This is a genomic window from Paenibacillus sp. FSL M8-0212, assembly GCF_038004645.1.
GTDB lineage: Bacteria > Bacillota > Bacilli > Paenibacillales > Paenibacillaceae > Paenibacillus.
In genome coordinates this window covers 4,786,346-5,017,031 of the sequence record NZ_JBBORP010000001.1, presented here as the reverse complement: position 1 = coordinate 5,017,031, position 230,686 = coordinate 4,786,346, and the positions used below count along the sequence as shown (strand labels likewise).

Annotated in this window: 203 protein-coding genes and 1 pseudogene (2 of these 204 cut by a window edge); 38 read left to right on the top strand and 166 right to left on the bottom strand. The window is 46.0% G+C overall.

What is annotated here, in order from left to right; translation table 11 throughout:
- The 5 genes from MKX68_RS22105 to MKX68_RS22085 all read right to left on the bottom strand — a co-directional run.
- A protein-coding gene (locus MKX68_RS22105) for a hypothetical protein (protein ID WP_017687614.1) crosses the window boundary here: on the bottom strand, positions 1 to 5 show its 5' end (the start). It extends 472 nt beyond the left edge of the window; the window shows 5 of its 477 coding nt (coding positions 1–5); it begins with the start codon at positions 3 to 5; its stop codon lies off the left edge, out of view.
- 533 nt (positions 6 to 538) lie between these two features.
- A complete protein-coding gene (locus MKX68_RS22100) occupies positions 539 to 1,189 on the bottom strand; it encodes a hypothetical protein (protein ID WP_340914098.1) in 651 nt (216 codons plus the stop codon).
- A gap of 204 nt (positions 1,190 to 1,393) precedes the next feature.
- Entirely contained in the window at positions 1,394 to 2,431 is a 1,038-nt protein-coding gene (locus MKX68_RS22095) for an NAD(P)/FAD-dependent oxidoreductase (RefSeq protein WP_338587725.1), read from the bottom strand.
- Positions 2,432 to 2,590: 159 nt separating this feature from the next.
- Entirely contained in the window at positions 2,591 to 4,564 is a 1,974-nt protein-coding gene (locus MKX68_RS22090) for an AraC family transcriptional regulator (RefSeq protein ID WP_340914097.1), read from the bottom strand.
- 188 nt (positions 4,565 to 4,752) lie between these two features.
- Positions 4,753 to 6,651, bottom strand: a complete 1,899-nt coding sequence (locus MKX68_RS22085; protein ID WP_340914096.1) for an AraC family transcriptional regulator — start codon at positions 6,649 to 6,651, stop codon at positions 4,753 to 4,755.
- A 264-nt stretch (positions 6,652 to 6,915) separates the two neighbouring features.
- Between MKX68_RS22085 and MKX68_RS22080 the strand changes: the two genes are divergently transcribed.
- Positions 6,916 to 7,728: a FlxA-like family protein gene (locus tag MKX68_RS22080; protein ID WP_340914095.1), complete on the top strand. Its 813-nt coding sequence runs from the start codon at positions 6,916 to 6,918 to the stop codon at positions 7,726 to 7,728.
- Between the two features lie 185 nt (positions 7,729 to 7,913).
- On the opposite strand, the gene MKX68_RS22075 is transcribed toward MKX68_RS22080, so the two are convergent.
- The 26 genes from MKX68_RS22075 to spoIIIAA all read right to left on the bottom strand — a co-directional run bounded on the left by MKX68_RS22075 (position 7,914) and on the right by spoIIIAA (position 31,216).
- Complete coding sequence (locus tag MKX68_RS22075; RefSeq protein ID WP_340914094.1) at positions 7,914 to 8,870, bottom strand: GGDEF domain-containing protein; 957 nt, start codon at positions 8,868 to 8,870, stop codon at positions 7,914 to 7,916.
- A gap of 426 nt (positions 8,871 to 9,296) precedes the next feature.
- Complete coding sequence (gene spo0A, locus MKX68_RS22070; RefSeq protein WP_062835258.1) at positions 9,297 to 10,103, bottom strand: sporulation transcription factor Spo0A; 807 nt, start codon at positions 10,101 to 10,103, stop codon at positions 9,297 to 9,299.
- 195 nt (positions 10,104 to 10,298) lie between these two features.
- On the bottom strand, positions 10,299 to 11,627 hold the full coding sequence (gene spoIVB, locus MKX68_RS22065) for a SpoIVB peptidase (RefSeq protein ID WP_036614352.1): 1,329 nt from the start codon (positions 11,625 to 11,627) through the stop codon (positions 10,299 to 10,301).
- A 120-nt stretch (positions 11,628 to 11,747) separates the two neighbouring features.
- The gene (recN, locus tag MKX68_RS22060; protein WP_340914093.1) at positions 11,748 to 13,466 is read right to left on the bottom strand and encodes a DNA repair protein RecN; all 1,719 of its coding nucleotides are present in this window, start codon (positions 13,464 to 13,466) and stop codon (positions 11,748 to 11,750) included.
- A gap of 55 nt (positions 13,467 to 13,521) precedes the next feature.
- Positions 13,522 to 13,971, bottom strand: a complete 450-nt coding sequence (ahrC, locus tag MKX68_RS22055; protein ID WP_017687604.1) for a transcriptional regulator AhrC/ArgR — start codon at positions 13,969 to 13,971, stop codon at positions 13,522 to 13,524.
- An 84-nt stretch (positions 13,972 to 14,055) separates the two neighbouring features.
- Positions 14,056 to 14,541: a hypothetical protein gene (locus MKX68_RS22050; RefSeq protein ID WP_074095691.1), complete on the bottom strand. Its 486-nt coding sequence runs from the start codon at positions 14,539 to 14,541 to the stop codon at positions 14,056 to 14,058.
- 84 nt (positions 14,542 to 14,625) lie between these two features.
- Complete coding sequence (locus MKX68_RS22045; RefSeq protein WP_340914092.1) at positions 14,626 to 15,471, bottom strand: TlyA family RNA methyltransferase; 846 nt, start codon at positions 15,469 to 15,471, stop codon at positions 14,626 to 14,628.
- A gap of 22 nt (positions 15,472 to 15,493) precedes the next feature.
- Positions 15,494 to 17,401 carry a 1-deoxy-D-xylulose-5-phosphate synthase gene (dxs, locus tag MKX68_RS22040; protein ID WP_340914091.1) on the bottom strand — a complete coding sequence of 636 codons (1,908 nt, stop codon included), beginning with the start codon at positions 17,399 to 17,401 and terminating at the stop codon, positions 15,494 to 15,496.
- Between the two features lie 283 nt (positions 17,402 to 17,684).
- A complete protein-coding gene (locus tag MKX68_RS22035) occupies positions 17,685 to 18,608 on the bottom strand; it encodes a polyprenyl synthetase family protein (RefSeq protein WP_340915474.1) in 924 nt (307 codons plus the stop codon).
- Positions 18,583 to 18,840, bottom strand: a complete 258-nt coding sequence (xseB, locus tag MKX68_RS22030; protein ID WP_340914090.1) for an exodeoxyribonuclease VII small subunit — start codon at positions 18,838 to 18,840, stop codon at positions 18,583 to 18,585. The genes MKX68_RS22035 and xseB overlap by 26 nt, the downstream gene beginning before the upstream one ends.
- Complete coding sequence (gene xseA, locus MKX68_RS22025; protein WP_338587739.1) at positions 18,830 to 20,194, bottom strand: exodeoxyribonuclease VII large subunit; 1,365 nt, start codon at positions 20,192 to 20,194, stop codon at positions 18,830 to 18,832. Before xseA ends, xseB begins: the two co-directional genes overlap by 11 nt.
- A gap of 10 nt (positions 20,195 to 20,204) precedes the next feature.
- Positions 20,205 to 21,062 (bottom strand): bifunctional methylenetetrahydrofolate dehydrogenase/methenyltetrahydrofolate cyclohydrolase FolD, encoded by an 858-nt coding sequence (folD, locus tag MKX68_RS22020; RefSeq protein ID WP_017687597.1) that lies wholly within the window; start codon positions 21,060 to 21,062, stop codon positions 20,205 to 20,207.
- A 117-nt stretch (positions 21,063 to 21,179) separates the two neighbouring features.
- On the bottom strand, positions 21,180 to 21,632 hold the full coding sequence (nusB, locus tag MKX68_RS22015) for a transcription antitermination factor NusB (protein ID WP_017687596.1): 453 nt from the start codon (positions 21,630 to 21,632) through the stop codon (positions 21,180 to 21,182).
- A gap of 222 nt (positions 21,633 to 21,854) precedes the next feature.
- Positions 21,855 to 22,088: a DUF2273 domain-containing protein gene (locus tag MKX68_RS22010; protein ID WP_017687595.1), complete on the bottom strand. Its 234-nt coding sequence runs from the start codon at positions 22,086 to 22,088 to the stop codon at positions 21,855 to 21,857.
- Positions 22,089 to 22,102: 14 nt separating this feature from the next.
- The gene (amaP, locus tag MKX68_RS22005; RefSeq protein WP_340914089.1) at positions 22,103 to 22,642 is read right to left on the bottom strand and encodes an alkaline shock response membrane anchor protein AmaP; all 540 of its coding nucleotides are present in this window, start codon (positions 22,640 to 22,642) and stop codon (positions 22,103 to 22,105) included.
- A gap of 146 nt (positions 22,643 to 22,788) precedes the next feature.
- On the bottom strand, positions 22,789 to 23,199 hold the full coding sequence (locus MKX68_RS22000; protein WP_017687593.1) for an Asp23/Gls24 family envelope stress response protein: 411 nt from the start codon (positions 23,197 to 23,199) through the stop codon (positions 22,789 to 22,791).
- Positions 23,200 to 23,417: 218 nt separating this feature from the next.
- The gene (gene accC, locus MKX68_RS21995; RefSeq protein WP_036614375.1) at positions 23,418 to 24,761 is read right to left on the bottom strand and encodes an acetyl-CoA carboxylase biotin carboxylase subunit; all 1,344 of its coding nucleotides are present in this window, start codon (positions 24,759 to 24,761) and stop codon (positions 23,418 to 23,420) included.
- Between the two features lie 55 nt (positions 24,762 to 24,816).
- Positions 24,817 to 25,281, bottom strand: coding sequence for an acetyl-CoA carboxylase biotin carboxyl carrier protein (gene accB, locus MKX68_RS21990; protein WP_036614903.1), 465 nt, complete (start codon positions 25,279 to 25,281; stop codon positions 24,817 to 24,819).
- Positions 25,282 to 25,420: 139 nt separating this feature from the next.
- Positions 25,421 to 26,251: a SpoIIIAH-like family protein gene (locus tag MKX68_RS21985; protein ID WP_340914088.1), complete on the bottom strand. Its 831-nt coding sequence runs from the start codon at positions 26,249 to 26,251 to the stop codon at positions 25,421 to 25,423.
- 66 nt (positions 26,252 to 26,317) lie between these two features.
- Positions 26,318 to 26,956, bottom strand: coding sequence for a stage III sporulation protein AG (gene spoIIIAG, locus MKX68_RS21980; RefSeq protein ID WP_017687589.1), 639 nt, complete (start codon positions 26,954 to 26,956; stop codon positions 26,318 to 26,320).
- A gap of 15 nt (positions 26,957 to 26,971) precedes the next feature.
- The gene (gene spoIIIAF / locus MKX68_RS21975; protein ID WP_340914087.1) at positions 26,972 to 27,802 is read right to left on the bottom strand and encodes a stage III sporulation protein AF; all 831 of its coding nucleotides are present in this window, start codon (positions 27,800 to 27,802) and stop codon (positions 26,972 to 26,974) included.
- 32 nt (positions 27,803 to 27,834) lie between these two features.
- Positions 27,835 to 29,025, bottom strand: coding sequence for a stage III sporulation protein AE (spoIIIAE, locus tag MKX68_RS21970; protein WP_339782921.1), 1,191 nt, complete (start codon positions 29,023 to 29,025; stop codon positions 27,835 to 27,837).
- 20 nt (positions 29,026 to 29,045) lie between these two features.
- Entirely contained in the window at positions 29,046 to 29,435 is a 390-nt protein-coding gene (gene spoIIIAD / locus MKX68_RS21965) for a stage III sporulation protein AD (protein WP_017687586.1), read from the bottom strand.
- Between the two features lie 32 nt (positions 29,436 to 29,467).
- On the bottom strand, positions 29,468 to 29,671 hold the full coding sequence (spoIIIAC, locus tag MKX68_RS21960) for a stage III sporulation protein AC (protein ID WP_017687585.1): 204 nt from the start codon (positions 29,669 to 29,671) through the stop codon (positions 29,468 to 29,470).
- Positions 29,672 to 29,700: 29 nt separating this feature from the next.
- Entirely contained in the window at positions 29,701 to 30,219 is a 519-nt protein-coding gene (gene spoIIIAB, locus MKX68_RS21955) for a stage III sporulation protein SpoIIIAB (protein ID WP_036614389.1), read from the bottom strand.
- A complete protein-coding gene (gene spoIIIAA / locus MKX68_RS21950; RefSeq protein WP_340914086.1) occupies positions 30,212 to 31,216 on the bottom strand; it encodes a stage III sporulation protein AA in 1,005 nt (334 codons plus the stop codon). The genes spoIIIAB and spoIIIAA overlap by 8 nt, the downstream gene beginning before the upstream one ends.
- Before the next feature lie 263 nt (positions 31,217 to 31,479).
- Here spoIIIAA and MKX68_RS21945 point away from each other — a divergent pair, with 263 nt between their 5' ends.
- Entirely contained in the window at positions 31,480 to 32,229 is a 750-nt protein-coding gene (locus tag MKX68_RS21945) for a 2-phosphosulfolactate phosphatase (protein WP_340914085.1), read from the top strand.
- An 87-nt stretch (positions 32,230 to 32,316) separates the two neighbouring features.
- Here the strand turns inward: MKX68_RS21945 and MKX68_RS21940 are convergent, their stop codons facing one another.
- From MKX68_RS21940 to MKX68_RS21920, 5 genes are all read right to left on the bottom strand, one after another.
- Complete coding sequence (locus MKX68_RS21940) at positions 32,317 to 33,570, bottom strand: aspartate kinase (RefSeq protein WP_047843625.1); 1,254 nt, start codon at positions 33,568 to 33,570, stop codon at positions 32,317 to 32,319.
- 190 nt (positions 33,571 to 33,760) lie between these two features.
- Complete coding sequence (efp, locus tag MKX68_RS21935; protein WP_017687580.1) at positions 33,761 to 34,318, bottom strand: elongation factor P; 558 nt, start codon at positions 34,316 to 34,318, stop codon at positions 33,761 to 33,763.
- A 312-nt stretch (positions 34,319 to 34,630) separates the two neighbouring features.
- Positions 34,631 to 35,704, bottom strand: coding sequence for a M24 family metallopeptidase (locus MKX68_RS21930; RefSeq protein ID WP_340914084.1), 1,074 nt, complete (start codon positions 35,702 to 35,704; stop codon positions 34,631 to 34,633).
- A 39-nt stretch (positions 35,705 to 35,743) separates the two neighbouring features.
- Positions 35,744 to 36,187 carry a type II 3-dehydroquinate dehydratase gene (gene aroQ / locus MKX68_RS21925; protein ID WP_340914083.1) on the bottom strand — a complete coding sequence of 148 codons (444 nt, stop codon included), beginning with the start codon at positions 36,185 to 36,187 and terminating at the stop codon, positions 35,744 to 35,746.
- A gap of 76 nt (positions 36,188 to 36,263) precedes the next feature.
- A complete protein-coding gene (locus MKX68_RS21920) occupies positions 36,264 to 36,842 on the bottom strand; it encodes a YqhR family membrane protein (RefSeq protein ID WP_339782918.1) in 579 nt (192 codons plus the stop codon).
- A 213-nt stretch (positions 36,843 to 37,055) separates the two neighbouring features.
- Here MKX68_RS21920 and MKX68_RS21915 point away from each other — a divergent pair, with 213 nt between their 5' ends.
- Positions 37,056 to 38,048 carry a DUF1385 domain-containing protein gene (locus tag MKX68_RS21915; RefSeq protein ID WP_124116156.1) on the top strand — a complete coding sequence of 331 codons (993 nt, stop codon included), beginning with the start codon at positions 37,056 to 37,058 and terminating at the stop codon, positions 38,046 to 38,048.
- A 5-nt stretch (positions 38,049 to 38,053) separates the two neighbouring features.
- Complete coding sequence (locus MKX68_RS21910) at positions 38,054 to 38,386, top strand: hypothetical protein (protein ID WP_036614407.1); 333 nt, start codon at positions 38,054 to 38,056, stop codon at positions 38,384 to 38,386.
- Between the two features lie 60 nt (positions 38,387 to 38,446).
- Here the strand turns inward: MKX68_RS21910 and MKX68_RS21905 are convergent, their stop codons facing one another.
- The 3 genes from MKX68_RS21905 to mntR form a co-directional block, all read right to left on the bottom strand.
- Positions 38,447 to 39,448 (bottom strand): patatin-like phospholipase family protein, encoded by a 1,002-nt coding sequence (locus MKX68_RS21905; RefSeq protein WP_091028801.1) that lies wholly within the window; start codon positions 39,446 to 39,448, stop codon positions 38,447 to 38,449.
- 91 nt (positions 39,449 to 39,539) lie between these two features.
- Positions 39,540 to 41,150, bottom strand: coding sequence for a family 10 glycosylhydrolase (locus MKX68_RS21900; RefSeq protein ID WP_340914082.1), 1,611 nt, complete (start codon positions 41,148 to 41,150; stop codon positions 39,540 to 39,542).
- A gap of 210 nt (positions 41,151 to 41,360) precedes the next feature.
- Entirely contained in the window at positions 41,361 to 41,789 is a 429-nt protein-coding gene (gene mntR / locus MKX68_RS21895) for a transcriptional regulator MntR (RefSeq protein WP_062835284.1), read from the bottom strand.
- A gap of 192 nt (positions 41,790 to 41,981) precedes the next feature.
- On the opposite strand from mntR, the gene splB reads away from it, so the two are divergent.
- A complete protein-coding gene (gene splB / locus MKX68_RS21890; protein WP_338587763.1) occupies positions 41,982 to 43,052 on the top strand; it encodes a spore photoproduct lyase in 1,071 nt (356 codons plus the stop codon).
- Between the two features lie 146 nt (positions 43,053 to 43,198).
- Here the strand turns inward: splB and MKX68_RS21885 are convergent, their stop codons facing one another.
- The 17 genes from MKX68_RS21885 to adhE all read right to left on the bottom strand — a co-directional run bounded on the left by MKX68_RS21885 (position 43,199) and on the right by adhE (position 68,419).
- Positions 43,199 to 43,912 carry a cytochrome c biogenesis CcdA family protein gene (locus MKX68_RS21885; protein WP_036614418.1) on the bottom strand — a complete coding sequence of 238 codons (714 nt, stop codon included), beginning with the start codon at positions 43,910 to 43,912 and terminating at the stop codon, positions 43,199 to 43,201.
- 48 nt (positions 43,913 to 43,960) lie between these two features.
- Complete coding sequence (locus tag MKX68_RS21880; RefSeq protein ID WP_017687569.1) at positions 43,961 to 44,764, bottom strand: metal ABC transporter permease; 804 nt, start codon at positions 44,762 to 44,764, stop codon at positions 43,961 to 43,963.
- A gap of 52 nt (positions 44,765 to 44,816) precedes the next feature.
- The gene (locus MKX68_RS21875; RefSeq protein WP_091018152.1) at positions 44,817 to 45,575 is read right to left on the bottom strand and encodes a metal ABC transporter ATP-binding protein; all 759 of its coding nucleotides are present in this window, start codon (positions 45,573 to 45,575) and stop codon (positions 44,817 to 44,819) included.
- A gap of 99 nt (positions 45,576 to 45,674) precedes the next feature.
- Positions 45,675 to 46,664, bottom strand: coding sequence for a metal ABC transporter solute-binding protein, Zn/Mn family (locus MKX68_RS21870; RefSeq protein ID WP_340914081.1), 990 nt, complete (start codon positions 46,662 to 46,664; stop codon positions 45,675 to 45,677).
- Between the two features lie 312 nt (positions 46,665 to 46,976).
- Entirely contained in the window at positions 46,977 to 49,037 is a 2,061-nt protein-coding gene (metG, locus tag MKX68_RS21865) for a methionine--tRNA ligase (protein ID WP_340914080.1), read from the bottom strand.
- Between the two features lie 600 nt (positions 49,038 to 49,637).
- Positions 49,638 to 49,889: a membrane protein insertion efficiency factor YidD gene (yidD, locus tag MKX68_RS21860; RefSeq protein ID WP_340914079.1), complete on the bottom strand. Its 252-nt coding sequence runs from the start codon at positions 49,887 to 49,889 to the stop codon at positions 49,638 to 49,640.
- A gap of 2 nt (positions 49,890 to 49,891) precedes the next feature.
- Entirely contained in the window at positions 49,892 to 50,356 is a 465-nt protein-coding gene (locus MKX68_RS21855; protein WP_074095707.1) for a Fur family transcriptional regulator, read from the bottom strand.
- A 339-nt stretch (positions 50,357 to 50,695) separates the two neighbouring features.
- Complete coding sequence (locus tag MKX68_RS21850) at positions 50,696 to 52,948, bottom strand: stalk domain-containing protein (RefSeq protein ID WP_340914078.1); 2,253 nt, start codon at positions 52,946 to 52,948, stop codon at positions 50,696 to 50,698.
- Between the two features lie 273 nt (positions 52,949 to 53,221).
- Positions 53,222 to 54,868 (bottom strand): beta-N-acetylhexosaminidase, encoded by a 1,647-nt coding sequence (gene nagZ / locus MKX68_RS21845; RefSeq protein WP_340914077.1) that lies wholly within the window; start codon positions 54,866 to 54,868, stop codon positions 53,222 to 53,224.
- A 28-nt stretch (positions 54,869 to 54,896) separates the two neighbouring features.
- Entirely contained in the window at positions 54,897 to 56,528 is a 1,632-nt protein-coding gene (locus MKX68_RS21840; protein WP_340914076.1) for a response regulator transcription factor, read from the bottom strand.
- A complete protein-coding gene (locus tag MKX68_RS21835; protein WP_340914075.1) occupies positions 56,525 to 58,360 on the bottom strand; it encodes a cache domain-containing sensor histidine kinase in 1,836 nt (611 codons plus the stop codon). The genes MKX68_RS21840 and MKX68_RS21835 overlap by 4 nt, the downstream gene beginning before the upstream one ends.
- Positions 58,361 to 58,392: 32 nt before the next feature.
- Entirely contained in the window at positions 58,393 to 59,223 is an 831-nt protein-coding gene (locus tag MKX68_RS21830) for a carbohydrate ABC transporter permease (RefSeq protein ID WP_076250993.1), read from the bottom strand.
- Positions 59,223 to 60,107 carry a carbohydrate ABC transporter permease gene (locus tag MKX68_RS21825; RefSeq protein WP_340914074.1) on the bottom strand — a complete coding sequence of 295 codons (885 nt, stop codon included), beginning with the start codon at positions 60,105 to 60,107 and terminating at the stop codon, positions 59,223 to 59,225. Before MKX68_RS21825 ends, MKX68_RS21830 begins: the two co-directional genes overlap by 1 nt.
- Before the next feature lie 51 nt (positions 60,108 to 60,158).
- Positions 60,159 to 61,526 (bottom strand): ABC transporter substrate-binding protein, encoded by a 1,368-nt coding sequence (locus tag MKX68_RS21820; RefSeq protein WP_091028776.1) that lies wholly within the window; start codon positions 61,524 to 61,526, stop codon positions 60,159 to 60,161.
- Between the two features lie 224 nt (positions 61,527 to 61,750).
- Entirely contained in the window at positions 61,751 to 62,503 is a 753-nt protein-coding gene (gene pflA, locus MKX68_RS21815; RefSeq protein WP_340914073.1) for a pyruvate formate-lyase-activating protein, read from the bottom strand.
- A gap of 89 nt (positions 62,504 to 62,592) precedes the next feature.
- Complete coding sequence (pflB, locus tag MKX68_RS21810; protein WP_340914072.1) at positions 62,593 to 64,851, bottom strand: formate C-acetyltransferase; 2,259 nt, start codon at positions 64,849 to 64,851, stop codon at positions 62,593 to 62,595.
- A 955-nt stretch (positions 64,852 to 65,806) separates the two neighbouring features.
- Positions 65,807 to 68,419, bottom strand: a complete 2,613-nt coding sequence (gene adhE, locus MKX68_RS21805; protein ID WP_340914071.1) for a bifunctional acetaldehyde-CoA/alcohol dehydrogenase — start codon at positions 68,417 to 68,419, stop codon at positions 65,807 to 65,809.
- A gap of 430 nt (positions 68,420 to 68,849) precedes the next feature.
- Between adhE and MKX68_RS21800 the strand changes: the two genes are divergently transcribed.
- Complete coding sequence (locus MKX68_RS21800) at positions 68,850 to 69,566, top strand: Crp/Fnr family transcriptional regulator (protein WP_076333276.1); 717 nt, start codon at positions 68,850 to 68,852, stop codon at positions 69,564 to 69,566.
- 87 nt (positions 69,567 to 69,653) lie between these two features.
- Here the strand turns inward: MKX68_RS21800 and MKX68_RS21795 are convergent, their stop codons facing one another.
- The 6 genes from MKX68_RS21795 to MKX68_RS21770 all read right to left on the bottom strand — a co-directional run bounded on the left by MKX68_RS21795 (position 69,654) and on the right by MKX68_RS21770 (position 75,150).
- Positions 69,654 to 70,367: a hypothetical protein gene (locus tag MKX68_RS21795; RefSeq protein ID WP_017687552.1), complete on the bottom strand. Its 714-nt coding sequence runs from the start codon at positions 70,365 to 70,367 to the stop codon at positions 69,654 to 69,656.
- A gap of 197 nt (positions 70,368 to 70,564) precedes the next feature.
- Complete coding sequence (locus MKX68_RS21790) at positions 70,565 to 71,296, bottom strand: hypothetical protein (RefSeq protein WP_340914070.1); 732 nt, start codon at positions 71,294 to 71,296, stop codon at positions 70,565 to 70,567.
- A gap of 190 nt (positions 71,297 to 71,486) precedes the next feature.
- The gene (locus MKX68_RS21785; protein ID WP_076333333.1) at positions 71,487 to 71,783 is read right to left on the bottom strand and encodes a winged helix-turn-helix transcriptional regulator; all 297 of its coding nucleotides are present in this window, start codon (positions 71,781 to 71,783) and stop codon (positions 71,487 to 71,489) included.
- A gap of 331 nt (positions 71,784 to 72,114) precedes the next feature.
- Positions 72,115 to 72,843, bottom strand: coding sequence for a ThuA domain-containing protein (locus tag MKX68_RS21780; RefSeq protein WP_017687549.1), 729 nt, complete (start codon positions 72,841 to 72,843; stop codon positions 72,115 to 72,117).
- A 24-nt stretch (positions 72,844 to 72,867) separates the two neighbouring features.
- On the bottom strand, positions 72,868 to 73,836 hold the full coding sequence (locus tag MKX68_RS21775) for a sugar phosphate isomerase/epimerase family protein (protein ID WP_036674961.1): 969 nt from the start codon (positions 73,834 to 73,836) through the stop codon (positions 72,868 to 72,870).
- A 201-nt stretch (positions 73,837 to 74,037) separates the two neighbouring features.
- Positions 74,038 to 75,150 carry a Gfo/Idh/MocA family protein gene (locus tag MKX68_RS21770; protein WP_091028759.1) on the bottom strand — a complete coding sequence of 371 codons (1,113 nt, stop codon included), beginning with the start codon at positions 75,148 to 75,150 and terminating at the stop codon, positions 74,038 to 74,040.
- A 190-nt stretch (positions 75,151 to 75,340) separates the two neighbouring features.
- Here MKX68_RS21770 and MKX68_RS21765 point away from each other — a divergent pair, with 190 nt between their 5' ends.
- The gene (locus MKX68_RS21765) at positions 75,341 to 76,159 is read left to right on the top strand and encodes an AraC family transcriptional regulator (RefSeq protein WP_340914067.1); all 819 of its coding nucleotides are present in this window, start codon (positions 75,341 to 75,343) and stop codon (positions 76,157 to 76,159) included.
- 25 nt (positions 76,160 to 76,184) lie between these two features.
- Here MKX68_RS21765 and MKX68_RS21760 read toward each other — a convergent pair whose 3' ends face one another.
- Together MKX68_RS21760 and MKX68_RS21755 are read right to left on the bottom strand one after the other, a co-directional pair.
- Positions 76,185 to 76,499: a hypothetical protein gene (locus MKX68_RS21760; RefSeq protein WP_340914066.1), complete on the bottom strand. Its 315-nt coding sequence runs from the start codon at positions 76,497 to 76,499 to the stop codon at positions 76,185 to 76,187.
- 32 nt (positions 76,500 to 76,531) lie between these two features.
- The gene (locus MKX68_RS21755; RefSeq protein ID WP_340914065.1) at positions 76,532 to 77,470 is read right to left on the bottom strand and encodes a Gfo/Idh/MocA family protein; all 939 of its coding nucleotides are present in this window, start codon (positions 77,468 to 77,470) and stop codon (positions 76,532 to 76,534) included.
- A gap of 121 nt (positions 77,471 to 77,591) precedes the next feature.
- Between MKX68_RS21755 and MKX68_RS21750 the strand changes: the two genes are divergently transcribed.
- Together MKX68_RS21750 and msrA are read left to right on the top strand one after the other, a co-directional pair.
- On the top strand, positions 77,592 to 78,281 hold the full coding sequence (locus tag MKX68_RS21750; RefSeq protein WP_143781418.1) for a TVP38/TMEM64 family protein: 690 nt from the start codon (positions 77,592 to 77,594) through the stop codon (positions 78,279 to 78,281).
- 181 nt (positions 78,282 to 78,462) lie between these two features.
- The gene (msrA, locus tag MKX68_RS21745; RefSeq protein WP_036614455.1) at positions 78,463 to 79,425 is read left to right on the top strand and encodes a peptide-methionine (S)-S-oxide reductase MsrA; all 963 of its coding nucleotides are present in this window, start codon (positions 78,463 to 78,465) and stop codon (positions 79,423 to 79,425) included.
- A gap of 102 nt (positions 79,426 to 79,527) precedes the next feature.
- Here msrA and MKX68_RS21740 read toward each other — a convergent pair whose 3' ends face one another.
- The 3 genes from MKX68_RS21740 to MKX68_RS21730 all read right to left on the bottom strand — a co-directional run bounded on the left by MKX68_RS21740 (position 79,528) and on the right by MKX68_RS21730 (position 82,391).
- Positions 79,528 to 80,763, bottom strand: coding sequence for an MFS transporter (locus tag MKX68_RS21740; RefSeq protein WP_340914064.1), 1,236 nt, complete (start codon positions 80,761 to 80,763; stop codon positions 79,528 to 79,530).
- Between the two features lie 63 nt (positions 80,764 to 80,826).
- Positions 80,827 to 81,453 (bottom strand): TetR/AcrR family transcriptional regulator, encoded by a 627-nt coding sequence (locus tag MKX68_RS21735; RefSeq protein ID WP_340914063.1) that lies wholly within the window; start codon positions 81,451 to 81,453, stop codon positions 80,827 to 80,829.
- Between the two features lie 137 nt (positions 81,454 to 81,590).
- Positions 81,591 to 82,391 carry a lipid II flippase Amj family protein gene (locus MKX68_RS21730; protein ID WP_237174518.1) on the bottom strand — a complete coding sequence of 267 codons (801 nt, stop codon included), beginning with the start codon at positions 82,389 to 82,391 and terminating at the stop codon, positions 81,591 to 81,593.
- A gap of 391 nt (positions 82,392 to 82,782) precedes the next feature.
- On the opposite strand from MKX68_RS21730, the gene MKX68_RS21725 reads away from it, so the two are divergent.
- The gene (locus MKX68_RS21725) at positions 82,783 to 83,253 is read left to right on the top strand and encodes a DUF2188 domain-containing protein (RefSeq protein ID WP_340914062.1); all 471 of its coding nucleotides are present in this window, start codon (positions 82,783 to 82,785) and stop codon (positions 83,251 to 83,253) included.
- Positions 83,254 to 83,378: 125 nt separating this feature from the next.
- On the opposite strand, the gene MKX68_RS21720 is transcribed toward MKX68_RS21725, so the two are convergent.
- Positions 83,379 to 84,113: a YitT family protein gene (locus tag MKX68_RS21720; protein WP_340914061.1), complete on the bottom strand. Its 735-nt coding sequence runs from the start codon at positions 84,111 to 84,113 to the stop codon at positions 83,379 to 83,381.
- Between the two features lie 948 nt (positions 84,114 to 85,061).
- On the opposite strand from MKX68_RS21720, the gene MKX68_RS21715 reads away from it, so the two are divergent.
- From MKX68_RS21715 to cysK, 4 genes are all read left to right on the top strand, one after another.
- Positions 85,062 to 86,099, top strand: a complete 1,038-nt coding sequence (locus tag MKX68_RS21715; RefSeq protein ID WP_051447360.1) for a nucleotide-binding protein — start codon at positions 85,062 to 85,064, stop codon at positions 86,097 to 86,099.
- Positions 86,096 to 86,329 carry a hypothetical protein gene (locus MKX68_RS21710; RefSeq protein ID WP_017687536.1) on the top strand — a complete coding sequence of 78 codons (234 nt, stop codon included), beginning with the start codon at positions 86,096 to 86,098 and terminating at the stop codon, positions 86,327 to 86,329. The genes MKX68_RS21715 and MKX68_RS21710 overlap by 4 nt, the downstream gene beginning before the upstream one ends.
- Positions 86,330 to 86,798: 469 nt before the next feature.
- On the top strand, positions 86,799 to 87,182 hold the full coding sequence (locus MKX68_RS21705) for a hypothetical protein (RefSeq protein WP_340914060.1): 384 nt from the start codon (positions 86,799 to 86,801) through the stop codon (positions 87,180 to 87,182).
- Between the two features lie 314 nt (positions 87,183 to 87,496).
- Positions 87,497 to 88,453 (top strand): cysteine synthase A, encoded by a 957-nt coding sequence (gene cysK / locus MKX68_RS21700; protein WP_340914059.1) that lies wholly within the window; start codon positions 87,497 to 87,499, stop codon positions 88,451 to 88,453.
- A gap of 492 nt (positions 88,454 to 88,945) precedes the next feature.
- On the opposite strand, the gene MKX68_RS21695 is transcribed toward cysK, so the two are convergent.
- Complete coding sequence (locus MKX68_RS21695; protein ID WP_340914058.1) at positions 88,946 to 90,928, bottom strand: ATP-dependent DNA helicase; 1,983 nt, start codon at positions 90,926 to 90,928, stop codon at positions 88,946 to 88,948.
- 246 nt (positions 90,929 to 91,174) lie between these two features.
- Between MKX68_RS21695 and MKX68_RS21690 the strand changes: the two genes are divergently transcribed.
- Both MKX68_RS21690 and MKX68_RS21685 read left to right on the top strand, forming a co-directional pair.
- Positions 91,175 to 91,297, top strand: a complete 123-nt coding sequence (locus MKX68_RS21690) for a hypothetical protein (protein WP_340914057.1) — start codon at positions 91,175 to 91,177, stop codon at positions 91,295 to 91,297.
- 156 nt (positions 91,298 to 91,453) lie between these two features.
- On the top strand, positions 91,454 to 92,833 hold the full coding sequence (locus tag MKX68_RS21685) for a right-handed parallel beta-helix repeat-containing protein (protein ID WP_340914056.1): 1,380 nt from the start codon (positions 91,454 to 91,456) through the stop codon (positions 92,831 to 92,833).
- 138 nt (positions 92,834 to 92,971) lie between these two features.
- Here the strand turns inward: MKX68_RS21685 and MKX68_RS21680 are convergent, their stop codons facing one another.
- Together MKX68_RS21680 and MKX68_RS21675 are read right to left on the bottom strand one after the other, a co-directional pair.
- Positions 92,972 to 93,253: a DUF6809 family protein gene (locus MKX68_RS21680; RefSeq protein ID WP_340914055.1), complete on the bottom strand. Its 282-nt coding sequence runs from the start codon at positions 93,251 to 93,253 to the stop codon at positions 92,972 to 92,974.
- 263 nt (positions 93,254 to 93,516) lie between these two features.
- Positions 93,517 to 94,353 (bottom strand): hypothetical protein, encoded by an 837-nt coding sequence (locus MKX68_RS21675; protein ID WP_340914054.1) that lies wholly within the window; start codon positions 94,351 to 94,353, stop codon positions 93,517 to 93,519.
- A 686-nt stretch (positions 94,354 to 95,039) separates the two neighbouring features.
- Between MKX68_RS21675 and MKX68_RS21670 the strand changes: the two genes are divergently transcribed.
- A complete protein-coding gene (locus tag MKX68_RS21670; protein WP_340914053.1) occupies positions 95,040 to 95,561 on the top strand; it encodes a GNAT family N-acetyltransferase in 522 nt (173 codons plus the stop codon).
- Positions 95,562 to 96,079: 518 nt separating this feature from the next.
- A complete protein-coding gene (locus MKX68_RS21665) occupies positions 96,080 to 96,646 on the top strand; it encodes a DUF4879 domain-containing protein (protein WP_340914052.1) in 567 nt (188 codons plus the stop codon).
- Between the two features lie 258 nt (positions 96,647 to 96,904).
- Here MKX68_RS21665 and yaaA read toward each other — a convergent pair whose 3' ends face one another.
- The 11 genes from yaaA to MKX68_RS21610 form a co-directional block, all read right to left on the bottom strand.
- Positions 96,905 to 97,657 (bottom strand): peroxide stress protein YaaA, encoded by a 753-nt coding sequence (gene yaaA / locus MKX68_RS21660; protein WP_340914051.1) that lies wholly within the window; start codon positions 97,655 to 97,657, stop codon positions 96,905 to 96,907.
- 215 nt (positions 97,658 to 97,872) lie between these two features.
- Positions 97,873 to 98,751: a prohibitin family protein gene (locus MKX68_RS21655; protein ID WP_340914050.1), complete on the bottom strand. Its 879-nt coding sequence runs from the start codon at positions 98,749 to 98,751 to the stop codon at positions 97,873 to 97,875.
- Between the two features lie 354 nt (positions 98,752 to 99,105).
- Complete coding sequence (locus MKX68_RS21650; RefSeq protein WP_340914049.1) at positions 99,106 to 99,366, bottom strand: DUF3139 domain-containing protein; 261 nt, start codon at positions 99,364 to 99,366, stop codon at positions 99,106 to 99,108.
- 247 nt (positions 99,367 to 99,613) lie between these two features.
- Positions 99,614 to 101,596, bottom strand: coding sequence for an AraC family transcriptional regulator (locus MKX68_RS21645; RefSeq protein WP_340914048.1), 1,983 nt, complete (start codon positions 101,594 to 101,596; stop codon positions 99,614 to 99,616).
- A gap of 537 nt (positions 101,597 to 102,133) precedes the next feature.
- Positions 102,134 to 102,862, bottom strand: a complete 729-nt coding sequence (locus MKX68_RS21640; protein ID WP_340914047.1) for a restriction endonuclease — start codon at positions 102,860 to 102,862, stop codon at positions 102,134 to 102,136.
- A gap of 91 nt (positions 102,863 to 102,953) precedes the next feature.
- A complete protein-coding gene (locus MKX68_RS21635) occupies positions 102,954 to 103,331 on the bottom strand; it encodes a 1,4-dihydroxy-6-naphthoate synthase (RefSeq protein WP_340914046.1) in 378 nt (125 codons plus the stop codon).
- A gap of 16 nt (positions 103,332 to 103,347) precedes the next feature.
- The gene (locus MKX68_RS21630) at positions 103,348 to 103,674 is read right to left on the bottom strand and encodes a nucleotidyltransferase domain-containing protein (protein ID WP_340914045.1); all 327 of its coding nucleotides are present in this window, start codon (positions 103,672 to 103,674) and stop codon (positions 103,348 to 103,350) included.
- Positions 103,675 to 103,763: 89 nt separating this feature from the next.
- Complete coding sequence (locus MKX68_RS21625) at positions 103,764 to 104,216, bottom strand: hypothetical protein (protein ID WP_340914044.1); 453 nt, start codon at positions 104,214 to 104,216, stop codon at positions 103,764 to 103,766.
- Between the two features lie 107 nt (positions 104,217 to 104,323).
- Positions 104,324 to 105,514 carry an S-layer homology domain-containing protein gene (locus MKX68_RS21620; protein WP_340914043.1) on the bottom strand — a complete coding sequence of 397 codons (1,191 nt, stop codon included), beginning with the start codon at positions 105,512 to 105,514 and terminating at the stop codon, positions 104,324 to 104,326.
- Positions 105,515 to 105,746: 232 nt separating this feature from the next.
- Positions 105,747 to 106,610, bottom strand: a complete 864-nt coding sequence (locus MKX68_RS21615) for a lipase family protein (RefSeq protein WP_340914042.1) — start codon at positions 106,608 to 106,610, stop codon at positions 105,747 to 105,749.
- An 11-nt stretch (positions 106,611 to 106,621) separates the two neighbouring features.
- Positions 106,622 to 106,969: a hypothetical protein gene (locus MKX68_RS21610; RefSeq protein WP_340914041.1), complete on the bottom strand. Its 348-nt coding sequence runs from the start codon at positions 106,967 to 106,969 to the stop codon at positions 106,622 to 106,624.
- A 365-nt stretch (positions 106,970 to 107,334) separates the two neighbouring features.
- Between MKX68_RS21610 and MKX68_RS21605 the strand changes: the two are divergent.
- Positions 107,335 to 107,906 (top strand): annotated as a pseudogene (locus MKX68_RS21605) (transposase); the annotation flags it as partial.
- Between the two features lie 213 nt (positions 107,907 to 108,119).
- On the opposite strand, the gene MKX68_RS21600 reads toward MKX68_RS21605, so the two are convergent.
- The 12 genes from MKX68_RS21600 to MKX68_RS21545 form a co-directional block, all read right to left on the bottom strand.
- Entirely contained in the window at positions 108,120 to 108,449 is a 330-nt protein-coding gene (locus MKX68_RS21600) for a hypothetical protein (RefSeq protein ID WP_340914040.1), read from the bottom strand.
- Positions 108,450 to 108,454: 5 nt separating this feature from the next.
- Positions 108,455 to 109,543 carry a WXG100 family type VII secretion target gene (locus MKX68_RS21595; RefSeq protein WP_340914039.1) on the bottom strand — a complete coding sequence of 363 codons (1,089 nt, stop codon included), beginning with the start codon at positions 109,541 to 109,543 and terminating at the stop codon, positions 108,455 to 108,457.
- Between the two features lie 107 nt (positions 109,544 to 109,650).
- A complete protein-coding gene (locus MKX68_RS21590) occupies positions 109,651 to 112,761 on the bottom strand; it encodes a DUF5704 domain-containing protein (RefSeq protein ID WP_340914038.1) in 3,111 nt (1,036 codons plus the stop codon).
- Between the two features lie 314 nt (positions 112,762 to 113,075).
- On the bottom strand, positions 113,076 to 114,296 hold the full coding sequence (locus tag MKX68_RS21585) for an S-layer homology domain-containing protein (protein WP_445671086.1): 1,221 nt from the start codon (positions 114,294 to 114,296) through the stop codon (positions 113,076 to 113,078).
- A 58-nt stretch (positions 114,297 to 114,354) separates the two neighbouring features.
- A complete protein-coding gene (locus MKX68_RS21580; protein ID WP_340914036.1) occupies positions 114,355 to 115,647 on the bottom strand; it encodes a lipase family protein in 1,293 nt (430 codons plus the stop codon).
- Between the two features lie 15 nt (positions 115,648 to 115,662).
- A complete protein-coding gene (locus MKX68_RS21575; RefSeq protein WP_340914035.1) occupies positions 115,663 to 116,025 on the bottom strand; it encodes a hypothetical protein in 363 nt (120 codons plus the stop codon).
- 593 nt (positions 116,026 to 116,618) lie between these two features.
- Positions 116,619 to 117,245: a cell wall hydrolase gene (locus tag MKX68_RS28720; RefSeq protein WP_445671126.1), complete on the bottom strand. Its 627-nt coding sequence runs from the start codon at positions 117,243 to 117,245 to the stop codon at positions 116,619 to 116,621.
- 698 nt (positions 117,246 to 117,943) lie between these two features.
- The gene (locus MKX68_RS21565; protein WP_074095747.1) at positions 117,944 to 119,161 is read right to left on the bottom strand and encodes an MFS transporter; all 1,218 of its coding nucleotides are present in this window, start codon (positions 119,159 to 119,161) and stop codon (positions 117,944 to 117,946) included.
- Positions 119,162 to 119,274: 113 nt separating this feature from the next.
- Complete coding sequence (locus MKX68_RS21560) at positions 119,275 to 120,090, bottom strand: carbohydrate ABC transporter permease (protein WP_017687488.1); 816 nt, start codon at positions 120,088 to 120,090, stop codon at positions 119,275 to 119,277.
- 49 nt (positions 120,091 to 120,139) lie between these two features.
- Positions 120,140 to 121,012, bottom strand: coding sequence for a carbohydrate ABC transporter permease (locus MKX68_RS21555; RefSeq protein ID WP_017687487.1), 873 nt, complete (start codon positions 121,010 to 121,012; stop codon positions 120,140 to 120,142).
- 3 nt (positions 121,013 to 121,015) lie between these two features.
- Positions 121,016 to 122,290, bottom strand: a complete 1,275-nt coding sequence (locus MKX68_RS21550) for an ABC transporter substrate-binding protein (RefSeq protein WP_249913431.1) — start codon at positions 122,288 to 122,290, stop codon at positions 121,016 to 121,018.
- Positions 122,291 to 122,519: 229 nt separating this feature from the next.
- On the bottom strand, positions 122,520 to 123,704 hold the full coding sequence (locus MKX68_RS21545) for an LLM class flavin-dependent oxidoreductase (protein ID WP_249913484.1): 1,185 nt from the start codon (positions 123,702 to 123,704) through the stop codon (positions 122,520 to 122,522).
- Positions 123,705 to 124,216: 512 nt separating this feature from the next.
- On the opposite strand from MKX68_RS21545, the gene MKX68_RS21540 reads away from it, so the two are divergent.
- Positions 124,217 to 125,089 carry a helix-turn-helix transcriptional regulator gene (locus MKX68_RS21540; RefSeq protein WP_340914033.1) on the top strand — a complete coding sequence of 291 codons (873 nt, stop codon included), beginning with the start codon at positions 124,217 to 124,219 and terminating at the stop codon, positions 125,087 to 125,089.
- Between the two features lie 620 nt (positions 125,090 to 125,709).
- Here MKX68_RS21540 and MKX68_RS21535 read toward each other — a convergent pair.
- The 8 genes from MKX68_RS21535 to MKX68_RS21500 all read right to left on the bottom strand — a co-directional run bounded on the left by MKX68_RS21535 (position 125,710) and on the right by MKX68_RS21500 (position 135,836).
- Positions 125,710 to 126,051 (bottom strand): DUF3139 domain-containing protein, encoded by a 342-nt coding sequence (locus MKX68_RS21535; protein ID WP_091018242.1) that lies wholly within the window; start codon positions 126,049 to 126,051, stop codon positions 125,710 to 125,712.
- A gap of 114 nt (positions 126,052 to 126,165) precedes the next feature.
- The gene (locus tag MKX68_RS21530; protein WP_091018243.1) at positions 126,166 to 126,852 is read right to left on the bottom strand and encodes a hypothetical protein; all 687 of its coding nucleotides are present in this window, start codon (positions 126,850 to 126,852) and stop codon (positions 126,166 to 126,168) included.
- 565 nt (positions 126,853 to 127,417) lie between these two features.
- The gene (locus MKX68_RS21525) at positions 127,418 to 128,314 is read right to left on the bottom strand and encodes a hypothetical protein (protein WP_340914032.1); all 897 of its coding nucleotides are present in this window, start codon (positions 128,312 to 128,314) and stop codon (positions 127,418 to 127,420) included.
- Between the two features lie 35 nt (positions 128,315 to 128,349).
- Positions 128,350 to 129,717 (bottom strand): nucleotide sugar dehydrogenase, encoded by a 1,368-nt coding sequence (locus MKX68_RS21520; RefSeq protein WP_091028694.1) that lies wholly within the window; start codon positions 129,715 to 129,717, stop codon positions 128,350 to 128,352.
- A gap of 155 nt (positions 129,718 to 129,872) precedes the next feature.
- The gene (locus MKX68_RS21515; RefSeq protein ID WP_339309990.1) at positions 129,873 to 130,676 is read right to left on the bottom strand and encodes a response regulator transcription factor; all 804 of its coding nucleotides are present in this window, start codon (positions 130,674 to 130,676) and stop codon (positions 129,873 to 129,875) included.
- Between the two features lie 276 nt (positions 130,677 to 130,952).
- Positions 130,953 to 132,353 carry a glycosyltransferase family 2 protein gene (locus MKX68_RS21510; protein ID WP_340017904.1) on the bottom strand — a complete coding sequence of 467 codons (1,401 nt, stop codon included), beginning with the start codon at positions 132,351 to 132,353 and terminating at the stop codon, positions 130,953 to 130,955.
- Positions 132,354 to 132,375: 22 nt separating this feature from the next.
- Positions 132,376 to 133,584 carry a HEAT repeat domain-containing protein gene (locus MKX68_RS21505; protein ID WP_340914031.1) on the bottom strand — a complete coding sequence of 403 codons (1,209 nt, stop codon included), beginning with the start codon at positions 133,582 to 133,584 and terminating at the stop codon, positions 132,376 to 132,378.
- 26 nt (positions 133,585 to 133,610) lie between these two features.
- A complete protein-coding gene (locus tag MKX68_RS21500) occupies positions 133,611 to 135,836 on the bottom strand; it encodes a hypothetical protein (RefSeq protein ID WP_340914030.1) in 2,226 nt (741 codons plus the stop codon).
- An 856-nt stretch (positions 135,837 to 136,692) separates the two neighbouring features.
- On the opposite strand from MKX68_RS21500, the gene MKX68_RS21495 reads away from it, so the two are divergent.
- Together MKX68_RS21495 and MKX68_RS21490 are read left to right on the top strand one after the other, a co-directional pair.
- Positions 136,693 to 137,937 (top strand): DNA polymerase IV, encoded by a 1,245-nt coding sequence (locus MKX68_RS21495; protein WP_340914029.1) that lies wholly within the window; start codon positions 136,693 to 136,695, stop codon positions 137,935 to 137,937.
- Entirely contained in the window at positions 137,934 to 138,275 is a 342-nt protein-coding gene (locus tag MKX68_RS21490; protein ID WP_091028686.1) for a YolD-like family protein, read from the top strand. The genes MKX68_RS21495 and MKX68_RS21490 overlap by 4 nt, the downstream gene beginning before the upstream one ends.
- Positions 138,276 to 138,502: 227 nt before the next feature.
- Here MKX68_RS21490 and glsA read toward each other — a convergent pair whose 3' ends face one another.
- From glsA to MKX68_RS21445, 9 genes are all read right to left on the bottom strand, one after another.
- A complete protein-coding gene (glsA, locus tag MKX68_RS21485) occupies positions 138,503 to 139,444 on the bottom strand; it encodes a glutaminase A (protein WP_338587844.1) in 942 nt (313 codons plus the stop codon).
- A 138-nt stretch (positions 139,445 to 139,582) separates the two neighbouring features.
- The gene (locus tag MKX68_RS21480; protein ID WP_340914028.1) at positions 139,583 to 140,065 is read right to left on the bottom strand and encodes a GNAT family N-acetyltransferase; all 483 of its coding nucleotides are present in this window, start codon (positions 140,063 to 140,065) and stop codon (positions 139,583 to 139,585) included.
- 261 nt (positions 140,066 to 140,326) lie between these two features.
- A complete protein-coding gene (locus tag MKX68_RS21475; protein ID WP_091034815.1) occupies positions 140,327 to 141,562 on the bottom strand; it encodes an L-lactate MFS transporter in 1,236 nt (411 codons plus the stop codon).
- A 180-nt stretch (positions 141,563 to 141,742) separates the two neighbouring features.
- Positions 141,743 to 142,537, bottom strand: a complete 795-nt coding sequence (locus MKX68_RS21470) for a LytR/AlgR family response regulator transcription factor (protein WP_249912207.1) — start codon at positions 142,535 to 142,537, stop codon at positions 141,743 to 141,745.
- A gap of 10 nt (positions 142,538 to 142,547) precedes the next feature.
- Positions 142,548 to 144,200, bottom strand: a complete 1,653-nt coding sequence (locus MKX68_RS21465; RefSeq protein WP_445671125.1) for a LytS/YhcK type 5TM receptor domain-containing protein — start codon at positions 144,198 to 144,200, stop codon at positions 142,548 to 142,550.
- A 703-nt stretch (positions 144,201 to 144,903) separates the two neighbouring features.
- Positions 144,904 to 146,457, bottom strand: coding sequence for an alpha-L-rhamnosidase-related protein (locus MKX68_RS21460; protein ID WP_340914027.1), 1,554 nt, complete (start codon positions 146,455 to 146,457; stop codon positions 144,904 to 144,906).
- A 13-nt stretch (positions 146,458 to 146,470) separates the two neighbouring features.
- Entirely contained in the window at positions 146,471 to 147,307 is an 837-nt protein-coding gene (locus MKX68_RS21455; protein ID WP_338587848.1) for a carbohydrate ABC transporter permease, read from the bottom strand.
- The gene (locus MKX68_RS21450; protein ID WP_339194495.1) at positions 147,304 to 148,155 is read right to left on the bottom strand and encodes a carbohydrate ABC transporter permease; all 852 of its coding nucleotides are present in this window, start codon (positions 148,153 to 148,155) and stop codon (positions 147,304 to 147,306) included. The genes MKX68_RS21455 and MKX68_RS21450 overlap by 4 nt, the downstream gene beginning before the upstream one ends.
- Before the next feature lie 112 nt (positions 148,156 to 148,267).
- Positions 148,268 to 149,599: an ABC transporter substrate-binding protein gene (locus MKX68_RS21445; RefSeq protein WP_340914026.1), complete on the bottom strand. Its 1,332-nt coding sequence runs from the start codon at positions 149,597 to 149,599 to the stop codon at positions 148,268 to 148,270.
- Between the two features lie 131 nt (positions 149,600 to 149,730).
- Between MKX68_RS21445 and MKX68_RS21440 the strand changes: the two genes are divergently transcribed.
- Both MKX68_RS21440 and MKX68_RS21435 read left to right on the top strand, forming a co-directional pair.
- The gene (locus tag MKX68_RS21440; RefSeq protein WP_340914025.1) at positions 149,731 to 151,539 is read left to right on the top strand and encodes a sensor histidine kinase; all 1,809 of its coding nucleotides are present in this window, start codon (positions 149,731 to 149,733) and stop codon (positions 151,537 to 151,539) included.
- Between the two features lie 7 nt (positions 151,540 to 151,546).
- Positions 151,547 to 153,127 carry a response regulator transcription factor gene (locus MKX68_RS21435; RefSeq protein ID WP_340914024.1) on the top strand — a complete coding sequence of 527 codons (1,581 nt, stop codon included), beginning with the start codon at positions 151,547 to 151,549 and terminating at the stop codon, positions 153,125 to 153,127.
- A gap of 529 nt (positions 153,128 to 153,656) precedes the next feature.
- On the opposite strand, the gene MKX68_RS21430 is transcribed toward MKX68_RS21435, so the two are convergent.
- From MKX68_RS21430 to MKX68_RS21415, 4 genes are all read right to left on the bottom strand, one after another.
- Positions 153,657 to 153,944, bottom strand: a complete 288-nt coding sequence (locus tag MKX68_RS21430; RefSeq protein ID WP_036614589.1) for a stage VI sporulation protein F — start codon at positions 153,942 to 153,944, stop codon at positions 153,657 to 153,659.
- Positions 153,945 to 154,058: 114 nt separating this feature from the next.
- Positions 154,059 to 156,104 carry an ATP-dependent DNA helicase RecG gene (gene recG / locus MKX68_RS21425; protein ID WP_340914022.1) on the bottom strand — a complete coding sequence of 682 codons (2,046 nt, stop codon included), beginning with the start codon at positions 156,102 to 156,104 and terminating at the stop codon, positions 154,059 to 154,061.
- A gap of 10 nt (positions 156,105 to 156,114) precedes the next feature.
- Complete coding sequence (locus MKX68_RS21420) at positions 156,115 to 156,978, bottom strand: DegV family protein (protein WP_340914021.1); 864 nt, start codon at positions 156,976 to 156,978, stop codon at positions 156,115 to 156,117.
- Positions 156,979 to 157,006: 28 nt separating this feature from the next.
- Positions 157,007 to 158,818 carry a DAK2 domain-containing protein gene (locus tag MKX68_RS21415; RefSeq protein WP_338587855.1) on the bottom strand — a complete coding sequence of 604 codons (1,812 nt, stop codon included), beginning with the start codon at positions 158,816 to 158,818 and terminating at the stop codon, positions 157,007 to 157,009.
- 637 nt (positions 158,819 to 159,455) lie between these two features.
- Between MKX68_RS21415 and rpmB the strand changes: the two genes are divergently transcribed.
- Positions 159,456 to 159,644 carry a 50S ribosomal protein L28 gene (rpmB, locus tag MKX68_RS21410; protein ID WP_017687459.1) on the top strand — a complete coding sequence of 63 codons (189 nt, stop codon included), beginning with the start codon at positions 159,456 to 159,458 and terminating at the stop codon, positions 159,642 to 159,644.
- Positions 159,645 to 159,838: 194 nt separating this feature from the next.
- Here rpmB and spoVM read toward each other — a convergent pair whose 3' ends face one another.
- The 19 genes from spoVM to MKX68_RS21315 form a co-directional block, all read right to left on the bottom strand.
- Positions 159,839 to 159,919 carry a stage V sporulation protein SpoVM gene (gene spoVM / locus MKX68_RS21405; RefSeq protein ID WP_019424875.1) on the bottom strand — a complete coding sequence of 27 codons (81 nt, stop codon included), beginning with the start codon at positions 159,917 to 159,919 and terminating at the stop codon, positions 159,839 to 159,841.
- 167 nt (positions 159,920 to 160,086) lie between these two features.
- Positions 160,087 to 160,338, bottom strand: a complete 252-nt coding sequence (locus MKX68_RS21400) for a hypothetical protein (RefSeq protein WP_091014322.1) — start codon at positions 160,336 to 160,338, stop codon at positions 160,087 to 160,089.
- A 3-nt stretch (positions 160,339 to 160,341) separates the two neighbouring features.
- On the bottom strand, positions 160,342 to 161,001 hold the full coding sequence (gene rpe / locus MKX68_RS21395) for a ribulose-phosphate 3-epimerase (protein WP_017687456.1): 660 nt from the start codon (positions 160,999 to 161,001) through the stop codon (positions 160,342 to 160,344).
- A gap of 1 nt (position 161,002) precedes the next feature.
- Complete coding sequence (gene rsgA / locus MKX68_RS21390) at positions 161,003 to 161,911, bottom strand: ribosome small subunit-dependent GTPase A (protein ID WP_017687455.1); 909 nt, start codon at positions 161,909 to 161,911, stop codon at positions 161,003 to 161,005.
- Between the two features lie 61 nt (positions 161,912 to 161,972).
- The gene (pknB, locus tag MKX68_RS21385; protein WP_076250883.1) at positions 161,973 to 164,183 is read right to left on the bottom strand and encodes a Stk1 family PASTA domain-containing Ser/Thr kinase; all 2,211 of its coding nucleotides are present in this window, start codon (positions 164,181 to 164,183) and stop codon (positions 161,973 to 161,975) included.
- Positions 164,180 to 164,956, bottom strand: coding sequence for a Stp1/IreP family PP2C-type Ser/Thr phosphatase (locus MKX68_RS21380; RefSeq protein ID WP_036614606.1), 777 nt, complete (start codon positions 164,954 to 164,956; stop codon positions 164,180 to 164,182). Before MKX68_RS21380 ends, pknB begins: the two co-directional genes overlap by 4 nt.
- 7 nt (positions 164,957 to 164,963) lie before the next feature.
- Entirely contained in the window at positions 164,964 to 166,004 is a 1,041-nt protein-coding gene (gene rlmN / locus MKX68_RS21375) for a 23S rRNA (adenine(2503)-C(2))-methyltransferase RlmN (protein ID WP_017687452.1), read from the bottom strand.
- A gap of 252 nt (positions 166,005 to 166,256) precedes the next feature.
- Entirely contained in the window at positions 166,257 to 167,735 is a 1,479-nt protein-coding gene (gene rsmB, locus MKX68_RS21370) for a 16S rRNA (cytosine(967)-C(5))-methyltransferase RsmB (RefSeq protein ID WP_340914020.1), read from the bottom strand.
- A complete protein-coding gene (fmt, locus tag MKX68_RS21365) occupies positions 167,732 to 168,685 on the bottom strand; it encodes a methionyl-tRNA formyltransferase (protein ID WP_340914019.1) in 954 nt (317 codons plus the stop codon). The genes rsmB and fmt overlap by 4 nt, the downstream gene beginning before the upstream one ends.
- A 12-nt stretch (positions 168,686 to 168,697) precedes the next feature.
- Positions 168,698 to 169,186: a peptide deformylase gene (gene def, locus MKX68_RS21360; RefSeq protein WP_017687449.1), complete on the bottom strand. Its 489-nt coding sequence runs from the start codon at positions 169,184 to 169,186 to the stop codon at positions 168,698 to 168,700.
- Positions 169,187 to 169,302: 116 nt separating this feature from the next.
- A complete protein-coding gene (priA, locus tag MKX68_RS21355) occupies positions 169,303 to 171,852 on the bottom strand; it encodes a primosomal protein N' (protein ID WP_340914018.1) in 2,550 nt (849 codons plus the stop codon).
- 3 nt (positions 171,853 to 171,855) lie between these two features.
- Positions 171,856 to 173,091, bottom strand: a complete 1,236-nt coding sequence (gene coaBC / locus MKX68_RS21350) for a bifunctional phosphopantothenoylcysteine decarboxylase/phosphopantothenate--cysteine ligase CoaBC (protein WP_340914017.1) — start codon at positions 173,089 to 173,091, stop codon at positions 171,856 to 171,858.
- 138 nt (positions 173,092 to 173,229) lie between these two features.
- The gene (gene rpoZ / locus MKX68_RS21345; RefSeq protein ID WP_091028645.1) at positions 173,230 to 173,442 is read right to left on the bottom strand and encodes a DNA-directed RNA polymerase subunit omega; all 213 of its coding nucleotides are present in this window, start codon (positions 173,440 to 173,442) and stop codon (positions 173,230 to 173,232) included.
- 157 nt (positions 173,443 to 173,599) lie between these two features.
- The gene (gene gmk / locus MKX68_RS21340) at positions 173,600 to 174,172 is read right to left on the bottom strand and encodes a guanylate kinase (protein ID WP_017687445.1); all 573 of its coding nucleotides are present in this window, start codon (positions 174,170 to 174,172) and stop codon (positions 173,600 to 173,602) included.
- A gap of 13 nt (positions 174,173 to 174,185) precedes the next feature.
- Entirely contained in the window at positions 174,186 to 174,446 is a 261-nt protein-coding gene (gene remA / locus MKX68_RS21335) for an extracellular matrix/biofilm regulator RemA (RefSeq protein WP_006209218.1), read from the bottom strand.
- 51 nt (positions 174,447 to 174,497) lie between these two features.
- Positions 174,498 to 175,397 (bottom strand): YicC/YloC family endoribonuclease, encoded by a 900-nt coding sequence (locus MKX68_RS21330; protein WP_076211386.1) that lies wholly within the window; start codon positions 175,395 to 175,397, stop codon positions 174,498 to 174,500.
- Between the two features lie 19 nt (positions 175,398 to 175,416).
- Positions 175,417 to 177,306 (bottom strand): bifunctional homocysteine S-methyltransferase/methylenetetrahydrofolate reductase, encoded by a 1,890-nt coding sequence (locus MKX68_RS21325; RefSeq protein WP_017687443.1) that lies wholly within the window; start codon positions 177,304 to 177,306, stop codon positions 175,417 to 175,419.
- Positions 177,307 to 177,521: 215 nt separating this feature from the next.
- Positions 177,522 to 178,355, bottom strand: coding sequence for a diaminopimelate epimerase (gene dapF / locus MKX68_RS21320; protein ID WP_036614947.1), 834 nt, complete (start codon positions 178,353 to 178,355; stop codon positions 177,522 to 177,524).
- A gap of 180 nt (positions 178,356 to 178,535) precedes the next feature.
- Complete coding sequence (locus tag MKX68_RS21315) at positions 178,536 to 181,394, bottom strand: calcium-translocating P-type ATPase, SERCA-type (protein WP_340914016.1); 2,859 nt, start codon at positions 181,392 to 181,394, stop codon at positions 178,536 to 178,538.
- A gap of 356 nt (positions 181,395 to 181,750) precedes the next feature.
- Between MKX68_RS21315 and MKX68_RS21310 the strand changes: the two genes are divergently transcribed.
- Positions 181,751 to 183,523 carry an Rqc2 family fibronectin-binding protein gene (locus MKX68_RS21310; RefSeq protein WP_340914015.1) on the top strand — a complete coding sequence of 591 codons (1,773 nt, stop codon included), beginning with the start codon at positions 181,751 to 181,753 and terminating at the stop codon, positions 183,521 to 183,523.
- A 416-nt stretch (positions 183,524 to 183,939) separates the two neighbouring features.
- Positions 183,940 to 184,386, top strand: coding sequence for a GNAT family N-acetyltransferase (locus tag MKX68_RS21305; protein ID WP_340914014.1), 447 nt, complete (start codon positions 183,940 to 183,942; stop codon positions 184,384 to 184,386).
- A 142-nt stretch (positions 184,387 to 184,528) separates the two neighbouring features.
- On the opposite strand, the gene MKX68_RS21300 is transcribed toward MKX68_RS21305, so the two are convergent.
- The 8 genes from MKX68_RS21300 to MKX68_RS21265 all read right to left on the bottom strand — a co-directional run bounded on the left by MKX68_RS21300 (position 184,529) and on the right by MKX68_RS21265 (position 192,820).
- Positions 184,529 to 185,398 carry a PHP domain-containing protein gene (locus MKX68_RS21300; RefSeq protein ID WP_340914013.1) on the bottom strand — a complete coding sequence of 290 codons (870 nt, stop codon included), beginning with the start codon at positions 185,396 to 185,398 and terminating at the stop codon, positions 184,529 to 184,531.
- Between the two features lie 67 nt (positions 185,399 to 185,465).
- Positions 185,466 to 186,389, bottom strand: a complete 924-nt coding sequence (locus tag MKX68_RS21295) for a selenium metabolism-associated LysR family transcriptional regulator (RefSeq protein WP_338587868.1) — start codon at positions 186,387 to 186,389, stop codon at positions 185,466 to 185,468.
- A 132-nt stretch (positions 186,390 to 186,521) separates the two neighbouring features.
- A complete protein-coding gene (locus tag MKX68_RS21290; RefSeq protein WP_017687436.1) occupies positions 186,522 to 186,959 on the bottom strand; it encodes a hypothetical protein in 438 nt (145 codons plus the stop codon).
- A gap of 165 nt (positions 186,960 to 187,124) precedes the next feature.
- Positions 187,125 to 187,388, bottom strand: a complete 264-nt coding sequence (locus MKX68_RS21285) for a YlbG family protein (protein WP_026080981.1) — start codon at positions 187,386 to 187,388, stop codon at positions 187,125 to 187,127.
- A 30-nt stretch (positions 187,389 to 187,418) separates the two neighbouring features.
- The gene (locus tag MKX68_RS21280; RefSeq protein WP_036614642.1) at positions 187,419 to 187,856 is read right to left on the bottom strand and encodes a YlbF family regulator; all 438 of its coding nucleotides are present in this window, start codon (positions 187,854 to 187,856) and stop codon (positions 187,419 to 187,421) included.
- Positions 187,857 to 188,008: 152 nt separating this feature from the next.
- On the bottom strand, positions 188,009 to 189,727 hold the full coding sequence (locus MKX68_RS21275) for a helicase-associated domain-containing protein (RefSeq protein WP_340914012.1): 1,719 nt from the start codon (positions 189,725 to 189,727) through the stop codon (positions 188,009 to 188,011).
- A 35-nt stretch (positions 189,728 to 189,762) separates the two neighbouring features.
- A complete protein-coding gene (locus tag MKX68_RS21270; protein WP_340914011.1) occupies positions 189,763 to 191,457 on the bottom strand; it encodes a DNA repair helicase XPB in 1,695 nt (564 codons plus the stop codon).
- 193 nt (positions 191,458 to 191,650) lie between these two features.
- Entirely contained in the window at positions 191,651 to 192,820 is a 1,170-nt protein-coding gene (locus MKX68_RS21265) for a M20 family metallopeptidase (RefSeq protein ID WP_340914010.1), read from the bottom strand.
- A 210-nt stretch (positions 192,821 to 193,030) separates the two neighbouring features.
- On the opposite strand from MKX68_RS21265, the gene MKX68_RS21260 reads away from it, so the two are divergent.
- A complete protein-coding gene (locus MKX68_RS21260; protein ID WP_017687430.1) occupies positions 193,031 to 193,378 on the top strand; it encodes a YugN family protein in 348 nt (115 codons plus the stop codon).
- Between the two features lie 13 nt (positions 193,379 to 193,391).
- Positions 193,392 to 194,681 (top strand): putative lipid II flippase FtsW, encoded by a 1,290-nt coding sequence (ftsW, locus tag MKX68_RS21255; protein ID WP_339310018.1) that lies wholly within the window; start codon positions 193,392 to 193,394, stop codon positions 194,679 to 194,681.
- Between the two features lie 175 nt (positions 194,682 to 194,856).
- Here ftsW and MKX68_RS21250 read toward each other — a convergent pair whose 3' ends face one another.
- Positions 194,857 to 195,219 (bottom strand): Asp23/Gls24 family envelope stress response protein, encoded by a 363-nt coding sequence (locus MKX68_RS21250; RefSeq protein ID WP_017687428.1) that lies wholly within the window; start codon positions 195,217 to 195,219, stop codon positions 194,857 to 194,859.
- 183 nt (positions 195,220 to 195,402) lie between these two features.
- Between MKX68_RS21250 and cax the strand changes: the two genes are divergently transcribed.
- On the top strand, positions 195,403 to 196,473 hold the full coding sequence (cax, locus tag MKX68_RS21245; RefSeq protein WP_074095776.1) for a calcium/proton exchanger: 1,071 nt from the start codon (positions 195,403 to 195,405) through the stop codon (positions 196,471 to 196,473).
- 186 nt (positions 196,474 to 196,659) lie between these two features.
- Here the strand turns inward: cax and MKX68_RS21240 are convergent, their stop codons facing one another.
- The 5 genes from MKX68_RS21240 to MKX68_RS21220 all read right to left on the bottom strand — a co-directional run bounded on the left by MKX68_RS21240 (position 196,660) and on the right by MKX68_RS21220 (position 201,731).
- On the bottom strand, positions 196,660 to 196,953 hold the full coding sequence (locus tag MKX68_RS21240; protein ID WP_017687426.1) for a YlaN family protein: 294 nt from the start codon (positions 196,951 to 196,953) through the stop codon (positions 196,660 to 196,662).
- A gap of 225 nt (positions 196,954 to 197,178) precedes the next feature.
- The gene (locus MKX68_RS21235) at positions 197,179 to 197,424 is read right to left on the bottom strand and encodes an HPr family phosphocarrier protein (protein WP_036614658.1); all 246 of its coding nucleotides are present in this window, start codon (positions 197,422 to 197,424) and stop codon (positions 197,179 to 197,181) included.
- A 96-nt stretch (positions 197,425 to 197,520) separates the two neighbouring features.
- Positions 197,521 to 198,636 (bottom strand): aminopeptidase, encoded by a 1,116-nt coding sequence (locus MKX68_RS21230; RefSeq protein WP_076211404.1) that lies wholly within the window; start codon positions 198,634 to 198,636, stop codon positions 197,521 to 197,523.
- A 111-nt stretch (positions 198,637 to 198,747) separates the two neighbouring features.
- Positions 198,748 to 199,605, bottom strand: a complete 858-nt coding sequence (locus MKX68_RS21225) for a hypothetical protein (protein ID WP_340914009.1) — start codon at positions 199,603 to 199,605, stop codon at positions 198,748 to 198,750.
- Positions 199,606 to 199,739: 134 nt separating this feature from the next.
- Positions 199,740 to 201,731 carry a sensor domain-containing diguanylate cyclase gene (locus MKX68_RS21220; protein ID WP_338587877.1) on the bottom strand — a complete coding sequence of 664 codons (1,992 nt, stop codon included), beginning with the start codon at positions 201,729 to 201,731 and terminating at the stop codon, positions 199,740 to 199,742.
- Between the two features lie 465 nt (positions 201,732 to 202,196).
- Between MKX68_RS21220 and rpsD the strand changes: the two genes are divergently transcribed.
- The 3 genes from rpsD (at position 202,197) to MKX68_RS21205 (ending at position 208,415) form a co-directional block, all read left to right on the top strand.
- Entirely contained in the window at positions 202,197 to 202,796 is a 600-nt protein-coding gene (gene rpsD, locus MKX68_RS21215; RefSeq protein WP_062835377.1) for a 30S ribosomal protein S4, read from the top strand.
- 188 nt (positions 202,797 to 202,984) lie between these two features.
- Positions 202,985 to 205,090, top strand: coding sequence for a methyl-accepting chemotaxis protein (locus MKX68_RS21210; protein ID WP_340914008.1), 2,106 nt, complete (start codon positions 202,985 to 202,987; stop codon positions 205,088 to 205,090).
- A 229-nt stretch (positions 205,091 to 205,319) separates the two neighbouring features.
- Positions 205,320 to 208,415, top strand: a complete 3,096-nt coding sequence (locus MKX68_RS21205) for a transglycosylase domain-containing protein (protein ID WP_340914007.1) — start codon at positions 205,320 to 205,322, stop codon at positions 208,413 to 208,415.
- 237 nt (positions 208,416 to 208,652) lie between these two features.
- On the opposite strand, the gene acsA is transcribed toward MKX68_RS21205, so the two are convergent.
- Complete coding sequence (gene acsA, locus MKX68_RS21200; RefSeq protein WP_340914006.1) at positions 208,653 to 210,377, bottom strand: acetate--CoA ligase; 1,725 nt, start codon at positions 210,375 to 210,377, stop codon at positions 208,653 to 208,655.
- Positions 210,378 to 210,672: 295 nt separating this feature from the next.
- Between acsA and MKX68_RS21195 the strand changes: the two genes are divergently transcribed.
- Positions 210,673 to 211,305, top strand: a complete 633-nt coding sequence (locus MKX68_RS21195) for a GNAT family N-acetyltransferase (protein ID WP_339782735.1) — start codon at positions 210,673 to 210,675, stop codon at positions 211,303 to 211,305.
- 138 nt (positions 211,306 to 211,443) lie between these two features.
- On the opposite strand, the gene MKX68_RS21190 is transcribed toward MKX68_RS21195, so the two are convergent.
- From MKX68_RS21190 to MKX68_RS21175, 4 genes are all read right to left on the bottom strand, one after another.
- Positions 211,444 to 212,139 carry a 5'-methylthioadenosine/adenosylhomocysteine nucleosidase gene (locus tag MKX68_RS21190; protein WP_340914005.1) on the bottom strand — a complete coding sequence of 232 codons (696 nt, stop codon included), beginning with the start codon at positions 212,137 to 212,139 and terminating at the stop codon, positions 211,444 to 211,446.
- A gap of 120 nt (positions 212,140 to 212,259) precedes the next feature.
- Positions 212,260 to 213,273 carry a catabolite control protein A gene (gene ccpA / locus MKX68_RS21185; RefSeq protein ID WP_062835383.1) on the bottom strand — a complete coding sequence of 338 codons (1,014 nt, stop codon included), beginning with the start codon at positions 213,271 to 213,273 and terminating at the stop codon, positions 212,260 to 212,262.
- A gap of 92 nt (positions 213,274 to 213,365) precedes the next feature.
- Positions 213,366 to 213,713 (bottom strand): bacillithiol system redox-active protein YtxJ, encoded by a 348-nt coding sequence (ytxJ, locus tag MKX68_RS21180; RefSeq protein ID WP_076211424.1) that lies wholly within the window; start codon positions 213,711 to 213,713, stop codon positions 213,366 to 213,368.
- A gap of 122 nt (positions 213,714 to 213,835) precedes the next feature.
- Positions 213,836 to 214,249, bottom strand: coding sequence for a hypothetical protein (locus tag MKX68_RS21175; protein WP_091014249.1), 414 nt, complete (start codon positions 214,247 to 214,249; stop codon positions 213,836 to 213,838).
- A gap of 275 nt (positions 214,250 to 214,524) precedes the next feature.
- Here MKX68_RS21175 and MKX68_RS21170 point away from each other — a divergent pair, with 275 nt between their 5' ends.
- Positions 214,525 to 215,049 (top strand): type 1 glutamine amidotransferase domain-containing protein, encoded by a 525-nt coding sequence (locus MKX68_RS21170; RefSeq protein ID WP_036674874.1) that lies wholly within the window; start codon positions 214,525 to 214,527, stop codon positions 215,047 to 215,049.
- A 120-nt stretch (positions 215,050 to 215,169) separates the two neighbouring features.
- On the opposite strand, the gene ptsP is transcribed toward MKX68_RS21170, so the two are convergent.
- From ptsP to aroA, 4 genes are all read right to left on the bottom strand, one after another.
- Positions 215,170 to 216,930, bottom strand: a complete 1,761-nt coding sequence (ptsP, locus tag MKX68_RS21165) for a phosphoenolpyruvate--protein phosphotransferase (protein WP_036674873.1) — start codon at positions 216,928 to 216,930, stop codon at positions 215,170 to 215,172.
- On the bottom strand, positions 216,927 to 218,807 hold the full coding sequence (locus MKX68_RS21160) for a glucose PTS transporter subunit IIA (RefSeq protein ID WP_036674872.1): 1,881 nt from the start codon (positions 218,805 to 218,807) through the stop codon (positions 216,927 to 216,929). Before MKX68_RS21160 ends, ptsP begins: the two co-directional genes overlap by 4 nt.
- Before the next feature lie 197 nt (positions 218,808 to 219,004).
- A complete protein-coding gene (locus MKX68_RS21155; protein WP_017687409.1) occupies positions 219,005 to 219,439 on the bottom strand; it encodes a CoA-binding protein in 435 nt (144 codons plus the stop codon).
- Between the two features lie 59 nt (positions 219,440 to 219,498).
- Positions 219,499 to 220,794: a 3-phosphoshikimate 1-carboxyvinyltransferase gene (gene aroA / locus MKX68_RS21150; RefSeq protein ID WP_047843705.1), complete on the bottom strand. Its 1,296-nt coding sequence runs from the start codon at positions 220,792 to 220,794 to the stop codon at positions 219,499 to 219,501.
- A gap of 105 nt (positions 220,795 to 220,899) precedes the next feature.
- Here aroA and MKX68_RS21145 point away from each other — a divergent pair, with 105 nt between their 5' ends.
- Positions 220,900 to 221,205, top strand: coding sequence for a rhodanese-like domain-containing protein (locus MKX68_RS21145; protein ID WP_017687407.1), 306 nt, complete (start codon positions 220,900 to 220,902; stop codon positions 221,203 to 221,205).
- A gap of 136 nt (positions 221,206 to 221,341) precedes the next feature.
- Here MKX68_RS21145 and MKX68_RS21140 read toward each other — a convergent pair whose 3' ends face one another.
- Both MKX68_RS21140 and gndA read right to left on the bottom strand, forming a co-directional pair.
- A complete protein-coding gene (locus MKX68_RS21140) occupies positions 221,342 to 221,851 on the bottom strand; it encodes a shikimate kinase (protein ID WP_036614703.1) in 510 nt (169 codons plus the stop codon).
- A gap of 591 nt (positions 221,852 to 222,442) precedes the next feature.
- Entirely contained in the window at positions 222,443 to 223,852 is a 1,410-nt protein-coding gene (gene gndA, locus MKX68_RS21135; RefSeq protein WP_036614715.1) for an NADP-dependent phosphogluconate dehydrogenase, read from the bottom strand.
- Positions 223,853 to 224,123: 271 nt separating this feature from the next.
- Here gndA and MKX68_RS21130 point away from each other — a divergent pair, with 271 nt between their 5' ends.
- A complete protein-coding gene (locus MKX68_RS21130) occupies positions 224,124 to 224,729 on the top strand; it encodes a suppressor of fused domain protein (RefSeq protein WP_340914004.1) in 606 nt (201 codons plus the stop codon).
- A gap of 76 nt (positions 224,730 to 224,805) precedes the next feature.
- Here the strand turns inward: MKX68_RS21130 and MKX68_RS21125 are convergent, their stop codons facing one another.
- The gene (locus MKX68_RS21125; protein WP_091028595.1) at positions 224,806 to 225,405 is read right to left on the bottom strand and encodes a hypothetical protein; all 600 of its coding nucleotides are present in this window, start codon (positions 225,403 to 225,405) and stop codon (positions 224,806 to 224,808) included.
- Positions 225,406 to 225,658: 253 nt separating this feature from the next.
- Complete coding sequence (locus MKX68_RS21120; RefSeq protein WP_340914003.1) at positions 225,659 to 226,951, bottom strand: MFS transporter; 1,293 nt, start codon at positions 226,949 to 226,951, stop codon at positions 225,659 to 225,661.
- 176 nt (positions 226,952 to 227,127) lie between these two features.
- On the opposite strand from MKX68_RS21120, the gene MKX68_RS21115 reads away from it, so the two are divergent.
- Positions 227,128 to 228,603: an aminotransferase class I/II-fold pyridoxal phosphate-dependent enzyme gene (locus MKX68_RS21115; RefSeq protein ID WP_340915466.1), complete on the top strand. Its 1,476-nt coding sequence runs from the start codon at positions 227,128 to 227,130 to the stop codon at positions 228,601 to 228,603.
- A gap of 208 nt (positions 228,604 to 228,811) precedes the next feature.
- Here MKX68_RS21115 and MKX68_RS21110 read toward each other — a convergent pair whose 3' ends face one another.
- The 5 genes from MKX68_RS21110 to MKX68_RS21090 form a co-directional block, all read right to left on the bottom strand.
- Positions 228,812 to 229,129, bottom strand: a complete 318-nt coding sequence (locus tag MKX68_RS21110; RefSeq protein ID WP_036614722.1) for a DUF1292 domain-containing protein — start codon at positions 229,127 to 229,129, stop codon at positions 228,812 to 228,814.
- A 97-nt stretch (positions 229,130 to 229,226) separates the two neighbouring features.
- Positions 229,227 to 229,781: a copper amine oxidase gene (locus MKX68_RS21105; RefSeq protein WP_036614723.1), complete on the bottom strand. Its 555-nt coding sequence runs from the start codon at positions 229,779 to 229,781 to the stop codon at positions 229,227 to 229,229.
- A gap of 199 nt (positions 229,782 to 229,980) precedes the next feature.
- Entirely contained in the window at positions 229,981 to 230,181 is a 201-nt protein-coding gene (locus MKX68_RS21100; RefSeq protein WP_338587893.1) for a hypothetical protein, read from the bottom strand.
- A 74-nt stretch (positions 230,182 to 230,255) separates the two neighbouring features.
- Positions 230,256 to 230,435, bottom strand: coding sequence for a hypothetical protein (locus tag MKX68_RS21095; protein ID WP_017687398.1), 180 nt, complete (start codon positions 230,433 to 230,435; stop codon positions 230,256 to 230,258).
- Between the two features lie 110 nt (positions 230,436 to 230,545).
- Positions 230,546 to 230,686 carry the 3' end of a YdhK family protein gene (locus MKX68_RS21090; RefSeq protein WP_340914002.1) on the bottom strand. Its footprint extends 426 nt past the window's final position, so 141 of the gene's 567 nt are visible here — the last part of the coding sequence; its start codon lies off the right edge, out of view — the gene reads right to left on this strand; the stop codon is at positions 230,546 to 230,548.

Here is a 230,686-nt window from a genome sequence, read left to right as displayed (position 1 = left end):
TACATTAGAATCCTCCTTCGAATACATTTGCTAATGTACTACAAAAACGCGCATAAATCAAAAAATTCTTATTTCCTGAGCGCATCTCTTCTTATTAAATGGGAAACATTCCACGTTCATCCGCCAAAGACTTACAAGAACTGCATACACCTGAAACATTTCCCTGTGGCGCCGCATAATGCACGACCGATTTAACGTTTTTCTTGCATATGGAACAGTAGTGCCTCCTTTCCTTTTTTGGGATATAGTCCGATAGCTTAACCACGTTTTGGTTCGGTCGGAATCGTTGTAAGAAACCCGGCCATTTCATCTCGCTTCACTCTTTCTTGTTCGTCTACTTCGTAGTCATTTTTTACTCTGGGCTAAAAATCATCTTGTCTTTTTTTATGTATACGATTCCAAGTTGTGCATGCCTATCTCATAATCTATTCGACGTTTTGAACGTTTTTCCTGTTTTTAATCTCTACACATACAAAAAAAACCGACAGAACCTGCTCTCCTTTTTTTCGGAAGAACAGTATTTTAGTCGGTTCCAGCCTTATTTATAAAAAGTTCCCAGAACGTCCAGCTCTGAAGAGCGCTCAATTCGAAATGGATAGATATAACCCTGATTCATTCGGGTAAATTTGCGGCTCCACAGGTCCAGTCCCGATGTGAACTGATAAGCCTGATATATAAACTTGGAGCAATAATTGCGCTCAATACTGCGCAGATTGGTCTGCAAACGGTAGAATTTCACCTGCTTGTAATGGTCTTGTACCCACCCGGCTGCTTTCATTCCAGCCTCATTCAATCTGGAACGGAATACAATAAAGCGATCTCCTTCATAAAATCGCGTGAGATACCACTCCAATGAATCAGCAAATACAGGCCCATAAGGGTGCACATGATACACCTTGCCGTCGAGACCGATAATACCCATATGCCCGGCGTAATAGGTTGATTCTGAGCTTGGCGTGTACACAATATCCCCTGGCTCTAGCTTCATCTCGCCCAACACGTTAATAGGCAAGTCCTGATGCAGCCGTTTGGCTGCTGAGCGTTCACGCCGACCTTCAACCAACAAGCGATGAAGCGCGCCAGCAAGTGCGAGATACATTTCAGACCATTTGATCTTTTTTTTATCAGATCGTTTGAACCACCGCTGGATGAAGGTGAAACCTCGTTGTGGCTGTGATCCCTTTTTCATACGCTGCACTCCACTCTGATCTAGTTATTGTGTCTTGATGTCATTCTACTGTTTCTCAGGCTTATTATAGACATTTGGCGGTTCATGTTCAATTCTAAGCCTGTTCTATCTTGTGCAATTATGCCTTCTTATTACCCATTTTATGCAAAAAAGATGACTTCGGAATGAACCCGAAGTCATCTTAATATAACCGATCGCATACCTTTATTCTTCTACAACGCCAAGAGCTTTATTTTTCTCCTTAAAGCGACTGTTATGGGAAGAAACATAAGCCACTTTTTCCGCTTCAGGGTCCATGTAAAGCTTTGCACTGTTTACCGCTAGGGCTGCATCAGTGAAAGTACCAGCAATCAAATACAGTTTGCTACCATAATCTACAAAATCACCTGCGGCAAAAACACCGGGAATATTGGTTTGCAATCTCTCCGTTGTAGTGACATGCCATTCGCCAAGATCAAGTCCCCAATCCCGGATTGGACCAAAGTCACTCTTCATGCCGTGATTTACAATGACAGCATCGACTTCAAGCAGTTCAGTTTCGCCTGTGTCCACGTGTGAGATAGTCACCTGTTCAATCACATCACCACTCATACTATGCAAAGTCTCTACCGCATATGGTGTACGGACATCTACAGAGGATTCTCTCATACGCAGTACATTACGCTCCAACCCGCCAAAGCGGTCACGACGATGCACAACCGTAACTTGCTCTGCCAGGGCTTCCAGTTCATTCGCCCAGTCCACAGCAGAGTCGCCTCCACCCGAGATCAACACACGTTTACCACGGAATGGCTCCAGTTCTTGCACGGTATAGTGCAGATTGCTAACCTCGTAACGGTCTGCACCTTCAAGCTCCAGCTTGGCCATTTTATATATACCATATCCGATTGCCATAATGACGGTACGTGTCCAGTGTTGCTCACCTGTTGCAGAAGTTAGCAGAATTGTGCCATCAGGTTGACGCTCGAATCCTTCGATCTGTTGTTCAAATACGAGGGTTGGCTCAAAAGTTTTTGCCTGTTCTTCCAATTGTTTGATCAGATCTTCACACAGAATTGGCGTCACACCCCCGACATCCCAGATCATTTTCTCCGGATAAAAGAGCATGCGACCTCCCAATCTGTCACGTGCCTCAATCAACTTGGTCTTCATATCTCGCATGCCGCTATAAAAGGCAGAGTACATGCCCGCAGGGCCACCGCCGATAATGGTTACATCATAAAGTTCCAACTGCTGATTCATATTAAAAATACCTCCGTTAATTCGATCCAGAACATCGAGTATTTGATATCGATTCTCATTATCACTTAAATCCTAGTGTAATGGTAATCTTATCAAATTACAATGGCTAAAAAACAAACATTTCTTGTACAAAAATTCTACGAACACATCTGCTCTTTACTATTGGGCTCTTGGAGCCGCCAACAGCTTTTCAACGACAAAATCAATTTGTTTATTGATTGAATAGATATCCGAATAGTAGAAGAAATCAAAATCAATTTCAATTAGGCGACCTTCTTTAACAGCCGGGATGCTACTCCATATTGGATCATCCGTAAGGTTATCTGCCCCTTCATACACCGAACGAAACACGTAGTCCCCGATATATTCAGGCAGTACTTCCATGGATAGATTAGAGCCTCCCGCTTCCGAAACTACATCAATTTTCTTTTGTACCACTTCAGGTGCTTTCATCCCCAAGTATTCATATAGTGCCTGAGATCCTCGGCCATATTGCTTGCTCTCTACAACGACCATACCTTTCAAACCGCCCTCCACAATGGAAACCGTTTTGTCCAATATGCCTGCATCTGCTAGTGTTTGCTTACTCTCTTCGACTTTGCTATTGAGATTATTGATTAATGTCTCAGCTTCCTGTTCTTTGCCAAAAATACTCGCTATACTCTGGAGTCTTTCTTCTGTTGTCATTTTCTCGTATGGAATATATACCGTTGGTGCGATATCCTTTAACAACGTATACGTCTCTTCTGAAGGAACAATGATCAGATCCGGATCAAGGTCAATGACAGCTTCAGGATTCGGTTCGAACCAGGTGCCTAGTGAATTTACACCTTCAAGCTCACTTTTGTAGGCAGCTCCCTTGAATACTTCAGATGTAGCAATTGGCTTAATCCCAAGCGCAACAACGTCTCCCTGGAGATACAGCACAACAACCCGTTTTGGATTCGCTGGAACAACTACGTCGCCCTTAACCGTTGAGACCGTGCGTGTTTCATTGTCTTTGTTCGTCTGGCTTCCTGTGTCTGATGATACTGCCGTACTGCTGTTATTGGAACTGGCACCCGTTCCTTCGCCAGCTGCTGGTGTTGTTGCTGTACCTGAAGAGCAGGCTGCGAGGAGCATCGTTATGCTCAATAATGCAACCATAATCATACTGGAACTTGTTTTTCTTCTTTTCATTGGTGTAGACCCTCCGTCTATATATTGATAATGATTCTCATAATCAATATATCCCGACTTCCATCTTCGGCCAATGGACGATTCAGAGATTACCAATGGACGATCCTCTGTTCTCGCTTCTTCTCTCATCTTTCGTTGATACTGTATCGGAGAGATCCCCACATGTTTTTTGAAGATACGACTAAAATAATACACATCCGAATAACCTACTTCTGCTGCAATTTCACTTAGCGTTGCATCAGATCGCAAAAGCAGATTGCGAGCCTTAGCGATTCGGGTCTGAATTAAATAATCAATGGGACTGTGACCCGTCTGTCGTTTGAATTGCATGGATAAATGACGGGAGCTGTAGTTGAATTGTTCAGCTAGGAAATCAAGCGTGACCTGTTCCCTATAATGGTTCTCTATATAACGAAGTGTTTGTTTCACCGGGTCAGCAAGCTCTGTTTTGATCTCCTGCTCTGCCAACTGAACCATCATTTCATGAATGAATTGGTAAAATAAACTTTTTGTATGAAGCAGATCCAGACTCCCAGATTGAATCCATGCACCCTCAAGCTCATCAAGGTAACGTAACAACCCCAGCGGACTGCTCGGTGCAAATCCATATTGCAAAGAGAACGGCGCAACTTCCGGCTGTGCCAATAACCACTTTTTACGATAACTAGGAAAGGCAAGGAATGCTCTGTAATAGAGCAGAATATATTCAAAATCTTCGTTGGTTTGGATATCCAGTGAAGATCCTTTCGCCCCATGAAGCATGTAGAACCGCTCTGCCTTGTATGTTTGTCCATCCAACTGAAGCACAGCCGATCCTCGAATCGTATATATAAAACCATTTGCCGGAAGTGTGTAAGAACTCAGTTGTGCCCCTGCCTCCATAACGATTCGGCGTATATCCAGAACCTTAACAGCGGCATGATTCCAGCATTTCATCTGTTCGTCTAATTGCATCGAATACTCTCCAATCCCAACCTCACCCGGAATAAAGGCCTTACAAGGTCATCATTCTGCCACACATCCGATAACATATGTGTAGCAGTGGTTCACTATAATACCTCTATTATAAATGATAATAATTTTCATTATCAACTGTAATTTAGAGTGGAATTAGATTTCATCTCATCCATCACTTGTTATGCTTATTTTGGTTCAGAGATCTTCGTAAACCAGGCGGCCAATTCCTCTGTTTGGTCCAATGTTGCAATCGGGTCAAAGTACCATGAACGATCCGGGCTCCAGATAAACACACGATCATTTTTAACCGCATCCAGTGAACTCCAGACCGGTTTCGATTTCAACTCTTCCAGGGTCAGATTATCTGCTGTTAGAATGATGTAGTCTCCGGCGAACTCAGGAATCGCTTCCGATGAAACTTCAACCAGTTGATCCTTCATTAAAATCTCTTTTTTATCTGCAGGAGGATTCAGCCCGAGCGCGCTGTAGACTGCCTGACCTCCCCGACCAAAATTATCACCAAAGGCCAACGGTGCTTTATCATAGAACTGCATGACCGACACCTCGGCCTGCGGATCAATCGCCTCATGAACGCGCTTCTTGGCATCTGCAATTCTTGCGTCATAATCGGTTAACCATGCCTCAGATTCTTTTTCTTTATTCAGGACTTCACCGAAATAGGCAATTTCTTCGTGGGTGTTTTTCAATTCGCCATAAGGTACAACCAAGGTAGGTGCAATTTTGCTAAAGGAATCAAATAAATCAGGATTACCTGTCACAATGAGATCCGGTTCAAGTTCCAACACCTTTTCGAGCGAAATGGTTTCATATTCACCAATATTCTGCACACCCTCAAGTGATTTGATAAAATACGGATTTTTGAGATTCATCTCCGGTGTACCCACAGGTTTGATTCCCAGGGCGATCAGACTTCCCAAATACAAGTCAACCACAATCCGTTTAGGTTCAGCCGGGATTGTAATATCTCCCTTAACCGTTGAGACTGTGCGGGGTTCCGATGTTTTGCTTTGATTCTCCGCTGTTACTGTCTTCGTAGAACTTGACGTACTATTGCTTCCGGAAGCATCCCCACTCGAATTACTGGCAACACCTGTAGAGCAAGCACTTAACAGTAATGTAAGACTTAATAGAATACTAAGTAGCATTCCCGTTCTTGTCTGTCTGTTCATATTTATTGACCCTCCATGCTTATATTGATAATGATTATCACCATCAGTATAAACATACCTTCCACTTCCACCTCTGAAAATGTCATTTCGCGCCATGCCTAATGTCAGATCAGGCCAATATAGGGGTGCTGAGGTCTTTTCTTTGAATTGCAAAGGAGAAAGACCTGTATGTTTCTTGAACATACGTCCCAAATAATATCCATCCGGATAACCGATGCCGGCTGCAATCTCATCCAACGTGGCGTCCGTTTGCAGCAACATCTCCTTTGCTTTGAACAAACGAAACTGAATCAGATAATCGATCGGACTGGTTCCGGTGGACTGCTTGAACTTGCGTGACAAACTTCTGGGGCTGGTACCAATCATTTCTGCCAAAACTTGAAGTGTAAGTGGCTGGGTGTAGGAAGACTCTACAATTTCAATGACTTTGCTGACCTGATCCAACATACTTGGATAGCGATTGGATATACGAGGAATCTGTGATGAGATCTGCTCCACAAATGCATAGAACAAACTCTTGGCCTGAAAGTGATGAATGGGGTTCTTTTGATCCCACAAAACGTGCATCTGTTTCAATTGCTCATATAAAATGGTTGGCGTATTGGGGGTAAAGCCATAGTTCATTTGGAACGGATTGATTCGCTCCATTAACCTTCCCAGATCGTTTCTCCCTCCACTAGGCAGGTTTGCTTTGTACATCAAGTAATATAGGCGCAATCCGGATTCGCCTGCTTGAATCACCAACTTACTCCCTTTTCCCCCATGGAGAACATAAAAGCGACTCACGTCATATGTTTGATTGTCAATCGTCACTCCAGCATCACCTTGAATGGTGAGTACAAAGGTACTTGTCGGGAATTTGTATTTCATCTCTTCATATGCCTCTAATTCCATGTAACGGATATCTGTTATACTCACCGCAGCATAGTTCCAAAGGATATAATAATCATTCCACATTTTGCTAACCCATCTCCGTCTACATAAATTGTATCTGTACTCTACTCACTTATTGATAACCATTATCAATTATTATGATGAAGTACGCAATACAACCGACGTAAATGAATGCACTCAGACAAAAAAAGCTATTCAAATCCTTCTCTTAACATCCGATATATGTAAATAGAACCATGATAAAGAGAGAAGGAGAACAGAGATATGAATTCAATCTCATCTGCAACCAAAAGCAGTTTCACTCCCGGGAATCAAGTCTCCAGTAGGGATAAAGAAATTCAGGGACTCATGCAGCAGAAGATCCGGCTTAATGAAGAAATGCAAAGTGTAAAAACCAATGACGAGTTGGATACCAAAACCAAAGCTCAGCGAATTAAATCCTTAACAAGCTCCATATCACAGATCGACAGCCAGATTGCCCAAATTAAAGCAGAGGAATTGCAAGAAAAGAACAAATTAAGACAGCCCGAAAAGGCTCAACAGCAACAGTCCAAACCAACCGACGAAACACAAGCCCCTTCACTGGATCACCTAATCAAGCATAGTCAGACTTATGATCAATTGGGTAAGCTGGTCGGTTTGCGTGATCGCATGCAGGCCTCCATTCAGACCACTGAAGGAGAGACCCGATTCGACCGACTTGTTCTAGAGATCAATCCTCCCGCAAATGATCTCGATCTAGGCAAATCAATGATGTTGGAAAATTCAGAACGCACCGTCTTTCAGGCAAAGCGAGAGACCGTCCAGGACATCAACTCCCAGTTAAATAAGGTCAATCAGAAGATTGGGGAACTGGTGGAAGAGATCCATCAGCCCGCACCTAAAAAAGGAATACAACCACCTATCTCTGCAACATCTGGTGAAGAAGATCAGGAAATTAATGACGGAAAGAAAACAGGAAGTAAGGAGCACCCGTCAGATGGCGGAACCACAGATCAGGAATCAGGAAACAGTCCGCAAACTACAGCTTCTACATCTCCTGCTACTTCATATCCATCCGTCGATATTCGAATCTAAGTACACATTGATCAAACATATTAATATGTATACATAATGAGGTTGAAGTGTTTTCGCAACACAGCACTCGACTGGCATCACATAATAGAAAAACCGCTATTACAGGTGACTAACTCCTGATAAGTAGCGGTTTTTCTTATATCTTTAACGTTAGTAGTTGTAGCTACTATGATTATTTCTTTTGTCTAACACGGAGTACTGGCGGTATCATTGGCACAGATGATACTTCCAGCAATCGCTTTACAACCTTTTTTGATGCGTGTGGCCTCATCAATTATCTGATCAATGTTTTCATATTTTTGCTTGCTGTTGGTTACAACGGCGATAGATACCGACACGAGAGGAATGGGCCGATTCAGCCCGGAACGCCCTTCTCCCAGAACATATTGATTATGCCAATCATGTTCGTTGTAAAACGTCTTTTTCATTTCCTCAAAACCTGAGATGACTTCCTCACTAATATGTTTGTAATCATGGTGATTCAGGATTGTAATAAAATCATCACCACCGATATGTCCAAGAAAAGCTTCAGGCGGAACAAATAGCTTACGAAGCAAGTTAGCTGTCGCCTGAATAAGCTGATCCCCCATTTTGAAGCCATAGCTATCATTGTAAGATTTGAACTGATCGAGATCAACGTACAGTACGCTAAAATGGTCCATCTGAAGCGCCTGAGACAGCCTTTCATTTATGATATGGTTCCCTGGAAGGCCTGTCAGCGGGTTCATAAAAATCGCCATTTCAGCACGTACATCAGCAACAGCAAGCAGCAAACGTCGAATACTCACAGCTCCATAGAAACTTTCCCCTGACGTGACCAGCACAAGATCATATATTTCGCCTTCATCTCGGTCCATGGCTAGAACACTGACATCCGTAATCTGTTCCGAATAATCCACGACCAGCGCCTGCGTGTTCATTACTAGTTCTACAGGACGTCCCATATACAGATTATAGCCATATTGGGTGCCAATCTGCTGAAAGAATCGGGGCCGCATCATTAATGACACACCCTTCTCCCCCATAACAGCTATACCTTCCAGACTAGGGTTAGACTTGAAAAGATGAAAAACGATATCACATTTTGTATCAGATTGTACTACAGGAATCGGTTCAGCAATCTTGCCTATTTGCGTAAACATACTATTCTACTCCTCTGTTCGTAGCATCTAATCCGAACTTTTCAAATATATATGTAGGTCTTTGTCAATGGTCACATCGTACCACTTTCTACTTGAAAAAGCGTTAACTGGAGGTAAAAGTTTATGAAATATTTCCTTTTTCTGAATTTTGCTATAGGGAACTTTCTTTATTGTTTAATCTCAAAATTAAGTAACAATGATGCAAAATTAAATTTCATCATCATGATCTGAGTTATCTCGTTATCCAAAAATACCGTCAATTATTGGATATCTTTAATCCAATAAAATGACGGTATTCGTTGGCATATATTCACAGAAGTTTACAGGCATGAAATGAACGAATTCAGATATAAGCCGCCATAATTCATGTGGCTAGAATCTAATCTGAATCCAAAATTTCTTGCCCAATCACTACTCCTGACCCTTTCAGCTTACCTTATGCTCAATTCTCAGCTTGTCAGCAACCATCGCGATGAATTCCGAATTTGTTGGTTTCGACTTGCTGATGTTAATCGTGTAGCCAAACAAGTGGCTGATGCTGTCGATGTTACCACGAGTCCATGCCACTTCAATGGCATGACGGATGGCACGTTCGACGCGGGACGGCGTCGTTTTGAATTTTTCGGCAATCGCCGGATACAGTGTTTTGGTGATGGCTCCCAAAATTTCGATATTGTTATACACCATCGTAATGGCTTCGCGCAAATACTGATATCCTTTAATATGCGCAGGAACACCGATTTCATGTATGATGGACGTAATGCTTGCATCCAGATTTTTGTGTTTGCCCATTGGCACAACATTGGATTTCATGAACATGGATGATCCGCTGCTCGTAGACATCGCGGTCTGTGTTCCAACCAGTTGACGCACTCGATTAGCAAGCACTTCCATGTCAAACGGCTTGAGAATATAATAAGAAGCTCCGAGTTGCACGGCACGCTGTGTGATATTCTCTTGTCCGAATGCCGTAAGCATAATGACTTTTGGCTGTGGAGACAGGTTCAGGTTGCGCAAACGCTCAAGCACACCCAGACCGTCCAGATGAGGCATGATAATATCCAGAATCAATACATCCGGCACATCCCGAGTTTGCTCCAGCAATTGCAGTACTTCTTCTCCATTGTATGCAATACCGGTTACTTCCATATCTTCCTGCTCAGATATATATTCGGCAAGCAAATTCGTAAATTCACGATTATCATCGGCCAGCAATACCTCAATTTTTTGCAAAACGGTATCCTCCTTTAAATTAAACATCGTTTCGTACATTTCCTTACAGGTTAAATTTTCGACACAGCAAGTTAAATTCCTCCTGTCGAAAATTATTTTTCTTTATTTTTTTTTCTTGATCCTATATAATAAATAATTTATTTCATTATCCGATATATTATGTTTGCTTTCGACAAAAAAGAACCTCAGGGCTGTTTAGCCAGCCTTGAGGTTCTTATCGTTTTCCTTTTTCATCATCACACCAGCATCTTGTAACATCCATTCAATGAAGCAACCGTAACCCGATTTCGGATCATTCACGAATACATGAGTAACTGCACCGATCAACTTACCATTTTGTACAATGGGGCTGCCACTCATCCCTTGAACGATACCTCCGGTCTTATCCAGCAGTTTCGGGTCCGTGATTCGAAGTACCAGACCTTTTGTTGCTGGTTCGGTTTGATCTGCCACATGAACAATGTCAATGGAGAAGCGTTCAACTTGTTGACCGTCAACCACGGTAAGTATTTCGGCCGGTCCTTCTTTGACTTCATGAGAAAAAGCGACGGGAATACCTTTCGAATACAGACTGTGCTCAGGATTTCCGGACATTTTACCAAAGATGCCAAAAGCCGTATTACGTTCAATATTGCCCAAAATTTTGCTTTCCTTGAGGAAATGAGCACGTTTTTCACCCGGATCACCGGTCTCGCTCTTCGAAATTGACGTTACATTGGACTGAACAATCTGACCACTACCCACAACAATAGATGTCTGTGTGTTCATATCTGTAATAACATGGCCCAGTGCGCCGTAAACGCCCTGATCTGGAGCATAGAAGGTAAGTGTGCCAACACCGGCTGCAGAATCACGAATGTACAATCCAAGCCTCCACGCTTGATCCTCGGAGTCATACGCCGGAGTTAATCGTGTCTTCACCGTTTCCTTACCACGTTTTAACACAACATCAATACCTTTTTTACTTTTACCTGCAAGTTCAACGGCTTCAGAGACACCTGCCACGCCATCCAGGCGTTTACCATCCATATGCGTAATCAGATCTCCAAGCTTAATGCCTGCCGTTTCTCCTGGCGATACACGCTCATCCTGCCCAGAACGGACCAGATGATGACCTACCACCAGAATGCCTGCCGATTTAACTTTGACGCCAATCGTTTGACCCCCGGGTACAACACGCAAATCCGGTATCACATTCACATGGACTGTTTTTACCGGAATTTTCCCCCACAACTTCAACGTTAATTTGGCATGTCCCGTCTGTTGAGGGTGAAGATGCAAAGGTTGTTGCCTGGTAACATGCATCGCTGCCTGATCATCCAAACCAACGATATCAGGACGATCTACAACGGCGCTTGAAGCAGCAGGAACAGCGAGCCGGACATCCGCTTGCCTGCCAGCAAACACCTGCAATTCATCCGGCAGTGAAGCATAACTTTGCACAGGCTGAATGGCCTGGCTAATCACACAAAGAAAGAAGGCAAATAAAAGACCTAGCAATTTCTTCCTGAGGGGGGAATTCAATGGCTGTCACACTCCCTTTGCTTCTTTCGCTTGACGAAAGGTGGTCGCCAATTGCGTACCTATAAGATAACCTCGCCCCCAGGCTTTTATTACTGTCAATCATTACGCCAGCCGTCCGTTTCACCCTTTTTTGGCTTCCGCCAAATTCAGCATTTCCTGTGCGTGATGCAGCGTTTTTTCTGTAATTTCCACGCCGCCCAGCATACGTGCCAATTCCTTCACTCTGCCTTCGTCTGACAGCGATTCCACCTGCGTCATCGTCCGTCCATCGTAGACATGTTTCTCAATGAGATACTGATGATCTGCCATACAAGCCACTTGTGGTAAGTGAGTTATTGAGAAAACCTGACAAGTCGAAGACAAGCGGAACAGTTTTTCCGCAATGGATTGAGCTGCTCTACCGCTAACACCAGTATCAACTTCATCAAAAATCAACACAGGTATCCGGTCATGTCGCGCAAAGATACTCTTCATCGCCAGCATCATTCTCGACAACTCACCACCTGAAGCAATCTTGCCAAGTGGTCGTAATGGCTCGCCCGGGTTCGGTGAGATCAGGAATTCCGCATTGTCCGCACCCTGACGATTCAGACGAATACGGCGTCCATTCCATTCAATGCCCTTCGGATCTTCGAATGGAGTAATCTGAACACGCAGTGTAGTCCGTTCCATTTGCAGATCCTTGAGTTCACTTTCCACCTGTGCAGCAAGTTCCTCTGCGCATTGTTTGCGAACCTTGCTGAGTTCTTCTGCAGACTCCATCACAAGGTTCAGCATTTTGTCACGTTCAGCTCGCAATTTCTCCAGCCGTTCGTCCTTGTTCTCCAGTTGGTCGGTTTCATGGCTAATCTGATCATAATAACTCAGAATAAGTTCAACACTGTCCCCGTATTTCCGTCTGAGGCCAGAAATCAGATTCAGCCTTTGCTCCACTTCTTCCAACCTTGCCGGATTAAATTCAATCTTCTCCCGGTAATCCCTTAGCTGGAATGTCGCATCTTCCAATTGATAAAATGCGGATTGCAGCTGCTCTACAATTGGTTGCAGTCCTTTGCTATCATATCCAGAAATGTCTTCAATTCTTGAAAGAGCAATGCTCACAGCTTCAAGACCGCGTTGACCACTGAGCAGATCATATGCACCAGCAACACTGTCCATCATTTTCTCACTATGGGATAGTTTGACCCGTTCTTCCCCGAGTAATTCATCCTCGCCTCGTGTAAGGCTTGCCGCTGCGATCTCCTCAAGCTGAAAGCGATACATGTCCAAGAGTTGATATGCCCGCTGACTGGACTCCTGAAGCGCACGCAGTTCTTTTTCCGCCGTGATAAACTTGCTGTAGCGCTCCTGGTACTTCACTTTGACAGGTCCGATGACTTCCGAGCCATAGGTATCGAGAAGCCCCAGATGGCTCTCTGCACGCAGCAAACTCTGATGTTCATGTTGTCCATGGATATTGATCAGCTTCTCGCCTACTTCCCGCAGCATGGTCAGATTGACCAATTGCCCATTAATGCGGGACGTACTCTTCCCTTGAGTATTCAACTCACGCCGAATAACCAAATGCTCTTCAGGCTCACAATGGATACCGAGCTTCTCTAACGTCAGCCAGACCGGATGACTCTGCTCCATCTCGAAAAGGGCTTCCATCTCTGCCTTCTCACATCCGTACCGGATCAGATCAGCTGAACTTCGTCCACCGGCAATTAAGCCAAGAGCATCTATAATAATCGACTTCCCTGCACCCGTTTCCCCTGAAAGTACATGGAATCCCGGATGGAATACAACGTCCACTTCTTCCACCACAGCCAGATTTCGAATCGATAACGTAACTAACATCTGCAAAAACACCTCCGGATGACTAACTCAGAAATTATGTTTTTGAACCATTGCTTTAAGCAATATAACCCATGATGCGTTCAATAACGGTCACGCTGTTACCTTCAGTCCGGCAGATAATCAGGATGGTGTCATCTCCACAGATCGTGCCCATGACTTCATTCCACTCAATATTATCAAGCAAAGCTGCAATGGAGTTGGCTGTTCCCGGCAAACATTTCATCACAACCAGATTGTTTGTGTGATCAATGTGCAGGAAGTTGTCAACGAGTGCACGCTTCAACTTTTGAATCGGATTGTATCGTTGATCTGTTGGCAAAGAGTACTTGTATCTTCCGTCATCCATCGGAATCTTGATTAACAGAAGTTCCTTGATATCTCGGGATACCGTCGCCTGAGTCACCTGAAAACCTGATTTGCGTAGTGCTTCAACCAGATCATCCTGGGTCTCAATTTCATTTTGACTAATGATTTCACGAATCTTGATGTGCCTTTGTCCTTTCATACATGCCTCCAGTTAAATGTATTGCAATAAAGCAGCAATTTTAGTTCGCCGCAGACTTTGCCCTGTAATGTTCATCTTTTTATATTAGTCCAGATCATCCCCATCATACACATCTTCCTGATAGTCCATGAGCCTGATTAACTTAATATCGGAATCCTCCACGTCAACATACAGCAATCCTTCACAGCCAGGATATAACAACAGATAATTGAGGAAGCGATCTCTTAGCGCAGGGCCGGTCATTTCAATTGGCTGTCTGCGACGAGACGTTTTCACCAGGTATCTGAGATCCTCACGTTCTGCAACATAATCAATGAATAACCTGCTGTAATAAACGGATTCATTGGCCTCAAAAGCCAGAGGAACTTTCATCTTGCCTCCGATGACTTCGTAACCCTGTGCTTCAAGCAAATCCAAGGCCGGGGAATCCTGAATCTTCACGTTCAGTTGCATTCCAGACAAGCTTACCGGCATCGGTCGGTTCACCCAATTACGCAAGCCAAAGAACAGCCACAAGATCAAACAGACAGCAAGTACACCTATAAAGATTGTGTCATATTGACCATCCATTATCGCTCACCTCGAAGACATATTCGAGGTTCAGTAACGATTTCCCTTTACATCAATCACCTTTCCAGCGAAAAGAAACCCATCTTATGATGAGTTTCCCGTAAATGTATGAGCTGCTTCCTTGGCAATTTGCTCTGCAAGTGCATCAAGTGAAGCTGGATCGTTCTCTGGTTGTGTTGCCTCTGGTGCTTCCAGACGCCAATGAGCGAGAAATTCTATATTACCTTCTCCACCAGTTATCGGGGAGAAAGTTAAACTCTGCAGATGCAAACCAAGTTGACTGGCAAAATGAAGCATCGTCTGCAATACATCTTTGTGTACCTTCGTATCACGTACTACACCGGACTTGCCTACTTTTTCACGTCCTGCCTCAAATTGAGGTTTAATCAATGCAACGATATCTGCAGGTTGTTTCAAAAGAGCAAGGAGTGGCGGTAATATGATTCGCAGTGAAATGAACGACACATCAATGCTCGCAAAGTTCGGCACGGGTCCCGTTAGATCTTCAGGAGTCACATAGCGAAAGTTGGTTCGTTCCATAACAGTAACCCGCTCATCATTACGCAAAGACCAGTCTAGCTGATTATAACCCACATCAATCGCGTAGACGTGAGACGCGCCATGCTGTAGTGCACAATCCGTAAATCCTCCGGTGGATGAACCAATGTCGAGCATGACAAGTCCATTCATATCAAGGTCGAAATGGCGGATCGCTTTTTCGAGCTTCAATCCGCCTCTGCCGACATAGGGATGTACCGAGCCTTTAACTTTCAGCTCGGCTTCCCTTGGAATTTTCATGCCCGCCTTTTCGATCGGCTCATTATTGGCATACACCAGTCCAGCCATGATTGCAGCTTTTGCCTTTTCACGACTTTCATAATAGCCCTGCTCAACCAGCAGAACATCAATTCGTTCTTTCGGGAGTGACATGTCTTTCTCCTATCAAGTAAATTTACGAAGGAAAACGTGTTTTGGGTATGCCGTAAGATGATTGAACAGCCATGTTGCGCAGCTCAGCACACACATTCTCAACGGTAAGACCCACTTCCTCACGTTGTTCCTTAATACTGCCATGCTCAATGAAGCGATCCGGAATCCCCATTAATTGTACATGAACATCATGCAGTCCCTGTTCTGCATAAAACTCCAGAACTGCACTACCCATGCTACCTGCTTGGGATGCTTCTTCAAGTACAATCAATTTGGTTCCTCGAACAGCCAGATCACGTAGCATTTGTTCGTCAAGAGGTTTGAGGAAGCGAGCGTTGATTACGCCTGCTGTAATACCTTCCCGCTTCACCATCTCCGCTGCTTCTTCTGCAAGCTGCACCATCGATCCTGAAGCGATGACAGCATATCCTTCCGATGGACGCAGTTGCTCCCATGATCCGATTGGGATCGGAACAAGTACATCATCCAGAGGCACACCGACCACATTGTTTCGTGGATAACGGTAAGCAATTGGACCTTCATTATAATCAAGCGCCGTTTTCATCATATGACGCAATTCATTTTCGTCTTTTGGCATCATCAGAACGATATTTGGAATATGGCGCATGAACGCCACATCGTATACCCCTTGATGTGTTTCCCCATCCGGTCCAACAAATCCGGCACGGTCAATGGCAAACATCACGTTCGCGTTATGCCGGCAAATATCATGTACAATCTGATCATATGCACGTTGCATAAATGTGGAATACACGGCGAAGACCGGCTTCAAGCCTTCCATAGCGAGTGCAGCACACATGGTCGCCGCATGCTGTTCTGCTATCCCTACGTCAATCATGCGATCAGGAAATTCTTTACTAAAAGGAATGAGACCTGATCCTGTAGGCATTGCTGGCGTTACAGCTACGATCCGCTTATCCTGCTTCGCAAGATCAATTAACGTTTGGCCAAACACTTCCGTGTACATCGGTTTTCCAACTGCCTTCAGCACTTGCCCAGATTCAATTTTGTACGGAGAAATCCCGTGCCACTTGTGCGAATCTGCTTCTGCTGGCTGATAACCTTTACCTTTGGTCGTGAGCACGTGAACGAGCACAGGGCCATCAACGTTATCTGCCTGTTTGAAGGTTTCAATCAATTTGGGAATATCGTGCCCATCAATCGGCCCCAAATACGTGAAGCCCAGTTCTTCGAAAAGAACACCTGGTACCATCATATATTTGACACTGTCTTTGATCCAGCTTGCCGATTTGGCCAATCGATCTCCAATAGCAGGAATTTTTTTAAGCATTCCCTCGACATCATCTTTTGCTTTCAAATAATGACGATCCGAACGAATTTTGCTCAAATATTTATGCATGGCCCCAACGTTTGGAGCAATAGACATTTCATTATCATTCAGAATAACCATCAGTTTTCTCTGCTCATGCCCGATATGATTCAGAGCCTCAAAAGCCATACCACCTGTAAGCGCTCCATCACCAATCATCGCGATAACTTGGTTGTCCTCACCCTTCAGATCACGTGCAAGGGCCATCCCCATCGCAGCAGACAACGAAGTACTGCTGTGTCCAGCTTCCCATACATCATGTTCGCTTTCGTTGCGTTTGACAAACCCGCACAGACCGTTATGTTGACGCAATGTATCAAAGCGATCCATACGCCCTGTCAGGACTTTATGCACATAAGCCTGATGCCCTACATCAAAAATCATTTTGTCTGCTGGACTGTTATAGCAGTAATGCAGGGCTACCGTGAGCTCAACCACGCCTAAGTTGGGTGCGAGATGCCCACCTGTAACAGACAGTTTCTCAATCAGAAACTGCCGGATCTCTGCCGACAAAAGGGCAAGATCATCCTGAGACATCGACTTTAGATCACTGGGTTGTTTAATTTGTGGAAGCAGCACGAGAATCTCCCCGCTTTCCTAGATTGTTTAGTTATTGTTGTAAATCGATATATACATTATGAATCAAATGACATTAAATCATTATAACATAAAAGAACAAGAATCATAATTTACTGCACTATACTCCCGATAACGAGCATTCTCGCCAGCAAGTTATTTAAAATTCTTCTCCATATGTATTCCCGCATCCACTCGGGACAGACTTTTTGCATCTACTCGGAAAAAGGACATTACATTCATTACACGGTTATACAGGTTTTGAAACAGCGCGTTTTATCAGAATCTAATGGTCTCGACTCATCAGGTAATCTGCAATTTCCAGCAATCTGGATGCATCAGGTAACTCAGCTCTTTCAAGTGCGTCTTTTGCAGATTGGGTAAGAGATTTCACCTCAGCTACAGAAGCCTCCATGCCAATAAAATAAGGATATGTTACCTTCTGCTGATTCACATCGCTCTGTGTTTTCTTGCCCATCTTCTGCTCGTCACCCGTCAAGTCGAGAATGTCATCCTGAATTTGGAACGCCAGCCCCAGATCACGGCCAAATACACGCAAGGCTTCCAATTGTCCTTCCGTTGCTCCACCGATTCGTGCTCCAGCAATGAGGGAGAAAACAATCAGGTCACCTGTTTTGTGCAAATGAATATATTGAAGCTGTGCAAGATCAGTCATGCCTTGCTCGCCTTCCATATCCGCAACTTGGCCACCGACCATACCTCTTGCTCCAGCGAGTTCGGACATGTCCTCTACGATGGACAGCAACGCATCTGCCGCCACACCGCTACGGCGTCCAGCTTGAACAATGCTATAAAAAGCATGGGTTAACAGCGCATCGCCTGCCAATATGGCTGTTGCTTCACCATATACCTTATGATTCGTTAATTTTCCCCTGCGGTAATCATCATTATCCATAGCAGGCAGGTCGTCGTGGATCAGTGAGTACGTATGAACCATCTCCACGGCGCAGGCTACCGGCATTGCAGCTGTACGCTGTGCACCGAAGGCTTCCGCCGCAGCAACGACCAGAAGAGGACGAAGGCGTTTGCCTCCGGCCATGAGTGAGTACTGCATCGAATCCGTCAACGATTGGGGTACATCCCAGTGATCGGGAAGCGTGTGTTTCAACGCTTCTGTCACCGCAGCTGTGACCTCTTCGAGGTATGCTTGAAACGAAGGACGATTACTCATGGACTTCACCGCTCTCATCGTCAGCAGTTCCGAAAGGCTTCTTGCGAAGGTCTCCATCTTCTTCTACGATCATCTCGATCTTGCGTTCCACTTGTTCCAGCTTCAGACCGCAAAGTTGCGAAAGTTTCATCCCGCGTTGAAACAGATCGATGGCCTGTTCCAACGGAACATCACCATGTTCCAGCTGACCTACGATGTCTTCCAATGCCGCCATTGCCTCTTCAAAATTCAATTCCGGTTCATTCGCCATGGGTATTGTCGTCCTCCTTCATTCCCCAAACCTGACAGTCCAGCTGTCCGTCTGTTAATTTAATCTTAATTGAATCTCCAGGCTGTACATCCTTTGTGGACTTGATTAATCGCTGTTCCTGCTCGTCATAGACAAGACTGTATCCACGTGACATGACTTTAAGCGGGCTGAGCGCATCCAGATGCCGCACAGATGATTTCCACTGTTGTTGCTTTGATCTGGTTATAGACCTGATCGCAAGTTCCAGTTGTCTGCGTGCTGCCGCATTCTCACGGCGTGCTGCATTAACCTGCTCACGAGGATTGAATCGTTGCAGTGCTGCCCGCAGACGCTCCTGCTTCTCTCCTGTCCATTTCATACGCGTATCCACTGTTCTCAAAAGCCGTTGGTGCATCATATCCAGTCGTTCGGTGTGTTGCATCAAGGTGCGTCTTGGATGAACAAGCACTGGCGAACGCTGTAATCTTGCGAGCCGTTCACGATTATGTACAGCACGTTGACGTAAGCTGTGCTGTAACTGGCGCTGACGTTGTCCGATCTGCTCAAGCAACTCGGCTCGATTAGGTACAGCTAACTCAGCAGCTGCTGTAGGTGTAGCCGCACGCAAATCGGCTGCAAAATCAGCAATAGTGAAGTCCGTTTCGTGCCCCACCGCAGAAATGACAGGAATATCCGAAGCGACTATTGCTCTTGCCACAATCTCCTCATTAAAGGCCCACAACTCCTCCAGTGAACCGCCTCCGCGTCCAACGATAAGTACATCGGCTTCTCCCATCCGGTTTAGGTTTCCAATCGCTTTGACGATGGAAGGTGCTGCACCCTTGCCTTGAACCAGAACAGGATACAAAACAACTTTGGCAGAAGGGTATCTGCGTTGGAGTGTGATCATGATGTCTCGCACCGCCGCTCCCGTCGGTGAAGTTACAACCCCGATGGTCTGTGGATAACGAGGAATCTGTCTTTTCCGCGAAGGTGAAAATAACCCTTCATCCTCGAGCTTTTTCTTCAGCTGTTCGTATGCCAGATACAGACTTCCAATTCCGTCGGGTTGCATATGGGTAGCGTAGAATTGATACTGCCCATCCCGTTCATACACCGAGACATTACCACGGGCAATAACCCTTGCACCCTCCTTCGGTACAAAGGGTAATCGCTGGTTATGGGAAGCAAACATAATCGACTTGATCCGGCTGTCCTTGTCCTTCAATGTAAAATACATATGGCCGCTGGAGTGATGTGTGAAATTGGAAATCTCCCCGCGTAGCCAGACGTCCGACAGGACCTGATCCGATTCCAATTTCATTCGGATGTATCGGTTCAGGTCTTTGATGGAGTAGATCTTTTGATCTGCCACAGACAAAACCCTAGGCCAATCCGTGAGCGCGCTTGGCAGCGATCAATGTATTTTGCATCAGCATTGTAATTGTCATCGGACCAACACCACCAGGAACGGGTGTAATTGGACCAGAAACTTCTTTTACACTCTCGAAATCAACGTCTCCTGCCAGTTTGCCATTCTCCAAACGGTTCATGCCGACATCAATAACAACAGCACCCGGTTTCACAAAATCAGCATCCACAAAATTAGCACGGCCGATGGCTACAACTAGAATGTCCGCCTGACGCGTAATTTCTTTCATGTTGGCTGTACGGGAATGACACATCGTTACCGTTGCATTCTCACGTTGCAGCAACAGCGATACAGGTTTGCCAACGATGTTGCTTCTTCCGATGACCACCGCATGTTTACCGGACATTTCCAGTCCAGTTCGCTTGATCAGTTCAATTACACCAGCCGGGGTACATGGAAGCAGACTATCGTCTCCAATAACAAGATTACCAACATTGACTGGATGGAATCCGTCTACGTCTTTATCCACGGCAATTGCATCAATGACCGCTTTCTCTTCGATATGTTTTGGCAGTGGCAGTTGAACCAAAATTCCGTTAATGGATTGTTGATTGTTCAGCTTGTCCACCAGCGCGAGCAGATCTTCTTGGGACGTATCTGCATCCAAGCGATGCACTTCGGAGTAGAAACCGAGGTCGTGACATGCTTTTTCTTTATTACGCACATAGACTTGGGATGCCGGATCTTCCCCGACGAGCACAACAGCCAGACCAGGTACTACCCCCTGTTCGCTAAGCTGTTTTACTTCTGTTGTCATGCTTGCGCGGATCTCTTGGGATACTTCTTTACCGTTAATAATAGATGCTGTCATTGTACTCTCTCTCCCTTATGTGAATATAAATTTAGAGGTTGTTCAAAAAGCCCGCTTTTGATTACAAAGGATACTGAAAACCGGTCTTTTTGAACACACACTATAATTAATCATAACTTAAGATAATTTTGCTTTAATGGCATCAACTTCCTGAATCATGCGTCCAAGTACGCCATTGACGAACTTACCGGATTCTTCTGTACCAAAATATTTGGACAGTTCGATTGCTTCGTTGACAGACACTTTTGCCGGAATATCATCACGGAACACCATTTCATACGTTGACAGTCGTAGAATCTGGCGATCTACACGTGACAGACGGCTGATCTGCCAACCTTTCAAATAATCCACCAACAGCCCGTCAATCGCTTCTTTATTGTTCCATGCTCCTTGTACAATCTCAGTAACATAGGTACGCATTACATCTGCATCGCGGATAACCACTTCGGTTTCATTATCTTCAGCGGCTTCATTGATCAACATGTTTACAGCTTCTGCTGCGCCTACCTCATTCATTTCCATTTGATACAGACTTTGTACTGCAATTTCCCTTGCCAAACGTCTTTTCATGTCCTGCCTCCTGCAGCGCTCCGTCTGGAGCGTCATCATGCTTATTTTATAATCCATGCAACCATCTCATCAAATCCTTTAATAGATTGATCGATGGCTTCCACGGTATTGTTATTGTTATCCCTTTTCACAAAAAAACCTGCAATACGTTTCCTCCAAAAAACGGGCAACCTAAACTACAGCTCTATTTTCGGAAGAAACATATTGCAGGGTTCAGGTAGGTCACTTAAACGGACGCCAGCGATCGCCAAGCCATTGCCCCCACTCCCTCCAGGGAATGGACGAACCCAGCTTCGAATCGCTTCGTCTGCCTAACGTATAACCAATGAACACCAAGAGTGCAAAGAACAACATATCCCAAAAACCGATCCATACATAAAGAAATCCAAAAAAGATGCCGCCGATAATTCCGGTAATTCGGCCTCTGTGACTATCCCAAATCTCTTTCCACAGCATCAGTGAAACTCACCTCATTCCACTCGACTCTTGTAGTTAGGCGACTGGGTTACATTAGCGATATACACCGTGACAAAAGAAACCGGGATGCCCGTAATCTCTTGTACATGATCATGTATCGCCTTTTGCAGATCAGAAGTCAGCGCAGGAATAGGTGTCTCACCATCCACTACTGCACGGATCATAATCTCCAGTCCTGACTCAACCACACGTATGCGTGCCTTGACATCACGTACTCCCCGGAAACGGGAAGTTGCCTTCAAACAGAGATTCTCAATCGTCTCCATCGAAATCTGTACATCACCAAACTCAGTACGTTGATCTACAGACGGCAACGATGCACGCTCACGGCGAACCGAGATGTAGAAAAATCGCAAACTCAGGATAAACAAAATCGCTGCTGCAATAACCGACGAAACAATAACGTTTTGTTCCTGCTGGTAATTCAATTCGTAAGGCAGCACACCGCTAATCAGAAGAATGACGGCTGCCGATATTGCTCCAACGCTTATGCTGTATATAAACAACAGAAGCCGATCCAGTATTTTAGCCACGAACTGCACAGCCTCCCTTGCTCACTAACATTACTTAACCTGTTCACTAGCAAAAAATCAGATCCTCATCTAGCTTTCGCTATAATGAAGACCTGTCCAAGACGGGATAACCCCCGGCAGATGATGCCGGGGGAATCTGTCTTCTTTTATTTTACGCGCTGACTGTTCAGGTCGATCTCTTCGACTTTCTCGGTGCTCTTGAACTGAACGTCATGAATGTGCACATTCACTTCATTCACATTCAATCCTGTCATGTTCTCGATGGAACGTTTCACGTTCTGTTGAATCTCCGTAGCTACTTGTGGCAGACGGTATCCATACTCGATAATTACAGAAACATCAACTGCAGCTTCACGTTGGCCCACTTCAACTTTAACGCCTTTGGAAAGGTTTTTGCGACCAAGCAATTCAGCAAATCCGCCAGCGAATCCGCCACTCATGCCTGCAACACCTTTCACTTCAAGGGTTGCCAATCCAGCAATCACTTCAATAACTTCAGGTGCGATCTGGATTTCACCGATATCCGTTCGTTCAAATTCAGTCGGTAGTGTACTCATAACTGTTCAACACACCTTTCGCGAGATAAGTTTGCGGCCATCCGTCAGGGCGCTGGACTCAGGTTAATCAACCTTCAGAACCCTTCCGGTCCGGCTTTACCGGAACTCCTGCAAACATCCGCAAGGTGCGGGCTTATCCTTTGCAGGAGACATGCGCTCTTATTATTACATACTATATCATTTGGGCTACATTATGACAAACAAGCCCAATATACCTTTTAAATCTCGTTTTCCTCAAGAAATTTGATATCAAAGTCACCACGAATGAACGTTGGGTGCTCCAGCAATTTCTGATGGAAAGGAATAGTTGTAGATATGCCTTCAATCGCAAATTCCCCAAGCGCACGCTTCATCTTGGCAATCGCCTCTTCACGATTCGCTCCCCACACAATCAATTTTGCGATCATGGAGTCATAGAAAGGTGAAATGGTATAACCCGGATAAGCAGCACTATCTACACGAACGCCAGGTCCTCCCGGTGCAAGGTAGAATCCGATTTTGCCTGGTGATGGCATAAAGTTACGGTCCGGATCTTCTGCATTGATACGACATTCAATGGACCAGCCATTGATAACCACGTCTTCCTGACGGAATGAAAGTGGGTTGCCTTCAGCTACCGAGATCATCTCACGGATCAAATCCACGCCAGTAACCATCTCAGTAACCGGGTGCTCTACCTGAATACGCGTATTCATTTCCATGAAATAGAACTCGCCATTCGGGCTGAGCAGGAATTCCAATGTACCCGCTCCCGAGTAATCCACAGCAAGGGCAGCCCGTACCGCAGCTTCGCCCATCAGTGTACGAACATCTTCGGAGAGAATCGGACACGGAGCTTCCTCTACCAATTTCTGGCGACGACGCTGAACCGAGCAATCACGCTCTCCCAAATGTGCTGCATTTCCGTGTTTATCAGCAATGATCTGAATTTCCACGTGTTTCATACCTGTCAGGAATTTCTCCAGATATACACCTGCATTGCCAAATGCCTTTTGTGCTTCCTGCTGAGCAGCAGTAATCTGCTTAATCAGCGTTTCTTCATCTTCGGCAATACGAATTCCCTTACCTCCGCCACCAGCAGTAGCTTTGATAATAATAGGATATCCGATATCTCTAGCAATCATGATGGCTTCATCCATATTTTCAACAAGGCCGTCTGATCCAGGAATAACAGGTACTCCTGCATCTTTCATCGTCTGTTTGGCAACAGCCTTGTCACCCATTTTGGTGATGGCTTCAGGAGAAGGTCCAATAAACGTAATATTGCAAGACTCACAAATTTCCGCAAAATCAGCATTCTCCGCCAAAAAACCGTAACCAGGGTGGATTGCATCACATTCCGTCAGTGTGGCTACACTCATCAGGTTTGTGAAGTTGAGGTAACTGTCCTTAGACAGTGTCGGTCCGATACAATAAGCCTCATCTGCAAGACGAACATGCAGAGAATCCTTGTCCGCTTCCGAATAGACGGCTACCGTTGAGATGCCGATTTCACGGCAGGCACGAATAATACGTACCGCAATCTCTCCACGGTTCGCAATCAGTATTTTTTGAAATTTCATTTCGTTTTGTCCTCCTTCGAAGCTCATGCGGTTAGCTGTTTACCAGCTATAACGGTTATTCCGGTTTCACCAGGAAAAGGGGCTGCCCATACTCGACCAGCTGTCCGTTCTCAACCAGCACTTCAACGATTTCTCCCTTGATGTCCGCATCAAGCTCGTTCATCAGCTTCATAGCTTCGATGATACATACCGTTGTTTTCTCAACAACTTTATCACCAGCGCTCACAAAAGGACCCGCTTCCGGCGAGGAAGCTCTGTAAAAAGTACCTACCATCGGAGATACAATTTTATGTAAATGACTTGTAGTATCGACCTGCGGTGCAGCTTCACTTACCACTGCGGCCGGCTGTACTTGCGGAGCAGCAATCATTTGCGGTTGCACAGCAGCTGCCTGAACATACTCCGTTTTGCCCGGTTTGCGGATCGATAACCGTGATCCTTCATTTTCAATTTCCAACTCTTGAACGGAACTTTCATCTACCAGTTTAATCAGTTCTTTGATTTCACTCAATTTAAACATTTCCATTATTCACTCCTTCGGCATCATGCCAGTCTCACTAGGACGGTCATATGGCTTTATGTATTATATCATAATCATTAAAAATGGAAAGAGCCCGAGAGTACAACCAGCTCCCGGGACTGCATTTCCATGATTTGGATTACTGTTCTGTGACGTATTGCACGCTGATTTTGTTCTGTGAAACCGCCAATTCTTTCATGACCAGATCGACAATGGATACCGCCTGTTTTACATCCAGTTTGTCACTGAGGACCACAACTTTATACTTGTCGGCATCTTCTTGAACGATCGCATTAGCGTACTGTTGAGAGAGCGTCTCTTCAATGCCAGTGATTTTAGCTTCTTTTTCTTCCAGTGTACGGAGTTGCTCCGTTGCTTTGGCATTCTCCTCTGGTGTTTTGCTCAGATCACCTGCCACGGTCATCAGTTCCTCATACTTGCGATTGTTGCTTTCTTCACGTTGCCACTGGTAGTTCTGGAACTGGCTGCTCGCAGATGCTGTCGTATTCTGCTCTTCCATTTCCTTGAGGACTTCCTCATCTGTCTTGGTTGCAGTGCCGCCTGCCTGACCGTCTGTCTCCGGTGTAGTTGTTGCGCCTTTGTCGGTCTCTTTGTTGGTCTCTTTGCCTGCCTCACCCTTATTCTCGCCTGGTTCGACAGCAGGTGTTTTCTCTGTATTTCCAGCTTCTTTACCTTCCGTAGCGGCCGGTTCTTCCATAGCGCCAGCCGCACTTGGATCACTTTCAACTTCGCCGCTATTCACCACTTCATTCACAACCAAACCTTCTGTAGGATCAAGAATGCCTGCCGTCTCCTTTGCTTCCCCTTGCTTGATTCCATCCACTTGCTGACTGTCTGCCACCGGCGCGTTAATTGGACCGGAATCCTCAGTGAACAGATAATACGCGGACAAAATGACCATCAGACTCAGCATGGAAACGAGCCATACCGTTTGACGTTTGTTATTCATTAGAACTTCCTCCTCAAATTGGCTTCAATCTTATGAGAATTGAATCTTGTGATTCAACACATCAGATTAGTCTTGTTTGCGCGGTACAACCGAGATCCGGTAGGCTGCCACATTCAGTCCTTTTTCCACAGCATCGGTTATCAGGTCCTTCACAACCTTGTTCTCTGCACCCCTCGCAACCACAAGCACCCCACGAATCTGCGGTTTGAGCTTTTTGGTCACTATAGGTGTCTGATCCCCTGATATTTCGTACGTAATAATCTCGCCATCACGGGTATATTGCGTCATATGTCGCTTGCCCCCGCTGGCATCGGTTTCTTCGGTAAGTTGCTGAGAATCCTTCACGTTCCGCTGAACGACCAATTCTTCTGTGGAATCCACGGTAACCATCACATCAACCGTTCCCACACCAACAATGTTTTCCAGTACACCTTTGATTTTGTCTTCAAATGCAATTTCGATCGCCTGAAAAGGATTCTGTTCTGACGGATCACTCTGTATGGATGCCATGGATGTTGCCGGGTCCGGTGGTTCCCGACCGATATTTTCGGAATCAATTTTTTTGACATTGACAAAGGAATTGAACAGCATGATTCCCACCCCGATCAAACCGAGGATAATCAGCCAGCGGAAGGTTTGACTCCGCCTTGCCCCACCCTCTCCGCCACCCATCCAGGTTTCCATCTTTTTGAACCATTGTTTCATCGGACACCCTCCTTCTCAGAGCACTTCAGCACTTTTTGGTTCTGTCACTTGAACGTTGCTCGCATCAACATCCCACTTTTCAGTCAACAATGTAATAATCTGCACCGCATGTTCGGACCTTGTGGATGTCTCACCTTGCTGCTTCGTCTCATCTGCCTGATCACGTATAACAGGCTCGGAAGATGCTTCATTTCCACCACGCTGCCCTTTACTCACATCAATCTGTACATCAGGTACTTCGATCTGACCCACCTGGATGGGCTGCTGTGTTTGAGGTGATTTATCCTTCTCCGCTTCTGTGTCTGTTCCAAATATGGGTTGTGTATTAGCAGCAACTTCCTGCTGCCTTGCCTTCACTTCTCCCTCTGCACCCTCTCCTGCCATCTCGACCAACACACGCTGGATCACAGGCAGTTCGACGGATGAGGCAGCTTCCATCTCGGTTTCATATTTACTCATGGTCAGCTGTACCTCTACGGACCGCACCTTGGCTCCTGTTGTTTCTTCAATCTGACCTTTCATGACATTAGCCAGTTCTTTGGCTGTCCATTGTAAGGATTGTTCCTGTTCATTGGTTTGCAGCCGCTTGCCCTGAGCTAATATCTGTTCAAGTGTCGCATTCCCATCCGATGGAGCATCCATTGCCGACATGGCCCGTTTCAGTTCGCCAACCGGATCACTTTTGAGAAGCTTGGTTATGGGTGATAAAAGGGTCAGCAGGATGAGAAGGCTCAGCACAAGCTTGACATAACGTTCCATGGATCGATTGGGCAACAGCATATCCACAAAAGTCGCCAGCAGAACGATCATAATCAATTCCTGGAGCCAGTTGCTCAGCCACCCCATCCTTTCCATCCCCCTTTCTTGCCAACATACATTCAGCGCATCATGACAGTCAGATTGCCCGCGGTCAGCAAGATCGTAATTGCCAGGAAAAACATCAGCCCGACGGCTGCGAGCGCCGCAAATACGTAGATCATGCTCTTGCCGATGGCCTGGAGGCATCCTACAATCGGGGTGTCTCCTAGCGGTTGCATAATGGCACCGGTAACGTTGTATATCAAGGCAAGAGCCAGGATCTTGAGTGCCGGGAAGGCACATAGAAACAAAATGATGATTACCCCGGTGAGTCCAATTGCATTTTTGACAAGTAAAGAAGCTGTAATTACCGTATCCGTCGCATCCGCAAATGTTCTGCCCACGACAGGAACAAAGTTGCCTGCGATGTATTTGGCGGCCTTCAGGCTGACTCCATCTGCTACCGATCCCGATGCTCCCTGAACCGAGATTACACCCAAAAACATCGTCAGCAGAATACCCAGCAGTGCCACACTAATATTGCGCAGGAGGTCTGCCAGCTGTGTCAGCTTGTACTTGTCAGACAATGAACTGACAAGATGCAGAACAGCCGAGAAGAAGAGTAACGGGAATACCAGCAAGTGAATCAATGTACTCACCAGATGAATCATGAAAATGATGAGTGGATGTGTCACCGAGACGGTGATGACATTACCCATTGACGCGAGTAGTGTGAATAACAAGGGAACCATGGCCATCATGAAGTTGATCATGCCGGTTATGGCATCCTTGGCGTATCCAATCGCCACACTGAAACTGTTGATTGCAATAATGATGATGACCATATAACAGATGGAATAGGCGATTTTGCTAATATTATTTTTCTCAAATGCGGTCTGAAGTGTCTCCAGAATCATGCTGAGTACACTTAACATCACAATCGTGACCAGAAGTTTGCCATTATATAAAATTTCATGCAGCATGAAGGTTCCTATCGCTACAAACACCGATTTCAGGCTGAACCCTTCATTGCCGGGGATTAACATATCCATGAAGGAAGGGGTCTTCCCATCCGGGAAGAAACCACCGTATTGTTGCATCAGTTGATCCCAGTATTTCTCCACCTGATCCTTGGGAAGCTGATCGGCCTGCTGCTGCATCCACTCACCGGATGGTGAGCTTGCTGTAACCTGTCCCAGGATACCAAACAGAAAACAGAGCATCAGCACAACCGTAAGGCGCCACTGCGGCTTATGATGCATTGATTTCATATGAAGTCCGCACGCCCTTTCTACACCGGCATCAGCTTCATGACGGTTTCGATAATAATGCTGATGATCGGTATAGCAAGTACAAGGATCAGTACCTTACCAGCCAGTTCGATCTTGGACGCAATGCTCTCCTGACCTGCATCCCTGACAATCTGTGCGCCAAATTCAGCGATGTAGGCTATACCAATAATTTTCAGCACCGTTTTCAGATAGATACTTTCCATGCCTGAATTCTCGGCAAGCCGCTTCAACACTTCGATGACTGCACCGATTTTGCCAATCAACAACATGAAGATGACAATGCCGGTCGCGGCAGCAATCAGAAAGGCAAACATCGGTTTTTGTTCCTTAATGACCAGAATGAGCACTGTTGCGATGAGCGCCAAACCTACAACTTGGATAATTTCCACAGGTCACCACCATCCGGCTTCATGACCGTTTTTCATTGAAAAAGAAATATCGATTTGATCTCTTGTAGCAGGCTGTCCAGCATACGGACCACCATGAACAATACAACGACAAATCCGATTACGGTCACCCAGTGAGCCATATCTTCCTTTCCCATTTGTTTCAGTACCGTGTGAATCATGGCGATGATGATTCCGATACCCGCAATTTGAAAGATTGCGTTCACTTCTAGATTCATGACCTTGGCACCTCACTATCCCGGCTATTTCAGAAGATCAGAATGACGATTAACGCTCCGACAAGCATCCCGAGGCTTCGGCTCATTCGTTCATATTTCATTTGATCGGCCTGGGCACGGGATTCCTCATGCATTAGTTGTTGAATGGCTAACGATATATGTTTGGTCTGATCCTGACGGTCACTTGTGCCAAGGCTGAAGCTTAATTGCAGCATCACTTCCTTCTCGTCAGCCTTCATGGCCGATCTTCCCCACGCCAGATCCACGCCTGACTGCAGACTTTCCCGGGCAGTGAGTCCATGAGGAGGTTCCATCTGTGTGGCTGCATGAAGGAACAGCGTCTTTACAGGTTCTTTGGTCTGTGCTCCCATCTTGCCCATGGCATCGGGAAGTGGAGTGAGCCCATAGTTAATCTCCGTCATTAGTCGCTGGAGGGCTGCAATGAGTTCTCGCAACTGTCTCGGTCTTAATGCATACTGTCTGGCCTTGTAAAAACCGGCGAGGGTGCTGGCTAACAGAATAATTACCGCACCAAACATGTTAACCAAAGGCTTCACCTCCTGCCCCGGTCTGCTGCAACCCACGCATTTTGCCATCAGCCAGCCGGAAGGTCATGCCCCGGCTCGTCCGTTGCAGCTGGACATAACGTTGAAACATCTGCTCCGTAATTAAGGTTCTGAGGGCGGGTCTGGCCGACAGCTCCGATAGATCACGGCCATGAGCAGTCGCGATCACAGAGACTCCTGCATGCAGGGCTTCCATCACCGCCTCGGCATCCTCCGGACGACCGATCTCGTCCACAATCAGGACATCGGGCGACATGGAGCGAAGCATCATCATCATGCCCTCAGCCTTCGGACAACCGTCCATCACATCTGTTCGCGGACCTACGTCGAATCCAGGTACTCCTTTGTAGCTGCCAGCGATTTCGGACCTTTCATCCACAATGCCCACTTTCAGCCGCGGACGTATTCCCTGAACCAGTTCATTGCCCCCTGTAAGCTTTGTACCACTGCTAATTTGTCTCGCCAGATCTCGCAGCAACGTCGTTTTCCCTTGTTGTGGTGGTGATAGGATCAACGTGTGCAGGACCTGTCCGCTCTTCATATCGAGAAGATAAGGAAGAATACGATCAGCCACTCCATGTACCTCACGAGCTACCCGAACGTTAAACCCGTTGATATCACGCAGGTATTCGACACGCCCACCGCTTAGTACCGTTCGTCCAGCAAGCCCGATTCGATGTCCCCCAGGTATGGTGATGAACCCTTTGCGCAGTTCCTCTTCCAATGTATAAAGTGAATGGTTACTGATCAGGTCCAGCAACCTGTGCGTCACTTCTTTCTGAGGAACATACGCTTCTTCAGGATTCCCGGTCGGACAACCTTGAGGTGTCAGGAAGTGGTATGTGTTGCCTGCATTAATCTCCAGGGGCCTGCCTTCACGAATACGTACTTCCTCCACTTGTTCCAATAGAGCGGGTGGCATTCTTCCAAGAATGGTTCGGATCGGTTCCGGAAAAAGTTCCCTCCAGTTCACCTTCATGAGTAGGCTCCTCCAACCTTGAGATCATTTGGTTCACACTTCTGGCGCTTGTTCATATCTCAAGTTTATGCCTGTACATTTAATTTATGACGCTGAAATCTATCAATTCTTTAGAATACGGTTGAGAGTTGAAACCATAGATCCACCTTCTGTTCTAGGCACCCGTCTAGATGTGCATGCATATAGTAATTGCAGATAGGTAAGTTCCATTTCGGTTCAAAACAGAACTACCGATCCCCAGATACAGAAAGGAGTTGTGGGGAGTGCGAGTTGATGTCGTTGGCAATGTGAATGAAGTACGTACCATTGATATTGCAGGGCGAAGTGCAGTTGTCATTGATGTATTGTGTACGACCAGTACGATTGTTACGGCTCTGGCGTATGACGCTTCGGCTGTGATTGCCGTAGAGACCGTTCCACAAGCCAAACAAATGGAAGTGAAAGATTGCATTCGAGGCGGGGAGCGTTTTGACAAAAAAATCACCGGATTCGAAGTGGGGAATTCCCCCTATGAATATATGACTGCAGGCATTGCAGATAAAACAATCATTCTAACCACAACCGATGGAACACGAGCTTTGATTAAGGCTTCCAAGGGGAAACATGTATTCGCTGGTTCATTTCTCAATGTGCAGGCTGTTGCAGCAGCTCTATGTGAACTTCAACGAGATGTATTGCTGTTATGTGCGGGGAACCAGGATGAATTTGCTCTGGAGGACGGGTTGTGTGCTGGATGTATCATCGACGAACTTCAGCGTCAATCCTTTTCTCCCCTCCAATTAAACGATCTCGGCATCGTGCTTCATCAAGCGGTATCCCAAAGTCAGGAGAGCATCCCGGATCTGGTGCAGAGATCTGTTAGCGGACGGAGGCTTGAGAAGTTAGGCAGAGTTCATGATATTTCGTATTGTTCTCAATTAAACCTGCTGGATTGTGTTCCCGAGATGGGGGAGGGGAACCGCATGCAACCTTATAGAGGCATACGCGGGGGAAAGATGTTCAAGTTGATGTGAGAATTGTTATGAGAAAAACAAAAAAAGGTGTGCTGCTGCCCGTTGGCAACAGTACACCTTTGCTAATTTACATACACATAAAACACCTTATCTGCGATCTTGAGGTCCGCCGATAACAGCTTGCTCTGCAGTGTCGAGATCATATGCTGTATGCAATGCCTTAATGACGTCATGCAGCTTATCTCCGTCAATGACACAAGATACTTTGATCTCGGAAGTGCTCACCATCTTGATGCTCACGCCTTCAGCGGAAATGACTTTGAACATCTTCGCAGCTACACCAGGGTGACTGACCATACCTGCGCCAACAATGGAGATTTTAACGAGGTTCTCCTCTGATGTGACTTCACGGTAAGGCAAACGGCTGTGAAGGCCTTCAATGACACGTAATGCGTTCTCACGATCAGACAGCGCAACAGAGAAAGAGAAGTCCGCTTTGCCATCCATCACTCCGCTCTGAACGATAATGTCCACATCCAGCTGATTGGACGCAAGCGCACCAAATACTTCGGCCAGAACTCCTGGTACATCCGGCACACCCAGAATACTGATGCGAGCCACATTTTTGTCATAGGCAATACCACTAACCACTACGCCTTGTTCCATTGCTGCTTCCTCCTTCACAACCGTTCCTTCATTATGGTTAAAGCTGGATCTTACAATTAAAGGTACACCGGAATGCTTCGCGTACTCTACTGCACGCGGATGCAGCACCGCTGCTCCCAAATTAGCAAGTTCCAGCATTTCGTCATACGATATTTCCTTCAGCTTGCGTGCAACCTTAACGATCCGCGGGTCCGTAGAATAGATTCCGTCTACATCCGTATAGATCTCACACGCATCAGCCTTAATTGCTGCCGCCAGCGCTACAGCTGTTGTATCCGAACCACCACGACCAAGCGTTGTGATCTCGCCGTCTTCCGTCATGCCCTGGAAGCCTGCAACAATAACAATGTTGCCCTCGGCAAGTGCTGCATTCACACGGTCAGGTTGAATATCATGAATACGTGCTTTTCCGTGAACCGGCTCTGTGCGGAATCCCGCTTGCCAGCCTGTAAACGATACCGCCTTACGTCCGAGCGCTTGAATAGCCATGGATAACAAAGAGATCGAAATCTGTTCTCCTGTCGTTAAGAGCATATCCATCTCACGAGCAGGCAGATCACTATTCAGTTGTTTTGCCTGATCAATCAAATCATCTGTTGTATCCCCCATGGCCGAAACCACAACTACACACCGATGTCCTTCATCAGCTTTTTCTACAACACGTCCGGCTACACGCTTCATGCGTTCTGTATCTCCGACCGAGCTGCCCCCAAATTTCATGACGTACAATGACAACGCAAATCCACTCCCTACCTTGTGCAGTATGCATAATTAATGTCCATCGTCATTATTCTCTACGAGAAATGACTTTAACCCAGTATATTACGAAAGCGCCTGATAGGCTAATCTTTTTTCGAAAAAACCCTCTGCCAAAGGAATGGCAAAGGGTTGTTAATACCGTTTATTAGCTTACAGATTGTGAAAGTTACGCACGGGAAGAGTATTTACCTTCACGTGTGTCAATCAGGAGAACGTCACCTTCGTTAATGAACAAAGGAACCTGTACGTTCAAGCCTGTTTCCACTTTTGCATTTTTGGTAGCGCCTTGTGCAGTGTTACCTTTAACACTTGGCTCAGTCTCGATGACTTTCAACTCAACGCTTGTTGGCAAGTCAATTCCGAGGATTTCACCTTGGTAGCTAACAATCTTAACGACCATGTTTTCTTTCAGGAAGTTCAATTCCCATTCCAGTTGATCACTAGTCAATGTGAACTGATCATAAGTTTCGTTATCCATGAACGTGTGCTCTGTACCGCTTGCATACAGGTAGGATACGCCACGGTTTTCGATGATGGCACGACCAATCGTTTCGCCTGCACGGAATGTTTTTTCAACGGTGTTACCGTTACGCAGGTTTTTCAATTTGGAACGTACGAAGGCAGCGCCTTTACCTGGTTTAACGTGTTGGAAATCAAGCACGGTATAGATATCGTTATCTACTTGCACGGTCAAGCCTGTTTTAAAATCGTTTACTGAAATCACAAAAAATCCCTCCTGATATGGTTGAAAAGTAGGTGATATAAGACGATGGGTTAATATAAAAGTGAGTTCATCTGCTTGGTGACTCTGTGCGACATGACCGTTTCGGGTTCGGATCGTTCTTCCGATCGCTGTTGTCTACCCATTTTCATGATTAGAATTACATAAGGTTGAAAATGGGGAGACAAAGGCGAACGCTGACGCTTCTTCTGAATCGATTCCGTCCCCTTCACTGCGTTTGCGCTCGCATAGAATCAATCGTAGATGTACATTCCTCTATATTAAAAATCGTCTTATGTCCCTGGTGGCTGTAAATTAGCCGATTACGGTGAACTTCTTGTCCGACTTCGTGAGAATATGAATACCCGTCTCGGTAATCACTACGTCATCCTCGATACGCACGCCGCCAAGCCCGTCAATATATATACCCGGTTCAACGGTAACAACCATACCCGGTTTCAATACATCGTCGCTAAGCTTGGACAAGCGAGGAGCTTCGTGAACTTCCATACCCAGACCGTGGCCTGTGCTGTGTCCGAATTGATCTCCATATCCGTGACCTGCAATGATATCACGAGCCAATGCATCTGCTTCCCGTCCGGTCATACCCGGTTTCAGGTTCTCCAGCGTATGTAACTGAGCTTCCAGTACAATGTCATAAATTTTGCACAGTTCAGGTACAGGTGTACCTGTTGCAATGGTACGTGTCAGATCTGAACAGTATCCGTCCAAAAGTGCACCAAAGTCAAATGTAATTAACTCATTTTGTCCGATGACCTTGCTGCTCGCTACACCGTGAGGCATAGCAGAACGTTCACCCGATGCTACAATGGTGTCAAACGAAGAGGACGTTGCTCCATGTTTGCGCATGAAAAACTCCATCTCCAGATCCACTTCACGCTCCGTCATGCCTGGTTTTGCAAACTGCAAAACGTGGCTGAACGTAGCATCTGCCAGATCTGCTGCTCTCTGCATGACCGCGATCTCGTCTTCATCCTTGAACATGCGAAGTTGTTCCACGATCCCGGATACAGCTTTCAGTTCAATAGACTGCAGTGCTTCAGCATAAGCGGAGTGCGTGCCAAATGTAACACTATCCTGCTCAAAGCCCACTGCTTTGATATTCGCGGATGTCAGCAATTCGCGCACCGTATCCATTGGCTTGGCTCCATGCTCCACAACGGTAAATCCTTTGGCTTGCTGAGGCGCTTGTGACATATAACGGAAATCAGTCAGCAGATATGCATCCTGTTCCGTGATCAGCACATATCCCGCCGAGCCTGTAAAGCCCGTCATATAACGACGGTTAATCGGGTTTGTAATCAGCATTGCTGTGAGTTCACGCTCACGCATGGCTTCACGCAACTTATTTACTCGTTTGTTTTCCATCGGTAACCCTTCTTTCTCTCACATTCCCGGGTTCCCGGCTCAGGTTTGTTTGTCCAGATGACGCACAAGAGCCAGCAATCCCAGTTCATAGCTTACTTCGCCAAATCCGGCAATCTGCCCGATTGTTTCCGCTGCAATCACTGAATGATGTCTGAACGCTTCGCGTGCATGAATGTTGGATAGATGTACTTCAACCGTAGGGACTTTTACAGCATTGATTGCATCACGTATAGCATAGCTATAATGGGTAAATGCTCCGGCATTCAGTATGATTCCGTCTGACTCACCCATCGCTGCATGAATGCGGTCAATAATGTCCCCTTCATGGTTCGATTGATAAAAAGCGATGGAGACGCCAATTTCATCAGCCTGTCTGCGAATTTTGTCCTCAATATCCTTCAGACTAAGCGTTCCATAGATGCCCGGTTCGCGTACACCAAGCATGTTCAGGTTCGGACCATTGATCACAATAATTCGTTTCATCGCTGCTCCACCCTCTCTGCAAATAACCATCTGCTATTTTAACACAGCCATTGCCGGATTGAGAAGCTTTTTTGCGCTATGCCCCCGCTTGCTCCGGCTCGCGTTTACGTTCATCCGTGTACTCCATGGCTACCGTGTAACCAATGAACAGCCCCCATAGTAAAAAGAAACAGAGTTCCGTGATGATTGAATCCCACGTTAAACCGTTCAAAGGTTTCATCATACCCAGTTTTGGTCCGACCAGTACAAAGAGAATCAGCCACCAGACAATTCCATACACCATGCCAGGTATAGGCCCTTTCAATTTTCTAATCGTGAACGTGTAAAGCAAGGATGCCAAGATGGAAAAGACGATAAAAAACAGCCAGCCTGTCAAATGTCCTGCTGCGGTATATATATATTCATGTTTGAAAAAAGGCTCGGCCAGAAATCCGACAGGTACAATTGTAAAATGCAACAGATAGAATAGCCAATGTAGCCCACCCCATATAAAACCGGCAAAAAAGCCTAGCTCTAACGCAAAGGAAAATGGCTTCGTGTAGTAGTGAGCTTGACCTTGCCTCTGGGTAGGGCGCCTGCCCTTGTCTTTTTGCTGGCGTTCTTTCGGACGTTGACCTTCATCTTGTGATGTATCTTCATGCTTACGTTCTGTCATCGATATTCTCCTTCATTCAGTTGATAATCCCGCATTATGCCTCGAATTTCCGCTCCGATTCTACGAGGTAGTATGTTCAAAACAGGACAATCTTAACAACATCCTTCAAGGTTTGACTCACAAACTAGAAATTGGTCTCAAAATTCGATACAATAGGGTTATTAAACTGCCTTTGATCGCGAAGGCTTAGAACAGAATAGGAAGGTGAATAATTTGCCTCAACAATCCAAGCCTGTCAGCTATGGGGGGCAAGCTGTCATTGAAGGCGTAATGTTCGGTGGGAAACATGTCAACGTTACAGCTGTTCGTAGAAAAGACGGCGAAATTACGTATCTGGAAGTTCCCAAGCAAGACAAGTCCTGGGTCACGAAATTGCGGCGGATTCCTTTATTACGCGGAATTGTCAGCATTATAGATTCAAGTGTCAAAGGTAGCAGACATCTCAATTATTCTGCTGACGCCTATGCTGATGATGAACTGGAACCGGAAGAGAAAGCCAAGCAAAAAGATAAAGAAGGTTCAGGCTGGAGTCTCAGCATGATCATTGGTGTGACCGCCGTAGCCATCCTTTCATTCCTTTTTGGTAAAGTTGTGCTCACATTGCTTCCTGTTGTTATCGAGAATTTTCTATTCAAAAATGCATTCGACAATCAGTTTTTGCATAATTTACTGGAAGGCGGCATTAAGCTGATCCTGTTACTCGCCTATCTGTGGTTAATCTCACAGACACCGATGATTAAACGTCTCTTCCAGTATCATGGAGCGGAACACAAAGTAATCAGCGCACATGAAGCTGGTGAAGAACTGACACCGGAGAACGTGCAAAAGTACAGCCGACTGCACTACCGCTGCGGAAGCAGTTTCATTATGTTGACTGTCATCATTGGAGTGTTTCTATACTCCCTCTTCACGTACGATAACCTCTGGGAACGGATGGGTCAGCGTCTGTTGTTATTGCCAGTTGTGCTAGGCATTTCTTTTGAACTGTTAAAGCTCACGAATTCAGTCCGTGATATTCCTGTACTGCGTTATCTCGGATACCCGGGATTGTGGCTGCAATTGCTGACAACAAAAGAACCGACCAACGAACAGGTAGAAGTATCCATTGCTTCGTTTAACCGTATGCGTGAGTTGGATGCCAAGCTTGCCAATGTCTCTGCTACGTCAGAAGTACCTGTTGCAACACTCGATCCTGTGAAAGGGTGAATGATATGAACAAGCAGGCAATCTTATTTTGGACGTTCATCGCACTAGCTGCTGTTGGAGTCTTGACTTGGCTGGGGAACGCTAGTCCATCCAGGATCATTATTCCTCTGGTCGTGTTCGGAGCTGTATTCCTGCTGTACAAATATCCGCCTCGTCGCTGGGCAAGCAAAACCAAATCACCAAAGATCAAGCCATCGGCTCGAACCATGGCGAAAGTCAATGCACAGTCCAGTGCCAGAAAGAGCAGCGGCTCTTCTAAGAAACGCAAGGATTATCCTTTCCAAGTGATTCAGGGACAAAAAGGTAAAAGCGATGAAGATATACCGAAATTTCATTAAAAGTTACTGATATACAAAAAAGCAGTTCTCCCAATATGCGGAGAATTGCTTTTTTCGCGTTTATACAGGAATCAGAGGCGGAGCTTCTGCCTGTTTCTTGCGCAATTCTTTTCTTTGTTTGTCCAGCTGTTCATCATACACTTTCATATTCCACCCGTTGAAAAATTCACTCCCTGCGGTAGTACCTGATCGATATAAGGCCGTGCTGTCCTGTAACGATAAATGAAATTGCGTTGGTTTAATCCCAAGCGTTGGTATCTTCACTGTCCGAAACCGGTTAATCTGTTCGATGTAGCGTTCATCATGTGCTGTGAGCATCGTCTCCACAAGGGCCTGAAGCATGCTTAACGGTCCTTTAATCCGGGCAGGTTCCACTTCCGTCTTCCCCACCATTTTGAATCCGACAACCGGAATAACGTCTCCTCCTCGTTCCGTACGATCCCCATCGAAGAGCCACAACGGAAAATTGCTAAGCAATCCACCATCCACTACATATACGAACTGATCTTGAAAAGGAAGTCCTTTGGAGAATACTGGCGATTTGCGTATGACTACCGGATCGAAAAAATACGGAATACTGCAACTCATACGTACGGCTTTTGCCACATCCAGCTTCGCAGGATCAATGCCGAACCGACGAATATCGTCCGGCAGCACCAGAATGGTCCCATTGGATATATCGGATGCGGTAATAAGCAACTTGCCTTGCGGCAAGTCAGCGAATGTGCGAATCCCTTTCTGCTCCAACATCTTGCGAATCCATGATTCCAGCGCTTCTCCCGAATACAGTCCTTTCTTCAAGAACAGCCTTGCTGCGGGTCCGATCCATCGGGTATTAAATATGGGGGAACGACGCAGCAATGAAACAAAGGGTGTATTCTCAATAATGACTTTCATCTCTTCGGCCCGGTAACCCGCCGCTAGCAGAGCAGCTACAATGGAGCCGGATGACGTGCCGGCCACTCGATTGAACTGAATGCCACAATCTTGAGCACCCTGCACAGCACCCGCAAGCGATATTCCCTTGACGCCTCCACCTTCAAATACCGCGTTAATTAACATAACAAAAAACCCCCGTTCTCCAGGCAGCCACGTTTCTACTGCCACTCTATGAGAACAAGGGTTTGTCTTATCACTGTATTGTTAAAATGTTTTATAGACCATAGTAGGCTTTTAATTTGGCAATCAAGCCGAGAGGGTTCTTCGTCAAGTACTGTGAACTAAAGAAAATATCCCCTTTGACCGAACCATACTTCTTGTTGTAGTTCAGCTGATCGATGATCTCCTGTGAAGTCTGCCAGCCAATTTCCGGCGTACCTAACTTATAAGGAGAGTGACCGATATACAATTTTACATTTGTGTTAGCCACTTCATTCGCCCACCAGTCCACGACTTTGTCGTATCTGGCTACACTTAGTGTCATACTCCAATACACCTGAGGAGCGACATAGTCGATCCACTCCTGGTTAATCCATGTCCGCACATCTGCATTCATGCTATCATACGCGGTTACTCCTGCTTTGGTATCAGAGCCAGTCAGATCAACGGATTTGTTACGCCATACACCAAATGGACTAATTCCATATTCAACGTTAGCTTTCACGCGGTGAATGCTCTGTCCGAGCTGCTTAACGAACTGATTGATATTGTCCCGACGCCACTCAGCACGGTCTTTCGTATTCAATGTGTTATAGGTTTTGAAGGCGGCATCATCATTAAAAGTCACATTGGATGGATAGAAATAATCATCCAGATGTACACCATCAATATCATACTGATTGACCACTTCCATGATTGTATCGATAATATGCTGTCTGGCTTCCGGGATACCCGGGTTAATGTACATTTTGCCGGATGCATTCACAATCCAGTCGGGATGAAGTTTGGAGATGTGATTTGCAGCCAAGTTCGTTGTACTCGCTGAGTTGGTCGCTCTAAACGGATTAAACCAGGCATGGAACTCCAGGCCCCGCTTGTGAGCTTCCTCAACCATGAAAGCGAGGGGATCATAGCCTGGATCTTTACCTTGTGTTCCTGTCAATACGCTGTTCCAAGGTACCAGACCTGAAGGATAGATGGCATCCCCATTGGCTCTCACTTGGACAAATACGGCATTAATGCCCATACCTTGCAAAGTATCTAGCTGTTTCGTATACTCCTGTTTTTGCTTCTCTACATTTCCCTTGGCACCGGATGTAGGCCAGTCTCCATTCACAGTGGAAATCCAGGCTCCCCGCATCTCTTCAGAAGCTGGTACAGTGCCCGTACCTCCAGGCTCCGCTGGGGTTGCCGGGGTTGGTTCAGGAGTTGGGACTGATTCGTCTCCTGTGTACAGATCAATGGTCTGGGCTGCCTGATTCCAGTTCACTCGAATGCCAAGATTCTCACTGACGAATCGAATGGGTACCATGACCCGACCTTGTTTCAATTCGACCGATGCATCCAGACCAAATACAGCGTTATCCACGGTCGCCTGCTGGCGCCCGCTCGTCATAGAGATGACTGAATCGGATTTCTGAATGGTCACGGTACGAGTAGCTTGAGACCATAAAACAGACGCACCCAGTCCTTCGCTAATAACACGCAGAGGTACCATCGTTACATTTACTTTGGGCAAGATGTAGGGTGATACATCCGATTCCAAACGGTTGCCGTCTAGAAAAATAGCGATTTCCTTCTGCCCGGCTGCTTGTGCCGTCATGCCTGCTGTCTGTAATCCAAGTACAAAAATGAGCAGCAGCATCAATCCTTTACGAACGTTCATTAGTGCAGTCCTCCAAAATCATTATAAATTTGCGGTAAATTCTACTAGTTTAATAGACGCTCCTACCCTTCGTTTAGTTGCGAAAAATCACCAAATTATGGTGTTAATCCAAACAAAAAAATGCTTCCTGCCATTAAAACGGCAAGAAGCATCCTTTGATCACAGGATACGATTCATTGTATATCACCATGTTGAAACCACTGCTGAAACTTAAGACTCCGTATTACTCATGACGTCCTGAAGATTTTTGAGGTCACGCAACCGACTCTCATCCTGACGGAAGTATTCAACCAAGGACTCAATGCATGTAATGGAGTCCCAGCTCAGATGATGTTCAATGCCTTCAACATCATTGTAGATATTTTCTTCCTGAACACCAATCGTTGTCAAAAATTGTTCAAGCAGATGATGGCGCTCCATCAAACGTTTGCCCATCTTTTTGCCTTTTGGCGTAAGCACCAGTCCGCGGTACTTCTCATAGATCAGGTACTCGTCTTTGTCCAGCTTTTGGATCATCTTCGTCACCGATGAAGGATGTACTTCCAGTCCTTCAGCTATATCAGACACACGAGCATAGCCCTTTTCATCAATTAATTTGTATATACGCTCCAAATAATCTTCCATACTGGGCGTTGGCATCTGCTTCCCTCTTTTCTCTCTGACCGGCCCCTATTCGTGCCTGGTCCCTATCTTATAATGATACATGTTATCAATACGCATTGGCAAGTCCTGCACAGTTCGCAGCGCGCTCTTACACAAGTAATTGGCAGGCGTGACTTCTACCCAAACGAGGCAAACTAAACAAAGTTCCGCATCGAAAGGAGTGATTTCGTGAGTACAAGTGTAGCCTCACCGCCAGTTCGTAAAGCAAAAGGTACTAAACCCTTTATTCCCGATTTGGTGTATTTTGAACCCGGTGCGTTGGAATATGATAAAGGCAAACGGATTATGGAGTGGGTGACATCCAAAAACATACCTTATCAGATGACCACATCCCATAACCGAATCACAAACCTGCCGGGTGAAACCGAACAAGAAAAATATCGGATGGCAAAGCGTACTCTGGTCGTTGGTGTGCGCAAAACACTCAAGTTTGACCAGTCGAAACCTTCAGCGGAATATGCCATTCCCATCTCTACAGGCTGTATGGGGCACTGCCATTATTGTTATCTTCAAACTACCCTTGGTGCCAAGCCTTATGTCCGTGTCTACGTTAACACTGAGGAGATCATTCAGGCTGCCAAAGGATACATCGAAGAACGCGCGCCTGAGATCACAAGATTTGAAGCCGCCTGTACGTCTGATCCGGTAGGACTCGAGCATATCACGGAAAATTTAAGTGACTTGATCCGTTTTATGGCAGATGAAGAATACGGACGCTTGCGCTTTGTAACCAAATATCATCACGTTGATCCGTTGCTGAACATCAAGCATAACGGTCACACCCGTATCCGGTTTAGCGTCAATTCGGATTATGTCATCAAAAACTTTGAACCGGCTACCTCCAGATTTGAGGAACGCATTGAAGCTGCTGGCAAAATTGCACACGCCGGTTATCCCCTGGGATTCATTATCGCTCCTATTATGTGGTATGAAGGCTGGGAAGAAGGATACTCGGAGCTTTTGCAGAAGTTGGCAGATACACTTCCAGAGGAAGCAACCAAGGATCTTACGTTTGAGATGATCCAGCACCGTTTTACCAAAACGGCTAAAGCAACGATTGAGAAGCGTTATCCTAAAACCAAGCTGGAGATGGATATTGAGAAACGCAAGATGAAATGGGGCCGCTGGGGTCAGTACAAGTATGTGTATAAGGATGACCAGCAAGATGCGCTGCGCGAATTCATAACGGAACGGATCTTTGAACATTTTCCACTAGCCAATATTGATTACTTCACCTAAACGAAAAACAGGATTGCCCAAAATCATATGCAGTTAAAAGCATTTCTAACAAACGATTAAAAAGCAGGTTACATGACCCAGAGTGTCTCGGGTAACATGTAGCCTGCTATGTCATACATAATAAAACTTAAATTCCGTTCATCCGTTTAAATAATCATCCAGTCTGGTGTAATCTGCTGCAACCAGATCGTAATCTTTGTCATCTGATCTGTAAAAAGCAATACCCCAAGGAACAACATTAATGCTCCCCCGACCTTCATCATGACATTGGAATACCGTAAGATCCAGCGTGTCGAACCAATGAAAAACGCCAAAATGAAAAACGGGATGGCAAACCCAGCAGTATAACCTGTAATCAACGCCAGCCAGGTTGTGGGCTCACTTGCAGCCATCGCAATGATCGCTGTTAGAATAGGACCAATACACGGCGACCAGCCTGCTGAGAAACCGATGCCAAATATAAAAGAGCCCAGATAGCCTGCTGGTTTCCATTTCATATCCAGCTTTCGTTCCTTCATTAGAAACTGCGGCTTGAACACCCCAAGCAAAAATAACCCCATAAGCATAATCAGAATCGCAGACAATTGCCGAATCAGTTCGCGGTTATCGTTGAAAAATTGACCAAACAGTCCCGCACCAAGGCCAAGTGAATAAAACACAGCCGAGAAGCCTAAAATAAACGCCAGCGTATGCGTCATGGTCTTAAAGCGGACTTCGCGCTGATTGCGGTCATCCTTCAATTGTTGCACCGTCATACCTGTAATGTAGGAGAGGTATGATGGATACAGCGGAAGACAACATGGTGATATAAATGAGACTAAACCTGCTACAAAAGCCATCCATACATTAACATCAGGCATGAAGCGGATGTCTCCCTTCCCGGGCTCACGTGCTTGCTCGTTCAGTCATCAGGCTCGGAACCCTTTTTTTCCAATCATCGTCAGAATCAGCATCATGATCAGCAGTAATACAATCGTTGCTCCAGGTGCGAGGTTCCAGATACCTGCTACAACCAGTCCAAGGACTACGGCAATTTCGCCAATCACCACGGACAAAATAATGGCGGATTTGAAACTCCGGGCCATCAACAGGCTGACCGCTACCGGAATGGTCAATAGCGCTGACACCAGAAGCGCACCGACAATCTTGATCGCCGTGCTAATGACAAGTGCTGTCATCACAGTGATTAACATGTTCAGAATTCTTACAGGCAACCCTGTAACCGCTGCCGCATCTTCCTCAAAGCTGAGCAGGAAAAATTCCTTATGTAACAATGCCACTACAATCACCACGATCAGTGTAACCACACCTACAAGCTTCAGATCCGTAGCGTCTAATGTATATATACTGCCGAACAAATAACTCATGACATCTGCATTATATCCTTTGCCCAGCGTGAAGAACAAGGAAGCAAGAGCCACACCACCGGACATGATAATGGCAATCGATAATTCGGCGTAACTCTTGTACGCTTTGCGCAATTTCTCTATCGCAAATGAAGCAAGCACGGCAAATATCAAGCCCACCGCAATGGGATACACTTCAATCAGGAATCCAAGTGCAACACCGGCAATGGTCACATGAGACAAGGTGTCTCCGATCATGGATAACCGCCGTAAGACCAGGAACAGTCCGATTAACGGAGCGGTAATGCCAATTAACAACCCACCCGCCAGGGCACGCTGAAAAAAATCACTCATTAATATTTCCAAAACAAACACGACTCCTTCGGCCTTACTCTAATCTAATGGGCCATAAATACGGCTAGCGTACCTGTGCAGTGGTATGTTGCAGATTGGTCTCAGCACAATCCTGTACCTCATGCGAATGACGGACATGAAAATTAATTTTGCCATTCGTTACCGCAGCTTCAGAACCCAGATAACTCTCCATCCGATCCATATCATGAGACACCATTAGAAAAGTCATACGGTGATGTTCATGCATATGGGTAATCAGTTCAAAGAAACTGGCCTGTGATTCAGCATCAATACCTACGGTAGGTTCATCCAGAATCAACAGATCCGGGTGATTGATAAGCGCTCGTGCCAAAAATACACGCTGCTGTTGTCCGCCGGACAGTTGACCAATACGTTTGTTCGCCAGATCCTCGATCCGCATGACCTGCATCGCATCCGTGCACTGTTGCTGGCATTTGCGAGACATACGACGAAACATGTTTTTGTTATTGTACAAGCCTGACATAACCACTTCACGAACGGTCGCAGGGAACAACGGGTTAAATGCATTCTTTTGCGGCACATAACCGATTCGGTCCCAGTCCTTGAACCTGCGGATCGACTGTCCGAATAGTTTGATATCTCCCTGCGCAGGAGGAAGAAGTCCTACCAGCATACGCAGCAATGTCGTTTTACCCGCCCCATTGGAACCGATAATCCCGACAAAGTCCCGCTCTTGGGCCATAAAATCGAGATTCTCAATCACTCGCTGGTCCCCGTAGGAAAATGATAGTTTCTCGATCTCTATAATTGGATCATGACATAGTGGCATGATTTGCTGCATGGCAAAGCCGCCCTTCATTATATATAAGAATCCCATAGCGTCCTAAGAGCCTTCACCGTGAACGGTAAAGACTCTTCGATCTGAATCCTTCATTCTATCTTATTTTAATGCGATCAGCAGATTTTGCAAATTTTTCTCCATCAGGGTGAAATAATCATCCCCGTTTGTTGCCTGTTCCTTGGTCAATCCCTCAACCGGATTAAGGACCATGGTCTCCACTCCTGCTTCACTTGCCAGTGTTTTCGCCAATTTATCAGATACCAGCTCTTCGAAGAAAATGTACTTAATGCCTTCATCTTTAACCAGTTTCGCAAGCTTCACAATATCCTGTCCTGTCGGTTCAGCATCCGGGGAAAGTCCCATAATGGCATGTTGGGTTAATCCATAATCACGTGCAAGGTAGCCAAATGCTTGGTGCGAGACAACAATTTCGTTGTTTGGTACGGTAGCCAATTCATCTGTAAAACGTTGATCCAGCGTCTCAAGCTTCGTACGAAGCTCTTCATAACGTTGTTCGTAACCTGCTTTGTGATCGGGATCTGCCTCGACCAGACTATTTTTGATGTTTTCAGCCATGATCATGGCTGATTTCGGACTAACCCACGTATGTGGATCAATATGATGATCAGCGACATCTTCACTGGTAGCCTCATCTGTATGTTCTTCCGCATGCTCGTCTTCGTGCTCTTCACCGTGACCATGCCCATCATCACCCTCAGCGGTTAACAGCTTAACACCTTCACTGACGGCAACAGACTTCACCTCTGTATCGCTATTCAGCGACTTCAGGAAATTCGGCACCCATCCTTCCAGTCCAGCTCCATTATAGAAAAACAGCTGTGCCTTGGACGTATTAACAATATCCTGACTCTTCGGAGTCCAGTCATGTGGCTCTACTCCTGTTGGCAGCAGGTTAATGACATTGGCATCCTCACCACCGATTGCAGTCGTAAAAGCATATACAGGATAAAATGTCGTCACAACGTTTACCTTGCCTTCCACAATCTTCGCACTATTGGAACTATCCTGCCCACACGCTGACAATACCAGCAAAGTGAGAATAAGCAAACCCGTCCACAGTACCTTCATGTTGCCTCTTTTGCTCGTCTTCCCAGTCCGGTTAGACTGAACTTGATGTTGCACTTTATAAAATGTCATTATGATTCACTCCGCATCTCTTAATCGTAAACATTACTGAAAGAATTATAGGTAACCTGAACCTACTTGTCAAGCTATCCCGTCCTATTCATTCTTTCCTGAAGTACGGAGTTCATAACAGTATATGCTTGTTCTCTTCCCTCAAGTTGCGAATTATATCAACAAAAAAAGGGACCCGAATTATATCGGGCCACCTTGTGTCATTTTTATGACAGACTTTGAATCAATCTCATAACTCAATTCTTATTTCACTTGTGCGCCATTAGGCATGTTGTCCGGTACTGTAGCAAGTGTAAGCTGGTCGCCATGCGATGCTGCAAGGATCATACCCTGAGACAGTTCACCACGAAGTTTCACCGGTTTGAGGTTGGTCACACAGATGACTTTGCGTCCAACCATCTCTTCTGGCGAATAGAACTTCGCAATTCCAGATACGACCTGGCGCTGCTCATAACCCAGATCGAGCTGCAATTTCAGCAACTTATCCGCTTTTTTGACCGGTTCGCAGGCAATGACTTGTGCGACACGCAGTTCAACTTTGGCAAAATCGTCAATACCGATCTCTTCGGTACCCTCAGGTGCAGTTACCGGTTCAACAGCTGCTGATGCTCCAGCATCTGCTTGACTTGCTTCAGGCTGTGCCGCTTTTTGGCCGCCAGTCATTGCTTCGGAGATATAAGCAATTTCCTGTTCGGAATCCAGACGCGGGAAGATTGGATCCCCTTTTTGTAAGGCGTTTCCTGCTGGGACCAGACCCCATTGCTTGGCTGTATCCCAAGCCGTAAGTTCACCTTCCTGAATGCCAAGCTGTGCCCAGATTTTATGAGGAGCACGTGTCAGGAATGGTTGCAACAGAATGGAAGCAATTCTCAAGCTTTCGATCAGGTGAGCCATAACGGATGCCAATTCATCGCGTTTTGCTTCATCACGAGCCAGCGCCCATGGCTGCGTCTCATCAATATATTTGTTGGTGCGGCTGACAAACTGACTGATCGCCGTCAGTGCTACGGAAAACTGCAGGTTTTCCATTGCCTGTTCCACTTTTTCCACCGTAGCATGACCTGCTTCTTCCAGCGAAGCATCAAATTCTGTTACATTCGAAGCAAACGCCGGTGCTTTGCCTTCAAAATATTTGTCTACCATGGCAACTGTACGGTTCAACAGGTTACCCAGATCGTTCGCGAGGTCGGAGTTGACACGCTCTACGAAGCTCTCTGGTGTAAACGTACCATCGGAACCAAACGGTACTTCACGCAGCAGGTAATAACGCAGTGCATCGAGACCGTAACGGTCAATCAGAGTCACTGGATCAACGACATTACCTTTTGATTTGGACATCTTGCCATCCTTCATCAACAACCAGCCATGTGCAAACACTTTCTTCGGCAAAGGCAGATCCAGCGCCATCAACATAATTGGCCAGTAGATCGTATGGAAACGAACAATTTCTTTCCCTACCAGATGTACATCCGCAGGCCAGAACTTGTTATACAGGGATGCATCGGATGAACCGTAGCCCAGGGCTGTAATATAGTTGGACAACGCATCAATCCACACGTAGACTACGTGTTTTGGATCGCCTTTCACTTTGACGCCCCATTCAAATGTAGTCCGTGATACGGCCAAATCTTCAAGACCTGGCTTGATGAAGTTGTTGATCATCTCGTTCTTACGTGATTCCGGCTGAATAAAGCCCGGGTTCTCTTCATAATATTTCAACAAACGATCTGCATATTTGCTCATACGGAAGAAGTAAGATTCTTCTTTGACCAATTCAACCGGGTGTCCGCTATCCGGGCTCTTGGCCGAGATAATCTCACCCTTCTCATTCTTCTCTACATCCACCAGTTGAGTCTCTGTGTAATACGTCTCATCCGGAATGCTGTACCAGCCTTCGTACTCACCTTTGTAGATATCTCCCTGTTTCAGCAAACGGTCAAAGATATCCTGAACAATGGTTTTGTGACGCTCTTCGGTTGTACGGATAAAGTCATCATTGGAAATGTCCAACTTGTTCCACAGTTCCTTGATCCCCACAACGATATCGTCGATAAAAGCTTGTGGTGTCTGTCCTTTCTCTTGTGCCTTGCGCTCAATCTTCTGGCCATGCTCATCGGTTCCTGTCAGATAATGAGCATCATAACCGCGTAGACGCTTGTAACGAACCATCGCATCTCCCGCCACCGTTGTATACGCATGCCCAATATGCAATTTGTCACTCGGATAATAAATCGGGGTTGTCAGATAAAATGTTTTTTGGTCAGCCATGAATGACTCCTCCTCCTTCAAATGTTCCTGCTTCATGTGATCCCTTCGTCCAAAACAACTAAAAGAGAACACAAAAAACTCCCGCCCCTATGGGACGAGAGTTGCTCTCACGTGTTACCACCCAAATTCCCCATGTTTTTCGCAAAACACAGGCTCTGTCGGTCCTTCGACCGCCCATTAACGCTGGATCACGCCTCAGCCTTACGACAGCAGCTCTGAAATCACTGTCTGCACGCTCGAAAGAGGTTCCTCCGGGACCATATTCCATCCTCCTCCCAGACCGGTTCTCAGCTCATCCGGCTCTCTGCACTGGGGGTGTGTCTGTACTTATCCCTTCACTGGAAATCATATAGAAGTTGTTCAAAAAGTCCACTTTTGATTACGAATCATGCCTACCGGCATCATCAGCATCGAAGTTGAAATTCAGCCGAAATGTCCGTTGCTCACGTAGGTTTCCTACGCTCCGCTACTCCATTTCTAACTTCATCCCATCTTCTTGGTACTAAAAACTAGACTTTTTGAACTCGCATATATAGGAAAATATACTGAAATGTGGACCCCTTTGTCAAGTGGACAGCATACTCAAGTTCAATCCTGGCCTGCTTCCAGGCCACCCGAATACTTCAAGCTACATCGTTACTCTGATACCATCATGGATTTCTCCGCCTTTGGTGGCACCAGATCCACTCCACCTGAATGAAACGGGTGACATTTGGCGATACGTTTCGCTGTTAACAACGAACCTTTGAGCGCACCGTGCACTTCAATCGCCTCCATGGCGTAAGCCGAACAGCTCGGATAGAACCGACATGTTGGCGGTGTTAATGGAGAGATATAGTTGCGGTACACCCGAATAGGTGCCTGAGCAATTCTGCGCGATAACTTCATGGTCAGTGCTTCCCATGAGCGTGTTGATGTCCCGACGCCGCTTTGGCCGGAGCATGCTCTGCACAGTCCTTACAATATCCAAATACCTCGAACTTGTGGTCTACAACCTGAAATTGCTCAGGCGCATCCGCAAGCTGCATCGGGCAAAAAATAATAGGATATGTCTTCTGACACTTCAGACAGATCATATGATGGTGATGATGATCTTCACTACAGTGTGCTTTGAATTTAACGCCATCTTCGAAGATGACCTGTTCCAGTACACCCAGTTCCTGCATCACCCGCAAATTACGATATACTGTGTCAAAACTCAGTCCGCTGTAAGTCTTACCCATATATTCATAGACGTCCTTGGGTGTAAGATACCCGGGAGACTCGGCAAATAACCGGGCCAGTGTTTTCCGCTGATCAGTAATGCGAAGTCCCTGTGAGGACATGGTCGAAATAATCTGTTCTGTCGACAGCATGATCTAAAGCACCTCCTGTCATACGAGCATTTTGCATCATTCATAGAGCGACAGTTTATTCGGCAAAAGCAAAAACTTTTGCTTTCTTGTATACCTCTAATAATGCATCAAATTACGATTAGAGTCAACGAAGACACCGGGTTAGGTCATTTCAACATCACATAAAAAGGACTCCATACACATGCATTGCCATTACGTTTAGCTTGGAGCTAATGACATTGCATTTGATGGAGTCCCTTCCTGACGGTTCAGATGATCAATCGTTCGGGCGACTTTTGGGGTGAACGGGTATATATGATATAAGCTTTCACTCCAAACCGTCCGTGCATGTTCATGTTATTACTTTTCAGCCGGAAGCGGCGTGAACAGCAGGTTAACAGGCAAGTTACTTCCTGGTGCCGCCGAGAAGAGAATGGTTACACTCTCGCCGTACGAACCTGTGCGATACATTACACTTTGCTCATTAGGTGCAGTTACAGATTTACCTGTGGAAATCTGAACGACCTGTCCATTCACAAGTGCCACACCTGAGTATCTGCCACCACGAGGGTTGAATGAAATCAACGTGCGCGGAGCAACATTATTCAATGTAATTTTGTACAATACACCGAAGTTACCTGCGTTGGAAGCTTCTGTGTAAGCCATAGGGTCCGTTCCCACAAGGTTTGGATCACTTGCATTGTCTCCAAGTGGCAGACGTGCAGGCTTCGATCCTACTTCTTGATCATACGTAATGATCCGTGTTGCATTTGGATAGGTACCACGGTTGTGAACACCATCACGATCCAGAACTGGCAGACTCGACAACACTTCCATCGGGTCCTTGTTTTCTTCAATCATGATAATGTTGTAATCCAGTTCGTAGTCACTGAATATATCCGAATACAAAGAGATGACTTGTCCCTGTTTCATCGGAAGAACGCTCAGATCATTGAGAATCAGCTTGCTTTCTCCTGGCTGGATGTACACTTTCTTTTGTCCGGTACCATTCTGCATGGATTGGAACCAACGGTCAATGGACAACTTTCCAGCTACCGTTGCGAAAGGAGACGGTCCTGCAAAACCCATGTTTTGCTGGTCAATGGACGCCGTGTATGCATTGTTATTTGTCGCTACAACATACATTTTCACGTTTTTGCCCGTGTTGTTCACATGGTGAATCATGAAGCGTGTCTGTCCAAAGGAAGATTCCTTGTACACAATGCCTTCTGTATTCACGGTTTCCGGGCTGTTACTGCGGATCAGCAGACTTGGTTCATCATAATAAGTGAAAGGTACTTTCTCCAATGCCGGTACTCCACCACCGTCAAAAGTGAATTTCTCACCAACTGGTGTGAACAATTGATTGAAGTCAGTCAAACTATAAAGTGTTTCTCCCGTAATATTGATCATCTTGGTATAGCTATTGCTAGCACCATGTTTATCGGTAACTGTAATCGTTACGGTCTTGGGTCCTGGAACAAAGAATGCAAGTGCATTGTTATCCCATTCTGTTTTTACAATTGCATTTTCATCATCTGTACTTTGATCAATATAAGTGATTTTCTCACCCATTTTGTATTCTTCTTTATCTGTCGTAAACATCGCGACAGGAGGCAGATTTGGTCTTTCAACCTTAATCGTAACCGAATACGGATCACTCCATTGACCACTTGAATCCTGGACCGCATAGGTTACTGTGTATACACCTGGTTGGTCGAATGAATCCTGACGGCCTGTCCAACGCTCATCTACAATGCTGAGTCCCTTGGGAGAGCTGGATTTAGTTGTGTAGGTTACCTGCTCTCCGGCAAAAACCTCTTTTTGTACCGTGAAACTTGCCACCGGTTTGGTACTCAGATTCAATACAACCGTTTTGGCAGATTGATTTACTTTATACGTAATGTCCAAAGCTTGGGTAATTGAAGTCAACGGCACCATGAACGTATTTTTTTGTTGATAAGACGCACCCTTCATCGTTCTGGACACACCATTAACGGTATAGATCTTGCTGTTTGTTTTGAAACGCAGCTCATCTTCACCACTAATAATGATCGTTTCTTTAGTTGTGTTATCATATTTGACATCGTAGCCAACCCGATCAACGAGAGCACGGATCGCTACATAGGATACACCATTTTTAACAGCCATCGGCTGTCCAGCAAGATACGTTTTGCCGTCTTGCATCATTTTATTACTGTTCATATAAAGAGTGAGGTCTCCACCCCCGCCTCCAGCAACAGATGAACCGCCTGTAGATGGTTGCTCCACTTCAACTGGTGCAGGTGCTGGTGTTTCCTCAGCTGTACCTTCTTCGTCCGTAGGTTCAATTACCGGCTCAACAGGAGTCGCGTCTGTTCCTGTAGGAACATCTGTCTCAGGGTTCTCTTCTTCAGTTGTTTCATTATTTGATGTTGGAGTGTTTGTTCCGGATTTCACTTCGGATTCCGCGATGGTTTGTTCTTTCTTCACAACCTCCACGGATTTAACTTTGGCTGTATTCACTGATGTAGTATCGCTCTGATCTGCTGATTGTGCATTGGCAGGAATCACTGCAAACGCCTGAAACACAGCAAAAGCGGTAAGTATGGACAATTTCTTCTTCAAATTCATTCTTTGTCTTTGGCTCCTTCTGCTCCCATTTTATAAATATCCCCCTCAAAAAGTCATATTATTAGACGCTTGGAACCGGGAAAAGTTGCTAAAAAGTTAAGAGGAGAATTGTAAACTTTTAATAGAAGGAAAATACTATGAAAATAGTTATCTATCAATTATCTTTTTAACATCCATATCCCAAAATTAACCAATAGAAAATCCCAATAAAAAATCTCTCCAGGAGATGGTCAATCAGCACCATATCGCAGAGAGATTTAAGGATTGATAGGCCTAGCGCAAACGGACAGGCAGACTTCCAGTTGGCTGCAGTCCACCTGTTAACACTTGGGACAGGGCCCGAACAACTGCAGGTGTATTCTCATACGTACACACATAACTACCCGGCCTCGAAATCTCCAGCAGATCATATGGATTGCGCAGAGCAATCACAATCAGCGAATGATTCTTACTAAGCTTTTCAACCAAATACTGTTGCCCTTTCGGAAGATGACCTGCCGATGTGTACGTACATACGATAACTTGTTCACTATCCGACACATCCGCCCATATCCGATCTGCTTCATCATAAGTGGGCTGAGTTGTAATGATGTGCTCACGAACTCTGCCTCGCAGCTGCGATAGCGCAATACCCAGAGATTCTGTATGAGACCACGGTTCATCCACCTCTGTCCGTTGCACAACCTCAGGCCAGATGACATATACGTCCTTCTCTGGGTCCAATGGCAGCAGCCCATCATTATGAACGATGGTAATACTGTTTGAAGCAATCTTGAACAACGTCAATTCGTTGGGCACACTGGGCTCAGTGGGTTTAGTGGATTCAGTGCAATCAACAGGTTCGACATCGGTTGCTTCGACCGTTTCACTCGCTTTCGGCGAAACAAGATGATCATTTTGCTGCCCGCAGCGCTTTCTTTTCCATGTTATAATGCGTTCCACCGCCTGATGAATAACCTCTTCCGAGATCCGGCCCGTTCGAACTGCTTCCACAATGGCTTCCAGCGCAGCAACCTGATCTTGCAAGGTATGACTCACCAGAATCAGATCTGCTCCAGCTTCCACAGCACGAACGGCAGCTTCAGCTACCCCATATGGCTTGGATATCGCATGCATTTCAAGACAGTCTGTAATAATAATGCCTTCAAAACCCATTTCCTCACGTAGCAGACCCGTTAACACCTTATGTGACAACGTAGCCGGAATGGGCTCGGGCTCAATCGAAGGGAACATCACATGAGCTGTCATAATCGCATCAACTCCGGCCTCAATCGCCTTGCGGAACGGCAACAACTCCATCTGTTCCAGCCTGTTTCGATCATGAGGTACCGTAACCATACCAAGATGAGAATCTACGGCGGTATCTCCGTGCCCCGGAAAATGTTTGGCAGTAGCAGCTATGCCCTGTGATTGATATCCGGTGATGGCTGCTACGCCATGAGCGGCCACACTTTCAGCATGTTCACCATACGAACGCACACCGATAACCGGGTTAAGCGGGTTGTTATTCACGTCGACCACTGGCGCAAGGTTCATATCAATACCGATGCTTTTTAACTCACACCCCAGAATTTGGGCACACTCCAAGGTATATTCCGGATTTCCTGTTGCACCAAGTGCCATATTACCCGGCACTTGGGTCATTCCCCCTTTGTCAATCCGTGCAACCATGCCGCCTTCCTGGTCCACCGAAATCATAAGTGGTAATGCTCCCGCTTCAGCAGCCATATTCTGCAGTTCCGCGGACAGCCGTGTCAATTGATCTACACTTTCGACATTGCGCCGGAAATAAATGACGCCCCCAATATGATAATCACGGATTAAGTGAGTGATCTGTTCATCTGCGTGCTGACCGTGAAATCCACACATCAACAATTGTCCTACCTTTTGCTCCAATGTCAGATCATTTAAGAGTTTCATTTGACCTCTCCTCCCGGTTCCCTTGCCACTACGAACCCAATCGTTTACTCTGCCTGTACTCGGAGGGTTTCATGTGGAAGTGTTTATGAAACACCTTGGAGAAGTAACGGCGCTCCTTGAACCCTGTGGCTTCCCCAATAGCTGTAATGCTCCATTCGGTTGTACTCAACAATAAAGCGGCACTTTCCATCCGTTTCTGCGTCATATATTCCACAAAAGTAACACCCATTTGGGTTTTAAATAGTTGGCAGAAGTATCCCGGGCTGATTCCGAGCCAATCTGAGACTTCATCTATTCCCAAGTCCTGTTGCAGCCGTGCGTCCATATACTCACATGCAGACAGGATCAGTTCCGATACAGAAGGACGTGGCTGCGTTTGTTTGCCCTGATAGGCATGGGTAACAACCTCTGCAAGTTCAAGGAGTTCCCTCATGGATACGGCCCCTTGCAGTGCATTCCAAAAATTCACTTCGTGCTCTTCAGCGAGGGCCTGTACTTCACGCAGTTCCCGAAGCATGTGCACAAGCATAAACCGAAGATTGGTTTCATCTACCCTGCTGAAGGATTGTCCTGAATTCCCCATTTGCTGTTTAAGCCGATCCAATACATCACGTAACCCCTGCTTGTTCCCTTGACGAATCCACCGAGTAACAAGCTCCAGATCTTCTCTTGTAATCCATGAGTTTGCCCCTTTGGAGGCCGTATGTTCATACGATAAGGTGGTTTCGGGACAACTCACCTTCAGCACCCTGTCCTCACTCTCCGCATGGGACATCAATATTTTTTGACAATGCCGGTATCGATCCAGAATTTGACTTTTCAGGTTCACGGGCACAATATCCTGAACAACCCTGACCTTCACACTTGAATCCAGGGATAATATCGCATTTAATTCGAGACACAGTTGATGGGCGAGTTCCTCTGAGCGACGTTTCCACTCCCCCGATGCCTCCAGCAGGATGCACCACTCACCTTTGCGAGTCGAAAGAATCTGACAATCCACCGTAATTCTCTCTGTCATTTCCCTAAGGCTGGAACTTACGGTCTCATGCCATCGTTGATGCTGAAGCTCGGACCAACCGATAGAATGGCGAAAATAACCGACCGCATCCACCAGCAGCAACGTATACGGTGCAGCAGTTGTTATGAATTCAGGAACAGAGGCAGGATAGGCAATCTTCAACGGTGCTTCTCCTCGCAAGAGGTCAATCAACTGTTTGTGTCTGATCCAACTTTCCATCTCTTGGCTGCGATAACGTTGCGAATCGTTTTCCAGACGTCTCTTCTGGATCTGCCCGGCAAGCTCACGCAGTTTATGTTCCAGATTCAAATAATCAATTGGCTTGCATATGTATTCATGTACGTTATATTTAATAGCGGTCCGAGCATACTCAAACTGCTGATAGCCGGTCAGCAAAATAATTTCACATGTTTCACCCTGCTCTCGCAGCAAACGAATAAGTTCCAATCCATCCATAGACGGCATCCGAATATCGCACAAGAGAATGTCTGGATGACTTTCTGTAACTTTCCCCAGCGCTTCTGCCCCGCTTCTCGCTGTACCTGTGATTTCAATCCCCATATCTTCCCAGGGTAAAATGTAGTTCAGATTCTCCAGAATCGGCAGCTCATCGTCAACCAGCATTGCAGTCAGATTCATCCGGCTTCCTCCTGCTCATATAATGGAATGATGCATCGAATAACTGTGCCATACCCCGGTGCTGAACATATAAATATGCCATACCCGGCCCCGTATTGAATACGAATCCGATCTGCCACACTTCGTAATCCCAATCCCCTGCGTTCCGTTATGGACGATAATGATTCCGCCCCTTCCGCGAGCATATCTTCCGGCGGATCTTCTGCCATATACTCAAATCGTGCAAGCATTTCCTGGGGAATACCGATCCCATTATCCTCAACACATAACACCAGATGATCCCGTTCTGCATATGCGCTTATCCGCAGTACACCTGCATAGGTGATCCCCTCAAACCCATGTTGAATACTATTTTCCACCAGAGGCTGGAGGGTAAGCTTAAGCAGAATTGAGCTGTATAAATGGGGGGGAATGTCAATTTCATAGGTGAACAAATCACTGAACCTGTACTGTTGAATCTCCAGATAACTCTGCAAATGCCTTATTTCCTCACCCAGTGGAATCTCCTCCTGATCCTGAATGCTGATACGAAGCATATTGCCAAGTCGGGTTACCATCTCGCTTACTTTGCGGCCCTCCCCTCGTAGCGCTAAACCATTAATGGATTCCAATGTGTTAAACAGAAAATGAGGTTTGATCTGGGCCTGTAATACACGCAGTTCCGCTTGGGCCTTCTGCTCCTGCTCTGCCCGAACACGACGGAATAATCCCCCGATCCGATCCAATAGTTCATTGAACCCTTGGGCAAGCAGCTGCATCTCATCGAATCCTTTTCCTTCCACCCTCGCATTAAAATCACCATCATCCACACGACGCATAAACCTTACAAGTACAGCAATGTTGCCCGTAATGCGATTCATGAAAAAAAGATTAAAGATCATTGCTGCGAGCAGGCATAACAGAATAATGATGACAGACCAACCTGCAAACGCATTGGTTTCCGCAGATAAGGCTTCCCATGAAGTCACACTGACGAGGCTCCAGTTATAGTTTTTCAGATGATATTGCGAAATGATGCTCTCCTTGCCGTCAAAGACCGTTCTGACACTGCTAAAACCGGGACCGTAACTGCCGGACTCAGCACCAAGATTTTGCATGTTCTCACCGTTATAAATACCAGCAGGATCATAGACGATCAGCCCTTCTTCATTAATTAAAAGGAATGATGTATCCTGTGCTGAATCGCTGATTTGCAGGTGACGGAAGATCCGGTCGATCTCTCCTTTTTTGATCTGAACAACAAGCACGCCGATATTTTGAAAATAACTGAGTTCTTTGACCAGTCTGATCTGAGTGAAGACAGGTTCTACCCCGGTTAATTCGGGATATTCCAGAGGTGCGAGCCATTTAGGCACGCCATTAAGTTGCTGAATTTCGTTGAATAAGGGATGCACTTTGAATTGCTGAAAAGGAAGGGCTTGAAAATTTTCTTTGGTGAAGATGGAGACAATCTGGTTGTTCTCAGACGAACGCAAATCATATAAAAAGGCATAACTGATGAACGGATAATTATATAGAAGGGAACGGAAATTGCGCTGGCTGGCATTCAGGGATAACTGATTACCGGTCCCCAGATCCTGCTTGGTCGGATCTTTGGCGTTCAGCGCCATTTGAAAAACCGATGTCGCTATCCCGTTGTCGGTAACATTGTTAATCTGCTGAAATACATTCTCGATATTATAACTGATGGCCTGAAGCGCATATTCGGCCTGTTGATTGTATTTTTTCTCAATCGTATGTGATGTGACCAGAAACATGCCAATGCCCAGCGCACACATCGGTACAATAATCAGCAGCAGAAATGCCAAGGCCAGCTTCATTCGCAAGTTCATATCCCGTTCTCCCTATCAACTGGTTCATGGTATTAACCTTTGACACCACCTGCAGTTACTCCTTCTATAATTTTCTCCTGGAGTATAGCGTAGATCACAAGTACAGGTACAACACTGTATACAATACCTGCCGACATCTGGGCATAGTTCATCTGATATTGATCCCGAAACTGGACCATGCCCACTGGCAGCGTACGCAATTTATCGGTGGATAAGAAATAGTTGGCGAGTAAAAATTCGTTCCAGTTGCCGAGGAAATTAACGATAAAAACGGTAACAATAGCCGGAACCGTAAGAGGTATCACTATTTTAGCAAAGATACCCGGTGCCCTCAAGCCGTCCATGACCGCCGCTTCCTCAATTTCTCCAGGCAGAGAACGCATAAAAGCCGCCAGTATAATAATGGTAAAAGGGATCGCATTGGCCACATAGGGCACGATCAATGCCAGATGGGTATCCAATATGCCCATTTTGCGTACAAGCAGATAGATCGGGAGCATGAGTGCATTGTTGGGAATAAGCATACCCGCCAGAATCAGGCTGTACAGAAACAGACTCCATCTCCGGTGTCTCATCCGGGTTACGGCAAAAGCAAACATGGCACCGAGCACAATCGTACACGCCGACGATAGAACCGAAATGTACAGGCTGTTCCAGAAATACGTGCCAATCTTTGCATTCACCCAGGCCTCCACGTAATTGTTAAACTCCCATGTTGTAGGCAGACCAAACGGATTTAAGGCGATTTCATTGTTATCCTGCTTAAATGAAGAGAAGATTACAAATAAAAAGGGAAACAAAATCGCGATTAAATACAACATTAACAACACATGAGGTATACTGCTTTTTAAGCTTTTTGCCATCAATATTCCACCTTCTCGCTCCGCCTCGCTACCAGCAGTTGATACAACGCAGTGAGCACAAGCGTCAGAGCAAAGATCAGCACTGCAATGGTATTGCCATAGCCATATTTGAAGTTGGTAATCGCGTATTTGATCATATATGTGGCCAGAACCTCGGTGGACCCAGCGGGCCCACCTTTGGTCATGACAATCACGATGTCGGCTGCTTTCATGGCACCTGCAATGGACAACATGATCACCACTGAAATGATCGGCCGGATCAGCGGCAACGTAATTCGCATTGCACGTTGTACCGCTGTGGCCCCATCGATTGCAGCCGCTTCATCCAGATCACGGGGAATCGCCAGTATGGCGGCCAGCACCATAACAATGTAAAATCCCGTCCACTGCCAGGCATTGGTCACCAAAATGGACAACATGGCAAATCGGTTATCCGATAACCAGTAGATTGGATCGATGCCCAGCACATGAAGTATTTTGTTTAATAGTCCGATATTGGGTTCATAGATGAACCCCCACAAGATACCGATAACGGCTGTCGACATGATGGATGGTAAAAAAACAGCTGTTTTATACAGACCTTTTAGCCTTTTCACATTGGCAATAAGAAGTGAAAACAGGACGATCAGGGGTACCTGAATCAGTACCGAAAATCCGATGAAAAAGCCGTTATTCCGTGTGGAAATCCAAAAGCGTTCATCGGTCAGTGCCTTCACATAGTTGGATAAACCCACAAAACGTGGCTCAGCCGATACCCCATTCCAACTCGTCAGACTGTAATACAGGGAGCTGCCAATAGGATATAAGAAGAACATCACAAACAGAATTAGGGCTGGCATTACAAATAACGTATAGATTAACGGGCTGCGGAGTGAAGTATTCATGGTCAGCCTCCTTCAGTCACTTCAACGAACGCAGTTTCAACTTGGATTGATTTATTCTACGGAAGCGTTTGCTTCCTCTTGCACCTTTTGCAACTCTTCTGCCATTTTCTCTGGCGTGGTCTGCCCACCAATCAACTTCTGAATCTGCAGATTGCTGATCTCAGTCGTCACATCGGCCTGAACGAGTGCATCAAATGCCGGGAACGACGTCTTGGACGCATTAAGCACGGCCACAATTTCTTTCATCAGATCATCGGTAATACTGTCGGTCAGCACTTTCTCATCCAGCTTCATCGCAGGCAACACACCATCTTCCACAAGGCCACGGACCTGCATATCTTCATTGTAGAAATTTTTGATAAAAGCTTTCACTGCTTCCAGCTTCTGCGGGTCATCCGCCACTGCTGCCGAGAATCCGTATCCATTGTTCACATCCCGCATCAAAGACGTCTGATCCCCTGCTCCGTTCTCTACCGGAGGCATATTGAAGAATCCAACCTTGCCAATGAGCGATTCACCGCTCTGACCTTCCTTGAATACAGATGATTTCCATGTTCCGTCATACATCAACACCGCTTCGCCGCTTGTAAATTGCGTGGTATATTCGGCATACTCAAAGCCCAGTTCACCTTTTTTGAAATAACCTTTATCCACCCATTCCTTATGTTTGGCAAATCCTTGGACCACACCCGGGTCGGTCCACTTCGCTTCACCTGTTGCAAACTTTGCGGTAATCTCCGGCCCGGCATATCGGGACCACAGATGGTTGGTTAACATAAGCGGCACCCAGCCCGCCTTGGATGCAGAAGCCAGCGGCACTTTGCCATCGGCCTTGATCTCGGCCAGTATATTGTCCAGTTCAGCCATGGTGGTTGGAGCTTTCCATCCTTTTTGTTCAAAGTACTCTTTATTATAGAAAAAACCTTCGCCCGAACCACCAATCGGCAGTCCATATACCTTGCCTTCATACGTAAACGGTTCAAGCGATGTAAACTGGTCTTGAATGCCCAGCTCTTGCAAGATCGGAGTCAGATCAAGCAGCATACCTTCCTTGGCATAAACTTTCGAATCCGGGCTACCGAACAGTTCAAATATATCCGGCGGGTTACCTGCCGCCATCTCTCCGCGAAGCTTTTCCTTACGATTCACATCAGATTCGACGCCATCCAGCGTAAAGGTCAGATTGGGTATCTCACCCTCCACTTTGTCCACAACATCCTGCAGAATGGCCAGTCTTTTCTGTTTGTCAGCTCCCACCTGCGTGTGGCGGAGAAGCATCTCAACCGGTTCCTTACTTGTTTCCTCCACAGGTGTGTTGCCTGCGCCTTGCTGTGGCTCGTTACTTGAGCTTGCACATCCCGCCAAAGTCCATGAAGTGATAAGCAATAATGAAAGCAGTAATGTCATTCCTTTTTTCATCTGGTTGACCCTCCTCAAGATATTGAGCATTTGGCTTTACACTCTGATTATAAAAAGCCGGAGCTTACATCGTAAGGATGACAATTCATCAATGGAGGGATAAAATCCTTCACTGGACCCATAATCTTGCATTTACAATGGATAACAGCAAAAAAAACAGCCCCTGCGAAACATGTTCGCAAGGACTGCTTGATTGATTGTTTTTACTATATATAAAGGTTAGATTACTTACCTGAACAAGCCACGCCAGCCGTTTCCTGGCGACCTTGTTCGATCAGGCGATACGCCCGCTCCACTTCTTCTTCACTTGGTGAAGGAACTCCATCCAGTGGATATACTTTACCGAGCGCTTCCCATTTGTAAATCCCCATCTGATGGTATGGAAGAATTTCGAATTTCTCGACGCCATTTAATGTTCCAATAAACCGTCCGAGGTTAAGCAAATCCTCTTCCTCGTTATGAATCCCAGGCACATACACGTGGCGTATCCACATTTTCCGACCTTGATCCGATAACCACTTGGCCGTTTTCAACGTTCTCTCGTTGGATTTGCCTGTCAGCTTGATATGTTTCTCGTCATCAATATGTTTGAGGTCCAGCAGAACCAGGTCTGTGTGATCCAAGAGATCGTGAATCCGTTCCGGTTCGTTAAATCCGTTACTGTCCAGTGTCGTATGCAATCCCCAGCGGCGCTTCACTTCTTTGAAGATTTCGCCTACAAAGTGAGCCTGTAACGTTGGTTCTCCGCCAGATATCGTGAGTCCGCCTCCGGAGCTGCGGTAGTAAGACAGGTAAGGCTCAATTTCAGCCAATACCTCCTCAAGCGTCATTTCTTTACCGCCATCCAGCGCCCAAGTATCAGGATTGTGGCAATACTGACATTTGAGTAGACATCCTTGCATAAAAAGCACAAAGCGGATGCCTGGGCCGTCAACCGTCCCGAAAGTTTCGAGTGAATGAATATGTCCGTTAACCATGCTGCCTCTTCCTTTCTGTATCCGCATCCGCTGTGCGTTTAATATGATTTGGAATGCCTTGCTCTAGCGGTCTTCTACTTGCAAATTACTTACATGGAGCCATGGAACGTACGGTTGATGACATCCAACTGTTGTTCACGAGTCAGTTTAATGAAGTTAACCGCATATCCGGATACCCGTACAGTCAGTTGCGGATAGTTTTCCGGGTAATCCATCGCATCAATCAATTGCTGACGATCAAATACGTTGACGTTCAGGTGATGAGCGTTTTGACCGAAGTACCCATCCATCATCGCAGTCAGATTGGATTTACGTGTAGTCTCCTCTTTACCCAATGCTTTTGGCACGATGGAGAATGTATTGGAAATACCATCAAGACTGTGTTCATATGGCAATTTGGCTACAGAGCCAAGGGATGCCAGTGCACCTTTTTTATCACGACCATGCATTGGGTTCGCACCTGGAGCGAATGGTTCACCTGCTTTACGACCATCCGGTGTAGTCCCTGTTTTCTTACCATATACCACGTTGGAAGTGATCGTCAGAACGGATTGTGTTGGCACTGCGTTACGGTAAGCTTTGTGCTTACGAATCATGCCCATGAAGTTCTCGACCAGTTCAACAGCAATGCTGTCTACGCTGTCTTCATTGTTACCGTAACAAGGGAAGTCTCCTTCGATTTCGAAATCAACTGCGATGCCTTGTTCGTTACGAATTGGTTTTACTTTGGCATATTTGATTGCACTCAGTGAATCTGCTGTAACCGAGAGACCGGCGATACCACAAGCCATCGTACGTACAATGTCACGGTCATGTAATGCCATTTCGATACGCTCATAACTGTATTTATCGTGCATGTAGTGAATGACGTTGAGGGTGTTCATATACAGCTTCGCCAGCCACTCCATCATTGGTTTGAAGCGTTTCATAACCTCATTGTAATCCAGTACTTCGCTAGTGATTGCAGGATACTCAGGTCCAACTTGTGCTCCGGATTTCTCATCACGACCACCGTTGATCGCATACAGGAGAGCTTTGGCCAGGTTGGCACGAGCGCCGAAGAATTGCATTTGTTTCCCGATCTTCATCGCCGATACACAGCAAGCAATACCGTAATCGTCACCATAGATCGGACGCATCAGATCATCATTTTCATACTGGATTGAGCTGGTTTCAATGGATACTTTACTGCAATAATCTTTGAAAGCTTCTGGAAGTTTCGTTGACCAGAGAACAGTCAGGTTTGGTTCTGGTGCAGGTCCCAGGTTGTGCAGTGTATGCAGGAAACGGAAGCTGTTTTTGGTTACGCGTGTTTCACCATTCACAGACATACCGCCGATGGACTCCGTCACCCATGTTGGATCTCCACTGAACAGTTCGTTGTAGTCCGGTGTACGCAGGAATTTGACAATCCGCAGTTTCATTACAAAATGGTCAACCAATTCCTGAGCCTGTTCTTCGGACAGAATGCCTTCTTGCAAGTCACGTTCAATGTAGATATCCAGGAAAGAAGATACACGTCCCAGGGACATCGCAGCACCGTTCTGTTCTTTGATGGCAGCGAGATAACCGAAGTACAACCATTGGAACGCTTCTTTTGCTGTTGTCGCTGGTAAGGAAATATCGAACCCGTGCATATCGCCCAATTGCTTCAATTCTTGCAATGCACGAATCTGTTCAGACAATTCTTCCCGCAGACGAATGACATCTTCATCAATGACATCAACTTCGAGTGCATTCAGTTCACCTTTTTTGTTACGAATCAGGAAGTCTACCCCGTACAAAGCTACACGACGATAGTCACCGATGATCCGGCCACGGCCATACGCATCTGGAAGACCTGTAATAATCCCTGCTTTACGCGCTGCACGCATATCGGAAGTATAAGCATCGAATACACCTTGGTTATGAGTTTTGCGAATGTTCGTAAATATATCAATGACGCCTTGAGGCAATTCGAAGCCGTATGCTTCACATGCATCAATCATCATCCGGATTCCGCCTGTTGGTTGAATGGAACGTTTGAACGGAGCATCGGTCTGAACGCCGACAATCTGTTCTTTGGATTGATCCAGATAACCGGGTTGGTGAGAAACAATAGTCGCTGGTGTGTTCACATCAACGTCAAGGACACCGCCGTTATCCCGTTCTTTTTTGGTCAGATCAGATACGATCTCCCACAATTCCTTGGTATTCTGGGTTGCACCTGCGAGAAATGCTTCATCACCGTAATACGGAGACAAGTTGTGTGCCAGAAAATCATTCACATCTACGGATTTGGTCCATGTTCCTTTGGTAAAGTTTCTCCAGCCTGTTTGTTGTTTGACATCTTTTTCAATCACCGACATCTTAATCCCTCCACTAATTTGGATTTCTGGACACATAACATCTTGCTTCATTCGTAGCATTGTGTGCCCAGAGCCGCGATTAATGTGAATTGTTTCACATAAACCGGAACATGTTCTCTCTACTTGGGAACCGGAACCGCGGGATGAATGTTTTTCTTACATTTTCAGTATACGACTTGGGGCTTTCATCATCTGTGATTTTTGTCACAAAGTCAGTGAACTAACTCACTCCACCTGCGCTTTGTCCCATTGAACCCTGTAAATTCACACTTAGCCACTGCGCGGGCAGAACAACTTAAATTTACTGAAAAAGCAAATGAACCATAGATGATGTACACTGGCCACTACAAGGAGAGAATAACCTTCCGATCGCTGTTATCCCCGGATTTTTTGATTCATTTTTTTCAAAGGTGAAAATCCAGTGATAAAGGCGAGCGCTTCGCTTCTTCAGGTTTTTTCTCTCCTCTCCGTTATCGTGTACATAGGTAGTTCAACTGATAAACCAATAAAATTCAAAATTTACTTCAAAGGCGAACGCTCCGCTTCTTCAGTTTTTTCTGCCCTCTCCGTTATTGTGTGAACATCTGGCTCAAACGGCCACATCACGAATTCCGTGCCACCTCTTTAGAACCCTTTTGCTCCTCTATGCTCGGAGCAAAACAAATCTTAAAATAAATCCTGAAAAACAGATGCTCGCTCTTCTGTTTTTCTGCCCTTTTCTTTATTGTCGAACATCTGGCTCAAACGGCCACATCACGAATTCCGTGCCACCTCTTTAGAATCCTTTTGCTCCTCTATACTCGGAGCAAAACAAAACTTAGAATAAATTCTGAAAAACAGATGCTCGCTCTTCTGTTTTCTTCCCTCTCGTTATTGTGTGAAAGACGGCAATCGGGGCTCCCCTCTCGGGGAACCCTGATCTTCTTGCCGTAAGGCACGCTTCATTCTAAGTTTATTATTCAAACTTTCCGTAGAAAGCGTTGCGGTATACATCAGCCAGTTCAGTTACCAGCGGCAACTTCGGATTGGCAGTTGTACATTGATCTTCGAAGGCACGGTCTGCCAGATAATCTACATGTGCTTCAAAGTCTTTGGCATCAAATCCGATTTCCTGGAACGATTCTTCAATGCCCAATGTTTTGTTCAGTTTGCGAATCGCATTGATGAGACTGGTTACGCCTTCTTCTGTTGTACGAGCAGGCAATCCCAAGATGCGGGCAATTTCGGCATACCGCTCATCCGCTACAAAGTGAGAATATTTCGGGAACGATGCAAATTTGGTCGGTTTTTTCGCGTTGTAACGAATGACGTGTGGCATCAGGATCGCATTGGTGCGTCCGTGTGCGGTGTGGTACTGACCGCCCCATTTGTGCGCCAAGCTGTGGTTAATGCCCAGGAATGCGTTGGCAAATGCCATACCAGCAATTGTAGAAGCATTATGCATTTTCTCACGTGCCAGTTTGTCACCTTGCAGTGCAGATTGCTCCAGATATTGGAATACCAGTTGGATTGCTTTGATCGCAAGTCCATCCGTGTAATCATTTGCCATGACAGACACATAAGCTTCAATCGCATGCGTCAGTACGTCCATACCTGTATCTGCAACGGCTGTTCTAGGCAGGGAGTATACAAACTCCGGATCAACAATCGCTACGTCTGGTGTTAGCTCATAGTCGGCCAATGGATATTTGGTGTTACCTTGATTTTTATCTGTGATAACCGCGAACGATGTCACTTCAGATCCTGTACCGGATGTGGTAGGAATTGCTACAAATTTCGCTTTTACGCCGAGACGTGGATATTTGTAGATCCGTTTGCGGATATCCATGAATTTCTGTTTCAGATCGTTGAAGTCCGTGTCCGGGTATTCATAGAACAACCACATGGCTTTTGCAGCATCCATCGGTGATCCACCGCCGAGTGCGATAATGCAGTCCGGTTGGAAGCGGCGCATCATTTCGGTTCCGCGGTCTACCGTTGTTGTGGATGGATCTGGCTCTACATCGGAGAATACTTCGATCGCTACCGGCATTTGGCGTTGACGCAGATAGTGTTCTACCTTTTCAACATATCCAAGTTTCACCATCATGGCATCCGTAATAATCGCCACACGTGTGATGTCAGGCATTTTGGCAAGATACTGTGTTGCCCCTTTTTCGAAGTAGACTTTGTTTGGCACTTTGAACCATTGCATATTCACGGTACGGCGAGCCACCCTTTTCACATTGATTAAGTTCACAGCGGTTACGTTGGAAGAAGTCGAGTTACGTCCGTATGATCCGCATCCCAGTGTCAATGACGGCATGTTTGTGTTGTAGATATCCCCGATGGCACCGTGTGTGGATGGTGAGTTCACAATAATCCGTCCAGTTTGCAGACGATCTGCAAATTTGCCGATCACTTCTTCATTTGTGGAGTGGATAACCGAGGAGTGACCCATGCCGCCAAATGCAACCACTTCTGCTGCACGTTCAATTCCCTCTGCTGCCGTTTTGACTTTGTAACAAGCCAGTACCGGACTTAATTTCTCAGCCGACAATGGGAATTTTGTACCTACCCCTTCAATCTCGGCCACGAGAATTTTGGTGCCTGCTGGAACTTCAATACCGCACAATTTCGCAATGCTTACCGCAGATTGACCAACAATTGCCGGGTTCACCGCACATTTCTCGGCATTAATCGCACCTGCTGTCAATTTTACTGCTTCATCTTTGTTAACAAAGTAACAGCCATTTGCAATCATTTTTTTCTTCACTTGATCAAAGATCGGTTCTTCAATGATGACCGCTTGCTCGGAAGCACAGATCATGCCGTTGTCGAAAGACTTGGACAGAATCAAATCCGTTACTGCCTGATTGATATCCGCGCTTTTCTCGATAAAGCAAGGTACGTTACCTGGTCCTACGCCCAGTGCAGGTTTACCACAGCTGTACGCTGCACGTACCATGCCTGATCCGCCTGTTGCCAGAATGAGAGCCACATCATTGTGATTCATCAGTTCGTTTGTACGATCCATGGAAGGATCATCAATCCACTGAATACAATCTGCTGGTGCACCATGTTTCACAGCAGCTTCCAGCAGGATTTTGGCAGCTTCCCGGCTACAATTCTGTGCAGATGGGTGGAAACCAAAGATGATTGGGTTACGCGTCTTGATGGAGATCAGTGCTTTAAACATCGTTGTTGATGTTGGATTGGTTACTGGTGTAATCCCCATGATGATGCCGACCGGCTCCGCAATTTTCTGGAAGCTCTCATATTCGTTATCTTCAATCACACCTACGGTTTTGTCATACTTAATGCTGTGGTACACATATTCTGTTGCAAATATATTTTTGGTGATTTTATCCTCATACACTCCGCGGCCTGTTTCTTCTACGGCCATCTTGGCGAGCATCATGTGTTTATCCAGACCCGCAAGCGCCATCGCTTGCACAATCCGGTCAATCTGCTTCTGGTCCATCTTCATGAATGCGGCGTGTGCTTTATTCGCTTTGTCGATTAACGTTTGAATATACTGACCTGCTGTCGGTTCTTTTGCTGGGGCGACTTCGTTCTTTACAGCCATCTCCCTCATCCTCCTAAAGGTTCGTATTAGTTTGTCTCTCTCGTTTACATTCACATCGTAACATGACAATAAACTTAATTATGTGATTTTTTTCACAAAGTATAACAAATTTAATTTAAGTTTTGTAGTGTCCTTCATACGACCATTTTCACTTCCTATTTAAAATATAGGGCTGTAAAATTCATCCTCTCCATTAAAAGTGAATTTTATCACAATGTTTGAAATTTCGTCATTTTTGCCCCCTTTCCTTCCCCCTCAAACGGTAAGATTAGGTATATACTGAACTTAAAAATTGAACCACCGCAATTTGTACCGTCCTTCCTCCCGGCCGAGATGACCCTGATCAGGACGGCAACGGTTTGCGGCGAACCTCGGAGGCTACTGCTTATTACAGAAGGTCGTCCGATGGACATAAAGGGGAGATAGACTTATGAGAGAACTAACCACTGTACTGGAAAAGCGCGGTAATACCAACTGTTTCTCGGAAGCAAATTTCAACCATCTGCTGGTTACCATGAAAGATAGAACCTATCCGGAAGGTACACATCTATACTGGGAAGGCGACATCTCTGACAAACTTTATTATATGAAACGGGGTCGTGCCCAGATCACCAAATCCACGGATGAAGGCAAGGAACTGATCATGTACATGTATCAATCCGGTGATATGATTGGGCAGGCTGATCCCTTCTTTGGCTCTAAACACAGCTTCTCAGCGGAAGTATTAGAGGACAGTGAGATCGGTGTACTGGAGCATAAAGACCTGGAGATGTTAATCTGCCAGCATTGTGACTTCGCGATCGACTTTATGAAATGGATGGGCATCCACCACCGGTTGACACAGACCAAATTCCGGGATCTCATGTTATACGGTAAACCGGGTGCACTCTGCTCCACCCTCATTCGGTTGTCGAATTCGTATGGTGAGCCTCATGGAGAGCATGTCATTATTCACAAAAAAATTACCCACACGGATCTGTCCAATATGATTGGAGCCACTCGTGAAAGTGTAAACCGCATGTTAAGCGACCTGCGTAAGAAAGATGCGATTGAATACGACAATGGCATGATTGTTATCAAAGATCTGAAGATGCTGCAAGGGATCTGTCACTGTGAACTTTGCCCGAACGAGATCTGTCGTATTTAATATTTGACTATGCTAATCGGATATTGCTTATATATTTAATGAAAAAAAGCCCAGTTCTCTAAAAAGAGATTGGGCTTCTTGGTATACTTAGGATGCATTGGTCAATTCAAGTTTCACCGCATCACGTGGATTCAATTTCATGTCCAGACCATTTTCCATTAATTCTTTGTCATTCACCATAATGACCCACCGCTCATTCATACGAGGCGTGACATTCTCGACCGAAACGACAAATTTGTTATTCTCAGACATTCTTACAATGCCGCTGGACTTCAACACATCGCGAACTGTGCACTCTTGAACGTAGACGCCGGCATATTGACGATTAAGGGTTGGCATAATGTTTCCACCGCTAACCTTGAGTAACGTTGTCTGATATGCAACGCCATCTCCCCCACTGTCAGCGGCTTTCACGTAAATGATTACTTCATCTTTGGCATGAAGCTCCATGTCCCAATCTTCCTGTTCAATATCCTTGCCATTTAATTTGACAGCCCAGCTAAGCGAAGAATCCAGAGAAACTTCTCCGACGGATTGAATCCGTTTGCCATCTGCCGTAAAATCTACCAGTCCGCTATTGAGTAATGCTTTTTTGAGTGTCAAACCCTCACTAAAATCTCGCTTAATGGACTTTGTTGCATCAGGCAAAAATGTACTGCCATCTACAGCCACTGTGATCGTATTCGCTGTTTCTGTCTCCTTGACAATTGGCTGCTCAGAAGGCTGTGTCTCACTACAACCAGCCAAGATCGCCAGTAGGAGCAAACATACACCTATGTAACCGGGGATTTTCTTCATCATGTAGGTAACACCACCCTGCGTAAAATCATTCACCCTGTTGTCCATAACCTCTATTATGGCACAACTTTCGGCAAAAAAAAGTGTCAAAGCCGTTACTTTTATAGGGTGTCCCCTCCAAATAGGGCTTGTACAAGAAAGAGAGCCTGCACACAGGCTCTCCAATCTAATTCATTTTTATGTTCGAATTGGTTACGTTATCACTGGACACTAGCCTGCATATATGTCCGTCCTCCATCGCCATCTTTCAGATATGGATTAAGCCCGAAGAACTGCTCCTCAGATACGTATACCCCCGTCAGCAATCGCCCTTCAAGCAATCCACCGTCCACCTGCACGCAACATGAAGGTGCGTCTACATACTCCTGATACAACGGAATCTGCCCATATTGTTGATGGACCTTGAATACCTTGCCTTGCTCATACAAAGGCCGTTCCGAGAAATAGGTAGGCACAATATAACGGGCAATGACATCCAGTTCCTGCACGCTATAAAAGGGTTCATCACCAAGCCATGGTGCAAACATTCGAATCTTCTCATATTGAGACCAGACAACCGCCTGAATCAGCATTTCTGCCTGAACCAACCGACCTTCTCCCACATCCAGAACCAATCGCTTACCATGGATGGTTTCCTCCATCTGAGAAGTCGTTGAATCAGGTTGTCCCAGCTCACATCCGATACACTTCCAGCCCCTGGACGTTTGAATCCATTTTTGCAGCACCGCCGGAGCTAATCTCGGACCATCGCTGTTCACAGAATGCGTATTCACTTCGGCAAGATCATCCTTAACCGAACGGGAATATGCTGTGCGCTTAAACAACTCCGCAGCTTTTTTGTAAATCAGATGTACCTGAATGGATGCGCTCTCAAGTTCTGCAATATCTTTTTTGCCGTAGCGTACTTCACGGGATAAGCTTTCTTCTCTCATGACAAGTGGGCCTCCTTCGCTCCGGCCGTCTGTGGCCATTTTCTATAGATTATACTACAACTCATGACAACATGTGCATAGCCCAAGAGAAAAACGCCGATCCACGTTATACTTAAGACAAAAACCCCTGATTTCCACGGAAATCAGGAGTCTATGTCATTCATCAACGAAAGTGGGTGATGCTTACACGTTAGTCAACCCACTTCTCAGCCCAGTCTTGAATTTGATTCATGACGGGCTGGAGCGCTCTACCTTTATCCGTCAGTTCATATTCAATACGAACCGGCGTCTCGGGATAGACGTGACGAACCAGAATACCTTCACTCTCCAGATCTTTCATCCGTTCGGATAACATCTTATCACTCATGGATGGGATCAGATTGGAGATATCCTTGAATCGCTTCGAACCACTCATCAATGTTTGAATAATTAAACCATTCCAGCGCTTGCCCAAAAAAGAAAACGCCGTCTCAAAACGCGGACACATCCGCAAGTCTTGACCTTCCACATTAATCACCTCTTTAGAGATCACTCAAATCAACTTACATTTTGTTAGTATATTTCATAATAACATATTTAAGCTTCAAAGAAAACGCCTGCAACTAAAAAGTTTAAATTTTAGAAGCATAACATCCAAAATGGATCATACATCCCAGTATACATTACACGCTGCGTCGTAACCATGGGAAATATCGTATAACTTCCCCATAGTACTATCTTACCCAAAAAGAACCCAGCTGCCACAGTCATCAATGACTCGGAGAAGGGTTCTTTTTGAATAAAACTTATAATTTCCATTACACGATTGAGTTAGTGAATTAGACCAGCACGCCACCAAATGGTCTTACAGGTTCGCTCTTGCCAAATTCCGGCTTAAAGCTGCGGGCAGGATATGCCCATTTCACAGCGTTGCTGATCACTCTTAATATTTCCGGTTTGTAATAGGTCGGATACGTCTCATGACCTGGTCGGAAATAAAAGATTTTACCTTCACCACGCCGGAACGTACATCCGCTCCGGAATACTTCCCCACCCTGGAAGTTACTTACAAACACCAGTTCATCCGGTACTGGAATATCGAAGAATTCACCGTACATCTCTTCTTTTTCCAATACAATCTTGCCCTCGATGCCATCCGCAATCGGATGAGATGGGTTAACACACCATACAATTTCCTGCTCGTCAGCTACACGCCATTTCAGATCGCAGCTGGTTCCCATCAGTGCTTTGAATGGTTTGGAGAAATGACCTGAATGGAGCACAATCATTCCCATCCCGTTCAGTACTCGCTGCGCGACCTTCTGTGAGATCTCATCGCTTACGCGATCATGTGCCATATGTCCCCACCATATAAGCACATCTGTGGAATTCAGCACTTCATCACTTAATCCGTGTTCAGGCTGATCCAGTGTAGCCGTACGAATAGCAAAGCCTTCGCCGCCAAGTCCGTCAGCCAGTGCTCGATGCAGACCATCCGGGTAGACTTCCCTTACTTCATCGTGAATTTTCTCATGGACAAATTCATTCCAAATGGTGACGTTGATCATATTCAATTTCCCCCTAGTGTAGCTCTAAACCCACCACATATCGCCCAGCGGTTCTTCAATCAATACTTGCTGGAGATTTTGCACGGCTTTAGAGAATCCTTCTTCAACCGACATCAGACCGTCTTCGTGCTCAATACTTACTACATAATCATATCCGACCAGACGCAAGGCACTCATAATATCTGCCCAAGTCTTGTTATCATGTCCATAACCAACCGAGCGGAACTGCCAAGCCCGATCCAGCATATTGGTATAGTCCTGCATATCCGTTACACCGTGTTTGTTCACGTTTACCGGATCAATCGTTGTATCTTTTGCATGGAAATGATGGATGGCTCCTTCACGTCCCAAGATGTGAATTGCCTGAACCGGATCAATACCTTGCCACCACATGTGACTTGGGTCCAGATTGGCTCCGATCACTTCACCTGCAGCTTCACGCAGTCTCAGCAGGGTTGCTGGAGTATGAACGGAGAATCCGCCGTGCAGCTCCAATCCAACTTTTACGTTACGATCTGCTGCAAATTTACCCCACTCTGTCCAGTAAGGGATAACTTTGTTCTCCCACTGCCACTTCAGGATCTCCTGGAAGTCATTTGGCCATGGTGCAACAGGCCAGTTCGGATATTTGGCATCCTCATGGTCTCCCGGACAACCGGAGAATGTATTCACTACAGGTACTTCCAGCTTCTCAGCCAGTTCTACCGTTTTAACAAAATCATCGTGAAATCCTTTGGCAATATCCTTTTGCGGATGTAGCGGGTTACCGTGACAGCTCAGTGCACTGATCGTCAAACCACGTGATTCCACTGCATTTTTGAAGTTTTTCAATGCTGTAGGATTGCTTAACAACTCATCTGGCTTACAATGTGCATTGCCTGGATGTCCGCCTGTTCCGATCTCTACTGCTTTTAATCCCTTGGATGCTACATAATCAAGAGCATCCTCCAATTTACGTCCTCCGAATAGTACCAAAAATACGCCGAGTTTCAAGTGCGATTCCTCCCTGGATCAGATATCGTATGATTGCTGAATTCATGAATATTGAACTGTATACAATTACCGTTCAGATCACATGCCTGTTTGATTAGTGTGGAAAATCGAGAGTGTTTCTATCCTGAAATTGAACGTAAGAATACTGGTTATTCTGCTTCACTCGCAAGAGCATCAAGCTTCGAACACTTTTTACTCAGACTAGTGGGATTCCACGGTTTCAATCTCAGTTTGAACTGTACGAGTTACTGCAAAAGAATCATAGCTGCTCTCCAGATGTACGTGCTTGCCTTCAAGTGAAGAACGCTGGAATGAATGCATGGCTTCCAGAACGTGATAAGCTAGCTTGCCACTGGCTTTGTGTTCCCGTCCGGCACGAATGGATTCAACCATTTCCGTTACGCCGATGCCTCGTTCGTTTTGTCCACTTTCGAAGACTGGTTTGACCGTCTCCCAAGTGTCTTGACCGTATCTGCGAACCTTCACTTCCCCGTTAAAATAGTTGGGGTCCGGTACACTAAGCGTACCTTCTGTACCATAGATTTCAATACGTGGCAGATCCGAAGCTCCGCGAATATCGAAACTGGTAATCATCGTTGCAATGGCCCCTTCTGCAAAATCAATGGTTCCTGCCAAGTGGGTAGGCGTCTCTACTTGCAGCGCTGTACCTTCCTTCGGTCCGGAGCCAATCTTGCGATCTGCAATCTGTATGCCTGCCGAGGCGCTGATTCTGCGTATCGGTCCAAGCAACGTAATCAGAGCGGTCAGATAGTAAGGTCCCATATCAAACATCGGTCCGCCACCTGCAACATAAAAGAACTCCGGATTGGGATGCCAAGCTTCTGGTCCTCCACCCATAAAGAATGAAGTCGCTGCAACCGGCTTGCCAATCAGCCCATCCTCAATGGCTTTACGAGCTGTCTGTATGCCTGAACCAAGGAAGGTGTCCGGTGCAGAACCAACATACAATCCCTTTTCCTCAGCCAGCTCAACAACCTTGCGACCATCCTCAAGAGAAATTGCCAGCGGCTTCTCGGCATACACATGTTTGCCTGCTTCGAGTGCAGCCAGATCGGTCATGGCGTGACTTCCAGGAACCGTAAGGTTCAACACAAGTTCAATTTCGTTATTTTGCAGCAACTCATCTACATTGTAAACGTTTGCGATATTAAATTCATCTGCCCGTTCCTGAGCGCGTTCACGAATCAAATCCGCAACAGCCACGACTTCAATGACCGGGTTGTTTTTGAGATTTTCCAAGTAGATGGCGCTGATGTTACCACACCCGATGATGCCTGCTTTCATTTTCTCCACTGTGACGTTCATCTCCTTACGCATGGTGAAAATCTGCGTTTGAATGGTTGAGATACATATGTTTTGTTGGATGTTTCCTCTTCCTTAAATCTAATACTATGGTATTCCGTTTCAGCTTCAATTAAAATGAATAATATGATTGAAACATGAACTATCTGGTCATAATTTTCAAATTGCAAGGAGTATGCCCATGCCGACAGATCAAACCTGCCAAGTTCTTACAGCAGGCTTTTCATTTCATCGTAAACCCTACGCTATGGTGCAGCCTGAAGGGGTGAAGAACTACCTGTTAAGACTGCAAACAGACGGACGTTGCCGTGCACGCATAGACGGGGACATGTCCCTGGTAGATGCGGGCGATCTGCTTCTTTTTGATCCTGACGAGCCCTATGAGCTGAGAATAGACAATGAAACCAATCCGATGGGAGAACAACTGGTGGAGAGTGGTGACTATCACATCTTCTTCAATGGTTCCTGGGTGGATGAGTGGTGGAAGCGTCACAAACGGCCGACCCGGATCAAAGTCGAACTGACGGAAAGCCTCTTGGTCCTGTTTCGACAGCTCGTACTGGAGCAGCGCCGCATCTCCAATCCTTATCCGGAAATTTCAAGTTATTATATGCGAATTTTATGTCTCGAAGTGGATCGTCTGCTCGCGGAGCATCCAACGATAACCAACACCAATTATGTGGCTTATGAGATCAAGAACTATATTGAAGAAAACGCTTCCTCTTTATTCAAGCTCGATGATGTGGCAACACATATTGGCATCAGTGTCTCACGGGGGGTTCATCTCTTCAAAGAAGCGTTTGGCAAAAGCATCATGCAATACACGCTTGACGTACGGCTCAACATGGCCAGGGAACGGATTATTTTCAGTCCAATGACCCTGGAGCAAGTGTCTGAGTCTTCCGGCTTTAACAACTATACCTATTTCCATCGGGTATTCCGTTCCCGGTTCGGCATGTCCCCGAAGGAATTCCGCGTCATTCACCGGGAACAGATGTAATCATACCAGTATACGTAAGTTGAACTTATTTGCGCGCGGCTATGGCCTCGGATACAACCATCGCCAGATCTTCATTGCCAAACATGGACAACACGCCAAGTACCGTATCATCCGGGATCTCACCGGCTTCCTCCTTGGATACAATCAGCTTCTGCATCTGCTGCAAACGCTCGTTGCTCTGCTGATTCGGGTAGGCTTGCCGGTACATCTCTTCCGGGTCCAAACCATTATTGACACACCACTGGGCAAATACGAGGATCATCATCTCTTCTTCCTGTTTATAGGTTTCTACAACAGCTTCCTCGATCTGTTTATTACGTTCCTTTTCATATTCATCCATGACTTGTATTCCTCCGTATGTGTATTCTGCAATTATTTGCGAATCAATTGTTCCGCCAGTTCATGACTGTCCATGACATGACTTGCACTGATCAGGCAATCATCAGGTGAGTCCAGACAAGCCAGGAAATTATCAACTGCTCCGCTAAAACCTCTGCGTGCTAACACAGTGTCCCAGCTCCCGAACGTTTCTTTGGTTTCCAGACTCCCCTGTTCCATGCAGCTGATCGTGTCCATGTTCAGCACTTCAACAGATCGTCCACCACCATGCAATTCGATCTTCTCCAGATCTGCCCCAGCTTCACGCACCATATCGAATCGACCGTAGGCTGTTCTGCCCAGCTTGGCCGTTCCGGTTGCATGAAGCAGTCTGTCCAGATCATTCTTCCGAATCCATTGATGAAGCAACTCCACATTATGATCCGAGTACCACAACATCAGATCCAGCATATGGATGAGATCATCATAGATGGTTTCTGCCGTAGGACGATCCTGAATGCCTGTACGATGTTTGGTCACTGTCAAGGATTCAAAACCTTTTCCACCCTGCATCCATTCTTTTGCTTTTTGATACATCGGTGCGAATCTGCGGTTGAAGCCCACTGCCAGTAGCAGCCCTTGTGCCTCGGCAAAAGCAGTCATCTCTTCCGACTCCCGAATCGTATAGGATAACGGTTTGTCTACGTACACGGCTAATCCCTGTTCCAGACATTGCATGACAATGTCAAAGTGCGCTTCCGTTGCTGTATGTACAAACACGGCATCCAGATCCCAGGACAACAGTTCTTTCAGATCCGTTGTTCCCCGTTCTAATCGATACGCCTCCTGAACGGCTTTGACCGGCTCTGGAGATCGGTTCATAATGCCTACAATCTCCACGTTCGGATGAGCTGTTAACAGCGGCAAATATACTTTACGTGCAATATCGCCGAGGCCGATAATTGCAACTCGTTTACGTTGGGTTGTTTCCATGATGATCACTCCACCTTCAGTTCGGTTCTATATTTCCACGTCCTATAGTGTAACCCTTCGGACAGCAACTTGCCAGTGATTGCAGCACACTTCGTACGAATTGTTCAGACAATGGGCGAACGTGGTAAACTTAGGAGGAACAGCAGTACAGATCGGGACACGACCAGACCTGCCTGATCTGAAAGGAGCGTTTGGGATTTTGCGAAAATGGTTATGGCTTCTGTTATATGTTTTACTTGCAGGAGTCACGTTTATTTACAGATATGAACTGCTGGCCTGGACCGATCTCCATCAGTCCATTCCGCTGTTACTCGCCATGGCAACATTGTTTGCACTTGTGCCTGTCATTCCTTATAAGTTTGTTATTATCGCCTTTGGTTACAGTTACGGTACCACCACAGCAGCCTGGATATGCTGGCTTGGCACAACACTTGCTGCCATGCTCGTTTATGGCGGAGCAAGAACCATCTTCAGACATCAGGCGAGATCGTACCTCGAACGTATTCGGGGTCTAAACCGTTTTACCACATGGATGGAAGCACATCCGTTCATGGGTGTCATGTCGATGCGACTGTTGCCGATCGTGCCTCAGATGGCCGTTAATATCTACGCAGGTATAACGTACACGCCATTCTGGGTCTTCATGCTTGCCACGGCCATTGGGAAAATGCCAGCGATTTTTGTATTTGCCTATGCAGGTGCACAAGCTGAAACCTCAATCTGGCTGAGCCTGGCCATCCTTGCCGGATATCTGGTGTTCATGGCCATTGTATTACTCTTATTTCGCTTTCGGTCACGCAACAAAGCCTGAATTCAGAATTCGCAAACCGTTCAGATTCAGCTTGTTTTCATTCCGGCTTGGTTGGCTTGCCAATTCAGGATATAATAGAAGAGCAAGCCTAATGCTTGTGTAACAAGTTTTAATAAAACGGTAGATTGCTGGAGCTCGAACACGAGCGCTAAATCTTCATCAGAAATGGAGTGACTATAGCATGGAACAACATTCAAGTGAGTTAGCAACTTTTGCAGGCGGATGCTTCTGGTGTATGGTATCCCCCTTTGAAGAACTGCCCGGTATTCACAAGATCGTATCGGGTTATACAGGAGGACATACCGAGAATCCAACATATGAAGAGGTCTGCTCGGAGACAACAGGACATGTAGAAGCTGTGCAAATTACGTTTGACCCTGCCATCTTCCCTTATAAGAAACTGGTTGAACTGTTCTGGCAGCAGATTGATCCTACGGATACAGGTGGGCAATTCCATGACCGTGGATCTTCCTATCAGACGGCCATCTTCTATCACAGCGAAGAACAACGCCAGATTGCGGAAGCTTCCAAAGCGGAGCTGGGACAAAGCGGACGTTTTGACAAACCAATCTTCACTCCGATTTTGCCAGCCAAACCGTTCTATGAAGCGGAAGAACATCACCAAAATTATCACCGGAAGAACCCTGCCCATTACAAACGCTACAGCAAAGGTTCTGGACGTGTAGATTTCATCGAACGCAACTGGACCGGTAACGTGGATAAAGACGGGCTGAAAGAGCGTTTGACGCCGCTTCAATATGAAGTTACGCAGAACAGCGCGACCGAGCCTGCATTCCATAACGAATTCTGGGATCACCACGGTGATGGTATCTATGTGGACATCGTATCTGGCGAGCCATTGTTCAGTTCTACCGACAAATACGACTCCGGCTGCGGCTGGCCGAGCTTCACACGTCCATTGCGTGACCACAACGTGAAGGAAAAAACTGATCTCAGCCACTTCATGATTCGTACCGAAGTGAGAAGTCGTGAGGGGGATTCCCATCTGGGTCACCTGTTTAACGATGGTCCTGCCGAAGCAGGTGGAATGCGTTATTGCATCAACTCTGCTGCACTTCGTTTTGTACCCAAAGAAGACTTGCAAAAAGAAGGATACGGTGAGTACGCCGTCCTTTTCCAATAAGTTTTAATACAAATACAAAAAAAGCAGTGGGATGATCCCGCTGCTTTTTGATGTACATTCTTTTTTTAATAGACGAACTAATGTTACAGGAGAATGCATTGATTAGATTTGGCTCGAAGAGATTTCCGAACTCAATTGACTGGCAGGAGCCGTCTGATCATTACCAAATTGAATTCGCATCGCTGGAACAATACCCATGATCATCACGGTAACCGAGATTGCGTAGACGATAAAAATGGATGTGCTGTTCATCAGTACACCTGCCATTGAAGATCCAAGAAGCATGCTTCCTATGAATAAAGGTGTGATGGTGCCATTCACTCTCCCGATCAAGTGCTCATCTATCCGAGTGACCAAGTATGTGGAGATGATGACGTTGATGAATGCCAAACTGATTGAGCTTAAGAAGCTGATGACAATAGTCAGCCAGAACCAACTGGATAACACTTCCCCCATCGTGGCTACAGCCAGACACAGCACACCTACAAGCAGAGTTAAGGTCTGGTTCAGCTTGGCACTTACAGCAGCCGCAATACCTCCTCCAATCAATAAACCTATTCCAGATGCACCAGACAAAAACTGTAACGACGTTGCTTCAAGTCCCAAACGTTCGGTGATCAGAAATATTCCAAGTGGGCTGATGAGACCCGCAGAAAGCCCTATACAGATGAATACCAGACTAAGCATTTTTAACGAGCGAGATCGAGCAACATATTGCCAGCCCTCTTTGATATCCGCTAATAATGAGGTATTTGTTTCCCGCTGAGTGGCATCTTTAGGCAGAAATGTGAGTAGAAGCGCAGAGGTGAGGAATAGAATGAGTAAAGCGTACATGGACGCCTGAATCCCCATTGCAGTGTATATAAACGTTCCGACGATTGGTCCGAGAATTAAAAACAACGATTGACCACTCTGTGTAATAGCAATTGCAGACTGCAAATGTTCTCCCTTTACATTTCGCCTCACAATCTTTAGAGAGGATGGTTGAGAAAACTGGCTAACGATAGAGGATACAAACGTGGCTACGTATAGAATCTGCCAATACCCAGAAGATAAGACGCCAATAATCATGACAATAGACAACGCACTCAGAATATCCCCCAGTATCATCGTACGTTTGGGATTCCAGCGATCAGCAAGTGCACCGCCAATGATGGAGAAAACAAAAATCGGAGCATATTCAAGTACGGTAATCAGCGAGACGGCTATCGGACTTCCCTGAGTTCGATCCATCACATAATAGAGGATTGCCATATTTCGGATCCATATCGCCAGATTTTGCAGCAGATCAGACCCTGTCACGATTAAAAAAGCTTTGTTTCTGAACAATGTGTTCATTCTCCATCTCCTCTTTTAAACCGACTGTCCGGTTTATTAATATTTAAAAAGAAAAACTGACAGTTACATCAGCTTTTCATGGTTAACGTTTTGAATACCTGCCAGCAGACTGGCCATGCCTTTGTGGTAAATACGACGAATATCCGTCAGGTCCTTCTCATAGTAGAGCGTAGTCAATCCGCTAAACAGACCGTAGATAATGTGCATTACATCCTGTGGGTCATCCGGTTTTAACTCCCCATCTTCCATCCCTTTAGTAATAATGGACTCATATGTCGCATACGGAATACGGATCAGGGAAAGCATCTCATCAAGCATCTCCTGACTGACGACCTGACCCGAGACAAACTCGTTAATGGCGTGATTCAGCGGGTTAGCCAAATCATCTACATAATGGTCAGCAAGTCCGTACAGTTTGTCTATGGCAGTCTTATACCCGGATTCTTTGTCCAGCCAAGCATCCATCCAATCTTCATTGTTAAGCTTGATCAGATACATGAATAACTCTTCTTTGCTTTTGAAATGATAATAGATGCTGCCTTTACTCCGATTGTTAATCGTACATATGTCTTCCATGGAAGTTGCACTATATCCCTTTTGGGCAAACAGTTCCTTGGTATTACGTGCAATGTCTTTCTTTATCTGGGTAACATCTTTTCTTCGTTTGACTTCGATTGGAAAAACCTCCATAAATTAAACCGACTATTCGGTCTAATAGTATCACAGCTAAAATCCCCCCGTCAATTCAAAGTGCACAGGCACCCTCTCATTTGCTACTTCAGAAGATGTACAAGAGAGTGCCTGGCTACAATTCAGGAAAGAAGTCGTCACATCATACTTACAATCCAACCAATCCAATACGCAAATGGAATTAATAACAACTGTGCCAACAGTGTACCGAATAAACGGGACACGAGCATGCAACCATAAATCTGATTCATGCGATCCAAACGGATCTCTCCACGTAATGATTTGTCACTGAGCAGAGAAATCCGCGGATCAATCAGGATGGTTAACAAAATAGTCGCTATCCCGTTAATCAACCCGGTTGATTGGGATGCAGCTACAGCCTGCCCTGGGTAAAGATACGCTGCGTATAAGCTGGACAGGACACCTGTGGTGTAGATTGCGGTTACCGCTACATTCAACATCATTAACCGTCTTGGCATCCCATGTTGTACCAATCGTTTCGCCATCTTCCAGGATGGCGGGGTGATGTAATACGTTGCATTTCTAATCTTGCTTCGCTTCAGCATACCGCGAACCATTGCTGGGATAGAACCGGCTGCTTCAAAATGTACAACCATTCTCGAAGACAGCTTCACCATGGTTGGAAAACACAATATGGCTAATGCCGTTCCAATCGTTGCCGCACCCATTAACCAGTGTAGCTGTGCCGCAAAGTGTGGATTGGCTCCACGTGTTGCGGTATCCACCAGATTACCTACCATTGGGCCCTGGGCCATATTCGAGGTTCGAGAAACCAGCAGCAAGATACCCGCCAAAGAAATGGCCAGCGCAATTCTGCGGGTGCGAAGCCCTCCAAGACGCAGCGCGTATGACAAGCTGTCTGCGGCATGAATCAGCATGGTGAACAGCATAGGGATTGCCAGGCTAAGACTAAACATATGTGTATGTACTCCTTTATCTTCCTTTTGTTGAACTTATTTCTTACATGGACAGCATTATACTCCTCTGGCTTGCAAAAGTATAGGAACGAGGTCCTTCAATATAAGTTGAACTAAAGAATGTTTACACTGGACACTCCGATGACAGAACAACCTTCCGATCGCTGTTATCCCCAGATTTTTTGATTCCTTTTAGAAAGGGTAAATCCGGGGATAAAGGCGAACACTCCGCTTCTTCAGGTTTTTTCTGTCCTCTCCGTTTTGTGTAAATGTTTATTTCAATTTATATAGATCATCGGTAAATGCACTTACGACCTCAGTTGTTCATCGTTTATCCCTCCCCTCACAGGGTAATATACAACTAATCCATCATCGTACAGGAGGGGTTTATATGCCTTGGAACAAACAGGATTATCCGGTTTCCATGAAGAACCTGGAACCACGTGTTAGACATAAAGCCATTGAGATTGCCAATGCTCTGCTCGATGACGGGTATGAGGAAGGGCGCTCCATTGCTATAGCGACAGCTAAGGCGGAAGAATGGGTTGAAAATCATCCCGCACCGGAAAGTTCGAAATCGGATTCCACATCTTCTTCCGATCATTCGGACCACAAAAAGTCGTCTTCCACGGATCGTCGTCATTCCGAGCCCGTTTCTTCGTCCAAAAGTCATGACAACATCCATGTCGTGCCTACCGACTCCGGTTGGGCGATCAAGGAAGAAGGAAAGTCTACCTATCTGTCGACATTCGATACTAAGGCAGAAGCTGTAGATAAGGCCAAAGAACTGAGCAGCAAACAAAATATTCGAGCGATTATCCATAATCAGGATGGTCAGATTGCTTCTTCGATCAAGTCCTGAATGAATCGGAAAACAACAAAATCCCTTTTGCTGCTGAAGAGCAGTCTAAAGGGATTTTGTATGAACTTTAACTATCAAGACCTGAATATGATGCATACAGGTTATGGTTGTTCTGAAACGTATGGTTAATTGGATACCCCTCTAGCCACCGTAGTCCGTTGTGAAATAGCAGCAGCGTTAACTGCCTTGGCTGCAGCCGATGGCATCGGCAATTTCACAGTCGAAGTTGTAACCACGGTTCCGCGAGCCGGAACACTAACGACGTACGTGATGACTTTACTGGCAATCCATACGGCCAGAATCGTATATAAAGTTTCTTTTACCGGAAGAAAGAAAAGCGACAATCCCAATACAAAAGCATCGCTGACAAAGAAAACTGTTCCCAGCTTCCATCCCTTCCAGCGGCTAACCAGCACGGCGAGAATATCGTCTCCGCCTGTCGCTCCACCGAATCGAAGCACGATCCCAGCGCCTACCCCTGTCAATATACCGGATAGAACTGCCGGAATCCATAGATTTCCGTTAAACGACAATACCAGTGTGGAGTATCGTTCAAAGCCGTCATAGAATAGGGAAAATGCACCGACGCCAAGCAAAGCCTGAATCATGAATTTCCAGCCTTTGAGGAACCAAGCCAGGATCATGACCGGAATGTCCAGTAACAACATACCGATAGCAGGTGATAAGCCTGTTGCGTATTTTCCGAGCAGGGCCAGACCAACAAATCCGCCCTCCGATAAATGATTCTGAAAGTTAATGTGATAATAAGCAAAAGCTAAAATAAATGTACCAAGTAGCATAATGGCGAATTTGATCGCCTCTGTTTTAACGTGTTGTAAGGTTAACGATGTTCTCTTCATTCAGGTTCCCTCGCAGTTTGTAGGTTGGTTTTTAGACCGACCGTACCCTGCAAAAGGTAAGCCTGGAAGAAATCATCGTGTACGTCCTTCGAATATTCATTCCAATCCCCTCTTTCGCAGAGTCAGCCGTTTTTTTGAACCGGTTGGTGTACTCTACAAGGGGCGCTATGTGTATGAGAGATCGTAACGTTTCCAGATCGTCCTTGGGGAGATTGTCCTTCGGGAACTCATGGTATCCTGATCCTTTCTGTTCTGTTGTGGTTAGCTGTGCTCAGTTAAACTGAAAAATAACTACAATGCATAAGCTTGAACATTTAATTGTACACTTACACTTGGATTACAGTACCCTCTTTTGATCGCGGTTATCCCCGGATTTTTGGAATTCCATTTTCCCTCTGGGGAAAATCCGGTGATCGCTTATGCTTCCGAAGCTGCTTTCATTCAAAAAGCTTTCAGGCGAACGCTTCACTTCTATAGATGGGTTCTGCACTCTTCGTTCCTGTGTAAATTGTAAATCCAACTTACAGCAGTTGCAAGTTCATTCAGTTTAAACACCAAAGCTAACTTGCTTGTTCTTCTATTATATAACACCAACGTGACCGGGTCTAAACAGCAGACCCCTCAAAAACGGGCATAAAGCAGCCTTTGGACTGCTCCAGCAGTCATACGGCAACACCAGGATAAGCAATGCTTGCTAATGGTGCAACCTGCTCCTTTATTCTATGACCAAAGCTTCCAAAAATAACTGTCAGTCACCCAACTGTGACAAATTGGGGCCTTTTTTTATTTTCTTGCGCTTTTTAAAGGAATCCTTTTCCTTTCATACATACACTATAGCAAACGTAATCGGCTTATTCTTTGTCCAGTTCAGACGTTTCCAGACTTACTCTGCTGTTTATGGTATAATATAACAATTGAATCCCACTACCGTTTAAGCGAGGCGGATTGATGAAAACGTTAAAGCCAAGAGTCTTTATTGGCTGCTCGCTGGAAGCGAAGCCGATTGCAGCCGCAGTACACGAAAACTTACGTTTTTCAGCCGAAGTTACCCCTTGGTATTCCGGGGTTTTTAATCCAAGCAGCTATACCATGGACGATCTGGAAGTAGAGGTCCGTACGACTGACTTTGCCATTTTTATTTTTCATCCGGATGATATATCCAAAATTCGCGGGAAGTACTACGCGTCGGTCCGGGATAATACAATGCTGGAAATGGGTCTGTTTATGGGTCGTCTGGGACGAAAACGTATTTTTTTCATTCTTCCTGAGGATATTACAGACATCAAGGACACAACCAAGGTCGAAGGATTGCGTATGCCCACAGATCTGCTGGGATTAAATCCACTCGTATATGAAATCCGTTCTGACGGAAAGTGGGCACCAGCTGTATCCGTCGCATGTTCCAAAATCGCAGACAGTATTGAGGAACAAGGACGCTGGAGTGATCCAGAATTGGAGAACATCATTGAGAAGCATAAACGCACTGAGGGAGAAGCAAGGTTACAACTGCTTAAGTTGCTGCGGTTCTTTAGGGAATTGCTGCGTACCCGCAAAGCAGATGCCAAGATGCTGGAGCGAATGAGCGATGCCCTGCGTACTGCCTTTGTCTCTCATCCTCCATTCGCGGTACGTGGCACAGCCATATACCGTACAGATGACAGTGGTTATATTGAGCAATTATGTGGTAATGTTGGAGAACCGGGGAGAAAGTATGACTTGTCCGCTAACGACGACAAACAACCGGATGATCCCAAGCGCATCCTGGTGATTGATTCTTACCGGGAGAATAAAATCAAGATTAACCTGTATGATGATTACCTTGAGAAAGAGTATCTGCTATGCTATCCTGTAGCCAAGAGGTATGTAATCACCGTTCACATTATTGGACATATTGAAGCGGATGAGGCGGTATTTCAGCAGATTGACCTACAGAATCGTCAACTGTTCAACGCCATCAACGATTTGTTAGGAGGCGAACCGGAATGAAACCGGAAACGAAAAAAATAAGCAAGCGCTGGGGCAGCGAAAAAAAGGTACGCCTCAGTTCTGCGCCCGAATCATCACGACCGGTTCCGGAACCCAAGGAAGAAGATCGTTTCCACAAGCCGGCCGTACCGCTAACTACCATTGGGCCCTCCCTGAAGGGCAAGGAAAGACCTTATAAGGTCATCCTTGAAAAAGAGGCGTTCTACGAAAAGCCTCAATATCTTGCTTAATTTCTGAACACATCATCAAATCTGCCGCTGAATCGGCAGTATTCCATAGGCCCCGCCGCCCAAGGCAGGGGCTTTTTTGTTGATCATTTTCGCTAAAAATAAAACTGCTTCTACTCGTTGACCTGGTGCCATCGTGTTAAATGTAAGGCATCCTTGAATCATTATCGCAATTCATTGCAGTAATTCATTGCTTGTAATCACTTCTGTAGCAGACTGCATTGCATAAGGCTTATTTGGTTTATGGCCTTAGGTTTCCTGCAAAACCCATAAATTATACCTTATTTTGGAGCAGGCTTGTCCCTAAATCCCTAGCTTCATTCATTATCTGTACCTTTAGGAAAATGCGGTAATGTGTGCTTCCAATATTTCTCGGTTGTATTGTGTATCTCCATTACATATATTGATTATAATATAGGAACATATGTTCTGTAAATATAAAATTCCAATTAAAGGTTAAGGAAGTGAACATATGACATCCTCAACTTTCGCCCCATCCCCTGCGGATGAAGACCACCGTCTGATCAAAGGTCTGGTTGTGCGCACGCTTTTGCTGGATGTACTTGAACGAGATATTCACACACTGGATACGCTGCTGTTGAAGATGCCTGAAGTCTACATTCTGTCGCTGACCCGCATTCAGAACAATGTGCTCAAGGAGATGTTGGCCCTTCGTAAACAGATGAGAACCCGCGGTGTCAAAGTACTGGAAGAGAAACGGGAAGCCGAGGGAATCGAAACTCTGTATATGTGCAGAGGGTATTGGCAACGGTTCTATATGCTGTGGACATTCGCACGCAATGAAGTCAAAAAAGAACTCAGTCGGCATCTGCAGATGGACTTGGCGCAGACTTGATACAACTCTGACAATATTGAACCCGGGTATGCGAACCCCTTCTATTGTTCATCTAAATCAGATGGATATGATCAACCTGCTCACCATCTAAAGTTACGCTTGAATCCATTACAAAACGTCACTACCACTAATTGTTGATGTTCATTACTGCTTTAAGTCTGAGCCTTAGAATATCCATCCCCAGCAAAACAAGTTGACCACGGAAGGTTACGTTCATTAAGATGGAATAGAGATATCCAACCATTCCAATAAGGCATGAATCGATTTCAACTGGATATACGCTCAACGTCTTATCAATCAAGGAGCTGTACTTCATGGATTTGAATACACATTCGATTAAACAAACACCCGCACATACAGGCATTGCCGCAGATGTAACCGAACTGATCGGCCAGACACCTGCCGTTAAACTGAACCGACTCACAGGCAACGACTCCGCTGACGTATACGTGAAACTGGAATACTTCAACCCCAGTGGCAGCGTCAAAGACCGTGCCGCATACAATCTGATCGTTCAGGCTGAACTTGCGGGACACTTGCCACCCGGCGCAACCATTATTGAACCAACCAGTGGCAATACGGGCATAGGTCTTGCGATGAATGCCGCCGCCAAAGGATATAAAGCTATTCTGATCATGCCGGACAATATGTCCAAGGAACGCATCAACATTCTGAAAGCCTACGGCGCAGATGTGGTGCTCACCCCTGCCGCGGAGCGGATGCCTGGTGCGATTCACAAAGCAAAAGAACTTCAGGCAGACATTCCGGGAAGTTTCATTCCGCAGCAATTCGAAAATCAGGCGAACCCGGACATTCACCGGATCACGACGGCTCCCGAGATTATGCAACAGATGGAAGGCAAGCTGGATGCCTTCATCGCGACGGCGGGAACCGGCGGAACCATTACCGGGACAGGAGAAGAACTGCGAAAGCAGTTACCTGACATCCGCATCTATGCGGTGGAGCCCAAAGGGTCTCCGGTGTTGTCCGGTGGCGAACCCGGACCACACAAGCTCGTCGGTACAAGTCCCGGGTTCATTCCGGACATCCTGAATACCGACGTGTGGGATGCCATCATCCAGGTGTCCGATGAGGACGCACTGGATACGATGCGGCAGCTTGCTTCCCGGGAAGGGCTGTTACTCGGCCCTTCCTCTGGTGCTTCGGTGTGGGCCTCCCTTCGCATCGCGAAGGAACTGGGGCCGGGGCACCGAGTGCTCTGCATTGCGCCGGATACCGGGGAACGGTATCTGAGCATGGGTATTTTTTAACACAGCATAAATCTGTACACATCAAAAAGGGGCTTCCATCTCCCATAAATCATGAGCATGACAGAGGCCCTCCCTTATTAGCGCTTATTGGTCATTGGTTCTAATGAACCTGACACACGCTATTCGCTCCTATTTGCGCAGGTCTGACGTGTAACGAATCACAGCGACGTTATTTCTCCAAATTCGGTCGATTTCCAGGTTGAAAAGCTATTTTCGGCGGGATAACGTTACTGAGATTCGTTAGAATTTACATCTCTTCATTATCACCCTAATAAGGTGGGGTGGATTCGTTAGAATGTTGGAGCGATTGGTAGCGAGGAGCGAGGGACAATCCCTCGAAAAAAAGGGACGAGAAGTACATTGAAGGAACCATCAAAATAAAAAAATAAGCTCTTGCTCACATACGGATGGTGAATCCGCAGAGAACAAGAACTTATTTTGGTAAGAAACTTTATCATTAAAAATAAAGCAAGAACATTTAACGTAAGCTGGTTAGTGTGTCAGGGTTGTCCATTCCACACCTTCAGGAAGCAGGGCCGCAATGCGGTCTTTGGCTTCCTTTTTGGTATACAGCGATTCATCGAGAATGACCGCGGAACCAAAATCTGTGCTTGTCCGAATCAGACGTCCGAGACCTTGCTTCACACGCAAGAGCATATACGGAAGATCGATCTCTTCGTATGGTGCTGCCGACGCACTGCGTTTTGCATTGAAGACAGGGTCCTGTGGTGGATACGGAAGCGACCAGATCATGACATTGGATAATGACGGACCTGGAACGTCCAGTCCTTCCCACAGATTAACGGAGCACAGCACACTCTCCTCATCCTGCTGGAACGCCGCGATCAGATCACTGATCTCCCGGTCGCCCTCATACATAAAGCGCAAACCTTCTGCTTCAGGTACATGAACGATGTCCTGTTTGAACGCACGTAGCTCTTCCATCGTACGGAACAGAATCAGTGCACGTCCTCCACTCTCCTGAAGTAACGACACCGCATCACGCATGCGATTTTCGTTCTCCGGGTGACCCGGTACAGCTTCATTGGTAATTTTCATCTTCATTTTGTCCGCATAATCATACGGAGAAGCCACCGAGAATGATACAAAATCATCAATACCCAGGCTGTCCGCCACATAACGGAATGAACTGTCCACAGATAACGTGGCAGAGGAGAACACGATTGGAATACCTGTGTTGAACACACGCTCGTTCAGCATTTCCTTCACAGTACGCGGCATGATCGATAAGGTTGTCTCATCCTCGCTCTCTTCCGCCCAACAGATGTAACCATCTTCCTTGCGGAACAAAGCAAGTGCAGACTGAATCATGTCCAGATGTTCTTCCACGACACGCATCTGATAACCATCCAACGAGAACAATCCACTCTCAAATACCAGTTCTTCACCGATCGCATCCAGCACACTCGTCAGACGTTCAATCTCACGCAGCAGTGGCGGCTCTACCCGAACTTCTTTCCGTTCCGATCCCGGAATCGCCACCGTGTAGGTATCCAGCAAAGCAAACAGTCGCTCACTGCTCTCAATCGCTTCATCCACACGCTCCGCGAGGGATTCACGAATCTCTCCTTCTAACAGGCGAGTGACGAGTTCCTCGAAAATACGGTGTTTCAGTTTGTAGCTCAGTGCGTTCAGGGCTGCTTCTTCCAGCAAATGTCCTTCATCAAATACAACTGAGCTGTGATCAGGCAGCAGGGGCAGTTGGCCCTCACGTTTGCGCGCATCATAGGTCCAGACATGCTCCATGTAATAATCATGGGAACAGATGATGATGTCTTTGGAACGACGGTAATGGTCACGCGACAGCGTCAGGCCGCAACGTTGACGTTTTGGACAAACAAAACAATCCTGGAAAGGGTCCCAGTTGATTTTGTTCCACTGACGATCATTCAGATGTGGATACTGTTTGCGGTCACCATATGGATGGAAGGCCTGAAGTGTACCCGGCGTGTTCACAAAATCCGGCAGACTCTCATGCACTTCCTCAATAACAGGCGCATCCTCATCCGCAAATCGCATCGCACTTAATTTGTTCAGACAGACGTATTGGTCCGGTGACTTGCCCAGACGTGCGTCCACTTCCAAGTCCAGATGTGCAGCCAGCTTGGCAATATCTCCGCCGGGCTTCACAAGCTGTTCAATCAAGGACTCATCGGCACAGGCGATCACTGCCGGTTTGCCCGTATAACGTGCATAACAGACCGCGTAGAGCAGATAGACTAACGTCTTGCCTGTTCCGACACCGGCCTCCGCCATAATGGTCTTTTTATCTCCATAGGCCCGTTCGAGCTGGTACGCCATAAAAATCTGTTCATCCCGTACCTCGAAGCCGGACTCTGGCAAAATATCGTAAAAAACATCGGCAACCCATTCCCCGAGACGGGATACAAAAGGTTCAGCCGGATCATATGCAAAAGGATAACGTTGTGTAGACAATCCTAGGTCAGCCTCCATTCTTAGACAAAGCGGTCCAATTTCAATTTTCCGTTCCAAAAAGGCCGCTGGGCAAAAGTTAATTATCTCACGTCATGACGTGAATGACAACATTTTTTTGACACGAGAAATGAAGGACGTATTTTTGCAATCACCAATGCCCTTTTCCCCATCGTCATCGGTTGATACCGAGGTTGATTTTGGTGGATCAAGGGTGTGTTTGGGTGTCATCTATGGACAAAAGAGAGCCTTTGTACCTTCATTTGGGTGGATGGACTGTTAAATGAGGGCGATGAACCGATGGCAGGATTATGTGCCACCTATGCAATGCATGGCGTTCGAACCGGAGAAGCCTGCTACGTCAGCTTGTGCACCAATCTGAGCAAATGATTATTGATGATAACGTTTACAACATTTACCATGAAGCTGTGCTGTACAGATGGGTTCTGTCCAATCGCAATGAATTACCCCAATGATTCACCTGTCCGGCACAAAGCAACAGCAGCTCACGCATTCTATTTCCCATTAACCAAGGAGGTCTACGTAATGAAATTATTTCCATCCACATCTACTCATGTATCTGCACGATCTGCCCGTTCTCTGAAGGAACGTTCCCTCAAATCCAAAATGGCCCAACTCTGTCTGAGTGCCGCGTTCCCTCTATTATTGATTGGTGGTGGGTCGGTTGGTGCGGCGGAACTGATCGAGAGTAGCTTGCAAAATAACCCATCAGAAGCAGCAGCTACTTCAAGTGTGACACTTGCTGCAGGTGATCTCTATGTCGCCCCTAACGGCTCAGCCAGCAATCCTGGGACGCTCAACAGCCCTACGTCACTCGCTAACGCATTAACCCAGATCGCCCCAGGCAAGACCATCTATCTACGCGGCGGCAACTACAGCTTCTCCCAGACCATTACCATTGAACGTGGCAACAGCGGAACATCGAGCCAACGCAAAAACCTGGTGGCGTATGGATCGGAAAAACCAGTCTTTGATTTCTCAGCTCAAGCCTTCGCTTCCACCAATCGTGGACTGCAGATGTTCGGGGACTACTGGTTCGTCAAAGGGCTTGAGGTGAAGGGTGCAGGCGATAACGGCATCTTCATCGGGGGCAGCTACAACCGCCTGGAGCAGATCGAGGCTCATCACAACCGGGATACGGGTATTCAAATGGGGCGTTATGCTTCCACAGCCGCCAAGAGTGAATGGCCTGCATATAATGAAGTGATTCGTTCGTACTCCCACAACAACTATGATCCGGATGACGGCGAGGATGCAGACGGTTTTGCGGCCAAACTGACCGTAGGCCCGGGCAATGTCTTCGACGGTTGTATTGCGGCCTACAACGTGGACGATGGCTGGGATCTGTATAGCAAAACGGACACAGGCGCCATTGGCGCGGTCACAATCCGTAACAGCATCGCCTACGCGAACGGTGCAACATCAGACGGCACTTCCACCTCCAACAGCGATGGCAACGGCTTCAAGCTCGGTGGCGAGAAGATTGCGGTGAATCATATCGTTGAGAACAACATTGCGTTTAACAATAAAAAGCACGGCTTCACCTACAACAGTAATCCCGGTTCGATCCAGATGAAAAATAACACCTCCTGGAATAATGGGCAAAGCAACTTTGCCTTTGATCTAGGCACCCACATCTTCACCAACAACCTGTCCTTCCAAGGCGGCGCCAGTGACAAAACAAGTGGAACCGACGTCAGCAGCACCAACGTCTGGTGGAAAAACAAAAAAAGCGAGAACGCCAAAGGCCTGCTCGCCAGCGCAGCAGACTTTGTCTCCCTCGTGCCTTCGGTAACACGTAGCGCGGACGGAACACCTGTCTTGGGTAATTTCCTAAATCTTGCGGGTGGCAGTGATTTGATTGGTTCGGGTACGCCAGCGGGTAAGAATATTGGTGCACGGTAGATTGTAGTTATTGAGATAAAAGAATAATTTAAAAGCAAAATCCCCTCTCCCATGCCAGCCTGATCGGTGGTAATGAAGAAGGGGATTTTTGAATTGCTGTGTATTGTCTGCTGGCTTATGAGATAGATAGATAAATACTCACGGTTTAGCTAAAACCTCAATGATGAGTCTGCCGCCTGTGCGAAAACCTTGCTCAAACGCCGCTTCCACATACATGGATGTGGATTGTCCGATCAAGTCGATCAGTTGTTCCAAAGCATCGTACTCGTTCCCCGTAAGCTGTGTTTTGTAATCCTGCATCAGGTCTGATATCTGGCGATTAATCTCCTGATACTTGGCTTGATCAGGATGAATGGACTCGTCCAACCGCAGGTTTCCGTGAAACAAGTCTTCGATCAGGTTTGACATATTATCCTTCATGGTAAGGTCACCTCAGGAAGATTGTAACTCAAGGAAAGAGATGAAATGCGGATTTAGCGGGAAAACCGCTAGTGTTTTTTTATTGAGTTGAAGTTAAAGTTAAACTCGTACCTCAAACACCAAAGGAAGCTTATCTTGCTGTAGTCAACGCTCACAAATGGCTCACATTCTGTCATATGAAGGCAAAAGAAAAAGCACCACGAGGGGTGCTTTAGTCGACATGTTTATGATCATTTCGCTACTATCATTTGAATGATATACATTTATCCCAAAGGATTGATACTAAGGGCTTTTATTAAGGATTCCTTCATGTTTTGAATAAACTCGGCGCGAGCTTCAGAAGAAATTTCCAACAGAGACAGATAAGGATTCAAGTCCTCCAGTTCAACTAATAGCAGTTCTCCTGATAGTGTGCGACATGCATCCACACGTTGAATACCGTAGTCAATGTTATTCCAATCAATAAACTTTTGTGCAAAAGATAAATCTTGTTCAGTAGGTGTATATTCTTTCAATTCCCAACGTTTATCCTTATCCGGTGCATACAATGCGTACTGATAGTCCTTGTCAATGAAGTAAAAGGATACCTCGTATTCAAAAGGGATAAACGGTTGCACCAGAATACTATGCTGCTCATTATCAATTTCATTAGTCAGTTCTTCTTTAGAAATTTTCTTCATGCCAATGGAATCAGCGCCATCTTTTGGTTTGACAATGAAGTATTCTACCTCGGGTAGAAATTTAACATTTTCAACGGAATCTATAGTGGGTATAACCGGGAAATTCACATTTGTTAATTCCAACAAATACTCTTTTCCATCCATATCTGCTTTGCCATTAAATGAATTGTAAGTATTTAGTTGCTTGTCTACTATTCTCTTACGAAAAGCTTGATACTTTTCTTTAAAATTGGCAACAGGACCTGCATTTCGAAAGACAATTAAATCGACAACATCCTCGAAGCTCTCGATATCCTCCGGATGGCAAATAATCAAGTCGAACTCTTCTCTAAGTTTGGAAGTGAGATACAGGTCTTCTTCATAATAGTTTCTGCCTTTAGCTGGATAGTAAAGGTCTGTTACAAATAACAACTTCTTCAAAAAGTAACACCTAACTTTCGTATTCTTTTTATTAACCCATTCTTAACATATTATACGATGTTAATCTCCTATTCAAAGAAAATAAGAAAAAGCGAGATGCGGAACGCCCCAGTCATATGCCGCTATTGCAGCTGTACGTTTCATTCTCGCCCGATTTCCACAATACAAATATATCACGTGAAAAGTCCAACGAAAGGCCATCATGTGGCCATAATCATGTCAAAAACAGGTCACTTTTTTATTCAAACGATTCTCACCCATGTCTTTCTTACTTTTAAAGTAATATCTTCCCCTTGCTGGTCATTGACCATTTCCTTGCGGTCAATTGAGAAGTCAACGTATCATCATTAGGTAATTATAGTACTGCAGATCCATTGTTCATATAATTGCTCATGTGTTCAAAAAGCCCCATAATATACGCCCACATCTTCGAGCCTAGGTTTCCATAATGTTCATCCAAAGATTGCTCAAATTTACTAGGGATTCGAATATCCATTAATCGCCTATAATGTTTAATAACGGAATAGGATGTTATACTTGATGTAAAAAAACTTAATTGCAATAAATTCAATATTCATTCAACATAACCAAAATACGGAACTAGAACAAATTATCGTAGTACAAATTATAGTTTATAGAAGCAGATTCGTAGTATCTTGCATTAAAGTTGATTGGAGGAAGGATTCATGAATATAGTAATTGAGAAGTTAAAAGTCACAGATATTGAAGGCTTGTATGAATTCGAAATTGAAAACAGAACTTTTTTTGAGGAGATGGTACCGTCTCGAGGAGATGATTATTACATACCTGAGGTTTTTAAAGTAAGGAATGAATCTCTGCTTGATGAACAAGTCAAAGGACTCTCCTTTTTTTATTTAATAAAAGACGAAAATAACTCGATTCTTGGAAGAATAAATTTAGTTGATATTGATGATTCCGATAAAATAGGATTTCTCGGCTATAGAGTGGGACAAATCCACACTGGAAAAGGTGTTGCTAAAAAAGCATTAAAATTATTACTCAATACAATAGTTGATTTAGATATAAAAGAAGTTAAGGCAAAAACAACCACCAACAATATAGCATCTCAAAAAGTTTTAGAGCAAAACGGATTCGAGCATATTGAAACTAGTGATAAAGAATTTGAAATGAATGGGCAAATGTTAAAATTCATTACTTATACATGGACAAATAAACCATTATTCTAATCACCAATCGGACACTGCTGTTTAAGCTGAAGATCATAAGCCAAATTCCTCGTTCAAGATACTGAGGGGTTAGGCTTTTTTTTGTCTTTTAAGATCTATTTTTGATAAATAATAGAATTAATTCATAAACTTGACTGGGACAATGATTAGGTGTACTATATGTTTGTATAAATGGAATATATTACAATTTAAATATTTATTTTGGAATCTTATATTATCCAGATGGGTATCAGAGCCTACCATGCTAAGATATCAATGCGTATAAATGAGTTTTACATTTTGTCTGCAACACATAATCATTGGCAGGCATTCATTTTACATATACATTCCTACTTCATAGAGTTTTCTAGCCTGTAGAGTTCTACCTCCTTAATATCTTTTTCAGTAAAGAAAAAGGGGAAGAACCATCTTTAAAAGAGAGGAGGGCAAGAGGCTTTAAACTTCAAGCAGGTCTATTTGTCGTAACCGCATGTTTTTGTAAAAGAATACCCATAACAAGAAAGGTGGAATTTATTGCTATGAGAAAATTGATTAGTTTAGCTCTTATTCTTGTTCTAATGCTTTCATTTAATGTAGCTGCCTATGCAGATGGTGACGTGACTCAAGCCAAACCTATGACAAAGGAAGAAATTATTAATTCCAAAGAATTCCGTGAAGCTGTGAAAGCGGCTAAGGCTGAATTTGAATCGCAGAAGGCTGATAATGCGGGTGGTCCAGTCCTATTTGCGCCTGCTCCGAAAGTATCTCACATTAATGTATATGGTGTCGTATCTCCGAATGGCGGCCAAGAAATTTACGGCTTCAATAACAACCCGCTCTCCACGACCAATGATCATGGTGGGGCTTGGATTCAGTGTATTACTTTCCAGATCGGTTATGACAGCAGTCACTACGGTAAACTCGCCGGCAATACAATGACAAACAACTGGTCTGAAGCTATTGATCTGGACGGTGATCGTGTCGTAGATGCTTTTGCCCATTCTTGGGTTTATGAATCCCCTAATACAACAGGCGGACAATTTGTAGGTACGGTCTATTCCATTAATATTCCAACACAGTGGACCGCTTGGATTAATGTTCGTTAACCGGAAGGATGTAATCTGAATATCGGAGGAATTGGCTATCCTGGTTCTATCATGAGGAATACGGGAAGTAAGCCCAAAAGCTCATCAGCTTCGGACACGAATCCAATCGCACCTAAATTTAATATGACAGCTCACTCTTCTGCTAACAATTAAGTTAGTGCATTTTCTCAGGCGCAGGGATAAACATCCCCTGCGTCTTTTCTCATTGTGACCTTAAAGGGCGCGACTTTGTATAGGAACCCACCGTTGTACAGCAGGCTACTGTACCTCTGCTTGTATGAATACATAAGTACTCTCATCGGATCTTTCTTCTGAAAAAGCGAAATTCAACCGATCAAAGTTTCTTACGTCCTTCACCTCTGCAATCTTATGTTCTGCCATATAACGTACCATTTCACCTCTGGCCATTTTAGCCCAGGTTGCCTTTTCAACAAGCTTCCCATTGACCATTTGTCCGAATACACAAGTAATGAACCGGGTTTCCTCACTAAGAAAAGGTAAAATATTTTTGCTATACTCTTTTGAAGCCAGATTTAGGATGTGGTTGCTTTCTGATTGAAGCTGATCTGCGAGTTTGCTACCCCAGAATTGATAGAGCGATTTGAAGCCTGGACCTTGCAACTTGCCCTGCATCTCCAACCGATAAGGGGTAACCCCATCCAAAGGCCGTAACATGCCATAAAAACCGGATAATATGCGTAAATGCTGCTGAAGATACGCCAGTTCCTCATTTTGAAAAACACCTGGAGCCATATACTGATACTGAATGCCCTCATAGGCATAGATTGCTGGTGTCAGATTTGCTTTTATATTCATATTCTGAATACGCTCCACGTTCTGTTCGGCGATTGCATCGTTACACTTCCACATCGCTTTGAGTTCGTCATAGGATAACTTTTGAAGCAGACTCAATAGCTGTTCTGACTCGTTTATAAACTGCGGCATCTGCGCGATAGCCATAAGATCGGTATCAATCTTCATCTTTTTAGCTGGTGATATGATAATTCTCATCGTGCTGATCCATCCTTAATCTACCGTTGTTTTTGTCGTTATCCATTGTACAGGATTGGACAGGCGAATCCAATGCCAAGGCTTAACTAAATCCCTCATGGTACCTTTGAAAAGACTCAAAAATGAACAAGTCAGCCCACGATTGGACCGGCTTGTTCATTAGAATTCAACACATTAAATTGGTGAGAAAGAAAGGCGTGCAACTCAAACCGCTATTAGGGAGATACGCTCCCCGCGCCGCTATTTTGCTCTGTTTTTGTAGTCGGCAATTGAATCATTGGCGTATTTGACCCACTTACATATGGAAGTGCTCCATCCCATTTCTTGATGGTTTCATATTCAACGAGTTGACTCGATAATGATTGTTGAAGCTCTTTATTTGCTTTAGCTTGACCTTCTGCTTCGATCAATAGTTTGTCTGCATTACCTTGCGCTTCCACGCGCTTGCGATCTGCTTCTTTTTTGGCGATCTCAAGTTCAGTCGTTTTACGTTCCAGTTCTTGAGAAGCTTCGACACGCTTATCGATTGCTTCCTGAGTCTTGGCGTCAGGTTGAGGAACACCTACAGTCACGTTGGATACAATGAAACCTAACTCTTTAACGTCATCAGAAAAACGTTGTTGCACGTCCACTCCTGCTTCAGATGACTTCTCACCATAAACATCAATGACTGTAAATTTGGAAATACCTTTACGAGCTGCGTCACGGAAACGTGTTTTGAGATATGTATCCTCGATTTCTTGAATGCTAATTGGCCCAAATGTATTGAAAATAGCTGATACTTGACTTGGTTCTACCTGGTAGTTGTAAGCAAAATCGATAGTGATGTTTTTTCCGTCAGAAGTAGCAATCTGAATATCTCTGTATTCCACCGTTTGAATTCGGATCGGATATTTCGTCACTTTATCAAACGCTCCAACCAGTTTCCACCCTTGACTCAGTGTACTATCTTTTACCCCTCCATTGGGTGAATAAACGACTCCAACATATCCATTAGGAATTCGTGTTAAAAAGAAGGTCACCATTAACACTCCCACAATAATAACCGATGCAACCGCAATCGCTCCTACCCTAAACGTCTTTGAATTTTTCATCAACATTCTCCTCTTGTTTGAATTTATTGTATTTCTTCAAAATTCTACTACCTATTTTATTGAATAGCGGGAACATTAATGACCATAGAATAAATGCTAGGATAAAAATTAAAATGATTCCCCCAATAAATGGCATATTCGTCCTCCCCTCTATGGATGTAACCGAGTACAAATTTATAAATGGTAACTAATTATATCCTCTTTTATATATACTTTGTAAATTCGTATTAGGTTTCAAGGATATTCAGCACTTGAAGTACTATTAGGTTAAGTAGTGAAGAAAATGGTGAGTCAGTAACGTCCTATAACCCGCTTATTCCCATAAAAGAAAGTGATCAATAATTGATTTGGCTATTATGGATCAGGCCATAGTTGTACCCATTGCTCTTCTCTCTGGGTGTATACAACTTCCTGTGGATTGTCCTTCAATATGACGACTACAGGATACTGTGGCATTTTACTGCGACGAGCAGTGATGCTAATGATATCATGTTCATCCATACCCTTTTCAACGATTAAATACGTTCTTAAACCATCTTCAAGTTCCTTCATATCCTTTTTATAGGAGCCATACCATGTGACTGAAGCTACAACTATTAGTGCAATTACAATCAATGCTCCCTTTAGAAACTTCAATTCTATTCACCACCATTTAAGTAATTTCTAATACACAAGAGTCAAAATTTGATCCGAAACAGAATACCATTAAAAAATGTTGTTGCAAGCCCAAGCAGCATTTTCCTCTCACATCTATTCGAACATAATCTATACTATTATATATTTGAATATATGCCAAAAAAGCCGCCATGTAGGCGACTTTGATGATACCCTCTAACTACGCAGTATACTTTGTTTCAGTTAATCATTTAGCTGTCGCAGCCATTTTCGTGATCTTGTCCGCAATATCTTCGGCCTGTAACAGGGATGAGAATGAATCCGCCGCGAAATATTTCTCCATTTCAATCTCGATCACATGATTATTTTTGACGGCATCTAAGGATGTCCACGTTGCTGGAAGATTGGTTGGCTCTTGACCTTCAACTTTGAGCACAATGACATAATCGCCCACATAATCGTTTACAGTCTCCCATGACACTTCAATACGATCCTCATTTTTGTCAATGATATCACTTTTTACTTTAGGAGTTGGATTCAGACCCAAGATATCGTATGTAGCTCTGCCCCCACGCTCGCCTGCATTGCCAATTACCATCAAGAATTTGTCTACCGTAACGTAATCCACAATGGAGATCGTTGCATCTTTTGGAATGACATTTTTGATTTTATTGCGGGCAGCTTCGGTACGTTTTACAAAATCAGCATTCCACTTCTCAGCTTCTTCTTGTCGACCCAGGATATCGCCCATTGCCGTAATTTCTTCCTGAATGGTGGAGTACTTGCTTGTCTCGAATACGACGGTAGGTGCAATTTTGGAGTAACTTTCATAGGCAGCCGGATTCCAAGTAATAATTACATCGGGAGACAAGTCCAACACCTTCTCCAAAGAAATACTTCCCTCCAACCCAATATCTTCAACGGTGTCAGGCAAATAAGGTTTTAGAAATTTTGCAAAGTTCATTTGTGTACTGGACGCGCCAACTGGCGTTACGCCTACAGCTAAGACCGGCCCCAAGTCCCAGTCCACAACAACCCGTTTGGGATATACCGGAACACTCACTTCTCCCATGACCGTTGATAATTTGCGCGTGCTTGTATCTTCTTTGGCCTCGTTGGAAGTCACATTTTGAGTAGACTCTGCACTCTGATTTGAATTTCCACCTGCTGCTCCCTGATTATTCGTTCGACTGGAGTTCCCACTTGTGCAAGCTGAAAGTATAATCGTAAAACATAACATGAGTGTTAATACCATCTTTGATCTTGTTCCTTTAAACATCTGCCAATCTCCTTCTGTTTTATATTGATAATGATTATCATTAATAACATAACAAGAAGAAGAATGTTTGCCCATAGAGGATACGAACCCTTCCCATGGACTATCTGAATCGACCAAGCTATCCTTCATTTTCTTTCTATATTGACCCGGTGTCATCCCGACCTGCTTCTTGAACAGACGTGTAAAATAAAAGACGTCACTATACCCTACACTTGAAGCAATCTCCTGTGCCGTAGCATCTGTGCGAATCATTAATTCCTTCGCTTTCGCCATACGCGCCTGAATTACATATTCAATAGGACTTCTCCCCGTACGGAGTTTGAATTGCTTCGATAAATATTGAATGCTGTAATTCCACAGTTCGGCCAATGACTCAAGCGAAATAGATTCATTGTAATGTTCGTGAATATACTGGATAATCTCTTCTACCATATCCGTTTCTTTTGAAGAAACCCCTTGAAGCTTAAGTTGCTGAACAAGGGTATATACGAACTGGTAAAAGCCGATTTTCACATGAAAACGTTCAAACACCTGTCTTCGGCTCCATTCCTCATACATGGAATCCACATGGCGATATAGATTAAGCGGAGCAAGAGGCTGGTAGGCATACGGTAGCTGAAAAGGATTGTTCATGTCATAGTTGTGCTGAATCTCTTTACTGGCTTTGGGAGACATACTACCTCTATATAAAATGTAATAGTACGTGACCTCATCTTGCCCGGCCTCGATCCTGATCCTGCTTCCTTTTCCTGCATGCAGTAGATAAAACCGTTTAAATATATGTATATCTTCATCCAGTGAAATGGTGCCTTGTCCTTGCACGATATATATAAAACCGCTGACTGGGAGATGGTATTGCTGCTTCCCCCCACTACTTATTACAAGTTGGCGAATATCCACCAGCTGAATCGATGAATTGTCCCACATTTGAATATACTCTTCCCAGTTCACTATTTTTCTCCCCCGATTGACCCCATACTGAACCTATTATTCAGTAATAAATCCCTTTGTAATCCTTTGATGATATTCGATAACGATAATCATTGTCAATTGAAAAGAGGGCATACTCCTCCTGACATGCTTTCGTCTGATCTCATTCTCAGCTACCATGGCCTAATTGTCATTCATCATCCCCAGATGAATCTCACCATAACGATTATATTTTAAAGTTATGCTTGTTTCCAAAAACAAGGTAAAAAAACAGGTCAATCATGATGGTATCTGACCACAATTAACCTGTTGAGATTAGTATGACTTATTCTGATACTAGATGGGGATCTAAGCACAGCCTTTTCTTGGAAAAACAGTTTCTAACATAGATTCTATTAAACATATTTACATTCACATTCACAGATCTAGTTCATATGTAACTTAATAACTATAGGAAGGAGAACAAGTGTCCTCTTTTGTATGGGCTAGAGACAAAACAAAATAAATATTTATATAAAATCAGTTGCAATGGTTACTATTTAATACTCACTTTCACTATCATGGATTAGGTGATTTGGTGTGACGGCATTTAGGGAAACTACTACATCCATAGAAAGGTCCTCTTGGACCAGAACGTTTAATAAGATCATTCCCGCATTTTGGACAAATGTTCTCGTCTCGATCTATTTCAGCCACATCAACTTGAGGAGTAGCAGTTCCCTGAGGATTCAGAGCTAGGATCATTTCAATTAAAGCTTCACGATTAAACAACTTCACTTTATTTGACTTTGCGAGTTCATAGGCAGCTGAAGTATAATCACTATTGGATACAACCCAAGCTTCAGCGGTTCCATAATACGCAACTGAAGACTGTGCTTCTTGTACTGCCTTAATTCCTACATATTTACTGTAACGCTTAGCTTGAACAGAAATTCGCTTTCCGTCTTTTGATAAGATTAAATCAGCTCCAAAATCACCAACTGCTTTCGTAACCTGGACCTTATAGCCTTGAGAACGAAAAAGATAAGCAAGGTAATGTTCAAATTTTGTTCCATCCATTTGATCAATCTCTGCTATTCCCGACTTTTTTAAGCGCTTAATTCTTTTACTTTGAATATTAATCATTAACACAACAACACCAACAACTCCAAGCAATCCAATAACAAACGAAGCTTTCCAAGAGCTTGTTAACAAGTATGTGCCCGCACTACCTCCCAGCATGGCTATACCAGCTAACCCTTTAAATAATTCCTCTTCTTTCCTTACTCCACTTTTCTTTCTTACCATATTTCTTCCTCCATTAAAACCAGTATTCCTTATAGAAATTAATACAGGATCACATACTTAGAAATGCCTATTCAGGGAACAACTTTGCATCTTAACGTTCTTCAAAATTATAACCGCCTTTTCTTGGGAGCTCCTCTTCAAAGTCACATGAGGCAACTGCTTTATATCCTGAATCCCATAATTTTGTCAGAATTTTTGAGACTTCTGTGATATAGAGCGTTTCTTCGCCATCCTCAATTGGCTCTATTTCTAGATAATATTTATAATATAGAAACTCATCACTCCCCCTATTCCTTTTCTCTTCATCAAAATCCCCATTATTAAATATAAATATTTCAGCTTGTTCAGTCACAATGCTAGAACCTGCAGCAGAGCCCTTAACCATTATTGATACTGCTTCTACAACTGATGTTTTCTCCAAATCAGTATCTAGAAATATTTTTGTAAACAAATCATATTGATATTCCACTAAAAGCCACCTCTCATCATTTAATTGGAGTAAATGGAGGATTATCAAACGGTCCACCTATTTTAATTATAGAAATATCCACATCTATACCTAACTCCTGTTGCAGTAATTCCCTAAATTTACTCAGCTTTGCTTCACCAGATTGAATTTTACCTGTTTCAATAGCATGTAACATTGTTTTTTCTTTAGCAGAACCTGGATTTGGAGCTTTTATTTTACTAAATGAATCCTTAATTAATTCGTTGAATTTCTCTGGTGAGACACGTATCGCAAAATCAATATCTGAGGTAGCCTTAGCTGTTCCTTTTGCTCTACTGCCTTGAAAAACAATATCATCACTCAAATGTCCAACTTTTTTCCAAGAATCATCGCTGAAACTTTTTCAAATTATTTTTGCGTTAATCCTTGTGGTATTTTAAGACCTTTACTCGTTCAGTTAGCGTCATTGCTCGACTTCTCTCTCTTCGCCTTTGCATCTTTAATGGTCTGTTTCACCTTGGCAATGGCCGGATTGGTCCCACGTCCTTTGTATGGACCTTTTACTCCAGATAGACCTCCGGTGACCAGCCCGATTCCGGCTACAATTTGACTCCATTTTAGCGATGCAATCATCAGTTTAGCATAGGATTCCGTGACAGGCTCTCCCGTAAAGGGATTAACGCCCAACTCGAAAGCTTCAATCTGTAATTGGATCAAATCCTGATCTATTGGTTCGACAGGACCAGGGCCCTGATTCAAGGTACTAATATCTAATTTCCCCTTATCCTTTTCAAACGCCTGAAGGGCTGCCTGATCTGTCACGCCCTTCTCATTAACCGGTAACCAGATTACCTGTTGGTTTATCTTGTAATGAATCAGGTACGTAGTTTTTCGTGATAATCTCATCCTTAAAGTTAGCATAGGTTTTAATAGACATAACTCCGAAGGAGTAAATAAGGAATATCACGAGTAATGATAGAACAGTCCATTTCTTTTTCATTTACAATCCCTGCCTAGTTGTTATTTGAAATAACGGCATATGAACCATCGTCCATATTGAATTGTCCGTAGAAGTCTTTAATTTCAAGATAATCTACCAGCCACACCTTTACACCATTCTTGTATTTAGCAAAAAACTTCGCCGTTTCAATATTTGGTACTGTGACGTAGCCATACTTCTCATCCAACTTATTCGTTATTGTCATACCTCGACCATTCATATCAATCACTCCACTAACTAAATCGCCTATGGCAAATCCATTCTTTTTAGGATAAATCGTAATCTCTGTGAATACAGGAATTAAGCCACTATTCTTGTATTTATTCATCCCAAATTCAGTCATGAACAACGATGTATAGATGCTATCTTTCTTCTTAGGCTCTGACGTGTTTATACCAATTAAACGATGGAACACCAGACTACCAGAACCGTTACGGAACGTTTTCCGTTTCCCTGAGATATCAGCGATAGAAGTTTTCCCTGTAGTCAGGCTAGATACTAATTCAAGATTCGTTTTTTTCGTACCCATCATTCTCAATTCATTCAGATCATCAAATGCTACAGCTTCTTTTTTCAGCACATTTTCGAGTCTTAGCAAAATGGCAGAAGATTCAGCTCGTGTTGTTGTTTTGTCCATTCCAAACGATCCGTCCGGAAAACCGTTCATCAGGTTGGTTCCCATTGCAACAGCGAGATAAGGAATTTTATCTTGAGCAATTCCTGGTTTAAAGGACTCTTTGACTGGAAGTAACGTTTCTTTCGTTTCAGCAAATGCTGTTTTATACTCAGCACTGGATGCAACCAATCCGGAACTCAACCATTTAGCCATTTCCTCGCGAGTAATCGGAGTACTTGGTTTAAATCCGTTTGGATAGTCTTTGGTATTAATGAACCCCAAAGTAACTGCCCGATCCACCTCAGCTTTGCTCCAGTGTCCCTTCAGATCCTTGAATGAATCCGTCTGGGCATCTTCCGGAAGTGTCATGTCTTTGGCTACTCGTGAAATTAAGGAAGCAAATTCTGCTCTTGTTACCGAAGCATTGGGCTTGAACAATCCATTACCGTATCCTTTAAAGTATCCCTTGGAAACCGCAGATTCAATAGCAGACTTTGCCCAGTGATTAGCCTGTACATCTTTGAAGGTTGTTGTTGCGGCAGAAGCCTGGGAAGAAATCAATGTCGATACGACTACTACAGCGCTCATTATGGGTAACATTATTTTTTTCAAATTTTCCACTCTCCGATTAGTTAGATTTAGTTTGGTTAGGCTCTTTTACTACTATGTAAATTTTCACTGTGCTCCGGAATCTGCTTGTATAAAATCTTCTGCCTTCTGATTAATGTAGTCCACCAGTTCTGACGTATGCTCCAGGTGCCATTCATCCAGCTGCTTAATACTCATTTGAAGATCCCACACAATAGGTACAAGTCGCTGACTATGGCTGCTCTCTATAGTGCTTCATATCGTGATATTTAGGACCATCCTCAAAAAACGTATCCACTACCTTGGCCCAAACGTTAATGCCATAGTTTTCATTTCCATCTGCATAGTTAGAATCAATAAGAAACGTGGCCCCCACATGCCGCTCATAACCTCCAAAAAAACCACTTGCAATGCCATCTCCAGGATGTATAAAGTTAGTCACTTGTCCATCAAATCCCCCCTCCTCTGCTTTCCTTCTCATCTCGGGAGTAAGCGATGCTACGACTGTGGGAGCGCTAAAAGTAACGGCATTTAATCCAGTGTATACCGCTGCATATTGAGCATTAGCACCTCCCAAAGAATGACCCGTTAGGGAAAACTGTAGGTCTTTATGTTGGTCTGTCATACTCTTGACATAGCTTTCTGCCTCATAGAGTTGATTAAAGCTACCCACATTTTTATCTACCGTCTTTTTGACATCGCCAACCCAATCATTTAATTTTGTGATGCCTAACCCATCTTCAACACCACGGGAGAAATCTTTCCAGAACTTCGGTTTCCAATCTATTGCACGTTCTATGGTTGCACCGATTTCGGGGAAACCAATATGTAAAGCATCCGTTCTAAAATCTGGAACAGATCTTGCCGGAATTGCGTCCCCTTCTGTTCCTCGAAATGCAATTACTGCTTGCTTCGTCTCGGGATTGTAGAATGTAACAGCATCCATACCAGATACATTATGTTTCTGATCTAGCACTTCCCAGCCAGGAATATCTGTGAATTCTTGTCCGACTTCTACTTCATCATATGAATATTGCGACATCACCTTGTAATTTTGATCTGTAATCATTTCACTAGATAAGCGTTCTATGTTCATCACCTCCTATATTATTGTATATTATATCCTTTTTCATTAAGAGCCTTCTTTAGTTGTTTACTATATCCGAAAGATTCTTGTTTATTTGTTTCATAGTTTATATAAACACTAAAAGTTTGATCTTCATGTCCTGTTACATATCCATAGAGAGTGACACGACTCATCGCCATTTTAGGTAGAATTTTTTTTTGTGTTATCGTTACATCTAATTTATAGTTATTTTTCAAATATTCAATTGCTATCGCTTCCGACCGATTTATAATTTCTTGATCCTTTATTTTTTTCTCATTCACACCTGCACAGCCCCCTAATATTAGTAACAACATAGCAACCAAGATGATCATCACCATTCGGTACATAATCTTCCCTCACTTTCAATTCACTGAGCAACCACCATATATATAAAACCTCATTTATGTCTGATCACAGCAAACGATCCACCATCCATCCTTATCAAATCGGGAATTCGGGTTATTGAGACCAATTTAATTAGTAACCCTTCGCAGTCTTACTCCCTTATTATTTTCTTTGAAGAATTGCTTTCTGTTCATGCTAGGCAGATTGATATATCCATACTTTCATGCAATTTTTTTACTATTTAGATCCACCTGTAAAATCAATAACAGAGAGCGTAGAATATATTGTGTATTGTGTAAATAGAAAAAGGAGACCTTTTCTATTAGAATTGGGCTAGCATACAACAACTCAAAGAGAGGTCTTCCCTATGAATCATTTTACAACAGATTTAGTTCAAGCTTTAGTCACCAAACAAGATATTACAGAGTATTTCGCAAGCCTTTTTGAATTACGAAATATACGACCGTGCTGGTGTAAATTCTGGCAACTCTCATAACGGTTCGCAAACCCGCACGCTTCATACCGAGTATGGCGACTTGCAGCTTAGTATGACCCAAGAGAAGCGCTATGTCTGCGTTTATATTGATGCTACGTACATCCCTGTGAAGCTTGCAACGGTAGCCAAGGAAGGGGTCTATATTGCCGTAGGCATTCGTAAGGATGGCTCCAAAGAGGTGCTTACGTACGCGATTGCACCGACCGAATCCGCTTATATCTGGAAAGAACTTCTTCAGGAAGTCAAAAAGCGTGGCATGCAGCAAATCCTTCTGTTTATCTCCGACGGATTGATCAGGATCGTGAATGCAATCAAGGAGGTGTAACCTCAAGCGAAGTATCAAACCTGTTGCGTTCATTTAGTTCGTGTTACGGATCTAGCAGATATCTGGGAGATTTCAAGTGTACCGCGCTGAGGATGAAGAAGCAGGTAAAGCTGCTCTGACTACCTTGAGGATCTACATAAGAAAGGTTATTTCATTTACACAAAATTCCTTGACGCTGCCTTTAATTTGTAAACAAAAAATTAAAGAAATTATTTTAAGGGTAACATGGGTTATATGTGCTATTGGTTGGTTGAATGTTGAATTTAGCTAGTACTATATAGTCCCACAAAAGAAAGCCCTCAAGAAAAAATCTTCGGGCTATATCATACCTTTATGATTGAGGGAACATCTCCAAATATGTTTCGTACCAATCAGGGCATTGTGCTTTGATTAAGGAGAGCACCTCTGTCAAAGCAATACCATGTAGATGAGATAATTTATCATAACTTATCTGTTGTGTTGAAAGCCAAATTTGACCAATAGACTCTCCACAACTTGCCTTGATCATGTCATCACAGTTACTTTCATTTGAAACTTTAATTAATATATCCACAGTCTCAGCATCTTGGAAGTTCTCTCCTAATTCAATTACTGCGTCATCTTTTTCTGCATCTGATGCTGTTGGATCTGTTAATATTTCCAATAATCTTTCCCTATTCATAGACTTCACTCCCCTAATGAAATATGAGTTCCAACACTTCTACCGCCCTTTTCACCTGTAAACGGATTAACGTATGTTCCCTTATCGTCTAGTCTAGCATCAAAACGAGGTTGATTACTCCCTGCACCCAGTCCTTCCCTTGTACTAGCTTCGGGTTTTAACTTCAGCCTCCAACTAAACGTTCCATCGCCGTTCTTTACTCCCCATTGCTCGACACCACCAGCAGTATCTTGTCTAACCCAATCATTTTTTTCTGCCCAAATCCTTAAGTTAGCAGTATTCTTGGAAATGCTACCAGTGTCTTTAACTAGAACATTCCCCGTCCCGTTAGCACCCTTGCTCGACTTCTCTCTCTTCACCTTCGCATCCCGAATCGTTTGCTTCACTTTGTCCAATGCTGCACTGGTTCCACGACCTTTATATGGACCTTTGCTGCCTTTCGCGCTTCCAACGACCAGCCCGATCCCGCCTACGATTTGGCTCCATTTCAGAGATGCGATCATCATCTTGGCGTAAGAGTCCGTGACAGGCTCTCCCGTAAACGGGTTAACCCTCAACTCCAGTGCTTCAATCTGTAACTGGATCAGATCCTGATCCGGGGAAGGGACTGACCCCGGAACTTGCCCTAGCTTATTCACATCGATCTTTCCATGATCTCTTTCGTACGCCTGTAGGGCCGCCTGATCTGTCACGCCCTTCTCATTAACCGGTAACCAGATGTGGTACTGGTAATCATACGCCATCCGGTATCCCTTATTATCAGTACTTTTCGTTGCTTTCAGCCCGATAGACATCGTAGCTACGGTACCTGCCACTGCTGCCCCGCTCATCTCATCTGCCTGCTGAAAACGGACACCAATGTCTCGAAGTTCCTTCGCGATGTGGGTCAAATGCTCCAGCGTTTCGATCATGCGGGGCTGGGTTTCTTCAAATCGTTCTAAAAACCGCTCTCGCACCATCCCGGACCACATCGATTCCATCCAGCGGATCAATCGAACGAGTTCCTCTCGTGTATCTCCCATTTGCGCGCGAGTTCGTTCAACCTCTCGTGAGGCTTCAAACAAACGCTCCGGGGTTACTTGTATTCTACTCATCGCGTTCTCCATCTGTCCAATGACGGACTCTATTTCTTGCTTATCTCAACCTATTGTGTTCTAAACGTTCGCCATATTTCGGGCTTGTTTTAGCTGTACGTTCTCGCTTAATGCGGCACCTGTGCACTGAAATCATCCCGGCTGGAACGATCAGCATGGTAGAACACCACATCTCCGTCCCTTAAAGTGAACGAGTTGCCGTAGCTATCTTTGACTTGACGCTGAAACCCTTCCAGCAACCATTGGTTCATCAGCGGTGCATGGATATATTGCAGATGCGGAGCCCCCAGGTTCCCTTCCTGGATCGACTCCAAGTTAAAGTTGACCACGATATAACCATTTTTCAGGAAGATCGGTGACTTTGCATCCAAACCACCATGGGTACGCCCATACTCGGCCAGATTGGTTCCTGCTTGAACCACGTAAGCCTCGGCGGGTAGACTATACTCTCCATACCACTGCTGAATGGCAGCATTTGCACGAAGTACATCCGCACTTGCGTTCGTCGGAATATTCGTTTTGGGTCCGATAAACGTACGTAATTGCTCCGGCATCAGAAGCAAACTGTATCCGCCTACAGGAGTTTTCATCTTCGTAAATTTATCCCGGTAATACTCCTGATACGTACGTTCACTCATCATCCCTGGATGAATTTCGCCATAGCGATTATATTTATAGGTCGCCGTATCTCGTAGCTGTTCCGAAGGTACTTGACGTAACCGATCATTGAGAATGACAAACCGCTTGACTTGATCCTCTGCTGAACCAATACGAATAAAACTTCGCTGGTTCGTCGAGTAATACAGATCTACCGGCACGCGTGTTTTCCCGTCTTTGCTGACAAAATCAAAGGTTGGAGTCAGGCGAATGCCGTCTCTGGACCCGAACATATTGCCCTTGGTTTTGAAATCAAACTTAAAGTGATATCCCGTCTTCACAGCCACATTTTGATACCCTTGCAGCGGATGACTGCCTGGGCGAATCGGTACAGTGAACTGTGGTTTGTTCCCTCGTTTGTCACCATCAATTCCCTGCGTTCCTGTCCAGTAGCTGATCCAGGTGGGTGCAATGCTGCCCTTAAATCGCCGGAAAACAAGCTCCCAGTTGTAGTCTGCAATGTCCGTGATTTCAAAGTCGTATAGCCTCCCAATGACCTCCACGGATACTTCGTCGCTGGCCAGATGATAGGTTAGATCTGTGTTGGCATCGGGTTGGGCATTGCTCCTGGACATCGATTCAAAATCGGCAGGTGCATTCTCTGCAATATTACGGAACTCCACCTGGTAATCTCCCTCATCTACCCACACAGGCAGATAAAAGGTGGTATCGAGCACGTCCACCGGAATATCGATCCATGTACTCCGCGGGTAAAACTGTGTCCGGTCGGCACTGTATACGTCAAACGGAAACCGCACCTGTTTGATTCGATAATATTTGGCATAATCCCGATCCCCATATCCCGGATAAGAGTTGACATCCAAATGCTGTCCGCTCGTGGGGATACGGACTGTGAACGGCCGCTCCAAAATAAGGGCAGATCGATCCATATTCGGTATCGTTTTCTGATTATGAGGCTGATCGTCTGAAACAAGAGAATAGTTCACGACCGGAGTATGAACAGTGACCGTGTTAATCCCCGGAATTTCAAAGGTTTCTTCCTCATTGCCATCATTAACATTTCCACTCATTAATTCATAACGGATTTCGCCTGTGCTAGGCGTATCCTTCTTATTTAACAAGGTTTTGGATATTTCATTGTCAGGACTGTACAGAACATCTTTGCCAATCATTTGGGGTTCTGCGATCTGACCTGGCGTTGGCCCCGTTTCTTCTACTTTTGCGTTGTCCATGACAACAGCCCCATTAAACTTCAAATAGTCATTCTTAACTTGGACCTTTGGCACAGCATCTTCCGCAATTGATGAGAGATCATCTGTTGGTGTTGGAGGTTCGCTGGTCCCTCCCGGCACTGGCTGTGAAGGCGCTGTTAACACAGCCGGTGTATTGGGTGCGTAAAAGGTACCGTTCGTAGCCGCCGCATAGATGGGACTACGATAATCAGCAGGATATAGTTCAATCTGTGGTAAAGCATAGTTTTTTAGAATCGCATCGGTTATCTCATAAACAAGCAAAGTGTCAATTTTCCAATACTCGAAATCCCGTTTCACAGTATAGGTGTAGGGTACTTTTACATCTCTAGATCTTGGAGTTGATACCGTTGTCGTACCACCTTTACCATCCGAAATTTTCTTTTCGTCTGTCCACGTTTTGTTATACGTTTTTTCAACAACTACGGTATATGTACAAGTGCCTTGCATATTCACAAACTTATTTTGGAATAGGTAACTTAGACCAAATACATTGCCATATAAACTCTCAGAGGTAGGGATACCTTGCAGTACGTCAAATGGCTCACTTCCACGTTGATCGGCCTTAATAACTGCGCTTGCATTAGGATCCATTCTCTCCCCTGTCATTTCTCCGGCAGGTGACTCTGCACATGCCGCATCTGGCTTTTCCGGAATTTCGGGTGGTGGCGTATCGCCAACCGTAATCGTTACATTTTCATAAATGTAATACGGTCCATCTTTGGAATTCTTCCATTTCGCGGTGATGATTGCCGTTCCAACGTTTTTAGCAACAATTTGCCCTGTTAATTTTTCTACGTAAACTACTTCTTTTTGGTTAGAACTCCATTCGATTTGTTCAGCACGCTTGGAGACATTCACCCAGTTACCGAATTCTTCTTGGTCGTATGCCTTAGTTCGGATCTCTGCAACCAATGATTTTACATCATTTAATTGAAGCTGCATGTCCTCTCTAACCCGGATCTCTTTGGTTTCCGTAACGTAACCACTGTAATCGATCTCTAGTGGTGTGTAATACTCAACTTGATATTTTGGATCTCCATCCTGTCTTGTACCATACGGAGTTTTCTTTTCCCATTGATAATCAGCAACATTATCCGCGTCTACAGAATCAGTACCAGTTCTTGTTTCTATGGTTACCAGTAGACTCCCTTTTTTGTAGTCCGGTTTTGAACCTGACTTAATTGAATAGGTTTTATCTGTGGTGTTGTATTTAATATCATCAATTTCTATATCTGTGACGTGATCTCTCTTGAATTTATTACCTGTTGGTTTATCTTGTAATGAATCCGGTACGTAGTTTTTCGTGTTAATCTCATCTTTAACAAATTTATCTGAAGGAAGCTTCAAGGGAAGAGCATCTAATTTAGAAGAGTAAGTATTCGTTTCTACCCTACCGTATTTTTCACTTGTTGCTTGCCATACTTTAAAATCGCCTTGAGTCCATATAGTCTTGGGCCTAGGATTAGCTTTTCCCGTAACTTTGACTTTGATCGTTTGCTTTCCTCTCGCTAATCCGCTTGGTTTCACTTCTATGTCTTTATCTGGATACCCGTTCTTAAAGTTAGCATAGGTTTTAATAGACATAACTCCGAAGGAGTAAATAAGGAATATTACGAGTAATGATAGAACAGTCCATTTCTTTTTCATTTTATAATCCCTGCCTAGTTGCTATTTGAAATAACTGCATATGAACCGTCGTCCATGTTAAATTGTCCGTAAAAGTCTTTGATTTTAAGATTTTCCACAACCCACACCTTCACACCATTTTTATTCTTTGCAAAAAACTTTGCAGGCTCTAAATTAGGAATTACTTCGTATCCATATTTTTGGTTCAATTCATTTGTGATAGTCATCCCACCAGTCATATCAATAACACCATTCTTATAATCTCCAATGTCAAAACCCTGTTTCTTTGGATAAATCGTGATCTCTTTGAATACAGGAAGTAAGCCACTATTCTTGTATTTATTCATCCCAAATTCAGTCATGAACAACGATGTATAGATGCTATCTTTCTTCTTAGGCTCTGACGTGTTTATACCAATTAAACGATGGAACACCAGACTACCAGAACCGTTACGGAACGTTTTCCGTTTCCCTGAGATATCAGCGATAGAAGTTTTCCCTGTAGTCAGGCTAGATACTAATTCAAGATTCGTTTTTTTCGTACCCATCATTCTCAATTCATTCAGATCATCAAATGTCATGGCTTCTTTTTTCAACACATTTTCGAGTCTAAGCAAAATGGCAGAAGATTCAGCTCGTGTTGTTGTTTTGTCCATTCCAAACGATCCGTCCGGAAAGCCGTTCATCAAGTTGGTTCCCATTGCAACAGCGAGATAAGGAATTTTATCTTCAGCAATTCCTGGTTTAAACGACTCTTTGACTGGAAGTAACGTTCCTTTCGTTTCAGCAAATGCTGTTTTATACTCAGCACTGGATGCAACCAATCCGGAACTCAACCATTTAGCCATTTCCTCGCGAGTAATCGGAGTACTTGGTTTGAATCCGTTTGGATAGTCTTTGGTATGAATGAACCCCAAAGTAACTGCCCGATCCACCTCAGCTTTGCTCCAGTGTCCCTTCAGATCCTTGAATGAATCCGTCTGGGCATCTTCCGGAAGTGTCATGTCTTTGGCTACTCGTGAAATTAAGGAAGCAAATTCTGCTCTTGTTACCGAAGCATTGGGCTTGAACAATCCATTACCGTATCCTTTAAAGTATCCCTTGGAAACCGCAGATTCAATAGCAGACTTTGCCCAGTGATTAGCTTGTACATCTTTGAAGGTTGTTGTTGCGGCAGAAGCCTGGAAAGGAATCAATGTCGATACGACTACTACAGCGCTCATTATGGGTAACATTATTTTTTTCAACTTTTCCACTCTCCGATTAGTTAGATTTTTGGTTGGTTAGGCTCTTTTACTATTATGTAAATTTTTACTATGCTCCGGAATCTGCTTGTATAAAATCTTCTGCCTTCTGATTAATGTAGTCCACCAGTTCTGACGTATGCTCCAGGTGCCAATCATCCAGCTGCTTAATACTCATTTGAAGATCCCACACGATGGGTACAAGTCGCTGACTATGACTGCTCTCGGTATACTCAAAAAAGTTCCGTTGAATCCGTTCAAAGGTACGACTCATATCCTGAGCTTGTCGTCTCCATTTGTCCGCAGTCTCTTGCAATTCCTCAGGAGTTAGCTCTATGGTCCCTGCCGAGTATCCACCAACCACGTTGGCCACCGATTTGAATCCTTTGGTCAATGTGTCCCATGCTTCACGCGCGTGATCAAGTATATTATGCTCCGAAGGCTTTCGCGGAGAGAAATTTACTCGTTCTCCAGTAACTTCATCATAAAGAGGATTATCAATATATCCATCTTGATCGAAGCTATAGTGCTTCATATCGTGATATTTAGGACCATCCTCAAAAAACGTATCCACTACCTTGGCCCAAACGTTAATGCCATAGTTTTCATTTCCATCTGCATAGTTAGAATCAATAAGAAACGTGGCCCCCACATGCCGCTCATAACCTCCAAAAAAACCACTTGCAATGCCATCTCCAGGATGTATAAAGTTAGTCACTTGTCCATCAAATCCCCCCTCCTCTGCTTTCCTTCTCATCTCGGGAGTAAGCGATGCTACGACTGTGGGAGCGCTAAAAGTAACGGCATTTAATCCAGTGTATACCGCTGCATACTGTGCATTAGCACCTCCCAAAGAATGACCCGTTAGGGAAAACTGTAAGTCTTTATGTTGGTCTGTCATGCTCTTTACATAGCTTTCTGCCTCATAGAGTTGATTAAAGCTCCCCACATTTTTATCTACCGTCTTTTTGACATCGCCAACCCAATCATTTAATTTTGTAATGCCTAACCCATCTTCAACCCCACGTGAGAAATCTTTCCAGAACTTCGGTTTCCAATCTATTGCACGTTCTATGGTTGCACCGATTTCGGGGAAACCAATATGTAAAGCATCCGTTCTAAAATCTGGAACAGATCTTGCCGGAATTGCGTCCCCTTCTGTTCCTCGAAATGCAATTACTGCTTGCTTCGTCTCGGGATTGTAGAATGTAACAGCATCCATACCGGATACATTATGTTTCTGATCTAGCACTTGCCAACCCGGTACATCAATTTCTTGACCTTCTTCTACTTTTAAGTAGGCTATCTGGGACATAGTTCTATAATTCAGATCCGTAATGTCTTGTCTTACAGTAGCTTCCATGTGTAACTACCCCCTCTACTGTGTTGCATTTTTATTTAAAATATATCCTTCTTCTTGCAATGCACTCTTTAGTTGTTGGCTATAAATAAATGATTCTTGCTTATTTGTCTCATAATTAATAGACACACTAAACGTTTGCTCTTTGTGCTCTTTTACGTGGCCGTACACAGTCACCCAACTCATGGCCATTTTAGGCATTATTTCTTTATCCGTAATAGTTACATCCAAGTTATAGGTATCCTTCAAATATTCAATTGCTATTGCTTCCGACCGATTTATAATTTCTTGATCCTTTATTTTTTTCTCATTCACACCTGCACAGCCCCCTAATATTAGTAACAACATAGCAACCAAGGTGATCATCACCATTCGGTACATAATCTTCCCTCACTTTCAATTCGCTCCTACTTTCCTGGTGAAACATGAATATTACTAGAAATTCTAATTTGAATGTAGTTCCCTCCAGTGCGTCGGACTAATTCTAGACTGTATATTACTTTATGGTCTTTGCTGTAGACTACCACTCGGACACGTTACATACTTGGAACCTACAAAAGATACTCCTGCTAATAGAATTAATAACAATTTCTTCATTCAAATAATCACTTTTCTTCCTAATTATGTACGTTACTCTTCATTACAAGAGCCATTTCATCTAGTCTAATAGGTTCAAAGAAAACAATCATATTTGGAAATAGTAAGAATATTTTACCACTAAACTCTCAAAAGAGGTAGGTATAAGGTATTATTGCTGAATCCTTCGAATCAAGCATGGGATTTGGCTACAACAACAGGTCTAGACTTATTAGCGCCATCATTAACTTTCGATTCAGGGTAAAACTATAGTTATAGTCTTATAAGTTATACAAATTTAAATTAACCCCGATGAAGCCTGCACCTCGCAGTACCCACCGGGGTTATACTATGGTATCCAATTACTGTCTACGAATTTAATTCTCCACCAACTTACCTCATCTCGTAAAATCATGCTGCCCAATGGTCAGCAGCGTTGGCCTGCTCTTACTCCACACCGAAGTAGCAATCTTCGGATTGTAATAATAGAGCGCTCCGTTTGTCGGATCAGCGCCATTCAAAGCTTTACGAGCAGCCCTGTAAGAGGTCTGGGTTGGCTTGGTATTAAACTGCCCATCGTCCACCGCAGTGAATTGCCCTTTCTGGAAAATAACTTTCGAAATAGACGACGGGAATGCACTCGAATGCACTCGATTCAAGACAACTGCTCCCACAGCGACCTGACCTTCAAAAGACTCCCCGCGCGCTTCACCATGGATCAACTTCGCCAACTGGCGCAGCGTCTCACCTTCGGCTTTGGCCTTTTTGTTCAGCCTGTTCAGCGTCGCTGGACCTGCAACGCCGTCTGCACTCAGCCCCTGCGCCTGTTGGAACTTGCGTACAGCGCCTTTGGTAATGGTACCGTAATATCCGGTCAATCCGGCGTCAAAGTACCCCAGATCGCTTAATTGCTCCTGCAATTGCAGCACATGCTCGCTGCGAACGCCCTGTTCCAGCTTCTGCGCTCCCACAGAAGGAGCTGCCACGGTCAATCCCAGCGTCAACGCGCAGGCACCGAGAAGCATACTGACCCGCCCTGCTCTTTTACCAGCCGCTTTCCCCTTCCCATGAGTGACTTTCCGACTGACCGTGATAGGCACCATCGTGTCATCAATCGTCCGCACATCAGATCCTTCATTCGTACTACCAGCTTTAATCCGTGCATCCTCGCTCTCTGTGTACTCCATATTTTTCGTAATTGTCATGTTATTCATCGTATTGGTGACCTCCATCTCTTTCATGGGTTTACTTTCATCCACAACATACACATCATACATTCTGTTTATTTCACTCAGTTCATTACTGTTCTTATCGAGGTACGTTACATGTATGTCGTTATTCATATGCGCACGCACCATGTCAATCACGTTATTACGGCTTGCATTTATACTATTCAAGCGAGTCTTTTCATTCATTTGTGCCATCTGCTTATACTTGTTCATCATTCCATTAACCTCCACTTTTCTGAATCCAGATCCCACTTCTTTCCCCTGAATCCTCACGGATGGACATCCCGAGTGTCATTATAGGATATAGAAAAAATGAAGTCTATCGGACCGATGACGCAGTGAAAAAACGACGCTGAACATAACAAAAAGAGGCATGAGCCCATGGTCACACCATGGTCATGCCCCTTCTTTTATCAACCATATACCGCTTGTCCAACCCGTTATTTCCGTAGGCAGGCAGACCCGTACAAAAGTTGCGTTGTATTTATTGACAATTACTCGGCCAGCTCCTGACCCTTCGTTTCCCGGCCCCAGAACAGTACAGCCGCTGCGCCAATGAGGATTGTCACGAAGAAAATCGTGAAAATCAGGCTGATTGCCACTTCGCGTTGAACCAGCATACCGACCATTAATGGTGCAAGTACACCACCGATCCGGCCAACCGATGTGGCAAGTCCAACACCTGTTGAACGAACGGAAGTCGGATACAATTCCGGGCTGTAGGCGTACAGACCACCCCAGGCTCCCAGATTGAAGAAGGAAAGACAGATTCCTGCGGCCAAGATCGTCGCTTCCGTTGTTGCCAGTCCGAACGCAATCGCACTGAATGCGGTCAAGGTAAGGTACACAACCAGTACGAACTTGCGACCGTAACGTTCAATGAAGTACGCCGCGGTGAAGTAACCTGGCAACTGCGCGATAGTCATGATCAGCACATATTGGAAACTTTTAACCAACGTAAATCCTTTTGCCATCACAACCGAAGGTAGCCACAGGAACATACCATAATAAGAGAAAATGACGGTAAACCACAAAATCCAGAGCATCAACGTTGTACGGCGATGTGGTGCTGACCAGACGGTAGCGACTTTCTCGCGGAACGTGATTTTATGAAGCTTGGTATGATTCTTGTACCGTGGCGGGTCCTGAATAGCACGACGCAGATACAATGCGTAGAACGCCGGAAGTGCACCAATGGCAAAAGCAATTCTCCATCCGTACTCCGGAATGACAAAGTTGGCAATGAGCGCTGATACAATCCAGCCCCCAGCCCAGAAACTTTCCAATAATACAACGGCACGTCCCCGTTCCGCTGTAGGCATCGACTCCGATACCAGTGTGGATGCCACGGGTAACTCTCCGCCAAGTCCAATACCCGCAACCAGACGCAGTGCACACAATACGGCAAATCCAGTCGCCAGTGCAGACAGACCGCTTGCAATCGTGAAGATTAGCAAGGTCCACATCAGAATGGCCTTCCGTCCAAAACGGTCCGCAAGTGCACCTGCAAGCAAAGCACCGAGCGCCATACCAATCGAGTTAATACTCGTAAGCACGCCGACTTGTCCGGGACTGAGACTCCATTCCTTGGCGAGTGCAGCCACGATAAAGGAGATCATACCGACTTCCATTGCATCAAACAGCCAGCTCATGCCGGCACTGAACAGCAGCTTGCGCTGCTTGGGATTCCGCAATACTTCCAGTTTGCTCATCACTTATAGCTCCCTTGATCTCTATGTAGTCATTCTGACACTAAATCATTATTATGCAGAATGCTCCAGAAATCAATGCAAAATAAGCTTTTCCTTCCGATTTCTGCGATACCTCACCCCTTGAGTGAACCCGCTGTCAGGCCTGCAACAAAGTAACGCTGGAGTAGAAGGAACAGCACAATCATCGGAATGGCCGTTACCAGCACCCCCGTAAGCATCATCGGATAGTTCGTCACGTATTCCCCGCGGAACTGCATAAGCGCGAGCGGTAACGTGAGCTTGGACTTACTGCTGAGCATCAGCATCGGAATAAGCAAATCATTCCATACCATGACGAGCAGGAACGTAGCCGTTGCCGCCAGCGAAGGTGCAGCCAGTGGCAGTGCAATCCGGGTATAGAGCCTCCATTCACTTGCTCCATCCATACTGCCCGCTTCCAGAATCTCCGAATTAAGCATGCGCATGAAACCTGTCAGCATAAATACGGAGACTGGCATCAGCATAGCGGCGGATACGACAATTAATCCTGTCAGACTGTCCGACCAGCCGAGTGTACGCGTAAGGGAATAGATCGGCAGCATACTCACCTGGGAAGGAACGATCAACCCTGCTACGAACAGAGCAAATACAATTTTGCCTACACTGCCGCCCCAGCGGACAATGGCGTAAGCAATCATGCTGCTCAGCAATAACTCAATGGCAACCGTACCAAGCGTCACGACCAGACTGTTTCCGAAATATTGCCACATCGGCTGATTGCGGAACATGCCAGTAATGTTATCCCACGTAAACGGGTCCGGCCAGCTGAATGGACTGGTGAAGAAGTTGCTGCTTGTTTTGAATGAGGAAACAAATACAAAGTACAGCGGCACAAGGATCAGCAGCGCGTACACCAATAAGATCAGGCGATTGAACCATTTTAAAAACATGTGAACTCCCTTCTGCCTCGATTGCAGGATGAATGCTCCAACATCAACCTCAATAACTTACCCGGTCGGCACGCAGTGCCTTGAACTGCAAGAGCGTCAAGAGCGCGAGCAACACCAAGAAGATCATGGAACCGGCAGAAGCCAGACCAAATGAATAGCTGCCAAAGGCGGTATGATAGATATATGTTGTCAAAATTTCAGTTGCGTAGTTCGGGCCTCCGTCCGTCATTGTGAAAATGAGGTCAAATGCCTTGAACGACTGAATCGTCGTATAGGCCACAACAATCGTTGCCGAAGGTGCCAGCAGTGGCCAAGTCACGGTACGGAATACCTGCCATTTGCTGCCGCCGTCCATACGAGCCGCTTCATAAAGTTCTGCCGGAATACCTTGCAGACCTGCGATGAATACAATCATCATCTGTCCGGCATGTGCCCATACCTGTACTGCAGCGATGGAATAGATGGCGATCTTCGGATCTCCAATCCAGTTACGAGCAATGCTGCTCATCCCAGCTTCATTCAGTCCATAGTTGATTAGTCCGATAGATGGATCATACATAAATGCCCAGATCAGCCCGACCGATACGGAGGACAGAATCGCAGGCAGGAAATACAGTGCCCGAAGCACAATGCGTGTCTTAGTATTACGTACCAGGAGCAGCGCCAGGACAAGTGAAATAAAGGTTTGTGCTATAACAACCGTTAACATGAACTCCACGTTATTACCAAAGGCTTTGCGGAATACGATGCTGCTGAGACTGTCCTTGTAATTATCCAGCCCTACAAATGCATACGACGGGGATACCCCATCCCAGTCCGTAAAGGAATAGAACAGCCCCGTCAATGTAGGAAATACGAACAATCCAACGTACAGCAGCAACCCAGGGATCAGAAACAGGGATAGCTGAAGACGGTTTTTCATCGTTTATTTCCCGATATGCTGATCAATGATCGCTTGTGCCTGCTGTGCTGCTTCTTCTGGAGAAGTGCCGCTCAGTACAGCCTGGATGGAGTTGGTTACTGCTTTTTGATTGTCTCCGTTCAGGATGGTGAACCGTGGCTGGAACACGGTCTTTTTGCTCGCCCATTCTCCGGCTACCTGAAGCTCAGGCGTATCGTACTTCACATCATTCACCGTTACATTCTGTCCCGTCTGGTTGGCATAGTCACTCGCTACATCGGGATTGCTCAGGAATTCGAGGAACTTCTTCGCTTCTTCCGGATGTTTTGACTTGCTGTTCACCGCGAGCATGAACGTAGTGGTATGCACTCCTTCATACTTCGCTTGATCTGCACTTACCGTAATCGGTGCAAGCAGTTTTTGCTCCAGATTTGGATTCTGCTGCTTGTTCTGAGCCAATTGATACGATCCACTTGCCAGCATCGCTGCTTTCTCTTGGATAAACAGTGCGCCAGCCGCAGGGTCTTTTGTACCCAGTGCATCCTGCTGGAAGTAACCTTTATCGTTCAGTTCCTTGATTTGAGTCAACGTTTTCACCCAAAACTCATCCGTCAGTTTGGCTTCCCCAGCTTCCACTTTGGTAAAAATGTCGTCACTCGGTGCATTGTTCATCACCATCGTATTCATGAATTGCCCTGGGCCAATGTCTGCTCCGGCAAAGGCAATCGGAATGATGCCATTGTCTTTCAGCTTCTGGCAAAGGGCCAGGAAGCCTTCCCAATCGGTCGGCGGCGTCAAGCCGTATTGTTCAAACAGTTTTACGTTATAGATTGGATCGTTATATACGAGTTGGTACGGAATCGCATATTGCTTGCCATCGTGCTGTCCTGATTCAATCAGCTTTGAATTGTAGGCCGACAGGAACGAGGATCCAGTCAGATCAGTGAACAAGCCGGCTTTGGTGAAAGCTTCGAACTGTGCACCCGGGAAGGATGCAAATACATCCCCTACCGAACCGTCACTGATTTTGGATTGAACGGTGGACTGATATTGATCGGAGGGCAGTGTCTGCATCTCCACGTTAATATTCGGGTTTTCTTTTTCAAATGCGTCAATGGTCTTGTTGAGTGCTTCCACATCTTCTCCACGCCAGTGCATGAAGCTGATCGTAACCTTGCCTGAACCCGAGGATCCGTTCTCTCCAGATGACGCGTTATCCCCACCGCCGCAAGCTGACAGCAGGATGGACATCACCAGCATACTGACAAGCGGCAGGATCAATTTTTTATTTTTTTTCATGAAAGACGACCTCCTGAGGATGATTAATGTAAGTTGCACGAAAGTTTTTACACGGGGCACTCCGAGTGCAGTACCATCTTCCGATCGCTGTTATCCCCGGATTTTTTGAATCATTTCTTTCAATGGTTAAAATCCGGGGATAAAGGCGAGCGCTCCGCTTCTTCAGATCGGTTCTGCCCTCTCCGTTAAAGTGTAAAAAAAGGGGCACTTACTTAGAGTTGGTAGTAACTTAGTTAGTAGTAACTGAGTGTTGCTTCTGTCTTGTTTTCCATTTCTCGCGAATGATCGGCATCACGGTCCGGCCGAAGATTTCGGCCTCTTCCAGATGCGGATAACCGGATAAAATGAAGGTTGTCACGCCCAGATCTCCATATTCCATCAAACGCTCTGCGACCTGTTCGGCTGTACCCACAATGAGGATCGCACCGCCGGAACGCACAACGGACAAGCCTGTCCACAGGTTGGGACCTACGACAAACTGCTGCTTCTCGGACAGTTCCCGTAGCTCATTCTGTCTGCGTTGGTTGGTTGCATCCGTTTCGGCAAAAGCGGCTTTGGCTTTCTCAATCGCTTCTGGTGGTACTTTGCTAATAATCTCCCAAGCTGCTGCCCATGCTTCTTCTTCGGTATCCCGAATGAGTACCTGAGCACGCATGCCGTAACGGAGCTGACGATCTTGTCCCGTTTCCTCTTTCACCTGCTGACGAATGACCTCAATCTCTTCGATCTGCTCCTGAATCCAGTCATGAGGCTCACCCCACATGAGGAACGTATCTGCATGTTCAACAGCGACCTTTTTGGCAATCGGAGAACTTCCTCCCAGATAGAATGGTGGATGCGGATTTTGCACCGTCTCCGGCATGCCTACTGGTCCTTTGAAGTTGTAATACTGACCGTTGAATTCAGGATTGGGATCGCTGGGTGCGTCTGCACCAGATTTTGAACTACTTCCGGCAAACTCCGTCAGATTCAATCCTGTCGATTGAGTCCATGAACGCTTCATCACTTCCATATACTCGCTCGCCCGTACATACCGTTCATCATGCGCATGTGCCAGTGGATCGCCGAGTTCCTCCAGATCTCGAACAGAACTGCCTGTCACCACATTGATCATAGCGCGACCACCAGATAGCTGATCCAATGCCGCTCCCATGCGTGCAGCGAGTACGGGTGTAACCAAACCCGGGCGAATGGCCACAAGGGGACGCAATGTCTTCGTGTGACTCATTACTGCTGAGCCGACCACCCACGCGTCCAGACAGGCTCCCCCTGTCGGAATCAGCACAAATTCAAATCCTGCCTTCTCCGCTGTCTGTGCCACATCGACCAGATAATCAAGACTTGGCTCCCGCTCCGGGGCAACCCCTACATACTTACCATCCCCTGCTGTAGGCAAAAACCATCCAAACTTCATATCTTCCTGTTCGCTCACAAAAGTCAGTCCCTTCTATGAATAAATAAAGTCTCATGTTAAAAATAAGATCACTGTTCTGCCACTCCGCCGTTCCGGTTACGAATCGTTCTTACGATCACTGTTATCTCCAGATTTTTTGATTCCCTTTTCAAAGGGAAAATCCGGAGATAAAGGTGAACACTACGTTTCTTCAGAATCGATTTCGTCCCCTCCACTACGTTTGCACTCGTTTGAAACTTATTTTTAAAGTGTGCCTAATTTCTAATTCATTTTCAAAGCACATATCCAAATGCCGATTAATTAACTTGGTTTAATAGGTATGGACATCATAACAATTGATTTGTCTGTGATCAATGTCATTTCGCGGCAATTTCATTTTGTCATTTTGTGGTCTTTTCTCAGATTTAGGTCTTCCTGATCTTGAATATGTATAAAACCCACCTGTATAATAGGTTATAAGCGAAACTTTTAGATCGTATCTACGATACTTATACAATAAAGAGGTGTTCCTGATGACCGAGAGCATGAAGGAGGACCACCATGAGTTTTTGGATATTATTTTCTTCACTCCATCTGAATTCGAGAAAGCTGGTGGCGCCTGGCCGATTCGTATTGGCCGTAATATAGCCAAGACCAACTATCATATTGGCCCTCGTACCACACCTTATCATTATTTGCTGTTTGTGCTGGAGGGGGAAGGTACATTCATACAAGACGGACAGCGTCACGCCCTTCGAGCAAGGGATGCGTTCTGTCTGTTTCCACATGTAACTCATGAGTACTGGACGAACCCGGAAGACACGTTGCAGAAAATATTTATTGCCTTTGACGGTGCACATGCAGCCGAACTGCTATTTCGAATTGGACTTACACCCGATTCACCGTATCGTTCAGGTGTACTGACGCCGGAGACTGCAAGTGCCATGCGCTCGTTCATGGAGGATGTTCGCAAACCGCAGGACGGAGCGAGTGATCTGGGACGACTCACCCGGTTTCTAACCCTCTTTGACCGCATAGCCCGTTCCCCGGCAACCAAAGGATTGCAACCGGATTCAGCCACATCTTGGCTCCAGAAAGGCAAGGAATACATGGACATTCATTTTGCAGGCGGCATCTCCGTGGAAGGTGTATCCGCTCATGCGGGTGTGGATCGAACCCATTTTGCCAAACAGTTCCGCAAAGCCTATGGTCTGTCCCCTGTACAATATATCCAACAATTGAAAATGAATCAGGCTAAACGTCTGCTCGTGCAGACGCCGCTAAGCTTAACCGAAGTGGCTCATTCCGTAGGTTACCCGGACTTGTTCTCCTTCTCCAAAGCGTTCAAAAAGCAAGTCGGGCTGCCGCCCAATCGCTATCGCACAGCGGAGAGCAGTAAAGAGTAAGTCCATAAAGAAAAGTGGAATCTGTTTATTGATATGGCTAGAAACAATCAAAGGCAAGTTCCTTCGATCATTTGACCGTGAACTTGCCTTATTTTTGAACTATATAATTGTAATTAACGCTCCTACATATAGGTTAGCAACACTAAACAATATGTGTATATAAGAAAAATGAATATAACCTTACATATAATGAAACAAAATTCAAGTTTAGGAGTTACAGCTGGTAGATTCACATTTCATTCATATGTATAAATCCTGTGTGTCTCAACTATAGGAGATTCATTTTCGTTCAGAACTACCCTGTATAAATAGTTGAGACAATAACGAAACACAAATTGGTGCTTAGTAATTTAAAGGAAAAATCTTACTGAACGTGTTTAGATCGATTTACTGAACTAAAGTAAGAAAATTCCTGAGGGATCTCCCCTAATAAAGCGGTATCCCTTTAAAAAATCTGAATTCACTTGAGAACACACATGCCAACACAATAAATTACATTATAAAAAAATAATCACTACTTTAATCTGTACTATATTTGTATAATTCGCTATTTATCCCTTCTTTGTGACTTTCAAAGGGTAAGAAAAAAAGTGAATTTTGCTATATTTCAAATATTTTATCTAGTTCATAAGCTCTTGATGCTTTGGATTGTCACTTGAAGAGCTGAACTGTTCAATATTCCCGTCTTTGAAAATGATGTATTGATACTTATCATTAGGCTCGTCAGCGAATGTTACGGCAGCACCATAAGGAGCTTCTGAGCTTTTGAAGGAATACGTGCCGGATATATCTTTAAGCTCCTCAGGTGAATAGCCTTTTTGTTGAATTAAATAGGCTCTCACTTTCTCTTCAGCATCATTTTTTTTGATTGGATTACCAAATAAACTTAAATATCCCCATCCTGATATAACTACAACTAACGCTAGAATAGATAGCAAACTGATTTTAATTCTTTTAGTCATATAAAGTCCTCCTATTATGAGAGTTGAAACTAGAAATAATTCACAGTTAAGCCCCAAAGGGAGCTTAACTGTGAATATAAGAAATATTTGAACTATTTGAACTATTTGAACTATTTAGAAGTTACTTCCCCAAGAACCAGCCAATGAGAAACCTTTTTCATTCAGAAAATGATAGGGGCCATAAATACCACTCCAAAATGGTCCATGTCCATCAATGGATACTCCTCCACCAAAATAATAAGCATCCCAAGCAATTTTAGAGCAATATGTTTCCTTTTCGTAGGATCCAATTGTGTTTATCAAACCATATTTTACCACACTTTTATAATTTGTATAGTAGGAAGCAGCCCATGCACCCGCTTTGCTAGCTACACTTGAATTTGTATAACGCATAATCTTGGTATTCTTGTTTCTGCTTTTCCATGTAGAAATAGAAATTTTCTCTAGTGGCAAGTCGTAACCACCAATTGAGACAACACTTCCTCCAAGATCCGTTACAATGCCAGCATGTCCTGTCAGACCTTTTGAACTAGTACTGTTGGTTACTAGTACGTCACCAACACGAATAGGTGTAGAAGTTCCTGGATAATATTCATCCGGTATTGCGAATACTCCTACGGAGTCATCCTTCTGTTCTGTGATTACATTATTAGTGTTATTAAATTCTGAGGCTCTCACTGTGGGAGAGTCAGTAATTTGTTGTTCGGCATATGTAGTAGTTTCTGCACTAGCCATACCGATAGAAAAAATAGAGAAGATCATTAGCAACAAGAAACTAGTTAACAATTTTGTTTTTTTCATTATTTATCTCCAAAATGAGTATATTTCGAACTTCGGCCGATGTCGATAAAGGAATAATATTACAATATAAAATATATGTAAATAGTAGAATACGCCTATTAATAATAACAAAAAAGGATATTATTAGGTTTCGATATCAAACCCCGTATTCCACCCCAGATAATTTGAATCGAATGAAGCTTTACTATTGGCTTATATATGATTTAAGTCCTATTAAGTACTATAGCTTGGATTCGGATTTTTAGGATGTATCCCTTTTTTTGATAATCACTATTCCAAATAACTGTTCGCTATCCATATGATAGAAAAATAATACTTATATAGATTTATTCACTGAAACAACTAAAAGGTAATCTCACATTGGGGTACAGAAAAAGAAAGTACTGTCCTTAAGCTCAAGCTACTATGATTAATTTTTCCACTAACTGTCTTATGTAAAAAACCCTTTTGAGCTACAGACGGAAGGAACGAATTCCTTTTGCTCAAAAGGGATGGATAAATAACGTTGAAACTCGTCTTGTATGTTGTAACTGTATGTCTTGTTTATGCATGTTCTCGCTTAACGCTATTCCTTCTCCTCATCCTTACGTGCAAGCGGAATGCCATTCTCCTTCGCATACCATGCTTCATAATGATGCACAGCTACACCTGCAAATGAAGAATGAGAGGAACCGAGATCAAACACCTTCGCCATCTCTTCATTCATATTGCTAACCGGTTTACGGAAAAAGGTCAGGTGATCCCCCTCGTGTGTATCCGCGAGTTCCGCTCCGATCCAGACTTTCTTGCCGAGATCATCGGCTTCGTCCAGTTCTTCCTTGGACAGATCATACATCTGCTGCCCACTATCCCGGTAAGCCATAATAGCTACCGCATCGAAGTGGGAAATGACCCAGCGACTGAATGTACCCTCACCTTCAGCCGACTGACGGGCATCAAGCCAGAACGGAATGGCAGCGCTCATGTACAGTCCGGCATCCTCGCCGGCTTTTGTCCAGGCCTTCATGTTGTTCTGCCACTCTGCAATGACGCTGCTCTCCTCGTTCTCCCAGCGCTTCAGCTGATACGGCTCCACATCCAGTTGAATGCCTTCGAAACGTTCATTCTTGGCCGAAGCTGCATTGTATGCTCGTACTCGCTCGATAAAAGCAAGCCCTTCATCCAGCTTTTCCTCATAAGCCCAGTCGGCATGACCGTTAAGTCCATGCACTTCAATCTCAGCCTGCCCTGCAGCCGCAATGAATTTGCGGTATGTTGCGGCAGGCACCTCATCCTGGATTTGCAGGAAGATGGTATCTACGCCCTGTTCTTTGGAAAAGGCAATAATCTCAGGCGTTTGTTCTGCAATAATGGACGCGTCCCACAGCCAGGTCGCTTTATGCTCCTCCGCCTGGAACCATTTGAACATCCAGGACAGAAGCAGCAGGCACAACACCACAGCCAGGATGGCCCATTTCGCCATACCCACCAGTTTGCCCCGTTGCCTCATATATTTCCTCAGACGAGCAACGCTTCACTTGGTTCAAGCACAGGATGCTGTACCGAGTGACCAATCTTGTAGATATGCGGATGTGTGTACGAACGGAACGCATTACGTGTATCCAGAATCGGTACACCCATCTCGGCAATATCAAAGTAAGGCAAATCGCTGTGGTTGGTGATCAGCACGATGCAATCGTACTTCTTGAACTGTTCCAGATTGAACACTTCGCTGTGTACGGTCTCGCCATGTTTGTCCTGGAAGGAATCCGCATGTGGGTCGTAGTAGCTTACGTTAGCTCCACTTTCCTTGAACAGTTCATATACTTCCAGTCCTGGTGATTCACGCAGGTCGGCAATATTCGGTTTGTACGACATACCGAGGAGCAGAATATTGGATTTACGTACGGATTTGGCGTATTCGTTCAGAATCGTTGACGTTTTGTTCAACACATAATATGGCATGTTGTCATTGGTAGATTGCGCCAGCTCAATGAATTTGCTATAGAAACGGAAACCTTTGGCCTTCCATGACAGGTACATCGGATCAAGCGGAATGCAGTGTCCACCGATGCCTGGGCCTGGATAGAATGGCATGAAACCAAATGGTTTCGTCGCCGCCGCGTCAATAACTTCCCAGATATCAATGCCCATACGATCGCACATCATCGCCATTTCATTTACAAAGGCAATGTTCACACTGCGGAATGTGTTCTCCAGCAGTTTGGACATCTCAGCCACTTTTGGTGAAGATACCGGTACTACGGTTTCTACATATTTGCTATATAGCGCTGTTCCGAGCTTCAAGCAAGCTTCAGTTGTGCCCCCGATTACTTTCGGCGTATTAAATGTGGTGAAACGTCCGTTCGACGGGTCCACACGCTCAGGCGAGAAGCAGAGGAAATAGTCTTTACCTGCTTCTTGTCCGATCTTGTCCAGCTGCTGCTGGATCAGTTCTTCGGTTGTACCTGGATAAGTGGTGCTCTCCAAGGTAATCAGCATACCTGGTTTCATATGCAGTTTGATCTGATCTACAACAGTCTCGATGTAAGACGTATCCGGGTCCTGATTCTCACTAAGCGGTGTTGGTACGCAGATACTGAGTGCGTCAATCACACGCAGCATGCTGTAATCTGTCGTTGGCTGGAAACGACCGCTTTGCATTACTTTTTTCAACTCATCAGACGAAATATCGTGAATATAGGAATCTCCTTGATAGATACTTTCTACTTTGGACGCATCCAGATCAATTCCGATTACCGTGAAACCTTGATTGACCATTTCCACGGCAAGTGGAAGTCCTACGTAACCGAGCCCGACGACGCCGAGTACAGCTTCTTTATTTTCAATCGCATTCAGTAATGTGTGGAATTGTTGATTCTCCATGATATTCCCTCCGGGCAGTGTATTTTGTTGATGCTTAAAATCCATATAAATAGATGAGTGTCTGTGCTCTAAATGTTGCTCTAATCTATCTGATTCATAGTGTCAAAAAAGCTCTTTCTTTGCACTTCACACAATCAGCTTATTCAAGCTATCTTCTAATGCAGGCAGCGTCTGATTCGGGCATCCAGCTCTACAGGCGAAAACGGTTTGGTCATGTAATCATCCACGCCGCTGCGGAAACATTGACTAATCGTCTGCTCGACACGTTGTTCGGTCAACACGACAATTTTGGGCGGCTGCTCCATCTCCAGGTTCTGGATATGATGGATGAACGGCAGACCGTCGATGCCATACAGATTCAGCTCCGTGAGCACCAGGTCTGGTGTAACCTTCTCGATCAACTCCAGTGCAGCCAGTCCATCGACAGCTTCATAGGTTTCGTACCCCTGCATCTTCAACCGCAATTGCAGGAATTCGCGTACCGTAGGATCGTTGTCCACAATCAAAATGCGTTCCGGCTCGTCCGCTGTAGTGTCCAGCGTGTAGATATGAATTTCCGACGAATCTACGAGCTTCGAGGATTCAGCCATATGCTGAATGGTTGCCTTCGAAGGGCGCTCCCCTTCCGGGAAACTGGCCAGTGTAATCTGTGGATCGGCACCGGGTACGGTCTCTTGCAACTCATGTTTGATCCGAAGTCCTTCATAATGAACTTCATCCAGTGACAACCCTGGCAGCAGGACGGCAATCGCCTGAGTGGCCCCATCCTTCCACACCTGGAAGGCTGTCCCGCTCGTCTGCTCCAGATGTGTCCTGACCTGCTGCTCAGGTTGAGAGTTTCCTGCACAATGGATGAACATTAAGCCGCATGTTTCGGCACCCGTTTCCTTCAAACCCTGTTCTACACTTCGGTACACATTAACGGCAGCCTCACGCTGCAATGTCGCCGTATTTGGCATGTTCTTTTCCACCCTTCTCCTCGATTATCTATATAAGTCCAAAAAATATTATTTACACTGACACTCCGATGACAGAACAGCCTTTCGATCACTGTTATCCCCAGATTTTTTGATTCCTTTATACAAGGGGAAATCCGGGGATAAAGGTATGCTTTCGATGCAGCTTTCTTTCAGAAAGCTTTTAGGTGCACGCTTCGCTTCTACAGGCTTTTTCTGCCCTCTCCGTTATCGTGTAAATGTCTAGTTGGACATATAATTGCTTTGATTATTCTTTAATCAAGCGGCTTCGCTTGTTTTCTTCTCATCCTCGGACCAGCTTTGCCGTGTCATGGTACCCCATGAGTTGTTGTTTTGCATGAACTGTACATGTCCCTGCAATCTCCACAGTACGCCCAGCTGATGGTAACCCACGAATTTCAGCGCGGAGTAGACGAGCATTTTGACCAGATCGGAGAGTTTGTTGTAACGCTTGAAAGCAATCTCCTCCAGAACAAGTGCGCCTACACTCAGCAGATAACCACTCACAAAGTTCAGCAGTCCGAACAGAACCAGAATCGGCCATTGTGTCATATCCAGAAGTACATATCCAGCGAGAGCCAGAAGTCCGGTAATCCGGAAATACGGGTTGAGCGCTTCAAAAAGGACGTTATATGGCATGGTCACCATACCCATAACCTTATATTTCGGATTGAACAGCATGCCCCGATTCTCCAGCATGTTCTTCAGGTTCCCACGGCCCCAGCGCTTGCGCTGACTGGACAAGATCCGGTAGGAATCCGGTGCCTGCGTCCAGCATACGGCCTCAGGACAGAAGGCAACACGATACTTCAATTTGTTTTCCAGCATGTAACGGTGAAGCTTGATGATAATGTTCATGTCTTCCCCAGGATAACCATCCCGGTATCCACCCACGGCGATAACAGCGTCCTTGCGGAACATGCCGAAGGCACCGGAGACAATGATCAGACCGTTCATGTGACTCCAGCCAATCCGTCCGCCCAGGAAGGCTTTGAGATATTCAATGGACTGGAACATCGGCCAGATCTTGCGTGGCAGTGATACATCTTGCACTGCCCCGTTTTCAATTTTGCAGCCATTAGCGATCCTTACATCTCCACCGATGGCTACTGTCTCTTCCGGATTCTCCATATACATGCGTGCCATGCGGATCAGGGCATCCTTCTCCAGCAACGAATCGGCATCGATGGAAGAAATCAACGGATAATGGGACAGGTTGATCCCCGCATTGAGGGAATCGGCCTTACCGCCGTTTTCCTTGTCAATGACATACAGATCAGGGAACTCTGGATTGTGGTAGATCCCACGAATTTTCTGACAGGCAATCTTGCCCCGAATCTTCGTATTGGGTACTGGCTTCAGACGATATTCTTTCAACAGGATATTCAGTGTCGCATCACTGGAGCCATCATTTACAACAATGACTTCATACGTTGGATAATTCAGCGTCATCAGACAGTTCACATTTTCAATAATCGTCAGTTCCTCGTTGTACGCCGGTACCAGCAGAGAGACCGAAGGCACCAGTTCCGAGCCTGACAATGTATTGTATTTGGAATAATGCGACCGTCGGAAGATCGTCCAGATATTACGGAACGATAAAGCCAGAATGGAAAAATAGAGCGTATTTACAAAAACAACATAGTAGATTGCGACCATGCCGTAGATTAATAGTAGATCCCTAAGCAGTGTAATCCCCTCCTACCGTAGCGACACCTGTGCGTTTCTTGCTGGTTCTGTTCTCTCGGACAGGGCCAAAATAACGATCGTATAGCAGTCTTTTTTTGTTATGTGCAATCATCTGCTCTACAGCTCTGTCATCGTTTCTCGTATGCTGCATGGTGCTCTCAATCTGCTGCATCGCAATCTCGCGCTCAGCAACTGTACCTTGCACCGCAGCCTGACACAGTGCTTCGAATCCCGGATCACCGAGCTTGCTCAGACTCTCCGCACTGTTATATCGAACTCTCCAGTCCTCATCCCGCAGCGCTTTGCGCAGCAATGGAATACTGCCAGATGCATGCTTCGAACCAAGCGCTTGTACCACTTCGGCGCGAACTTCCGGATCGGGGTCCTGGATCAGCTTCAGAATGGTCTCATCCCGGAGTGCCGGACTTGCGCTAAGATACAGCTTCACCGCCTCGGCACGTACATCCTGATGCTCTGCGCCTACCAGTCTGTCCAGTGCAGGCATCACTTCAGGTACAGCCTGTCCCCACATGGCAACCAGTCCGACTTTGACAAAATCAGGATTCCGGTCTTCCAGCAATTCAATTAGAATTCTGCTCGTATCCAGACTCGTTTCGAGCAGAATATCGGCTACCAGATGGTGAATGGACTTGCCTTTGGTTAACAGCAATGCCAGCATGTCTTTCAGTTCACCTTGCCGAGTCGTACATCTGGAGATGGATCGACCAATCATAATGGCCATCGGGCCCGGTTTCTCATCCTTCAGCAATTCCATCAAACCCGGAACAGCTTCGGGACAACGCATGCCACCCAAGCGATAAGCTGCATCAATCTGGCGACCATAACGCAGACGGCCCAGTTCCTTCAGATCATGCTCTACGAACCCTGCTTCACGGCACAGTGCGATTAATTTGTCGCGATACTCACCCTTGAACTGGTCGATCCATTCAATCAGCCTGTCCTGAATGACTCTGCGTTCCAGCGGAGCCAGCTTGCCTGGCGGCAATTTGAGTGGACTATTCTCGGTCAAAGCTGTTTGCAGATAGGTGAAGTAGTCACGCTGCTTCAATTCATAAAACGCCGTCTTGCGTCGTTTGCCATTGTGGGACATTTTCATGGCAAACAATACGATGACGCCTACAACAACAAGTGCGATACAGATGTACAAAAACAGATAGGCCAAAGCCAAACTTGGAAACATGTGAAAAGGTCCTCCTTTATACTTATTTATTCGATCTGAAAACTAGGAATTTTTTCATAGCTCTTCTTCATTTTTTCGTAGCTTATCTTCAGCCGTTCACTATACTGCACCTGCTCCCAAGGCTGCCAGCTATATACGGGCAATGTCTTCAGATCCAGGGTCGTCTGTTCACCCCCAGGCCAGGATACTTTCTTCGTGGCGCGGTCCGTTAACCACGGAATGAGGGTAATGCCTTCCACAGTAACTGTGGAGAACTCACGTCCATTCTTGAGCGGTCCATAGTCGATCGCTTGCAGCGAACTCGGATCACCGAACCCAAGCAGCATCCAGGGAATTCGCATCTCCACCTGATTGCCGTTATACTGCCATGCCGTTAATGAATCCGTATCGGACTGGCCGGGAGCTGTCGTTCCCCGTTTCAATGTTCCGACCTTTTCATTCATGAACGGTTGAGCAGATCGAGTATCCGGCGGTGTCATCCTCAGGCTGACTGCCAGATTCCATGGGTGGAACGGATCTGCGGAATCGGACTGCTGATCTGGCAGCATGTCGTATCCTTCTCTGCCGTACAGACGCTGATTAAAGTCATAATCCTTAGCAATCTCCACCTGTGATTCTTCATCCTGCCCCAGTGTAATCACCGTCTCAAGACCATCACTGAGCGTCCGGCCCGGGAGTAACTTGTCAGGCTGACTGCCTCCAGCAAGTGTATCGGTCCCAATTCGTAGCACTGTCTTAGCCGGGTCAAACGGTTGATCCAAGGTCAGCCCAATATACAGATAGGCTTCATCATGGGTCATCTTCATTTCCTGAATGCCGTCCACTTGGCCCTGCCAGGTCGTGACCTCTTCATCCTTCAGATCATCCCAGTCATCCAGTGATCCGTCGATGGTCAACTGTTCCTGTTTACCGGGGTCCATGGCAAGCAGGCCAAACATCTTCTCGTTTGTCAGTACGTTCAGCCAATATGCACGGCGATCAGCCGGGATTTCCAGTGGCATCGTGTTCCATGTTTTTTTGAACCATTCATCCTGCCACATGAACACAATTGCTCCCGAGTACCCTTCATCATAGATATCCTGCGTCAGTGACGCGTCAATATCTCCCTGCTCTACTTCGTTATGTCCACCCTGATTCCGTCCGCCCATACCCAGATGGGAAATACCAAGAGAAGAGGGTACGCCATACTCTGTAATCATTACAGGCATATCGGAAAACTCGGCTTTCAGCTTGCGCAGATAACTTTTGTACGTATTGTACTCACCGTTCTCATCCTTGATCGTTTGGAGTGTTTTATCGATATGGAACAGATCCGGGTAATACGGGTACACATGGTAGGCTGCAAAATAACCTCCCTGCCATGCCTCCGGCTGAATATGTCGGGCATCTACACTGACGAGATCCTCTTCATACAGCGGCTCGCCGGGATGATCCAGCACATCGGTCGTTACCCAATTGGTGAAGGTCATCGGATGTTCCCATCCATACTTCTTCTCCAGGACCGCCGTATGATCCAGTAACTCTGCGAGCCAGTTCTCGAACGGTGACGCTTCTGGACTCGCCGAGAAATAAGCTCCCTTGTACTGCGGCACGTCTGCATGTTTTGCGTTTGTGTTGTCTACCATCGCCGGGTCCCATTCCGTCCCCACATGCCAGGCCATCAGGTATTTTCCTGCATTCGTTTTGTATTTGCCGCTGGACTCTCCCTGCTTGGCAGGAATGTCCGCATCGCCATAGACAGCAGATACGGCCTTTTCAATCTCCTGCTTGAACGTCTGCTCAATATGGGCTGCATAGGCATCCTGTTTCTCAATCAGCTCTTCTTCAGGTGACCATATGCCCTGTATAAAATATAACGGTTGCTCCCGGCCGCGGTTATATTCGACCAATGCGGAGTAGAAAATCGGTTCGTGAACCGTGTATACCCGGATTACATTGGCTCCCAGATCCTCGATCTGCTGGAACCACCGCAAGTAATCCTCTTTGGTCAGCGGGAATTCTCCCGGGTAATGCCCCGGTGAAGTTGCGCCCAGGTTAACACCTTTGACGAACATCTCCCTCCACGTTCCATCTGGCCCGTATTCCATGAACCGGTCTCCATCGGTCTTGAATTTCATCTCCGTGCCGTTCTCCGCTGTGTACGTAACGAGCTTGGGTTGCATATAGTGCCATCCGGCAAATATCCCACCGGTCACCACCACTGCTCCTGTCAACACCGTTAATAGCCAGCGTCTTCGTCTTTGTCTGCTCATGTCTTTAGATTGCTCACCTCTCTAATATGCATCCTGCTTCAACATCGAATGGTCCAACATGAAGTTTACGAATCTTTCCGCTTCGGATGTCCGCTTGGTAGAGATGTCAGCGGTGTAGTTCTCACTATAGCGCTAAGACTCTGCATTTGTAACTAGGCTGATGGAAGCAAACATGAAATGGAACATTCTGCCCATAATTCGTAAAAAGCGCCATCAACTAGCACCCGAAAGCCTCCAGGATACGTCTGATTCCCAAACACTAATATTTGCTGGAATCGCATGGATTAGATACCCTGCTGATCTTGCACTTCTGGAACCTTTATTGTTATGTGCAACGCGGGTACAGGCAACGTTTGCCGTTTGAACACATACCCCATTAAACGCGAGTTATATTTTAAAGTTGCGGACCTTTTTACAGTATTAACCATAAAGATTACAAAATTGATACTATAGTCCGATAACGCATCAGCGATATTCCGCGTCACATCAAGGTTTTCTGAAAAATGCAGAAAATCAAAAAAGGACATCAGTCCCCCTCTATAGGACTGTGCCCATTTATAACCCTTTTACAAAAACCCAAATGAACGCCCGGTCATCACCCGGAAGTCATGGATCTCTCACATTAAATGTAAAAAAGCACATCTTATTTCCTAATTTCTGCCTCTAATATAGCTAACCCATAATTGTGTCCAATTTGCAAAATAATTCCGGTTGCCGCATTTCGAATTGTCGGATATGCTTATAAACAAGAACACTTGTTCCATACTGTAAATAAACTGTTAATTATCGATGTTCAAATGAATATAATTGCTTCTTAACATAAGAGCTTAGCATCACGAATAAGGAGAGAAGTCTTATGCCCCGCCAAGACAGACGTGTCATCATGCTGGCAGACTGCCAGTCATTCTATGCCAGTGTGGAGAAGTCTGCACACCCTGAATACAAGGATCGCCCCCTCGTTGTTGCGGGAGATCCGGCGCGCCGTTCGGGCATTATTCTTGCGGCCTGTCCACTCGCCAAGTCCTATGGAATTACGACAGCAGAACGACTGGGCGAAGCGCTCGCCAAATGTCCGGATGTTGTTGTTGTTCGCCCCCGGATGGCCGAGTACATTCAGGTGTCCCTTCATATTACGCGTATCCTTCAGTCTTACACCGATCTGGTGGAACCCTATAGTATTGACGAACAGTTTCTCGATGTCACCGGAAGCCTGGATCTGTTCGGCAGCCCCGAGACGATTGCCCGCAGCATTCAATCGAGGGTGATGGATGAGACGGGTGTGTACATTCGAATCGGTATCAGTGATACCAAGGTCGTTAGCAAAATGGCCTGTGATCTGTATGCCAAAAAAGTCCCTGGAGGCATCTGTACGCTACCTCGCAAAGATCTGCCTTCAACCATCTGGGAGAAGCCTGTGCGAGACATGTTCATGGTCGGTTCCCGCATGGCGCAGCATCTCTACAAGATGGGCGTCCATACGATCGGTGATCTTGCCCAGACCCCACTGTCCCGACTGAGAGAACGTTGGGGTGTGAATGGCGAGGTACTGTGGCGTATTGCTCGCGGTATTGACGATTCCCCGGTCAAACCCGGGACCTATGCTCATCAGCAGCAGGGAATCGGACATCAGATGACGCTGCCCCGGGACTATGACTCCTGGGAAGATATCAAAGTGGTACTGCTTGAACTGGCGGAACTCGTCAGTCGACGTTCCCGGGACAAATCACTCATGGGCCATGTGGTCTCGGTTGGTTGTCGCGGACAGGATTATGATCGGCCAACCGGTTTCTCCCGCCAGATGAAGGTGAATGAACCCACCAACATTACGGATGAAGTATACGATGCGGCAGCAGCTCTGTTCCTGCGCCATTGGGACGGATTACCCATCCGCCGCATCAGCGTGTCATTGACCGGACTTGTACCCGATTCTGAAGTACAGCTGTCCTGGTTTGATGACCGTGAACGCAAACGAGAACTGGAGCGTGCCACGGATGATATCAAGCGCAGGTACGGAGATACCGCCATCATGCGGGCATCCTCCCTCTGCTCGTCCGCGCAAGCCCATGAACGTTCTCATAAAATTGGAGGTCATTATAAATGAGTAAAAAATTGCAGCAAAACGGTATCTTCGAGTCCTCACGCATGATGCTCCCCGAACACCGGGAAGCCTATATTCTTCATCAGGAACAACTTGCTCCTCGTACCCGCCCATCCCTGGATGCCCAGGCCGCGGAAGAAATGTCCCGTTTGCTCAGCAACTCGATGATGCTTGGAGATAGGGTCACTATTACGTTGTTTCACGAACATGACGATATCCGTTACACGGGGCAGGTGCTTCGGCTGGACCGTCCTGCCCGGACCCTCAGACTACTGATGGAAGATGGGTCCCGGGATATTCAGATGAACCTCATTACGGATGTGGCGCTTGCCAATGAATGAATTAATAAATGAAGGCGTATATACCCACCTCGATGTTGTGGATGTTCCATGATAGATGCAGCATCGTCGTTACCATGCAGGACTGCCTTCCTACACATCCTGATGAATACCAAAAACAGCCGACGAAACATATCCCGAACATTCACTTCGTTCTAAAGAAGCAAAATATCAGATACGTGATTCATCGGCTACATATAAGGGTACAGCTTCTTTTTTCTGAAAAACTTTTAGAAAAAGCTCCAGTCGAATTCCTTGGACAGACGCTCGAGCAGATGCACGCCAGCAATACTGTTGCCTTTGCGATTCAGAGCCGGGCCTACAAGACCAATGCCGAATTGTCCTGGTACAAGGGTCAAGATGCCTCCAGATACACCACTCTTGGCGGGCAAACCTACCTCGATGGCAAATTCGCCTGAAGCATTGTACATCCCACAGGTCGTCATAAAGGTTTTGGCAATCTGAACATAGCGACGAGGGATGAGTTCTTCTCCCGTAATTGGATCTGTTCCATTATAGGCCAGAACGAGTGACATTCGCGCCAAATCTGCACAGGTGACTTCAATGGAGCAATGACGGAAATACACGGCGAGTACATCTTCCACGTCATCCTTGATTACACCATTATGCTTCAGAAAATAACCAAGTGAACGGTTCAGGTGACCGCTCTCTGATTCGGACTCGAATACCTCTTCGTTATAGCCCAGCTGATCATTATTCGCCAGTTTGCGGAAAAACTCCAGAATGCGGCGTGATTTCTCTTCCTTACAGTCTCCTCCAACAAGCGAGGACACCGTAATCGCACCTGCATTAATTAATGGATTAAATGGAATACCGGGTTCAACCAATTCAAGCTTGATCATCGAATCGTAATCGTCGCCTGTCGGTTCTTTTCCTACATTAAAGAAAACCGCTTCTTCCCCATGATCCATCAGGGCCAGAATAAGGGTAAATACTTTGGAGATACTTTGCATCGTAAATGGGACACCGCAATCCCCTGCCGACACATGGTTCCCTTCGGCGTCCATGATATGTATACCAAGCTCATCCTGAGAGGCTTTGACAAGCTCTGGAATATAAGAAGCCACTTTACCCTGCCCAGTGTGCAAACGACTGGTCTCCAGCCACTCCGGCAGCAATGCATTCAGACGTTCCATGGTTGAATTGCTCATATGTCATCTCCTCCACATCTCTATATTAGCAAGCATCTTGCATGAAATGTGCATGCGTGAACTCCCACGGTGATAATGAGCTTCAGCCATCTCATGCAAGATGCCCTATATTATCTGATTACCCTCAGAACAGTTCCTTTACCGCTTCGTTTGAAGATTTAACTCCAAAATCTCACCAGGAAGACCATCGTAATCACCTGTCCAGGTGGATACAAAGTTCTGTCTGGTCAAGATCCGGCGGGAAGCAGCGTTAGCCGGATCGATAACTGCATAGAGTGATCCAATCCCTGCGGCTTGTGCCTGAATAATCAACCGTGACGCTATGGATGTACCTTGGCCTTTGCCCCAATGTTCAGGCAGGATCATGTAACCTATCTCAGCCTTGGTCGGGTCCTCCTGATCCGGAATCAATTTGGCATACGCCACACCGGCACCATCTTCACTAAATACCCGGTAATGTCCGCAAGTGGAACGCTCATTAAACTCCAGCATGGACTCAAATTGCGTTCTCGCCTCTTGCTCCGGTATTGCACGTTCTGTAATCTGTTTCATTACTTCCATATTGGAAACCAATGCATAATAATCATCAAAATCAGGTTGTGTGTATTTAATGAACTTCATGATATGCCTCCTCTGGGGTACATAACTTGGTCTTAGTCTTGATGAATTCATCTAGAGTATAACAGATGCGAATGATGGAATGCACACAGGGCACCACGCTTGCAGGCAGCCAGATGGTCCGATAGGCCAACAAGTCAGCAATCTGACAACTGTAGATACCAAAAAGCGGCCTCAACTGGAGACCGCTTTGTTTATTTTGTTTTTTAATTTGCTTTTTAAGATGAAGAAATATTCTCTGTTCCGTAATTCCAGTGCATGTTGTTAGCTTGCCCGTGATGAAGGGTTAAGGTTCATCTGTTTTTCACGTTGACGTGCACGACGACCTTGACCTGGAGGGGTGATGATCAGTGCGAGCAACAGCGAGACAGCGCAGAGTACAGCAATCACGATGAAGGTTAGATGGAATCCGCCCAGCAGAGCGCTGATGAATGATCCTGCCAAAGCACCAAATCCAAATCCCTGATAGATCACACCATAGTTTTTGCTCTGATTCTTCAGTCCGAAGTAATCAGCCACAATCGCCGGGAATACGGTAATGTTACCGCCGAAGCAGAATGCAACGGCCGCGACACAGGCGAAGAAAATTCCGAAGGTCAGTGGAACCAGACTAAGTGTCATGACAGCTACGGCTGTAACAAGCAGCGCACCAGCAATGACCTTCATTCGTCCTACTTTATCCGACAGCGCACCGAGAATAATACGTCCTGCCGTGTTAAAGATTGCAACCATGGCCACTGCGTTCGCAGCGGTAGCTACATCGAGACCTGCAAGCTGTACACCGATATCTTTGACAATACCGATCAGATACAGACCGCTCATACACGCCGTGAAGAAAATAACAAACAGCATGTACGCTTCTTTTGTACGCAGCATCTCTTTCACCGTGTAGTCATGACGTGCCACGACTTGTTTGGATCCTTCCTTGCTTGCCGGAGCCTGTTCACGAACAACCGCTTCACGAATCAGGAATGATCCCGCAACGACCAGAACCAGAACAATAATGCCCCAGTACATAAATGCCTGAGCAGGACCAACGGCACCAATCAATGCCGAGTTCACATATTTGAACAATAAACTACCGGTACCAAAGGCGCCGACCGAGATCCCCGAGATCAGACCTTTACGCTCCGGGAACCATTTGATCAGATTAGACAGTGACGTAATGTACGCCGTACCATCTGCAAAACCAACAACAAATCCAGCCAAAATGTACAGCAGTGTTAGCGAAGTGACTTGGGAACTCAGAATAAGACCCAGCCCAAGCACAACCCCGGCTACACGGATCAGGCGCTGAAGACCCCAACGTTCCTGCAACCGTCCTGCAAACAATGTGGCAAAAGCCAAAGCAAAACTGGTAATTGAAAAAGTTATCGCGACCGAGCTGACGTCCCATCCGAAACGATCAGACAGCGGTTGATTAAATAAACTCCAAGTATAGATGGTTCCAAGACCCATTTGTACAATGATGGTCCCCAAAACAATAAGCCAGCGGTTCATTTTTGTAGGTGCAAATGTTGATTCAGGTGTTGATGAAGCTGATGAAATTGCTGCTTTCATCGTGATCTCCCCTTTGCCGATGTCATATACATGAATGCGTTCACAAGCTAATCATACATGAAAGGGGATTCATTACACCGTTTTGAGCATGAGTTGCATCAGATGCGGAATGAAATGCTTCTAGATGCGCATGAGTTGCCTGAATTCTTTGACCTTCCCACGACTCACGGGCACTTCAGCTTCCAAATCGCGCAGACGGAGCAGATACGTATTGTTAAACCAAGGTACTATTTCACGGATTTGCGACAGATTTACAACGTACGAACGGTGGCAGCGAAAGAACGTATCCTGTGGCAGACGGCTGTGAAAATCCGATATACTCACTGGCATGGTGAACTCCCCATTTTTGGTATATACCTTCGTCACTTTCTCTTGCGCTTCCGCATAGTAGATGTCTGCCGTATCCGTAACAATAATATTGTCATTCCGCAGCAGATTAATTCTTCTGTCCGTATGGGAATTCGTATCCCGTAGCAGTTCACCCTGCGCAGTAGATCCGTCCACCATAGTAACTGGTCCATCCTCAACATGTTGCTCCATCAGCGTATGATCACGTTTGAATGCGAGCTCCAGCTTATGGAGCATTGCAGCAATTCGTTTCTCGTCATACGGCTTCAGAATATAATCAAACGCCTCCAACTCAAAGGCTTCCGCTGCATGTTCCTTATACGCCGTAGTAAATACAATATAAGGTTTCGTTGCAAACTTCCCAATATGATGGGCCAGCATCATACCGTCCAACGAGGGAATATTGATATCGAGAAAAATGACATCTACTTCTTGTTCCTGCAAAAATTTCAGTACATCCAGCCCGTCTTCAAGGCGGTCAACCACCTCAATCTGGCTATGTTCCTGGATTAAATAATTTAATTCCTCACTTGCCAGAATCTCGTCTTCCACAATAAGAGCTCTCATTGATCCATCATCACCTTGTTACGACATCTCCTTTGGGCACATCAAATAAAATATCCGTTCCTTGTTCCAGCCTTGTAATGGTTACACCTTGTCCGTAGATAAGCTTGACCCGGCGATGCACATTGTATAGCCCGATCTGATTACCAGGCATACGGTCGTGGTAAACCCGGTCTATAATATCTGCACTGATGCCTGCTCCTGTATCACTGACACTGATTCGTACAAACTCCGGATAATCCTGTACCCGAATTCGAACAGTCCCGGGTCCTTTGACCTTGAGAATGCCATGAATAATTGCATTTTCGACGAGCGGTTGGATAACAAGACTCGGAATATGCACCGCGACCTCATCAATGTCATAGATCACGTTCAGTCGGCTACCAAAGCGAGCTTTCTCAATCTCTACATAATTACGGACCTGCTCCAGTTCCTTATGAATATCAATTAACTCATCCGACAGCTCCAGATTGTAACGCATGTACCCGGACAGGTTCACAATCAGCTCCCGCGCACGATCCGGTTTGGTTCGGATGGAGGAAGCAATCGCATTTAACGCATTAAACAGAAAATGAGGATGAATAGTTGTCTGTAACGCACGCAGCTCTGCTTTGTTGGCAGCAGCCTTGATCTCCTCTACCCGCGATACCTCCATCTGGGTTGAGATGATCTGCGACAGACCTACAGCCATCGTTTGCAATGGATACGTAATTTTGTACGCTTTGCGATAATAGATTTTGAGCGCACCTGTGATGTCTCCTCGTTCTTTAAGCGGAATGATTAATAGCGAGTGGATATCCGGTGTTTTTTCATCAATGACATCATTACTGATCGTAATCTCCCCGCTGGATATCGTCTGCTTGGTCATCTCACTTATAATTTCATTACCGATATGATATCGTTCCTCACCAAATCCTACATAAGCCAGTACATTCCGGGTATCCGTAATTGCAACCGCATCAGCCTGAATATCCTCCTGAATAATCCGGCAGATTTTGCGCAGAGAATCCTCATCAATCGAACGGAAATAAGGCAAGGTTTTGTTAGCAATCTCCAGTGCCAGCTTCGCCTGACGGGCTGCAATCATCTCTTTTTCCCCTTCGACACTCTGCACCAGGAGCACAATCAGCCCAATGTTGACTTCACCCAGAATCATAGGCAGCGCAATCTTCGAAACAATATCGGCACCCAGTGGATCAGGATAGGAAAATAACAAGATTAATAACATCGTCAGCGCTTCACAGATCATTCCAGCACCAATACCGATGATCCATCGCTTAGGCTTGGGCGTGTACTTATGTATATAACCGGAGACCAGACCTGCCAGGATACTCGTGATTAGACACGGTATAGCTGTGACGCCATCCATATCAATTAGATACCGATGCACCCCAGAGACCAGACCCGTAATAATACCCACAGGCGCTCCGAACAAAATACCACCCGATAACACGGCGATGATCCGCACATTCACCAGTGAACCTTCAACATTAATGCCCGTATATGTCCCGAAAATGGCAAAAGCACAGAATAACAAGGTAACCGCAATAGACTCCTGCCACCTTAATTTCCCCTTTTGCAGAATCTGCCTAAACCTTGGCACCCTCGACAGAAAGAATAAAAATATAATCAACAGCGCCGCCCGTTCAAATAAACCCAGCAGCATCGTAAACATTTCCAATCGTACTTCCTCCACATCTGTCTAAAAATAAAATGCATACCGCCGCAGCCACGCCTTTTTGACGTAACATCCATGACATTGATCGCTGCTGCTCGTATGCTCGTATGCTCGTATGCTCGTATGCTCGTATGCTCGTATGCAACAGTTTACCGCTCCCCCCGGAGGAAAGCAAAGTCCATCCTGTGAAAATACATCAACTATACTGCACCATGCCCTATAACGGTTCATCCCTTAACTTCTATGAGAATGTCAGACTCCAGAAAAACCTATGTTATAATTAGTTGTCATGTTATTCCAATTATTCAGTGAAATTAATTACAGAAAGGTGTTCATGCATGCTTGCCATTCTACTCTTAGGTTTGCTTCTGCTTTTTAGTTTTCTATGGTACACCCTGTATTTTATCTCCAGACGAAGCCATCATCCCGATCGCTCATCAGCTATTGTCCTGCGAATACTCTTAAGCATCTCAACTCTGGCACTCATCGTTCAAGTCTACAAGCTTAAAGGAAACCCGTATAACTTTATTTTAATATTCGTATTTATCGCTTCATTAATAGCCACTCGTTCTTTTAACGTTGCGAACAAAGAGAGATAAATAAAAAACAATAGGCCTTGGCTCTCTACTGTAATCCTAAAACTAATCCAAAAAGGTCAACCAGACGTACCTGGTTGACCTCAAGTCCAAAATTATAAAAAATTTCGCCTGATAAAATAACTTGGTGTGCAGCTCCAAGCATGGCAATAACTGTTGACCAAATTGCTGCCATAAGGAGAATACGTTTTGTCGTCCGGGTCGTAGAGCTCCCAGAAAGTGTCCGCTCCATCCTTCAGCATACCGCCCCAATACCTTCGGATCTGCTCCAGTGCCTGCTCCTCTTCCCCGCACATAAGCAATGCATCAACATAATGATGAACCATGTACGGTGTGGTCATGCTAATAGCTTCTCCGTTACTCGTTAACCGATCAAGTAATTGCCGGGCCGCTGGAGCATCCATGATCTCAGCCAGAACCATCCATACTTGCGATGCCCAGGATACCTGTTTTTTATCACCACTGACGAAAAACCCCTGATCACCATCCCACAGATATGTGAGGGCTGCTCGCTCAGCGTCTTTGATGTGTGCGTTAATCCATTCCTCATAATCCGGCAGCCCTAGTTCTTTGGCAATTGATCTGCCCCTTTTCATACTATAGATGAGAACTGCCTGAGCACCGGCCTGTTTATTTAATTCTTCATGCCAGTCCAGAAAACAATACCATGTATCGTCATCCCGTACGATGCCCCGCTCATCAAGTCGTTTAAGTCCAATCTCAATCTGCTCTTGAGCGATCGGGCAAAGTTCTTCCAACGTTTCCCTGTCCTTCGTAGCTTCAAAATAGTCCCATAATGTCGCAATAAAGAACAACGCATAGTCATATAGGTAAATGTCGTCCACGTACGGTTCCGGTTGTTCGTACAAACAGGCTCCTACCTGGCCTCCCTCTAATCTCGTTCCGGCAAAGAGATAGAGACAGCGCTTGACGAGATCATTACAGCCGAATGTTTCATAATTGACGAGGGCCTGAAGGCGAAGATCTCCGATCCATAAACGTCGATCGCGCTTCGGTCCATCTTCGAATACCGTCTGCATACAATCCCGGAGTGTCTTCACGGACACGCGATCTATTTCCAGCAGCTCCGTGTCGATACCTTCAGGCAATTGAGGTACTGCCCCTATGTCTGCTGAAGTCACCGTCATGCAATATATATTGTTAATTCGAATATCGTAACGGATCGACGTTTCTACCACCTCGATTTTCAGATACCGAAAGGCATAGCGACGGTCCAGTGTTAGCGCGCCAGGTAACACGTCCACATTCACGATTTCGTCCTGAAGCCATGAACGGCTAAGCCAACCCGAATATTCTGCAAAATTCTCACCGACCTCACAGGGCATTTCTCCAAATGTGAGCTTCAACCTGAGAGGTGCATCTGCATTACTGCGCTCGTTAAGAAGCGACAAGGTCAGATAACCGACGAGATGCTCCCCGAAATCCAGCGTAACACTGTCTCCCTTGCACAACACTTGATCAGATAAGTGTTCTGCTAAGCCGAGTGGTTCGATACGCCATCCCTGAAAAGCCGACGCATCCGGAATTGCGCTCACGATATGTTCCGGATAGACCTTTTGCTGGCGAAGCTCCGGCATCAGACCCTGCGCTTTTTCCAGCCAGGCTGTGTTTATCACTTTTTCACTCATTGCAGTGTCCTCCTTATCCTTTGACCGCCCCAACGGTCATACCACCGATAAAATATTTTTGCAGGAACAGAAACGCCAGCAGCAACGGTAGCGCGCACAGAAAGCACGCTGCAAACAGGACATTCCACTGCGTGGGATTTTGCTGATCGCCCAAAAATCCGAGCATGGCCAGCGGTAACGGTGAATCTCCTGCGCTGGAAATAAAGATCATATTGAAGAAATAATCGTTCCATATCCAGACACCTTGCGTAATAATGACCGAAACCGTCACTGGAATGAGTAAGGGGAACACGACGGTCCAGAACCGTTGGAATAATCCCGCCCCATCGATGTGCGCCGCTTCCTCTACCTCCTCAGGCACACCGCTTCGAATGAAGCCCGTGTACAGGAAAGTTGAAAACGGCAGACTGCACGTAATGAACATGAAAATAGGCGTATATTGATTCGTTGGGATATGAAGCGCATTGATCATTTGCACGATCGGTATCAATACCATTTGCGCAGGTACCACGAGTCCGGACAAAAAAAACAAATACATGAACTTGCTTAGCTTTGTCTTCAAACGGGCCATCGGGTAGGACGCCATCGCCGCAAACAGGACAACGAACACGACCGATACGCCGGTTAACACCACGCTGTTCCATAGCGCTTCCGGAAAGTGCATGCGGTCGAAGGCAGCCTTGTAACTTGCAAAGGACATCTCCTGGAACAGGACCAGCGGATTTGTGTTGTTGCTTGGATCTCGGAGTGATGTCGAAAAGGCAATAATTAACGGAATCAGGTTTAACACCATCACCAACAACACGACAACCTGAATGGACCCTTTCCCCAAAACTTTACGAAGCATCATGCCGACACCTCCCGTTTGTTCATTTTCAGGACAAAAACAGCGGTAATGACGATAATTACGGCAAAGGAAATGACACCAAGAGCCGAAGCTTTACCAAAGAGTTGTTCGGTAAATGCCATCTTGTATATAGTATAAATCAGCGTGTTGGTAGCCGTGCCGGGACCGCCATTCGTCATGATAAACGGGAAGTCGAACGCTTTGAGTCCATTGATCAAACTTAACGTCACGTTGATTGTAATCGCTGTTGCCAGTAATGGAATCTTCACATGTCGTAGCAATCTCCATGAGCCGCAGCCATCAATCCGTCCGGCTTCCAAAAGGTCGCTTGGAACAGTCTGTAGTCCTGCAAGGAAGATAATCATTGTCGTTCCGATCGTCTTCCAGATTTCCACGAAGATAATAGAATACAGTGCGGTCGAGTAATCACCCAGGAAATTCAGTTCATTTGCGATACCCAGTTTATCGAGAAAGGAAGAAATCAGCCCGTAATCCGGCATATAGACGTAGCTCCACAAAAATCCGACGACGATCGCACTGAACAATGTGGGAATATACGCCAGGGAACGGTAAATCCCGGTTCCTCTTATTTTCATGTTTAACAGCAATGCCATTGCCAAACCGATGATATTGCCAGCTATGACGGTGACGAACGTATAGATCAGTGTATTTTTTAAAGAAATGCCTAGGATGTCGCTCCGGAACAATTCCTTATAGTTGTCGAAACCGATATAGTTATAGGCTTGGGCGTACCCGTTATAGTCCGTTATACTGTACTGGAACAACCGCAGGATCGGGAAGATCCAGAAGGTCAGGTAGAAGATCAATGCCGGCAAAGCAAACCAGTACATGGACTTTTTCATTACAGTAGAGCTCATCCTGCTCCATCCTTTCCAAGAGGGCCTGCGGCAAGGGAAGAAGGACAATCATTCTCCCCTTTACAGCAGACAGCATCGTTTTGTTCTAATTTTTCCACAGCTCTCTGAACTTGGTTTCCATGGCGTTTGCCACATCTTCCGGTGTTGTTTTCTGTCCAGCAATAATTTCGGCAAACTTTGCCTGCATGACGTCCGATACTCCGGCTGGCCACATCTGGTTGCTGAAGTAGACAGAATTTCCAGTTTGTTGATAGTTGTCATTCACTTCCTTAAACAATTCTTTTTCAAGTTTTACGTCCTTATACACGCTGATGGAACTGTTGGCTTCCACAAATGCCTTGAACAGATCGGATTCACCATCGAACAGGTAGTTCAGTACTTTCTTGGCTGCATCCAGGTTTGCCGATTTGGCGTTCAAAGCGTATCCCGCAGATGTTGCAGCAGATACAAACACCGGCTGTTCCGGCTCGTTACCTGGCAATGAGGCGAATCCGCGAGTAAATTCGGCAGCGCCTTTGGACGTCATGGAAGCATAATCCCATGTTCCCGTAAAGGTCATGGCTGCTTTCCCGTCGATAAACAACTGCGCAGATTGGGCACTTCCAATGCCAAGGGAGTTTTTCACCACATAGTTCTTGTCATAGAGCTCTTTGTACTTGGAGATCGTTTGAACCCACTTGGGATCAGTCAACGATTTTTCGCCTTTCTGGAGTTTTACATCAAAATCCATCTCATTCGGATACACGACATTGGCCGCAATCGGATACATACCGAATTGAATCATCCAAGGGTCCTTGTCACCCATCGCAATTGGTGTTACGCCCGCTGCCTGCAACTTTTGACACAACTCCAGGAACGAAGGCCAATCCTTCGGAAACTCGGAATATCCGGCCTGCTGTAACAACTCCTTGTTGTAATAAACGCCGAGGAAGTCTAGTCCTTTGGCCACTCCATAAGGTTTTCCCTCATAGGACATATCTGCCTTCGCTCCTTGGCTGATGTTGTCCCAGAACTTCAGATCGGATAGATCAGCAGCAAATCCTGCCTTTGCGAAATCATTGACGCCGCCAGCTGCATTCTTTGGAAAAATCAAGAACATATCCGGCCCCTGTCCAGCCGCAAGCTTGGTACGTACGGATGTATTGTACTGATCATCAGGCAATTTCTGCACTTCAAGGGTAATGTTCGGAAACTTCTCTTTTACCAGACGCGGCAAGGTTTCCAACTCGAAATCCTCTCCATCAGACGCCTTGTTTCCCGATAGCATCATCGTCAATGTAATCGGCTTTACTGATTCATCTGAACTCCCGATGCTATTATCCGTACCGCTCCCCTCCTGACTACTGGAGCTACATGCGCTCAGAAACATCATGAGCAGTACCAAAGTTAGGGACCACAGTCGTTTTCTTTTTTTCATCTTGTCATTCCCCCGATTCATGTTTATTCTTGCTTTGTGCACATTCTCATCATACGGTGGGCAAAAGTGCATTTGCTTTGGCTCGTATGGTGCACTATTTTTAGAATTGACAAATGGCGGGAGGAGCACGTATGATTCTGTTCAACATCAAAACTAAACTTTTTCTGGTCCTCGTCCTCGTATCGATCGTGCCAATTATCGTCGTTTCTGTCAGTTCCTATCGCAGTTACACGAAGCTGGTGAATGAGCAGACCACTCTCGTGACGTCGACAACTATAGGCAATTCGGTCAAGAGCATGGAGGAAATTTTGCAGAACATCGACCGGATCTCCGTCACACTCCTTCAGCAGTCTTCCAATGCAACCGCTTACAGCACTGTGAGTGATGAACTAATCAAGTTGAACGGTACCAACGATCAATATGAAATCTTCATGATCCGCAGCAAATTGAAATTGATCTTTGAAAACATTCTGCTTGGCTACAATTACATCAATGGTTTGTACCTTTTCACACCAGATGGCAAATGGATAAGCTATGGCAGTAGCGGCACAGACCTACGCCTTGATTATGTCGCACTTCGCGATGAGTGGTATCTAAATACGATCCAACGTAAAGGCGATTTGTATATTGGTGAAGTTGGCGTCAAACCTTACATCATTAACGCCAAGGAATCCATTGGCTTCTCCAGAGCTCTCTACGATCCCAACAACAACGAGTTCCTAGGCGTGTTTATGCTGGATTGCAGTATGAACATTTTTGACGGTCTAAAACGTAATCCGGCACCAAGCTTGTCCAATCTATATCTGGCGAACGACGCTGGCGAGATCTTGTACTCCAGCGACGGAAGTAGAGTTAGCACTCCTCTCTCCGATACGCTGGCTGCGGCAACGCATCAAGTCGGCAGCAATTCACAGTACAAATCCATCCAAGATAACATGATGACGGTAATCCAGAAAGTTCCCGGCCGCAATTGGAACGTGATTGCCAACATCTCTATGGATCGGTTGTATGAGGAGTACAACATCTCGCAAAAGTTGCTGTTATACGTGGCCATAAGCTGTGCCGTCATTTTCCTTCTGCTTTCCTTTTTCTTATCCAACCTGATCACCAAACCCATCATCGAATTGACCAAACTGATGCGCAAAACCAAATCTCATCGTTTTGTGACCATCAAGCCTCAAGTAACGAGGCAAGTCGACGAGATTGGAATCCTTTACCATGAGCTCAACAAAATGATGAAAGACATCGATACGCATATCCGAGAAAGTTACCAGAATAAAATACTCATGCTGGACTCCCAGATGAAGGCATTGGAAGCACAGATCAACTCCCATTTCCTCTACAATACGCTGGAGTCGATTAATAGCATTGCCGAGATCGAAGAAGTTGAGAGTATTGTGGTGATGACCAAGTCACTCGGGGACATGTTCCGCTACAGCATCAAAACGGATAGCGAGCTGGTCCCGGTCAGCGAAGAACTTCAACATGTAGAAAACTACATGGCCATCCAGCAGATTCGGTATGGTGACAAGTTCGCGTTCAACCTGAATGTAGACCCGGAAATTCGGAGTCGTCGCATGCTGAAGCTTCTGTTGCAACCACTCGTGGAAAATGCCATCTATCACGGGTTGGAGAACAAACGTGGGAAGGGTTCCGTTACCATTACCGGTTTGTTTCAGGAGGACAGCATCGTGTTCGAGATCTGGGACGATGGCGTGGGCATGTCCTCAACACAAGCGGAAGAACTTCGACAATTGCTCCAGCAGCCACCTGAATTCGTCGCCGTTGGTCAAAGGCATAAACAAAGCATCGGCATCAAAAACGTGCATTCACGAATTGCTTTGTATTACGGAGAGGGTTACGGCCTTTCGTTTCATACCGATTTGAATACAGGAACTCGAATTACACTCGAAATTCCGGCCAATTGGGAAAAGAGGTGACCAAGAGATGTACACGTATATCGTTGTGGACGATGAACCCTTGATCCGCAAAGGTTTGTTGAAAAAAATCGGGACTTTTGAGCACTCACTTGAACTCTTAGGCGAAGCAGATAACGGCGCAGACGCCTTGGCTTTGATTGAATCGTTCAAGCCGGACATTATCTTTACGGACATGCGCATGCCTGAGGTCGACGGCAAGCTGTTGATCAGGACAGTATGCCAGCAATATCCGCGCATCAAGTTAATTGTCATTAGCGGACATACCGATTTTGATTATATGCAGGAAGCAATCTCTGCGAAAGTTGTAAATTACCTGCTGAAGCCTTTTAGCCGGGATGAAATCCACGGTACGCTTCACCAAGCCATCCAAGCCATCGAACAGGAGCGCTCTCTTCAGCGGGAAGTCGTTCTAAGAGAAGTAGAAACGGAGCAGATGAAAAGGGATACAGACATGCAAGCCTTCCTGAATTATGTGCTGGCTCCCCATTCATCCATCAAAACACCTCTGTTCCGCTCTGCGGAATTTGCCGCCATCATGGCTTCTGACCAGTTCATTTTCTTGACGATTTATGGTCCTCAACCGCTTACAGCACAGCAACTGCCTACCTTTTCGAATGGCCTGTACATTCCTCATCCACAAACGGATCAGCTATTGTTTTTCCTGATGCATGATCTGGGTTGCTCAGGCCAGCTTGATTTGCAGAAAATGGCGGAACAAACAGCAAGTATCATTTTGACCAAATCCGAAACTACGGATTGTTGTGTAGGGATCAGCTTGCCTCATACAGGTATTGGTGGGGTCCGAGAAGCTCATCATCAAACGATCCTTGCGTTGGACGAACGAGCCATTACCGATTTTGGAAAATGTTACGTATTTTCACGCGAGCAAATTCCTTTACATCAACTGAAGTGGGCTCGAACGTATGAACTGTTATTTTTTATAGAGAGCGGGAATGTACCGAAGGCGGAAGAGCTCATCACCGATTTCTTTGCTTTCTACATACGCCAGCCTGACGCTTTGCTTGCCCACCTGAAGGAGCAGTGTAGAGACATTATCACGGAAACCAAACGGCTGCTGAGTAACTATATCCAGAACGGAGGTAACAGTAGCGCCTCTTCCAGCTTGGAGGCCGTCCTGAACGTCTCGTTCGATATGGAGTGCATTAGGCATTACATGGTAAAGGTGCTGACGGGAACAGCTCTTCTGCTTAAGGAAGACAACCCCTACGCATCAGATCAAGTGATCGACAACGTCAGGACATATATCTATAATCACTATACCAAGGATTTAACGCTGGAATGGGTATCGTCCCTGTTCTACCTGAACCCGAGTTACCTCAGTTATTTATTTAAAGAAAAGACATCCGAGAACTTCACTGATTACGTAAACCGACTACGGATCAGTCAAGCCAAGCAGCTCTTAACGAGCACAGACGATAAAATCTACCGGGTTGCCAAACAGCTGGGTTACGACAATCCAAAATATTTTTTTCGGGTGTTTAAAAAATTGACCGGTTGGACCCCAGAGGAATACCGAAAGCAACACAAATCCTTCACCGCAAACAACAAGGAACCAGGCCATGTATGATGGCCCAGTTCCTTGTTTTCGTGTGGTGCTTAGCGATCATTCGGCAGGTACTGGCCTTCTTCCATCAGCCCATATTCCTTGAAGGCTCGCAAGTACTAAGATGGTCGATTTAACCAACATAACATACTCAATGAAACTTTGTTTTTACGGTAACACAGGCCAAGTCATAGGTCATTTCGATAACTAAAACGAATATTCAACCGAGTAATTGCCACAAGGCTTGTCCCTAGTTATAACAATCAAAAGGGCGTTCCATAAGTCATCTTCCTGACTTATGGAACGCCCCACCTAAAATTACTTCATAAACATTCGATGTAATTTGGTTTTTATAAAATATATCAATTTATACAACAACGGAGAGGACAGAAATAACCTAAAGAAGCGAAGCGTGCGCCTTTATCACCGGATTTTACCCTTGGAAAGGGTCAATCAAAAAATCCGGGGATAACAGCGCTCGGAAGGTTATTCTGTCATCGTAGTGCCCTCGTGTAAACGAATGTTTTACCCCACCCAACATTACATAGAATCCCTACCTAAACATCCCCCACAGCTTAATCAAATGAAACGTATTGTTTGGATCAATCTTCTGCGCGAGTACAAACGCAACAAACTGCTCCTCCTGCGCCGGAGAGAAATTCTCATTCATAATGACTGCCGAAGACTTGACCAACCTTCTGACCTTGGCCTTATCTTGCAGATCAGACTTGGTCACGCCATCAATCAACTTTTTGATACGCTCTTTGACAGCGGGATTTTTCATCTTTAATTTGATCCGCTCCACCAGCTGCGGACTAATTCCATATTGTTGGTAACCCAAAACGTATAGCACCTCCCAAAGAATGAACTCACTTCTTATTCATATGTCGGGAGGGCTTGTACACTTGTCTTTTTTTACAAAGGTAATACGAAAAACCAGCTTACGTCGCAAGCTTTAGTCAATCAGATCGCCCTTGAATACTTGCTGTTGCTGTAGGAAATCACGCAAAGGTGTATAGTCCATAGAGGTCCAGAAGGTCGCATCCTCAATCAACTGGGTTACGTCATCTCTGGCTTGTTCGAGCACAGCAAAATCGGCAACCATGTCGGCAAGACGGAACTCGGGTAGTCCGCTCTGTTTGGTACCAAAGAAATCACCTGGTCCCCGGAGATCCAGGTCACGCCGGGATACCTCGAATCCATCCTCCGTTTCCGTCATGACCTTCATGCGTTCCTGTCCAACCTCCGTCTTCGGATCAGCAATGAGTACACAATAGGAAGCATGCGCACCACGACCGACCCGACCACGAAGCTGATGCAGCTGGGAGAGACCGAAGCGGTCCGCGTCCATAATGACCATCAATGTTGCATTTGGCACATCGACCCCAACCTCCACAACGGTAGTCGAGACGAGCAGCTGAATATCATTGCTGTAGAAGTCACGCATCATCTCTTCTTTCTCCGCAGCCGTCATCCGGCCATGCAACAAACCTACACGATATTTCGGAAAGTTCTGCTGCATCTGCACATGCAGATCAATGGCATTCTGCACATCCAGCTTCTCCGACTCTTCAATGAGTGGACAGATCAGATAGGCCTGACGGCCCTGATCCACTTCTCTGGAGATAAAACCGAGCACCCGCTCCATCATATCGTGTTTGACCCAATACGTAGAGATGGGAATCCGTCCCTTCGGACGTTCCGAGATCGTGGATACTTCAATATCCCCAAAAGCCGTAATCGCAAGTGTCCGAGGAATAGGCGTTGCCGTCATCGTTAACACATCCGGGTTATATCCTTTGCGTCGTAAAACGCTGCGCTGATTCACCCCGAAGCGATGCTGCTCGTCCGTCACCACAAGACCCAGATCACGGAAGAAAACATCTTCCTGAATCAGGGCGTGTGTACCCACCACGATATCAATCATGCCCATTTGCAACGAGGCGATCAGATCTTTACGTTTACGTCCATTTACACTGCCCGTTAACAGCCCTACGGTTACCCCAAACGGTTCAAACAGCTTTTGCAGTGAGCGCATATGCTGTTCCGCCAGAATCTCTGTAGGCACCATCAGAGCCCCTTGGAAACCGGATCGAACAGTCGTGTATAGTGCAATTGCCGCAATAACCGTTTTACCCGATCCTACATCACCCTGCAATAACCGGTTCATTGCATAGGGCGAACGCATATCGTGCAGAATTTCAAGCTCCACCTTTTTCTGAGCATCTGTTAATTCAAAAGGTAAACTGCGTACAAACTCACGGATCGTCGTATTGTCCGTTGTATGTACCACGCCATCCATGCGATTTCGGTTGAGCGCACGATACGCCTGCATTTTCAACTGGAACAGAAACAGCTCCTCGTACACCATCCGCTGTCTGGCCTGCTGACCTTCCCGGTTGTCCTGTGGACGATGGATTCCAGCAATCGCTTGTTTACGAGGCATCAAGCTGTATTTCTTCATCAAGGACTGAGGCAGAATCTCAGGAATCATATCTCCGAATTGGATTAGTCCCTGATTGATCGTTTTCCGCATCCATTGTTGCGTCAACTTGCCGGTTACCGAATATACAGGTTGCAGTGTGCCTGAACGCCCATCGCCTTTATCGGGGAACTCCGAGTCAGTAACTGTCATCTGCATGCGTTTTTGTTCCCATTTGCCCGTAATCACAATCTCCCGATTAGGGGTAAGTTGTTCTTTGAGGAAATGGCGATTGAACCAGGTGGCTGTAATCATCCACTCTTCCGTCATGATCTTACAGGTGAGACGGGACTTTTTACCGTATCGTTGTAATACAGGAATACCCATCACCTGTCCCTGGACCGTAATCTTGTCCCCATCCTTCACTTCACTAAGTGAACGCAGACGATAATCCTCGTAACGGAACGGATAATATTCAAGCAGGTCTTTAACAGTAGAGATGCCAAAGGCGTGAAGCTCTCCCTCTTTGAGAGCACTCACGCCGTTAATTTGCTTAACTGATATTTCTTCCAATTTCATGTCTAATCCCTCATTCCGGAACAGGCCACATAAAGATCGCAATGACACCAGGTCCAACATGACTGCCTATTACGGCTCCAATATTGGTATAGATCACTTCATTCAGTGTAAAATGACCCCGCAGCTGCTCTGCACAAGCGATCGCTGATCCCGGGTCAGCGGTATGACCTACCGCCAGGTTAACCCGTTTGCCTGCAAGATCCTTCTGGAACAGCTCAATAATGCGTGCCATTGCTTTTTTATGACCTCTGACTTTCTCAACTGCGTAGATAACGCCTTCTTCATCAATAGACAGGATCGGCTTAATGTTAAGCAACGTTCCCAAGATGGCTGAAGCTTTGCCAATCCGACCGCCCTTTTGCAGATACTCCAAAGTATCCACGAGAAAGAACAATTTGCGAGATTGTTGCATCCCTTCAATGGCAGCAGTGATTTCGACTGCTGACTTGCCCTGTTCGGCAAGTTCAGCAGCCTGTAATACCATTAGACCGTATCCATACGATGCTGACTTCGAATCCAGCACGGTGATGTCACCCTCACGCTCCAGCAAAGACTTGCCAAGCATGGCCGATTGGTAGGTACCACTCATGCCAGATGACAGGTGGATCGATACAATCGGGCGTTCCGGGTTCTCATCAAGAAGTGATTGGTACACATTCATGAAATCGGTTGGAGATGGCTGTGAAGTTGTAGGCAACACAGATACTTTCTTCAACTTTTCGTAGAACTGTTCCGAAGTCAGATCAATACCATCTGCATAGGTCTCTTCTCCGAACAGAACACGTAGCGGAACAATATGAATCCCGTATTTGCGAATGAGTTCTTCGGGAATATCTGCCGTACTGTCTGTTACTATCGCAACCTTGTGGCTCATGACTCTCCTCCTCTTCGCTAGAGTGCTATTAGGACTCTACGGAGAACAGATAATAATACACCGGCTGTCCTCCAAGATGTACCTCTACCTCAGCATCAGGATACTGTACTTCAAGCCATGCAGCGAGGGCAGCAGTAACCTCAGGGTCAGCTTCGTCCCCTTCAAGGATCGTCACCACTTCATCTCCGCTCTCCATCATCTGTTTGAGCAGACCTTCACATGCTTGGAGCATAGTTTCATCCGTCGCTACAATTTTGGAGTTATGAATACCGATATAGTGCCCCGCCTTGATATCCAATTCATCATATTGCGTATCACGAACCGCATGAGTCACTTGACCGGACTGTACCCGGCTAATAGCCTCCAACATTTGGTCACGGTTTGTTTCCGCAGACTCATCTTCCTGGAAAGCAAAGGCAGCAGCCATCCCCTGTGGAATGGTCTTGCTTGGAATAACCGTAATCCGGCGCTCATCTTCAAGCAATTCACGAGCCTGCTCCGCAGCCAGTACAATATTCGAGTTATTCGGGAGTATAAATACCTGCTCCGCAGCAATGGAACGAACGGCTTTTACAAAATCCTCAGTACTCGGATTCATCGTCTGTCCACCGGACAGAACAACATCAACGCCAAGACTTTGGAAAATCTCTGCAATACCGTCACCGGAGGATACCGCAATAAAACCATACGGTGCCATCTCATCTGCAGGAAGCACAGCCTCTTCCATACTGCGCGCTGCCTCAGGTGGAATCTCTGCAAACAATTCAGGTGATGGAGCAATATCCATGCCTGCTGTCAGGAGATCCCGATGCTGTTCACGCATATTGAGAATATGAATCTGTGTAATCTCACCATAATGCAGCGCCAGGTTTAATACATCGCCTGGTGTCTTGGAATGGACATGAACTTTGATGACTTCATCGTCGGCAATGATGATGATCGAATCCCCATTAACTGACAACGCTTTCCGGAATGCTTCGTCATCAAATGCCACTCCTGCGTTCTCTCCAAGCTCGCGGTTAATGAAGAATTCCATATCATACAGGAATTCAATATCTTCCGTTTCCAGTCTCGCCTGAGCAGACAATGGCATCTCCGGTGCAATCACCTGCTGCTGTGCAGGCTTCTTGATATCCACTTCTGTCGGTGCAGCCGGTTTCAAAGCAGATGCTGCCACGGATGGGGTTACTTCTTTGTTCAGTGAAGTCCGACTCCCTCCGTCACTTTGCAGCAATACTTCCATAAAGCCCTCGTAGATATATACAAGCCCCTGACCACCTGAATCCACAACACCAACCTGTTTCAGTACAGGCAGTAATTCCGGAGTCATTGCCAGTGCTTCTTTTGCTTTTAACAAAACTTCATTCATTAATTCAGTAATATCATTCGTCCGTCTTGCGTAGTAGTTGGCATGTTTCGCCGCTTCCTTGGCTACGGTAAGAATGGTCCCTTCAACGGGCTTTACGACTGCTTTGTAAGCTGCGTCAACACCGTTCTGCAGGGCTGCTGCAAATTGGAGCGTATTCAGTTCCTCATAGGGAGCAGCTGAACGACTAAAACCACGGAACAATTGCGACAGAATAACTCCTGAATTCCCCCGTGCGCCCATAAGCAGGCCTTTCGATAGAATACCGGCAGCTTCGCCGATGGAGGCAGAACTTTTTCTTTTAATCTCTGCGACTCCTGCACTCATTGTCAAATTCATGTTCGTTCCCGTGTCACCATCCGGCACAGGGAAAACATTCAGGGAATTGACGTGCTCTGCATGCTGTCCAAGTTGTTCCGCTCCGGCAAGTACCATTGCGGTGAAATCTGTTCCATTTAAAGAACGTATACTCAAGTGAGAATTCCCCTTCCTAGCTTGATACACGAACACCTTGCACCAAGATGTGTCTGGTCTGTTCATGCGCTAACGCGGACTGCGTTATTCTTCGTCCATACCTTGTCCGGCACAGGCATACAATACAACATGTCAGCCGGATTAACGGTCTGGGCGGCCGGGCTACCAATATCCTGCACTCTCTGCACCCCTAACTTCGGGGCATACGGATATGCACCGGTATCAAGAGCCGGCATGAATGCCGCATGGAGACTGGTGCCAATGATGGAATGCCGCAGCTCACAGCGTTGCCAAAAAGCAGACCACCGACCTCTAAGTACGGTTTATTCTCCGACTTCCTCGCGGCAACAGCCTGTTCACCACTGTATTATGGACTACTCAACATTGTACTATATTAGACAGGAGAAATAAATAAAGTTTTTGGATCAGTTGACGAAGCTTTTTTAATTATGATATTATATTCAAGTATTGTTTTATGCAGGTTAAGTAATGGAAATGATCCGGTTCATGCCGGCTTAAACAACGCCATTAGCTACTGAAACCTGATCTTTATGATCAGGAAGAACAATTTAGTCCTTATGGAATGACTTTTCGTTTCTGAAGGCAACTGGTTATTTTAGGATAGGAGGTGTAATCTATGTCTCGCAAATGTTATGTGACAGGTAAGAAACCGGGCACCGGTAACCACGTATCCCACGCTAACAACCGTAACCGTCGTACTTGGGGCGTAAACGTTCAGAAGGTCCGCATTCTCGTTGACGGCAAACCAAAACGTGTATACGTAAGCACCCGTGCACTGAAAGCCGGTAAAGTGACTCGCGTATAATCACGCAAAGCTACTATAAATCGGGTAAGCAAAAAGCACCTTGTTCCTTGCAGGTGCTTTTTTGGTATTCAAAAAAGGGATTCTTGAATACGCTCATTAACATGTGAATGGCCGCCGCATGGCGCTTCGCAGGTACGAATTCCAGATAAGACTGAGCCAAAGCGGCGGTATTCCCTGTTACCTTATCAATCGGATCAGTTCTTTTGAAACGTATTAAGAATCGCCTTTACAAACCCTCCCAAAAACTTCGGCAGTTTGAATGTGTAAAATTTCATAATTCACCCTCCCCATCATGCTCATGCGTCCGCCGTATCCTATGCTTCAGGCCTTCTTTACCTCAAACACGACAAAAAAGGCTACATGAGAAACCTGCTCATGTAACCATATTTATGCGGAACCTTCGATCCCTATTCCACAATGACAAGCCCGAAGATCAGGTCATTTACGTTTGGGCAGGAATATATTGATAGACAGCGATCATGAAAACACTCAGTACATAATACAGTATGCTGAATATGACAAAAGTAACCCGATGCCCGGTACGATCAAATTTGCGGAAATACATAATAACAACGCCCACCCCGATTAATGACGTGATGGCATTAAACGGGGATTGAATAACCGCAAACAAAGCAAGCACAAGTCCCGTCACGAGACTCGCAGCCATCGTCCACAGTGTCTCCTTAAGGGTCATAGATCAGCCTCCGTAGCTACGGCGAATTTCAGTAATCGCGGCAGCACGATCCTCACGTCCAAATACGGCACTCCCAGCAACGAGCACATCTGCTCCAGCTTCCACTACAAGCGGGGCTGTATCGGCTGCAATTCCGCCATCTACTTCGATATGTACATCATGGCGTCCCTTTTCGTTCAACCAGGTACGAATCTGCTTGATTTTGTTCATCGTACCCGAGATAAATGCCTGTCCGCCAAAGCCAGGATTGACCGTCATAACAAGAACCATGTCCACATCATCCAGCACTTCGAGAATGGCAGACGCTGGCGTTCCCGGATTAAGGGCAACTCCTGCCTTCACTCCTTGCTCCTTGATCAGGTGAATAACTCGGTGCAGATGCACACAAGCCTCAGCATGAACGGTAATTACCGCTGCACCCGCTTTGGCAAATTCCTCAACATAACGCTCCGGATTCTCAATCATCAAATGCACATCGAGCGGCAAGCTTGTATGTGGAGCGATCGCCTTCACAATCGCAGGTCCAAGCGTAATATTAGGGACGAAATGACCGTCCATAACGTCAACATGAATCCAGTCTCCTCCTGCAGCTTGAGCTTCTGCAACTTCCGCACCAAGGCGGGCAAAATCAGCTGATAATATCGATGGGGCAATTTTAATCATGTTAATACCTCCGCTTCTTATCTTTCATTTCGGTCAGGAACAGCACATAGTGCTGATATCGGCTTTCGGAGATCAGACCTTCCTCCTTGGCCGCAAGCACACGACAACCTGGTTCATGTGTATGGGTACAACCTCGGAATTTGCACTGATCTGCAAACTGGGCGAATTCCCGGAAACAAGTGGAGAGTTCCTCCACACCGATCTCCAGAAAGTCCAGTTGGCTGAATCCTGGCGTATCCGCAACAAATCCACCATTATCCAACGGAATAAGCTCCACGTGCCTGGTGGTGTGTTTCCCTCGTCCTAGACGCATGCTAATCGCATTTGTCTCCAGCGTCAGGCCCGGCATCAATGCATTTAACATCGAAGACTTGCCTACACCGGATTGTCCGGAGAATACGCTGATCTTACCAGCCAGACGGTCTCTGAGCAATTCACTGCCTTCACCGGTACGTGAACTTGTGGAGATCACTTCATAACCAACCTGTTCATACAATGCTTTCACTTCAGCAACAGTGTCTTTGGCTGGATCAGCCAAATCCAGTTTGGTCAACACAATGAGTGCATCCAGCCCCGCCTGCTCGATGTGAACAAGGAACTTGTCCAACAGGTTCAGGTTCATATCCGGTTCCTTCACAGAGAACACGAGAACAGCCAAACTTACATTGGCTACAGGAGGACGGATAAGTTCCGTCTCACGCTTCCGAATTTCATCAACCGTTCCTTCTCCGTTCTCAGTCAACATGTAGCTGACGCGATCACCTACAAGCGGTGACGTTCCCCGTTTTCTGAAGATACCTCTGGCTCGACATTGAACGGCGGAACCTTCAACCGAAGGAACCCCGTTGTCTTCCACTGGCATGACATAATAGTAACCGCTTAGCGCTTTAACGATGATACCTTCTGGCATAGCTCCGACGCCCTCCTTTAGATGGTGGTACATTTACTCCAGACGCCAGCATAAGCCGCCCTTATGGACGGCTTGATGCGTTAATGACTTCCTTTTTCTTCTCTTTTTCCTTGCCGTGCCCCTTACCATTATTCATGGCAGAAGTGTCCTCATCTACGCTCTCACCCTCACCGTCTGCCGGTGTGGACTCAGGTTCACCTTCCTGATTGGAATCAACACTTCCCTCATCAACGCTACCTTCACCTGGATCAGGCTCATTTTCTGGCGGCGTCTCAGTGCTTTGTTCCGGGTCAATGGAAGGTACGTTTACTGTTCCGTTTTTGGCTTCACTGTAGGAGACAAGATACGTATCCAGGAACTGTCCATCACGATAGACGGACACAGCCCCATTTTCATTTGGAGCAAGTACAAGTGGAATGGTCAAGATCTGGGTTGAGTTCACGGTGCGAGTTCCCCATTCCTGATTCTTGCCACGTGCATCTTCATATGTGATACGGATTTTACTGTTTTTGCCCTCTTCTTTGGGTGATACATTGATATCAAAAGGATATTGCAGCGCTTCAGGTGGATACCCTGTGCTGATAAAGATCGTAATCTTATCGCCAGGACTCACATCTGCGCCCGCTTCCACAGGCCATTGCTGCGTCACTTTGCCCTTTTCTACCGTATAACTTTGTTCTTCCTGTACCTGAGCAAGCTCAAGTCCAGCAGATTTAAGTTTTTCTTCGGCTTCACTGCGGGTAAGATTTTTCAGATCAGGCATTTTGACCGTTTCAGTGCCTTTACTTACGGTTAACTCAATCTGAACTGTCTCTGGATCAAATTCCTCATTGACACCCGGTGTCTGGGAAATAACAGAACCTGAAGCCACATCATTGGAGAAGTCATCTTTCCGCTGAATCTGATCTTCCTTAATGCCAAGCGCAGTCAACTTCTTGACAGCCTCATCATAAGTTTCTTGTTTGACATCAATCATCTTCACCAGTTCTTTTTCTGCACCAACACTGATCTGGACTTCGGAGCCTTCTTTGACAACATCGCCTTCTTTTCTGCTCTGGTCAAACACAATACCGGGTTCGACACCTTCCTGGTACAGACGGATGACCTCATCACTGACGACGAGTCCTTTCTCCTCAAGCATTTCCCGAGCCTTTTCTTCAGTCTGGGTGATCACGTTAGGTACGGTAACTTCAGGTACAACCAACATACCCTTGACATACCATACAACACCCACCATGGCGATTAGAATAAGAACGGTTAATGAAATGAGTAGAGCTGGCTTCTTCCAGCTCTTCGATTTCGCTTTACCCTTGCCAGTTTCTTCGTCAGACTCCATCACAGGCACCGCACCCGTCGATGTAACTCCACGCGGTTCAGGCTTGATCGCTGGCATTACGCGAGTCTGGTCTATATCATCCTCATCCGGAAAATCAATCTTCGTTTCATTTCGTCTCTCCGGCATCAGGCAAGTTTCCAGATCGGTCTGCATTTCTTTGGCCGACTGATAACGTTCCTGCGGATTTTTACGCATGGATTTTAAGATGACATTTTCCACACTTTGCGGAATCAATGGATTGAATTTGCGTGGTTCATCGAACTCTTCCTGCAAATGCTTCAATGCCACACTGATTGGACTTTCACCCAGAAACGGAAGTTGCCCGGTAAGCATTTGGTAAAGTACGATCCCAAGAGAATATAAGTCCGATTTTTCACCAGTAACGATGCCTTTGGCATGCTCTGGTGAGAAGTAATGTACAGAACCAACTACGGAACCGGTCTGCGTAATCGTTGTAGATGTAACCGCACGGGCAATCCCGAAATCCGTTACTTTCACACGGCCATTCCGGCCAATTAATATATTGTGGGGTTTGATATCCCGATGAATGATTTGATTATGATGTGCATGATCAAGAGCATCTGCAATCTGGGAAGCGATTCGGACAGATTCGTCCACTTGCAGAGGGGCGCGTTCTTTAATAATTTCATTCAAGTTTTTGCCTTCCACGTACTCCATGACAATATAATGAACGTCATCTTCCTGCCCCACGTCATAAATGCTAACTACATTCGGATGAGACAGCGATGCTGCCGACTGTGCTTCCCTGCGGAAACGGCGAATAAACTCTTCATCATGCACAAACTGTTGTCTAAGGACTTTGATCGCTACATTCCGGTTCAACAGAAGATCCTGGGCTTTGTACACAAGAGCCATGCCGCCACCGCCGACACGCTCAATCACTTCATAGCGTCCGCCTAGCTGGTGCCCAATCATGACTCACACCCCGTTTCCGTATCCACGGAACCTTCCCTCTGTAACTCGAACAAAGCAACCGTGATGTTGTCGTCTCCCCCAGCAAGTAAAGCCAACTGAAGCAGTCGGTCTGCACGATCTTCCAATGCCAGTTCCAGATTGCCGGCAACCTGAATAATCTGCTCATTGCTGACCAGGTTACTGAGACCATCACTGCACAGGAGAAGAACTTCGCCTTCCTCCAGCTTGACAGTATCCAGATCTACCTTCACCTCGGCATCTGTTCCAAGCGCACGAGTTAGTACGTTGCGACGTGGATGATGAGACACATCTTCTTTGCTAATCTGACCATTTTTGAACAATTCATTCACCAGTGTATGGTCCTCGGTTAGCTGGATCACAGCTTTGTTCGCAATTTTGTAGGCTCTGCTATCACCGATGTGTCCAATAACACCTTCCGTATCGTTCAATAAAGCCGCAACCACCGTTGTTCCCATGTTGTGATACTTGTCATCTGTTGATGCCGTGCGGAAGATAACTTCGTTGGCATGCAAAATAGCATCGCTGAGAGCCGCAGACAGAGACGCATGTGACAGACCTGGTTCCAGTGTTCCCAGATCTTTCACCAACGTCTCTACTGCCAAGCGGCTTGCCGTATCCCCTGCAAGGTGTCCACCCATGCCATCGGCAACAATACCCAGAATATATCCTGTATCGAGATTACGAATCCAGGCTGAATCTTCATTCACCGAACGCACTCGTCCGATATGGCTCACATGAACTGTTTTGATCAAAACGTTCTCACCTCAACTCCATATGCTTTGCACGAAGCTGACCGCAAGCGGCAGCAATATCATGTCCCTGTTCACGACGAATGGTTACATTAACACCCTGTTCCGAGAGAATCTTCTGAAAATTGAAAATGTCGCTTCTCGATGTTCTCACGTATTTGCGTTCAGGTACATGGTTAACCGGAATCAGATTCACGTGGCACAACATGTTCTTAAGCACGCTTGCCAGTTCTGCTGCATGCTCTGGCTGATCGTTTACCCCACCAATAAGTGCATACTCAAACGTAATTCTGCGACCTGTTTTGGCCAAATAATAACGAAGGGACTCCATCACGTCTTCAAAAGGAAAACGCCGGTTAACCGGCATCAATTTCGAACGCAGTGCATCATTTGGTGCATGGATCGAAATGGCGAGGTTAATCTGTGTATCTTCATCTGCAAACTTGTAGATGTTCGGAACGATTCCGCTCGTGGATACCGTGATGTGACGCTGACCGATGTTCAGCCCTTTTTCATGAATCATAATGCGCAGGAAAGTCATCGTAGCTTCATAGTTTTCGAAAGGTTCACCCGAACCCATGATCACGATGCTGCTGACACGCTCGTTGCGTTCATCCAAAATTTTCTGAGCCTGCACAACCTGGGCAACAATCTCACCAGCCGTAAGGTTACGCTTGAGTCCACCCAATGTGGATGCACAGAACGTACAACCAATACGACAACCAACCTGTGTGGTTACACAGATGCTGTTCCCGTAATTATGCTTCATGATTACCGTCTCAATGGCATGATCATCATGAAGACCAAAGAGGAATTTAACCGTTCCATCCTTGGATTCAAACTTGGTAATTTCCTTAAGCGTTACAAATTCAAATTGCTCTGTCAGCTTTTCACGCAATGGCTTGGACAGATTGGTCATTTCACTGAAATCATTCACACGTTTTACATAAATCCAGTCAAAGATTTGGCCACCGCGAAACGCCGGCTCCCCATTCTCCACAGCCCATTGCTGCAGTTGTTCCAGAGAATAATCATATATAAAAGGTTTCATTTTGTTGTCAACACCTATTCCTTCTTTTCTTTTCGTTGGCTTCCTTCTTTTCGTTCCATTCGTCCTATTCTATCACAAAGACCACGTTACATCCATGTATACCCTTGATATCTGTACTTCATGCATTATAACATCTCAATGCCGCCATCGCACCCTGTCATCACATTCTCTGACAATTATATCGTAGTCCCATCACAAAGAAATCCGCCGAAGTTCCCCTCGGCGGTCATGCTTCCGTGCTCTATTAAACTGTTATTTCGCTGTTTTTGTCAACCGTGCGATGAAAAATCCGTCGCTGTGAGCGTATTGTGGCAAAATCTGAATACCACCGTTCACTGCCTTCAAGTTCGCTGTCTCCGATTCAGACCAGACAGATGCTTCTGCTGGACTATATTCCGGATGTCGATTCAAGAAGTCTGCCACCATATCCTCATTCTCAGTAGGCTCAATCGTACACGTGCTATACACCAGAATACCACCTGGCTTTAACAACGGTGCAACCCGATCAAGCAATTCACGCTGCAAGCCTGCGATATCTTCGATATCTTCTACGGTTTTGGTCCATTTCACATCTGGCTTGCGTCGAATAACACCGAGACCTGAACATGGTGCATCCAGCAAAATGCGGTCAAACGACGCTTCCGGATACCGTTCGTTCAGATCAAGAGCATCTCCAGTTACAGCATCGATGCAGCTCAGACCGAGACGCTCCGCCTGATCCAGGATCAGCTGGCGCTTGTGAGCATGTACATCATTCGCGACAATACGACCGCGATCCTGCATTTTCTCCGCCATGTGAGCTGTTTTACCACCTGGAGCTGCGCAGCAATCCAATACAAGTTGGTCTTCTTCCGGCGCAACGGCTTCAGCGACAAGCATGGAACTTTCGTCCTGTACAGAGAACAGGCCATCCCGATACCAGGACGTTAGAGCCATATTTCCGCCACTACGTACAAGAATACCATCGGAACTCAGGCGAGAAGCTTCAACGACTGCACCTGTGCTGGCCATCTCATGCATCAGTTTCTCCCGTGTGGTCATTGTGGTGTTGACCCGAACACTCACCGCTGGCGGCTCGTTATTCGCACGACAGATCGCTTCTGCCGTCTCTTCGCCGTACTGGGCAATCCAACGTTTAACCATCCATAACGGGTGGGAATGCTCCAGTGAAATACGTTCGGCAACGGGCAGATGTTCTGGAATACGAAGTTCATCCCGATTACGGATCATATTGCGAAGTACACCATTCACCATGCCCGAGATTCCCTGATGGCCCAGTTTCTTCGCCAGATTAACCGCTTCGCTCACCACGGCATGTTCCGGAATACGATCCAGGTATATCATCTGGTATACGCTGATTCGCAGCAGGCTACGAACCCATGGTTGCAGTTTGGATACTCCTTTGGCCACGTAACGTTCCAGAAAATAATCAAGTGTATTCAATCTGGCGATTGTTCCATACACCAATTCGGTAGCGAGTCCAGCATCTGCGGGGCTTAAATCTGCCTCTTTCAGACGACGGTTCAACTCCAGATTACTGTATGCTCCATCTTGCTCAACAGCACTCAGAACTTTGACTGCCAATGCACGAGCAGATGTTTTGGGTTTCTGGGAGCGAGATGCACCATCCGATTTACCCGAATTCGGACGACGGTTTCCTTCACGCCCGGATGAATTTCCAGTAGCTTTCTGGCCTTTTCCTGACGAACGACCTGGTATGTTACCGCTCATCGCAGCACCGTTCCAGGTTTCAGTGTACCACCGCGAGCAAAGTCAGCAGCTTGCATCACCTTTTTACCTGCTGGCTGCACTTCAGTCAACCAGAGAGACCCATTGCCTGTGCGGACTTCAATCCCTGCCTTGTTCAATTGCAGCACCGTTCCCGGCTCTGCTTGTCCAGCATCCGAAGAAGTTGCCTGATCCACCTGATCGGGATTAGCCGCAGCCCAGACTTTGAAGACCTGATCTTCCCACATCGTAAATGCACCCGAAAATGGCACAAGGCCGCGGATCTGATTGAACAGTTCACGTGAAGTACGACTCCAGTCCATTTTCTCGTCATCCCGAGTCAGATTGCGAGCATATGAAGCCTCGGCATCATCCTGAGGAACCGCAGTTGTCTCGCCTGCAATCAATCGTGGCATTTCTGCCTGAAGCAGTTTGGAACCAGCCTCACTTAATTTATCAAACATCGATCCTGATGTATCTTCGTCCGTAATCGGCAGTTCCACACGTGAGATCATATCTCCGGTGTCCAGGCCTTCAGCCATATACATCAATGTGACTCCTGTCACGGATTCCCCGTTAATAATGGAACGTTGGATCGGGGCTCCTCCCCGATATTTCGGTAAAAGAGAGCCATGCACGTTCACACAACCGCGAACAGGCATATCCAGCACGGCTTTGGGCAGAATCTGTCCAAAGGCCGCGGTCACGATCAGATCCGGCTTCCATTCAGCCAAGCGGGCTACGGCTTCCGGATCACGCAATTTAACAGGTTGAAACACCGGCAGACCGTGGCGTTCTGCCGCGGCCTTAACCGGTGTTGGCGTAAGTACTTTTTTGCGTCCCTGTGGTTTATCAGGCTGAGTCACCACACCCACCACATTGTATCCCTCTGCCATCAGCATATCGAGAGAAGGAACTGCAAATTCAGGTGTTCCCATAAAAACAATATTCAAATCGATCACTCCTTAATTACGACGCGGTCCCGTTTGATCGGCTGCAATTTCGTACACTTTCTCGGCGACATCCGTAAAGAGTACGCCATCCAGATGATCGATCTCATGCTGGAATGCACGGGACAGCAAGCCACTACCCGTAATAATCAACTCTTTGCCTTCACGATCCAGACCTTTAACCGTAACGGTCTCGAAACGACGAACATCACCATTAATTCCAGGGATACTCAGACAACCTTCCGGTCCGAATTGTTCTCCCTCACTTGCAATGATCTCCGGGTTAATCATCTTGATCAGCCCTTGCTCATCACCTGCGTCGATAACAATCAGACGTTTCAAAATTCCAACCTGCGGCGCAGCAAGACCTACACCTTCCGCATCGTACATGGTATCAGCCATATCATCCAGCAATTTTTGTACGTTCGGTGTAATTTTAGTTACTTCTTTGGCTCTCTTGTGGAGCACCTCATCTGGTTCTTGCACGATAATGCGAATCGACATGTTGTAAGCACCTTCCTAATCCTCATCATAATTTCAGGACGATATCTGTATTTTTGGGGTATTCATTTTAATCTATGTTTATACCGCTTGTTTACATCCGCATTGCTGCAAAATGCTTACATTAACATTTGCGGGTCTACATCCAGACTAATAAGCAATTTCTGCGCCTGAACATCATCGTCCATGCGCCGGGCTGTTGCCAGAGCGAGTCCTATGGCGTCTACATCCCCCCGCCATTTTATCATACATTGGAATCTGTATCTATTCTTGATCCGAGGAATCGGGGATGCTACCGGCCCCAGTACATCAAAGGCATCATTGCTGAATCGATCCAGACTGCCGAGCCATCCGGCTACATTAGCCTTCTCTTTCAGTATTCGCGTGTAGTTCTCGGCAAGACGAATCAATACCGGAAGTTGCTCATGCGAAAAGGTCACCAGAATCAGGCGACAGTAAGGCGGATATTGCAAATTGCGACGGTGCAGCAATTCCTCACGTACAAATGACACGTAGTCATGCTGACTCGCATGGCCAATGGAGTAGTGCTCCGGCGTATAGGACTGAACAAACACCTCACCAGGCAATTGGTGTCGACCAGCTCGGCCAGCTACCTGTGTTAGTAACTGAAACGTTTTTTCGGCAGCACGAAAATCAGGCAAATTCAATGCTGAATCCGCTGTTATCACGCCAACCAGAGTCACATCCGGGAAATCAAGTCCCTTCGCAACCATCTGGGTACCCAGCAATACGTCAGCCTTTTTCTCACGAAACTGTTTTAGCAGCTTCTCGTGAGCCCCTTTTTCCGTTGTTGTATCCACATCCATCCGTATAACCCGAATACCCGGAAAGAGCTTCGCAAGTTCTTCCTCGACCCGTTGTGTACCTGTACCAAAGTATCGAATATGCTCACTTCCACAATCCGGACACACTTCCGGAGCGGCTTCCGCATACCCGCAGTAATGACAACGAAGATTATTCGAGCGCTGATGGTACGTCAGTGAAATATCACATTCGGGACAACCTGCCACATATCCACAACTTCGGCACATGACAAAGGTCGAATATCCACGGCGATTCAGCAGAAGCACAGTCTGTTCACCACGCTCCAAGCGCTCCTCTAACCCTTTGTGCAAAGCCCTGCTGAACATGGAGCGGTTACCATCCTTCAACTCTTCACGCATGTCAACAATTCGTACTTCAGGCAACTTGTTCCCCAGTGCCCGTGTTGGCATCTCCAGCAAGAGCGGTGCAAAATCATCATTACTCTGTGAGCGTGCTGCATAATAACTTTCCAGTGAAGGTGTGGCTGAACCCAGAACAACCACGGCCTGGTGCTGCTGTGCTCTTTTTACCGCCACATCACGGGCATGATATTTCGGAGTTTCTTCCTGTTTGTAGGAAGTCTCGTGTTCTTCATCCATAATGATCAACCCAAGCCGACTGAATGGAGCAAATACGGCTGAACGCGCCCCAATCGCAACCTTCACCTGACCTTCACGAATCTTGCGCCATTCATCATAACGTTCACCGCCAGACAGACGACTGTGCATAACAGCGACCTGGTCACCGAAGCGCCCTTTGAAGCGCTCTACCATCTGTGGTGTCAGTGCAATCTCGGGCACCAGTACGATGGCCTGCCGATCCTGTTCGATGCATTGTTGAATGGTTTGAAGATAGACTTCCGTTTTGCCACTTCCCGTAACACCATGTAACAAAAATACTCCATGGCGTTGTTCCTGCAATCGGCCATTGATATTGTCGTAGACAAGTTTTTGCTCATCGGTCAGAATCAGCGGTTCAGTCGGTTTGAACGTCCTGCCCTGATAAGGGTCACGGAAGACCTCAACGTCCTCGGTGACGATTAGTCCCTTTTCCTCAAGACCCTTAATCGTTGCGGCCGATACCTGTAGTGTAGATAACACTTCTTTCATCGGCATGGGCAGCAGTTCTTTCATTTCCAGCAAAAAAGCCAGAATCTCCTTCTGCCGCTGTGCTTTCGCCGGGAATGAAGCAAGTGCTTCCTGAGCAGCAGTAATATCTACAGCCAGATCAACGGACTTCATCGTTTTTTTATTTAACTTGTCCTTGATGGCCTGACTCTCCAGCAGTACACCACCAAGCAATAATTTCTTGATTAGTGCAGCATGATTGGGATATTTTCGACTCAGTTGTTGCAGCGGTACCTGACCCCGACTTTTGACAAAACGGATGATATCCTGCTGTACTTTCTCGGTCGTAGACTCTTCTCCCCAAACAAATAACACCTCATCATCCGGTTGTGCACCCGCCATCTGTCCATCAAGTGCATCTCCCAGCGAGATGTATCGCTCTGCTTTCCCTTTCAATGCCGTCGGCACCATGACCTGCAATGACAAAATCCGGTTACTGGCATAACGTCCACTCATCCATTCGGCCAACTCAACCAAATCCTTTGACAACGGGGGAACAATGTCCAGCAACTCCTGAATCTGCTTAAGCTTGAATGATTCCTCTCCGGTACGCGGCACAAGATCAATCACGAATCCCTGCACCGTCCGATGACCAAAAGGTACGCCCACCCGGCTGCCAATCTCGATCCATTCCTTCATCGATTCAGGTACCAGGTAATCAAACGGCCGGTCTGTTTCCTTCACGGGAACATCAACTATGACCTTGGCAATCTCCATATCCTAATTCCTCCCGGCAATGCGCTCCGCCGCAATCCGGAGCAACCGATGAGCCACATCGTCCTTGGCCAACACTGGAAGCTCCTCCACCAAACCTTCCCGGTCATAGATATGTACCGCGTTGGTGTCTGTTCCAAATCCTGCACCCGTGCGGGTTACATCATTGGCTACGATCAGATCACAGTTTTTCCGTTCCAATTTCTCACGTGCATACATCTCAACCGACTGAGTCTCTGCAGCAAAACCAATCAAAAACTGATGGGTCTTCTGTTTGCCCAGCGTTTCAAGAATATCTATATTTTTAACAAGTTCGAGCGACAATGTGTCGCCTTTCTTCTTGATCTTCTCGGTATAAACTTCCTTTGGACGATAATCGGCAACTGCCGCCGCCTTAACTACGATATCAGCATCGTCCCACTCGCGTGTTACGGCTTCATACATATCCTGTGCAGACTGTACAGAAATCAACTCAACGTTCTCCGGTGGCTTGGCTTGGGTATTGCCCATAACCAATTTCACATCCGCCCCCAGATCACGCGCAGCTGCAGCTATGGCAAATCCCATTTTGCCAGATGAATCGTTCGTAATGTATCGTACTGGGTCAATGCGCTCAATCGTACCTCCAGCCGTAACAACAACCTTCTTGCCTTGTAACAATGAAGCTTGTCCCTGCTGGCTAATGTCTGCAGACTCGCGCTGTTCAAAGAAACGTTCCACCACATCCACAATGCTCTCCGGTTCTTCCAGACGTCCCTTGCCCACATATCCACACGCAAGCAGACCTTCACCCGGTTCGATCATCATAGCGCCCCGTTCAACAAGTAGGCTCATATTATGCTTTACAGCTGGATGATCATACATATGTACATTCATCGCTGGAGCAATCATGACAGGGGCTGTCGTCGCAAGAAGAGTTGTTGAGAGCATATCATCTGCCATGCCATGCGCCATCTTGGCAATCACATTGGCTGTTGCCGGAGCAACCAGAACAAGATCAGCCAGATCGGCCAGATGAATATGGGATACAACTGCTGGCTCACGTTCATCAAATGTATCGGTATATACGGTGTTTCGGGTCAACGTTTGCAGCGTCAATTCGGTAATAAACTGTGTAGCGGAAGCTGTCATAATTACATGAACATCCGCTCCCTTTTGTACCAGTCTGCTGCATAATGTTGCCGCTTTGTAAGCGGCTATGCCGCCAGTCACACCAAGCACGATTTTTTTACCGTTCAACATGTTTATTTCCCCCGATATTTATACGACGTCTAAGTAAGATTCCGTTAAAATATGCTTATCCGTAAAAAAATAACAACCTCGCGGTTGTCAATTAATCCGGCTTGCGCCGTATGCAGTTGAAGAGCAGCCGCAGGCGGCTTACTCTTCTTCTTCGTCCTGTCCTTTGATGACAACGAGCAGGTCTCCATAGATTTCTTCCAGTGCAACGCCAACTTGTTTATGGGATCTCGCACCTCTTAAATCCGATTTTTCACCTTCACGTAGCTGTCTAGCCCGGCGGGAAGCAGCAACAACAAGGGAATACTTGCTGTCGACTTTGTTCATCATTTCATCAATAGAAGGATACAGCATATTAACAAACACCTCTTCGCATTAGTATAATCACAAGTTGCCGCCTGACAGAACTGATGTGGCATGTCTTCACACCCGGGCATCCCGAGAAGGAGTGCTTCAGTATATGATATGACAACTGCCCCACTTATATCGCATTCTGCAGCGGCAAAAGGGATTATTTATTGATCTTACAATGTTCGGCGATTATGATGCTTTCTATTCTCTTGCACGCCAAATCAATTTCATCATTAACAACAGCGTAATCATACTGCTCCAGCAGACTGATTTCATCAACCGCCACGGACATCCGGTGATCAATGGTCGCTTGGCTTTCGGTACCACGGCCCTGAATGCGATCTTTCAGCTCGTCCAATGAAGGAGGAAGCAGGAAAACAAAGATGCCTTCCGGGAATTTCTCTTTCACTTTTAACGCGCCTTGAACCTCAATCTCCAGAATGATGTCGCGGCCTTCGTTAATCGTTTTCTCTACAAAATCACGCGGTGTTCCGTAATAATTACCAACATACTCCGCATGTTCCAACAATTGATCTTCAGCAATCATGTTTTGGAACTCTTCATGACTTCTGAAGAAATAGTTCACACCATGTTCTTCACCAAGACGAGGCTGACGGGTTGTCGCCGATACGGAATAGATCAATTCCGGCACCCGTTTGCGCAAAGCGCTGCATACAGTACCCTTCCCGACCCCAGATGGGCCGGACAACACTACCAGTAATCCCTTAGACATATTACACTCCATTTTATTCGTCGTTATCATCATCTTTCGAAGAAAGACGATGGGCGACCGTCTCAGGCTGAACCGCAGACAGAATGACATGATCGCTATCCGTAATAATTACGGCACGAGTACGTCTTCCGTACGTTGCATCAATCAGCATGTGACGATCTCTTGCCTCTTGTATAATTCTCTTGATCGGCGCCGATTCCGGACTCACGATGGATATAATCCGGTTCGCCGATACGATGTTACCGAATCCAATGTTAATGAGTTTGATTGCCATAATCAGGTTCTTCCCCCTATACATGCGACTCTTTTGCCGAAATGTGGCCGATCATTCGATATTCGCAGCTTGCTCACGAATCTTCTCCAGCTCCGCCTTCATCTCGACAACACGATTCACCAGAGCCAAATGGTTGGCTTTTGATCCAATCGTATTGACTTCCCGATTCATCTCTTGAATTAGAAAGTCCAACTTACGACCTACGGGCTCATCACTCTTCAGCAGTTCCCTGCTCTGTCCAAAGTGACTCTGTAGACGCGTAAGCTCCTCTTCTATGTTAGAACGATCGGCAAACATTGCAATTTCCATACCCAATTTATGCTCATCAAAAGGGAAAGAGCCTTCTTCCTGCATTTCCGTAAGCCTCTGTCTTAGCTTGTTGCGGTAATCACTTACCACAGTCGGTGCAAGATCAAGCATCTCGGTATGCAGTGACTCCAGACGGGTAATCCTCCGTTCCAGATCACTGGCCAGATGAAGACCCTCGCGAGCGCGCATCTGTTCAAGGCTGGACAGAGCCTCTTTCAATCCTTCCTGCAAAACTCGCTCCCATTCGTCCTTCTGCTCTTCAGGAATGGAACTTGTCCCATCCGAATGAACCATGACGTCCGGCAGCCCAAGCATATCCACAATACTTGGTTTGCCCTGCATTCCATATTGGGTCTCCAGTTGCTCTGCAGCCTGCAGATAGGCCCTGACCGTCTGTTCATTCAGAACAGCGGGAAGAGCCTGGTCTTCCTCTTTTTCTTTCATTACATAAACATCAATCCGCCCACGTTTCAAACGACTCTGTACGATCTTCCTCAAACCGTCTTCATAATACGTCCACTCTCTTGGCAGACGCATCATCACTTCGCAGTAACGATGATTAACAGATTTGATCTCTAATTGTACCTTATAGCCGCCAAAATGAAAGGCGGATTGACCGTATCCGGTCATACTGAATGACATCGGCATCACATCCGTTTTACTATTGTAATTGATTATTAGGGTTGAAACAAGTAGGACATTGATGCTCCGACTTCTCCCATACGTATTGAGTCAGTTCGGCCGTCATGCCGTAGAACATAAACGGTGTCATAAGATAGATGCCTTTGAAATGCGCTGTTGCTACGTCCAGCAATTCCTTAGCAATTTTTACCCCCATCGCACGGCCTTCTTCGCCTTCCAGACCTGCCATACGGGAACGCACTTCATCCGAGAGCTGAATTCCGGGAACCTCGTTGTGCAGATACTCTGCATTCCGTCCACTCGCCAGCGGCATTACACCTACGAAAATGGGCACATCCAGATGTTTGGTCGCTTCGTGCATTGCTACAATCAACTCAGGATCATAGATCGGTTGTGTCATGATGTAATCAGCGCCAGAGGCAATTTTCTTCTCCAGACGTTGTACAGCTTTCTCCAAATATTTCACATTAGGATTAAATGCCGCTCCAATTACAAAACCAGCTCTTTGCTTCAGCGGTTTACCTGAGAAAGCCACTCCATCGTTCAACTGTTTGATCATGCGTATGATTTCAAAAGAAGTCAGATCGTATACCGAGCTTGAACCCGGCAAATCACCAAATCTTGCAGGATCTCCTGTTACAGCCAGTACATGATTAATGCCCAGAGCATCAAAACCCATCATGTGTGACTGTGTTCCAATCAGATTCCGGTCACGGCAGGCAATATGCACAAGTGGACGAAGACCCGTGCGATCCTGAACGAGGTGACCCAGCGCCATGTTGCTCATCCGTGTAACCGCGAGTGAGTTATCGGCCAGTGTCAGGGCATCGGCTCCTGCTGCTTTCAGTGTCTCGGCACCCTTCATGAACTTGGCAATGTCCAAGTCACGTGGCGGGTCAAGTTCAACAATGACCGTGTGACGCTGCTTGACCAGATCAACGATTGTAGGCTGTCCTCCACGTCCGGAACGCTCATCCACATTTTCATGCAACACGATGCGCGGTTTGGATTCTGACGGATCAGGCTCCAGAATGGGCGAAGGCACATAGTCAGCAAGCGCCTCTTTCATAGCGGTAATATGATCAGGTGTCGTACCACAGCAACCACCGATAATACGAGCACCCAGTTCAGCAAATTGCACTGCCGTCTGACCAAAGTACTCCGGAGTCGCACCATAACGGAACTGACCATCCACATAATCTGCGGCACCCGCGTTCGGGTAGACGGACATTGGAATACCAATACGTCCGGAGACGGTTTCCATGGCACGCATAATCCCGTTTGGACCTGAGCGACAGTTAAAACCAATGACGTCCGCACCCTGCTCCCGCATAATACGGAAGGCTTCAGGCATTGTATATCCGTCCAGTGTGTGTCCTACATCCTCTACCGCGAACTGTCCAATCACGGGCAGATCACTTAGCTTGCGCGCTTGCAAAAGGGCAATATCCATTTCCTCGATATCATAGAAGGTCTCAAGCAAAATGCCATCCACGCCTTCATCAAGCAGTGCAGAGATCTGTTGTTGATAAAAGCGTTTCAGTTCACTCGTTGATACATTCGTCCGCTTGCCACCTCGAATGGAACCAACTGCACCAAGCACATAACCGGTATCTCCAGCTACCTCTTTGGCAATGCGTACGCCGGCACGGTTCACGTCCTCCACCTTGGACTCCAGACCGAACTTGGACAACTTGTCGTAATTGGCAGAATACGTATTTGTTTCAAATATTTCTGTACCTGCATCCCGATAACGGCGATGTACATCCGCCACCACTTCAGGTGAAATCAAGTTTAATTCTTCATATGAAATCCCTACCGGGAACCCCATTTGGTACAGAAATGTTCCCATGGCCCCATCTCCAACGAGAACCCGTTCCTGCATAACTTTGCGCAAATCCGCCTTCATCCCATTTCCCCCCGCCTAGCTGTGATCATTTACATACTAATGTAACACAAAAAACGCTAAAAAACGAAGAAAAACACAGGTTTTGATGAGTATCCAGCTCATATGGACTTTCTTGCCATACAGCCCCCAATATGTCTCTGTACAGGAGACACGACCTGTTCTTATTGACAAAAAAAGAGGCCCGCAGGCCTCTTGTGTTACACCGTTCACTTGATTTATGAAGTGATTCCCTTAAAAACAACTTCAGCAGGTCCAGTCATGTATACATGATTGTCAGCTTCATTCCACTCAATGTGGAGATCTCCACCCTTGAGGCTGATGACAGCTGTACGATCTGTATGTCCATTCAGGACAGAGGATACCAGTGTCGCACAAGCTCCGGTTCCACAAGCAAGTGTTGGACCAGCTCCGCGTTCCCATACACGCATGTCCACATATCCACGGTCACGAACTGTGGCGAATTCAACATTGATTTTTTTCGGGAACATGGGATGTACTTCAAGAAGTGGGCCCCAAGTCGTGAGATCAAAATTAACAGCATCATCAACATAGATAACCGCATGCGGGTTACCCATGGATACGGCAGTGAATTTGAACGCATGTCCATTCGCTTCAATGTAGTGATCGACCACTGGATTGGCATCCACCGTTGTAGGCACTTGAAGACCGTTCAGAATCGGCTCACCCATATCGACACGAACCGTTTCCACTTTACCATCACGAATGTTGAGACTCACAGGTTGTACCCCTGCACCAATCGTTTCAATGGTGATCTGCTCCTGGTTCACGTGACCATGATCGTATACATATTTGGATACACAGCGAATGGCATTACCGCACTGTTCTGCTTCCGAACCGTCCGAATTCATGATACGCATCTGAAAGTCCGCCTTCTCTGAAGGCAGTATATAAACCAGGCCGTCCGCTCCGATGCCAAAGAAACGGTTGCACCATTTCACAGCCAGTTCTGCTGCATCTGCCGGAAGCTCCTTTTCACCAAATACAACGATAAAATCGTTACCAAGTCCGTGCATTTTCGTAAATTCCATAATCTTGCCCACTCCTTTTGGCAGTCTGCTGCCAAAGCTATATTCTTGCTCTTCTACAGGATTACCATAGAAATTCATATTCAACATTTACACAAAAAAGCTATCCTGCAAAATGCCAAAGCTGCCGCTTTGAATCATTGAGGATAGCATAACGAAATAGGTAAGGAAAAGGTATTGATTTTATGCCGAAAACTTTGTACTTTTCGGTACGAAGCGGCCAGAACCACCCATACGGCGGCGGTTACGACGACCACCCCAGACGCTGCCTGCGCCCATAAGGAACGTTGGAATGCCCGCAGCAACGATACAGAGCGCCCATTCACGCAAACCAAGCGGTACGGTTTTGAAGATCGGCTGCAACGGTTCAACGTACATCACAACCAGCATCAGTACAACCGATGAAATCACGGCAAGAACCAGATATTTGTTCTGTAGTGGATTCCGGTGGAAGATCGACCTCGAACTACGGCAGTCAAAGACATGAATAAGCTGCGCCAAAACGAGTGTAGCAAAAGCTACAGACTGTGCCTTGATCAGTTGACCCGGATTATCCGGTGCAGCCTGAAGGGTGAGCCAGAACGCTCCGAGTGTGCATAATCCAATCAATACACCCCGGCTGACGATTTTCCAACCGAGTCTGCGGGCAAAAATGTTTTCCTTGGCTCCACGGGGTTTGTGTTCCATCAAATCTTTTTCCGGCTGATCTACCCCGAGCGCCATTGCAGGCAAACCATCCGTCACCAGGTTAACCCACAGAATCTGAATAGGTACAAGCGGCAGTGGCAGGCCCATCATCATTGCAAAGAACATCGTCAAAATCTCACCCACGTTGGATGCCAGCAAATAACGGATAAACTTTCGAATGTTCTCATAAATATTACGGCCTTCTTCAATGGCAGCCACAATGGTTGAGAAGTTATCATCACTCAGAATGAGCGCCGAAGCCTCCTTCGTCACATCTGTGCCTGTAATGCCCATCGCGATCCCAATGTCAGCTGCTTTAATCGCCGGAGCGTCGTTCACTCCATCCCCCGTCATCGCAACGACATGCCCTTTGCGCTGTAACGATTTCACGATGCGAAGCTTGTGTTCAGGAGACACTCTTGAGAATACGTATATGCCCTCTACCTGTTTATCCAGTTGCTCGTCTGTCATGCCTGCCAGTTGTTGACCACTTAGCGAGGCACCTCCACGTGGAAGAATCCCGAGTTGATGAGCAATGGCTTCTGCCGTTGTTCCATGATCACCTGTAATCATGACGGTACGAATGCCTGCTTTGCGGCATGTGGCAATCGCATCTCGCACTTCACGACGCGGTGGATCTATCATACCTGCAAGCCCTACGAAGACAAGTTGACTTTCGGCGGCGTGTTCGTCAGCCACTTTTTCTTCCGGCCGCACTTCACGATAGGCCATTCCGAGGACACGCAGTGCTGCTCCAGCCATGCTCTCGTTAGCTGCCATCACTTTCTGCCGCAGCGTTCCAGTGAAAGGTACAACCTTGCCTTCCCACAAAATATAACTGCAGTGTCCGATTAACACATCCGGTGCACCTTTGGTGTAGATCATTCGGCCACCCTGATGATGAACCAGGACCGACATGCGTTTACGCTCCGAATCAAACGGGAATTCCTGCTGGCGGGCATACAACTCTTTGAGTCCGGCAGGAGTAAGCCCCATTTTGGAGGCCAGTGTGACGAGTGCCCCTTCCGTCGGGTCGCCCTTCAGCTCCCAGAATACATTATCTCGTTGAACGGTTTCTTCTTGGAGGTCACCTTTTTTCGTGTTTTTCTTGCTGTCCTTTTTGTTATCCTTGCCCTTTTTCTTGTTCCCCACCTCGCTGGCAGCACTTTCCACAATACTCGCATTGTTGCAAAGCGCGCTGATCTGGAGCATTCTGCGTAGGGATTGATCACTCTTCAATTCCACCGTTCGACCGTTCTCCAGCATCTGCCCTTCAGGTGCATAACCATCTCCGGTAACCTTGATGCTGCGTCCCTCCAGCCACACATCCGTTACCGTCATCTTGTTTTGAGTGAGCGTGCCTGTCTTATCCGAACAGATTACGGATGCACAGCCAAGGGTTTCGACAGAAGGCAGTTTGCGTACAATGGCTTTACGTTTGATCATACGCTGCACGCCTAGTGCGAGTGCAATGGTTACAATGGCCGGCAGACCCTCCGGTATGGCAGCCACCGCGAGGCTGACCCCTGCCAGAAACATGCCAACGGCTGGTTGACCGTGTAATATCCCGGCGACGACAACCATAACAGTTAATCCCAATGCGACAAAAATCAGAATTTTGCCCAATTGCTCCAGCCTGTGCTGTAAAGGTGTTTCTTGCTCCTCCGTATTTTGGATCAGATCGGCGATTTTGCCCATCTCCGTCTCCATCCCAGTACGAATGACCACACCTTTAGCTGTGCCACGAGTGACCATCGTACCCATAAAACCAATATTCTTCTGATCACCCAGCGGAACGTCCTCGTCCGCAATCGGAAGGCAATGTTTGCTTACAGGAACCGATTCCCCGGTAAGTGCCGACTCCTCGACATCCAGACTGTTCGTTTGCAGCCAGCGCACATCAGCAGGTATGCGGTCCCCACTCTCCACCATGATAATATCCCCGGGGACAAGTTGTTTGGCGGCAAGGTGTACTTCCTGGCCTGAACGAAGCACTTTGGCAAGAGGTGCAGACAACTGTTTCAATGCACGAAGAGATCGTTCAGCCCGGAATTCCTGTACAAACCCCAGAATTGCATTCAGTACAATAATAGCCACAATCGTTACCGCATCCAGATACTCACCCAACAATCCGGATACCAACGTTGCTCCCATCAATACCAGCACCATAAAATCCTTGAACTGATTCAAGAGCAATGTAATTGGAGAAATGCGTTTCCCCTCGCTCAGCTCATTCGAACCGACCACTTTCCTCTTCTCTGCTACAGCTTCATCCGTCAATCCTTCCTGCGGGCTGACGCCAAGAGTGTTACGAAGCTCTTCATCACTAAGTTGATGCCACTTGGTATGTTCCATGCTTCAAGTTTCCCTCCCAGTCTGTATTTCATCTGCAAAATAAGCTCACATGACTCACCGGCGCGCTGGTCGACAGGCTGTACACTATGCCGGACAAACTACCTGCTCTATATGTATTCGGACAGGTCTGTGATTAGCACCCGGAAGGTGAATCCTTTCCCTGATGGACAGAATAGGCTAAAATAAAAGTCTGCGATGTTCTGCGCAGTACCAATTCCAGCGTTCAACAGGAAAGCAACGAAGAATCTGCAGCCAGTCCTTGTTTTTTTACATACCTGGTTGCACGTTTCAGTTATATAGATGAAGCATTTGCCATGATAAATGCAGATGCTCGATAGAGAGAGGAAGTGGAAAAAATGGCATTGGACGGCATCGTAACACGGGCCATTGTTCATGAACTGCAAGGCTGCATTGGTGGACGTATCAGCAAAATCCATCAGCCGAATGGCCATGACGTAGTTCTCACACTGCGTGCTCAGCGCGGAAATAGTAAATTGCTTGTTTCGGCAAGCCCAACCTATCCCCGTGTGCATTTTACGGAAAAGACATTCCTTAACCCTACGGAAGCACCCATGTTCTGCATGCTGCTCCGCAAGCACTGTGAAGGTGCAATCATTGAGGAGATCCGTCAGATTGGCATGGAGCGTATTATCCACATCAATGTGCGCCAGCGCGACGAACTGGGGGATGTTTCGGTTAAACGGATCATCATTGAATTGATGGGGCGTCACAGTAATATTATTTTGCTTGATCCTGTAACTGGAACGATTCTGGATGGCATTCATCATGTGACTCCTTCCATCAGTAGCTACCGGGTAATCATGCCTGGATTCGCGTATACTGCCCCACCCGAGCAACATAAAAGTAATCCGCTCGAAGTGAGTCGTACAGCATTCGAGGACAGCTATCATGCCGCTGAGGAAGAGGCATCACGCTGGCTTGTGAACTCCTTTAGCGGTCTTAGCCCGTTAATTGCGGGAGAGATTGCTGCCCGTGGGATTGCTCTTGAAGGCACCGTGAGCACTCCAGATGTGGTTGAGGGTGAGAGCCGAGTTGAGGCTGATGCACTCTGGAACGCTTTTGAAGCTGTGATGGGACCTGTCAGAAATCATCTCTATACTCCTGTAACTGGAATGAACGCCAAAGGCAAAATGATTTTCTCGGCCGTTCATCTTCAGAGCATTCAGGACTTGGAGAAAACCTATGACACGATGAGCAAATGCATGGAAGATTATTACGGAGACAAGGCTGAACGGGACACGGTAAAACAAAGAGTAAGTGATCTGCTCCGTTTTCTGCAGAATGAGCGAAGCAAAAACATCAAAAAGCTGGACAACCTGAACAAGGATCTGCTGGAAGCGGACGATGCTGACAAGTTCAGACTATGGGGTGAGTTGCTGTTTGCCTCCCTGCATCAGGTCCACAAAGGGGATAAGAGCGTGGAGCTTGTGAACTTCTACGATGAAGACCAAGCCAACATTACCATTCAGCTTGATCCACTGCTCACACCGTCTGACAACGCACAACGTTATTTCAAGCGGTATAACAAATACAAAAACAGTCTGGCTGTGATTCATGAGCAGCTTGGCAAAACCAAAGACGAAATTAACTATCTCGATAACCTGTTACAGCAGCTCTCCATTGCATCCATGAACGATATTGAGGAAATACGGGACGAGCTTGTTCAGCAAGGATACCTTCGTGACCGTAATAAAAAAGGTAAAAAGAAGAAGAAAAGTGACCGTCCGACCGTACACCAGTTTACCTCCTCCGAGGGGATTGATATTCTTGTGGGTAAAAACAACCTGCAGAATGAGTACGTGACCAACCGTCTCGCTTCTTCCAACGACACCTGGCTGCATACCAAAGACATTCCAGGCTCACATGTCGTTATTCGCAGTACGGACTTTGGTGAAGCTACATTGGAAGAAGCAGCACAGCTTGCTGCCTATTTCAGCCAAGCCAAGGAGTCCAGCAGTGTGCCTGTGGATTACACGTTTATCCGTCATGTGCGCAAACCAAGTGGTGCGAAGCCAGGTTTTGTCATCTATGATCATCAGAAGACCTTGTTTGTCACGCCAAATGATGAATTGATCAAAAGTCTGCCATCCACGATTAAAAATGGATAGTATATATAAGTTGAACTAAAGATTATTTACACTGACACTACGATGACAGAACAACCTTCCAATCGCTGTTATCCCCAGATTTTTTGATTCCCTTTTCTCAAGGGAAAATCCGGTGATAAAGGCGCAGTTTATGCTTCCGAAGTAGCTTTCTTGCAGAAAGCTTTTAGCTCCGCTTTTTCAGGTTTTTTCTGTCCTCTCCGTTATCGTGTAAATGATTAGTTCAACCTATATAGATGTAAAAGTAACAAAGACAGAATCCCCTGACCATTAGCGGTCAGGGGATTTTTGTTATTGCATTACTTGTTTGAATGATATGTGAAGCTCAACTTATTTTTCGCTTTTATTGAATATTAATTCATTTATATGTATAATAATTCAATTCTAAGAAATAAAAATTACTGTTAAGGAAGTGTACCATGACCATACATATCAGAGAAACGCAACCTGATGATCTGAAACCCCTGATGGCATTAATGCATGACTATGTGGTGGGATTCTACAACAACCCTTGGCCTGGTGATCAATCCATCCAGCTTCTGATCAACAACCTGCTTAATCAGCAGATCGGTGCTCAATTCGTGGCAGAACAGGACGGGGAGCTTATCGGATTTTCCACCCTGTTCTTTACATACAGCACGATGAAAGCAGAACGTGTTGCCATCATGAATGACCTATTTGTTACGGAAACATTCAGAGAGGGCGAAGCAGAAGCCAAATTATTTGCACACTGTCAGCATTATACGCGTGATCATGGCTGTGCTTATATGTCCTGGATCACAGCAGTGAACAATGAGCGGGCACAGCAATTATTCGAGCGTCTTGGGGCTACACGTGGCGCTTGGGTAAACTATTCCATTACGTAAACTCTTTTGAGCACAAAAAAAGGACATGCAAACATGAAGGTTCAGCCCTATCATGTTTGCATGTCCTTTACTACTTTGACTTAAAATGTATCCCAGTAATACAGAATTTATTATAGTCAGATAGAGCGTTGCAACGTCTCGCTTACTCTACTTTTTGCTGTGAAGCAGCTGCCTTCAGCCTTTCCAACACATCAACCGTCACGGTCTTGCTACCAAGATCTCCGTGGAAAACAACACCTTGCCGTTTGCCATGATAATCAGATCCACCTGTTTCAATGAGGTCGTATTCCTTGGCCAGCTTACCATACCTGCGTTCCTCTTCCGGGCCATGGTCCGAATGAAACACCTCAATGCCATCTGGACGAGAGTCTTCGATGATACGTCGCACCAATTCATCATCATTATAGAGACCCGGATGGGCAATCACAGCGGCTCCACCAGCGGCTCTGATCCACTCGCACGCATCCTCGGGTGCAACGCGGGGGACAGATACGAAGCCAGGCTTGCCTTCAGCAAGATACCGATCAAATGCATCCCGCATGTCAACAGCGTAGCCTTTTTTCACCAGCACATCGGCCATATGAGGTCTGCCGATACTCTCATCCGGCTCTAACGGCCGTCCTAGCTCATCGAGTACCTCCTGCCAGCTTATATCAAGCCCGAGTTCCTGCAGCTTGCCAATAATCAGATGATTTCGCTCATCTCGCGCTTCTCGTAATCCGCGCAACCGTTGCAGGAACTGCTCATCCTCCGTATTCACATAATACCCGAGCACATGAATATCTTTTCCACCAGCCCGAGTGCTGATCTCCACTCCGGCAACAACATCAATATCGTACTCTTTTCCCGCTTGCTGTGCTTCTGCTACACCAGCTACTGTATCATGGTCCGTTAAGGCAACCGCAGATAGCCCTTTTTGTTTGGCAAGCTTCACATTATCAGCAGGTGGCTGCATTCCATCCGAAGCCTGACTATGCATATGAAGATCACAGCGTCCTTGGCGCTGATCCATGAACAACAGCTCCTTTGTGTAAAATTGATTATGATTCACTCTTATCTATCATTGATGTTGCCAACTATTATGCTTTCCCCGTCTTATGAACCGACACAGGCTGCTCCTGCTGACGCAGATAATTCAGGAAAGCAACTGCTGACAGGGGCAACAAGGACGATTTTAGATGGATGGCATAGAACTGCCTTTTGAATTCGAGTCCGCGGATATCCACAATATGAACAAGTCCCAGAGCCAGTTCATGCTGCACCGAAGAAGGAGATAACATTGTAATGCCTACCCCTGCCTCTACGGCCGATTTTACCGCTCCTGTACTGCCAAGTTCCATCACAACATTCATATCCTGTGGATCAATCTTTTTCTTTTGCAATTGGTCTTCCATCACCTGACGAGTACCCGAGCCCTTCTCACGCAGCACAAAGGGATAATTCATGACATCCTCAATATTCACTTTGCTACGCTTAGCCAGATCATGCCCGGCAGGTACAATCAGTTTCAGCTCGTCCTGCATGACAGGCTCTACAATCATGTCCGGGTGGTGCACTGGCGCTTCAATCAGACCAAAATTAAGCTGGTGCTTTAATATATCATCCATAATTTGCGTTGTATTCATCACTTTCATGACGATTGAAATATCCGGATATTGAAGCGCAAATGGTCCGAGCATGCGTGGAAGCACATATTCCCCGATCGTTAAACTGGCTCCCAGCTGGAGTCGACCTTGTAACATCTGAGTAAACGCCGACATCGCTTCGTCCGTCTGTCTGACCAGCTCTACACTCCGTTTCGCATGAGGCAATAAAGTCCGGCCCGCCTCGGACAATTCTATTTTTTTGGTGGAACGATGCAGTAACTTGGTCCCAAAATAGTCCTCTAATGATTGAATCTGCATCGTTACTGCCGGTTGAGTCATATGTAATGCTTGTGCAGCAGCCGAGAAACTCCCCTTCTCTGCTACCGTATAAAAAATATGCAATTGGTGAAAATTCATATCTTCGCCCCTCTTCGATTACACTCTCTACATTGTAGCCGATTTCCCGCTTGGCAACAAAAAAAGCATGCAGCTTGTCTGCATGCGATAATACTTGAATCTATGATTTCAACATATTGAATCTACTCAGGCTTACTTATGCTTGCGGCTATTTTTGACCAACGTCATTCTTCTTGAATGTCTTAACCATGAATAATATGATTTCAGGTCCCTCAACTCAATAGTCTCCGACATACGTCCCAGAAACGTAACCACAATCATTTTGTGCAGCGGGTTGCCCGCAATATCATATTCTCCTTCAAGTTCGGAAAATTCGGCGACCACCACCAGATCCTCATCAATCAGGTAGACGTCCTGTTCATTACGGTAGTATGGTGTTATACGGTCCTGCTTCAGACACTCCCATAACCACGCCGCAATATGGTCATCATCACTACGTGCAGGCTCAATACGGTCTGCATACCGCATCTTGGCATGATGGGTAATGACGATGTCGGCCACTTTCTTGTCTCCAAGAGCCACGAAAAACGGCTCGTAGGTGCTCCAACGTTGCATCACCTTATCACGCATGGGAATCACTCTCCACCAGATAGGACTTTCTATCTATTTATTACCAAATATATTACAACATTAGTCCCGCAACCTCAAGGCGTAAGTTTAACTTTTTTTCACAATAGCCAATTTGTGTATAATTCAAGAAAAGAGCGACCCCAAAGGGTCCCTCCAGTTTCTCTTCTATATTCCATAAAAGCTCGTTTTGTCCATCGTTTTGCTAGCATACTCGGTTTTGATCTCATTACGATACGAGCGTTCGATCTTGCGCACATAGGAAAGCCGCTTCACATTTTTCATCGTATCATCTGCCCGTTCTGCATTAACATACATGACCACATAATGCATACGGCGGGAGATATAATGCACGGTGCCATATTTTTCGAGATTACGGGCAGCCTTCAAATCACTGACCCAAATAATGAATCCTGTCCTTTCCGCAAACATCATCGTTCCCCGCCCTTCTATAATGATTACTTAACTGCAACCACACTTGCCGCCACTACCGCAGCCGCCCTTCGGATTCGGGTCATTGCTCGGTACTTTAATGGTCGTTGACACTGCAAATGCAATGGTCTCTGACATCTGGAATAACATATCATCCAGGGACTTCTCTGCCTGTTTGAAGCGGATTACCGCCTCGAAATTTTCCAACTCCTGTTCCAGAGCCTTCACCTGGTCTTTTGCTGCATGATAATCCGGGTGAAAATGACCGAAACGCTGTGTTTCTTCAAACAATTCCTTCTTGGCATTCAGCTTCCGAATCCCCATCTGAATCTCAGGGGTAGTCTCGACTTGCTGCTTCCAATATAAATAATCCGATACTTCGGCAGATTGGTTAATCATGTCGCCCAGTTCATATGCGCCCGTTAACACTTGGGCCATATCGACCGTGTTCATTTCCGCTACGCTCATGAAATATTCATCCTATCTATATATAAAGTTCTACTTAACGTAGACTACCTCATCATAGCATATCCATGAATAGTAAAGAAGAGTTTTTCCTGCAATTAGAAATAGGGGGAACTCGAAAATTCGCCTTTCAACCTGATATTCACTTGAAATAGTCAGCTTATGACATCATCTGGCAGGATAAGACGCATTGTATCCCACTCTGACGGGGAGAATGTACGCCATTCCGTCTCTGATGTATTTTCACTTGAATCCAACATGCACCAACCGCTTAAAGTCCATTGTTCATGACCCTCTACCTGATGTGGAATGAGGTATTGCGTACGATTTTCCTGTTGTATCCCCAGCTTTGTCTGCCACTCAATGGCTTTGGCAGCAATCTGTCGTGCGGTTGAACTATGATATCGACGCCACTCCTTGTACCAGGTCTCCGGTATCTCCTCAAATCCCAACAGAGAGAACTTCTTCTCAATGACAGTATGATCATGCTCCAACCCATGCAGAGAAGCAGGGACATCAACCAGACCTAGATTATCGGGAGTGTAGAAAGAAGAATATACACCGCTCCACATATCCTTTTCTAATAACTTCGGCTCATCTGCAGAGCCTGTACTTGCCTCCATTACCTTCATACTCCGAATTACGGTCAACGGTGCAGCATCCGTCTCCTTTCCCCAATCTGCTAACGCAATACGTACATTCTCCGGTATACCTGTCAGCGCATATTGATCCAGAAACTCTATCACTGCAGGTAATCCATACCCGCTGGCTATGGCCGAGATGAATCGTTCTCTTGTCATGCGGTAGATCGACATTCGATCACGCGTCACCCGTTCTGCACATTGCTCCAGCATCCAGATCACATCAGGCCGTGCTTCTGGTGGCACCAACATTTCGAAATCAGGCTGCATGTAAAACCCACACGGCTCCGCCTCACTTACCATCTCTTGTTCTCGATATAACAGGGTCTGCGGTTCAATCAGCCAACGGAATGCCAGCGCTCCCGACTGATCTTCTCCTACTTCACCATAACCCCAGCCAGCCAGTGCGTAGAGCCAGCCCCTGACCCGTGGTTTCAATTCCGAATTCTCTATATGGCACCATATATTTTTTTCTGGAGCAAACACTGCCAATTGATAACGGAAATGCTGCAACACGGGTTCAGCTTCTCCGTATCTTTCCATACACGCTTGATATATTTCCCGATGCATTTGTCTCCACGAGAGCTTCAACCATTTTTGTAATCGATGATCTACAATCTGAATTTGGCCATCTGATTTCTGAACGAGATTCAAACTGAGCAGTAGATCGAGAAGGATAGCTACGTGGGTCGGATACAAATCCGAATGTTCATATTGGATGCCCAAACCATCAAAATCTGTAGCGGATAGTACTGTTATTGCACTTAATTTTTGAACCATTCTCTTATGTATCGTACCTTTACCTGTCAAAGGAAGTCCTTCTCTTCCGATCCAAGCGATCAGATGAATCAACTCTGCAGCGAGATCCGGCTTTCCTTCCTGTAGTACATGAGCATGCTGTGCCATCTTTTCAACGGTTATACCCACTCTTTGTGCGTAAGCAATCGTCAATGTCTCCATCAGCGAAGCAGGTATATAGAATAATCGCTCCCCCCAACTCTTATATACAGATTCAATCCATCTTTGCTGCCTAAGGTTGGCGAATGAAGATTTGGCTTCTGCCACACTTAGTCCTTCGATGGCCCACTGTTCTCGCGGCAGGAGGGAGGAAAAAGGCTGACCGGCATGTTTGTGAAAAATTGCACCAAGCACTTTTTGTTCCACCAAAGTAAGCTTTGACCATGAATCAAGGTTCAGTACCACAGGCTCATCTATTGGTTCAAATAAAGACATATCCAATCCCTCCTGTTTGCGCGAGTATAAATGGACTATTCGTTCTCATGAACGATGGCATATTCATATCCCTGCTCCACCAAGAACATCTGACGGTTTAATGCAAACTCCTGTTCCTTACTATCCTCTGATACCAGCGCATAGAAATAGGCTTTGTTTTCTCCAGCTTTTGGTCTCAGAATTCTCCCCAAACGCTGTGCCTCTTCCTGCCTTGACCCGAAACTCCCGGATATCTCAAGCGCAACAGCAGCATCGGGCAAATCCACAGCAAAATTGGCAACCTTGGATACCACAATCGTTTTAATCTCTCCACGTCGAAATGCAGCAAACCACTTGATTCGCTCTTGCTGTGACATGGTACCCGAGATCAAAGGTGCTTCAATTTCCCGGGCAATCAACTCAAGTTGATCCAGATATTGTCCAATCACTAGCGCAGGCAAATCCCGATGACGTTCCAGCAAACGCTTGACTACACGTACCTTCGCCGGATTCTCGGCAGCCAATCGAAATTGATGTTTAACCTCGGCTTGCAGATAATTTGATCTTAGTTCCGGGGAAAACGGGATACGTATCTCCTGACATTGTACATCAGCAATCCACCCTTGCTGCTCCAGTTGTTTCCACGGCATATCATAGAGCTTTGGACCAATCAACGAAAACACATCCTGTTCACAGCCATCCTCTCGAACCAAGGTGGCCGTCAATCCCAGCCTTCGCGTAGCTTGAATATCCGCAGTTGCACGAAACACTGGTGCTGGCAGCAAATGTACTTCATCATATATGATCAGCCCCCATTGCCGCTCACTGAGCAGTTTGATGTGGGTAAAATCAGCATCCTTTGATTTCCGGTGTGTAAGAATCTGATATGTAGCTACAGTCACAGGTTTCACCTGTTTTTTCTGACCTGAATACTCACCAATCTGTTCGCTGGTAATCGTTGTTTTGTCTTGAATTTCTTGAATCCACTGTCGCACAGACGTTGTATTGGACGTCAAAATAAGGCATTCACATTGAAGCCGCTCCAGCACGGCCATGCCAATGACCGTTTTCCCTGCCCCGCAAGGAAGTACGAGCAAACCGCTTCCTCCCATGCCCTCACTGCCTTCGAATGCATCCACAGCCTCTCTCTGGTAAGAACGCAGCGCAAATCGCTCAGAGTGGTCCCACGGATCATTAGACCGCCAATCAAATGAAAGTTTGGTTCCCTCCCGATACCCCACGTAATCAAGCACAGGGTAACCCAATCGTGTTAATTCCCTTTTTAATAACCCTCGCTGTTCTCCTGGGAGCAGAAGTTCATGAGCGTCCTTGCGTTCCATGCGAAAGGCAGCTATCGTTTTCAATCCACTTAATTCATCCAGCAACCTCTCATCCTCACTGTAAAGACGCATTCTGGTGTGATCTGCTTCGGAATGCAGCTTTAATTTGCCATACTGATCCATGATTCTCCGAACATCCTGTATGAGTGCAGCAGGCACGTTCCAGCGGGATACCAGCTCCAGACTTGCGATGACCTGATCTGCATTCCATCCCAGCGCAGCCGCATTCCAGAGCGATAACGGAGTGATTCGGTAAGTATGAAACGCTGCCGGTGTCTTAACCAGTTCTGAATACATCCCAAGCTGTTCTCTTGCTCTTTCGAATCCGGGGTGGCCAACTTCCAGCAAAACTGTAAAATCTCGCTGAACGATACAAGCATCTGTCCTTACCATATGTTCTGTTCCTTCCATTTTGAGCCTTCCTCCTATCACAAAAAAGTCCAGTTCCGGCAGCTTCCGAAAATGAACCTGTATAATTGCGAGTTCAAAAAGTTTGGTTTTCTGTACCGATAAGTGGACTTTTTGAACAACATCTATAAAAATCCACAAAAAAAACATCCTGCCCATACCTCGGTATGAACAGGATGCCCAACTAGCTATAAAGTCATTCGGCTGTGTAACCCTTGGCCATGGCGATAAATAATCTCACGGCCGTCTGCATCGCGTCTTCATCAAAATCAAACATCGGATGATGATGCGGATAGATCGCATTTTTATCCGGGTTGCCTGCTCCAACAAACATAAAGCACCCTGGAACCTTTTGCAGATAATACGCGAAGTCTTCCGCTGGCATCAGCATCGGGGATGCTTGCACTCGTTCTGCCCCAAATAATTCTGTAGCTTCTCTGAAGAAACGCGCTGTCTCCTGCTCATCGTTCACCACAGGTGGATATCCCATAATATATTTCACTTGCGTCTCAGCTCCATACGCTGCCCCTGTCTGAGCTACCATGGTAAGCACGCGCTCTTTCATCCCGTTTCGGGTCTCTTCATCAAACGTTCTTACCGTACCGCTCATTTTGCATTGCTCTGCAATTACATTCTGAGCCGATCCTGCCTGCATTGTACCAATGGTCAGCACCGCCGGTTGTAATGGATCCACCGAACGACTGACAACGGTCTGAAGCTGCATCACAAGCGCAGAACCCGCGATGAGACTATCTATCGTGGATTGTGGCATCCCGCCATGTCCACCTTTGCCTTTGATCTCAATGTAAAAATCGTCCGCCGCAGCCATCATCGGTCCTGCTTTGCTGGCAACCACACCTACAGGCAGCGGGGTCCACAGATGAATTCCGTATATGACATCCACGCCTTCAAGCGCACCATCCGCTATGACCTGGACTGCACCGCCCGGAAGCAGTTCTTCTGCTGGCTGGAACAAAAAACGAATCTCTCCTTGGATCTCCTGCTTGTGACGGCTGAAATACAATGCCGTACCGAGCAGGATTGAGATATGACCATCGTGGCCGCATGCATGCATCGCTCCTGCTTGTTGTGATGCATACTCGATATTCTTTTCATCCTGAATTGGAAGTGCGTCCATATCAGCTCGCAGCATGACGACAGGACCCGGCTTGTCCCCACGAATGGTACCGATGATCCCGTGACCACCAACATGACGCTTCACTTCCACGCCAAAACTCTCCAACATATCCGCTACAAAAGAGGATGTCTTCTCCTCATGAAAGGAAACCTCTGGATTGCGATGAAGGTGACGCCGCCATTCCACCATGTGGATCTGCAGATCTTCCCACCATATATTATTAGTCATTTCTCTCCACCCTTTCAATCTTGAACGGGACTTGTGTCAAGCCCGAACCTTCCTCTTCAAACCTATTGCTGTATATTGTAGCAGAATTGGAAGAAAACCGATACGAAACGCCTTTGGAAAGCTTGCACGGGAAGGGGAAACATACTATCATGAACTAGAGAAATACTCGAGAAATTATACTCGGAAGCTTATGAGGAGGATCAAACGCTTATGATTTTTGAGAATACAGGCTTGGATGGCTTGAAGAGCGACTTGGCATACCTGGATGAGAGCGCCGAGAAAGTCGGATTTGTCCGGTGGCAATGGGAATATTACCGTGCTACATATGACTACAAAATTGAAGATGAACAAACCAACTCAGAATACTTTGTACGCATTAATACCCGCGCTGTGGAAGGCAAATTGGAAAAACCGGATACCGTTCTTGCTGTTGAAGCAGTATACCTTGGCAAAGCCACTTTCCCTCACGGCCTGGATTATGACTCTTCCGTTCCGCAACCAGTCGTGAAGCTGGCAGCCCAAAAATTACAGCAGCTTAAAGAACTGCTGGAAGCATAGGCTGGGCCAAACGATGAAACAACAAACGGCCCAAACGAAAACGAAGAGAGGCACGCCGGATTTTCAACTGCTAATCCTCACTTTATTGTTGGTGGGCTTTGGACTGGTGATGGTATTCAGCTCCAGTTCCAGCATTGCAATCGCAAGCGATAAATTTAACAATGATGCCCTTTACTTCACGAAAAAACAACTTATGTGGGCGATTATCGGTCTATTTGGCATGTTTTTTGCCATGAATATCCGCTTCAACAAGTACAAAAAGCTCTATGCACCCTTTTTCCTGCTCACTACGGTCATGCTGGTGATTGTTTTGATCTCAGGTGCAGTATTGAACGGTGCACGAAGCTGGATTCACATTTTCGGTTTCAGTCTTCAGCCTGCAGAGTTCGCGAAAATTGCTATCATTCTCTATCTCTCTGCTCTTATTACCAAAAAAGGTGAGAAATTCAGGGTTTTCAAGACAGGGTATTTTCCCGTCTTGTTCATCGTTGGATTCATCGCAGGACTGATTATGCTGCAACCAGACTTCGGTACCACCTTTATCCTGGTGTCCACCTGTGGTCTCTTGATCTATGCCGGGGGAGCCAGTATGAAACATATCCTGGGTTCGATTCTCTTGGTTGTACTCGGTGGGGCACTGGCGTTTGGAGCGAATTCTCTGTTTTCTTCCATGTCTCCTTCCGACACAACGACTGCTACAACAGCAGTCACTGCGGAGCAGAACTACAAGATCGGACGTATTCAGGCTTTCCTTGATCCATTGTCCGATATTAATGGCGGAAGTCTTAACCTCTACCGTTCTCTTGTTGCCATTGGTGATGGCGGCATGACAGGTTCCGGGATTGGACAAGGTACGATGAAGCTGCACTATTTGCCAAATGCGTATAATGACTTTATTTTCTCCGTAATTGGGGAAGAACTCGGATTCATCGGAAGTGCATTATTCCTGCTTGTTTACCTGTACTTCATCTGGCGAGGAATTATTGTCTCTCTCCGCTGTCCCGATCCATTCGGAACATTGGTCGGCATAGGTATCATGGGACTAATCGCGATTCAGGCATTTATCAACATCGGTGGTGTAACTCAGACCATTCCGGTGACGGGGGTCACGCTTCCGTTTATCAGTTATGGGGGTACCTCACTCTTTGTGATGATGGTTGCCATGGGCATTCTGCTCAGTATCTCGCGCACCAACAATCTGGACGTGATCAAGGAAGAGAAAACCAAGTCCGTGACTGTACAGACGCAGACTCGTACCTCTCCTGCTCTTCGTTCACGGGAATCCATCCGTCGGATTCGATAAACGGGATTATACCTTCAGAAACAGAACAGGTACCCATTCAAAAGAAAAAGAAACATAAAAAAAGCTGTGCACCCAATGGATGCGCAGCTTTTTTTGTGTGTACTAGGTATAATTCTGTCTATCAAGATGAAGAACAGGTCAATGTAGCTCTGTCCCCCATTGCGGATTGCGAATTCTACAGATCGTCGCCTTTGAAAGATACGCCTTCTACCTTTACATTGACTTCAACCACGCGTAATCCGGTCATGGTCTCTACCGCTTCTCTTACATTCTGCTGAAGCATACGGGAAACTTCATGAATCGGGGTTTCGTACAGGACGATGATGCGCAGGTCAATGGCTGCTTCCAGCTGGCCGACCTCAACGCTCACGCCTTTCTGTACGTTTTTACCGCTGAGTCGCTTCGCCCAGCCCTCTGACAATCCTCCAGACATTGCGGCAATTCCGGGTGTTTCCATTGCAGCCATTCCGGCAATTTTTGCAACCACGTCATCGGCAATCCGGATGTTTCCGCTCTCCAGTTGAAGTTGTTCTGCCATGCCACATCCTCCTTCACTTCGTTACTCGTATTTTAAATCCTTTCCACCCCAAAAAGCAAATTAAACTCAAAAAGATGCGTTTACAACCTACCACCATTTGGTTATATTGAAATATGAAAATAATCTCATAAGCGATTTACAATGCAATTCAAAACAAAATAATTTATAACCGAGGTGTTTGTTGTGAGAAACCGGATTTCATCCATTTTGCTGATTGCGTTCTTTGCACTCAGTGCCATCGCCCACTACATGAAATGGGATTCGATTCTACAGTTCGTGATATCAGCCATTTCGGTTATTTTTGTGGCCGGTTTTTTAGGCAAAGCCACCGAAAATGTGGCCCACTACGCCGGACAGCGGCTGGGTGGATTCTTGAATGCAACCTTCGGCAATGCCGCCGAATTGATCATCGCCATTTTCCTCGTGAAAGAGGGACTGTTCGACATGGTCAAAGCAAGTCTGACAGGCTCCATCATCGGAAATCTGCTGTTAGTGCTCGGGTTAAGTATTTTTGCCGGAGGACTCAAGTTCAAAATCCAGAATTATAATGTTTCACTCGCAGGTCTGAATGGTTCCTTGATGATTGTTGCCATCATTGCCCTGTTTATCCCGGCAGTCTTTCTCAACACACATTCCATTACACAGAAAGACACCAATACACTTAGTCTCATCGTGGCCGGATTGCTCATCCTCGCGTATATTGCCTGGTTACTGTTCTCCATGGTGACACATAAGAACTACCTTGCAGACGTTACTGAGGATCGCGATGAAGAGCTACCTCATGAGCATGCTCCGGCGTGGTCCAAGAAAAAATCCATTCTCTACCTGGTGCTCGCAACAGTCATGGTTGCTTTCGTCAGTGAATGGTTGGTGGGCACGCTCGAAGTCTTCACTTCGGAATTTGGACTTAGCGAGCTGTTTGTCGGTGCATTCCTTGTGGCCATCATCGGTAATGCGGCCGAACACAGTGCAGCCATCATGCTTGCCATGAAAAATAAAATCGGAGCAGCCGTCGAGATTGCGGTCGGCAGCAGCTTGCAGATCGCGCTCTTCGTCGCTCCTGTTCTGATTTTTGTCAGCTACTTCACAGGCAGAACCATGGATATCGTATTTACAACGATTGAACTGGTCGCCATCGGCGTATCCGTATTTATTGCAAAGTCCATTACCCAAGATGGTTCAACGAATTGGTACGAAGGTTTACTCCTGCTCGTGGTATATATCATACTCGGTGTATCCTTCTTCCTGGTGTAACCAGGTCCTCACGTAGCCATCGTTAAAAATAAACAAGCCACAGAGGCAGCCCGGGTTTACCTTCGGTGCTGTCTCTTTGCTTGTTTACGCCTTCCGGCTGGCTTGCATCCCCATCCCGTTCAGACGCACAAAAAAAGCATGCATAAACGCCTGCATGCCTTCTATTCTGACCCGCGCATTTGCAGGCTATTGCTCATTCTTCTTGTTCAAGGCTTCATATAGAATTGCCAAATTCCGCTCAAGCGCGCTAACCAGCTGCTTACCTGCACCTTCTGGAAGGAGCCCTGCACGAACAGCAAAATCAACTTCCTTGGAGAACCCATACATCTGTGTATCCAATACTTCCTCATAGAGAGGGCAGTAGCGGGTAGCCAGATTCTCCATCTGTACTTCAATAAGCTTCTGTATTTTATCTGCATCTTCTTGAAGAAGACTGATCGCTTTCAAATTCAGCTGGTCCTGCAGATCAGATGAAGTCATGCATTTTTCCCCCCTATGTCCCAAAAATCGCGTAAAGACGTTCTACCTCTAATATTAGACGAAATGAAGAGCTAATACAAGAACCTGACCAAAATAAGCCCGCAAAGTTAAGCCTTCTGTTGAAGCATAATCCACCTGTTCCAGTCCCGTCCAGACGAGTATTCAGATCATTCCATGCCAAAAAACACCCCTGCCTAAAAAGGCAAAGGTGCTTCTTGATAGCTATTACTCAGATGCGATGCTTACATTCAGTCCATGCTTGGCAAATACTTCTGACATGGCTGCTTTTGCTTCAACTGCATCTGGACCATGAACATGCAGTTCATAGCTGTGCGTGCTGATCAGCGTTGTAAACAATCCGAGAATACTTTTCACATCGATATACTTGTTCTCCGAATGAAGCACGATTGAAGAAGTAAACTTGCCTGCTGTTTGAGCAATTTCCACTACAGCCGCGTTATTACTCGACATAGGAATCCCTCCGTCTTTTTACTATTGGTATCATCTATTAATTACCACTACATGATACCTTGAATCCGCTTTCCTAGCAACAGCAAAATCCTGTTCCTACTTCAAACGGTCCGGGTTCAGGCATTCCAGCTCAGGAATAACAAAGATACCGTCTTTACGAATCAGCACGTCGTCAAAATAAATCTCTCCGCCGCCATAATCTGGACGCTGGATCAACACCAGATCCCAGTGGATGGATGAGCGGTTGCCATTGTCTGTTTCTTCGTAAGCCTGACCTGGTGTAAAGTGCAAGCTGCCTGCGATTTTTTCATCGAACAGGATATCTTTCATCGGATGCAGAATATGCGGGTTGAATCCGATTGCGAATTCACCGATATGACGAGCACCCTCATCCGAATTCAGGATTTCATTCAAACGCTCTGTATCGTTGCTTGTCGCTTCAATGATTTTTCCATTCTCGAACGTGAACTTGATATTTTCAAATGTCACTCCGTTATACAGCGTTGGCGTGTTATAACTAATCGTTCCGTTCACGGAATTACGCACAGGCGCACTGTACACTTCGCCATCCGGAATATTTTTTTGCCCAGAACATTTCTCTGCACCGATATCTTTAATGGAGAAGCTCAGTTCTGTTCCTGGTCCCGTGATACGAACTTTGTCCGTCCGCTTCATCAGGTTAGCGAGCGAGTCCTGCGCTTTGTCCATTTTGGCGTAATCCAGGTTACATACGTCGAAGTAGAAATCTTCGAACGCTTCTGTACTTGTATTGGCGAGTTGCGCCATACTTGCGTTAGGGTAACGAAGTACAACCCATTTCGTATGTTTGACACGTTGTTCACTATGTACCGGGTGGGAGTACAACGAATTGTACATTTTCATTTTTTCTTCCGGCACATCGGACAGATCATTCACATTTTCTCCCGCACGAATACCGATATAACAATCCATCTGCTTCATACGGTTCAGATCAATCTCTGCCCATGTTTTCATCATTTCTTCTGTGGCATTTTTCAGCATCGCACGCTGTACGGTTTTATCAGTCAACTGTACAAAGACGTTACCACCTTTTTTGCCTACCTCTTCGATAATGGCGTTAATCAGATCACGTTCCGATCCAATCATCTCAACCAATACATTTTCACCAGGCTGTACATCTACTGAATAGCCCACCAGGTTTGCTGCAAGCTTTTGAATTCTCGGGTCTTTCATCTTGGTAAAATCCTCCTGTCATCTGCCATACTTGAATTGAACAACGGTAAATTACGATACTATTGTAGCACGCGAACAGTCATCCCGTCAGCAGGCAGTCCCTCACTTCGTTTATTGATATGACTTGAAGTTTACATCGGTGACAAGGGCTTCTTTGTTACTTTTACGGTTGTTGTCCGTGTAACTCATCTGACTTTCAGAGGATAAGCGAAGAGGCAGACTGCTCTTCCGATCTACCGTGAGATGATATACCGTCTGCACGCTCGCTTGTTTCATCATCTGTTGCATCGTTGTTTCACCCTGTTTCCAAACTTTCTCCAGATCCTTCTCAAGCTTCTCCTTACGCGCCCCTTTCACCGTAGCTGCCTTATGCATATATTCTGCCCGAATGGCGTTCATCTCGTCGTTTAGCTGGGCTACAGCCCATGATTTGGCGTCTTCCGGTGCAAGTTCAATCCGTAATGTTCTGGTTCGACGACCATCCCCATACTCGGATTGAATAGTTTTGTTCATCTTATCGATCTTCTCCATTTGGGCAATTGGATTAAAACGAGAAAGAGACCCTCGCAGCGGCTCATGCTGCGCGGACAATGCCATCCATTGCCCTTGTTTCCGCTCGAAAGAAGCGCTAAACCCACTGGGCTGTCCATTATTTTTTACGGCAGACGTTTGAATGCCTGTCCCCACAGCAGTTACTTCTCCAGGTAATCGGGTCTGAAGGGTCAGACGATCATGATTCTCCAGCTTGCCTTCAAATTTGAACTGATTCTCAAACAGTCCGCTGTTCTCCCGTCGAAGTCCTGCCTCTCCTTCAAAACTCAACGTTTCTTTTCCCGCTATCCCGGATAAAGCCAAGGAAAAAACCTCTTCAGGCGTTCGATCTCGCTGGATGAATCCACAACCCGGAACACCAATAATCACAATGCTCACAAATAACCATAATGTACGTACCGAATGGCGGTTAAACATGTCTATCTTCACCCTTCCGTGAACTTTCTCCATAGATTGCCCTGCCCGTATACGCTTATACTTCCTTCTATACACAACTTGATCTCCAATGCACAAAAAAAAGAGAACGACTCCGCAATTGGAATTGTTCTCTCTTAACGAGTTACATCCTGTTCCTCTACAACGATTCTGTTACGACCACCATTCTTGGCGCTGTACAAAGCCATATCAGCCCGATAAAACAAGGACTCTACACTGACCTTTTCATCCATCCAATTCCACTCTGCGATGCCACTGGATACCGTAACGGGCGGTCTCGTCTCTTCTGCGACTCTCTTTCGAATCACTTCCGCATAATCTAACGCTTGCCTTACACTCACCTGTGGCATATAGATCGCCAGTTCTTCTCCACCCCATCTGGCGCAGACATCCTCCGAGCGAACAGAGCTGGTGACGATCTCACTCACTTGCTTCAATACTTGATCCCCCGTCTGGTGTCCAAATGTATCATTCACCTGTTTGAACTGATCAATATCCACCACAATGAGGGAGCCACAGAATTCATGAGCCTGTCGCTCGTGAATCACACTATCCAGATAATGCCTCACGTACAGACCTGTCAACATATCCAGATTAGCCAAGCGCCGAACCTCGGCATGCAGTGTGGCATTTGACAGGGCAAGCCCGATATGAATGGATAACATCTGCAAAAGCCGATAGTTATCATATGAAAAGTAGTGCTCTCTACTGTGTCCAAGCAAAATGGCACCCTTCACTTCACCATTGACTCTGATCGGTGATGCAATCAGTGACATGGATCCCGTATCTTCCATGAAAAAGGAGGACACTTTATCAAATTGCGCATAATTGGCTATAATAAGCGGTTCCTCTGTTCGATACACCAAGCCTGCGATACCGTAGTCTACAGAAAAGGATTGGTGAAAAACATCTTTCACGTTAGAGGACATGACTTCGAAGTCATTGGTACTTTCATTGAGTTGAAGAATGCAACACGTTTCAGCCTGGAATATTTCCTTTAACTCTTGCTCGGATAGTTGATAAATTTCCGAAAGATGCAGGCTTTTGTTCAACCGCTGTGTAAGATCATTAATTAAACGAAGTTCCTGAATTAACATATTGGATTGTTCATGCAACTTGGCGTTCTCAAAGGCCGTTCCTGCAGTGTCTACCATCATCGTAATCAATTGCAAGTCCGATTCTTCCATAATCTCTTCATTCATTTCGATATGGAACACACCGTATATGCCTTGTTTGCCTTTCAGCGGAATCCCTACATCTACAATGCGGTTCTCTACATCATCTGAGCGAGCAACGATCAGCTTACCTTCCATAAATGAACGCACACAAATATCTTCTCCTCGCTCGTGAACAAGCAACGGTTTAATCCGTGGATCAGAGTTGCTCTGATCCTGAGACATATACAGTTTGATATAAGTGGCCGGATATAAGTAGTCCATACTGTCAAATACCTCATCCAATATGGCCTCGACATCCATTTTGTCATGCATTCGCTGAACAATCTGAAAGAGGATGGACCTCCGGTGTTCCTCACGGGCTGTTTGTTCATGAGCATGTAACAGGTCCGTCATAAATATGTATTCAAATCTTCGGTAAAAGCAGGTGCGATAATGCAATGCCTCAGATTGAACCACAGCTTCAGACGTTTCATATCCATTGGATTCATAGATCACAGCAGTGAATACGGCAAACATATCCTTGTTTGTTCTGGAAAATAAGGGATGTGTTATTATAAGATATTCTCCGTGTTCGCTTGTCCCTTTAAGAGACAGGACCTGTTTCTTATCCAAACATTCCAATACCAGCCTGCGTGCATTTACGCCCGGATTAGCTTCATGATCGCTATCGTATCCTATGCAATCGCCTTCCGTGTTCCACACGCTGTAAAAGGTTGATGTTCTGGCCAGCCTTGAACCCACTCTGGAGTTCCAGTCACTGTATGCCTGCTCTAGCAAGCTGCCCAAATATGAAAAATCAAAAGGTGTGATATCCATTTTTTGCATCCACAACACATGCTCTTCATGAGAACGAGGAGCGGCAAAAGATGCGGAATCGCCCGAACTTCGTGAATTCAAGCTGGCAGGTAAACTTCTTAGATGTTCTAACATGTCAGGCGCTCCTTTGCACCGTTTTTGCATCCACCAGGATGCATTAATCTGCAGACGTTATCGCAAACCTGCAATTTCGTTGCGATAACCTTGTTACATAAAGATGATTTAAAGTTAAGATACAATCTATTTTACTCTGTTTAAAGCTTTTTTGCATCCATATTTCAGAAAATTGTCCCATTATTTTAGGCCCAATGACCTATCGACAAATTTAGACGTTTTTTTGCTTTTATTCTACGCTTGACTTTGTTTCTCTTAAACTGTAATATAAATTGTTGATGAAGACTACTAATGGGTCTTTAAATTTGGGCATTACCGGTTGTGTCACCCTCATTCTTTTTGTTGCTTTCAGGACAGCGGCTGAACTTTCCTGATCGTTCTATGCGAGGCCAAGCCCGCATCAACAAATTGGAGCGCAAACAGAGCCCTAATATGAACTTTAACTAAAAAGGAGCTACTTTAAACATGGCACGTTACACTGGTCCTAAATTTAAATTGAGCCGTCGCCTCGGCATTTCCCTTAGCGGAACAGGCAAAGAATTGAAACGTCCTTTCCCTCCAGGTCAGCACGGAGCTAACCAACGCAGAAAAATGAGCAACTACGGTATGCAATTGCAAGAAAAACAAAAATTGCGCCACATGTACGGTTTGGGCGAGAAGCAATTCCGCACACTGTTCTCTAAAGCTCAAAAAATGCAAGGTATTGCCGGTGAGAACTTCATGTTCTTGCTTGAGTGCCGCCTTGACAACCTCGTTTACCGCCTTGGGTTTGCTAACTCCCGCGCTGGAGCGCGTCAGTTGGTAGCACACGGTCACGTAACTGTAAACGGCAAAAAAGTCGATATCGCTTCTTACCAAGTAAGCACTGGCGATGTAATCGGCTTGCGTGAGAAGAGCCGCGCTCTTTCTTCCGTTAAAGAAGCTTTGGAAGGCCGTTCGCATCTTCCAGCATACGTTGAATACAACGAAGCAGCTGTAGAAGGTAAATTCATCCGCTTGCCTGAGCGTGCTGAATTGTCCCAAGACATCGATGAAAAACAAATCGTCGAGTTCTACAACCGTTAATCGTTGCAATCACATTAAAGTTTCAATCCAAACAGCTGTCGAGATTTTCTCGGCGGCTGTTTTTCTATGCTTTTTTTTAATTATCTTCATTATAGGAACGTAAATAACGATATAAAATATAGACTCCCTTCAGGAGAAGCACACATCCATATATACATCACAAGAATGACATCGAGGGGGATTAAAACATGCATTTTTTTCGCAATCGCAAGCTCGCTGTTAAGCTTGGACTTTTACTCGGTATCGTATTACTCTGTTGTATTGGAGCCCTGATTGCATTTAATACCAAATCCATTTACGACAAAAGCCTCCAGTACGGCGAAACCGTTGCTGGACAGGCAGCAAACCGGGCTACGAATGAGTTTATGACTGACATTAATCAGGTTAAAAACACGTTGGACACCATGAGTACCACGTTATTGGATGCTGCTCAGAACGGATCACTCAACCGTGAAGAAATCGTCAGACTTCTTGAACAATATCTGAAAAAGGACGAGAAAGTTTTTGGCTTTTATACGGGTTGGGAACCTGATGCCTTTGATGGAAACGATGCGGAGCACATCAACAAAAAAGAATATGATGATGCTACGGGTCGATTCGTTCCATACGTTATACGCGATGGCAACTCCCTGCATTTTGAGCCAATGCCTACTTATGAGGGAAGCGGTGAAACTAGTACTTACTATCAGCAACCTAAGAAAACCAAATCCATCTATTGGTCCGAACCTGTTACCTATACGGTTGGTGGAAAAGAAACACTGCTCGTTTCGATTGTCCTCCCCCTATTAGATGAAAACAATACTTTTCTGGGCATTGTTGGGGCCGACTTTACCATTGATCGTTTTCAGCAAAATATAGCATCACTTAATCCGGATCAGGGTTATGCCATGCTTATTACTAGCGAAGGACAGATCGCTGCACACGGCTCCAAACCGGAACTGGCTAATGAAGGAGCCGTAATTCCATCTGAAATGAAGACGATCATTCAGCGTATACAATCTGGTGAGTCTCAGTTTTACGCTACAGACCCTGAAGTAGGGGAAGAACTGTTTATTGCCGAGCCCGCCAGGTTACAAGGAACGGATTCAAACTGGTACCTTGTATCGGCGCTGCCAAAGAGCCACATCCTTCAACCGTTCTATGACAGCTTGAACTGGTCCATACTGATTGCCGGACTGGCAGTACTTCTGCTTGCAGGTGTGGTTACCTACACTATCGTCTCCATTGTAAGGCAGCTGAATCAAGTTAATATCGTCGCTGGACAGCTAGCTGGCGGAGATTTGACACAAACGTTACCTGTACGATCCAAAGATGAATTTGGCGTCATGGCGGGTCATATGAATCAGATGATGGATACACTGCGACATACCATATCAGTTATATCCGAACATGCTTTATCTGTCGGCTCCACTTCTCAACAATTGACCGCAGGTGCCGAAGAAACAGGTAAAGCAGCCGAACTGATTGCATTAACAGGAGTAGAAGTTGCAGATAAAGCAGGTAAACAGGTGCAGGAGCTGCAAGAGTCCTCCCGTTCCATGAATGAAATATCTGAAGGGATCGGAAGAATTGCAAAGGCCGCCTCCGATGTATCGGATTCATCGCGAGCTGTGGCTGAGCGAACAACGGTTGGAACCGATAAGATTCAGTCCGCCATGCGTATGGTCGATAGTGCCACCTCTTCTGTGCAGACGTCCGTGACCGCACTGGAGAATTTCCGCCAACGTTCGGAAGAGATTGGCCATATTACAGGCATGATCACGGAAGTTAGCCGTCAAACCAATCTTCTTGCCCTTAACGCTTCCATTGAAGCATCACGAGCAGGTGAACACGGGCGCGGCTTTGGTGTTGTTGCTTCCGAGATCCGTAATCTGGCTGAACAATCCAGAACATCAGCAGCGCAGATTGCAGCGTTGATTCATAGCGTTCAGCAAGAGGTCCTTTCTCTCGTTGAAAATATGGAACAGGGGAATGCCGAGGTGAGTCATATAGCGGAAGTGATTAATGAAAGTGGTGAACTCTTCCTCTCCATTTCATCACAGATTACAGATGTGAATGAGCAGATTGAGCATGTCTCAGCCATTGCGCAGCAGATGTCAGCTGGATCACAGCAGGTTGATGCCACATTAGCACAACTCAAAACCATTGGTCATGAGACAGCAGATCATGCAACTCGTGTTGCCTCTGCCTCTGAAGAACAACTCGCATCCATGGAAGAAATTACCGCAGCATCTGCCTCTCTCGCTAATCTTACCCAAGAACTATTGGAACTGATTCAACGCTTCAAAACCTAATGTAAAAGACCTCCAATACGACAAATCATTAAGGCCACCCCATGCACCTCAGCATGGAGGTGGCCTGCTTATTTTGGCTTACAACTCATGAAATGTGCTTCAATATCGCATGATATATAGCATAATGCATGGCAGAATGGCAAATTTCGACCATTACTTGTATTTCTCAGGCATGCAAACCCGCCTTTTTATGCTATAATAAGTGCTGTTAAAAGGAGGAAGACACTGAATGGTTGATGTTAATAAGAAAAAGCCCGATGAACAGCCTGTACGCAAACGCAGCTTTGCCCGCAGACTGGGAAGTTTCGTCAAATGGATGGTTGTCCTTGGATTTATGGGGGCACTATTTGTAGGCGGTGCTTTGATGGGATACGTCAGTTCCATTGTGAAAGACGAGCCTGTCCGTTCAAGGGCCCTGATTGAACAAAAAGTCAGCGAAAACTCCATCACAGGCTTTGCTTACTTTGCCGACGGCAGTCCGATCGGTCAATTACGTACGGAAGAAGACAGGCGTCCGGTCACTACGGACCAGATCCCACAGAAGGTCATTGATGCTGTCATTTCGATTGAAGACAATCATTTTTACGAACATAAAGGTGTAGACATGAGCGGAACACTACGTGCCGTGAAACAGAAAGTGCTGAAAGAATCAGTACAAACCGGCGGTAGTACACTGACTCAGCAATTGGCACGTCGTGTGTTTTTGAATCTGGATCGCACGGAAGATCGGAAAGTGAAAGAAATTTTGCTCTCACTCCGACTTGAACGTTTCCTGACCAAAGACGAGATCATGACTGCCTATCTGAACAAAGTTCCTTTTGGTAATGGTTCCAGCGGATACAACGTTTACGGAATCAAAGCGGCCGCCAAAGGATTGTTCAATATCAACGATCTGGAAAAAATCAACATCGCTCAAGCTGCTTATCTTGCTGGATTGCCACAACTCCCCTCCTCTTACTCCGCTTTTAACGGTAAAGGTGATTTTGTAGAGGAGAATTTTGACCGCGCAATCAACCGTCAGCATCTGGTACTGCGCCGTATGCTTGAACTGGGCAAAATCAATCAGTCCGAGTATGACGAAGCTCTTGCTTTTGATATCAAAAGCTCGCTCGCTCCGAAGACCATCAAGGCTTACAACACTTATCCATATCTTATGATGGAAACGGAACGACAAGCTGCACAGATTTTGATGAAACAGTTGAATTCCGACACAGCTGAATCTACAGACAAAGCTACGGATGCAGACACACCTCAGAAGGAAAGCAGTGCATTATTAGAGGAAGCTCAGACGCAACTGCGGACAGGTGGATATCGTATATACACGACCATCAACAAAAGTATCTACAAAACGATGCGTACCATTGCGGAAGATGACAGCAATTTCTCAGCAGATGATCCTGTCAAAGGAAAAGAACAAACTGCTGCTATGCTGGTTAATCACAAAACCGGTGCTATTCTAGGTATGATTGAGGGTCGGGATTTCCAGGACGAACAGATGAACTATGCAACACAGATGGTACGTCAGCCAGGTTCAACGATGAAACCTATTGCAGCTTATCTGCCAGCTCTGGATGAGGGTCTTGTCCAACCTGCTTCTATTATTGATGACTCACCGATCATTCTCAAGAATGGTCCGAGCGGCTACCACATTGCCAAGAATGCCAACAACCGGTATCAGGGACTGGTCACTGCCCGCAGAGCACTGAATTATTCTCTTAATATACCGGCTCTGAAGTTGTTTAATGAAGAAGTAGGGATCGAGAAGGCTTGGACCTTCGCCAAGAAACTGGGGATTACCACCATTCAGAAGGAAGATTATCAGGCTCAGACAGGTGTTCTCGGAGGTCTCCAATACGGTGTAACCGTTGAAGAATTAACCAGTGCCTATGGTGCGATCGCCAACAATGGTGTATATAACGATTCTTACATGATTAGCAAAATTGTAGATTCCAAAGGCAACATCGTTTATAAACACGATACTGAACCTGTCCAAGCCTTCTCGGAGCAAACAGCATACCTGATGACCGATATGCTGCGGACCGTTATTACAGAAGGAACGGCAGATAAAGTACGTGAAAATTACAAATATTCCAAGAGTGTGCCAATCGTAGGTAAAACGGGTTCCACTCAAAACTACGCAGATGTCTGGTTTGAAGGTTATACACCAGATGTCACACTTGGCGTGTGGGTTGGATACAAACAGCCGGTGAATACGCTGGAAAGTAAATCACAAAGAAAACGTGCGCAGCAACTGTGGTCGAAAATCTTGAACGAAGTGATCGATACGCAAAAAGATCTGTTCGTCACGGATTCGTTCAAAAAACCATCTGGCATCGAAACACGCACGGTGTCGGCGTACAGTGGCAAGTTGCCAACATCCATGACTGACAAATTTGTTACGGATATTTTCAACAGCAAGTTTGTTCCGAAGGATAGCGATGACGGTGTAGCCAAAGCCAGGTACATTACTTACAATGGTGTAAACTATATTCCGCGTGACGGAACACCTTCGGACATGTTGAAGGAAAAAACAGTAATCAAGCGTAAAAAACCAATCTCGGATCTGATCAAAGAATTGCAAAATGCATTCTCACGTATGAGTCGACATGAGTCACTTGCTTATTATCTTCCTGAAGATGCTGATGCAGACATGCCGACACAGATTGATCCAAGGACAGATAACGGCAAAGCTCCTGATGCACCAGGCAACGTACGCATCTCAACCTCAGGTGACAGAGCAGTCATTACATTTAATGCCACACCTGAAAATGATGTCGTCGGTTATCGTCTGTACCGTTCTGTAAACGGTGGAGGATTCCAGAACCAGGGTCAAGTTGTCCTGACTGGTGAATCCAGATCATTCTCTGCATATGCAGCGCAAGGCGGTAACTTCGCCTTCTATGTAACGGCAGTGGATGTTGCAGGCAGAGAGTCTGCTCCTAGCGCTACAGTAAATAGTGCTGGTGTAGCTCCTCCTGTGGAAGAAGAGATTAATGAGCCGATTGAAGTTCCAGGTACAGTCATTACGCCAGGAGAAACGCAGACCGACAATACAACAACGACAGCCCCAGGTACACCTGGTCAAGTCAGCGTAACTGCTCTCTCTCAAGGACTGCGTATTCAATGGGCGTCCAGTCCAAACGCAGATAGTTATGCTGTATATTACAGTGAAACAGGCTCAGCTCCTTACACCAAAATTGGAACAACAGCGGGTAATACGATGGATTATGGAGTACCCGCATCTACCAGTGGATGGTTCAAGGTATCTGCCAGTAACAGTGCGGGTGAATCCGAACCTTCTGCAGCCATACATTTTCAACCCTGATTCAGGCATAGCGTTCCAAAAAAAGCCGCATCCTCAGACTGTATCTGAGGGTGCGGCTTTTTATTTGTATTTACAGCAGCCAAAAAGCCTGCTTCATGCCATTGGCATAAAGCAGGCTTTTACAACCGATTTTAATGGGTAGAGTCACCGTATTTAGCTTCGTAAAGTATTAACTCTCCCCATAGTCATTTGTATTACCATCGATACCAACACATTAATGATCCTAGCACTGTCACGTTAGTCTTCAATGGTGGATAGATCTCCTGTTGGCAGATCAAGCTCCCAGGCTTTCAGTACACGCCGCATGATCTTGCCGGAACGTGTCTTAGGCAGTTTATCCTTAAACTCAATCTCACGCGGAGCAGCGTGGGCAGACAGGCCCTCTTTGACAAAACGATAGATCTCTTCTTTCAGCTCCGGTGTCGCCTCATATCCTTCACGAAGCGCCACAAAGGCCTTGATGATCTCCCCACGTGTCACATCCGGCTTACCGATTACACCCGCCTCTGCTACCGCAGGATGCTCCACAAGCTTGCTCTCCACCTCAAAGGGGCCGATACGCTCGCCTGACGAATTAATCACATCATCAATACGTCCCTGGAACCAGAAATATCCTTCTTCATCCATATAAGCGGAGTCACCGGATACATACCAGCCCGTAAGCCTGAAATACTCCTCGTATTTCACAGGGTTATTCCAGATCTTCGCCATCATGGATGGCCAAGGTGCCCGTATGGCCAGATTACCCATACTGTACGGCGGCAATACCTGCCCGCGATCATCAATAATGGCTGCTTCGATGCCAGGCAACGGACGTCCCATGGAGCCTGGTTTGATCGGCATTCCGGGATAGTTACAGATCAGCTGTGCGCCTGTTTCCGTCATCCACCATGTATCATGAATTCGCTGACCATAGGCTTTCCATCCCCAACGAACAACCTCTGGATTGAGCGGTTCACCGACAGACATGACATGACGCAGACTGCTCAGATCAAACTGGGAGATGGTCTCTTCTCCCGCTCCCATCAGCATACGGAAGGCCGTTGGTGCACTGTACCAGATCGTGACTTTGTTCTTCTGAATGGTGCTGTACCAATCTTGAGGACTGAAACGACCGCCACGTATCACATTAGTCACTCCGTTGAGCCATGGAGCAAAGATACCGTAAGAAGTCCCTGTCACCCAACCAGGGTCCGCAGTGCACCAGTATACATCATCCTCACGTAAATCCAGAACAACCTTACCTGTATAATAGTGCTGAATCATGGCATTTTGAACATGGTACACCCCTTTGGGTTTACCCGTAGAGCCTGAGGTATAATGAATAAGCAAACCATCTTCACGATTCAACCACTCTACTTCCATTTCATCCGAAGCAGCAGACATCTCTGCATCAAAATCGATGAGTCCTTCTTCAGTCTGCACGCCCCCACCCACAATAAATATATGTTTGAGTTCGGGCAACTCGGAACGTTTGATCCGTTTCAGTAATTCTGGAGTTGTGACGAGTGCTACTGCTCCGCTATCCTCCAGCCGATCCTTCACTGCTGTTTCCATAAAAGCTTCGAACAAAGGGCCCGCGATGGCTCCAGCTTTCAATATGCCCAGAAGACTAAAATACAGCTCAGGACTTCGAGGCATAAAAATAAACACCCGTTCCCCTTTGGCTATGCCATATTTGCGGAGAACGTTCCCGAACCGACTCGACTGTTCACTCAGATCAGCAAAAGTATAGGCCTCTTCACGTGAAGCATCGCTATACAATAAAGCGGTTTTTCCGCCCCTTCCTTCCAGTACATGACGATCAATCGCTTCATGCGCCATGTTTACTTTTCCGCTGGCGTGCCACGTAAAGCGCCTTTCCACCGATTCCCAATCGAACCGGCTTCTCGCCTCCGTGTAATCGCCCAGATTAGATTCAGACACAACCGTTTGCAGCATCTCACCATGTGCTTGACTCATGCTTGCCAGCCTCCTTCAACTCGACATTTCGATTCCCGTTAGGGGTCATTTCTCATTGCCTTTGTGTTGACTGAACTTCCAGTTAGCGCTTACATTAGTAGAGAGAACTTCTCATCATGTACTTGCTCGGCCAAACAGATGTTAACTATACTGTATTGAATTGTGAACATTTTTTGTCTACGCAATTATAGCAAATCTTTTCAATTGTCGTCTATGGCTTTTCAATTTTTTGGATTTTTGCTATAGCGGACTTTTTGAACAACCTCTATAAGTAGGAGAGAGAGGAGCATGAACCATGGAACATATCAAAGAACATCATATGCGTTCCATCTTCAAGTCCGGACACCGGATTACTGTTGAAGGCCCCGTGCAGGCCGAGGAGATAACCCGTCTTGCCTTCCATCCGGATCTGGATGCCTTTCGGCGCCCAACGGAGCAGCAGGAAGCTCTCGAAGAGATCGCAGCATTACCTGAAGGGCGAATTATCATTGCACATGAAAATGAGACGATTATTGGTTATGTAACTTTTCACTATGCGGATGATTGTGAACGCTGGTCCGAGGGTAATATGACTGATCTGATTGAGCTTGGGGCAATCGAGGTTGCGGACGACTATCGCTCGCTTGGCATTGGACGTGAGATGTTGCTTACCGCTTTGGAAGATAAATACATGGAGAACTACATTATTTTCACCACAGAATATTATTGGCATTGGGATCTGAAGGGCAGCGGACTAAACGTATGGGATTATCGCAAAATGATGGAGAGGCTGATGGAAACAATCGACATGACGTGGTATGCAACAGACGACCCCGAAATCTGTTCACATCCTGCGAACTGTTTGATGGTTCGTATCGGAAGTCAGGTGCCCATCACATCGGAAGAACAGTTTGATCGTGTACGCTTTCGCCATCGGTTCATGTACTAATTCGATGATCTATTTTCGAAAACGATATACATAACAAAAACCGCCTCTCGCAGCGTTGCTCCATACTTCATGGAACAGCTAATCGAAAGGCGGTTTTTCATTGATTTTGGATGGATTTTGTAACTGAAGCTTATGCCATTACATATTTTCTAACATATGCTCCACAATACGATGTGAACGCTGCGAAGATTGCACGGTAAATTCAGCAAAGTTAACATGCGCCGAACCATCTGCTTTATCTGACATCCCACGCAGGACAACAAATGGTACACGATTCATGTAACAGACCTGAGCAACTGCTGCCCCCTCCATCTCGGCACATGCACCGTCCATTTCCGTATATAACATGTTAACCGTATCTTTATTCGCAATAAATTGGTCTCCAGATAACACTTTACCGATCAGGTAATTGGCTCCCTGAGCTTTACACGCTTCTTCAGCCAATGTAATAAGCGAAGCCTCGGCAGGGAATGCAGATGTCTCTTGGTAAGGAATAACCCCGCGTTCGAACCCCAGTGGCGTTACATCCATGTCGTGCTGAATACATACAGACGATATAACCATATCTCCGATGTTCAGATCCGGGTTAACTGCACCCGCAACACCTGTGAAGATAATGCGATCAACCTGAAAACGATCAATCAAGATCTGCGTCGTAACCGCTGCATTTACTTTACCTACGCCGGATTTGCACACGACAATTTGCTTGCCCAGCCACTCGCCTGCAACGTATGTAATCCCGGTTTGTTTGACCGTCTCAAGCTGCTTCATACCCGCCAGCAAAAGCTCGACTTCCTCATCCATCGCTCCGATAATCCCAATCGTTTCACGCATCTTCTGCTACCTCCTATTTTCACTTTTAACCTCATTCAGCACAAAAGCTCCGTCTCCGGAGCTTTCGCATATCCACTATGTAGAGAGAATGGCTTCTCCCTTTCCTGTATAAAATCCCGATTAAACTACATCCGCGTGACTTACAGACAGACGAAGAATCGTTTCATGCGGCAAAATAACCCGTGGGTTTTCCACATTTTCCTTTTTCATCAACTTGGTCAGCAAACGCATCGCTACTGCGCCAAGGTCGTACATTGGCTGAGCCACTGTTGTCAACTGAGGACGCACCATGGAAGCCATACGGATGTTATCCACACTAATAATGGAGAAATCATCCGGTACTTTCAGGCCTTCATCCTGGATACTGTGAATGGCACCAATCGCCATTTCATCTGTTGCAGCAAAGATCGCCGACGGCTTCTTCTTCAGTCCGAGGAAATATTTCATCGCTTCCACACCGGATTCATAACGATAGTTACCGATACGTACCAGATCCTCTTGGTATTCCATGCCTGCTGCTTCCAGTGCTTTCTTGTAACCTTGGAAACGTGCATATCCATTCGCAGGATCTTGCAGCGTACCACTGATCATCGCAATTTCCTTGTGTCCATGACGAATCAGGGTGTTTACCGCGTCAAACGCAGCCGCCTCATGGTCAATATCCACCGAAGGGAATGTACCCTTCTCATCACTCGTTGCACAAAGTACGATCGGCACAGCCGCAGACTGGAACGCCTGAATGTGTTCGTCCGTTACTGTTCCGCCCATGAAGAGCAGTCCGTCTACTTGCTTTTCGAGCAACGTGTTAATAACACGAATTTCTTTTTCTTTCTTCTTGTCTGCATTACACAAAATAATATTGTAGTGATACATATTCGCAATATCTTCAATTCCGCGGGCAATCTCCGCGAAGGTTGAGTTGGAAATATCTGGAATAACGACCCCGACCGTGGTTGTCTTCTTGCTTGCCAGACCTCTGGCTACCGCATTCGGACGATATCCCAACCGTTCGATGGCTTCATATACTTTTTTCCGCGTTTGCGGTTTGACATTAGGGTTATTATTAACTACCCGTGATACCGTTGCCATAGACACTCCAGCTTCACGTGCCACATCATAAATGGTTACCGTCACAGTACTTCTCTCCATTACCAGTAAATTTTCATACCATTTTCATTAAGATTTATATTACGACAAATTTTTGCATTAATCAATTAAAATAGGCTTTAGGACTCACTCAAAACATTCGTAAGTGTGGTTCTAGTAATATCTGAATGGGAAGTATGCCATACAGGAATTCCCTTTTTGATCAGGATCGCCTGTGGAGATTCGTGCTTAACACCCAGCTTATCTGCTACTTCATTGGATACCGGGCGATCTTCCACAACATAGATGATGCCATATTTCACTTGTTCATTGGCATTGTTAAGCAAATAATCGTTCATCTCCTGATAAGCGTTCGAGCTGATCGGACAGCGCGTGCTATGCTTAAACAGAAGCAAGGGTTGATCCTTGGTAGCCTCCAATGCGGAGTTTAGCTGTTCAATACTTGTCATTTTAGTCATGTCAGCCATTAGATATACATCCCCCTTTACCAGGAATACCGCTATGTTGAGCGTTTTCACTCTTCGATATCTTAACAAAAAGTGCGCGAAAAAGCCAATTTTCATGAAAACAAGCATTTTACACGTCAAAATTAGACAGCATTTGAGAAGTATTCCTGCCACACAAATCCGGATAATTGACTTAATCTGCGCTCCGTGGTCTCAATCCACGCTGTATCACCAGACTTCGTTGCATAACCCATAATGTCCAACAGCAGATTGATACGCTCCTCCACTGCTTGCTGCATTCGATATTCCATCTCCCGATCGGTCGCATCCGGCCAGGCCAGCAGTAGCTCATGAAACAGGTCTGCCAGTTCATTACGTTCACCAAAAGATACGTCTTGCTTCACGGGTTGTTCACCCAATGTGTTTATGCATTCTGTTAAGTCCGGCTTGACCGGCGGAAGCACTTCGTATGATACACAGTCTGTACACGCAAATACGGGTACGTTTCGAATCTCCACTTTTTTGGCGTATACCACTGTTCTTAATTCCAACTCCATTACATGTCCACATCTGCACGACTTGCGCACAACCATCACCTCATTCGTTCTATGCTCTATATAAGTACCATTCGACCTATTTCGGCTCAAATCCTGCTATAAACGAAAGGTTGCACAAATTACCACTCCCTCCAGATGAAGGTTGTCGAATGCAGGCAGTTACTGACTTGTAATCGCTTCCTCCAAACTGAATATGCACTTCCATGAAGTCCCTTGGAGAATCTGTTACAATTAAAGACGCAACAGACATATCACCGCAAAAAGGAGAGATGGACATGAGATTAACCGGTAAAAAAGTCATCGCTCTGGTCGATGAAGAATTCGAGGATTTAGAATTGTGGTACCCTGTACATCGGGTTCGTGAAGAAGGTGCAGAAGTGCATCTCGCTGGAGAGAAAAAAGGAAAAACCTATATTGGCAAATACGGTGTGCCTGCTGAAGCCGAATACAGTTTTGATGAACTCGACAGTTCAGATTACGATGGCATTCTTGTGCCAGGCGGCTGGGCGCCAGACAAGCTGCGTCGTTATCCCAAAGTACTGGAGCTTGTGAAGGAAATGAATGCAGACCGGAAACCGATTGGACAGATCTGTCATGCGGGCTGGGTGCTGATTTCTGCCAAAATTCTGGACGGGGTTACAGTTACCTCTACACCAGGCATTCGGGATGACATGGAAAATGCAGGTGCGATCTGGAAAGATGAAGCCGTTGTTGTTGATGGACATATCATCTCAGCACGTCGTCCGCCTGACCTTCCACCTTATGGCAAGGCATTCTGTGATGCACTCGCTGACAAGTAAAAATAACCCCATTGTGCTCTCATGCACAGTGGGGTTATTTTATATAACAAGTTTTTCAATCAATAATTATCACAAATGTAAATATATTAACTTAAAGGTATTTATATCCAGTTTCCCTAATCACGATGCGTTCGAACCACTTTGTTCATCCGGACTTCCCGTGGAGTCATTAAAAACTTGCAGTCGCTCCTCAATATCTCCGCTGGTCCGTAAGGCGAAGCACTTTCGTGCTTCTTCTTTGGCGGTCGATGCTGTTGTGTTCAGCACTCTGTGCTTCACACGTAACAGGGATTGTGGAGACATGCTCAAGTGGCGAATGCCAAGCTCCAACCAAAGCGGAATGGCACGTTCGTCCCCTGCCATCTCTCCGCACACACTGACATCAATTCCAGCCGTATGAGCCGCATCTGCTGTTGCACGAAGCATCCTCAGAACAGCTGGATGATAGGGGTGATACATATGAGCGATCTGCTCATTCATTCGATCTACTGCCAGTACATATTGAACCAGGTCGTTCGTACCAATACTGAAGAAATCAGCTTCCTCTGCGAGCAGATCAGCAATCATCACCGCTGCAGGAACTTCGATCATAATTCCCACCTGAATGTGAGGGTCGTATGATAATCCCCGCTCGTCCAGATCAGACATCGCCTCACGGAGAATCTCATTGGCCTGCTGAAGTTCTTCCACCGAAGAGATCATAGGGTACATAATTTTGACATTTCCGGCCGCACTGGCACGCAAGATGGCTGTAAGCTGTGTTTTGAACAGATCCTTGCGGTCCAGACTAATCCGAATAGCACGATACCCCAGAAACGGATTGTCTTCCTCCGGCAATTCAAAGTAATCGAGTTGCTTGTCACCACCGATATCCAGTGTACGAATAACAACGGATTGTCCTGCTGTTTTCTCTGCCACAAGACGGTACACCTCATACTGTTCTTGCTCACCAGGGAAAGTAGCACGGTCCATATACAAAAACTCTGTTCGGAACAAGCCCACACCTTTGGCTCCTTGTTTCAAAGCAAGGTCCAATTCCTTCACCGAACTGATATTGGAAGCCAAGTGCAGAACGGCCCCATCTTTGGTTACAGCATCCACGGTAGCAAGGACTTGAAGTTGTTCCTTTTTCTTCAGTTGTTTGCTGCGAAGCATGGTATACCGTTCAATCGTCTTGCGATCCGGGTCCGTAAATACCAAGCCATTGTCACCATCCACCACAAGCATATCCCCTGTCTCTACCGGCATGCCAAGACTCGCTTCCAGACCGGAAACGAGAGGAATGCCAAGGGCACGAGCCATAATCGCAGAATGTGATGTTTTCCCGCCAATCAAGGTTACAATGCCCAGTACATGGGTGGGATTCAGATGCGCCAGTTGAGATGGCGACAGTTCTTTTGCGACGAGTACATACGGCTGGGTATCGGAAGGAAGTGTAATCTCCGGTGCACCGAGCAAATGCTTGAGCAGACGGTTACCCACATCCTTGATGTCAATAGCCCGCTCCTTCATATACTCGTCTTCCAGCAAGTCAAACATCGTGACAAAATGGTCTATGGCTTCTTTGACCGCCACTTCTGCTGCCTTATATTGACGCTCAATAATACCGCGAATTTCGTTCATGAATACCGGATCTTCCAGGATTGCCAGATGTGCATCAAAGATACTGGACTCCTCTGGACCAACAACTTCCTTGAACTCATTTTTGATATATTCGATCTCATCCTTTGATGTCCGTATGCCCTCATACAGCCGTTCGAACTCTTGGGCAAGATCCACCGAATCCATCTTCTGATCCGGCAGATCCCATTCCCAACTGGGCAGGACAAATGCTTTGCCGATGGCTATGCCTGCAGCTCCGTTGATGCCTTGTATCTTCATTCTACCCCTCCAACGTTCCTGTCATAGAGCACCACGGACATAACGGATGCCTGACCTTTCTTAACTTGCTTAAATGGAGCAAAACTCCATGATTTTACACGATCCGGATTCGTAATTACCATTGGTGTTGTTAGTGACGCCGCTTGCTCGCGGAGTACTGCCAGATCAAACTTGATCAACAACTGCCCTGGCTCCACCGTATCGCCCTCCTGAACAAAAGCTTCAAAATGGCCTTTCAACTGAGAGGTATCGATGCCGATATGCAGTAACACTTCAAGCCCCTCACGGGTAGAAATACCCAAGGCATGCATGGTCGGGTACAAGTGCATAATCGTTCCGTACACGGGTGAGACCAGCTCTCCCTTTTCCGGAACAAAGGCTACACCATCACCGACAAGTTTGGCTGCAAAGATCTGATCCGGCACCTCTTCAATCGGGAGCATTTTGCCCTGAACGGGGGCACAGAACAGCACCTGTTGCAGATCTCTTTCCAGCAGCTTCGCGATTTCTTCCCGAATCAATTCCGAGTAGGTCCCGAATACCACCTGTACGTTACCGCCACCCAGCTTGATCAGTCCAGCGGACCCCATACTCTTCATGGCCCCCGTGTCGATCAGACGGTCATCATGCACAGTCAGACGAAGACGTGTAATACATGCTTCAACCTGTACAATGTTACTCTTCCCACCCAATGCTTCAAGGATTAAAGGTGCCTGATAAGGAATGTTACCTACCCAATCTTCCAGCATGGAGCCCTCTTCACGTCCTGGTGTTGGAATCTTGAACGTACGAATCGCCCATCGGAACAGGAAGTAGTAAACCAGCCCGTATAGTATGCCAATCGGAATGAGCTTCCAAGCATTCTCCGATAGATGGAAATTGAGTATGTAATCAATAATACCTGCGGAGTAAGAAAATCCATGCCGGATATCAAGCCAGTAACTAATCCACATGGCAACGCCGGACATCACTGCATGCACGATGAACAGATAAGGTGCTGCGAACAAAAAAGCAAACTCAATCTGTTCCGATACCCCGGTTAGAAAACAAACGAGTGCCGATGTCAGAAAAGTTTTCTTGATTTTTGGTTTCAGATCTTCCCTGGCTTCCTGAATAATAGCAAAAGCTATTGCTGGAATGGCAAACATCATGATGGGAAACAAACCTGCCATAAAGAATCCTGCTGTTGGATCACCTGCAAAAAATCGGGGCAAATCCCCTTGCACAATGTTACCATCAGGCGTTTCAAACGTCCCTAACTGGAACCAAAACACATTGTTAAGCAGGTGATGAAGCCCAAAAGCAACCAGCACCCTGTATAACACTCCGTAGATGAACAGTCCAAAACCCCCGAGACTGTATTCCCAGGTAGCAATGCCGTTCAATCCATGCTGTAGGATCGGAGCGAGCCATAACATAAAACAGGAGAACAATGCCGAACAGAGTCCGACGATGAGCAAAACAAACCTTGAACCTCCAAAAAATTGTAAAATTTCAGGCAGTTTAATGCTTTTAAACCGATTATGCATCCCACCGGCAAGCGCGCCGAGTATGATTCCGATTAAGGAAGCGGGCTGAACGGTGCCATCCCCAAAGTTCCGAGTTACCTGATCATATATCACGATACCAGCCAGAGCAGCAAGTCCCGCTTGTCCGGCCTGGTTGGAGAGTCCCAGTGCTACACCGACAGCGAACAGATACGGTAAGAAATAAAAAATACCGTGTCCGGCCACGGTAGACACTTCACCGACAATATCCAATCCCCAGGCGTCCCAAGGCAGACTGCCAACACTGAGCAAAATTGCGGCGGCGGGCAGGACCATTGTAGGCAGCATTACCGCTCGTCCGAGCTGCTGCAAGGATCCGAGCCAATTCATGGCGACCTCTCCTTTCTATCCTTGATGGTAAGCTTTACGCAACGTTTTGTCAAAGCAAAACAGTAACCAATTGGTAATTAATAACGGCAAAAATAGAACATAAAAAATCCCGTCAACTTCAAGTTAACGGGATTCATCCTATAATCATTCAATTGGTTCAGATCAGGAGATCATTCGATCACAGGTGAACGAGCCTCTCAGCCGCGTCCAGCGCCGCGCAGAACGATGGAATCCTCTACCTTGATACAACGATTCGTTACCGCTGTCATGCCGTTCTCTGCAGCAATCTGGACCGCTTCATCACTATGGATGCCAAGCTGCAGCCACAGCACATTGGCTTTGATGGCAGCGGCGTCACGAGCGACATCCGCGCAAAACTCTTCGCGACGAAACACATTGACAATGTCTACCGGCTCTGGAATATCCGCGAGTGTGGCATATACCGTCTCGCCAAGGATTTCACCTTGCACCTGTGGATTAACCGGGATGATGCGATAACCTCTGCTCTGCATGGCTTCTGCCACCATATAGGAAGTACGATCTGATTTGTCTGATAAGCCGACGACTGCGATGTTGCCTGCCTTGCGCAAAAGTTGTCCAATTTCTTCACGAGTAGGGTTGTTAAATTCCATGTTCAAGCACCATCCTTTTCTGATTAAAGTGCGTGTTCAAAAGACTGATTTTCAGTTATTTACTCTTTTACCCATTGAACCGAGGCGCCAAGCGCCTGCAAATGATCGAAATATTGCGGATAAGACTTGGCTACATGGTGTGCATCCCGAATACGAAGCGGCTCCTTGGAACGCAGACCAACAACAGTGAGCGCCATAATTACGCGATGATCGTAGTGAGCGTTAATCTCAACGCCGCCTTCAACGCCTTCTGGACGTCCGTGTACGATAATCTCAGCTTGACGCTCTTCAACGTTCGCTCCTGCCTTCCGCAGTTCGTTCAAGTAGTCGGTGATTCGGTCACATTCCTTGTAACGCAGGTTCTCTACATTATAGAACCGTGACGTGCCTTCCGCAAACACAGCTGCGGCTACCATAGCCAAAACGGCGTCCGTCGCGGCATCCCCGTCGAATTCGATCGCTTTCAGTCTGCCATTACCTTGAACGTGTACAACATCGTTCTCATGTGTCAAGGGCACTTCCATCATGCGCAGCACGTCAACGATGGCACGTTCACCTTGCTTGCTCTGCTCCATCAGGCGCAGAATTTTCACATCAGACTGTGTAACCGCTGCGGCGGCAAGAACGGCTGCCGAGCCCGGGTAGTCTCCTTGAACCGTGTAGGTCGTTGGCTGGTAAGCCTGTCCACCTGGTACACGGAAGGACATGTAATCATCACTTGCATGGATAACGATGCCTGCCTGCTCCAGCACTTCCAGGGTCTGTCCGATAACAACCTTGGACTTCAGGTCATTCAGTACTTCGATGGTGCTGTCTTCTGCAAGCAACGGCGTAACAAACAACAATGCACTCAGATATTGGGAGCTGACGGAGCCGGATACACGAATGTGTCCACCCTTGGCATTGCCACCCTTAATTGTAATCGGCAGGCGTCCTTGTTCGTGTTGTACATCTACACCCAATTGGCCAAGCGCATCGATCAGGTCATCATGAGGGCGTTTGCCTAGCGAATCAGGGTACGTGTTCACAAATGTAACGTCAGGGCAGAGCGCTGTAACGCCCATCAGGAAACGAAGTACAGCACCCGCATTCCCGACATTCAATTCACGCACATCACGGGGATGACTACCAAAGCCCTGGATCACAATCTTGCTGTCGTCTTCTTCAAGTACTGCCCCCAGATCACGAATACATCTGCGCATGGCGTCACTGTCTTCACTGTGTGCCGGGAAATGAATGGTACTTGTGCCTTCTGCCAGCGCAGCAGCCAGCAAATAGCGGGTAGTGTAGTTTTTAGAGGACAGAGCCCCGATTTCCCCGTTCAGCGTGGGGGTTGGTTTAACAATAACGTCCATGGATGAAATTCTCCTTCATTGATTATATTGTGGCCAAATTGACATTCCGTGCATCGCTTGGGTATCATTATAGCGTTAAGTCCATACAGAAAAGAGGACCTGAATATGACACAAATAGCTGAAATTGAAACGTCTGAGCTGCGCCGCCGTTTACAGGCGGGAGAGAAGCTGCAGATGATAGACGTCCGCGAGGACGATGAAGTCGCGCAAGGCATGATCGAAGGAGCCAAGCATATTCCGCTTGGACAGATTCCGGACCGACTGTCTGAGATTGAGAAATCAGGCGAGATCGTGATCATCTGTCGTAGCGGTTACCGCAGTGAGCGTGCATGTGAATATCTGCAGCAACTGGGATATGAAGGCTGTACAAACATGGTCGGCGGTATGCTTCAGTGGCAACAGGAAGACTAGAGAAACCCGGAGAGAAGCGAAGTCATTTGTAACCTTGTGACCTCAGCTTTGCTCCACTCCTAGAAACGGGCCTATATGGCCCGTTTTGTTATATCTGCCACCACCTATCAACCATCAAACTTCGATGATAACAAGCTTAGACGCGGTAATGCGCTAAAATTAAACGAGTCACTTCAGCAGCGGATAACTCGGTTGTATCCACCGTATAATGCGCGAACCGGTATGCGTCTTTCCGTTCTTCCATAATTGCCTGAATGCGTTCCTCTGCATTGCCTGCGAGGAGCGGACGATTGTCACAGCCACTAACACGCTCTACAATCACTGCCGGATCAGCAGTCAAGGCAACAACCCAACCATTCTTCAACATCACGTCACAATTATCCGAACGCAGCACCACGCCACCTCCGGTCGCTATGACCTGTGACTTCTTCTCCAGCACCGAGCACAACATGCGGCTCTCGGCATCACGGAAATACGTCTCTCCCTTGCCAGTGAACAGTTCCGGAATCGTACAGCCTTCCTCTTTTTCCACCGCGGCATCTACATCAATCAATCGATAACCAAGCTCGCGTGCAAGCATGTCAGCGACGGTTGATTTGCCGGTTCCCATCATACCAATGAGAATAATATTGTTAGACTTGCTCAAGGTGTACACTCCTTTAATTCAAGCAATTCGTGAGCACTTTTGTCCTATCATAACACAGCCCTGCGGACTGGGAAAGACCATCTCCTTCACCGACTTCCTTTCGACCATCCGCAACCTTCCAAGACAGATTAAGTAACTCCCGGCATCTAATCATACGTCAGATCACCTCAAGCAGTTTTGAGCCCCAAACGTCGCAATCAGTAACCAACCAACAACCTAACGAACTCCAATGAGCTTATTTACGTAAAATAGGCGCAGTTAAACTTCTAACGAATCTCAGTAAGCTTATTTCAAAAAATCACCGTCAAAACAGCGAAATCTCGCTGCGAATTATTGAAATAGTGCCTTCTGAGTTCGTTAAAAAATTGAACCGCTCATTTTGCCAAAATAGAGTGTCTCCTGTTCATTAGGTCTAGAATCAGCTACATATCTTCTCCATCAACACTATTACTGTATAACAAAGTAAAAAAGAGGCCCAGCGTTAACCGGCAATCACCGGAACGCCAAACCTCTTTTGAACCTATTAGCAGGCCAAAGCTCCTGCTTAAGGGCACTTTGGCCAAATCTAATAGCCTTGTAGTATATGTGGTACTACTCCATCCAGTTGTGGTGGAAGCTGCCTTCTTTGTCCACACGTTTGAACGTGTGAGCACCGAAGTAGTCACGTTGAGCTTGCAGCAAGTTTGCTGGCAAACGCTCTGTACGGTAGCTGTCGTAGTATGAAAGAGCGCTGGAGAAGCCAGGTACCGGAACACCTTGTTTTACAGCAGCCGCTACGACTTCACGCCATGCGCCTTGATAAGACTCAACGATGTTTTGGAAGTAAGGATCCAAGAGCAAGTTTTTCAGTGCTGCGTCTTTATCATAAGCTTCCTTGATGTTTTGCAGGAACTGCGAACGGATGATGCAGCCACCGCGGAAGATCATGGCAATGTTACCGTATTTCAGATCCCAGCCATACTCGTCGGAAGCTGCACGCATTTGTGCAAATCCTTGTGCGTAGGATACGATTTTACTTGCGAAGAGGGCTTTACGAACACTCTCGATGAACGCTTTTTTGTCACCGGAGAACGCTTCAGTTGCTGGTCCATTCAGGATTTTGCTAGCTGCTACACGCTCGTCCTTCATGGCAGACAGGAAACGGGAGAATACGGATTCCGTAATCATGGACAATGGAACGCCGAGATCCAGCGCGCTTTGGCTTGTCCATTTACCTGTTCCTTTTTGTCCAGCCGCGTCCAGAATAACGTCAACCATTGGTTTGCCCGTTTCCGGATCGTATTTGGAGAAGATATCTGCAGTGATTTCGATCAGGTAGCTATCCAACTCTCCTTGATTCCATTCCGTAAAGATCGCATGCAGCTCTTCAACAGAAACGTTTAATACGGATTTGAGCAAGTGGTACGCTTCACCAATCAACTGCATATCTCCGTACTCGATACCGTTATGCACCATTTTCACATAGTGTCCGGCACCATCAGGTCCAATATATGTACAACATGGATCGTCACCGACTTTGGCGGAGATCGCCGTCAGGATCGGTTCAACCAGTTTATAAGCACTTTCCTGTCCACCTGGCATGATGGAAGGGCCTTTCAGTGCGCCTTCTTCACCACCGGATACACCTGTACCGATGAAACGAATTCCTTTGTCTTCCAACTCTTTGCTGCGACGTTGCGTGTCAGGGAAGTATGCATTCCCTCCGTCAATGATGATGTCGCCCTCATCCAGGTGAGGAAGCAGTTGTTCAATGGTAGCGTCGGTCGCTTTGCCGGCTTGTACCATGATCAAAATTTTGCGCGGGGATTCCAGGGATGCTACGAACTCTTCAATGGAGAATGAGCCTGTCAGGTTTTTACCTTCAGCTTCTTTCAGAAGATCATTGGTTTTCTCCGGGGAACGGTTAAATACCGATACTGAGAAACCTTTGCTTTCAATGTTAAGGGCCAAATTTTTGCCCATGACAGCCAGGCCAATTACGCCAATTTGTTGTTTTGTCATCTGGTCCTCCATCCTTTGCTCCAATTAATTTTATTGAAATAAATTCTCAACAATACTCCCATTTTAACGGTTTTATGTATAGAAGTGAACCCCGTGGCACAGCTACGCAACGAGAAAACACCCCAATCTGCTGAGGTGTTCATCGTATTTTCATAAATAGAACCGTGAAGATAATACATCATGCCAGAGTAATCCAATTAATCCAATATTGTATTGTACAATGTTATAATTATATCCAATGAAATTCGAACAGAAAGGAGGAGTGTACATAATGGCCTTAGAGCAGCTCTCAAAAGAGGAACGGTTTTCCCTGGATATTCGAAGAACATTTCTTCTGGGGGCATATATGAATGAATGGGGGGTGCCAGAGCTCAGGATTGTTCTTTCGAAGCCAGAAAGAAACATTCATGTAGAAATCTATTATTTTCCTGCCACAATTCAATCTGGCATCGCAAGATTCGTGACGGTTGGGTTGTCTCAGGCAATGCGGCCCTCTGGAGAGCTTGTAGCTGCTGAATGGATGCTTGCGCTGCAACCGGATCTTGGCGGTGAAGAGGTCGAGCGTGTCAACACCTACCTGGTCGATCTGATCTCCCATCACATCGAAAATGTGCCGGATTCAACGGTTCCCCGTGTGATGGAATCAAGCGAATTAGCACCAGCCCGATGGAATGCGACTGCCTTTCTCATTGATGAATTGCGGGGAGAAAAAGAATCCCTCGAACAGATTCATGTGGGTCATGAAACGATAGCATTACTGTGGGCAGTACCCATCACTTCTTTTGAAGCCAACCTATTGCTCACCAAAGGATTGGATGAATTTGATGCCTGGATTGAAAGCTCGCAATATTCCATCATCAACCCCTGTCGTCCGTGATGCCCGTTAGGCACAAAAATAGAGCCCTGGCTTCCGCCGGGGCTTTGGTATAGATGACTTTCAAAAGAAATATTCATCAACCTTCCAGCATTAACAGATGTCCAGACAACTGTTTCAATGCTTCGCGGCAGGCATTTGCCTTTTCCGTATTATTCAGCTGAACAGCCGTATACAGGCGCTCCAGTTCATCGTCCACTTCCATGCGCAACAACATGAGCCTCTCCTCACCTTCACGCGAGAGGAACATTTCTTCCATCTCTTCCGCCGTCGGCGCAGGTTCCTTTTGAAAAATGACACGCTGCTTGAACCCGGACACTTCCACGAGCCGAATCACTTCACCGAATAAAATGTTCTCCACGGTCATCTGCTGATCCTTGAACCGCTTCACAACTGCATGCCCGCGTGTATCTCCAATCAGCTTCTCCAGCCACTCTGCAAGTTTTGCATCCTTAATGATATAATCTCCAGTCATCTTGTAGTTCCCTGTGCGTGTCTGTTGAAAGCGGAGCTTTACCAGCTTGCGGCCGGTCCGGACTGACAGGATAAAAAAGGATTCGTCCTCGCTCCAATATAGTGAATATCCCTCACGAATAAGGTCTCTGATCAAATTTTGGATATGCCGACGGTTGAACCGCAGCTCCAGATTGCAATATTCAACTTCATAACTCTTATTCACGGCACTCCCTCCATCTGTACCGGATCAACTCCGGCCCTCGTCTTCAATCGCTTCTACTCAATCGGCTTACCCTATTTTATACTTCATTTTATGTAAGGGTACTTGGTTATTTGACTATTTTTCACCGAAAGGACCGCCGGATTGCAGCTTTCCGCAGACGCACAGGGGCAAGCCCCCGATTATCGTGATATAACGGACGCCAAAAAGGGAGTTCCACAACCAAGATGGTTGGTGGAACTCCCTTTTCTTTTGCTTATTTGGCCGGAGCAGTGCGAAACGGATTGCGGGATAACACAAAGTGCACAACGGCAAGTCCTGCCATGACGATGGCACTGCCAATGAATGGAGCCGGATGGCTAACGTGGTCCCACAGCAGTCCGGAAACAATAGGGCCTACAACCATGCCTGATCCCTGCAGTGTGAGGAAAAATCCCCAGATCGCTCCCCGCTCCCCTTTGGGGATCAGTGTGGCTACAAAAGCATTCCAGGCGGGCAGAATCATGGCATAACTGATGCCCACCAACATGACAACACCAAACACCACCGGAATGGATGTTATGGAGGAGAATGCGAACAGACTCGCCGCCGCCATCAAAAAACCAACGTTCAGGAACGGTTTCGTGCCAAACCTGTCTACCATTTTACCTACAGGCAGTAAGGCAATAACGGTTATTCCACCTCCCGCAATCAGCAACAAACTGTAAAGGTTCGGTGAGATGTGCAGATCTGTGCGTGTATATAGCGTGATTACTGGACTAAGCAAACCAATGACAAACGACTGCATAAACAAGGCAGGATACACCAGTGGATTAACATTAAGTGTGCTGCGTACCCGTTGTAGTGTACCCTTCACACTCTTTTGCAGCCGGATGAACGGCGTGAGCAGATTCGGTTTGGCTGGATATTTCACATCACTATTCTTCGCTGCTTGTTCGGCATGCTCTCCTTCAACAATGACACGTCCAGGAAGAATCATGGCCACCAGAATAACGAGAATGGCACAACCCATCAGCACGAGGAATATAGTTCGATAATCATGATGCGTACGCTCCAGCAACCAGTTCATGCCGATTGGTCCAAGGCCTGTACCGCCCAGAGCGGCCATCTCCAGCGCCCCCATTGCTGTACCATTCTTGTTCTGTGGGCCAGACATCGCCGTCACCCCTGTCATGGCGCAAGGCCAGAGTGGTGACGTACCAATGCCAAGAATGAGACAGGCCAAGGCCAGTCCAAAGGCACTTTTGAGAAAAAGGATCATAATAACAGCGATTAAGGTACAGATTAGTGCTGTAACCATCGTTGCGCGGAACCCGATCCGTTCTGCTGCCCAGCCGGAAGGCGCCCGGAACAGATTATCTCCCAGATATTGAAGAGCAAATGCCACACCAATGACGCCTGCAGACAGACCCAGTATATTGTCCATATAGACGGGCAAAACAGCTACCAACAGGGCCCCTTTGATAATTTCAACTAGAAAAAGTGTCAGCCACATCGCGATAAAAAATGGTGATCGCAAAATTTTGGCTGGTTTTGTATCGGTTTGCATTCTTTTTCCCCTTTCGCCGTTCAATTGCCTATTCCCTATCCTTAGTGTAACCGTGGGGAATGTGTCCAAATCTCGGCAATTCAAAAAATTGTCGATTATACTGTTGCATTCGGTTCTTAATTTGCTATACTCATCTTTGTTTACCAATTTTATTAGGAAGGGTTGTGACAGCACTGATGAATCACCACCGTACGCCGCTGTTTACCGCTTTAAAAAATCATGCGGCACTCAATCCGGTACAGTTTCATATTCCGGGCCATAAAAAAGGATTGGGAGCGGATACCGAATTCCGTGAATTTATTGGCGATAATGCCTTCTCCATAGATTTGATTAACATCGCACCGTTGGATGACCTGCATCAGCCAACCGGTGTCATTCAGGAAGCACAGATTTTGGCAGCAGATGCCTTCGGAGCCGATTATACCTATTTTAGTGTACAAGGCACAAGCAGTGCCATTATGACCATGATTCTGTCTGTATGTTCACCGGGTGACAAAATTATTGTGCCCCGTAATGTGCATAAATCGGTTCTGTCCGCCATTATTTTCTCAGGCGCCAAACCCGTATTTGTGTCTCCTTCACAAGATGCCAATCTGGGCATTGACCATGGAGTGACTACACAGTCTATCCGTCGCGCACTTGAGCGTCATCCTGATGCCAAGGCATTGCTTGTAATTAACCCGACCTATTACGGCGTGGTTACAGATCTTAAAGAAATAGTTGAGCTGGCACACAGCTATCAAGTCCCTGTCCTCGTTGATGAAGCACATGGCGTACTCATTCATTTCCATGAGAATCTGCCGTTGTCTGCGATGGCAGCAGGTGCCGATATGGCTGCAACCAGTGTTCACAAGCTTGGTGGCTCCATGACACAGAGTTCCGTACTCAACCTGAATACAAAGAATGGGTTCGTGAATCCACAGCGTGTACAGACGATCCTGAGTCTGCTCACCTCTACATCAACTTCATACATTTTGCTTGCTTCACTCGATACATCAAGACGTAACCTGGCACTCCACGGTCGTGAGATTGCACAGAAGGCGATTGAACTAGCTGAGTTTGCCAGACGTTCGATCAACGATATGGATGGCCTTTATTGCTTCGGTAGAGAGTTGCTGGGCACAGAAGCGACCTTCAACTATGATCCAACCAAAGTAACGATCCATGTTCGCCATCTGGGTATTACAGGGTATGAGACAGAGAACTGGCTGCGTGAACATTACAACATCGAGGTTGAACTTAGTGATATGTACAATATTCTGTGTCTCATCACGCCAGGAGATACAGATGATAGCGTGGATATCTTGCTGAACGCTTTGCAGGATCTATCCCGTACCTATTATCAAGTTAACCCGGCCCATGAACTGGTGGTAAAAGTTCCGGATATTCCACAGTTGATGCTGACTCCACGTGATGCATTCTACGGTGATACCGAAGTGATTCCGTTTAAGGAATCCGCAGGACGTATTATCTCGGAATTCATCTATGTCTATCCGCCAGGAATTCCGATCCTGTTACCGGGTGAGGTTATCACCCAGGAAAACATCGACTACATCATCGATCATGTCGAGGTTGGATTGCCTGTCAAAGGACCCGAAGATCGCAGCGTAACCAACGTTAAAGTGATCGTGGAAGCCGATGCCATTTTCTAGAACAACCCCATTTGCGCTGTAAATGGGATGAACTTAAAGGACCAAGCCTTAAGCTTGGTCCTTTTTTATTTTATGGGACAAGCGAGTTTGCATTTTCCCGTCTATTTTGTCGTTCAAATCGGTGGTGTAAATGCTCGTATACTCTTAAAAAACAAACAAAAGGCCCCCTGAGATCAAGGAGCCTTCATGTTATGTTCCAAAAGAATGACTATTCTTGTGATGCAACGAGTTCGTTGTAAGCCGCTTCAACGCGGTTCCACTCTTCTTCGTCTTCAATATTGTAGAGCACCATTTCCTCGTCTTCTTCTTCCATACGCAGGATGATGCCGTCAGCTTCAGGATTGTTACGTTCCAGCAGGAGCGCATAAACATGCTTCTCCACGTCAAACGTCTCCACCAAAACCATCTCCACGTCTTGGCCGTTCTCGTCTGTTAATGTGAGAAGGACTTCTTCATGCTCGTGGTCGTGGTCGTGGTCTTGCCCGCATCCGCAGCCATCGCCGTGTTCATGTGTGTGATCGCTCATTGAAATACCTCGCTTTATAAATAGAAATTGTGTAACCTTGCATATCGTAACATGTTCAATGACCCAGGTCAATTTAACTCACAGGGTAATTTTCGCTTCAATCATTCAGCGCTGTAATGATTTTCTCCGCTACCAGGACGTAGCTGCTGTTTGCATTTTCTTTAATATGAAAGCCGACTTGATACTTGCCGGCACGACTGAAATCGTACGTAAAATCGTATGTGCGGAACCAGAAGTTATCCTTCTGTGTCGTAAGCTCCTGTGACTGGATATCCTTCACCTGACCGCTTGGATTGGTAATCGTTACTTTCACCGCAGCTACATCTGCTGTCAGACTGTCCACTTGTGAAAATACATTGAATTTCAGCTTACCTACGTTAACGTTGCCAAATACAGTGTCTCCCTTGAAGAGAAAAATATGTACATTCGGTTTGATCACCGTTACTCTCTTGTTACTGCTGTCCCATTTGACGACGCCTCCGGCTTCCCTTACAGGTACATAGGTCGTTCCATCAATGAGATAACCTCCATCAGCTGCTTCCTTGCCGTTAATGAGAACACGAATCTTCTCGTTCACCGAATCTGCAAACAATAAAGACCCGCCGAGCAAGGAGAATACCGTGACACAAAGCAATATTCGTTTCCATTTCATCCCGTCAATATTCCCTCCCCTGCTGCTAGCTGTTGTACATTTATACTGCAGATTCATCCACAAAGTTGCGCTGTTTTTCATCATTTTTCATTTTTTATCCAGAATTTTTTCCACCCCTTGGAATGCACAAAAAGAGGCGATCCTTATTAAAGGATGCCCCTGATCTATAATTGTTATATATGCGGCATTATACGAAGAGTTATGAAGAAGTATGGCGAGTCAGGATACAGGGAACACCTTTGCCTATAGCCCCTTCGATTCGCATCCGTGCAGCGTAATCCATGCCACGTGTACATGGTGTCTTGCATTTCTCACATACATCCGAAGTGACCAACTTCATGGATACACGAATTTTGTCACTCTTTAATGCGGGAGCTTTCTTACCTTTTGCTTTTGCCATCCCGGATTCCCCATTTCCCCAAGTGCTTACTGATGTAATGCATCATATGGGGATTCGCCCGGTTGTGTGTCTATTTAGAAAACGTATTTAAATAATAAAAATATGACAAGGAGGATACCTCCGAGAATAAGCCAGTTGCTGATTTCATACCAAATGCTCTTGCCTCCGGACAGGTATTTCTGTTCATTCTCCTGATGACGCTGACGGTGGGTATCGGTCTCAGAGCCATGGGGTGGTTTGCTAAAATCCATCATAAGTACGTTCCCCTTTCAGCAGTTTTGTATAATCTTAATACCATTATAACCCATAATTGAGTATTAAATTGATTTTTCTGTATAAAAAGGGCTGTTTCATACAAATGGTTCTATTGGCTAGCAGTTAATTCTTCTTCTGTGACCCATTTGTGATTCTTAACCAAATCTCCCCCTGTTGTCGGGGTATAATCAACCATATATACCGTTGTCTCTTCAGCAGTATCAATTGTGGCCTTCGCACCCTTCATCCC

Bases quoted from the DNA above. Each gene is read 5' to 3' on its own strand.
- MKX68_RS22100 (WP_340914098.1), bottom strand. From the start codon at position 1,189: ATGAAAAAGGGATCACAGCCACAACGAGGTTTCACCTTCATCCAGCGG.
- MKX68_RS22095 (WP_338587725.1), bottom strand. From the start codon at position 2,431: ATGAATCAGCAGTTGGAACTTTATGATGTAACCATTATCGGCGGTGGC.
- MKX68_RS22090 (WP_340914097.1), bottom strand. From the start codon at position 4,564: ATGCAATTAGACGAACAGATGAAATGCTGGAATCATGCCGCTGTTAAG.
- MKX68_RS22085 (WP_340914096.1), bottom strand. From the start codon at position 6,651: ATGGAATTAGAGGCATATGAAGAGATGAAATACAAATTCCCGACAAGT.
- MKX68_RS22080 (WP_340914095.1), top strand. From the start codon at position 6,916: ATGAATTCAATCTCATCTGCAACCAAAAGCAGTTTCACTCCCGGGAAT.
- MKX68_RS22075 (WP_340914094.1), bottom strand. From the start codon at position 8,870: ATGTTTACGCAAATAGGCAAGATTGCTGAACCGATTCCTGTAGTACAA.
- recN (WP_340914093.1), bottom strand. From the start codon at position 13,466: ATGTTAGTTACGTTATCGATTCGAAATCTGGCTGTGGTGGAAGAAGTG.
- ahrC (WP_017687604.1), bottom strand. From the start codon at position 13,971: ATGAAAGGACAAAGGCACATCAAGATTCGTGAAATCATTAGTCAAAAT.
- MKX68_RS22050 (WP_074095691.1), bottom strand. From the start codon at position 14,541: ATGGATGGTCAATATGACACAATCTTTATAGGTGTACTTGCTGTCTGT.
- MKX68_RS22045 (WP_340914092.1), bottom strand. From the start codon at position 15,471: ATGTCACTCCCGAAAGAACGAATTGATGTTCTGCTGGTTGAGCAGGGC.
- MKX68_RS22035 (WP_340915474.1), bottom strand. From the start codon at position 18,608: ATGAGAGCGGTGAAGTCCATGAGTAATCGTCCTTCGTTTCAAGCATAC.
- xseB (WP_340914090.1), bottom strand. From the start codon at position 18,840: ATGGCGAATGAACCGGAATTGAATTTTGAAGAGGCAATGGCGGCATTG.
- folD (WP_017687597.1), bottom strand. From the start codon at position 21,062: ATGACAGCATCTATTATTAACGGTAAAGAAGTATCCCAAGAGATCCGC.
- nusB (WP_017687596.1), bottom strand. From the start codon at position 21,632: ATGAAAAGACGTTTGGCAAGGGAAATTGCAGTACAAAGTCTGTATCAA.
- MKX68_RS22010 (WP_017687595.1), bottom strand. From the start codon at position 22,088: ATGCTGTGGAAAGAGATTTGGGATAGTCACAGAGGCCGAATTACCGGA.
- MKX68_RS22000 (WP_017687593.1), bottom strand. From the start codon at position 23,199: ATGAGTACACTACCGACTGAATTTGAACGAACGGATATCGGTGAAATC.
- accC (WP_036614375.1), bottom strand. From the start codon at position 24,761: ATGAAATTTCAAAAAATACTGATTGCGAACCGTGGAGAGATTGCGGTA.
- accB (WP_036614903.1), bottom strand. From the start codon at position 25,281: ATGTTTAAATTGAGTGAAATCAAAGAACTGATTAAACTGGTAGATGAA.
- MKX68_RS21985 (WP_340914088.1), bottom strand. From the start codon at position 26,251: ATGAATAACAAACGTCAAACGGTATGGCTCGTTTCCATGCTGAGTCTG.
- spoIIIAG (WP_017687589.1), bottom strand. From the start codon at position 26,956: ATGAAACAATGGTTCAAAAAGATGGAAACCTGGATGGGTGGCGGAGAG.
- spoIIIAF (WP_340914087.1), bottom strand. From the start codon at position 27,802: ATGGGGTGGCTGAGCAACTGGCTCCAGGAATTGATTATGATCGTTCTG.
- spoIIIAE (WP_339782921.1), bottom strand. From the start codon at position 29,025: ATGAAATCAATGCATCATAAGCCGCAGTGGCGCCTTACGGTTGTGCTG.
- spoIIIAC (WP_017687585.1), bottom strand. From the start codon at position 29,671: ATGAATCTAGAAGTGAACGCAATCTTTCAAATTGCGGGTATCGGAATC.
- spoIIIAA (WP_340914086.1), bottom strand. From the start codon at position 31,216: ATGAAGGTGAACTGGAGGGAACTTTTTCCGGAACCGATCCGAACCATT.
- MKX68_RS21930 (WP_340914084.1), bottom strand. From the start codon at position 35,704: ATGGAAAACAAACGAGTAAATAAGTTGCGTGAAGCCATGCGTGAGCGT.
- aroQ (WP_340914083.1), bottom strand. From the start codon at position 36,187: ATGAAACGAATTATTGTGATCAATGGTCCGAACCTGAACATGCTTGGT.
- MKX68_RS21920 (WP_339782918.1), bottom strand. From the start codon at position 36,842: ATGACAGAACGTAAGCATGAAGATACATCACAAGATGAAGGTCAACGT.
- MKX68_RS21910 (WP_036614407.1), top strand. From the start codon at position 38,054: ATGAACAAGCAGGCAATCTTATTTTGGACGTTCATCGCACTAGCTGCT.
- MKX68_RS21905 (WP_091028801.1), bottom strand. From the start codon at position 39,448: ATGTTAATTAACGCGGTATTTGAAGGTGGAGGCGTCAAGGGAATATCG.
- MKX68_RS21900 (WP_340914082.1), bottom strand. From the start codon at position 41,150: ATGAACGTTCGTAAAGGATTGATGCTGCTGCTCATTTTTGTACTTGGA.
- mntR (WP_062835284.1), bottom strand. From the start codon at position 41,789: ATGCCAACGCCCAGTATGGAAGATTATTTGGAGCGTATATACAAATTA.
- MKX68_RS21885 (WP_036614418.1), bottom strand. From the start codon at position 43,912: ATGCCTGATGTTAATGTATGGATGGCTTTTGTAGCAGGTTTAGTCTCA.
- MKX68_RS21875 (WP_091018152.1), bottom strand. From the start codon at position 45,575: ATGCAGCAAATCATGCCACTATGTCATGATCCAATTATAGAGATCGAG.
- MKX68_RS21870 (WP_340914081.1), bottom strand. From the start codon at position 46,664: ATGAAGGTACTGTGGACGGGTTTGCTTATTCTCACTTTGCTGGTATTG.
- metG (WP_340914080.1), bottom strand. From the start codon at position 49,037: ATGAAGCAGGAACATTTGAAGGAGGAGGAGTCATTCATGGCTGACCAA.
- yidD (WP_340914079.1), bottom strand. From the start codon at position 49,889: ATGAAGTTATCGCGCAGAATTGCTCAGGCACCTATTCGGGTGTACCGC.
- MKX68_RS21855 (WP_074095707.1), bottom strand. From the start codon at position 50,356: ATGCTGTCGACAGAACAGATTATTTCGACCATGTCCTCACAGGGACTT.
- MKX68_RS21850 (WP_340914078.1), bottom strand. From the start codon at position 52,948: ATGAATTTGAAGAAGAAATTGTCCATACTTACCGCTTTTGCTGTGTTT.
- nagZ (WP_340914077.1), bottom strand. From the start codon at position 54,868: ATGAAACTCTTAAATGATCTGACATTGGAGCAAAAGGTAGGACAATTG.
- MKX68_RS21840 (WP_340914076.1), bottom strand. From the start codon at position 56,528: ATGAATCTGACTGCAATGCTGGTTGACGATGAGCTGCCGATTCTGGAG.
- MKX68_RS21835 (WP_340914075.1), bottom strand. From the start codon at position 58,360: ATGAACTTGCGAATGAAGCTGGCCTTGGCATTTCTGCTGCTGATTATT.
- MKX68_RS21830 (WP_076250993.1), bottom strand. From the start codon at position 59,223: ATGGCAAAAAGCTTAAAAAGCAGTATACCTCATGTGTTGTTAATGTTG.
- MKX68_RS21825 (WP_340914074.1), bottom strand. From the start codon at position 60,107: ATGAATACTTCACTCCGCAGCCCGTTAATCTATACGTTATTTGTAATG.
- MKX68_RS21820 (WP_091028776.1), bottom strand. From the start codon at position 61,526: ATGAAAAAAGGAATGACATTACTGCTTTCATTATTGCTTATCACTTCA.
- pflA (WP_340914073.1), bottom strand. From the start codon at position 62,503: ATGGTTAACGGACATATTCATTCACTCGAAACTTTCGGGACGGTTGAC.
- pflB (WP_340914072.1), bottom strand. From the start codon at position 64,851: ATGTCGGTGATTGAAAAAGATGTCAAACAACAAACAGGCTGGAGAAAC.
- adhE (WP_340914071.1), bottom strand. From the start codon at position 68,419: ATGGCTGTAAAGAACGAAGTCGCCCCAGCAAAAGAACCGACAGCAGGT.
- MKX68_RS21800 (WP_076333276.1), top strand. From the start codon at position 68,850: ATGAGAGAACTAACCACTGTACTGGAAAAGCGCGGTAATACCAACTGT.
- MKX68_RS21795 (WP_017687552.1), bottom strand. From the start codon at position 70,367: ATGATGAAGAAAATCCCCGGTTACATAGGTGTATGTTTGCTCCTACTG.
- MKX68_RS21790 (WP_340914070.1), bottom strand. From the start codon at position 71,296: ATGAGAGAAGAAAGCTTATCCCGTGAAGTACGCTACGGCAAAAAAGAT.
- MKX68_RS21785 (WP_076333333.1), bottom strand. From the start codon at position 71,783: ATGTGTCCGCGTTTTGAGACGGCGTTTTCTTTTTTGGGCAAGCGCTGG.
- MKX68_RS21780 (WP_017687549.1), bottom strand. From the start codon at position 72,843: ATGATCAACGTCACCATTTGGAATGAATTTGTCCATGAGAAAATTCAC.
- MKX68_RS21765 (WP_340914067.1), top strand. From the start codon at position 75,341: ATGCCGACAGATCAAACCTGCCAAGTTCTTACAGCAGGCTTTTCATTT.
- MKX68_RS21760 (WP_340914066.1), bottom strand. From the start codon at position 76,499: ATGGATGAATATGAAAAGGAACGTAATAAACAGATCGAGGAAGCTGTT.
- MKX68_RS21755 (WP_340914065.1), bottom strand. From the start codon at position 77,470: ATGGAAACAACCCAACGTAAACGAGTTGCAATTATCGGCCTCGGCGAT.
- msrA (WP_036614455.1), top strand. From the start codon at position 78,463: ATGGAACAACATTCAAGTGAGTTAGCAACTTTTGCAGGCGGATGCTTC.
- MKX68_RS21740 (WP_340914064.1), bottom strand. From the start codon at position 80,763: ATGAACACATTGTTCAGAAACAAAGCTTTTTTAATCGTGACAGGGTCT.
- MKX68_RS21735 (WP_340914063.1), bottom strand. From the start codon at position 81,453: ATGGAGGTTTTTCCAATCGAAGTCAAACGAAGAAAAGATGTTACCCAG.
- MKX68_RS21730 (WP_237174518.1), bottom strand. From the start codon at position 82,391: ATGTTTAGTCTTAGCCTGGCAATCCCTATGCTGTTCACCATGCTGATT.
- MKX68_RS21725 (WP_340914062.1), top strand. From the start codon at position 82,783: ATGCCTTGGAACAAACAGGATTATCCGGTTTCCATGAAGAACCTGGAA.
- MKX68_RS21720 (WP_340914061.1), bottom strand. From the start codon at position 84,113: ATGAAGAGAACATCGTTAACCTTACAACACGTTAAAACAGAGGCGATC.
- MKX68_RS21715 (WP_051447360.1), top strand. From the start codon at position 85,062: ATGAAAACGTTAAAGCCAAGAGTCTTTATTGGCTGCTCGCTGGAAGCG.
- MKX68_RS21710 (WP_017687536.1), top strand. From the start codon at position 86,096: ATGAAACCGGAAACGAAAAAAATAAGCAAGCGCTGGGGCAGCGAAAAA.
- MKX68_RS21705 (WP_340914060.1), top strand. From the start codon at position 86,799: ATGACATCCTCAACTTTCGCCCCATCCCCTGCGGATGAAGACCACCGT.
- cysK (WP_340914059.1), top strand. From the start codon at position 87,497: ATGGATTTGAATACACATTCGATTAAACAAACACCCGCACATACAGGC.
- MKX68_RS21695 (WP_340914058.1), bottom strand. From the start codon at position 90,928: ATGGAGGCTGACCTAGGATTGTCTACACAACGTTATCCTTTTGCATAT.
- MKX68_RS21685 (WP_340914056.1), top strand. From the start codon at position 91,454: ATGAAATTATTTCCATCCACATCTACTCATGTATCTGCACGATCTGCC.
- MKX68_RS21680 (WP_340914055.1), bottom strand. From the start codon at position 93,253: ATGAAGGATAATATGTCAAACCTGATCGAAGACTTGTTTCACGGAAAC.
- MKX68_RS21670 (WP_340914053.1), top strand. From the start codon at position 95,040: ATGAATATAGTAATTGAGAAGTTAAAAGTCACAGATATTGAAGGCTTG.
- MKX68_RS21665 (WP_340914052.1), top strand. From the start codon at position 96,080: ATGAGAAAATTGATTAGTTTAGCTCTTATTCTTGTTCTAATGCTTTCA.
- yaaA (WP_340914051.1), bottom strand. From the start codon at position 97,657: ATGAGAATTATCATATCACCAGCTAAAAAGATGAAGATTGATACCGAT.
- MKX68_RS21655 (WP_340914050.1), bottom strand. From the start codon at position 98,751: ATGAAAAATTCAAAGACGTTTAGGGTAGGAGCGATTGCGGTTGCATCG.
- MKX68_RS21640 (WP_340914047.1), bottom strand. From the start codon at position 102,862: ATGGTAAGAAAGAAAAGTGGAGTAAGGAAAGAAGAGGAATTATTTAAA.
- MKX68_RS21625 (WP_340914044.1), bottom strand. From the start codon at position 104,216: ATGAGATTATCACGAAAAACTACGTACCTGATTCATTACAAGATAAAC.
- MKX68_RS21620 (WP_340914043.1), bottom strand. From the start codon at position 105,514: ATGAGCGCTGTAGTAGTCGTATCGACATTGATTTCTTCCCAGGCTTCT.
- MKX68_RS21615 (WP_340914042.1), bottom strand. From the start codon at position 106,610: ATGAACATAGAACGCTTATCTAGTGAAATGATTACAGATCAAAATTAC.
- MKX68_RS21610 (WP_340914041.1), bottom strand. From the start codon at position 106,969: ATGTACCGAATGGTGATGATCATCTTGGTTGCTATGTTGTTACTAATA.
- MKX68_RS21600 (WP_340914040.1), bottom strand. From the start codon at position 108,449: ATGAATAGGGAAAGATTATTGGAAATATTAACAGATCCAACAGCATCA.
- MKX68_RS21595 (WP_340914039.1), bottom strand. From the start codon at position 109,543: ATGAGTAGAATACAAGTAACCCCGGAGCGTTTGTTTGAAGCCTCACGA.
- MKX68_RS21580 (WP_340914036.1), bottom strand. From the start codon at position 115,647: ATGGAAGCTACTGTAAGACAAGACATTACGGATCTGAATTATAGAACT.
- MKX68_RS21575 (WP_340914035.1), bottom strand. From the start codon at position 116,025: ATGTACCGAATGGTGATGATCACCTTGGTTGCTATGTTGTTACTAATA.
- MKX68_RS28720 (WP_445671126.1), bottom strand. From the start codon at position 117,245: ATGCTTCTCGGTGCCTGCGCGTTGACGCTGGGATTGACCGTGGCAGCT.
- MKX68_RS21565 (WP_074095747.1), bottom strand. From the start codon at position 119,161: ATGAGCAAACTGGAAGTATTGCGGAATCCCAAGCAGCGCAAGCTGCTG.
- MKX68_RS21560 (WP_017687488.1), bottom strand. From the start codon at position 120,090: ATGTTTTTAAAATGGTTCAATCGCCTGATCTTATTGGTGTACGCGCTG.
- MKX68_RS21555 (WP_017687487.1), bottom strand. From the start codon at position 121,012: ATGAAAAACCGTCTTCAGCTATCCCTGTTTCTGATCCCTGGGTTGCTG.
- MKX68_RS21550 (WP_249913431.1), bottom strand. From the start codon at position 122,290: ATGAAAAAAAATAAAAAATTGATCCTGCCGCTTGTCAGTATGCTGGTG.
- MKX68_RS21545 (WP_249913484.1), bottom strand. From the start codon at position 123,704: ATGAAGTTTGGATGGTTTTTGCCTACAGCAGGGGATGGTAAGTATGTA.
- MKX68_RS21540 (WP_340914033.1), top strand. From the start codon at position 124,217: ATGACCGAGAGCATGAAGGAGGACCACCATGAGTTTTTGGATATTATT.
- MKX68_RS21535 (WP_091018242.1), bottom strand. From the start codon at position 126,051: ATGACTAAAAGAATTAAAATCAGTTTGCTATCTATTCTAGCGTTAGTT.
- MKX68_RS21530 (WP_091018243.1), bottom strand. From the start codon at position 126,852: ATGAAAAAAACAAAATTGTTAACTAGTTTCTTGTTGCTAATGATCTTC.
- MKX68_RS21525 (WP_340914032.1), bottom strand. From the start codon at position 128,314: ATGGCGAAATGGGCCATCCTGGCTGTGGTGTTGTGCCTGCTGCTTCTG.
- MKX68_RS21520 (WP_091028694.1), bottom strand. From the start codon at position 129,717: ATGGAGAATCAACAATTCCACACATTACTGAATGCGATTGAAAATAAA.
- MKX68_RS21515 (WP_339309990.1), bottom strand. From the start codon at position 130,676: ATGCCAAATACGGCGACATTGCAGCGTGAGGCTGCCGTTAATGTGTAC.
- MKX68_RS21510 (WP_340017904.1), bottom strand. From the start codon at position 132,353: ATGGTCGCAATCTACTATGTTGTTTTTGTAAATACGCTCTATTTTTCC.
- MKX68_RS21505 (WP_340914031.1), bottom strand. From the start codon at position 133,584: ATGTTTCCAAGTTTGGCTTTGGCCTATCTGTTTTTGTACATCTGTATC.
- MKX68_RS21500 (WP_340914030.1), bottom strand. From the start codon at position 135,836: ATGAGCAGACAAAGACGAAGACGCTGGCTATTAACGGTGTTGACAGGA.
- MKX68_RS21495 (WP_340914029.1), top strand. From the start codon at position 136,693: ATGCCCCGCCAAGACAGACGTGTCATCATGCTGGCAGACTGCCAGTCA.
- MKX68_RS21490 (WP_091028686.1), top strand. From the start codon at position 137,934: ATGAGTAAAAAATTGCAGCAAAACGGTATCTTCGAGTCCTCACGCATG.
- glsA (WP_338587844.1), bottom strand. From the start codon at position 139,444: ATGAGCAATTCAACCATGGAACGTCTGAATGCATTGCTGCCGGAGTGG.
- MKX68_RS21480 (WP_340914028.1), bottom strand. From the start codon at position 140,065: ATGAAGTTCATTAAATACACACAACCTGATTTTGATGATTATTATGCA.
- MKX68_RS21475 (WP_091034815.1), bottom strand. From the start codon at position 141,562: ATGAACCGCTGGCTTATTGTTTTGGGGACCATCATTGTACAAATGGGT.
- MKX68_RS21470 (WP_249912207.1), bottom strand. From the start codon at position 142,537: ATGAGAGCTCTTATTGTGGAAGACGAGATTCTGGCAAGTGAGGAATTA.
- MKX68_RS21465 (WP_445671125.1), bottom strand. From the start codon at position 144,200: ATGCTGCTGGGTTTATTTGAACGGGCGGCGCTGTTGATTATATTTTTA.
- MKX68_RS21460 (WP_340914027.1), bottom strand. From the start codon at position 146,457: ATGAGTGAAAAAGTGATAAACACAGCCTGGCTGGAAAAAGCGCAGGGT.
- MKX68_RS21455 (WP_338587848.1), bottom strand. From the start codon at position 147,307: ATGATGCTTCGTAAAGTTTTGGGGAAAGGGTCCATTCAGGTTGTCGTG.
- MKX68_RS21450 (WP_339194495.1), bottom strand. From the start codon at position 148,155: ATGTACTGGTTTGCTTTGCCGGCATTGATCTTCTACCTGACCTTCTGG.
- MKX68_RS21445 (WP_340914026.1), bottom strand. From the start codon at position 149,599: ATGAAAAAAAGAAAACGACTGTGGTCCCTAACTTTGGTACTGCTCATG.
- MKX68_RS21440 (WP_340914025.1), top strand. From the start codon at position 149,731: ATGATTCTGTTCAACATCAAAACTAAACTTTTTCTGGTCCTCGTCCTC.
- MKX68_RS21435 (WP_340914024.1), top strand. From the start codon at position 151,547: ATGTACACGTATATCGTTGTGGACGATGAACCCTTGATCCGCAAAGGT.
- recG (WP_340914022.1), bottom strand. From the start codon at position 156,104: ATGAAATTGGAAGAAATATCAGTTAAGCAAATTAACGGCGTGAGTGCT.
- MKX68_RS21420 (WP_340914021.1), bottom strand. From the start codon at position 156,978: ATGAGCCACAAGGTTGCGATAGTAACAGACAGTACGGCAGATATTCCC.
- rpmB (WP_017687459.1), top strand. From the start codon at position 159,456: ATGTCTCGCAAATGTTATGTGACAGGTAAGAAACCGGGCACCGGTAAC.
- spoVM (WP_019424875.1), bottom strand. From the start codon at position 159,919: ATGAAATTTTACACATTCAAACTGCCGAAGTTTTTGGGAGGGTTTGTA.
- MKX68_RS21400 (WP_091014322.1), bottom strand. From the start codon at position 160,338: ATGACCCTTAAGGAGACACTGTGGACGATGGCTGCGAGTCTCGTGACG.
- rpe (WP_017687456.1), bottom strand. From the start codon at position 161,001: ATGATTAAAATTGCCCCATCGATATTATCAGCTGATTTTGCCCGCCTT.
- rsgA (WP_017687455.1), bottom strand. From the start codon at position 161,911: ATGCCAGAAGGTATCATCGTTAAAGCGCTAAGCGGTTACTATTATGTC.
- pknB (WP_076250883.1), bottom strand. From the start codon at position 164,183: ATGATTGGGCACCAGCTAGGCGGACGCTATGAAGTGATTGAGCGTGTC.
- rlmN (WP_017687452.1), bottom strand. From the start codon at position 166,004: ATGAAACCTTTTATATATGATTATTCTCTGGAACAACTGCAGCAATGG.
- rsmB (WP_340914020.1), bottom strand. From the start codon at position 167,735: ATGAGCGGTAACATACCAGGTCGTTCGTCAGGAAAAGGCCAGAAAGCT.
- def (WP_017687449.1), bottom strand. From the start codon at position 169,186: ATGTCGATTCGCATTATCGTGCAAGAACCAGATGAGGTGCTCCACAAG.
- priA (WP_340914018.1), bottom strand. From the start codon at position 171,852: ATGGAGATTGCCAAGGTCATAGTTGATGTTCCCGTGAAGGAAACAGAC.
- coaBC (WP_340914017.1), bottom strand. From the start codon at position 173,091: ATGTTGAACGGTAAAAAAATCGTGCTTGGTGTGACTGGCGGCATAGCC.
- rpoZ (WP_091028645.1), bottom strand. From the start codon at position 173,442: ATGCTGTATCCTTCTATTGATGAAATGATGAACAAAGTCGACAGCAAG.
- gmk (WP_017687445.1), bottom strand. From the start codon at position 174,172: ATGTCTAAGGGATTACTGGTAGTGTTGTCCGGCCCATCTGGGGTCGGG.
- remA (WP_006209218.1), bottom strand. From the start codon at position 174,446: ATGGCAATCAAACTCATTAACATTGGATTCGGTAACATCGTATCGGCG.
- MKX68_RS21330 (WP_076211386.1), bottom strand. From the start codon at position 175,397: ATGTCATTCAGTATGACCGGATACGGTCAATCCGCCTTTCATTTTGGC.
- MKX68_RS21325 (WP_017687443.1), bottom strand. From the start codon at position 177,306: ATGAAGGCGGATTTGCGCAAAGTTATGCAGGAACGGGTTCTCGTTGGA.
- dapF (WP_036614947.1), bottom strand. From the start codon at position 178,355: ATGGAATTTACGAAAATGCACGGACTTGGTAACGATTTTATCGTTGTA.
- MKX68_RS21315 (WP_340914016.1), bottom strand. From the start codon at position 181,394: ATGGAACATACCAAGTGGCATCAACTTAGTGATGAAGAGCTTCGTAAC.
- MKX68_RS21310 (WP_340914015.1), top strand. From the start codon at position 181,751: ATGGCATTGGACGGCATCGTAACACGGGCCATTGTTCATGAACTGCAA.
- MKX68_RS21305 (WP_340914014.1), top strand. From the start codon at position 183,940: ATGACCATACATATCAGAGAAACGCAACCTGATGATCTGAAACCCCTG.
- MKX68_RS21300 (WP_340914013.1), bottom strand. From the start codon at position 185,398: ATGGATCAGCGCCAAGGACGCTGTGATCTTCATATGCATAGTCAGGCT.
- MKX68_RS21295 (WP_338587868.1), bottom strand. From the start codon at position 186,389: ATGAATTTTCACCAATTGCATATTTTTTATACGGTAGCAGAGAAGGGG.
- MKX68_RS21290 (WP_017687436.1), bottom strand. From the start codon at position 186,959: ATGCGTGATAAGGTGATGCAACGTTGGAGCACCTACGAGCCGTTTTTC.
- MKX68_RS21285 (WP_026080981.1), bottom strand. From the start codon at position 187,388: ATGTTTGCGGAAAGGACAGGATTCATTATTTGGGTCAGTGATTTGAAG.
- MKX68_RS21280 (WP_036614642.1), bottom strand. From the start codon at position 187,856: ATGAGCGTAGCGGAAATGAACACGGTCGATATGGCCCAAGTGTTAACG.
- MKX68_RS21275 (WP_340914012.1), bottom strand. From the start codon at position 189,727: ATGTCTTTATTTGAACCAATAGATGAGCCTGTGGTACTGAACCTTGAT.
- MKX68_RS21270 (WP_340914011.1), bottom strand. From the start codon at position 191,457: ATGGAAGGAACAGAACATATGGTAAGGACAGATGCTTGTATCGTTCAG.
- MKX68_RS21265 (WP_340914010.1), bottom strand. From the start codon at position 192,820: ATGACTAATAATATATGGTGGGAAGATCTGCAGATCCACATGGTGGAA.
- MKX68_RS21260 (WP_017687430.1), top strand. From the start codon at position 193,031: ATGATTTTTGAGAATACAGGCTTGGATGGCTTGAAGAGCGACTTGGCA.
- ftsW (WP_339310018.1), top strand. From the start codon at position 193,392: ATGAAACAACAAACGGCCCAAACGAAAACGAAGAGAGGCACGCCGGAT.
- MKX68_RS21250 (WP_017687428.1), bottom strand. From the start codon at position 195,219: ATGGCAGAACAACTTCAACTGGAGAGCGGAAACATCCGGATTGCCGAT.
- MKX68_RS21240 (WP_017687426.1), bottom strand. From the start codon at position 196,953: ATGACTTCATCTGATCTGCAGGACCAGCTGAATTTGAAAGCGATCAGT.
- MKX68_RS21235 (WP_036614658.1), bottom strand. From the start codon at position 197,424: ATGTCGAGTAATAACGCGGCTGTAGTGGAAATTGCTCAAACAGCAGGC.
- MKX68_RS21230 (WP_076211404.1), bottom strand. From the start codon at position 198,636: ATGAAAGACCCGAGAATTCAAAAGCTTGCAGCAAACCTGGTGGGCTAT.
- MKX68_RS21225 (WP_340914009.1), bottom strand. From the start codon at position 199,605: ATGTTTAACCGCCATTCGGTACGTACATTATGGTTATTTGTGAGCATT.
- MKX68_RS21220 (WP_338587877.1), bottom strand. From the start codon at position 201,731: ATGTTAGAACATCTAAGAAGTTTACCTGCCAGCTTGAATTCACGAAGT.
- rpsD (WP_062835377.1), top strand. From the start codon at position 202,197: ATGGCACGTTACACTGGTCCTAAATTTAAATTGAGCCGTCGCCTCGGC.
- MKX68_RS21210 (WP_340914008.1), top strand. From the start codon at position 202,985: ATGCATTTTTTTCGCAATCGCAAGCTCGCTGTTAAGCTTGGACTTTTA.
- MKX68_RS21205 (WP_340914007.1), top strand. From the start codon at position 205,320: ATGGTTGATGTTAATAAGAAAAAGCCCGATGAACAGCCTGTACGCAAA.
- acsA (WP_340914006.1), bottom strand. From the start codon at position 210,377: ATGAGTCAAGCACATGGTGAGATGCTGCAAACGGTTGTGTCTGAATCT.
- MKX68_RS21195 (WP_339782735.1), top strand. From the start codon at position 210,673: ATGGAACATATCAAAGAACATCATATGCGTTCCATCTTCAAGTCCGGA.
- MKX68_RS21190 (WP_340914005.1), bottom strand. From the start codon at position 212,139: ATGCGTGAAACGATTGGGATTATCGGAGCGATGGATGAGGAAGTCGAG.
- ytxJ (WP_076211424.1), bottom strand. From the start codon at position 213,713: ATGGCTGACATGACTAAAATGACAAGTATTGAACAGCTAAACTCCGCA.
- MKX68_RS21175 (WP_091014249.1), bottom strand. From the start codon at position 214,249: ATGGAGTTGGAATTAAGAACAGTGGTATACGCCAAAAAAGTGGAGATT.
- MKX68_RS21170 (WP_036674874.1), top strand. From the start codon at position 214,525: ATGAGATTAACCGGTAAAAAAGTCATCGCTCTGGTCGATGAAGAATTC.
- ptsP (WP_036674873.1), bottom strand. From the start codon at position 216,930: ATGAAGATACAAGGCATCAACGGAGCTGCAGGCATAGCCATCGGCAAA.
- MKX68_RS21160 (WP_036674872.1), bottom strand. From the start codon at position 218,807: ATGAATTGGCTCGGATCCTTGCAGCAGCTCGGACGAGCGGTAATGCTG.
- MKX68_RS21155 (WP_017687409.1), bottom strand. From the start codon at position 219,439: ATGGAATTTAACAACCCTACTCGTGAAGAAATTGGACAACTTTTGCGC.
- aroA (WP_047843705.1), bottom strand. From the start codon at position 220,794: ATGGACGTTATTGTTAAACCAACCCCCACGCTGAACGGGGAAATCGGG.
- MKX68_RS21145 (WP_017687407.1), top strand. From the start codon at position 220,900: ATGACACAAATAGCTGAAATTGAAACGTCTGAGCTGCGCCGCCGTTTA.
- gndA (WP_036614715.1), bottom strand. From the start codon at position 223,852: ATGACAAAACAACAAATTGGCGTAATTGGCCTGGCTGTCATGGGCAAA.
- MKX68_RS21130 (WP_340914004.1), top strand. From the start codon at position 224,124: ATGGCCTTAGAGCAGCTCTCAAAAGAGGAACGGTTTTCCCTGGATATT.
- MKX68_RS21120 (WP_340914003.1), bottom strand. From the start codon at position 226,951: ATGCAAACCGATACAAAACCAGCCAAAATTTTGCGATCACCATTTTTT.
- MKX68_RS21115 (WP_340915466.1), top strand. From the start codon at position 227,128: ATGAATCACCACCGTACGCCGCTGTTTACCGCTTTAAAAAATCATGCG.
- MKX68_RS21110 (WP_036614722.1), bottom strand. From the start codon at position 229,129: ATGAGCGATCACACACATGAACACGGCGATGGCTGCGGATGCGGGCAA.
- MKX68_RS21105 (WP_036614723.1), bottom strand. From the start codon at position 229,781: ATGAAATGGAAACGAATATTGCTTTGTGTCACGGTATTCTCCTTGCTC.
- MKX68_RS21100 (WP_338587893.1), bottom strand. From the start codon at position 230,181: ATGGCAAAAGCAAAAGGTAAGAAAGCTCCCGCATTAAAGAGTGACAAA.
- MKX68_RS21095 (WP_017687398.1), bottom strand. From the start codon at position 230,435: ATGATGGATTTTAGCAAACCACCCCATGGCTCTGAGACCGATACCCAC.